The sequence below is a fragment of the Tepidiphilus sp. J10 genome, assembly GCF_006980785.1.
Lineage (GTDB): Bacteria > Pseudomonadota > Gammaproteobacteria > Burkholderiales > Rhodocyclaceae > Tepidiphilus > Tepidiphilus olei.
The window spans coordinates 711312-938369 of record NZ_SBHP01000001.1 but is presented as its reverse complement, the minus strand read 5'-3'; the positions used below and the strand labels follow the sequence as shown (position 1 = coordinate 938369).

At 65.6% G+C, this 227058-nt stretch carries 208 protein-coding genes, 2 tRNA genes, 4 pseudogenes, 1 CRISPR repeat array and 1 riboswitch (2 of these 216 running past the window's edge); of the genes and pseudogenes, 77 read left to right on the top strand and 137 right to left on the bottom strand.

Going from position 1 to position 227058, the window contains the following annotated elements; all coding sequences use genetic code 11:
- The 3 genes in view from EPD81_RS04565 to EPD81_RS10720 are tightly spaced (at most 18 nt apart) and all read right to left on the bottom strand, a layout consistent with a single transcriptional unit that may run on beyond the window.
- Positions 1 to 818, bottom strand: partial view of a cation-translocating P-type ATPase gene (locus tag EPD81_RS04565; RefSeq protein ID WP_142804190.1) — the 5' end (the start) only. It extends 1447 nt beyond the left edge of the window; the window shows 818 of its 2265 coding nt (coding positions 1-818); the start codon lies at positions 816 to 818; its stop codon lies beyond the left edge, outside the window.
- Positions 799 to 1002, bottom strand: a complete 204-nt coding sequence (locus EPD81_RS04560; protein WP_142804189.1) for a heavy-metal-associated domain-containing protein — start codon at positions 1000 to 1002, stop codon at positions 799 to 801. The genes EPD81_RS04565 and EPD81_RS04560 overlap by 20 nt, the downstream gene beginning before the upstream one ends.
- A gap of 18 nt (positions 1003 to 1020) precedes the next feature.
- On the bottom strand, positions 1021 to 4458 hold the full coding sequence (locus EPD81_RS10720) for a DEAD/DEAH box helicase (protein ID WP_221929210.1): 3438 nt from the start codon (positions 4456 to 4458) through the stop codon (positions 1021 to 1023).
- Positions 4459 to 4539: 81 nt separating this feature from the next.
- Between EPD81_RS10720 and EPD81_RS04550 the strand changes: the two genes are divergently transcribed.
- From EPD81_RS04550 to EPD81_RS04540, 3 genes are read left to right on the top strand one after another with little or no spacing between them, the layout of a single operon-like run.
- Positions 4540 to 5274: a YebC/PmpR family DNA-binding transcriptional regulator gene (locus tag EPD81_RS04550; RefSeq protein ID WP_142804188.1), complete on the top strand. Its 735-nt coding sequence runs from the start codon at positions 4540 to 4542 to the stop codon at positions 5272 to 5274.
- On the top strand, positions 5271 to 5813 hold the full coding sequence (gene ruvC, locus EPD81_RS04545) for a crossover junction endodeoxyribonuclease RuvC (protein ID WP_142804187.1): 543 nt from the start codon (positions 5271 to 5273) through the stop codon (positions 5811 to 5813). Before EPD81_RS04550 ends, ruvC begins: the two co-directional genes overlap by 4 nt.
- Complete coding sequence (locus EPD81_RS04540; protein WP_142804186.1) at positions 5810 to 7576, top strand: Na/Pi cotransporter family protein; 1767 nt, start codon at positions 5810 to 5812, stop codon at positions 7574 to 7576. The genes ruvC and EPD81_RS04540 overlap by 4 nt, the downstream gene beginning before the upstream one ends.
- A gap of 11 nt (positions 7577 to 7587) precedes the next feature.
- On the opposite strand, the gene rapZ is transcribed toward EPD81_RS04540, so the two are convergent.
- From rapZ to EPD81_RS04470, 14 genes are all read right to left on the bottom strand, one after another.
- Positions 7588 to 8439, bottom strand: coding sequence for an RNase adapter RapZ (gene rapZ, locus EPD81_RS04535; RefSeq protein WP_142804185.1), 852 nt, complete (start codon positions 8437 to 8439; stop codon positions 7588 to 7590).
- A 73-nt stretch (positions 8440 to 8512) separates the two neighbouring features.
- Entirely contained in the window at positions 8513 to 8842 is a 330-nt protein-coding gene (locus EPD81_RS04530; RefSeq protein ID WP_142804184.1) for a nucleotidyltransferase family protein, read from the bottom strand.
- Positions 8827 to 9225, bottom strand: a complete 399-nt coding sequence (locus EPD81_RS04525; RefSeq protein WP_142804183.1) for an HI0074 family nucleotidyltransferase substrate-binding subunit — start codon at positions 9223 to 9225, stop codon at positions 8827 to 8829. Before EPD81_RS04525 ends, EPD81_RS04530 begins: the two co-directional genes overlap by 16 nt.
- 66 nt (positions 9226 to 9291) lie before the next feature.
- Positions 9292 to 10215 carry an MBL fold metallo-hydrolase gene (locus EPD81_RS04520; protein WP_142804182.1) on the bottom strand — a complete coding sequence of 308 codons (924 nt, stop codon included), beginning with the start codon at positions 10213 to 10215 and terminating at the stop codon, positions 9292 to 9294.
- 110 nt (positions 10216 to 10325) lie between these two features.
- The gene (locus EPD81_RS04515; protein WP_142804181.1) at positions 10326 to 10571 is read right to left on the bottom strand and encodes a DUF1289 domain-containing protein; all 246 of its coding nucleotides are present in this window, start codon (positions 10569 to 10571) and stop codon (positions 10326 to 10328) included.
- A complete protein-coding gene (locus EPD81_RS04510; RefSeq protein ID WP_142804284.1) occupies positions 10568 to 11491 on the bottom strand; it encodes a hydroxymethylglutaryl-CoA lyase in 924 nt (307 codons plus the stop codon). The genes EPD81_RS04515 and EPD81_RS04510 overlap by 4 nt, the downstream gene beginning before the upstream one ends.
- Entirely contained in the window at positions 11491 to 13521 is a 2031-nt protein-coding gene (locus EPD81_RS04505) for an acetyl/propionyl/methylcrotonyl-CoA carboxylase subunit alpha (protein ID WP_142804180.1), read from the bottom strand. The genes EPD81_RS04510 and EPD81_RS04505 overlap by 1 nt, the downstream gene beginning before the upstream one ends.
- 10 nt (positions 13522 to 13531) lie before the next feature.
- The gene (locus EPD81_RS04500; protein WP_142804179.1) at positions 13532 to 14320 is read right to left on the bottom strand and encodes an enoyl-CoA hydratase/isomerase family protein; all 789 of its coding nucleotides are present in this window, start codon (positions 14318 to 14320) and stop codon (positions 13532 to 13534) included.
- Positions 14321 to 14344: 24 nt separating this feature from the next.
- Complete coding sequence (locus tag EPD81_RS04495) at positions 14345 to 15952, bottom strand: carboxyl transferase domain-containing protein (protein ID WP_142804178.1); 1608 nt, start codon at positions 15950 to 15952, stop codon at positions 14345 to 14347.
- Positions 15953 to 15974: 22 nt separating this feature from the next.
- Positions 15975 to 17108 carry an acyl-CoA dehydrogenase gene (locus EPD81_RS04490; protein ID WP_142804177.1) on the bottom strand — a complete coding sequence of 378 codons (1134 nt, stop codon included), beginning with the start codon at positions 17106 to 17108 and terminating at the stop codon, positions 15975 to 15977.
- A 30-nt stretch (positions 17109 to 17138) separates the two neighbouring features.
- Positions 17139 to 18044, bottom strand: a complete 906-nt coding sequence (locus tag EPD81_RS04485; protein WP_142804176.1) for a DMT family transporter — start codon at positions 18042 to 18044, stop codon at positions 17139 to 17141.
- Positions 18035 to 19249, bottom strand: coding sequence for an acetyl-CoA C-acyltransferase (locus EPD81_RS04480; RefSeq protein WP_142804175.1), 1215 nt, complete (start codon positions 19247 to 19249; stop codon positions 18035 to 18037). Before EPD81_RS04480 ends, EPD81_RS04485 begins: the two co-directional genes overlap by 10 nt.
- A 38-nt stretch (positions 19250 to 19287) precedes the next feature.
- A complete protein-coding gene (locus tag EPD81_RS04475) occupies positions 19288 to 20460 on the bottom strand; it encodes an isovaleryl-CoA dehydrogenase (RefSeq protein ID WP_142804174.1) in 1173 nt (390 codons plus the stop codon).
- 69 nt (positions 20461 to 20529) lie between these two features.
- Positions 20530 to 20970: a MerR family DNA-binding transcriptional regulator gene (locus tag EPD81_RS04470; protein ID WP_142804173.1), complete on the bottom strand. Its 441-nt coding sequence runs from the start codon at positions 20968 to 20970 to the stop codon at positions 20530 to 20532.
- 60 nt (positions 20971 to 21030) lie between these two features.
- Between EPD81_RS04470 and EPD81_RS04465 the strand changes: the two genes are divergently transcribed.
- From EPD81_RS04465 to EPD81_RS04455, 3 genes are read left to right on the top strand one after another with little or no spacing between them, the layout of a single operon-like run.
- Positions 21031 to 22059 (top strand): MBL fold metallo-hydrolase, encoded by a 1029-nt coding sequence (locus EPD81_RS04465; RefSeq protein ID WP_142804172.1) that lies wholly within the window; start codon positions 21031 to 21033, stop codon positions 22057 to 22059.
- Between the two features lie 27 nt (positions 22060 to 22086).
- Positions 22087 to 23919 carry an alpha/beta hydrolase gene (locus EPD81_RS04460; RefSeq protein ID WP_142804171.1) on the top strand — a complete coding sequence of 611 codons (1833 nt, stop codon included), beginning with the start codon at positions 22087 to 22089 and terminating at the stop codon, positions 23917 to 23919.
- 41 nt (positions 23920 to 23960) lie between these two features.
- The gene (locus EPD81_RS04455; RefSeq protein WP_198288998.1) at positions 23961 to 24386 is read left to right on the top strand and encodes a putative toxin-antitoxin system toxin component, PIN family; all 426 of its coding nucleotides are present in this window, start codon (positions 23961 to 23963) and stop codon (positions 24384 to 24386) included.
- A 27-nt stretch (positions 24387 to 24413) separates the two neighbouring features.
- On the opposite strand, the gene EPD81_RS04450 is transcribed toward EPD81_RS04455, so the two are convergent.
- From EPD81_RS04450 to EPD81_RS04390, 13 genes are all read right to left on the bottom strand, one after another.
- Complete coding sequence (locus tag EPD81_RS04450) at positions 24414 to 25976, bottom strand: acetyl-CoA hydrolase/transferase family protein (RefSeq protein ID WP_142804170.1); 1563 nt, start codon at positions 25974 to 25976, stop codon at positions 24414 to 24416.
- Between the two features lie 91 nt (positions 25977 to 26067).
- Positions 26068 to 27093, bottom strand: coding sequence for a UDP-glucose 4-epimerase GalE (gene galE / locus EPD81_RS04445; protein WP_142804169.1), 1026 nt, complete (start codon positions 27091 to 27093; stop codon positions 26068 to 26070).
- A gap of 68 nt (positions 27094 to 27161) precedes the next feature.
- A complete protein-coding gene (brxL, locus tag EPD81_RS04440) occupies positions 27162 to 29207 on the bottom strand; it encodes a BREX system Lon protease-like protein BrxL (RefSeq protein ID WP_142804168.1) in 2046 nt (681 codons plus the stop codon).
- A gap of 5 nt (positions 29208 to 29212) precedes the next feature.
- On the bottom strand, positions 29213 to 31741 hold the full coding sequence (locus tag EPD81_RS04435) for a PglZ domain-containing protein (protein WP_142804167.1): 2529 nt from the start codon (positions 31739 to 31741) through the stop codon (positions 29213 to 29215).
- A 111-nt stretch (positions 31742 to 31852) separates the two neighbouring features.
- Entirely contained in the window at positions 31853 to 32968 is a 1116-nt protein-coding gene (locus tag EPD81_RS04430; protein ID WP_142804166.1) for a Fic family protein, read from the bottom strand.
- A complete protein-coding gene (locus tag EPD81_RS04425) occupies positions 32968 to 34881 on the bottom strand; it encodes a type II restriction endonuclease subunit M (RefSeq protein ID WP_142804165.1) in 1914 nt (637 codons plus the stop codon). The genes EPD81_RS04430 and EPD81_RS04425 overlap by 1 nt, the downstream gene beginning before the upstream one ends.
- Complete coding sequence (locus tag EPD81_RS04420) at positions 34878 to 35291, bottom strand: PIN domain-containing protein (RefSeq protein ID WP_169116167.1); 414 nt, start codon at positions 35289 to 35291, stop codon at positions 34878 to 34880. Before EPD81_RS04420 ends, EPD81_RS04425 begins: the two co-directional genes overlap by 4 nt.
- On the bottom strand, positions 35284 to 35598 hold the full coding sequence (locus EPD81_RS04415) for a hypothetical protein (protein ID WP_142804163.1): 315 nt from the start codon (positions 35596 to 35598) through the stop codon (positions 35284 to 35286). The genes EPD81_RS04420 and EPD81_RS04415 overlap by 8 nt, the downstream gene beginning before the upstream one ends.
- A 10-nt stretch (positions 35599 to 35608) precedes the next feature.
- On the bottom strand, positions 35609 to 37498 hold the full coding sequence (locus tag EPD81_RS04410) for an SAM-dependent methyltransferase (protein ID WP_142804162.1): 1890 nt from the start codon (positions 37496 to 37498) through the stop codon (positions 35609 to 35611).
- Positions 37499 to 41131, bottom strand: coding sequence for a BREX system P-loop protein BrxC (brxC, locus tag EPD81_RS04405; protein WP_142804161.1), 3633 nt, complete (start codon positions 41129 to 41131; stop codon positions 37499 to 37501). It abuts the gene before it with no gap.
- Between the two features lie 28 nt (positions 41132 to 41159).
- The gene (locus EPD81_RS04400) at positions 41160 to 41735 is read right to left on the bottom strand and encodes a BREX protein BrxB domain-containing protein (RefSeq protein WP_142804160.1); all 576 of its coding nucleotides are present in this window, start codon (positions 41733 to 41735) and stop codon (positions 41160 to 41162) included.
- Positions 41716 to 42504: a DUF1819 family protein gene (locus tag EPD81_RS04395; RefSeq protein ID WP_142804159.1), complete on the bottom strand. Its 789-nt coding sequence runs from the start codon at positions 42502 to 42504 to the stop codon at positions 41716 to 41718. Before EPD81_RS04395 ends, EPD81_RS04400 begins: the two co-directional genes overlap by 20 nt.
- A 2-nt stretch (positions 42505 to 42506) precedes the next feature.
- Positions 42507 to 43007, bottom strand: a complete 501-nt coding sequence (locus EPD81_RS04390) for a BrxE family protein (RefSeq protein ID WP_142804158.1) — start codon at positions 43005 to 43007, stop codon at positions 42507 to 42509.
- A gap of 255 nt (positions 43008 to 43262) precedes the next feature.
- Here EPD81_RS04390 and thiI point away from each other — a divergent pair, with 255 nt between their 5' ends.
- Positions 43263 to 44705 (top strand): tRNA uracil 4-sulfurtransferase ThiI, encoded by a 1443-nt coding sequence (thiI, locus tag EPD81_RS04385; protein WP_142804157.1) that lies wholly within the window; start codon positions 43263 to 43265, stop codon positions 44703 to 44705.
- Between the two features lie 87 nt (positions 44706 to 44792).
- Here the strand turns inward: thiI and EPD81_RS10900 are convergent, their stop codons facing one another.
- From EPD81_RS10900 to EPD81_RS04335, 10 genes are all read right to left on the bottom strand, one after another.
- Positions 44793 to 46331: an SEL1-like repeat protein gene (locus EPD81_RS10900; RefSeq protein WP_221929209.1), complete on the bottom strand. Its 1539-nt coding sequence runs from the start codon at positions 46329 to 46331 to the stop codon at positions 44793 to 44795.
- A 333-nt stretch (positions 46332 to 46664) separates the two neighbouring features.
- On the bottom strand, positions 46665 to 47879 hold the full coding sequence (locus EPD81_RS04375; protein WP_142804156.1) for a multidrug effflux MFS transporter: 1215 nt from the start codon (positions 47877 to 47879) through the stop codon (positions 46665 to 46667).
- Positions 47880 to 48077: 198 nt separating this feature from the next.
- Entirely contained in the window at positions 48078 to 48269 is a 192-nt protein-coding gene (locus tag EPD81_RS04370; protein ID WP_142804155.1) for a hypothetical protein, read from the bottom strand.
- A 71-nt stretch (positions 48270 to 48340) separates the two neighbouring features.
- Positions 48341 to 48523, bottom strand: coding sequence for an FAD-dependent monooxygenase (locus tag EPD81_RS04365; protein ID WP_142804154.1), 183 nt, complete (start codon positions 48521 to 48523; stop codon positions 48341 to 48343).
- Positions 48524 to 48631: 108 nt separating this feature from the next.
- The gene (gene maiA, locus EPD81_RS04360; RefSeq protein WP_142804153.1) at positions 48632 to 49285 is read right to left on the bottom strand and encodes a maleylacetoacetate isomerase; all 654 of its coding nucleotides are present in this window, start codon (positions 49283 to 49285) and stop codon (positions 48632 to 48634) included.
- Positions 49282 to 50295 carry a fumarylacetoacetate hydrolase family protein gene (locus EPD81_RS04355; protein WP_142804152.1) on the bottom strand — a complete coding sequence of 338 codons (1014 nt, stop codon included), beginning with the start codon at positions 50293 to 50295 and terminating at the stop codon, positions 49282 to 49284. The genes maiA and EPD81_RS04355 overlap by 4 nt, the downstream gene beginning before the upstream one ends.
- A gap of 22 nt (positions 50296 to 50317) precedes the next feature.
- Positions 50318 to 50872 carry a VOC family protein gene (locus tag EPD81_RS04350; RefSeq protein WP_142804151.1) on the bottom strand — a complete coding sequence of 185 codons (555 nt, stop codon included), beginning with the start codon at positions 50870 to 50872 and terminating at the stop codon, positions 50318 to 50320.
- 185 nt (positions 50873 to 51057) lie between these two features.
- On the bottom strand, positions 51058 to 51288 hold the full coding sequence (locus tag EPD81_RS04345) for a DUF2783 domain-containing protein (protein ID WP_142804150.1): 231 nt from the start codon (positions 51286 to 51288) through the stop codon (positions 51058 to 51060).
- Between the two features lie 19 nt (positions 51289 to 51307).
- A complete protein-coding gene (locus EPD81_RS04340) occupies positions 51308 to 52981 on the bottom strand; it encodes an FAD-dependent oxidoreductase (protein WP_142804149.1) in 1674 nt (557 codons plus the stop codon).
- Positions 52982 to 53061: 80 nt separating this feature from the next.
- Positions 53062 to 54027, bottom strand: coding sequence for an MBL fold metallo-hydrolase (locus EPD81_RS04335; RefSeq protein ID WP_142804148.1), 966 nt, complete (start codon positions 54025 to 54027; stop codon positions 53062 to 53064).
- Between the two features lie 142 nt (positions 54028 to 54169).
- On the opposite strand from EPD81_RS04335, the gene EPD81_RS04330 reads away from it, so the two are divergent.
- The 5 genes from EPD81_RS04330 to EPD81_RS04310 are packed head-to-tail and all read left to right on the top strand — an operon-like array spanning position 54170 to position 59138.
- Complete coding sequence (locus EPD81_RS04330) at positions 54170 to 55030, top strand: IclR family transcriptional regulator (protein WP_142804147.1); 861 nt, start codon at positions 54170 to 54172, stop codon at positions 55028 to 55030.
- Positions 55027 to 56184, top strand: coding sequence for a MalY/PatB family protein (locus tag EPD81_RS04325; protein WP_142804146.1), 1158 nt, complete (start codon positions 55027 to 55029; stop codon positions 56182 to 56184). Before EPD81_RS04330 ends, EPD81_RS04325 begins: the two co-directional genes overlap by 4 nt.
- Positions 56181 to 57026 (top strand): branched-chain amino acid ABC transporter permease, encoded by an 846-nt coding sequence (locus EPD81_RS04320; protein ID WP_142804145.1) that lies wholly within the window; start codon positions 56181 to 56183, stop codon positions 57024 to 57026. Before EPD81_RS04325 ends, EPD81_RS04320 begins: the two co-directional genes overlap by 4 nt.
- On the top strand, positions 57023 to 57943 hold the full coding sequence (locus tag EPD81_RS04315) for a branched-chain amino acid ABC transporter permease (RefSeq protein ID WP_142804144.1): 921 nt from the start codon (positions 57023 to 57025) through the stop codon (positions 57941 to 57943). Before EPD81_RS04320 ends, EPD81_RS04315 begins: the two co-directional genes overlap by 4 nt.
- A 34-nt stretch (positions 57944 to 57977) precedes the next feature.
- Entirely contained in the window at positions 57978 to 59138 is a 1161-nt protein-coding gene (locus EPD81_RS04310; RefSeq protein WP_221929208.1) for an ABC transporter substrate-binding protein, read from the top strand.
- A gap of 21 nt (positions 59139 to 59159) precedes the next feature.
- Here EPD81_RS04310 and EPD81_RS04305 read toward each other — a convergent pair whose 3' ends face one another.
- From EPD81_RS04305 to mutY, 4 genes are all read right to left on the bottom strand, one after another.
- Entirely contained in the window at positions 59160 to 60257 is a 1098-nt protein-coding gene (locus tag EPD81_RS04305; RefSeq protein WP_142804142.1) for a phosphoserine transaminase, read from the bottom strand.
- Positions 60254 to 61444 carry a RimK family alpha-L-glutamate ligase gene (locus tag EPD81_RS04300; protein ID WP_142804141.1) on the bottom strand — a complete coding sequence of 397 codons (1191 nt, stop codon included), beginning with the start codon at positions 61442 to 61444 and terminating at the stop codon, positions 60254 to 60256. The genes EPD81_RS04305 and EPD81_RS04300 overlap by 4 nt, the downstream gene beginning before the upstream one ends.
- The gene (locus tag EPD81_RS04295) at positions 61437 to 61994 is read right to left on the bottom strand and encodes a methylated-DNA--[protein]-cysteine S-methyltransferase (RefSeq protein ID WP_142804140.1); all 558 of its coding nucleotides are present in this window, start codon (positions 61992 to 61994) and stop codon (positions 61437 to 61439) included. The genes EPD81_RS04300 and EPD81_RS04295 overlap by 8 nt, the downstream gene beginning before the upstream one ends.
- Positions 61995 to 62118: 124 nt before the next feature.
- Positions 62119 to 63324: an A/G-specific adenine glycosylase gene (mutY, locus tag EPD81_RS04290; protein WP_142804139.1), complete on the bottom strand. Its 1206-nt coding sequence runs from the start codon at positions 63322 to 63324 to the stop codon at positions 62119 to 62121.
- A 44-nt stretch (positions 63325 to 63368) separates the two neighbouring features.
- Between mutY and EPD81_RS04285 the strand changes: the two genes are divergently transcribed.
- Both EPD81_RS04285 and EPD81_RS04280 read left to right on the top strand, forming a co-directional pair.
- Positions 63369 to 63899 (top strand): flavin reductase family protein, encoded by a 531-nt coding sequence (locus tag EPD81_RS04285; protein ID WP_221929207.1) that lies wholly within the window; start codon positions 63369 to 63371, stop codon positions 63897 to 63899.
- 398 nt (positions 63900 to 64297) lie between these two features.
- Positions 64298 to 66085, top strand: a complete 1788-nt coding sequence (locus EPD81_RS04280) for a DUF262 domain-containing protein (protein ID WP_142804137.1) — start codon at positions 64298 to 64300, stop codon at positions 66083 to 66085.
- A gap of 57 nt (positions 66086 to 66142) precedes the next feature.
- Here EPD81_RS04280 and EPD81_RS04275 read toward each other — a convergent pair.
- Positions 66143 to 66216 (bottom strand) — tRNA-Gly (locus tag EPD81_RS04275).
- Between the two features lie 69 nt (positions 66217 to 66285).
- Here EPD81_RS04275 and thiS point away from each other — a divergent pair.
- From thiS to EPD81_RS04240, 7 genes are all read left to right on the top strand, one after another.
- Entirely contained in the window at positions 66286 to 66510 is a 225-nt protein-coding gene (gene thiS / locus EPD81_RS04270; protein WP_142804136.1) for a sulfur carrier protein ThiS, read from the top strand.
- A 20-nt stretch (positions 66511 to 66530) separates the two neighbouring features.
- Positions 66531 to 67340 (top strand): thiazole synthase, encoded by an 810-nt coding sequence (locus EPD81_RS04265; protein WP_142804135.1) that lies wholly within the window; start codon positions 66531 to 66533, stop codon positions 67338 to 67340.
- Positions 67337 to 68050 carry a tRNA (guanosine(46)-N7)-methyltransferase TrmB gene (gene trmB, locus EPD81_RS04260; protein ID WP_142804134.1) on the top strand — a complete coding sequence of 238 codons (714 nt, stop codon included), beginning with the start codon at positions 67337 to 67339 and terminating at the stop codon, positions 68048 to 68050. The genes EPD81_RS04265 and trmB overlap by 4 nt, the downstream gene beginning before the upstream one ends.
- 40 nt (positions 68051 to 68090) lie before the next feature.
- Positions 68091 to 69929, top strand: a complete 1839-nt coding sequence (sppA, locus tag EPD81_RS04255) for a signal peptide peptidase SppA (protein WP_142804133.1) — start codon at positions 68091 to 68093, stop codon at positions 69927 to 69929.
- Positions 69930 to 69943: 14 nt separating this feature from the next.
- On the top strand, positions 69944 to 70552 hold the full coding sequence (locus EPD81_RS04250) for a carbonic anhydrase (RefSeq protein WP_142804132.1): 609 nt from the start codon (positions 69944 to 69946) through the stop codon (positions 70550 to 70552).
- 69 nt (positions 70553 to 70621) lie between these two features.
- On the top strand, positions 70622 to 71497 hold the full coding sequence (locus tag EPD81_RS04245; RefSeq protein ID WP_142804131.1) for a phosphate/phosphite/phosphonate ABC transporter substrate-binding protein: 876 nt from the start codon (positions 70622 to 70624) through the stop codon (positions 71495 to 71497).
- Positions 71494 to 73491: a bifunctional diguanylate cyclase/phosphodiesterase gene (locus tag EPD81_RS04240; RefSeq protein ID WP_142804130.1), complete on the top strand. Its 1998-nt coding sequence runs from the start codon at positions 71494 to 71496 to the stop codon at positions 73489 to 73491. The genes EPD81_RS04245 and EPD81_RS04240 overlap by 4 nt, the downstream gene beginning before the upstream one ends.
- Positions 73492 to 73512: 21 nt before the next feature.
- Here the strand turns inward: EPD81_RS04240 and pdxH are convergent, their stop codons facing one another.
- The 6 genes from pdxH to argS all read right to left on the bottom strand — a co-directional run bounded on the left by pdxH (position 73513) and on the right by argS (position 80047).
- On the bottom strand, positions 73513 to 74157 hold the full coding sequence (pdxH, locus tag EPD81_RS04235) for a pyridoxamine 5'-phosphate oxidase (RefSeq protein WP_142804129.1): 645 nt from the start codon (positions 74155 to 74157) through the stop codon (positions 73513 to 73515).
- 11 nt (positions 74158 to 74168) lie between these two features.
- A complete protein-coding gene (locus tag EPD81_RS04230; RefSeq protein ID WP_142804128.1) occupies positions 74169 to 75665 on the bottom strand; it encodes a YifB family Mg chelatase-like AAA ATPase in 1497 nt (498 codons plus the stop codon).
- Entirely contained in the window at positions 75662 to 76924 is a 1263-nt protein-coding gene (gene tyrS, locus EPD81_RS04225; protein ID WP_142804127.1) for a tyrosine--tRNA ligase, read from the bottom strand. Before tyrS ends, EPD81_RS04230 begins: the two co-directional genes overlap by 4 nt.
- Positions 76925 to 77010: 86 nt before the next feature.
- The gene (locus EPD81_RS04220) at positions 77011 to 77649 is read right to left on the bottom strand and encodes a thiol:disulfide interchange protein DsbA/DsbL (protein ID WP_221928885.1); all 639 of its coding nucleotides are present in this window, start codon (positions 77647 to 77649) and stop codon (positions 77011 to 77013) included.
- Positions 77650 to 77661: 12 nt separating this feature from the next.
- Complete coding sequence (locus EPD81_RS04215; RefSeq protein ID WP_142804126.1) at positions 77662 to 78246, bottom strand: SPOR domain-containing protein; 585 nt, start codon at positions 78244 to 78246, stop codon at positions 77662 to 77664.
- 10 nt (positions 78247 to 78256) lie between these two features.
- A complete protein-coding gene (gene argS, locus EPD81_RS04210) occupies positions 78257 to 80047 on the bottom strand; it encodes an arginine--tRNA ligase (RefSeq protein ID WP_221929206.1) in 1791 nt (596 codons plus the stop codon).
- 108 nt (positions 80048 to 80155) lie between these two features.
- On the opposite strand from argS, the gene ubiB reads away from it, so the two are divergent.
- Both ubiB and EPD81_RS04200 read left to right on the top strand, forming a co-directional pair.
- Complete coding sequence (gene ubiB / locus EPD81_RS04205; RefSeq protein WP_142804281.1) at positions 80156 to 81682, top strand: ubiquinone biosynthesis regulatory protein kinase UbiB; 1527 nt, start codon at positions 80156 to 80158, stop codon at positions 81680 to 81682.
- 28 nt (positions 81683 to 81710) lie between these two features.
- On the top strand, positions 81711 to 82082 hold the full coding sequence (locus tag EPD81_RS04200) for an HTH domain-containing protein (RefSeq protein WP_142804124.1): 372 nt from the start codon (positions 81711 to 81713) through the stop codon (positions 82080 to 82082).
- Between the two features lie 89 nt (positions 82083 to 82171).
- Here EPD81_RS04200 and EPD81_RS10645 read toward each other — a convergent pair whose 3' ends face one another.
- Positions 82172 to 82339 (bottom strand): hypothetical protein, encoded by a 168-nt coding sequence (locus EPD81_RS10645; protein WP_185955349.1) that lies wholly within the window; start codon positions 82337 to 82339, stop codon positions 82172 to 82174.
- Between the two features lie 187 nt (positions 82340 to 82526).
- Between EPD81_RS10645 and EPD81_RS04195 the strand changes: the two genes are divergently transcribed.
- Positions 82527 to 82724, top strand: a complete 198-nt coding sequence (locus EPD81_RS04195) for a hypothetical protein (RefSeq protein WP_142804123.1) — start codon at positions 82527 to 82529, stop codon at positions 82722 to 82724.
- Between the two features lie 305 nt (positions 82725 to 83029).
- Here EPD81_RS04195 and EPD81_RS04190 read toward each other — a convergent pair whose 3' ends face one another.
- From EPD81_RS04190 to paaG, 26 genes are all read right to left on the bottom strand, one after another.
- Complete coding sequence (locus EPD81_RS04190) at positions 83030 to 83227, bottom strand: hypothetical protein (protein WP_142804122.1); 198 nt, start codon at positions 83225 to 83227, stop codon at positions 83030 to 83032.
- Positions 83228 to 83814: 587 nt separating this feature from the next.
- Positions 83815 to 83997, bottom strand: a complete 183-nt coding sequence (locus EPD81_RS04185; protein WP_142804121.1) for a hypothetical protein — start codon at positions 83995 to 83997, stop codon at positions 83815 to 83817.
- Positions 83998 to 84072: 75 nt separating this feature from the next.
- Positions 84073 to 86427: direct repeats of the CRISPR family, unit length 29 nt; unit sequence CGGTTCATCCCCGCGCACGCGGGGAACAC.
- Between the two features lie 45 nt (positions 86428 to 86472).
- Entirely contained in the window at positions 86473 to 86787 is a 315-nt protein-coding gene (gene cas2e, locus EPD81_RS04180) for a type I-E CRISPR-associated endoribonuclease Cas2e (protein ID WP_142804120.1), read from the bottom strand.
- On the bottom strand, positions 86768 to 87688 hold the full coding sequence (gene cas1e, locus EPD81_RS04175; protein ID WP_142804119.1) for a type I-E CRISPR-associated endonuclease Cas1e: 921 nt from the start codon (positions 87686 to 87688) through the stop codon (positions 86768 to 86770). The genes cas2e and cas1e overlap by 20 nt, the downstream gene beginning before the upstream one ends.
- A gap of 10 nt (positions 87689 to 87698) precedes the next feature.
- Positions 87699 to 88424: a type I-E CRISPR-associated protein Cas6/Cse3/CasE gene (gene cas6e / locus EPD81_RS04170; RefSeq protein WP_142804118.1), complete on the bottom strand. Its 726-nt coding sequence runs from the start codon at positions 88422 to 88424 to the stop codon at positions 87699 to 87701.
- Positions 88409 to 89062: a type I-E CRISPR-associated protein Cas5/CasD gene (cas5e, locus tag EPD81_RS04165; RefSeq protein ID WP_055423201.1), complete on the bottom strand. Its 654-nt coding sequence runs from the start codon at positions 89060 to 89062 to the stop codon at positions 88409 to 88411. Before cas5e ends, cas6e begins: the two co-directional genes overlap by 16 nt.
- 5 nt (positions 89063 to 89067) lie before the next feature.
- The gene (gene cas7e, locus EPD81_RS04160) at positions 89068 to 90204 is read right to left on the bottom strand and encodes a type I-E CRISPR-associated protein Cas7/Cse4/CasC (RefSeq protein WP_142804117.1); all 1137 of its coding nucleotides are present in this window, start codon (positions 90202 to 90204) and stop codon (positions 89068 to 89070) included.
- A 25-nt stretch (positions 90205 to 90229) separates the two neighbouring features.
- Positions 90230 to 90829 carry a type I-E CRISPR-associated protein Cse2/CasB gene (gene casB, locus EPD81_RS04155; RefSeq protein WP_142804116.1) on the bottom strand — a complete coding sequence of 200 codons (600 nt, stop codon included), beginning with the start codon at positions 90827 to 90829 and terminating at the stop codon, positions 90230 to 90232.
- Positions 90819 to 92321 carry a type I-E CRISPR-associated protein Cse1/CasA gene (gene casA / locus EPD81_RS04150; protein ID WP_142804115.1) on the bottom strand — a complete coding sequence of 501 codons (1503 nt, stop codon included), beginning with the start codon at positions 92319 to 92321 and terminating at the stop codon, positions 90819 to 90821. Before casA ends, casB begins: the two co-directional genes overlap by 11 nt.
- Positions 92318 to 94981: a CRISPR-associated helicase Cas3' gene (gene cas3, locus EPD81_RS04145; protein WP_221929204.1), complete on the bottom strand. Its 2664-nt coding sequence runs from the start codon at positions 94979 to 94981 to the stop codon at positions 92318 to 92320. Before cas3 ends, casA begins: the two co-directional genes overlap by 4 nt.
- A 127-nt stretch (positions 94982 to 95108) precedes the next feature.
- Positions 95109 to 95363, bottom strand: coding sequence for an accessory factor UbiK family protein (locus EPD81_RS04140; protein ID WP_142804114.1), 255 nt, complete (start codon positions 95361 to 95363; stop codon positions 95109 to 95111).
- A 42-nt stretch (positions 95364 to 95405) separates the two neighbouring features.
- On the bottom strand, positions 95406 to 95726 hold the full coding sequence (locus EPD81_RS04135) for a YqjK family protein (protein WP_142804113.1): 321 nt from the start codon (positions 95724 to 95726) through the stop codon (positions 95406 to 95408).
- Positions 95726 to 96121, bottom strand: a complete 396-nt coding sequence (locus EPD81_RS04130; RefSeq protein ID WP_142804112.1) for a phage holin family protein — start codon at positions 96119 to 96121, stop codon at positions 95726 to 95728. Before EPD81_RS04130 ends, EPD81_RS04135 begins: the two co-directional genes overlap by 1 nt.
- Positions 96121 to 96471, bottom strand: a complete 351-nt coding sequence (locus EPD81_RS04125) for a YqjD family protein (RefSeq protein ID WP_055423112.1) — start codon at positions 96469 to 96471, stop codon at positions 96121 to 96123. The genes EPD81_RS04130 and EPD81_RS04125 overlap by 1 nt, the downstream gene beginning before the upstream one ends.
- A gap of 92 nt (positions 96472 to 96563) precedes the next feature.
- Positions 96564 to 97148, bottom strand: coding sequence for a hemerythrin domain-containing protein (locus EPD81_RS04120; protein ID WP_142804111.1), 585 nt, complete (start codon positions 97146 to 97148; stop codon positions 96564 to 96566).
- A gap of 19 nt (positions 97149 to 97167) precedes the next feature.
- Complete coding sequence (locus EPD81_RS04115; RefSeq protein WP_142804110.1) at positions 97168 to 97923, bottom strand: ABC transporter ATP-binding protein; 756 nt, start codon at positions 97921 to 97923, stop codon at positions 97168 to 97170.
- The gene (locus EPD81_RS04110; protein ID WP_142804109.1) at positions 97920 to 99758 is read right to left on the bottom strand and encodes an ATP-binding cassette domain-containing protein; all 1839 of its coding nucleotides are present in this window, start codon (positions 99756 to 99758) and stop codon (positions 97920 to 97922) included. The genes EPD81_RS04115 and EPD81_RS04110 overlap by 4 nt, the downstream gene beginning before the upstream one ends.
- Positions 99755 to 100795 (bottom strand): branched-chain amino acid ABC transporter permease, encoded by a 1041-nt coding sequence (locus EPD81_RS04105; RefSeq protein WP_142804108.1) that lies wholly within the window; start codon positions 100793 to 100795, stop codon positions 99755 to 99757. The genes EPD81_RS04110 and EPD81_RS04105 overlap by 4 nt, the downstream gene beginning before the upstream one ends.
- A 94-nt stretch (positions 100796 to 100889) precedes the next feature.
- Positions 100890 to 102041, bottom strand: coding sequence for an ABC transporter substrate-binding protein (locus tag EPD81_RS04100; protein WP_142804107.1), 1152 nt, complete (start codon positions 102039 to 102041; stop codon positions 100890 to 100892).
- Between the two features lie 35 nt (positions 102042 to 102076).
- The gene (locus tag EPD81_RS04095) at positions 102077 to 103222 is read right to left on the bottom strand and encodes an ABC transporter substrate-binding protein (protein ID WP_142804106.1); all 1146 of its coding nucleotides are present in this window, start codon (positions 103220 to 103222) and stop codon (positions 102077 to 102079) included.
- A 103-nt stretch (positions 103223 to 103325) separates the two neighbouring features.
- Positions 103326 to 104543, bottom strand: coding sequence for a 3-oxoadipyl-CoA thiolase (pcaF, locus tag EPD81_RS04090; protein WP_142804105.1), 1218 nt, complete (start codon positions 104541 to 104543; stop codon positions 103326 to 103328).
- Positions 104540 to 105244 (bottom strand): TetR/AcrR family transcriptional regulator, encoded by a 705-nt coding sequence (locus EPD81_RS04085; RefSeq protein ID WP_142804104.1) that lies wholly within the window; start codon positions 105242 to 105244, stop codon positions 104540 to 104542. Before EPD81_RS04085 ends, pcaF begins: the two co-directional genes overlap by 4 nt.
- A gap of 69 nt (positions 105245 to 105313) precedes the next feature.
- Positions 105314 to 106636: a phenylacetate--CoA ligase PaaK gene (paaK, locus tag EPD81_RS04080; RefSeq protein ID WP_142804103.1), complete on the bottom strand. Its 1323-nt coding sequence runs from the start codon at positions 106634 to 106636 to the stop codon at positions 105314 to 105316.
- A 51-nt stretch (positions 106637 to 106687) separates the two neighbouring features.
- The gene (gene paaI / locus EPD81_RS04075) at positions 106688 to 107155 is read right to left on the bottom strand and encodes a hydroxyphenylacetyl-CoA thioesterase PaaI (protein ID WP_142804102.1); all 468 of its coding nucleotides are present in this window, start codon (positions 107153 to 107155) and stop codon (positions 106688 to 106690) included.
- Entirely contained in the window at positions 107152 to 108726 is a 1575-nt protein-coding gene (gene paaH / locus EPD81_RS04070) for a 3-hydroxyacyl-CoA dehydrogenase PaaH (RefSeq protein ID WP_142804101.1), read from the bottom strand. Before paaH ends, paaI begins: the two co-directional genes overlap by 4 nt.
- Positions 108727 to 108739: 13 nt before the next feature.
- Positions 108740 to 109558, bottom strand: coding sequence for a 2-(1,2-epoxy-1,2-dihydrophenyl)acetyl-CoA isomerase PaaG (gene paaG, locus EPD81_RS04065; RefSeq protein WP_142804100.1), 819 nt, complete (start codon positions 109556 to 109558; stop codon positions 108740 to 108742).
- A gap of 140 nt (positions 109559 to 109698) precedes the next feature.
- Between paaG and paaN the strand changes: the two genes are divergently transcribed.
- From paaN to EPD81_RS04050, 3 genes are read left to right on the top strand one after another with little or no spacing between them, the layout of a single operon-like run.
- Positions 109699 to 111372 (top strand): phenylacetic acid degradation protein PaaN, encoded by a 1674-nt coding sequence (gene paaN, locus EPD81_RS04060; protein ID WP_142804099.1) that lies wholly within the window; start codon positions 109699 to 109701, stop codon positions 111370 to 111372.
- A gap of 58 nt (positions 111373 to 111430) precedes the next feature.
- Complete coding sequence (paaY, locus tag EPD81_RS04055; RefSeq protein WP_142804098.1) at positions 111431 to 112033, top strand: phenylacetic acid degradation protein PaaY; 603 nt, start codon at positions 111431 to 111433, stop codon at positions 112031 to 112033.
- A 13-nt stretch (positions 112034 to 112046) separates the two neighbouring features.
- Positions 112047 to 113006, top strand: coding sequence for a zinc metalloprotease HtpX (locus EPD81_RS04050; protein WP_142804097.1), 960 nt, complete (start codon positions 112047 to 112049; stop codon positions 113004 to 113006).
- 19 nt (positions 113007 to 113025) lie between these two features.
- Here EPD81_RS04050 and EPD81_RS04045 read toward each other — a convergent pair whose 3' ends face one another.
- Genes EPD81_RS04045 through EPD81_RS04030 form a run of 4 tightly spaced genes read right to left on the bottom strand, consistent with a single transcriptional unit; the run spans position 113026 to position 117756 of the window.
- Positions 113026 to 114225 carry an ABC transporter permease gene (locus EPD81_RS04045; protein ID WP_142804096.1) on the bottom strand — a complete coding sequence of 400 codons (1200 nt, stop codon included), beginning with the start codon at positions 114223 to 114225 and terminating at the stop codon, positions 113026 to 113028.
- Positions 114225 to 114935, bottom strand: a complete 711-nt coding sequence (locus EPD81_RS04040) for an ABC transporter ATP-binding protein (protein WP_142804095.1) — start codon at positions 114933 to 114935, stop codon at positions 114225 to 114227. The genes EPD81_RS04045 and EPD81_RS04040 overlap by 1 nt, the downstream gene beginning before the upstream one ends.
- A complete protein-coding gene (locus EPD81_RS04035; RefSeq protein WP_142804094.1) occupies positions 114932 to 116239 on the bottom strand; it encodes an efflux RND transporter periplasmic adaptor subunit in 1308 nt (435 codons plus the stop codon). The genes EPD81_RS04040 and EPD81_RS04035 overlap by 4 nt, the downstream gene beginning before the upstream one ends.
- On the bottom strand, positions 116236 to 117756 hold the full coding sequence (locus tag EPD81_RS04030; RefSeq protein ID WP_185955348.1) for an efflux transporter outer membrane subunit: 1521 nt from the start codon (positions 117754 to 117756) through the stop codon (positions 116236 to 116238). Before EPD81_RS04030 ends, EPD81_RS04035 begins: the two co-directional genes overlap by 4 nt.
- A 108-nt stretch (positions 117757 to 117864) precedes the next feature.
- Here EPD81_RS04030 and EPD81_RS04025 point away from each other — a divergent pair, with 108 nt between their 5' ends.
- The 4 genes from EPD81_RS04025 to EPD81_RS04010 are packed head-to-tail and all read left to right on the top strand — an operon-like array spanning position 117865 to position 121272.
- The gene (locus tag EPD81_RS04025; RefSeq protein ID WP_142804092.1) at positions 117865 to 118722 is read left to right on the top strand and encodes a fumarylacetoacetate hydrolase family protein; all 858 of its coding nucleotides are present in this window, start codon (positions 117865 to 117867) and stop codon (positions 118720 to 118722) included.
- Complete coding sequence (locus EPD81_RS04020; protein ID WP_142804091.1) at positions 118719 to 119525, top strand: ABC transporter substrate-binding protein; 807 nt, start codon at positions 118719 to 118721, stop codon at positions 119523 to 119525. Before EPD81_RS04025 ends, EPD81_RS04020 begins: the two co-directional genes overlap by 4 nt.
- The gene (locus tag EPD81_RS04015) at positions 119522 to 120505 is read left to right on the top strand and encodes an iron ABC transporter permease (protein WP_055423015.1); all 984 of its coding nucleotides are present in this window, start codon (positions 119522 to 119524) and stop codon (positions 120503 to 120505) included. Before EPD81_RS04020 ends, EPD81_RS04015 begins: the two co-directional genes overlap by 4 nt.
- Complete coding sequence (locus EPD81_RS04010; protein WP_142804090.1) at positions 120502 to 121272, top strand: ABC transporter ATP-binding protein; 771 nt, start codon at positions 120502 to 120504, stop codon at positions 121270 to 121272. The genes EPD81_RS04015 and EPD81_RS04010 overlap by 4 nt, the downstream gene beginning before the upstream one ends.
- Before the next feature lie 11 nt (positions 121273 to 121283).
- Here EPD81_RS04010 and htpX read toward each other — a convergent pair whose 3' ends face one another.
- The 3 genes from htpX to def are packed head-to-tail and all read right to left on the bottom strand — an operon-like array spanning position 121284 to position 123612.
- Positions 121284 to 122144, bottom strand: coding sequence for a zinc metalloprotease HtpX (htpX, locus tag EPD81_RS04005; protein WP_142804089.1), 861 nt, complete (start codon positions 122142 to 122144; stop codon positions 121284 to 121286).
- A gap of 2 nt (positions 122145 to 122146) precedes the next feature.
- Positions 122147 to 123109 carry a methionyl-tRNA formyltransferase gene (gene fmt / locus EPD81_RS04000; RefSeq protein ID WP_142804088.1) on the bottom strand — a complete coding sequence of 321 codons (963 nt, stop codon included), beginning with the start codon at positions 123107 to 123109 and terminating at the stop codon, positions 122147 to 122149.
- On the bottom strand, positions 123109 to 123612 hold the full coding sequence (def, locus tag EPD81_RS03995) for a peptide deformylase (protein ID WP_142804087.1): 504 nt from the start codon (positions 123610 to 123612) through the stop codon (positions 123109 to 123111). The genes fmt and def overlap by 1 nt, the downstream gene beginning before the upstream one ends.
- 120 nt (positions 123613 to 123732) lie before the next feature.
- Between def and EPD81_RS03990 the strand changes: the two genes are divergently transcribed.
- The 5 genes from EPD81_RS03990 to EPD81_RS03970 are packed head-to-tail and all read left to right on the top strand — an operon-like array spanning position 123733 to position 129613.
- A complete protein-coding gene (locus EPD81_RS03990) occupies positions 123733 to 124779 on the top strand; it encodes a LysM peptidoglycan-binding domain-containing protein (protein WP_142804086.1) in 1047 nt (348 codons plus the stop codon).
- On the top strand, positions 124760 to 125869 hold the full coding sequence (gene dprA, locus EPD81_RS03985; protein ID WP_142804085.1) for a DNA-processing protein DprA: 1110 nt from the start codon (positions 124760 to 124762) through the stop codon (positions 125867 to 125869). Before EPD81_RS03990 ends, dprA begins: the two co-directional genes overlap by 20 nt.
- A 12-nt stretch (positions 125870 to 125881) precedes the next feature.
- Positions 125882 to 126361, top strand: coding sequence for a DUF494 family protein (locus tag EPD81_RS03980; RefSeq protein WP_028875295.1), 480 nt, complete (start codon positions 125882 to 125884; stop codon positions 126359 to 126361).
- Positions 126362 to 126365: 4 nt separating this feature from the next.
- A complete protein-coding gene (locus EPD81_RS03975; protein ID WP_142804084.1) occupies positions 126366 to 128861 on the top strand; it encodes a DNA topoisomerase III in 2496 nt (831 codons plus the stop codon).
- Positions 128858 to 129613 carry an alpha/beta fold hydrolase gene (locus EPD81_RS03970; RefSeq protein WP_255446476.1) on the top strand — a complete coding sequence of 252 codons (756 nt, stop codon included), beginning with the start codon at positions 128858 to 128860 and terminating at the stop codon, positions 129611 to 129613. Before EPD81_RS03975 ends, EPD81_RS03970 begins: the two co-directional genes overlap by 4 nt.
- On the opposite strand, the gene bioD is transcribed toward EPD81_RS03970, so the two are convergent.
- The 7 genes from bioD to EPD81_RS03935 all read right to left on the bottom strand — a co-directional run bounded on the left by bioD (position 129610) and on the right by EPD81_RS03935 (position 136546).
- A complete protein-coding gene (bioD, locus tag EPD81_RS03965; RefSeq protein ID WP_142804082.1) occupies positions 129610 to 130287 on the bottom strand; it encodes a dethiobiotin synthase in 678 nt (225 codons plus the stop codon). The genes EPD81_RS03970 and bioD overlap by 4 nt on opposite strands.
- Positions 130288 to 130291: 4 nt before the next feature.
- Positions 130292 to 131068 (bottom strand): methyltransferase domain-containing protein, encoded by a 777-nt coding sequence (locus EPD81_RS03960; protein ID WP_185955346.1) that lies wholly within the window; start codon positions 131066 to 131068, stop codon positions 130292 to 130294.
- Entirely contained in the window at positions 131061 to 132338 is a 1278-nt protein-coding gene (locus tag EPD81_RS03955) for an 8-amino-7-oxononanoate synthase (RefSeq protein ID WP_142804279.1), read from the bottom strand. Before EPD81_RS03955 ends, EPD81_RS03960 begins: the two co-directional genes overlap by 8 nt.
- 56 nt (positions 132339 to 132394) lie before the next feature.
- Positions 132395 to 133732, bottom strand: a complete 1338-nt coding sequence (locus EPD81_RS03950; protein ID WP_142804080.1) for an adenosylmethionine--8-amino-7-oxononanoate transaminase — start codon at positions 133730 to 133732, stop codon at positions 132395 to 132397.
- A 5-nt stretch (positions 133733 to 133737) separates the two neighbouring features.
- Complete coding sequence (gene bioB / locus EPD81_RS03945) at positions 133738 to 134691, bottom strand: biotin synthase BioB (RefSeq protein ID WP_221929202.1); 954 nt, start codon at positions 134689 to 134691, stop codon at positions 133738 to 133740.
- A gap of 296 nt (positions 134692 to 134987) precedes the next feature.
- Positions 134988 to 135476: a Dps family protein gene (locus EPD81_RS03940; RefSeq protein ID WP_142804078.1), complete on the bottom strand. Its 489-nt coding sequence runs from the start codon at positions 135474 to 135476 to the stop codon at positions 134988 to 134990.
- Between the two features lie 95 nt (positions 135477 to 135571).
- Positions 135572 to 136546 (bottom strand): LysR substrate-binding domain-containing protein, encoded by a 975-nt coding sequence (locus tag EPD81_RS03935; protein WP_142804077.1) that lies wholly within the window; start codon positions 136544 to 136546, stop codon positions 135572 to 135574.
- A gap of 125 nt (positions 136547 to 136671) precedes the next feature.
- Here EPD81_RS03935 and EPD81_RS03930 point away from each other — a divergent pair, with 125 nt between their 5' ends.
- Positions 136672 to 138156: a DegQ family serine endoprotease gene (locus EPD81_RS03930; RefSeq protein WP_185955345.1), complete on the top strand. Its 1485-nt coding sequence runs from the start codon at positions 136672 to 136674 to the stop codon at positions 138154 to 138156.
- Positions 138157 to 138183: 27 nt separating this feature from the next.
- Here EPD81_RS03930 and EPD81_RS03925 read toward each other — a convergent pair whose 3' ends face one another.
- Positions 138184 to 139797 (bottom strand): methyl-accepting chemotaxis protein, encoded by a 1614-nt coding sequence (locus tag EPD81_RS03925; protein WP_142804076.1) that lies wholly within the window; start codon positions 139795 to 139797, stop codon positions 138184 to 138186.
- A gap of 175 nt (positions 139798 to 139972) precedes the next feature.
- Between EPD81_RS03925 and EPD81_RS03920 the strand changes: the two genes are divergently transcribed.
- The 3 genes from EPD81_RS03920 to EPD81_RS03910 all read left to right on the top strand — a co-directional run bounded on the left by EPD81_RS03920 (position 139973) and on the right by EPD81_RS03910 (position 142625).
- A complete protein-coding gene (locus EPD81_RS03920) occupies positions 139973 to 140524 on the top strand; it encodes a PAS domain-containing protein (protein WP_142804075.1) in 552 nt (183 codons plus the stop codon).
- Positions 140521 to 142077 carry a methyl-accepting chemotaxis protein gene (locus tag EPD81_RS03915; protein ID WP_142804074.1) on the top strand — a complete coding sequence of 519 codons (1557 nt, stop codon included), beginning with the start codon at positions 140521 to 140523 and terminating at the stop codon, positions 142075 to 142077. Before EPD81_RS03920 ends, EPD81_RS03915 begins: the two co-directional genes overlap by 4 nt.
- Positions 142078 to 142151: 74 nt before the next feature.
- Positions 142152 to 142625, top strand: a complete 474-nt coding sequence (locus EPD81_RS03910) for a cytochrome c (RefSeq protein WP_142804073.1) — start codon at positions 142152 to 142154, stop codon at positions 142623 to 142625.
- A 4-nt stretch (positions 142626 to 142629) separates the two neighbouring features.
- Here the strand turns inward: EPD81_RS03910 and EPD81_RS03905 are convergent, their stop codons facing one another.
- Both EPD81_RS03905 and uvrA read right to left on the bottom strand, forming a co-directional pair.
- Positions 142630 to 143346: a cytochrome b/b6 domain-containing protein gene (locus EPD81_RS03905; RefSeq protein ID WP_142804072.1), complete on the bottom strand. Its 717-nt coding sequence runs from the start codon at positions 143344 to 143346 to the stop codon at positions 142630 to 142632.
- Between the two features lie 33 nt (positions 143347 to 143379).
- Entirely contained in the window at positions 143380 to 148878 is a 5499-nt protein-coding gene (gene uvrA, locus EPD81_RS03900; RefSeq protein WP_142804277.1) for an excinuclease ABC subunit UvrA, read from the bottom strand.
- A gap of 101 nt (positions 148879 to 148979) precedes the next feature.
- On the opposite strand from uvrA, the gene EPD81_RS03895 reads away from it, so the two are divergent.
- Positions 148980 to 149546 carry a TMEM165/GDT1 family protein gene (locus EPD81_RS03895; RefSeq protein ID WP_142804071.1) on the top strand — a complete coding sequence of 189 codons (567 nt, stop codon included), beginning with the start codon at positions 148980 to 148982 and terminating at the stop codon, positions 149544 to 149546.
- On the opposite strand, the gene pstB is transcribed toward EPD81_RS03895, so the two are convergent.
- The 20 genes and pseudogenes from pstB to EPD81_RS03800 form a co-directional block, all read right to left on the bottom strand.
- Positions 149547 to 150317: a phosphate ABC transporter ATP-binding protein PstB gene (pstB, locus tag EPD81_RS03890; protein WP_142804276.1), complete on the bottom strand. Its 771-nt coding sequence runs from the start codon at positions 150315 to 150317 to the stop codon at positions 149547 to 149549.
- 67 nt (positions 150318 to 150384) lie between these two features.
- On the bottom strand, positions 150385 to 151308 hold the full coding sequence (pstA, locus tag EPD81_RS03885; RefSeq protein WP_142804070.1) for a phosphate ABC transporter permease PstA: 924 nt from the start codon (positions 151306 to 151308) through the stop codon (positions 150385 to 150387).
- A 1-nt stretch (position 151309) separates the two neighbouring features.
- Complete coding sequence (pstC, locus tag EPD81_RS03880; protein ID WP_142804069.1) at positions 151310 to 152260, bottom strand: phosphate ABC transporter permease subunit PstC; 951 nt, start codon at positions 152258 to 152260, stop codon at positions 151310 to 151312.
- Between the two features lie 96 nt (positions 152261 to 152356).
- Positions 152357 to 153358 carry a PstS family phosphate ABC transporter substrate-binding protein gene (locus EPD81_RS03875; RefSeq protein WP_142804068.1) on the bottom strand — a complete coding sequence of 334 codons (1002 nt, stop codon included), beginning with the start codon at positions 153356 to 153358 and terminating at the stop codon, positions 152357 to 152359.
- Between the two features lie 92 nt (positions 153359 to 153450).
- The gene (locus EPD81_RS03870; RefSeq protein WP_221928846.1) at positions 153451 to 153891 is read right to left on the bottom strand and encodes a DUF423 domain-containing protein; all 441 of its coding nucleotides are present in this window, start codon (positions 153889 to 153891) and stop codon (positions 153451 to 153453) included.
- A complete protein-coding gene (locus tag EPD81_RS10640) occupies positions 153888 to 154037 on the bottom strand; it encodes a hypothetical protein (protein WP_185955344.1) in 150 nt (49 codons plus the stop codon). The genes EPD81_RS03870 and EPD81_RS10640 overlap by 4 nt, the downstream gene beginning before the upstream one ends.
- Before the next feature lie 78 nt (positions 154038 to 154115).
- Positions 154116 to 154808 carry a 5,6-dimethylbenzimidazole synthase gene (gene bluB / locus EPD81_RS03865; RefSeq protein WP_142804067.1) on the bottom strand — a complete coding sequence of 231 codons (693 nt, stop codon included), beginning with the start codon at positions 154806 to 154808 and terminating at the stop codon, positions 154116 to 154118.
- Positions 154805 to 156121, bottom strand: a complete 1317-nt coding sequence (locus EPD81_RS03860) for a cobyrinate a,c-diamide synthase (protein WP_142804066.1) — start codon at positions 156119 to 156121, stop codon at positions 154805 to 154807. Before EPD81_RS03860 ends, bluB begins: the two co-directional genes overlap by 4 nt.
- Positions 156115 to 156717 (bottom strand): cob(I)yrinic acid a,c-diamide adenosyltransferase, encoded by a 603-nt coding sequence (gene cobO / locus EPD81_RS03855; RefSeq protein WP_142804065.1) that lies wholly within the window; start codon positions 156715 to 156717, stop codon positions 156115 to 156117. Before cobO ends, EPD81_RS03860 begins: the two co-directional genes overlap by 7 nt.
- The gene (cobJ, locus tag EPD81_RS03850; RefSeq protein WP_142804064.1) at positions 156710 to 157666 is read right to left on the bottom strand and encodes a precorrin-3B C(17)-methyltransferase; all 957 of its coding nucleotides are present in this window, start codon (positions 157664 to 157666) and stop codon (positions 156710 to 156712) included. Before cobJ ends, cobO begins: the two co-directional genes overlap by 8 nt.
- Positions 157663 to 158055, bottom strand: coding sequence for a cobalamin biosynthesis protein (locus EPD81_RS03845; RefSeq protein WP_142804063.1), 393 nt, complete (start codon positions 158053 to 158055; stop codon positions 157663 to 157665). The genes cobJ and EPD81_RS03845 overlap by 4 nt, the downstream gene beginning before the upstream one ends.
- Complete coding sequence (locus tag EPD81_RS03840) at positions 158052 to 158792, bottom strand: cobalamin biosynthesis central domain-containing protein (protein ID WP_142804062.1); 741 nt, start codon at positions 158790 to 158792, stop codon at positions 158052 to 158054. Before EPD81_RS03840 ends, EPD81_RS03845 begins: the two co-directional genes overlap by 4 nt.
- Positions 158789 to 159550 carry a precorrin-2 C(20)-methyltransferase gene (cobI, locus tag EPD81_RS03835; RefSeq protein ID WP_142804061.1) on the bottom strand — a complete coding sequence of 254 codons (762 nt, stop codon included), beginning with the start codon at positions 159548 to 159550 and terminating at the stop codon, positions 158789 to 158791. The genes EPD81_RS03840 and cobI overlap by 4 nt, the downstream gene beginning before the upstream one ends.
- Positions 159547 to 160830 carry a precorrin-6y C5,15-methyltransferase (decarboxylating) subunit CbiE gene (gene cbiE / locus EPD81_RS03830; RefSeq protein ID WP_142804060.1) on the bottom strand — a complete coding sequence of 428 codons (1284 nt, stop codon included), beginning with the start codon at positions 160828 to 160830 and terminating at the stop codon, positions 159547 to 159549. The genes cobI and cbiE overlap by 4 nt, the downstream gene beginning before the upstream one ends.
- Positions 160827 to 162248 (bottom strand): annotated as a pseudogene (gene iscB, locus EPD81_RS03825) (RNA-guided endonuclease IscB). The gene cbiE and the pseudogene iscB overlap by 4 nt, the downstream one beginning before the upstream one ends.
- Positions 162249 to 162524: 276 nt before the next feature.
- Positions 162525 to 163664, bottom strand: a complete 1140-nt coding sequence (locus EPD81_RS03820) for a cobalt-precorrin-5B (C(1))-methyltransferase (protein WP_142804059.1) — start codon at positions 163662 to 163664, stop codon at positions 162525 to 162527.
- Entirely contained in the window at positions 163661 to 164326 is a 666-nt protein-coding gene (locus tag EPD81_RS03815) for a precorrin-8X methylmutase (RefSeq protein ID WP_142804058.1), read from the bottom strand. The genes EPD81_RS03820 and EPD81_RS03815 overlap by 4 nt, the downstream gene beginning before the upstream one ends.
- 9 nt (positions 164327 to 164335) lie before the next feature.
- Positions 164336 to 165166 carry a sirohydrochlorin chelatase gene (locus EPD81_RS03810; protein WP_142804057.1) on the bottom strand — a complete coding sequence of 277 codons (831 nt, stop codon included), beginning with the start codon at positions 165164 to 165166 and terminating at the stop codon, positions 164336 to 164338.
- The gene (gene cobM / locus EPD81_RS03805; protein WP_142804056.1) at positions 165163 to 165957 is read right to left on the bottom strand and encodes a precorrin-4 C(11)-methyltransferase; all 795 of its coding nucleotides are present in this window, start codon (positions 165955 to 165957) and stop codon (positions 165163 to 165165) included. Before cobM ends, EPD81_RS03810 begins: the two co-directional genes overlap by 4 nt.
- Positions 165957 to 166637: an energy-coupling factor ABC transporter permease gene (locus tag EPD81_RS03800; RefSeq protein ID WP_142804055.1), complete on the bottom strand. Its 681-nt coding sequence runs from the start codon at positions 166635 to 166637 to the stop codon at positions 165957 to 165959. Before EPD81_RS03800 ends, cobM begins: the two co-directional genes overlap by 1 nt.
- Before the next feature lie 122 nt (positions 166638 to 166759).
- Positions 166760 to 166974: riboswitch (cobalamin riboswitch) on the bottom strand.
- A gap of 823 nt (positions 166975 to 167797) precedes the next feature.
- Here EPD81_RS03800 and EPD81_RS03795 point away from each other — a divergent pair.
- Together EPD81_RS03795 and EPD81_RS03790 are read left to right on the top strand one after the other, a co-directional pair.
- The gene (locus EPD81_RS03795) at positions 167798 to 168256 is read left to right on the top strand and encodes an AtaL-like protein (RefSeq protein ID WP_142804054.1); all 459 of its coding nucleotides are present in this window, start codon (positions 167798 to 167800) and stop codon (positions 168254 to 168256) included.
- Positions 168169 to 169086 (top strand): annotated as a pseudogene (locus tag EPD81_RS03790) (recombination-associated protein RdgC); the annotation flags it as partial. The gene EPD81_RS03795 and the pseudogene EPD81_RS03790, both read left to right, overlap by 88 nt.
- On the opposite strand, the gene EPD81_RS10790 reads toward EPD81_RS03790, so the two are convergent.
- From EPD81_RS10790 to EPD81_RS03775, 3 genes are read right to left on the bottom strand one after another with little or no spacing between them, the layout of a single operon-like run.
- Positions 169083 to 169541, bottom strand: a complete 459-nt coding sequence (locus EPD81_RS10790; protein ID WP_142804052.1) for a DUF1850 domain-containing protein — start codon at positions 169539 to 169541, stop codon at positions 169083 to 169085. The pseudogene EPD81_RS03790 and the gene EPD81_RS10790 sit on opposite strands and share 4 nt — an antisense overlap.
- Positions 169538 to 171577, bottom strand: coding sequence for a TRAP transporter permease (locus tag EPD81_RS03780; protein WP_142804051.1), 2040 nt, complete (start codon positions 171575 to 171577; stop codon positions 169538 to 169540). Before EPD81_RS03780 ends, EPD81_RS10790 begins: the two co-directional genes overlap by 4 nt.
- 15 nt (positions 171578 to 171592) lie before the next feature.
- On the bottom strand, positions 171593 to 172540 hold the full coding sequence (locus tag EPD81_RS03775; protein WP_142804050.1) for a TAXI family TRAP transporter solute-binding subunit: 948 nt from the start codon (positions 172538 to 172540) through the stop codon (positions 171593 to 171595).
- 159 nt (positions 172541 to 172699) lie between these two features.
- On the opposite strand from EPD81_RS03775, the gene leuE reads away from it, so the two are divergent.
- On the top strand, positions 172700 to 173362 hold the full coding sequence (leuE, locus tag EPD81_RS03770) for a leucine efflux protein LeuE (RefSeq protein ID WP_142804049.1): 663 nt from the start codon (positions 172700 to 172702) through the stop codon (positions 173360 to 173362).
- Positions 173363 to 173378: 16 nt separating this feature from the next.
- Here leuE and gyrB read toward each other — a convergent pair whose 3' ends face one another.
- From gyrB to dnaA, 3 genes are all read right to left on the bottom strand, one after another.
- A complete protein-coding gene (gene gyrB, locus EPD81_RS03765; RefSeq protein ID WP_142804048.1) occupies positions 173379 to 175868 on the bottom strand; it encodes a DNA topoisomerase (ATP-hydrolyzing) subunit B in 2490 nt (829 codons plus the stop codon).
- A gap of 63 nt (positions 175869 to 175931) precedes the next feature.
- Positions 175932 to 177047 carry a DNA polymerase III subunit beta gene (gene dnaN / locus EPD81_RS03760; protein ID WP_142804047.1) on the bottom strand — a complete coding sequence of 372 codons (1116 nt, stop codon included), beginning with the start codon at positions 177045 to 177047 and terminating at the stop codon, positions 175932 to 175934.
- 25 nt (positions 177048 to 177072) lie between these two features.
- A complete protein-coding gene (gene dnaA / locus EPD81_RS03755; protein ID WP_142804046.1) occupies positions 177073 to 178578 on the bottom strand; it encodes a chromosomal replication initiator protein DnaA in 1506 nt (501 codons plus the stop codon).
- A 206-nt stretch (positions 178579 to 178784) separates the two neighbouring features.
- Here dnaA and EPD81_RS10950 point away from each other — a divergent pair, with 206 nt between their 5' ends.
- A complete protein-coding gene (locus EPD81_RS10950) occupies positions 178785 to 179036 on the top strand; it encodes a hypothetical protein (RefSeq protein ID WP_142804045.1) in 252 nt (83 codons plus the stop codon).
- Here the strand turns inward: EPD81_RS10950 and yqeC are convergent.
- A complete protein-coding gene (yqeC, locus tag EPD81_RS03745) occupies positions 179009 to 179767 on the bottom strand; it encodes a selenium cofactor biosynthesis protein YqeC (protein ID WP_142804044.1) in 759 nt (252 codons plus the stop codon). The two genes, EPD81_RS10950 and yqeC, sit on opposite strands and share 28 nt — an antisense overlap.
- A 14-nt stretch (positions 179768 to 179781) precedes the next feature.
- Positions 179782 to 180792: a GTP 3',8-cyclase MoaA gene (gene moaA / locus EPD81_RS03740; protein ID WP_142804043.1), complete on the bottom strand. Its 1011-nt coding sequence runs from the start codon at positions 180790 to 180792 to the stop codon at positions 179782 to 179784.
- A gap of 54 nt (positions 180793 to 180846) precedes the next feature.
- Between moaA and moaC the strand changes: the two genes are divergently transcribed.
- Positions 180847 to 181326, top strand: a complete 480-nt coding sequence (gene moaC, locus EPD81_RS03735; RefSeq protein WP_142804042.1) for a cyclic pyranopterin monophosphate synthase MoaC — start codon at positions 180847 to 180849, stop codon at positions 181324 to 181326.
- 1 nt (position 181327) lies between these two features.
- Here moaC and mobA read toward each other — a convergent pair whose 3' ends face one another.
- Positions 181328 to 181942 carry a molybdenum cofactor guanylyltransferase MobA gene (mobA, locus tag EPD81_RS03730; RefSeq protein WP_142804274.1) on the bottom strand — a complete coding sequence of 205 codons (615 nt, stop codon included), beginning with the start codon at positions 181940 to 181942 and terminating at the stop codon, positions 181328 to 181330.
- A gap of 117 nt (positions 181943 to 182059) precedes the next feature.
- Here mobA and rpmH point away from each other — a divergent pair, with 117 nt between their 5' ends.
- From rpmH to EPD81_RS03660, 14 genes are all read left to right on the top strand, one after another.
- Positions 182060 to 182194, top strand: coding sequence for a 50S ribosomal protein L34 (gene rpmH / locus EPD81_RS03725; RefSeq protein ID WP_028875239.1), 135 nt, complete (start codon positions 182060 to 182062; stop codon positions 182192 to 182194).
- Positions 182191 to 182580, top strand: a complete 390-nt coding sequence (gene rnpA / locus EPD81_RS03720; RefSeq protein WP_194240878.1) for a ribonuclease P protein component — start codon at positions 182191 to 182193, stop codon at positions 182578 to 182580. Before rpmH ends, rnpA begins: the two co-directional genes overlap by 4 nt.
- Positions 182565 to 182774 carry a membrane protein insertion efficiency factor YidD gene (yidD, locus tag EPD81_RS03715; RefSeq protein ID WP_142804041.1) on the top strand — a complete coding sequence of 70 codons (210 nt, stop codon included), beginning with the start codon at positions 182565 to 182567 and terminating at the stop codon, positions 182772 to 182774. The genes rnpA and yidD overlap by 16 nt, the downstream gene beginning before the upstream one ends.
- Before the next feature lie 37 nt (positions 182775 to 182811).
- Positions 182812 to 184455, top strand: a complete 1644-nt coding sequence (gene yidC, locus EPD81_RS03710) for a membrane protein insertase YidC (protein WP_142804040.1) — start codon at positions 182812 to 182814, stop codon at positions 184453 to 184455.
- A 31-nt stretch (positions 184456 to 184486) separates the two neighbouring features.
- Entirely contained in the window at positions 184487 to 185842 is a 1356-nt protein-coding gene (gene mnmE / locus EPD81_RS03705; RefSeq protein ID WP_142804039.1) for a tRNA uridine-5-carboxymethylaminomethyl(34) synthesis GTPase MnmE, read from the top strand.
- Between the two features lie 22 nt (positions 185843 to 185864).
- Positions 185865 to 186677, top strand: a complete 813-nt coding sequence (locus EPD81_RS03700; RefSeq protein WP_221929199.1) for a TSUP family transporter — start codon at positions 185865 to 185867, stop codon at positions 186675 to 186677.
- An 89-nt stretch (positions 186678 to 186766) separates the two neighbouring features.
- The gene (speD, locus tag EPD81_RS03695; RefSeq protein ID WP_142804037.1) at positions 186767 to 187153 is read left to right on the top strand and encodes an adenosylmethionine decarboxylase; all 387 of its coding nucleotides are present in this window, start codon (positions 186767 to 186769) and stop codon (positions 187151 to 187153) included.
- 4 nt (positions 187154 to 187157) lie between these two features.
- Positions 187158 to 188030, top strand: coding sequence for a polyamine aminopropyltransferase (gene speE, locus EPD81_RS03690; protein WP_142804036.1), 873 nt, complete (start codon positions 187158 to 187160; stop codon positions 188028 to 188030).
- Positions 188027 to 189421, top strand: coding sequence for a 16S rRNA (cytosine(967)-C(5))-methyltransferase RsmB (gene rsmB, locus EPD81_RS03685; protein WP_142804035.1), 1395 nt, complete (start codon positions 188027 to 188029; stop codon positions 189419 to 189421). Before speE ends, rsmB begins: the two co-directional genes overlap by 4 nt.
- Before the next feature lie 28 nt (positions 189422 to 189449).
- Entirely contained in the window at positions 189450 to 189992 is a 543-nt protein-coding gene (locus EPD81_RS03680) for a DUF4390 domain-containing protein (protein WP_185955341.1), read from the top strand.
- A complete protein-coding gene (locus EPD81_RS03675) occupies positions 189989 to 192127 on the top strand; it encodes an ATP-binding protein (protein ID WP_142804033.1) in 2139 nt (712 codons plus the stop codon). The genes EPD81_RS03680 and EPD81_RS03675 overlap by 4 nt, the downstream gene beginning before the upstream one ends.
- A complete protein-coding gene (locus EPD81_RS10895) occupies positions 192120 to 193364 on the top strand; it encodes a sigma-54-dependent Fis family transcriptional regulator (protein ID WP_185955340.1) in 1245 nt (414 codons plus the stop codon). The genes EPD81_RS03675 and EPD81_RS10895 overlap by 8 nt, the downstream gene beginning before the upstream one ends.
- A gap of 253 nt (positions 193365 to 193617) precedes the next feature.
- Positions 193618 to 194688, top strand: coding sequence for a uroporphyrinogen decarboxylase (hemE, locus tag EPD81_RS03665; RefSeq protein ID WP_142804031.1), 1071 nt, complete (start codon positions 193618 to 193620; stop codon positions 194686 to 194688).
- The gene (locus EPD81_RS03660; RefSeq protein WP_221929198.1) at positions 194685 to 196682 is read left to right on the top strand and encodes a primosomal protein N'; all 1998 of its coding nucleotides are present in this window, start codon (positions 194685 to 194687) and stop codon (positions 196680 to 196682) included. Before hemE ends, EPD81_RS03660 begins: the two co-directional genes overlap by 4 nt.
- Before the next feature lie 3 nt (positions 196683 to 196685).
- On the opposite strand, the gene EPD81_RS03655 is transcribed toward EPD81_RS03660, so the two are convergent.
- The 8 genes from EPD81_RS03655 to EPD81_RS03620 are packed head-to-tail and all read right to left on the bottom strand — an operon-like array spanning position 196686 to position 205279.
- Positions 196686 to 198425 carry a sensor domain-containing diguanylate cyclase gene (locus EPD81_RS03655; protein ID WP_142804029.1) on the bottom strand — a complete coding sequence of 580 codons (1740 nt, stop codon included), beginning with the start codon at positions 198423 to 198425 and terminating at the stop codon, positions 196686 to 196688.
- A 38-nt stretch (positions 198426 to 198463) separates the two neighbouring features.
- Positions 198464 to 198970: a thermostable hemolysin gene (locus EPD81_RS03650; RefSeq protein WP_142804028.1), complete on the bottom strand. Its 507-nt coding sequence runs from the start codon at positions 198968 to 198970 to the stop codon at positions 198464 to 198466.
- A gap of 60 nt (positions 198971 to 199030) precedes the next feature.
- Positions 199031 to 201604 carry a cation-translocating P-type ATPase gene (locus EPD81_RS03645; RefSeq protein ID WP_142804027.1) on the bottom strand — a complete coding sequence of 858 codons (2574 nt, stop codon included), beginning with the start codon at positions 201602 to 201604 and terminating at the stop codon, positions 199031 to 199033.
- The gene (locus EPD81_RS03640; protein WP_142804026.1) at positions 201601 to 202956 is read right to left on the bottom strand and encodes a sensor histidine kinase KdpD; all 1356 of its coding nucleotides are present in this window, start codon (positions 202954 to 202956) and stop codon (positions 201601 to 201603) included. Before EPD81_RS03640 ends, EPD81_RS03645 begins: the two co-directional genes overlap by 4 nt.
- The gene (locus EPD81_RS03635) at positions 202953 to 203630 is read right to left on the bottom strand and encodes a response regulator (RefSeq protein ID WP_142804025.1); all 678 of its coding nucleotides are present in this window, start codon (positions 203628 to 203630) and stop codon (positions 202953 to 202955) included. The genes EPD81_RS03640 and EPD81_RS03635 overlap by 4 nt, the downstream gene beginning before the upstream one ends.
- 10 nt (positions 203631 to 203640) lie before the next feature.
- Positions 203641 to 204261 (bottom strand): cytochrome b/b6 domain-containing protein, encoded by a 621-nt coding sequence (locus EPD81_RS03630; RefSeq protein WP_142804024.1) that lies wholly within the window; start codon positions 204259 to 204261, stop codon positions 203641 to 203643.
- A 12-nt stretch (positions 204262 to 204273) separates the two neighbouring features.
- Entirely contained in the window at positions 204274 to 204834 is a 561-nt protein-coding gene (locus EPD81_RS03625; RefSeq protein ID WP_142804023.1) for a diheme cytochrome c, read from the bottom strand.
- Between the two features lie 16 nt (positions 204835 to 204850).
- On the bottom strand, positions 204851 to 205279 hold the full coding sequence (locus tag EPD81_RS03620) for a DUF1924 domain-containing protein (protein ID WP_206673231.1): 429 nt from the start codon (positions 205277 to 205279) through the stop codon (positions 204851 to 204853).
- Between the two features lie 64 nt (positions 205280 to 205343).
- On the opposite strand from EPD81_RS03620, the gene EPD81_RS03615 reads away from it, so the two are divergent.
- On the top strand, positions 205344 to 205841 hold the full coding sequence (locus EPD81_RS03615) for a hypothetical protein (RefSeq protein ID WP_142804022.1): 498 nt from the start codon (positions 205344 to 205346) through the stop codon (positions 205839 to 205841).
- Positions 205842 to 205846: 5 nt separating this feature from the next.
- On the opposite strand, the gene EPD81_RS03610 is transcribed toward EPD81_RS03615, so the two are convergent.
- Positions 205847 to 205922 (bottom strand) — tRNA-Arg (locus EPD81_RS03610).
- A gap of 520 nt (positions 205923 to 206442) precedes the next feature.
- Here EPD81_RS03610 and EPD81_RS03605 point away from each other — a divergent pair.
- The 3 genes from EPD81_RS03605 to EPD81_RS03595 all read left to right on the top strand — a co-directional run bounded on the left by EPD81_RS03605 (position 206443) and on the right by EPD81_RS03595 (position 210580).
- A complete protein-coding gene (locus EPD81_RS03605) occupies positions 206443 to 208149 on the top strand; it encodes an L-lactate permease (protein ID WP_142804021.1) in 1707 nt (568 codons plus the stop codon).
- 77 nt (positions 208150 to 208226) lie between these two features.
- On the top strand, positions 208227 to 209573 hold the full coding sequence (locus EPD81_RS03600; RefSeq protein WP_142804271.1) for a cytochrome ubiquinol oxidase subunit I: 1347 nt from the start codon (positions 208227 to 208229) through the stop codon (positions 209571 to 209573).
- Positions 209570 to 210580, top strand: a complete 1011-nt coding sequence (locus tag EPD81_RS03595) for a cytochrome d ubiquinol oxidase subunit II (RefSeq protein WP_142804020.1) — start codon at positions 209570 to 209572, stop codon at positions 210578 to 210580. The genes EPD81_RS03600 and EPD81_RS03595 overlap by 4 nt, the downstream gene beginning before the upstream one ends.
- A gap of 269 nt (positions 210581 to 210849) precedes the next feature.
- Here the strand turns inward: EPD81_RS03595 and EPD81_RS03590 are convergent, their stop codons facing one another.
- On the bottom strand, positions 210850 to 212136 hold the full coding sequence (locus EPD81_RS03590; protein ID WP_142804019.1) for a sigma-54-dependent Fis family transcriptional regulator: 1287 nt from the start codon (positions 212134 to 212136) through the stop codon (positions 210850 to 210852).
- 293 nt (positions 212137 to 212429) lie between these two features.
- Here EPD81_RS03590 and cydP point away from each other — a divergent pair, with 293 nt between their 5' ends.
- Genes cydP through EPD81_RS03560 form a run of 6 tightly spaced genes read left to right on the top strand, consistent with a single transcriptional unit; the run spans position 212430 to position 216880 of the window.
- The gene (gene cydP, locus EPD81_RS03585) at positions 212430 to 212654 is read left to right on the top strand and encodes a cytochrome oxidase putative small subunit CydP (protein ID WP_142804018.1); all 225 of its coding nucleotides are present in this window, start codon (positions 212430 to 212432) and stop codon (positions 212652 to 212654) included.
- Between the two features lies 1 nt (position 212655).
- Positions 212656 to 214221 (top strand): cytochrome ubiquinol oxidase subunit I, encoded by a 1566-nt coding sequence (locus tag EPD81_RS03580; RefSeq protein ID WP_142804017.1) that lies wholly within the window; start codon positions 212656 to 212658, stop codon positions 214219 to 214221.
- Between the two features lie 24 nt (positions 214222 to 214245).
- Positions 214246 to 215382, top strand: a complete 1137-nt coding sequence (gene cydB / locus EPD81_RS03575) for a cytochrome d ubiquinol oxidase subunit II (protein WP_185955339.1) — start codon at positions 214246 to 214248, stop codon at positions 215380 to 215382.
- A 59-nt stretch (positions 215383 to 215441) separates the two neighbouring features.
- Entirely contained in the window at positions 215442 to 215576 is a 135-nt protein-coding gene (cydX, locus tag EPD81_RS03570; RefSeq protein WP_142804015.1) for a cytochrome bd-I oxidase subunit CydX, read from the top strand.
- Positions 215566 to 215874 carry a cyd operon YbgE family protein gene (locus EPD81_RS03565; protein WP_142804014.1) on the top strand — a complete coding sequence of 103 codons (309 nt, stop codon included), beginning with the start codon at positions 215566 to 215568 and terminating at the stop codon, positions 215872 to 215874. Before cydX ends, EPD81_RS03565 begins: the two co-directional genes overlap by 11 nt.
- Before the next feature lie 40 nt (positions 215875 to 215914).
- Positions 215915 to 216880, top strand: coding sequence for an SLAC1 anion channel family protein (locus EPD81_RS03560; protein ID WP_142804013.1), 966 nt, complete (start codon positions 215915 to 215917; stop codon positions 216878 to 216880).
- Between the two features lie 42 nt (positions 216881 to 216922).
- On the opposite strand, the gene gdhA is transcribed toward EPD81_RS03560, so the two are convergent.
- The 3 genes and pseudogenes from gdhA to dctP all read right to left on the bottom strand — a co-directional run.
- Positions 216923 to 218266 carry an NADP-specific glutamate dehydrogenase gene (gdhA, locus tag EPD81_RS03555; RefSeq protein WP_142804012.1) on the bottom strand — a complete coding sequence of 448 codons (1344 nt, stop codon included), beginning with the start codon at positions 218264 to 218266 and terminating at the stop codon, positions 216923 to 216925.
- 130 nt (positions 218267 to 218396) lie between these two features.
- A pseudogene (locus EPD81_RS03550) lies at positions 218397 to 218696 on the bottom strand (TRAP transporter large permease subunit); the annotation flags it as partial.
- 120 nt (positions 218697 to 218816) lie between these two features.
- A pseudogene (gene dctP, locus EPD81_RS10945) lies at positions 218817 to 219135 on the bottom strand (TRAP transporter substrate-binding protein DctP); the annotation flags it as partial.
- Positions 219136 to 219187: 52 nt separating this feature from the next.
- On the opposite strand from dctP, the gene EPD81_RS03540 reads away from it, so the two are divergent.
- The 7 genes from EPD81_RS03540 to EPD81_RS03510 form a co-directional block, all read left to right on the top strand.
- Positions 219188 to 220195, top strand: coding sequence for a methionine ABC transporter ATP-binding protein (locus EPD81_RS03540; protein WP_142804011.1), 1008 nt, complete (start codon positions 219188 to 219190; stop codon positions 220193 to 220195).
- A complete protein-coding gene (locus EPD81_RS03535) occupies positions 220195 to 220860 on the top strand; it encodes a methionine ABC transporter permease (RefSeq protein ID WP_142804270.1) in 666 nt (221 codons plus the stop codon). Before EPD81_RS03540 ends, EPD81_RS03535 begins: the two co-directional genes overlap by 1 nt.
- Before the next feature lie 41 nt (positions 220861 to 220901).
- A complete protein-coding gene (locus EPD81_RS03530) occupies positions 220902 to 221684 on the top strand; it encodes a MetQ/NlpA family ABC transporter substrate-binding protein (protein WP_142804010.1) in 783 nt (260 codons plus the stop codon).
- Between the two features lie 256 nt (positions 221685 to 221940).
- A complete protein-coding gene (glnK, locus tag EPD81_RS03525; RefSeq protein ID WP_142804009.1) occupies positions 221941 to 222279 on the top strand; it encodes a P-II family nitrogen regulator in 339 nt (112 codons plus the stop codon).
- Between the two features lie 23 nt (positions 222280 to 222302).
- Positions 222303 to 223631: an ammonium transporter gene (locus EPD81_RS03520; protein WP_185955338.1), complete on the top strand. Its 1329-nt coding sequence runs from the start codon at positions 222303 to 222305 to the stop codon at positions 223629 to 223631.
- A gap of 116 nt (positions 223632 to 223747) precedes the next feature.
- Positions 223748 to 224428, top strand: coding sequence for a hypothetical protein (locus EPD81_RS03515; protein WP_142804008.1), 681 nt, complete (start codon positions 223748 to 223750; stop codon positions 224426 to 224428).
- A gap of 312 nt (positions 224429 to 224740) precedes the next feature.
- Positions 224741 to 227058, top strand: the 5' portion of a protein-coding gene (locus EPD81_RS03510; protein ID WP_142804007.1) for an HAD-IC family P-type ATPase. 373 nt of this gene lie beyond the right edge of the window; the window shows 2318 of its 2691 coding nt (coding positions 1-2318); it begins with the start codon at positions 224741 to 224743; the stop codon falls past the right edge of the window.

The window sequence follows — 227058 nt, the reverse complement described above, 5'->3', positions numbered from 1 at the left end:
TCACCCGGGCGTACCTGGACCCGGTCGCCGGGGCGCAGTTCCTCGACGGGCAATTCCCACACCGAACCGTCGTCGCGCAGAACCCGGGCCGAGCGCGGCTGCAGCCGCAGCAAGCGCGAGATGGCGCGGGATGCCCGGCCGCGGGCGCGCGCCTCCAGCATGCGTCCCAGCAGAATCAAAGCGACGATGACGCCGGCCGACTCGAAATAGAGGTGGGCGCTGCCCGGCGGAAAAATGTTCGGCACGAGCCAGGCGAGCAGCGAATAGCTCCACGCCGCCCCCGCTCCCAGCAAGACGAGGGCGTTCATCGCCGGGGCGCCGTGGCGCAGCTCCGCCCAGCCGGCACGCAGCAGCGGCGCACCGCAGACGAAGAGGATGACGGAAGAAAGGATCGCCTGCAGCGCCTGCCACACCCAAGTCGGCGCGAGACGGGCAAAGCGCGCTTCGCCACCCGGCAGCATCGGCCCCATGGCGATCAGCACGAGCGGCACCGCGAGCCCCACGGCCCAGAGCACCCGGCGCCGCGCCATGCGTGTGGCTTCGTCCTCTTCATCGGGGGACGTCTGCCGCGCCCGCGCCACCGGCTCGTAACCAAGCTCCCGGATCGTACGCCGGATGGCGGCCTCGTCGACCCGGCTCGGGTCGTAGTGCACCGTGGCGCGCTCGAGCGCCAGATTGACGCTCGCCTGCCGCACGCCCGGCAAGCGCTGCAGGCCCCGCTCGATGCGTCGCACGCAGGCGGCACAGGTCATGCCGCGAATGCCGAGCTCGAGTTCGGCCTCTTCGGCCACGCCCGCGTCAGACGAGCTTTGCGTCATAACCTTCTTCGAGGATCGCCTCGATCACCGCCTGCGGGCTCGGGTCGCCTTCGATCACCACTTCCTCCCGCTCGCGGCTCACCGACACGACGCGCTCCACACCTGGTACTTTTTTGAGCGCCTCGGCCACGGCCTTCTCACAGTGCGCGCAGCTCATCCCCGTGACTTGGTAACGTTGTTGCATCGCCCTTGCTCCTTTCTGTCAAACTTCCAACGGCGAAGAAGAGAGCAGCGCCGCCACGTCCTCTTCGGTGAGCGCAAACCCGCCCGCCTCGCCCGTCTCCAACGTGCCTTCGGCAAGCGAGCGTTTGCGCGCCTGCATCTCCAGCATTTTTTCTTCGACCGTATTGGCGGCGATCAGTTTATAGACGAAGACCGGCTTGTCCTGACCGATGCGGTGCGTGCGGTCGATCGCCTGCTCCTCCACCGCCGGATTCCACCAGGGGTCGAAGAGGATCACCGTGTCGGCCTCGGTGAGGTTGAGCCCCACGCCGCCCGCCTTGAGGCTGATGAGGAAGACCGGCGCGTCGCCCCGGCGAAAGCGATCGATCACCTCGTCGCGCCGACGGGTGCTACCGGTGAGTTTCACATAGGGAATCTTCTGCTCGGCGAGCACCGGCTCGATGCGCTCGAGCATCTGCACGAACTGGGAGAAGACGAGGATGCGGCGCCCCTCTTCGACGAGCTCGGGCAGGGTTTCGCGCAGCCAGTCGAGCTTGGCCGATTCCTTCACCTGGCGCGCCTGCGGCAGGTCGACCAGCGAGGGGTCGCAACACACCTGCCGTAGTTTGAGAAGCGCGTCGAGCACCGTGATCTGGCTGCGGGCGAGCCCCTTTTCGGCGAGCGCTCGGCGCACGCGCTCCTGCATGGTCAGCCGAATCGCCTCATAGACCTTGGCCTGCTTCTCGCCCAGCGTCACCGTCTGGACGATCTCGGTCTTGGGCGGCAGCTCCGCCACCACCTCCGCCTTCGTGCGCCGCAGCAGGAACGGGCGGATGCGCCGGCGCAGATGCTCGAGGCGCGCCGCGTCGCCCTCCTGCTCGATCGGATGACGGTACCAGCGGTTGAAGGTTTCGAGCGAGCCGAGAAAGCCCGGCATGAGGAAATCGAAGAGGGCCCACAGCTCGCCGAGATGGTTCTCCATGGGTGTGCCGGTCAGGCACAGGCGCTGCTCGGCGCGAAACTTGCGCACGTGCTGCGAGATCTGCGCCCGCGGATTCTTGATCATCTGCGCTTCGTCCAGGATCATCACCGACCACGCCCGCGGGCGCAAGAGCTCCACGTCGCGCCACACGAGGGGGTAGGTGGTGATGACGAGGTCGTGCCCCGGGATTGCCTCGATCTGCTCGCGCCGCTGCGCGCCGTGCCAGACGAGCACGCGCAGGTCGGGGGTGAAGCGCGCCGCCTCGCGCGCCCAGTTGCCCACGAGGCTGGTGGGCGCCACCACCAAGGCCGGCTGCTCGAGCCGCCCGGCGAGCTTTTCCGCCAGGAGGTGCGCGAGCGCCTGCAGCGTCTTGCCCAGGCCCATGTCGTCGGCGAGGATCCCGTGCAGGCGATGCCGGCGCCAGAACTGCAACCAGGCAAGGCCCGTGCGCTGGTAGGGGCGCATCTGCGCCTGCAGCCCCGGCGGCTCCTCCACCGGCATGGGCCCGCCGTGGCGCTCCAGTTCCTCGAGCATGGCCGAGAGGGTCGGCGCCTGGATCTGGGCCAAGGTGCCAGGCGGCAACTCGCGCAACAGGGAAAAATCGTAGCGCGACAGCCGCACCGGCCCTTCGCGCCGCGGTTCGCGCCGCAGCAATTCGAGCGTCAGTTTGAGGATGGGCGCGATCGGCTCGAGCGGCACCACCGCGCAGGCATCCTCCTCGGGGAAGGGATAGACGATTTTCTCCGGCCAGTCGTCCTCGCCATAGCGCTCGAAGACCTCCGCCGCGAGCTCCGTGAGGTCGATCTCGCGCTCGCCCGCCTTCACCTTGGCGTCGAACGCGAACCAGTCGCCCCCCTCGTCGGCCTGGGCGAGCTCCACGTCCGCCGTGCTCGCCTCCCATTCCTGCGGCCAGAAATCGTCCGCCACCTCGATCTCGGGGGAAAACTCGCCCAACACCCCGGATTCGAGCCGCTCGCGCAGTTCGTGCCACAGCAAGGGCGATTCGGCCTGCGCCTCGTATTCGGCGAAATCGGGCCAGGCGAGCGTCATCCGCAGCGGCTCGAGCAGCACCCGCACCGTGCCGAACCACTGTTTTTCCCGGGCCACCGAGCGGTGCGGCAGCTCGAGGCGCACCTCGTCCCCGAAGGGATGATGGACTCGCCCCTGAGCATCGACGGCGACTTCGCCGTAGCGCACTTCGGGACGCACGCGCCGCCGCCCTTGCTCGTCGCGCCACAGGATCAGGAGAAAGCGCGCCGGCTCCTCGACCCGCGTAGTCGCCACCGGCGCCGGGGCCGGCAAGGCTTGGCCGAAGAGCTCGCTCCAACGGCGCGCGAACACCGGCGCGTCCTCCTGAGGCACCGGCGGCAGGGCATCGAGCCGCTCCACGTCGCCCCAATCGAGCCCTTCGGGCAGCAACAAAGGGCCCACCGTATGGGTCTTTCGCTGGAAATAGTGCCAGGGCTGCATGAAGCGCAGCGGCACGATGCCCGCATCGCCATTGCCTTCCACGTGCCACACGCCCTGAAAGGCTCCGCGCGCCGTCTCGCGCCACAGCCACAGCAAGCGCCTCGGCTCGCCCCAGCGCAGGAAGATCCCCTCCGTGTGCGACCCCAGGCAGGCGCGGCCGCTCTGGACGATGGCGGCAAAGGCCGCGCCCAGCCAGGTTCGCGGCGGGCCGTGCATCGAGGCCACCGCCAGCCCCATCAAATCGGCGACGGTGAGCGCTCCGTAGACTTCGGGGTGGTAGTAGATCGTGAGGAGATCGACGGGTTTGCCGGCGACGAAGCGGCGCGGATCGCGCTTGTAGGGACGGGTGAGGAAGGCATTCCAGCCGAAGATACCGCGGCGCTCGTCGAGCCGCACGTCGTAGAGGATGCGCTCCGGCGGCTGCTGGTTCGGCCCCGGGTGAGGGTGCGGCTCGTGGCGATGAAAGCGCAAGCGGGCCGTCTCCTCGATCCAGCGCATCGCCGGGGAACGCTTGGCCTCCAGAATCTCGGCGGCCCGCTCGGCGACGGCGGAAACGCCCCCCTTGCCCGGCGCAAGGGGCCGGTTGCCGAGCATGAGCTCGACGAGCTCGCCCAAGGGGATCCGTCCCTCTTCTTCAGGTGGTGGCGCGGCATCCCCTGAACCCGGCGTGTCGAGCGTTTCCGCTTCGGCAGTCTCCTGCTCCAAGAGCCGTTCGCCGAACTCGATGAGCAGCGCCGCGCAGTGCTTGCACGCCTCCCCGATGGGGCAGGTGCAGGAACATTCGATGGACGAGGGTTTGACGTCGCCCTCACTTTTCCATGAAACATCGATGTTCTGGGCGTAAGGGGCACGCTGCGTGCCCTGGACCCGGCCCGCGATGTGCCAACGCCGCTCGTCGACAGAGAACTCGCAGGAGCGCACTCTTCCCCGTTGCACCAAGTCTTCCCCCCGTGACCAGTAGACGGGATCGAAGACGTACTGCCTCAACCATTCGAGACGGCGACGGTTGCGTTCTGCCGGATTCATCGCGCGCAAGCCGGGGAAAGAGAATCCCACAGTATAATTGGCCCAAGGTGCAAACTCAATCGCAACGCGGCAGGAGAGGCAATGGCTGGCCATTCCAAATGGGCAAACATCCGTTTCCGCAAAGAACGGCAGGATGCCAAGCGCGGCAAGATCTTCACCCGGCTCATCCGCGAGATCACCGTGGCCGCCCGCAACGGCGGCGGTGACCCGAACTTCAACCCCCGGCTGCGCGCCGCCATCGACAAAGCCAAAGAACACAACATGCCCTCCGAGAACATCGAACGCGCCATCAAGCGCGGCACCGGTGAGCTCGAAGGGGTGAGCTACGAAGAGATCCGCTACGAAGGCTACGGCCCGGGCGGCGCGGCGGTGCTCGTCGACTGCATCACCGACAACCGCACCCGCACCGTGGCCGAAGTGCGCCACGCCTTCAGCAAGCACGGCGGCAACCTCGGCACCGAAGGCTGCGTCGCCTTCCAGTTCAAGCACTGCGGCCAGATGATCTTCGCCCCCGGCACGGACGAAGAGGCGCTCCTCGAAGCGGCGCTCGAAGCCGGAGCCGAAGACGTGATCCCCAACGAAGACGGGTCGATCGAGGTCATCACCCCGCCGTTCGAGCTCGAGCGCATCCGCGCGGCGCTGGAAGCGGCCGGTTTCACCCCGGCCATGGCCGAAGTGGTGTGGAAACCGCTCAACGAAATCGAGCTCACGGGCGAGGATGCCGCCAAGATGCGCAAGCTCCTCGACGCGCTCGAATCGCTCGACGACGTGCAGGCGGTCTATACCTCGGCGGTCTTCGACGAAGAGGAACCATGACGGCGGCGCGCATCCTCGGCCTCGACCCGGGGCTGCGCATCACGGGGTTCGGTGTCATCGAACGACACGGCGCCCGGCTCGCCTACGTCGCCAGCGGCTGCATCCGCAGCGGCGAAGGCACCCTACCCGAGCGGCTCGCCACGCTCTTTCGCGGCGTGGAGGAGCTCATCGCCACCTACCACCCGGCCGAGATCGCCGTCGAAAAAGTCTTCGTCAACCTCAACCCCCAATCGACCCTGCTCCTGGGGCAGGCGCGCGGCGCCGTGCTCTGCGCCGCAATCCTCGGCGCCACGGCCGTGCATGAATACACGGCACTGCAGGTGAAGCAGGCCGTGGTCGGCTATGGCAAGGCCGACAAAACCCAGGTACAGGAGATGGTGAAGCGGCTGCTCGGCCTCGATGCCGCCCCCGGTGCGGACGCAGCCGACGCGCTCGCCTGCGCCATCTGCCACGCGCACCAGAGCACCCACCCTTACGCCGCCCAGGCCGTGCGGCGCCGCGGTGGGCGGCTGCTCGTTCCCCCGCCCTCGCGCCGATGAAGCCGATCGCACTATGGCCCGCCTGGGCGCGCAACCTACCGCGCCTGCTGCTGCTGGGACTGCTCGGCTGGTGGCTCATGAGCAGCGCCACCGCCAACGAGATCGCCGCCGGTCTGGCGCTTTTCCTCTTGGGTCTGCGCTCCCTCGAAGACGGGGTGAAGGCGCTCGCCGGCAGCACGCTCGACACGCTCATACGCACGAGCACCCGCAGCACGTTCGGCGGGCTCGCCTTTGGATTTTTCGCCACTGCCGCGGTGCAATCGAGCAGCATCGTCTCGCTCCTGACGATGTCTTTCGTCTCCGCGCGGATGGTCACTCTCGGCGGCGGCCTGGCCATCATCCTGGGCGCCAACCTCGGCACCACCACCGGCACCTGGATCTTCGCCACGCTGGGCACCTCGCTCGATCTGGCGCGATATGCCCTGCCATTCGTCACGCTGGGCATGGTACTGCGTTTTTCTCGGGAACGCCCCTTCTCGGCCGCGGGACACGTCCTGATCGGCCTCGGGCTGATCCTATTCGGTATCCATTATCTGAAGATCGGTTTCGAACTCTTCCAGCACCAGTTCGACCTCAGCGCCTACGCCCTACCGGGGTATCAGGGGGTACTGGCCTACACCGTGGTCGGCACCCTCATCACGCTCGTGATGCAATCGAGCCACGCGACCATGCTGCTCACCGTGGCCGCACTCGCCTCCGGGCAGATAGGGTTTGACAATGCGCTCGCCATCGCCATCGGTACCAACATCGGCACCACCGTCACCGCGCTGCTCGGCTCCATCGGCGCCGACCTCGACGCCAAGCGGCTCGCGCTCGGCCACGTTCTCTTCAACGTCTTCACCGCCCTGCTCGCGCTGGCCGCCTTTCCGCTCTTTCTCGCTGGCACGCTACTCGGCTCGAGGCTGATCGGCCTGCCGCAAGACGATCCGCTGCTGCAACTCGCCTTCTTCCACACCTTCTTCAATCTCGTGGGCGTGTGCCTCCTCCTGCCAAACCTCTCCCGCTTTCTCCGGTTGCTGCAAACCCTCGTGCCCGAGACTGCCCAAACGCTCACCGCCCCCAAATACCTCTCGCCCGCCCAGCTCAAAACACCCGAGATCGCCCTCGAATCGCTGCGCAAGGAAACCTGGCGCCTGTTCGACCGAGCGATCGACCTCATCGCCCTGGTGATGCAGGTCGATCCCAAAGCCATGCGCGCTGGCGAAAATCCACACGAACTCGATCGCCCACCCGCGCGAATCCATACGCTGGACATCGATGGCCTGTACCGCTCACGCATCAAACCGCTTTCCGGGCTCATCGTCGACTTTGCCGCCCGCATCGCCGCCACCCCGGAAGTCGCCACCAAAATGCAGCGAATCCTGCAGGCCAGCGCCGCGATCCAGGAAGCGGTGAAAGACACCAAGCACCTGCAGAAAAACCTCGTACGGTGTTTGACGCACTCCAATCCGATCATCCGCCGCCAGTACTTGCGCTACCGCCGTCACCTCGTCGAAACGCTCTATGCCATCGCCAATCTGCCGCGCGAGCAGGGCAGCGACGGCAGTGCGGCCGAGCTCACGATGGTCACCCACACGGCGCTGGCCCAGCTCGACCCCTTGGCGAACGGTCTGCTGGAAGAATGGCTGAAGAACGGAGAGATTTCGCCCGAAGAAGCCACCTCGATGATGAACGACACGGCCTACGTGCGCCGCATCACCGAGAACCTACTCACCGCCGCCCGCGCGCTGGGCGAGGCGACCCAACCCCCTCACACCCCCTGAGCAAAGCGCCCTCAACCAGAGTACGCGGCGGGACAATCCCGGTGGCGCACCACCACGCGCCCGCGCGCCGCAAACACCCGCCCCAGCCGCTCCACCAGGTAGACCGAGCGATGCTGCCCGCCGGTGCAGCCCACCGCCACCGTGAGATAGGCTCGATGCTCGCGCTCGTAGCACGGCAACCACCGCTCGACAAACCCCGCGATCTCGGCAAACATCGCCCCCACTTCCGGAATCGCCTCCAGCCAGCGCACCACCGGCTCGTCGCGCCCGGTCAAGGGGCGCAGCGCCTTGTCGTAATACGGATTGGGCAAGCAGCGGGCATCGAACACCAGATCCGCATCGAGCGGCACTCCGTGCTTGTAGCCGAAGGATTCGAAGGTGAGCGTGAGCCAGCCGCCCTCTCCGGCGAAAACGAACTCGCGGATCCACGCGCGCAGCATTCCGGCCGAGAGATCGCTCGTATCGATGCGGTGCGCCCGCTGCGACAGCGGCGCGAGCAGCTCCCGTTCGAGGGCGATCGCCTCCACCAGCGGCCGTCCTTCGCGCGCCAGCGGGTGCGTGCGCCGCGTCTCGGAAAAGCGCTCGAGCAGCACCCCGTCGCGCGCCTCCAGAAAGAGCAGATCGACGCCATGCCCCTGTTCCGCCAGGCGCTCCAGCGTGTCTGGCAACGCCTCCAGCCCGCCAGTGCGCGCGTCGATGGCGATCGCCACCTGCCCCACCCCTAGCCGCGCCAGATGCTCGACCACCGGCGCGAGAAAGGCCACCGGCAGGTTGTCGATGGCCACGAACCCCGCGTCCTCCAGCGCCCGCAAGGCCACCGTCTTGCCGGAGCCCGAAAGCCCGCTCACCAGCACGATGCGCATTGGGTCCTCTCCGATGGTTCAGTCATTCCCCTCTTCGAACCGGACTTCTGCTCCTCCACCACCCGCTCGGGAATCATGGATTTCCTTGCGGATAAATGCGCCTCCCCTCCCGGCGGATTTTATCCCTGAGGACTGTATTGGCGAGGCGATCCCAGTGCAGGAGGTCGATCTTGAAGAGGATGGAAAGGTCGTCGATCTCCTGCCACAGGGCGGCGAATTCCGCCTCGCTCATCGAGGGGGCGAACACGGCGAGGTCGATGTCGGAGCCGGGGCGATGCGTTCCCTTGGCGCGAGAACCGAAGAGGCGTACCTCCTCGATGGCGGGATGACGGGCGAAGACGCGGCGCAGGTCGTCGAGGATCTCGTCGGCGAGACCCGACGGGTCGGTCACTGCGACGACCATCGACGCACCTGCTGCGCGAGTTCCTGAAAAAGGGGCAACCCCGTGCGGCAGACGAAGCGATAGACTTCCTCGGCCAGGACTTCGTCGTAGGTGTGGCTGGTGAGGTTGCGCATGCGCTGGGCCTGGCTCCAGGCGTTGCCGTCGTGCAGCAGCCCCACGGCCAGCGCCTCACGAAAGACTTCGCGGGGCGTGAGCGCCTCGATTCCCTCCTCGAGCAGTTTGAGTCGCAGGACCTTCCAGGCGAGCTCCCAGCAGAATTCGAAACGCTGGATGACCGAATCGCGGAGAAATTCGGAGTACGGCTGGGCGCAAGCTTCGGCGAGCCGATCGGTGGCCTTGAGGAAATCCTGGCAGCGTTCATGAAATCGTTCGTGATTCGTCATGCCGCCTCCCGAAAAGACCGAAAGACCGATCGTATCACCGTCGGCGAGCCCGGGCACGCGGGGCGATCAGGCCGGCAGCATCGCCTGCCACTGCCCTTCGGCGCGGCGGATCGCACCGGCGCGCTCGAGTTCCTCGCCCAACCAGCGCACCGCCTCCTCGGGCGTCAGTTCGATCCAGTCCAGAGCGCGTTGGAAGAGTTCGACCCCGGCCAGAGTGGTACGCAGCTCTTCTTCCTCCATGCACCCCCGTTGGAGCAGGGTGAAAGTGACGCAGGCGCGCAGGGCGTTGCGCGCGATGCGCCGGGGATCGTTGGCGAAGGCTTCGAGCCGACCCCAGGCGCGCTGCAGGGCGGCAGCGACGTCCTCAAAGGGGGCGCCGTGCCCCGGAATCACCCAGCGTACCGGCAGGCGTTCGATCGCCGCGAGCGCCTCGCGCGCCGCGGCGATGGCGTCGGCCTGGCCGAGCAGGGAAGGAAAGAGGATGCCGAATCCATCTTCCCACAGGGCGTCGCCGCTGATGAGCACGCCGTGCGTCGGCTCGAAATAGGCAAGCGCGTGCATGTCGTGCCCCGGCACGGCGATCGCACGCCATTCCCATTGACCCATCGCGATCGTATCGCCCGGGGCAATGGTTGCCGAATAGGAGAAAGGTTCGGCCCGTTGCCCGGCGTTGGACAGCAGCAGCGCAGCTTCGTCCCAGCGTCCGATGGGATCGGCCAGCCCTTCCGGCACCCAGATGGGGCAACCGTAGCGCCGCGCCACCGCGGCGTTGCCGCCGAGATGATCCGAATGAGAATGGGTGTTGACCAGCCGTACGATGGGCTCGCCCCGTACCGTGGCTTCGAGAAGTGCCAGCGTCTCGCCAGCTTTCGTCACATAACCGCTATCGACCAGCGTCCAGCCGTCGGTGCCGCGCAGCAGCACCGAGTTCGACGACAGCCAGCCGCGCTGCAGCACCACCATTCCCTGGGGCAGAGTCTTCGTCGTCATCGTTTCTCCCGATTCTTCGCCATACATGCGCCGGCCGCAGCCGACGCATACTCCGTCTTCGATCGTGCAGATACCAACGCATTCGGGTTCCATGGAACGCCTCGAACGCGCTACGGCACCGCCGGATCGCCGCGTTGCGCGGCGCCCGACTGCGCATCCAGCGCCTGGCTGTTCGCTTCCCTCTCACCGAGCGCGGCGCGACGCCGCGCCACCGCCGCGAGGATACGGCGGCGCTCGGTCTCGTCCGCGTCGCGCCAGCGGGCGATTTCCTCGCGCGTGCGCAGGCAGCCGACGCACCAGCCGGCCTGCTCGTCGAGCCGGCACACGCCGATGCAGGGCGAGGCGACGACCGTCATGACTGCGGCGCGGCGCAAGATCCGCCCAGCGCCCGGGCCACGCGCGAGGCCGGTTCGCGCCCGAGCAGCCCGCTCACCCACCAGGCGGTCTCGATGAGCGCTTTCAAGTCCACGCCCGTCTCCACGCCCAGGCCGTCGAAGAGATAGACCAGCTCCTCGGTGGCGACGTTGCCCGAGGCCCCCTTGGCGTAGGGACAGCCGCCCAGACCGGCGACGGAGGCGTCGAACGTGGCCACCCCGAAGCGCCAGGCGGCGTAGACGTTTGCCACCGCCATGCCGTAGGTGTCGTGGAAATGTCCGGCGAGCCGCTCGAGCGGTACGCGCCGCGCCACCGCCTCGAGCATGGCGACCACCTGCTGCGGCGTCCCCACACCAATGGTGTCGCCCAGCGAGATCTCCTCACAACCCATCTCGAAGAGGGCGGCGGCGACCTCCGCGACCTTCTCCGGCGCCACCGGCCCTTCGTAGGGACAGCCCACCACGCAGGAGACGTAGCCGCGCACCCGCACCCCGGCGGCGCGCGCCTGTGCCACCACCGGTCGGAAACGCTCCAGCGCTTCGGCAATGCCGCAGTTGATGTTCTTGCGGCTGAAGGTCTCGGAAGCGGCGCCGAAGACGGCGATCTCGTCGACGCCGGCCGCGAGCGCCGCTTCCAGCCCCTTGAGATTGGGCACGAGCACCGGATGACGCACGCCGGGGCGGCGACGCCCGCGCAGGGCACGCATCACTTCGGCATGATCGGCCATCTGCGGCACCCATTGGGGCGAGACGAAGGCGGTGGCCTCGATCACCTTCAGGCCGCAGGCGGCGAGCCGCTCGATCAGCGCCAGTTTGTGCTCGAGGGCGATCGGGGTCTTCTCGTTCTGCAGGCCATCGCGCGGCCCCACTTCGACGAGCGTGACCTTGGCGGGTCCTTCCATCACGCCTCCTCCTTGGCAGGTACGAAATCGACCAGCTCGGCCCCGTCGGGCACCTGTTCGCCCACGGCAAAGCGCACCGCCTCGACCACGCCGTCGGCCGGCGCGACGATGGCGTGTTCCATTTTCATGGCTTCGAGCACCACCAGAGTTTGTCCGCGACTCACCCGCGCCCCCGGTTCGACCTTGACCGCGATCACCCGCCCCGGCATGGGCGCGGTGAGGCCGGCCGCATCGACCCCGGTGCCGGATCCTTCCGCCCCTTCCTGGCCGCAGAGGTCGAACACCCAGGCGCGGCCATCGAAGAAGACGTGCCGCCGGCTGCCGGCGATCACCGCGGTCACGGTCGTCCGCCGCCCGTCGATCTCGAGGCGCAAGTTCTCCTCGTCGAGCATCGCGCCCCAGGCGGTGGCGCTCGCCAGAATCTCCCCCTTCTCGTCGAGCAACTGCAGCTGCAGCTTCTCGCCCAGACAACGGGCCTGCACGCGGCGCGTTGCCTCGCCGCAGCGCCACTGCCAGCGCCGCAGCGCCGGCGCGTTGACGCGCCAGCCGTCCACCGCATGCCAGGGCGAGGTGGGGTCGGGCGCGCGGCGGGCAAACTCCTGCATGCGGCGCGCCTCGGCCAGGCGCTCGGCGCAGGAGACGGCGAACCAGGCCGCCGGCGGCGGTGTTTCGGGTGCGCCGAAGAGGAAGGCCGATTCGCGCTCGATGAGGCCGGTGTCGAGATCCGCCTGGCGAAAGGCCGGAGAATCGACCAGTTTTCCCAAGAATTCGACGTTGTTCGCCACGCCGACGATGCGGTAGTTCGCCAGCGCCTGCCTCATGCGCGTGAGCGCCTGTGCGCGGTTTTCGCCCCAGACAATGAGCTTGGCGATCATCGGGTCGTAATAGGGCGTGATCTCGTCGCCCTGCTCCACGCCGGTATCCACCCGCACCCACACGCTCTCGGGCGGCGGCTGCAAGTGCACGAGCCGACCCACCGAGGGCAGGAACCCCTTGGCCGGATCTTCGGCGTAGATGCGCGCCTCGATCGCGTGCCCCTCGAGCGGGATTTGGTCCTGGGCGAGCGGCAGCGGTTCGCCGGCGGCCACGCGCAGCTGCCATTCGACCAGGTCGAGCCCGGTGATCATCTCGGTGACCGGATGTTCGACCTGCAGCCGCGTGTTCATCTCCATGAAGTAGAAAGCGCCGGAAGGCTCGACGATGAATTCGATCGTACCGGCGCCGACGTAACCCACCGCCTTGGCCGCCGCCACCGCCGCCTCGCCCATGGCGGCGCGCCGCTCGGGGGTCATGCCGGGGGCCGGCGCCTCTTCCAGCACCTTCTGGTGGCGGCGCTGCACCGAGCAATCCCGCTCGTAGAGATGGATCACCTGGCCGTGGCTGTCGCCGAAGACCTGCATCTCGATGTGCCGCGGCCGCAGGATGTATTTCTCGATCAGCACCCGGTCGTCGCCAAAGCTCGATCGCGCCTCGCGCCGGCAGGATTCGAGCGCCTCGGCAAAATCTTCGGGCCGATCGACGCGCCGCATTCCCTTGCCCCCGCCGCCGGCGCTCGCCTTGATGAGCACCGGAAAGCCGATGCGCCGGGCCTGTTCGAAAAGAAACTCCGGGTCCTGCTCCTCGCCGTGATAGCCCGGCGTGAGCGGCACGCCGGCCGCCTCCATCAGGCGCTTGGCCTCGGCCTTGGAGCCCATCTTGCGGATCGCCTCCACCGGCGGGCCGATGAAGACGATGCCGGCATCGAGACAAGCCTGGGCGAAGTCCTCGTTCTCCGACAGGAATCCGTAGCCGGGGTGGATCGCCTGGGCGCCGGTACGCCGTGCGGCCTCCAGGATGCGTTCGATATTGAGGTAGGACTCGCGCGCCGGCGGCGGCCCGATCCACACGGCCTCGTCGGCGAGCCGCACGTGGCGGGCGTTGCGATCGGCATCGGAATAGACCGCCACCGTGGCGATGCCGAGCCGCCGTGCCGTGGCGATCACGCGGCAGGCGATCTCGCCGCGGTTGGCGATCAGAATCTTTTGGAACATTGCTCCCTCCTCAAGGACGCGGCACCCAGGCAGCAGGACGTTTTTCCAGGAAAGCGCTCAGCCCTTCGCGCGCCTCGTCGGTGGCGCGCAAGCGGGCGATGCGTTGCGCCGTGTCTTCGAGCACCGCCTCGCTGAGCGGACGGTCGGCCACGGCGTCGATGAGCGCCTTGGCCGCCGCCTGCGCCTTGGGCCCGCCGGCGAGCAGCGCCTGCACCACCTCCTCGATCTTGGCATCGAGCGCCTCTTCTTCCACCACCTCGTGCGCCAGGCCCAAGGCAAAGGCCTGGGCGGCGTCGATGCGCTCGGCACTCTGGAAATAGCGCGTCGCCTGGCGCACGCCGATCGCCCGGATCACGTACGGGCTGATCGCCGACGGGATGAGTCCCAAACGCACCTCGGAGGTGGCGAATACCGCCCGCTGCGAGGCGATGCAGATGTCGCAGGCGCTCGCCAGCCCCATGCCGCCGCCCAGGGCCGCGCCATGCACCCGGGCGATGGTGGGCTTACTCAGGTGCGCGATCTGCCACAGCATGCGCGCGAGCCGGCGCGCGTCTTCGAGATTCTCCTCGAAGGATGCCGCTCCGGCCGCCTTCATCCAGTTGAGATCGGCCCCGGCGGAAAAGCTCTTGCCCCGCCCGGCGAGCACGACCACGCGCACCTGCGTGTCGACATCGAGCCGCGCGAAGGCGGCCGTGAGCTCCTCGATCACCTTGGCGTTGAAGGCGTTGTGCACCTCCGGGCGATTGAGCCAAACCGTGGCCACCGGCCCGCGCGTCTCGATCACCAGTGTCTCGTACATCCTCTCCTCCTCGATTCTTTTCCGTCACATGCGGAACAGGCCGAATCGCGTCTCGGCAATGGGGGTATTGAGCGCCGCCGACAGGCTCAGCCCCAGCACGCGCCGCGTCTGCGCCGGATCGATCACGCCATCGTCCCACAGGCGCGCCGTGGCGTAATAGGGGTGCCCCTGGCGCTCGTACTGTTCGCGGATCGGTGCCTTGAAGGCTTCTTCTTCCTCGCGCGACCACGTTCCGCCCTTGGCCTCGATCGCGTCGCGCCGCACGGTGGCAAGCACGCTCGCGGCCTGCTCGCCGCCCATCACCGAGATGCGGCTGTTGGGCCAGGTCCACAGGAATCGCGGCGAATAGGCCCGGCCGCACATGCCGTAGTTGCCGGCGCCGAACGAACCGCCGATGATGACGGTGAATTTGGGCACCTGGGCGGTGGCCACGGCCGTGACCATCTTCGCCCCGTCCTTGGCGATGCCGGAATTCTCGTACTTCTTGCCCACCATGAAACCGGTGATGTTCTGCAGGAAGAGGAGCGGAATACCGCGCTGGGCGCACAGCTCGATGAAGTGCGCCCCTTTTTGCGCCGACTCGCCGAAGAGGATGCCGTTGTTGGCCACGATCCCCAGGGGAAAGCCGTAGAGCTCGGCGAAACCGGTCACCAGGGTGGTGCCGTAGCGTGCCTTGAACTCGTCGAAACGCGACCCGTCGACCAGCCGCGCGATCACCTCGCGCACGTCGTAGGGCTTGCGTGTATCTTGCGGCACCACGCCGTAGAGCTCCTGCGGATCGTAGGCCGGCTCCTCGGCGTCGTGCCACGACAGATCCACGGGCTTGCGCGCGTTGAGGTGCGCCACGATGCGCCGCGCCAGATAGAGCGCATGCGCGTCGTTCTCGGCGAGATGGTCAGCCACGCCGGAGATGCGCGTGTGCACATCGCCCCCGCCGAGCTCCTCGGCCGTGACCACTTCGCCCGTAGCCGCCTTCACGAGCGGCGGCCCGCCCAGGAAGATGGTGCCCTGGTTGCGCACGATGATGGTCTCGTCGGACATCGCCGGCACATAGGCCCCGCCCGCGGTGCACGAGCCCATCACCACCGAGATCTGCGGAATGCCCAAGGCCGACATGTTGGCCTGGTTGTAGAAGATGCGTCCGAAATGGTCGCGGTCGGGGAAGACCTCGTCTTGCAGCGGCAGGTAGGCACCGCCCGAGTCGACCAGGTAGATGCACGGCAGGCGATTCTGCTGGGCGATCTCCTGCGCGCGCAGGTGTTTCTTCACCGTGATCGGATAGTAGGTGCCGCCCTTGACGGTGGCGTCGTTGGCCACGATCATGCACTCCACGCCCTGCACCCGGCCGATCCCGGTCACGATGCCGGCCCCCGGGGCCTCGTCGTCGTACATCCCCCAGGCGGCCAGCTGCCCGACCTCCAAAAAGGGCGAGCCCGGATCGAGCAGGCGCTCGATGCGCTCGCGCGGCAGCAGCTTGCCGCGGGCGGTGTGGCGCCGCCGGGCCTCTTCCCCGCCGCCCTGCTGCACGCGGGCCACCTTCTCTTCCAGATCCGCGACCAGGCCGCGCATCCACTGCGCATTGGCGGCGAACTCCGCCCCGCGCGGGTCCACCTTCGATACGATACGGCTCATCCCCTCCTCCTCGATCGTTCTTTCACAGCGAAAGGCCGCGAGCGATCACCAGGCGCTGGATCTCGCTCGTGCCCTCGTAGATCTGGCACACGCGCACGTCGCGGTAGATACGCTCCACCGGAAAATCGCTCACGTAGCCGTAGCCCCCGTGGATCTGGATCGCCGCCGAGCACACCCATTCGGCCATCTCGGAGGCAAAGAGCTTGGCCATCGAGGCTTCCTGCAGGCAAGGGCGGCCGGCATCCTTGAGGCTCGCGGCGTGCCACACCAGTTGGCGGGCCGCTTCGATCCGGGTGGCCATGTCGGCGAGCTTGAACTGCACCGCCTGGTGCTCGAAAATCGGCTTGCCGAAAGCCTCGCGCTCATGCGCATAGCGCAGCGCCGCCTCGAAGGCCGCGCGCGCCATGCCCACGCTCTGGGCGGCAATGCCGATGCGCCCGGCCTCGAGCTGCGACAAGGCGATTTTGTAGCCCTCCCCCTCGGCGCCCACCAGGGCATCGAGCGGCACGCGGCAGCGCTCGAAAGTGATCTGCGCCGTGTCGCTCGCGTGCTGCCCCATCTTCTCCTCGAGGCGCGTGACGAGATAGCCCGGCGTGTCGGTGGGCACGAGGAAACAGGAAATCCCCTTCTTGCCCGCGGCCGGATCGGTCACCGCCAGCACCAGCGCCACGTCGGCGTTCTTGCCCGTGGTGATGAACTGCTTGACGCCGTCGATCACCCAGGAGTCGCCCTCGCGCACCGCGGTGGTGCGAATCGCCGACGCGTCGGATCCCACGTGCGGCTCGGTGAGACAAAAGCAGCCCAGCGCCTCGCCCCGCGCGAGCCGCGGCAGCCATTCCTGCTTCTGCTGGGCCGAACCGTAGGCGAGCGTGATGCCGCACACCAGCGAATTCTGCACCGACACCACCGTCGAGGTCGCCCCGTCGCCGGCGGCGATCTCTTCGATCGCCAGCACGAGGCTCAGATAATCCAGCCCCGCCCCGCCCCATTCGACGGGCACCGTCACTCCCATGGCGCCGAGCTCGCCGAGTTCCCGTAGCGCCTCGCGGGGAAAAGTGTGCTCACGGTCCCAGCGCGCCGCGAAGGGAGCGAGCCGCTCCTGCGCGAAAGCGCGCATCGTGTCGCGGATCAGTTCGTGTTCGGAATCCAGGATCATCCTCTCTCCTTTTTCGTTCGTCGTTTTCGTTCAACGCCGCGTCGTCAGCCACACCCCGGCGAGCACGGCGGCACCCCCCAGCGCTACCGAGGGCGCAAAAGTCTCCCCCAAGGCGATCGCCGCCATCAGCACCGCCGCCACCGGCACCAGATTGATGAACATCGCCGCCCGCGCCGCTCCCAGCACCCGCACGGCGTCGGTGTACCAGGTAAAGCCGATCGCCGTGCCGAAGACCCCGAGAAAAGCCACCGCCGCCCACACCACCGGGCTCCACTGCGCCCAATCGACGCCGCCGGCGGCAAAGGCCGCCGCCCACAGCAGCACGGCGCCGAAGGTGCAGGACCAGAAAGTGGCCGCGAGCGCCGAGACGAGGCGCGTGGCGCGCCGTCCCACGAAGGTATAGGCCGTCCAGCAGACGACGCAGCCCAGCAGCAGCACCTCACCCAGCCCGATGCGACCGGCAAGGAGCGCGAGCGGATCGCCGTTGCCGATCACCGTGAGGCAGCCGACGAAAGCGAGCACGGCCCCGAGCACCGCCGGCGGACGGGCGCGCTCTCCACCGAGCCACCACGCCAGCGTCGCCACCACCACCGGATTCAAGGCCACCACCAGCGCGCCCCGCCCGGCTTCGACGTGCTTCAAGCCGTAAAAAAAGCACAGGTTGTAGAAGAAGACCCCGGTGAGCGCCAGACCCAAGATCGGCCGCCAGGCACGCTGCAGCGAGCCCGCGCCGATCGGCTCTCCCTTGGCGAGTAGCACCGCTCCGAGCACGAGCGCGGCGAGCGTGAAACGCGCCGCCGCCGCGGCGATCGGCGTTCCCACCGCCTGCGCCACGACCCGGCCGGCCACCCAGGTCCCGCCCCAGCTCAACATCGCCGCGACGAGCTTCAGATAGACCGGCAAGGTCGCCTCGCCGGCGACGGGGCTCAACCGCAAGCCACGCCCCCTTCGAGTTCGATCGCCATCGCCGTGGCCTCACCCCCGCCAATGCACAGGCTCGCGACGCCCCGCCGCCCGCCGGTGCGCCGCAGCGCCCCGATGAGGGTGACGAGGATGCGCGCGCCGGACGCCCCGATCGGATGCCCCAGGGCGCAGGCGCCGCCGTGGACGTTGACCTTCTCGTGCGGCAGGCCCAGCTCCTTCATCGCGATCATGGTCACCACGGCAAACGCCTCGTTGATCTCGAAGCAATCCACGCCGGCAGGATCCCAGCCCGTCTTCGCGAAGAGGCGCTTCATCGCGCCCACCGGGGCCGTGGTGAACCACGCCGGCTCGTGCGCGAACGTGCTGTGCCCGACGATGCGCGCGATCGGCGTGCAGCCCAGGCGCTCGGCCTCGGCCCGGGTGGTGAGCACCAGCGCTGCCGCCCCGTCGGAGATGGACGAGGAATTGGCCGCGGTGACGGTGCCGCCCTCACGAAACGCCGGCTTCAAGGTGGGGATCTTGTCGAGTTTCGCCTTGAGCGGCTGCTCGTCGATCTCCACCACCCGCTCCCCGCCGCGCCCGGCGATTTTCACCGGCACGATCTCCCAGGAGAACGCCCCTTCCTTGATCGCCCGCTGGGCGCGCTCGGTCGAGGCGATGGCGTAGGCGTCCTGCTGCTCACGGGTGAAACCGTAGTGCTGCGCCGCATCCTCGGCGAACGTCCCCATCAGCCGGCCTTTCTGGTAGGCGTCTTCCAGGCCGTCGTAGAACATGTGATCCAGCAGCTGGCCGTGCCCCAGGCGCAGACCGGCTCTGGCCTTGGGGAGCAGGTAGGGAGCGTTCGACATCGACTCCATGCCGCCGGCCACCGCCACCGCCACGGAACCCGCCTTGAGCGCGTCGTGTGCGAGCATCACCGTCTTCATGCCGGAGCCGCATACCTTGTGCACGGTGGTGCAGGCAACCGAAGTCGACAGCCCGGCGCCCAGCGCCGCCTGCCGCGCCGGAGCCTGACCTTCGCCGGCCTGCAGCACGTTGCCCATCAACACCTCTTCGATCGCTTCCTTGGAGATCCCGGCCCGGCCGACCGCCGCCTCGATCGCCGCCGCGCCCAGGCGCGGTGCCGGCACGTCGGCCAGATCTCCGAGAAAACCCCCCATCGGCGTGCGCGCCACGCCGACGATCACCACGTCGTCGGCCCGTTTGTCCTGCGTCATCGATCTTTCTCCTCGTGTAGTATCGTCAACGTCAACGATCAGGCCGTCTCGTCGAAGAGCTCGCGCCCGATGAGCATGCGGCGAATCTCGGACGTCCCCGCCCCAATCTCATAGAGCTTGGCGTCGCGCCACAGCCGCCCGGTGGGATAGTCGTTGATGTAGCCGTTGCCGCCCAGCGCCTGGATCGCCTCGCCGGCCATCCAGGTGGCCTTCTCCGCCGCATAGAGAATGACCCCGGCGCAGTCCTTGCGCAGCTTGCGGCTGTGATCGCTACGATCGAGCGCCTGTCCCACCGCATAGACGTAGGCACGGCAAGCCTGCCAGGTGGTATACATGTCGGCGATTTTCCCTTCCATGAGCTGGAATCGGCCGATCGGCTGGTTGAACTGGCGCCGCTCATGCACGTAGGGCAGCACCACGTCCATGCACGCGGCCATGATCCCCAGCGGCCCGCCGGCGAGCACGGCGCGCTCGTAGTCGAGCCCACTCATGAGCACCTTGACCCCCTCGTTGACCTTGCCGAGCACGTTCTCCTCGGGCACCTCGCAATTCTCGAAGAAGAGCGGATAGGTGTTCGAGCCGCGCATGCCGAGCTTGTCGAGCTTGTTGCCGGCGGTAAAGCCCTTCATCCCCTTCTCGACGATGAAAGCCGTGATGCCGCGAGGGCCCGCCGCCGGATCGGTCTTGGCATAGACCACCAGCACGTCGGCGTCCCCGCCGTTGGTGATCCACATCTTGCTGCCGTTGAGCACGTAGCGATCGCCCTTTTTCTCGGCGCGCAGTTTCATGCTCACCACGTCGGAACCGGCCTCGGGCTCGCTCATCGCCAGCGCCCCCACCCACTCGCCGGAGACGAGCTTGGGCAGGTATTTGCGCTTTTGCGCCTCGGTGCCGTTGCGGTGGATCTGGTTGACGCACAGGTTGGAATGCGCCCCGTAGGAGAGCCCCACCGCGGCGCTCGCACGCGAGATCTCCTCCATGGCGATGATGTGCGCCAGATAACCCATGGCGCTGCCGCCATACTCTTCGGCCACCGTCATGCCGTGCAGGCCGAGCTCCCCCAGCTTGCGCCACAGATCCGGCGGAAAAGCGTTGTCGCGGTCGATCTGCGCCGCCCGCGGCGCGATCTCCTGGGCGCAGAACGACTGCAGCGTCTGGCGCAGCAGGTCGTGTGTTTCTCCCAGCCCAAAGTCGAGCCCGACCGTCTCCATGCTTCCTCCTCCTTTGGTGTTGACGTTGACGTTAACGTAAACCAAACCGGACCGTTTGCAAAGCCCCCGTCAGGTGGCGGCTTCGACGCGCGCCTGCAGTTCCTGGCGCACGGCCTCCGCCCCTTGGGCATCGTGCCCCAGCAGGCTCAGGCACTGGCGCTCGAGCATGCCGATCTCATCGAGCACCGCCTCGATGTCGCGGCGCTGCTGCTCCAGCGCCCGGCGCCGCTCCTCGAGCACGCTGAGGAAACGGCGCAGTTGCGGTGCCGAATCGTGGCGCCCGTCGTACATGTCGATCAATTCCTTGATCTGCGCAAGCGACAGCCCCAGACGTTTGCCGCGCAGCGTGAGCTTGAGGCGGGCCCGGTCGGCGCGACCGTAGATACGCATCCTCCCTTCGCGGCGCGGCTGCAGCAGCCCCTGATCTTCGTAGTAGCGGATCGTGCGCGGCGTGATGCCGAATTCCCGCGCCAGATCCGAAATGGTAAAAAATTCCTCTTTCCGGCTCATCCTCGCCTCGTCGTTTTTCCGGTAGACTGGTTTCCGTTGACGTCAACGGAACATTACCACATGCAAGCCGAACTCAGCTATCCGCACCCCGCCACGCCCGAGCTCGGGCGAGTGGCCACGGTCGCCCCCGGCGTGCACTGGCTGCGCATGCCGCTGCCGTTTGCGCTCGATCACATCAACCTGTGGCTGATCGACGACGCCGAGAACCAGGTCGCCCTCGTCGACACGGGGTTTGCCTCGCCGCAGGTGCAAGCGGCCTGGCGCGAAGCACTGCGCCTGCGCCTGCCCTCGCGCCTCATCGTCACCCACTTCCACCCCGACCACTTCGGCCTGGCCGACTGGCTCATGCGCGAATGGCGGCTGGAACTGTGGATGAGCCATTCCGAATTCCTCACCGGCCATGCCGTCTGGCACGGCGTCGCCGGTCATTCGGTCGAGGCCATGCTCTCCCTCTTCCGCGCAAACGGCCTCGACGAAGAACGCGCGACGGCCCTGGAAGCGCGCGGCAACGCCTACCGCCGCGGCGCCCCACGTCTGCCCGAGCGCCTCCATCGCCTGCACGATGGCGACGAGCTGGTCATCGGCGGTCGCACCTGGCGGGTGATCACCGGCTGCGGCCATTCGCCCGAGCACGTCGCCCTCTACTGCCCCTCGCAGAAGCTGCTCATCTCCGGCGACATGCTGCTGCCCAAGATTTCCACCAACGTCGGGGTTTGGGCCGTCTCGCCCGAAGACGATCCGCTCGCCGACTTTCTGCGTTCCCTGGGGAGATTCGAGCACTTGCCGGAAGATACCCTTGTGCTACCATCGCACGGACTGCCGTTCGTCGGCCTGCACGCGCGCATCGCCCAGCTGCGTGCCCATCACGAAGAGCGCCTGGCGGTACTCGAAGCCGCGCTGGACGCGCCGAAGACGGCGGCCGAGGTGATCCCGACGCTCTTTTCCCGCGCGCTCGACACGCACCAGGTCGTGTTCGCGCTCGGCGAGGCGCTCGCCCACCTCAACCATCTGGTCGCGCTCGGACGTGCCGAGCGGCTGCTCGGCCACGATGGCCAACAGCGTTTCGTGCGCACGGGCCCGACCCACTGAACGAGAATGAACACCAAGGGAATGAAGATGAGCGAGACCCAGACCCCGACGCAAAAACCGGCCGCCCCACCCCCGGCCGCCCCCGAGCTCCCCGATCCGCAGGAAATGGCAAAGATCTACGCCGAGGTGGCCGAACGTGCCGCCCGCCTGCTCGGCGAGACCATGCGCAAGCAGCTCAAAGAAGGAATCCAGCCTCCCAGCGACGAAGTCGGCATCGCCCAGACCTACATGGAGATGATGGCGCGGCTGCTCGCCAACCCCTACCGTCTCGCCCAGGCGCAAATGAACCTGATGTGGGACTACTTCACCCTGTGGCAGCGCTCCATGCTCAAGCTCATGGGCATGAAGGCGCCGCCGGTGGTCGAGCCGGAGAAAGGTGACCGCCGCTTCAAGGACCCGGACTGGGAAGAGCACTTCCTCTTCGACTACATCAAACAGTCCTACCTCATCGCCGCGCGGCGCATCCACGAAGTGGTCAGCGACATCAAAGGCACCGACGAGCGCACGAAGAAGCGCATCGAGTTCTTCACCCGCAACTTCATCGATGCCCTCTCGCCGTCGAATTTCGCCCTCACCAACCCCGAGGTCTTCCGCGAGACCCTGCGCACCCATGGCCAGAACCTCGTCCGGGGGCTGAAGAATCTCCTGCGCGATCTCGAGGAAGGGCACGGCCAGCTGCGCATCCGCATGACCGACACCACCGCTTTCGAGCTGGGCAAGAACATCGCCACCACCCCGGGCAAGGTGGTATACCAAACCGAGCTCATGCAGCTCATCCAGTACACCCCCACCACCGAGACGGTCTACAAGCGGCCGCTCCTCATCGTGCCGCCCTGGATCAACAAGTACTACATCCTCGACCTGCGGCCGCAGAATTCACTCGTCAAATGGCTGGTCGATCAGGGGCACACGGTGTTCATCCTCTCCTGGGTGAACCCCGACGAGCGCCTCGCCCAGGCCACTTTCGAAGACTACGTGCAAAAAGGCGTGCTCGCCGCGCTCGACGCCATCGAGGAGCAGACCGGAGAGCGCGTCGTCAATGCCGCCGGCTACTGCCTGGGCGGCACCCTGCTCGCCACCACGGCCGCCTGCCTGGCGGGCAAACGGCAAAAGCGCCTCGGCTCGACCACCTTCCTCACCACTCTCATCGATTTCTCCGAACCCGGCGAACTGGGCGTATTCACCACGCCCGAAACCGTGGCGATGCTGGAGAAGAAGATGCAGGAGCGCGGCTACCTCGAAGGCTCGGAGATGGCCACCACCTTCAACATGCTGCGCGCCAACGACCTCATCTGGTCCTTCGTGGTCAATAACTACCTGCTCGGCAAGGAACCTTTCCCCTTCGATCTGCTGTACTGGAACTCCGACTCCACCCGCATGCCCGCGGCGATGCACAGTTTCTATCTGCGCAAGATGTACATCGAGAACAAACTCGTCGAACCGGGCGGAATCGAGATCCTCGGCACACCGATCGACCTGGGCAAGATCAAGCACCCGTGCTATTTCATCTCCACGGTCGAGGACCACATCGCCCCGTGGCGCACCACGTACAAGGGTGCCCGCCGGCTCACGGGCGCGCCGGTGCGCTTCGTGCTCGGCGGCTCGGGCCACATCGCCGGCATCGTCAACCCACCCTCGGCGAACAAGTACGGTTACTGGACCAACCCGGTCACGCCGCTGCCCGAGGATCCGGAAGAATGGCTGCGCGGCGCCGAACATCACCCCGGTTCGTGGTGGCCCAACTGGAATGAATGGCTGGCGGCGCAGGACGACACGCGCGTGCCGGCGCGCGACCCGGCCCAAGGGAAGCTCCCGGTGATCGAGGACGCTCCCGGCTCCTACGTCAAGGTGCGCATCTGAACGATGCAAGCAACCCCACCGCCGTCGGTGCGACGGCGGTGGTGCTCGACACCAACGCCGCACTCGCGCTGTGGTACTTCGAGGACCCTGCGCTTTCGCCGCTCGCTGCGGCGCTCGCTAGCGGCCGGCTCGTCCCGGTCGCCACCCCGCCGATGATCGCCGAATGGCACTGCGTGCTCGCGCGCGAGGGGTTCGACCCCCAGCGCGCCGCCGCCGCGCGCACCGCCTACGCGGCGCTGCGGCGCGAGCTGCCTCTTCCCGAGCTGGAGGCCCCGGCGCGCTGCCGCGATCCCGACGACCAGAAATTCCTCGTCTGCGCGCTCGCCTACGCGCCGCTTCTCCTCACCCGCGACAAGGCGCTCTTGCGCCTCGCGCGGCACCGCCGCATCGCGCCGCGGCTCGCCATCCTCCGGCCGGAGCAGGCGATGCCCCTTCGAGGCCCCGTTGCGGCAACCGAGATCTCGTGAAGAAATCGTCGCGGGCGGGGCGCTCCCTTACTTGCGCCAGGCGTCGGCCTGCACCAGCGAATCGTCGCGCCAGGCTTCGCGCGCGGCCTTGTTCGCCATCCAGTTGGGCAGGAAGGTGAAGGCTTCGTCGAGCAGGTGCGGCGTGTGCTTGCCCGGCGAATAGCGCAGTGCCCGCTCGAAGTATTCGCGCAGCGCCGGCTTGAAGTTGGGGTGGGCGCAGTTCTCGATGATGACGCGGGCGCGCTGCTTGGGCGAGAGCCCGCGCAGGTCGGCCAGGCCCTGCTCGGTGACGATCACCTGTACGTCGTGCTCGGTGTGATCCACGTGCGAGGCCATGGGCACGATGCAGGAGATGGTGCCGCCCTTGGCGCTCGAAGGCGTCATGAAGATCGAGATGAAGGCGTTGCGCGCGAAGTCGCCCGAGCCGCCGATGCCGTTCATGATCGAGGTGCCCATGATGTGGGTCGAGTTGACGTTGCCGTAGATGTCGGCCTCGATCAGCCCGTTCATGGCGATGACGCCCAGGCGCCGGATGACTTCGGGGTGGTTCGAGATCTCCTGCGGCCGCAGCAGGATCTTGTTCTTGAAGTCTTTCAGGTTGGCGTTGAGCTCGGTGAGCGCATCCGGGCTGAGGGAGAAGGAAGTGGCCGAGGCGCAGGTGAGCTTGCCGCAGCGGATCAGCTCGAGCATGCCGTCTTGCAGCACCTCCGTGTAGGCGGTGAGATTCTCGAAGGGACCGTCGCGCAGCCCCGCCATCACGGCGTTCGCCACGTTGCCCACGCCCGATTGCAGCGGCAGGAGGTTTTCCGGCAGGCGCCCCTTTTTCACCTCGTGTTGCAGGAATTCGAGGATGTGGCCGGCGATGCGGCGCGAATTCTCGTCGGGCGGGGAGAAGGGCGTGTTGCGGTCGGGATGATTGGTTTCCACCACCGCGATCACCTTGTCGAGATCGACGCGGTAGTAGGGAATGCCGATGCGGTCGGCCGCCTTGAGGATGGGAATGGGCTTGCGGTGCGGCGGCAGCGCCGTGCCATAGTAGATGTCGTGCATGCCCTCGAGCGCGGGATTCTGCCAGGCATTGACCTCGAGGATGATCTTGTCGGCCTGGTCGAGCCAGGTCTTGTTGTTGCCCACCGAGGATGAAGGAATCAGCAGGCCGTCTTCGGTGATGCCCGCCACCTCGACCACGGCGATGTCAAGCTTGCCGAGGAACCCGCCCCAGACGAATTGCGCCACGTGCGAGAGGTGTATGTCGATGTACTCCATCTCGCCGGCGTTGATGCGCTTGCGGCAGGTGGGGTCGGACTGGTAGGGCAGGCGCATTTCGATGCCATCGACCATGGCCAGCGCCCCGTCGAGCTCGGGGGCGGTGGAGGCGCCGGTCCATACGCTGATCTTGAAACGCTGTCCGCGCAGGTTCGCGTCGAGGATGCGCTTGGCCAGCGCCGCGGGCACCACTTTGGGGTAACCGGCGCCGGTGAATCCGCTCATGCCGACGTTCACGCCGGAAGGAATCAGGGCCGCGGCCTCGTCGGCCGACATGATCTTGCCGCGCAGCTGGGCATTGAGGATACGGTCGTTCGCGCTCATGATCCATGAAATGGGAAGGGAGATCGTGCGATTCTACCCCGCACGTCATGCGTTTTATATAAAACATCAAAGGCTTGCCATATGAATCCCTTTATCCTCCGGTCTTCGCATAGCCATGAGGGTTGGCTTGCTGCCAGCGCCAGGCGTCGCGGCACATCTCGTCGAGCCCGCGCGTAGCGCGCCAACCGAGACGTTCGGCTGCCAGGCTCGGGTCGGCCCAGCAGGCGGCGACGTCGCCGGGGCGGCGTGGAACGATCTCGTAAGGGATCGTGCGGCCGCTCGCCTGCTCGAAGGCGCGCACGAGCTCGAGCACGCTATGGCCCCGGCCCGTCCCGAGGTTCACCGCCAGGCATTGCGGCGGTTCGGCGGCGAGCGTGCGCAGCGCCGCCAAGTGCCCCAGCGCCAGGTCGACCACGTGCAGGTAATCGCGCACCCCCGTGCCGTCGGGCGTGGGGTAGTCGTTGCCAAAGACGCGCAGTTTCGGCAACCGCCCCACCGCCACCTGGGCCACATAGGGCATGAGGTTGTTGGGCACGCCGCCCGGATCCTCGCCGATGCGCCCAGAAGGATGCGCTCCTACGGGGTTGAAATAGCGCAACAGGGCGATGCGCCAGTCGGGTTGGGCGCGGAAGAGGTCGCGCAGCATCTCTTCGACCACCAGCTTGGTGCGGCCGTACGGGTTGGTGGCGCTCAAGGGGTGATCTTCGGTGAGCGGCAGACGCTGCGGCTCACCATAGACCGTGGCCGAGGAGCTGAAGACGAGCGTCTTCACGCCGCACGCCTGCATCGCCTCCAGCAGACGCAGGGTACCGAGCACGTTGTTGTCGTAATAGGCAAGCGGCTGCGCCACCGATTCGCCCACGGCCTTCAAGCCGGCGAAGTGGATCACCGCCGTGCAGCCGTGCCGCTCGAGCACGCGCACGAGCGTGTCGCAGTCGCGCACGTCGGCCTCGATCACCGTCGGCGCGCGCCCGGCCAGTTCCGCCACGCGCGCGAGCGCCTCGGGGTGGCTGTTGGAGAAATTGTCGAGCGCCACCACCTCGTGGCCCACCGCCAGGAGTTCCACGCAGGTGTGCGAGCCGATATAGCCGGCCGCGCCGGTCACCAGCACCTTCATCCGATCGTCCTCATGCAGTGAAAAAAGGGGGAGCTTACCTAAAGGTAGGTTTCGCTCTTTTCCCCGCCTCAGATCCGAAAAATATCCACTTTCGTTTCAAGGCACTTTCGCAAACTCAGATCGTGCACACCCACCTCGAACCAGCCTCCCGGCTTCTGGAAAAAATCCAGTCCTCGGCCAATTTTGATCACCCAACCGTTGTCGATACGAATCTCCCGATCATGCATATTCGGGTTGAACTGTACCTCTAGCTCGATATCTAATTCCAAAAGGCTTTGCCTCAGCTCATCGAGCTTCTCTGTAATGGTGGCCAACTGGATCTTGTCATCATATCCGGTGGTCAGGCTTATCTTCTTCACCGTCCCAGCCTTGACAACGGTCTCGCAAAAGCGCACGAAGTTCTGAATCTGATGCTGTAGCCGGATGTAAGGATCTTCGATGACGACCGACTTCGCACCTCGTAGATACGGTCCTATGATTGAATCATAGCTATAGCCAGTGTCGCCATAGAGGATGGTGAAGTGCTGTTCCCTGAGCTCGGCCGGTGACGGCGGCGTCGGCACGGCTGGAGAATATGCAGCAGCAGGTTGAACCTCGACCGCCTCGGCAGGCCGCTCATCCGTCTGACGCAAACGACGGCGCGCCGGCTCTTGCGTTGCGAGCGCGTCCTTCGACTCGGGGCAGAAAACTACTACTTCCTCACCGCTAGCCTTGAAGTAGGACAGATTAATCCGGGCGAACTCGTCGTCCGGTTTGCGCTTGTTCATCTGCTCCTTGACGCGGCGGCGGTACTCGATGGCGTAGGCCACATACTCTTCGAACTCGTCGTCCGTCGGCGGCCCGTTCGGATGCAAGATTTTCAAGAACGCGCAGACGGTCTTCTTGATGCCTTTTTCATCGCGCCCCTCGACGGATTTGCCAAGCCGGATGCGCTTGCTCACTTCCTCGTACCGATTCGTGTGCTTGAACTGGTAGTGAAAGGCCTCGGCCAGGTAGTCGGTGATGAAGCCGTAATGATTGGTCAGAAATTCGCTGCTGTTCTTGGGCATTTCCCAGCCTGGAATATAGGCGGCAAAACGGTCCATCACCGCCAAGTCCAGTTCTGGCGGCAAGGGCTGAAACAGGTCGTGCTCGTTCGAATTGACCAGCTGCTCGATCGACATATCGATATTGCCAACGAAACTCAGGCTGGCGTCGGCGATCACTTCGACGCCGCGCGAAAAGCGCCCGTTGGCCATGAAGTCCTTCATGATCTGGATGGTGTCGGGGTCTTTGACCTTGATTCCGCCCACTTCGTCAAACGCGACCGTGTCCCAAAAGCCGACCAGGCCCACCTTGCGGCGCGCGTTGTTGTAGAACAGCGTGGCCTTGGTCGCTTGGCCGCCCGAGATCAGCGTGGCGTAGGGCGAAAACTCGCTGAAAAAGTACGATTTGCCGGTGCCGCGCGGGCCCAGCTCGATGTAGTTGTAATTGGGCTCTACCAGCGCAGCCAAGCGGGCAATGTAGTGCATCTGCACACGCTTCGAGAGCTTGCTAGGCTCCAGCCCCACGGAGCGCAACACCGCCGCGAGCCATTCATCGCGCGTGAATGCCGCGCGCCCCTCTGCATAGCGGTCGAAGTCGAAACGGGTCAATTGGATCGGGCGCAGATCTTCGATGTAAAACGCATAGTCGTCTTCGTCGATATCGTTGTGCGCCAGGGTGACTTCGGCCCAAATGCCGCCTTCCAGCAAGCGATCATTGTCGCGATAGAACTTTTCCGCGATGGCGATACGTTGCGAGTTGAAATTTTCCAATGCTGCCCAGTGGCGCTTTTCCTTTTCAACGTAGCGAACATGAACTTTATCGATGAAGCGGTGCTTACCTTTGGTCGCCACCTTCGACTGGGCTGCGTTGGCTTCGTCCGGGCGCACGTAGTTTTCCTGCAGGGTGGATAAAACGGCTTCCAGGCCCGCTTGAATCTCGGCCTCGTCACTGCTGGCGCAATACTTGGCCAGCAGGAACTCCAGAACGAACGTCGGGACGTTGGTACCCTTTTTGATCCGGTGCAGCAGGTCCTTACGCAGCACCTTGCCATCGAATGCGGCGTTGAGTTTTTGGTCGAGTTCGTCCATGGGGTTCATTCCGTATAGTCGGTCTCGAGCGTGAGATGGCTGTAGGCCGCCAGGGTCGTGGGGTTGAGCGCCACCACCTTGAATTTGCCTCTAAACTCATCATCCATGCGCAGTGCAATCTGTTTGCGCTGGCCGGGCATCAGGGTCACGGTTTTGGTCGCGGGGTCTACATCACCACCTGGGCGCGGCTCTCCCACCACATTGCCTCTGCTGTCTTGGGCCTCCAACAGAATCTCGAGGCTCATGTCTTGCGAGAACAGATCGTCGTTTCCCAGGATCACTTCGATGACCGGCAAGCGCGTCGTGATGCGTTTGGCGCCGTTCTTGTAGTTCAGCTCCACCACCACCTTGCGGAGATCCGCATGGGCGGTGGTGTCCAGCCTGGCCACCAGTACCGGCACGACGGCCTCGGCCAGCGATGCCCCGCCGTGAAAATACAAATGCCCCGAGCGATACGGCGCCATGCTGCGCGGCAGTGCCACCTGAGCGAAATCACCCCGAATGCCGACCTTTTCGGCGCTGACGACCAGGCTGTGCGCATCGGCGCTGCCGTCGCCTAGCAATAGGCGATCGTGGGCATTGACGGGCCACTTCCCTGTCGGTTTGACGCACACATCGCCCGCCTCCGCGTGTGCGTTGAGGAAGAAACCATGATCCGTAACGATCACCGCTTCCTTGAAGCCCATGCCGCGCAACTTATGTAGCGCCACACGAATCTGCTTGAGCATGTTCGGAATCAACCCGAGCGTCGTTTCGGCGTTGCTCTCCAATTGGCTGTCGATTTCCGTGGAACGCAGCACCAGCAGATCGACGGTTTCGGCGATCTTGGGCCTGCCACGGACAAAATCGTTGAGCGGCATTTCAGCGAAGCGATCGCCATACTTCTTGCTCAAGACGGCCATGCGCTGCGCAACAGTGCTCACCGGCGCCCCGTCCAGCTTCGGCACCAGGGAATCGTTCGCCAGCTCCAGCGTCAGCCCCGTGCGGGCGCCTGGCAGCAAGCTCGCCATACCCACCGGCGTGATGGTCGGCAACTGCGCATAGGCCGCCTGCAGCTCGACGGGGCCGTCCTCCGCCAGCAATTTTTCCAGCGCCACGCCCAACTCATAGCGCAGGGCGTCCACCATCAGGTAGGCCAGCTTACGGCCGCTTTCCTTGAGGCGATCCGCCACGAGGCGGTCAAACACCTCGGCATTGGCCAGGCGTCCATTGGGCGGCCAGCCCGCAGTCTCGAGGTGTTTCACAAACACGTCCTGAACCTTTTCCGCCAGACGCCGATAGCGCGCCCGAGCTTGGCTGATCACTTCCTGCATCAAACCATGCGGGTCGAGGAAGTCACCCGCCGCCTGCTCAAATTCACGTTGCAGGCGATCAACTTCGCGTAGGCTGCCCAGGTAAAAATCGATCAGTTCTGCTTGCGAACGGATGTGATTCGGTAGCTGGCGCTCGAAATCATCGCAAGCCTCGACCAGACTCAAGCCACAGCGAAGCAACTCCCACTGCGCCTGGCTTTCCCCTTTGCCTAGCCATACCGAATTCTTGCGACGGACCAATACCTGGCGGGTGGCGTCGGTATCACCGGCGACGAGGCCCTTGATCGCCGTGCGCAGGAACGTTCGCTCCTCGAACGGGAAAGTGTCACGCTCGCCCAGGTCTTCAATGCCCCTGCACAGTTCGGTCAAATTGAGCTCGGCCTCAATGGTTTCCGCACGCTCGATATAGAGCGCATGCGTCTTGGGATCGGTGCGCAGACGATCGCACACCTCCTCGATGATGGGCCTGGCTTCCATCGGCGCATGCGGCACGCTCTTCAGGGTGTCCGGCAGCGCCACGGGCAAATCGAACACAAACTCGCTGAACAGCACGTAACGCCACAGTTCATCCGCCAGCGCAGACCACGTCTTGCCGCGTGTCTGCACGTTCAGGCCCAAGGTGGCGCGCAGGAAGGCACGCGCCTCATCCACCCACCCCTCCTGCGCCTTGAGCGCCTCGGCCTGGCGAGACGTCGGCGCCAGCAGCGCGGCCAGAATCTCACGCCCCGACTCCACCTGCAACGCGGCGCGTAACTGGGGCCAGCTCACACCGCCGCCAATCGCGTCGATCACCGCGAAAGTCGGACCAGAGGGAGATGTGGCAAACACCTGCCGGATTTCGGTCGCATGATCCGGCCTGGCGCGCAGGCACAGGCTCAGATACTCGTCGCCATCATCTTGCGGAAACACCGCGCCGCATGCTGCGTACAGGGCGAATGGATCCACTTGTTTTTGCTCATCGGTTTCCGGGCGCTTGGCCGGCACATAGATCAACACGCCCGCGAGCGACGCCTTGGGCTGCCCAAGCTCGCGCAGCGCCATGAGCGCCGCCTCACGGCTTTCGATGCTGCTGATCGACGCATCGATGACGCGCACCTCATCGCTTGCCAGATCGAAGCACAAATCGCGGTAGCGCCCGTCGGCGTCGTACACCACCAGCACGCCCGCTTGCTTCAAGCGGGGCCGCAATACGGACTCGCGAATGAATTCAGCAATGTTCATCTGCACCTCGATGCTATGTGTTGTGGCTCACTGGCGCTCTGCAACCCGGTTTGCGGATCGTGAAGCTGCGTATCGTGAGCCACAAATGTGTTTTCGGCCATTTCATGAGCCTCAAAACACCTCCCGCCCTTCGGCGATGTTGAGCAACGCCGGGAAGCACAGCGTGGCCGCTCGTCGACCACTGGCCTCCACCAGGATGCGCAGGATGCCGGACTCCCGCAAGGCAGGCACGATGCGTTTGGCCGTCGGTTCGGGGATGCCCGCGCTGGCCACGAAATCCGAGCTTCTGAAAATCGGCCGTTCGAAGATCCAATCCAGAGCGTGAATCGCATATTGGGAGCGGGTGAGATCGACAACCTCCCGTTTCATGCGCTCATACAGGTCCAGGATCGCCGCGGCCTTTTGTTGATTTTCCTCGGCTTGGGCCTTGATCGCGTCAAGAAAGAAGCGGCACCAGCCGGTCCAATCGTCATCACGTGAAACGGCTAACAGGCGCTCGTAATACTCGTCTCGGTGCGCCTCCAGAAAGGCGCTCAGATAAAACATCGGGCGTTGAATCAGCCCGTTCTGCCACAGAAACAGCGGCACCAGCATGCGCCCCAAGCGGCCATTGCCATCCAGAAAGGGGTGCAGCGCCTCGAATTCGGCATGCACGATCGCCAGTTGCACCAGCCGGTCGGGGGCATCGGCATGCAGATAGCGCTCCCAAGCGCTCATGGCGTCGGGCAGTTTGTCAGCGGAAATCGGCACGAATCGGGCTTGTTCAACGGTACAACCGGCCGGACCGATCCAGTTCGGGAGGCGACGGTACTCGCCAGGCGCCTTGCCCTGCCCGCGTACGCCGTCCAGCAACACCTTGTGTGCTTCGCGGATCACGCGCTGTGAGAGCGGGACATCGGCCAGCATCTTCTCGGCCATGCGCATTGCCGCCCGGTAGTTCAGCACTTCACGAATGTCATTGCGGCGTTCCTCGCTCAGACCGGGCGAATCGCCCCGAGCCTCGAACGTCAGTACCTCACCCATGGTGGCTTGGGTACCTTCGATGCGCGAGGACAGCACCGCTTCTTGCGTTGTCAGTGGAGAAAGCAGCACCGCCGCGTTGGGAATTGCCGCCAGCGTGCCGTCGTAGCGCGCGACGGCAGCGGCCGTCGGCCCCAGCAGCGGAATCAGCGTTGACCAATCCAGTTGCGCTGGTGGAAACCGCCCAAGGTGGTAGTGAACTGACATCAATCGTCCTTTGCCTTCCTGCCACGCGCCTTTTTGGGTTTGGCCGCCGGTTCGATGTAGAGATGCTCCAGACCATGCGCGATCGCCAAACTCTTGTCTGTCTTGCACTTTTCGTGCACGCGCTCCGGCCAGTAGTTCATGGCCAAATGCGCCCAGTCGTAGTCGCCTTTTTCGAGCTTTTTCCAAGTCTCCTTGAGCACCTTCTGCCAGGGTTTGTGGCGGAACAGCGGCCAGAGCGGCGCTGCGCTGATCTGCACGCCGTCGTCGTGATGGGGCTTGTAGGTCGGCGCGATCTCGAGCAAGGTGTCGCGCAGTTCGATCAGCTCCAGCTCGAAGGCTTGCAGGGCTTCGAACTGCTTTTCGTCGTCGCGCGTGCGGGCAGCCCCCTTGCTGCGCAGCGCCGCCACTTCGCTGCTCACCTGTTTGAGCTTGGGCTCGACGAAGTCGTTGATGGCGGTGTAGAGCGTCTGGCTGGTAAGGCTGGGGTAATAGACCCACAGCGTGTAGCTGCCCGAGGCGGTGGCAAGCGGCCAGTAGATGGGCGCCTTGCGGCGGCTTTTGCTGTATTGCCGCAGGTGGAAGGCGAAGAAATCCCGCCGTAGCCAGCGGCGCGCCTCGTCCGGGACGGCGACATCGACGCGGGTGAGCACTTCCTCGATCAAGCGTGGCAGGTCGTGCGGGTGCCCGGGGTCGTCCACCAGAATGCCCGCATGGGCATGGAAAGGTTCGGCGCCGTCCGGCAACATGCCGGGGCTTTTCGCGGGCAAGGGATCGAAGGGTTCCGGCTCGGGCGGCACCTCCCGCTCGCCGGTGGCCAGGCGCCAGTCGAAGCGGCCAAAGGCCACGCCGACGGCCCAGGAGAGGAGACCATCGCTGAGGTCGATGGGCGCGGCGATGTCTTCGTCGTCCGGCTCGTCGTCTGCCTCGGCTTGACCAGCTTCCTCAGCCGCTGCCCCTTGGGCCGCCAACACGGCGGCGCGGTCGGATTCGCTGAAGCCATAGAGATCGAACGCGATGGCGTCGATCTCGGCCTGGATATGGGCAAGTTCGGCCTCGATGGCCGGCGGGTTGAAATCGCCGAGGCGCGCGCGCAGCGCGGCGGGTAAGAGGAAGGCGTGCGAGGTTTCTTCGATGGTATCCAGCGTGCGCTTGAGCGACCAGGCGCGGCGGGCGAGGGTGGCCAGACGGGTTTGATTCTCGGCAGTCAGGTTGGGGACGGGGGTTTGCTGGATCAGGCCGACTTCGTAAGATCGGGCGGCGGCGTCGGCGGCAGCCGTTTGCAGCGAGACCAGCAGGCCAAAGGCGCTGCTGTTGAGCAAAGCGCATAGCGCCAGCAGTTCTCCAGGGTCATCGCCAGCGACGAAGGCCGCCGGGCCTTTGTCGGCAAAAATGCAGCCGGCGGGCATGACGCGCATGCTGAGGCCGCTAGTCGTGCGTCGCGGCCACGTCAGCCCGGGGCGGAAGTAGTGCTCAGTTGAACGGATATTTCTTGCCCAATGCCCTCCGCCATAGCGAAATATTATCCAAGCCTTCATTTCACTACCATCAACTGTCCAATTAACGAGCAAATGGTGGTCATAGTAGGTTGGAGAAAAAGCCCCGCCTTTTGCGAATGGAAACCATCGCTCGCTACCTTTAATCTCCCACCAACAGCGCAAAAACCTGAAATCGTCGAGTGTTCCTGTTCCACTTGTTACAAGCGTGTTTTTTTCAACAGCAGGAAACTTCATAAACGAATTTCGCACGGCATCGCTCACCCAATAGGCAAAGGGCTTCCCAGGCACGGCATCGAACGCCTCCGGCGCAACCTCGAACAGGCGCGCATCGGTCTCGCCCCGCCGCAGGCGGGCGCACACCTGTTGCAAGGCGGCGGCTTTGTCGTCTTCGGCCAGCAGGCGCAGGAAGGCGGTCATGATGTTTGGCCCCGTAAAGTAATGACGGGTATTTCACTGACGCGGAACATCGGCTTGCTTGGCTTCTCCCCGCTGATGAACTCATTCGCGCCTGCTGCCAGGGCGGTGGCCACATGAATTGCATCCATGGCCGCGATGCCGTAGCGTTGCGCCAGCGTTTGGGCATGGTGCAGCACATCGAGCCGCCAATGGTGATGTTCAGCACGTTCGAAGACACTCCGGTAGAAGGCAATTTCGCCATGGTTTTTCTCGTAGATGGCCTTGGGCATCACCTCCAGCCACAGCGCATCGCTGACCAACAGAGTTCGTTCCCTATCATCGAGCACCGCCAGCGCAGCCGAGCCGGCTTCATCGTTACCCTTCCAAGCCGCGATGAGTACATTGGCATCGATATAGCTGCGCTTAATCATCGGCAAGCCCTCCTCGACGTTCACGCACCTCGGCATTGATTTCGTCCCAGGACATCGGCTTTCCTCCGCTTTCGATATAGGCGCGGCGCGCTTCGATGATGATCTGGCCCAATTCGGTTTTGGGCTGGTAGTGGTCGACAAGATCGTCGCCCGTCAGCGCCCGAACAGATTCGCCTTGCGCCGGCGACTGTTCCGGGATGGGTTCGATGACCACGCGCAAACGGCAGCCGGTGGGCAATGAGGCTGGCAAGGTACAGTGCAGTTCATGCTCTTCAGTGACAACGGTTTCAAAAATGACGGCATTCATCGTCTTTTCCTCAATGCTTGACCAAACAATAGGCGGCGGCTTCGACCATGGCATCGTCCATCACGCCGTGCCCCAAGTCGGCCATGACTTCCGGCCGGGCGACGCCCAGCACCACCTGCTCGCGCCACCTCTGAAAGCTCGACAGGAAAAAGCAGGTGCGCGAGGTGATGGCGCCCAGCCGTCCGCCGGTGCGCAGCAGCTCCAAGCCGCGCTCGACGAAGACGGCGAGCAGGTCGTTCTTGCTGCGCGGATAAGCTTTGGCGAGTGCCTCTTTGGTGTTTGAAGCCAGTGCGCCAAACGGCGGATTCATCACCACCACGTCGAACGCTTCGCGGCACAGGTCGATGAGCCGCAGCCCCTGCAAGGCATCCTGGGCAAACAGGCGGCCTTGATAGGTCGACTTCGCGGCGCGAGCGAACTCGGTGAGTGCCGTGCGCAGCCGCGCTTCCGCCCGCTGCCAGTTCTCCTGCTCTTCTTCGGCAAAGAGGCCAGTGCCCGTGCCGACATAGACTTGGCGGATCAAGTGCGGCAGCTCGCGTTCGACCTGGAGTAGCACGCCCAGCTCCGGCAAGCCCTTGAGCAGTTGCAGAGTTTTCTCGAAGAGTTCGGCGTCGCGCTGGTCGAGGCTGGCGGCGAACTGCGCACGCAGCTCACGCTCGGCGGGCGGCGCGATGGCCGCGACGACATGGCCGCGCCGGATCAACGGGCGGTCTTTGGCTTTGACGCCCGCATCGTGCCAGGCGCGTTGCGCCCGCAGCCACAGCGCCAGCGAAGCGATCTGCACGGCACGCGGGTCGATGTCCACGCCGTAGAGGTTGTGTTCGATGATGAGCCGCGGCACGTCGCGCAAGAAGGCCGCTTCGTCCTGATAGGTCTGGCACAGCGGTTTCAGGGCCGCCTGGGGCTGGGGCGAGACATCGAGCGAACCGGGGCCGTGCTGCTGCTCCCAGGCCCAGGCTTCGCGGTAGATGTCGAGAAAGAGGTCGAAGGCATACAAACCAAAGTGCATCGAACCGCAGGCCGGGTCTAGCAGTTTGAGCGTGCGCGGGTCGCGCAGTTTGGCGGCTGCTTGCGGCTGTTCGTCGGGCCTTACCAGCAGGTACTGGCAGCGCTCGCGCAGGGCGGTTTGCCCACCGGTGGCGTTGAACCACAACCGCCCGAGAGTGTTGTCCACCAAGAACTCGACTACGTAGCGCGGTGTGAAGAACTGGTTGCGCACGGCGAGTTCGCGGCTGTTACGCGGCGCTTGGCTCGCTTCGCGCATGGCCCTGCGTTCTTCCTTGGAATTGAAGTATTGGTAGATCCAGCCGATGGTTTCGTCCTCGCTCCACACCGGGGCGATGTCGGCATCGTTGATCAGGTTCAGCACGTGCAGCAGCGCCGCTTCGCGCGGAAACAGGCGGCCCTGCGGGGAGTAGCGGTCGAACAGACCGGGCAGGTCTTGGGCGAGCTCATCGAACACGCTGAACAAATACACCCGGTAGGCATCACCGGTTTCGCCCAGGCCGATGCCAGCCAGCCGCGCATAGAGCTGAAAGCCCTTGGCCTGAAAGCCGTTGCCCACCGATTCGATCAACAGGCCGCGCGCCTCGGCCATGCGCAGCGCCGCCAGGCGGTTGAGCACGGTGAAGGCTTGCTCGCGCACGATGCGCTCCAACGCTTGGCTGGCGTTCATCTCGCCACTGGCGGTGTAGTGCGCCAGTGTATCGCGCAGGATGCGGGCGGTTTCGCGCTGGGCGTCGTCGAGATGCCGCAGGCTGGTGAGTTCCGCAACGCTGCCCGCGTGCGGATCCATGCCATAGTCGTTTTGCAGCTGGCGGGTGAATTCCTCTTCCAGCACGCGGCGCGCCTCGTTGACGAAGCGCTGGAGGCGGTTTCTGGTTGCTTGGTCGAAGGCCATTTACTGCTCGCCTCCATTGCCGACCGAGAAGGTCACCTCGATCTCTGAGTAAAGGCCGACCTGTACCTTGATCTCGTGGAGCTGCTGAATCAACGCGTCGATGTCGGCTGCCGTAGTGATCTTGGCCGGCACGGCAACCTTCCTGGTGAGCTTGGACGGGCCCTTCTCACCAGGCCTGGTTCGTTCCTCATCCATGCGCTGGCGCAAACGTTCCTGACCTTGGCGCTGGATCGAGCGCTTGAGCTCCTCGATGGTGCTGTTGATGTCGTAATCCCGCGCCAGCAGTTTCTTGAGCCCAGCCAGATCCGGCGTAGCGGCCAGCGCCAGCCCTTCCAGCCGATTCACGGCATTGCCGCGCTCTTCCTGGGTGAGCTCGTCCCACTCGGGAATACGCTGCAAGTCCTCGACGCCTTCTTTCAAACGCAGCTTCTGCTGCTCGGAGAGCTTGATGACGGCGTCGCGCACGCGGCCCTTCAACTGCGTGAGCAGCGAATTGAAGTCGGCGGCGTGTTTGTAAAAGTCTTCTTTGCCCAGGCGCTCGGACAGGGCCGCCAGGTCCTCGGCGAGTTCGCGGCGCAGCTCCCCAGGCACGCCGGTGTCGGGCAAGGTTTCGATCTCGCGGCGATGGACTTGCAAGTCGCGCAGGGTGGCATCGAGCCCGTTGTCGAGCGCCCGCTTCACTTCGAAGGCCCACTTGAGGTTGTCGTAAATGACGGAGGTTTCCGCACCCAGGCGCTGCGGCGCGTCGGAAGCATCGGTGAACAGCATGTCGGCGATGTCCTGGTTCAGGCTGCGGATGCGGTCACTGCCCGCCAGCCCAAGGCCGCTGAGCCTTTCGGCCAGGGCGCCGTAGTCGTGCTGGAAGCGCGGAAAGTACTTGGCCGCCGCTTTGCTGATCTCCTGCTCCAGCGGAATCACCATGTCACCCACCAGTTCCGTGAGCCGTTCCGCCGCCCGAGCGAGCGTTTCAATGGACGGACGCTCGTCGCGCAGGGCGACGCCGATCTGCTTGAAGGAATTGTTGGTCTTGAGTGCGTCGATGGCTTGCTGACCCGCTGCCGTGACTTCACGCCCCGAGACTTTGAGCTTGATTTCGCCTGCCATGAGCATGGCCGCCAGGATGTAGCGCGTGGTGTCGGGGGACCAGCCAAACGGATCGCTGCTGAAGGTATCGAGCAGATGCTTGCCATCGACGGTGCCGTGTCTGTCGATGTAGTCGCGGATGCTGATCATCGCCTTGTGGTCGGTCTTGAACGAAGCGCGACCGGCCTCGGTTTGCACCAGACCGAGCGGGTCCAGCGTACTGCTGATGGCAGCGGGATTGGCGACCTTGAGGAATTTTTCGGCGGTGTCGGTGGCGACACGCACCGGCGCTTCGACATAACGGTCGAATACTTGCTCGGCCACGTCAGAGAGCAGCTTTTTGGCGGCCTCCAGCAGGTCGGCGTCCAGCGCCGATACCGCGGTGGCTTGACCACGAAACACGAACGAGCCTGCTTGCAGCGTTTGCTTGATCTTGCTCTGGAGCTGGATGGCCAGCTTGGCGGCGCGATCGAGCTGACCCGTGCAGTAATCTTTGACCTCTTGGTCGGGGTCGTTACGGTGCAGTTCGGCAATGCGCTGGCAGCGGTAGATTTCGTTCGCCAGGTCGTCGAGTTCGGAATTGGCGCGCGCCAAGAGTCCAATGACATTGCGATTCTCCCGGCTGCGGGACTCATCCAGCATCCGGGTTTTGGCAGTTTCGTAATCGCTGGCAGCCACCAGTTCAACCACGGTCTGGATAGCGTTTTGCTCACCGGCCAAGCTGATGATGACGCTGCCGAGCTGAACCTTCAGGCCCGTGGCGACGGCCATCGTGCCATGGAGGCTGACACGGGGCAGCGGATTGAAGGTTTCGCGCAGCGCATCGTTGAAGATGCGCCTTACGTCCACCGTGCGCAGCGGGATGGCGCCGCGCTCTTGTTCGATATCTCGCAGTTTCTCACTGAGGAACACGAGGCTGCCATCCTTTTCGCCCAACGGCACATGCACATCGCCTAGCATCTCTTCAACGGCCTGCTTGACCGCATCGAGCTGCGATGGCGCAGTGACGGATGGGTGCATCAGGCTGGCAACGTTTTGCACCGTCACCGGCAGGTTGCCCAGGATCTGCAGCACGGCGACGGACTTGGCGACGTCTTGGTGCAGTTGCGAGTCTGGAAAACGAATCTGAACCTTGCCGACCGCTTGATGGATGGAGGGGAATGCGCGGCGGATGTCCTTTTCCAGTTCGTCGTACAGCGTAACGGTGGTGGCCAGCCACCCCACCGGTTGATCGGCCATGGCTTTGGAACCGCCTTCGCCTTTCAGGATATCCTGGATCACTTTGATCGCAGAGCGCAGACCTATGCCGCCGGTAGACTTGGCTAGAGCGCCCAGGAGATGAAGCAGGATATCGAAGTGCGTCGGTAGAAAGGGGTAGAGATTGATGAAGGTCTCTTTGCTGAAATCCGTGTCGTAGTACTTGGCATCTTGCAGCTTGGTGTGGTGCCGTAGTGCCTGGCCATGGGCATCGAACAGTTTGCCCAACTCGGTCTCACCCGCCGACGATTTGCCGAGCAGACGGCGATAGCAGATCTCCTTGATGTCGCTCGATTCGAGGTCGATCTGGATCGGGAAGCGGTCTTTCAGCTTGTAGAGCTTGTCGGAGTTGAGCGCCGCCCGCGGGTCGTCTTCGGTCAGGGTCTGCTGCGCAGTGGCGATGATCCAGACCTTGCCCTCACCCAAACGCTTGAGGTTCTTGGCCAGGCCATCGAGGTTGAGGATCAGGTTGTCGCGCGAGGCCACGTACTGACCGACTTCATCGATGATGAAGAGGATGTTCTGCTTGCCGCTTTTTTCGCGGACGATGTCGATCATCTCCTGCACTCGCTGATCTTCGAACTGGAAGAATCCCTCGGTGCTGGAAGAAAAGGACTTCGCATCCGGGAAGAGCGCCGGATACATTTCGTGGGCGATCTTGGGAATCAGACCGTCGATGGCCAGTGGGTTGTTTTGCACGCGATCCCAGGTTGCGCCCGGCAGTGCCTTGGCGATCCGTTCATGCAACTCGAGCGTGCGACCCTCCTTCTCGACCATGCGCTCGAAGGCGGCCACTTTGAGGTTGCGTGAGTAGCCTGCCCATTGCAGCACCTTGAAGTAGAGGACGGTGGAGACGTCTTCCATCGTGGCTCCAGCCAGCATTTCACTGGCAAGGTCCAGCATGATCACGGCGGCCGGGAAGCGCTTTGCCACGGTAGTAAGGAGCGCCTTGGTCTGCGATTTGTGGAAGCGGTCTTTCAGGTATTCGATGAACGGCGTGCCGCCAATGGTGCACCGATCGTCAAATGCTAGGCCGAGGTATTTGGTGAACGAGCTCTTGCCAGAGCCGTAGAATCCAGAAACCCAGACGCCCACTTCATGTTCGCCACCGGACTCCATCGCAAGCTGCATGCGATCGAGGAGCTTGCGAAACTGCTCCTCGATGCTTTCGGTGACTACGTACTCGGAGATTTCCGCCTTGAGGCGGCTTTCTTGCGAGGCGCCGTAGGTGATGACTTTCTCGATGTTCCGGTAGATGTCCTTGCTTGGATCGAAGAGTGAGCGAATATTCATCGTCTTATCCCAGAGTTCTTTTATCTGTTCAGCCGCCGACGTGGACGGAGCGGTAATTGCCGTCTTCCGGGTAGAATCCGAGAAACTTCAGGCGCGTCTTGCCGGTTCGCACGCCGGGATACAGAAAAATCGTTGGTACGTGAAATTTTCCCTGGAGCTGGCTTTCGATGGCGCCGATGCGCAAGAAGGGATGGAGCGCCTCCAGGTCGGTGACGAGCAGCAGCGCGTTTTGCTGGCCTTCGAGCGACTGCAACGCGGATTCGAGCCGATTCAGTAACGCGTTGCCAGCAGTCAGGATGTCTGCCAGGGCCTTGTTCGTGCGGGGCCAATCCAAAGGGGCGGCTTTGTCCTCCATCACACAGAGCGGCCATAACGGGTCTTCCTTGAGGAGTGTCCAGACGTGCTCGGCAATGGAGAAGGTGTGGACATCCCAGCCCTCTTGATGCAGCTTAGCTACCCAGGCGGGCGTCTGTCGCTTGACCTCGAGGATCTGCTCGGGTGGGAACACGAGGTAGTAGATCGGCTCGAAGCTCGCATGGCCGAGCTCACGCCCGTGGCGGATGCGCTCTCGTAGTTCGTCGAAATCAGCTTTGAGCGAGGACATCGCACAGCGTCTCCATGTCTGGTAGTTTCCAGTTGATGCGGATTACATCGCCGGCGGCCTGGACGATGAGCAATCCCTTCAGCGATAGGCGTTTGATTTCTTGCAACACGTCCTCGCGCACCAAACCGAAGAGCTGCCAATCCTTGTGGGCAAGCAGCGCATTGTCACCGAAACCGGAAAAGTGCAGTTCGTAGGCCAAGTAAGCGGCTACGACGGGCAAAATACGGAACGGCAGAATGCGACGGCTGGAGCGCGCGCCGCGCTCGAGCATTCCATAGTCGGCGCAGCAGCCGGTCAAGTAGGCGGATACGCGCCGCACGGTGGTCTCCGACCATCGCTTGACGGTCTTGCCCTCATCGATGCCGCGCTCGACGAATGCACGGGCATCTTCATTGGTGATCTGGGTATCCCCACCCGCATACCGAGCCCAGTAAACCTGGCGTACGAAGTCACCCAGAATGGGGTTGGCGCGGCTTGTAAAAATTAGCATGAACTGTGTTAGTTCCGCAGAGGAAATCGTTGCCAACAGCCGCTTGAGGTGAACGGCCGGTGCGCCGCCATTGACCAGATAGCGCGGGGCAAAGCATTCGATGACGATATTACGCAGGCGACGAGCCGTGACGTTCGGAAACCGACCCGACTCCAACGCCGCCAGGTACAACTGGTTTGCCGTCATACCTGGTAACCACAAATCGAGCAATGTCTTAGTTTCGTTGACGAGCCCGAGACCTGCCTGCAACTGCGTCGTGTAGGGGGCGTTGTCAGCCACGATCACCCCATCAAATACGGATATGTTTTTTCGTTCTGAGTGAACGCGGATAGATAGGTGGCTGCGATGGCCTTCAGTGTGTCGCTTGAATCGAGATCCTTGATTTTTCCGACCGCCGTTGGTCCTACGCTAGATAAACTGCAGGGTGCGGCCAGCTGATTCAATGCATCGAGCGCAGCCTCTTTACCTCGTGAAACCTGACTGGCGAGCTCCTCTCCTACGCTGCTCTGTACGATCGCATGCAGATCTTGTTCGATTTCTTCGGGCAACCGGAACAGGTGGTAGCTGCCCACGCTCAGATGCTCGTCGTGCACACGTCTGGCCGCTTCCAGTACACCGTGGTACTGAGCGAGGCGAAACGTCTTGGGAAAAACCGGCTCCAGAAATTGCCGGCTCGATGCCTCATAGAACGCCGTCGGCCACCAGGCGCACTGTGCACGCTCGCCGAGAAAACCGACGATGAGCCTCAGTTGCAGCAGGGTGGATAGGTAGGATTCCTTCATTTCATCATTTCTCTTGTTTTCTGGTGTTCTGGTACCAACACGGCATTGGGCGGACTTTGTATGGTGAAGTGTCCCGCACAACCGCGATGACTGTCAATCCGCTCGCATTCTCGGCACACGATTCCTGTCCGAGCACCAGCCGCCCTTCGGCGAAAAAGTCGTTTACCCGATGCAGGGACTCGATCTCCCGCGGCGGCACGCTTTCGCCGGTTGCACTGCTAGAATCGCCGATTCCCTTTTTCCGATCGGCCCCGCATGCGTTTCCTCCTCAAGCTCTCCCCCGAGATCATCATCAAGAGCACCTCGGTGCGCAAGACGATGACCAAGATCCTCGCCGACAACGTGCGGCGTCTGGCCGAGAAAGACGGCATCGCCTGCCGCGTGCGTCGATTCTGGGACAAGATCGAAGTCGAAGTGGCCGACGAGGACGGCGCGCGGCTGCAGCAGCGGCTGTGCGACACCCCCGGCATCGATCTCGTCTTGCGCGTGCGGGAGCTCTCTTTGCCCGAGGTCTCGCCGCAGGCGGTGGCCCAGGCCGTGGCCGAGATCGCCGCGCCCTGGGTGGCCGGAAAAACCTTCGCCGTGCGTGCCAAGCGCAAGGGGCGCCATGCCTTCACCTCGCTCGAACTCGAACGCGCGGCGGGCGCCGCGCTCCTCGCTGCCGCACCGGGGGCCAAGGTCGATCTCACGCACCCCGAGGTGACGGTGGCGATCGAACTCGCCGGCGACGTGCTCGAGCTCGTGGAGGCACGGGAGCGGGGGTTGGGCGGTTTTCCGCTCGGTGCCCAGGGCGAAGCGCTCGCCCTCGTCTCCGGCGGCTTCGATTCGAGCGTGGCCGCCTTCCTCATGCTGCGCCGGGGAATCAAGACGCACTTCGTCTTCTTCGACCTGGGCGGAGCCGAGCACGAGGCAGCCGTGCAGCAGGTGTGCCACTACCTGTGGCAACGCTACGCCCGCTCGCATCCGGTGCTCTTCGTCTCCGTGCCCTTCGGCGAGGTGATCGAGCGGCTGCTCTCCGACGTGCGCGAAGGCTACATGGGGGTGATGCTCAAGCGCCTGATGCTGATGGCCGCCTCTCGCCTGGCCGACGAACTCGGGCTCGACGCCCTGGTGACCGGCGAGAGCCTCGCCCAGGTCTCGAGCCAGACGCTAAGAAACCTCGCCCTCATCGATCGGGCCACCGACAAGCTGGTGGTGCGCCCGGTGGTGGCGCTGCACAAGAACGAGATCATCGCCTGGGCCGAGCGCATCGGCACGCGCTCTTTCGCCGAGCATCTGCCGGAACACTGCGCCGTCATCTCCAAGCGGCCGGTGATCCACGGCTCCTTCGAGCGGCTCGCCGAGCTGGAACAGAATTTCGACTTCACGGTGCTCGATCGGGCGCTCGCCGCGCGCAAGACCTGGAAGATCGAGGCGCTCGCCACGCCCCCCGAGGCCGGTGAGGCGCTGCCCGTCGTGACGCGCAAAGCCCCCGGCGAGCTCCTCATCGACATCCGCCCCCCCGAGCTCGCCGACGAAGCGCCGCTGCCCGAAGCGGACCTGGCGATTCCCTTCTTCGCCTTGCGCGAGGCGAATCTGCCCGAGGCGCGGCGCTATCTGCTCTACTGCGACCGCGGGCTGCTGAGCCAATGGCACGGCCGGGCGCTCGCCGCGCGCGGGCTGGACGTGGCGGTATATCAGCCGGGGCGTCCAGCTTGAGCCGATTCACCGGCCACGAGCCGGGAACGGGGTACTGCCACGCCCAGCAGGGCGGGCGGCAGGAGCAAAGGGCATTACGCTCCGATGCTACTTGCGATTCGGCGCGCCGGCCTTGCGCGTTGCCTCGTCGAGCGCCTGCAGGAAATTTCCCGGCTCCATCAGTTTTTGCGTCAGCCGCTGACCTTCCTGGATCTCCTGCGGGGTCATCAGTCTGCTGATCTCCTGACGGTTTTTGACGGCGGTCTGGTTGGCCGGATCGCTGGCGGCGGCCAGATTGTAGAGGGCGTAGGCGATGACGTTCGAGCGGGGCACGCCGCGGCCTTCGGCGTACATCCAGCCGAGGTAGTACTGCGCTTCGGATACGCCCTGCTCAGCGGCTTTGCGCCACCAGAAGACGGCCTGGGCGTCGTCCTGAGGCACGCCGCGGCCTATGACGTACATCGCAGCAAGGGCAGTTTGCGCGCCGGCATCGCCCTGCTCGGCGGCCTTGCGAAACCAGAAGACGGCCTGGGCGTCGTCCTTGGGCATGCCCCAACCGTTTTTGTACATCACGCCAAGGTTGAATTGCGCCAGAATATGGCCCTGCTCAGCGGCTTTGCGCAACCAGAAGATGGCCTGGGTGTAGTCCTGGGGCACGCCGATGCCTTCGGTGTACATCCCACCGAGGAAGAACTGCGCGTCGGCATTCCCCTGCTCAGCGGCTTTGCGCAACCAGAAGACAGCCTGGGTGTAGTCCTGGGGCACGCCTTGGCCTAAGACGTACATCCCACCAAGGGCAGTTTGCGCGTAGGCATTGCCCTGCTCGGCGGCCTTGCGATACCAGAACGCGGCCTGGGTGTAGTCCTGAGGCACGCCTTGGCCTTTGGCGTACATCACGCCGAGGTCGTACTGCGCGTCGGCATGCCCCTGCTCGGCGGCTTTGCGAAACCAGAATGCGGCCTGGGCGTCGTCCTGAGGCACACCTTGGCCTTTGGCATACATCACGCCGAGGTCGTATTGCGCGATGGCAACCCCCTGCTCAGCGGCTTTGCGAAACCAGAATGCGGCCTGGGCGTCGTCCTGGGGTATGCCTTGGCCTTTGGCATACATCACGCCGAGGTTGTACTGCGCTTCGGATTCGCCCTGCTCGGCGGCTTTGCGCAACCAGAAGGCGGCCTGGGTGTAGTCCTGAGGCACGCCGCGGCCTACGGTGTACATCACGCCGAGGTAGTACTGCGCGTCGGCACTCCCCTGCTCGGCGGCTTTGCGAAACCAGAATGCGGCCTGGGTGTAGTCCTGGGGCACGTCGCGGCCTACGGCGTACGCCACACCAAGGACAGTTTGCGCGCGAGCATGGCCCTGCTCGGCGGCCTTGCGAAACCAGAAGACGGCCTGGGCGTCGTCCTGAAGCACGCCTTGGCCTACGGCGTACCTCAGACCGAGCGCGTATTGGGATTCTGCATCGCCGCTTTCGGCACGCTGACGCAGTTGGTCCAAGCTGTCGTCCTGGGGGACTTGCTGCGCTTTGCTCGGCTCTGACGGGATGGAGGCGTTGCCCTCGAGTGGCTTGGGCCCCATCGCGTTGGTAACAAAAGGCGTCAGTCCGAGAACGAGGATCAGGCCGAGAGGAACAATTCGTTTCGTCATGGAAAGGGCTCCTGCGAGGATCGTGCCAGGCATGGCGTTGCCGTTCGCATGGCATGATACTGGATGAAGTTCATGACGTGCAAGACGGAGCGAACCAGGACACATCACCCCATCGAAGCCATGAAAACATAGTACGCGAAAAACGAGAGAGGCGAGTTTCGACGAAGTCAAAAACCCGAAATTTTCATGAAAATGTCGCGCAATCGTCCGATACCTGACAGTCGGCTCTTGCCCGTGCGATGCTTGGGATCATGCACCCGCGCCGTGTTTCTTGGCGAGCGGCGTCCAGGTCTTTTTTGACGGCATCGAGCGAGGGCTGGACGTGGCGGTGTATCAGCCGGGGCGTTCGCCCTGAGCCGATTCACCGGCCACGAGCCGGGAACGGGGCACGAAGGCGAAAGCGAGCACCAGTAGCATCGTCCCCCAGAAAGCGACCAGCCCGGCGAAAGGCCAGGGCGTGTCGCGCGCCAGCACGCCGAGCACCGCCCCGGTGAGAAAGGCGATCGACATCATCACGAACCCGCTCAGGGCGGAGGCCACGCCCGCCGTCCGCGGAAACGCGCCGACCGCCCCGCTCTGACCGCACGGCTGATGGATGCCGTGCGCGATCATGAAGCCGCAAAACGGCAGGAGCAACCCCATCGGCCCGCCACGACCGAGCAGCAGCAGGATCACCATCATCACGCCCGCCGCACAGGAGAGCACGCCGCCCGCTTGCACCGTGCGCCTCAGCCCGAAGCGCCCGAGCAGGCGGCGGCACAGCACCGTCCCGAGCAGGTAGGACGTGGCGCTGGCGAGCATCACCAGGCTGTATTCGGTGGGTGAAAACCGGTAGAAATTGATGAAGATGAAGGAAGAGCTCGCGAGGAAGGTGAAGAGCCCGCCGTAGGAAAACGAAGCAAGGAGGGTGAAGATCCAGAAGTCGCGGTGTCCCAGCACCTCGCGCCAGGCCCGCAGCAGCGCCGTCGGGTGCAGGGCGTGCGGATTGCGCCGCGCCAGCGTCTCACGAAAAACGCGCCAGGTGAACGCCAGCGTGATCGCCCCGGCCACGGCCAGCACGAAAAGCGTCGCCCGCCAGCCCAGGACGCGCACCGTCGCCCCGCCGACGAGGGGGCTGAGGCAGGCGAGGAGCCCGAGGCCGGAGAAGGCGCGACTCAGGAGTTTCGCCCCCGCCAGGGGATCGTGCAGATCGCGCACGATCGCCCGCCCCGCCATCACCGACGCCCCCAGCGCCACCCCCTGCACCACGCGCCAGCCGAGCAGCTGCGGCATGGAGGTAGCGAAAGTGCAGCCCAGCGCCGCCACCACGTAGAGCCCCAGCCCCGCGAGCAGAATGGGCTTGCGCCCGAAGCGGTCCGAGAGCGGCCCCCAGAAGAGCTGCGCCACGCCGAAAGCGAAGAGCATCGCCGCCAGCGTCTGCTGCGCCTGCGCCACGCTCGCCCCCAGGCTCGCCGTGATCCCCGGCAGCGCCGGCAGGTAGAGGTCGGTGGTGATGGGTTGCAGTCCCAGCAGCAGGGAGAGCAGGACGACGGTTTGCAGTTCGGTCATCGGCGTTCGGAGGTCCGTGTCGTTTGAGGAAGATCTTGCCGTTCGGACGAGATTATCCCGCCGCGGCCCTGAATCTCTCCCTCTCGCCACCTTCCTTCACAAATCCGCCTTGGCGTTGTCGATGAGTTCGGTCACTTGCTGTGCATCATCCAGCCCCGTAGGCACTGTTGCAGCGCCGTGATCCCAGACGGCAGCGCCTCACGCCCGGTGAAGACGAGCAGAATCGAGCAGAAAATCGTCGGGGCCGAATTTGACGTTGGGAATCGACGCGCCGTCGACCGGCCCTTCGGAGAAAATCGCCTGATCGTCGTCACGCGCATTGAGGCGCGAGCACGCATGGACGTGCGAGCGGGACGTGCGCCGCGTCGCCCACGAAGACGACGTTGCCATGGACGTAGTCCTCGAGCGTGAGGGCACGGGCGGAATATACCAAGCACCAGTCGAGTTTCCAGGATTTGCACTCATTCGACGATGACGTTGGGGATGCGGTAGCGGGCGAGCAGCAGCGCCAGCGTCATGCCCACCGGTCCGGCACCGACGATGACGACTTTCTGGCGGGGCTCGGTTTCACGGGGCAGATAGGGCGGAAAGACTCGATAGCGGTAATAGACGGACTTGCGCGGTTCAGCGTTTGGTTGGTGCATCTCCCCCTCCCTGGTTCGGTCGCAAACGGATCTCCGCGAGCGCACGGCCGGGTGCGCCACGAAAGGGTGATCGGTGCCGCCCTGTTTTGTGAATGGCGCGACCTGCCCTCAGGCGGGCTGCGGCGCGTCCGGCTGATGGGCTGGAGCTGCCTGCCGGAACGCGGGCAGCGCCTCGCAGGCGTCCACGATGGCGCGGATGCGCGGATAGGCTTGCAGCGAACACTCGTAGCGCCGGGCATTGAAGACCTGCGGCACGAGGCAGCAGTCGGCCAGCGTGGGGGTGTTGCCGTGGCAGAAGCGGCCGGTGCGGGGATCGTCGAGCAGCCGTTCGAACGTATCGAGCCCGCGTTCGATCCAGTGCCGGATCCAGTCGAGTTTCTGCTCCTCGCTCGCGCCGAGCCGCTCGGTGAGGTAGCGCAGCACGCCGAGATTGTTGAGCGGATGCGTGTCGCAGGCGATCGTCAGCGCCAGGCCGCGCACCCGCGCCCGCCCCAGCGGGTCGGGCGGCAACAGGGGCGGCTCGGGATGGGTCTCTTCGAGGTATTCGATGATGGCCAGCGATTGCACCAGCACCTCGCCCCCGTCGGTCTGCAGCGCCGGCACCAATCCCCCGGGATGGATCGCCCGGTATTCTGGCCGGTGCTGCTCGCCGCCATCGCGCAGCAGATGCACCGGCACCGCCTCGTACTCCAGCCCCTTGAGCGCCAGCGCGATGCGCACGCGATAGGCGGCGGAACTGCGGAAGTAGGTGTAGAGTTTCATTTCCCCAACCCCCTCACCCGGTTGCGAATGCTGCCGAAAATCGACGCGCCGGCGGCGTCGTGCATGGCGATCTCGACGGTGTCGCCGTGGCGCATGAAAGGCGTCTTCGGCGCGCCCGATTCGATGGTCTCGTACATGCGCACTTCCGCGATGCAGCAGTAGCCCACTCCGCCGTTCTCGATCTTGGATCCGTAGAGTCCGCCCTGCTTGTTGGAGACGGTGCCCGAGCCGACGATGCTGCCGGCCTCCATCTCGCGCGTTTTGGCGGCGTGGGCGATGAGGCGTCCGAAGTCGAAAGTCATGTCGACGCCGGCGTTCGGCCGGCCGAAGGGGCGGCCGTTGTATTGGACTTCGAGCGGCAGGTGCAGCTTGCCGTCGCGCCAGGCCTCGCCCAGTTCGTCGGGGGTGACCGCCACCGGGCTGAAGCTGGAGGCGGGCTTGGACTGGAAGAAACCGAAGCCTTTGGCGAGCTCGCCGGGCACGAGGTTGCGCAGGGTGACGTCGTTGACGAGCAGCACGAGGCGGATCGTTTCGAGCGCGGCCTTGGGGTCGATGCCCATCGGCACGTCACCGGTGATCACCGCCACTTCGGCCTCGAAGTCTATCCCCCAGGATTCGTCGGCGACGATGTCGTCGCACGGTCCGATGAAACTGTCGGAACCGCCCTGGTACATCAACGGGTCGTCGTAGAACGAGGCGGGCACTTCCGCGCCACGCGCCTTGCGCACGAGTTCCACGTGGTTGAGATAGGCCGAGCCGTCGGCCCACTGGTAGGCGCGCGGCAGCGGGCTGTGACAGGCAGCGGGGTCGAACGGACGCGCATCTTTCAGGACGCCGCGTTCGAGCAGCTCGGCGACGAGCGCGAGGTCGTCGCGCACTTCGTCCCAGTGATCGAGCGCCTCCTGCAGCGTGCGGGCGATGGCGCCGACGGGGTGGCAGCGGCCGAGGTCACGGCTGACGACGACGAGGGTGCCGTCGCGGCCGCCGTCTTTGAGCGTGGCGAGTTTCATCGGTCGGGAATCTCCGTGGAGCTCAGGCGAGCGGGAACATCTCTTTGTAGCGGCCGTCGTGCATCCAGCGCGCGTGCTTGGGCGCTTTCTTCGTCTTCGACCACTCTTCCAGCATTTCCCATTTCACTGCATCGAGTGCCTCGAGCATGCCGGGCCGCACAGTGTTGCAGGCGAGCTCGATCCGGTGCCCGTTCGGGTCGAAGAAGTAGATGGACTGGAAGAGGGCGTGATCGACCGGGCCGATCACTTCGATACCGTCGGCTTCGAGACGCTCCTTCGTCGCGAGCAGATCGTCCATCGAGGCGACTTCGAGCGCGAGGTGCTGCGTCCAGGCCGGCGTGTTCGGATCCCGGCCCATCGGCGGACGGGTGGGCAGCTCGAAGAAGGCGAGCACGTTGCCGTTGCCGGCATCGAGGAAAATGTGCATGTACGGATCGGGTTCCTTGGTCGAGGGGACCTGGTCTTCGGCGATCGACAGGATCAGTTTCATGCCGAGGTATTTTTCATACCAGCGGGCGGTTTCGAGGGCGTCCTTGCAGCGGTAGGCGGCGTGGTGGATTTTCTGGATGAGTGCCATGGTGTCTTCCTCCGTGTTGCATTGCTTGTGATCGATTGGCCAGTTACGCGCCTTTCTCGCGGTCACCCGCTTGGGCAGTTTCACCGTCGCCGTTGACGGTACCTGCTCACCGTGCATCCGGATACGGCCGGAGACTTCATCTCGACGGCACGGGGCCCGGGGCGTGATGCCCCTGGCCTGCCGTCTCAGCCGCCCGCGACGTCTTCGCGCGCGAGCCGGATCGCCTCGCGCAGCAGATCGACGTCGCCGATGTGGTTGGCGAGCAGCAGCACGAGGCGGGCGTTCACCAGCGCGCTCTGCTCCTCGTCGAGGTCACGGTGCGCCTCGATGAGCGCCTCGTAGAAAGCGTCACCCGGCTCGTACCAGTAGAAGGCGCGGGCGTTCGGTTCGTTGAAATGATATTCGAGCGTCAACATGGTCGTCTCCTCCTCTTTTTCAGGCACCCTGGCCACTGGCGCGGCGCAGGGCGGCCCCGATCGCCGTGGGATCGAAACGGCGCCAGCGGGCGGCGACGTGCTGGTCGGGGCGAATGAGATAGACGGTGCCCGGCTGCAGGTCGTAGCGCTCGCGCACGCGGCCCTTGACGTCGTGCAGGGTCTCGATGCCGCCGGGGGCGGCGCCTTCGCGGGCAACGACGATAGGCTCGGCGGGAATCGCGCCCCGGCGCAGGGCGGCGAGCCCTTCGGCCGTGGCGGCGTCGAGCGAGGCCGCATCGTCGAGCGCGATCATGAGCCGGAATCCTTGGCCGAAGTGCGGCAGCAGCCAAGGCGAACCGCCGCCGGGCGCGGCCACGGGGGCGTCGTCCATCGGCGCGCCGGGCACCATGCGGCCGGCGAAGGCGTCGGCATCGGGCGTGTTGAGGGAAGAGTCGACGTAGAACGAGGGCACCGACAGCCGACCGGAATTGACCAGGCCGCGGGCGAAGGGATGATGCCGGGCCAGGCCGAGCACGGCGTTGCGGAACGTCTTGCTGACGTTGCCCTTGGGGGTGATGAAGTCGGTCGAGCGCGTGGAGTTGCGGATGTTCTCGTCGGCAGCGTAGGTGCGCTCGTCGCTGTAGGTATCGAGCAGGGCGGCGGGCGCCTTGCCCTGCATCACCAGGTCGAGTTTCCAGCCGAGATTGTCGACGTCCTGGATGCCGGAATTCGCGCCGCGCGCGCCGAAGGGCGAGACCTGGTGCGCCGAGTCGCCGACGAAGAGCACACGCCCGTGGTTGAATCGCTTCATGCGGCGGCACTGGAAGGTATAGACGCTCACCCATTCGAGCTCGAACTCGCGGTCGTCGCCGAGCATGGCGCGGATGCGGGGGATGACGCGCTCGGGCTTTTTCTCTTCCTCCGGGTCGGCGTCCCAGCCGAGCTGGAAGTCGATGCGCCACACGTCGTCGGCCTGGCGGTGCAGCAGCACGGACTGGCCCGGGTGGAACGGCGGGTCGAACCAGAACCAGCGCTCCGGCGGGAAGTCGGCCTTCATGACGACGTCGGCGATGAGGAACCGGTCCATGAAGATTTTGCCCTCGATGTCCAGGCCGAGCATGCGCCGGATGGGGCTGCGCGCGCCGTCGGCGGCGATCAGCCAGTCGCAGGAGAGGGCATAGGCCCCGGCGGGGGTCTCGACGCGTACCGTGACCGAGTCTTCGCCGGGCGTGACGCCGATCACGGTGCTCTTCCAGCGCAGGTCGATGTTGGGCAGCTCGCGGGCGCGGTCGATCAGGTATTCTTCGAGATAGTACTGCTGCAGGTTGACCATGCCGGGACGGTGATGATCGGGCTCCGGCACTAGGTCGAAACGGAAGACTTCCTCGTCGCGGAAGAAGGTACGGCCGACGTTCCACGACACGCCTTTTTGCACCACGCGCTCGCCCACGCCGTAGCGGTCGAGGATCTCGAGGGCACGCTTGGCGTAGCACACGCCGCGCGAGCCGATGCTCACGGTGTCGTCTTCGTCGAGCAGCACCACCGGGATGTTGCGCTGCGCGAGGTCGATGGCGGCGCTCAGGCCCACCGGCCCGGCACCGACCACGATCACCGGCACGTGCCGGGTTTGCGGGGAATCCAGCTCGGCCGGGCGTACGAACGGGAACTTGGGATACTGATAGGTCTTCAGCACGGCTTCCTCCTCCTTTGGCGTAGTCTTCGCCCTCGTCTCTGCGGGCGCGGCTGCGTGGCCGCGCCTCTGCTTTTGTCGTTTCAGCCTTCCTGCAGCGCGTGCCACATCTGCCGGTCACGCTCGGCGGTCCAGATGCGCGGATCGCGGATGCCGCTCGCCTCATCGTAGGCGCGGGTGACGTCGAACGGCAGGCAATGCTCGTAGATGAAGACGTGGCCGAACTTCGGGTCCATCACGCTGCGGGTGTATTCCATGGTTTTCTTGAGATCATAGCCGCGCGCCACCGCTTCCTGGGCACAACGATAGAGCGTGGTGACGAAGTCGCGTGTGTATTGGAACCCCGCGCGCACCGCCGCCTCGTCCTTGAGCGCCGGACCGCGCCCCGGCACCACCTTGGCCGGCTGCAGCGCCTCGAGCCGATCCAGCGTGGCCGGCCAGTCGGCGAGGTAGGCATCGCCCGTGTAACAGGCGGCCTCGGCCTCGATCAGGTCGCCGGAGAAGAGCACGCGCTCCTGCGGCAGCCAGACCACCGTGTCCCCTTTGGTGTGCCCGGCGCCCGGGTGCAGGATGCGCACTTCGAGCGAACCCATCCACAGGGTGATTTCTTCCTTGAAGGTGAGCGTGGGCCAGGTGAGGCCGGGGATGCTCTCCACCGCGCGAAAGAGCCGGGGAAAACGCCCGATCTCGGATTCCATGTCCTGCTGGCCGCGCTCGCGGATGAGCTCGTAAGTGGGATAGCTGGCGATGATGTGTTCCAGTCCCTCGTCGCGATAGCCGGAAGCGCCGAGCACGCGCACCGCATGGTAGTGCGTGAGCACGACGTATTTGATCGGCTTGTCGGTGACCTCGCGCACCTTGGCGATCACCGATTTGGCCATCACGGGGGTGGCGGTGGCGTCGATGATCATCACCGAATCGTCGCCGATCACCACGCCGGTGTTGGGATCGCCTTCGGCGGTGTAGGCCCAGGCGTGTTCGGAGAGGCGTTCGAACGAAACGGGTTTCTCTTCGAGGTCGGCTACCGAGGCAAAGGCTTTCGCGTTCATGGATCGTTCCTCCTGTCGATGCGTTTTATCTTGGCACGCGATTCATCATGTGTCAATTGATTCGTTCATGGTGAATTTCGATCATGCCAACGTTTCGGGCTATGATTGATGCCCGAAGCGCGTTTGATTACACGAGATCCGTATGGAACGAAACGAACCCGTCGCCCCGGAGAACGGCACGCGCGAGCGCCGCGGCATCCAGTCGATCGAGGTCGGCGGGGCGCTGCTCACCGCGCTGGAAGCGCATGGCGCACCGATGATGCTGCGCGATCTGGCCGCGGCCGCCAGCATGTCCCCGGCCAAGGCCCACCCGTATCTGGTGAGTTTCGGCAAACTCGGCCTGGTGGAGCAGGATCCGCTCACCGGTCGCTACAAGCTGGGCCCCTTCGCCCTGCGCCTGGGGCTTACCGCCTTGCAGGGTCTGAACCCGCTGCGCGCGGCCGTGGAAGTTGCCGCCCGACTCGCCGACGAGACCGAGCAGAACGTGGCCATCGCCGTGTGGGGCAACGTCGGCGCCACGGTGGTCGCCATCGAGGAATCGGCCCGCGCCATCCACGTGAACATGCGCCCCGGCACCGTGATGGGGCTGCTCACCACCGCCACCGGCCGCGTCTTCGCCGCCTATCTTCCAGCGCGCCTCACCCGCCCGCTCATCGAGCGCGAGCTCGAGCGCCTCTCGGGCGGGCGCGAGCCTTTGCGTCTGTCGCGGTCCTTCGTCAACGAGACGCTCGAAGAAGTGCGCCGCCACGGCATGGCGCGCGTGCTCGGCCATCCGATCCCGGGCATCAATGCCTTCTCCGCCCCCGTGTTCGACGCCTTCGGGCATCTGACGCTGGCGCTCACCATGCTCGGCCCGGAGAGCCGTTTCGACGCTTCCTGGGAAGGGCCGCTCGCCCAGGCCATGCGCCGCGCCGTTGCCGACATCACCGCGCGCATCGGCGGCAGACCTCCTCAGACCGAAGCGCAATCCGGGGCAGCACCAGGCAAGGAGTCCGTCGCATGAGCCCCGTCTACGACTTCGACTCCGCCCCCGACCGCACTCTCGTTCCCGGTGAGAAATGGGGGCGCTACGCGGGCCGCGACGTCATCCCCATGTGGGTGGCCGACATGGATTTCGCCGTCGCCCCCGAGATCCGCCAAGCCCTGGCACAGCGGCTGGAACACCCGGTCTATGGCTACACCGACCCCTGGCCTTCGCTCGTGGAGGCCGTGTGTGCCGGGATCGAGCGTGATCATGGCTGGGCGATCGACCCCGCCTGGCTCGTGTGGCTACCGGGGGTGATCCCGGGGTTCCACTTCGGCTGCGCCATCGCGCCGGGCGAGACCATCGTCACGCACACGCCGGTCTATCCGCCTTTTCTCGCCGCGCCGGCCAACGTCGGCAAGCGCTTGCGCGCGGTCGATCTGGTGTGCGCCAAGGGGCGCTGGGTGCACGACGAGGCGGCCATGGTCGCGGCCTTTGCGCCGGGCGACGTCGGCGCCTTGCTGCTCTGCCACCCGCACAATCCCACGGGGCGGCTGTGGGACGAAAAAGAACTGGCCTGGCTGGCGGAACTCGCGCTCGCCCACGGCGCAATCCTCGTGAGCGACGACATCCACGCCGGGCTGGTGCTCACGCGCAAGCGGCGCCACCGCCCCATCGCCACGCTGGCCCCCGAAGTGGCCGCGCGCACGATCACCCTCTTCGCCCCTTCCAAGACCTGGAACGTCCCGGCGCTGCAATGCGCCTTTGCCGTGATTCCGGACGAGGCGCTGCGTGCACGCTACCGCCGGGCGCTGCGCGGACGCATCCCCTCTTCGCCCAACCTCTTCGGCCTGGTCGCCGCCGAGGCGGCCTATCGCGATGGCTGGGCCTGGCGCGAGGCGCTCCTCGAATATTTGCGCGGGAACGTGGCGCTTGCCCTGGAGTCGATCCGGGCACTGGATTTACCGGTGGCCGAGCCGGAAGCGACCTACCTCTCGTGGATCGACGTGCGCAGACTGGGGCTCGAGGATGCGGCGGCGCACTTCGAAGCCCATGGCCTGGGGCTTTCCGATGGCGCGGCCTTTGGCGCTCCCGGCTTCGTGCGCCTGAATCTCGGCTGCCCGCGCTCGCGGCTCGCCGAGGGGCTGAAGCGCTTTGCCCGAGCGGTCGAGGCCGCGCGCCAACGGCCATGAGCCTTGCGCCGGAGGTCGTGCTCGGCGGCGCCGCCCAGGGCTGCCTCTACGGCTTGACGGCGCTCTCCCTCGTCTTCCTCTATCGCGCCACCGGCGTGCTCTCCTTCATGCAGGGGGAAGCGATGGCAGCCGGCGCCTACGTGGCGGTGGGGCTTGCGGCCTTGGGGGCACCGCTCGCGCTCGCCGCCCTCGGGGCGATCGCCGCCGGCTACGCCTTCGGGGCGCTCGCGGCGCGCTGCGCCCTCGAACCGGTGCGCACGCGTGCGCCCTGGGTGGCGACGCTCGCCACCTTCGGCCTCGCTCTCGCGCTGCGCGGCGTGCTCCTGAGCCTGCCGGCCGCCACGCAGGGCTGGTATCGCTTCGACTGGGTGGGCGAGGGGCGCTGGCTGGGGCTGGCGGCGCGCCAATGGGCGGTGATGCTCGCCGCCGCCGGCGTGGCCGCGGCCTTTGCCCTGCTACTGCGGGGCACCACCTGGGGGCGGCGCGTGCGCGCGAGCGCCGAGGATGCCGTAACCGCCGAACGGCTCGGCATCGACGTCGCCCGGCTGCGACGGCAAGCCTGGGGCGTGGGCACGGCGCTCGCCGTGGCGGCGGGGCTTGCATCCGCCCCCATCACCTTCGTGCATCCCGACCTCGGCAGCCTCGCGCTCAACGCCTTTCCTGCCGCCGTCCTGGGGGGCATGAAACCGGGCCCCACGGTGCTTGCCGCGGGCGTAGGGCTCGGCGTGCTCGAGGCGATCGCCGCCTGGCAACTTCCGCCCGGCGGCAAGGAGCTCTTGCTGCAGCTCGTGCTCATCGCCGCCTTGCTCGCCCTGCCGCGGGAGCGCGCGGCGGCGCCATGAGCCGTTTTCTTCCGCCTCCGCGCTGGCGCGGGCTGCTGCTCGCGGCCCTCCTCGTGCTCGCCGTGGGTGCGCTCGGATCGAGCGGCGGGGCGCGCTATTTCGCCCATCTGCTCGCCCTCGCGGCCGCCATGGCCACGGCCGCCCTGGGGCTCGCCCTGGTCCACGGGCGCGCCGGCCAGGTTTGCCTCGGTCAAGGGGCAGCGATGGCCGCCGGCGCCTACACCTGGGCCGCGCTCGCCCCCCGGTCGCTGCCGCTCGCGCTCGTGGCCGCCGCTGCGGCCGGGGCGTTGGCCGGGGCCGCCATGGCGCTGCCGGCGCGCCGTCTCTCGGGCCTGCCGCTCGCGCTCGCGAGCATGGCCTGCGCCGTCATCGCCGAAGTGCTGGCAATGCGCGCCGTCGCCTTCACCGGCGGTACCGCCGGCCGCTTCGTCGCCCTGCCAGCCCTGAGCGCCTTCGACGAGGCGAGTGTCGCGCTCGCTTTCTCCACGCTCTGCCTCGGCCTTGCCGTGCTGCTGCTGTACCGGCTCGATCGCGCCGCCCTCGGACGCGCCTGGCGTGCGCTTGCCCAGGCGCCGGAGGCAGCACTCGCGCTCGGCCTGGACGTGGGCGGTCTGCGCCAACTCGCCTTCGTCGCCTCCGGCCTGTGCGGCGGGCTGGGCGGGGCGGCCTACGCGCAGACGCTGGGTTTCATCAGTCCGGAACAGTTCGCCCTTCCGCTCTCCTTCGAACTCCTCGTCATCGCCTTTCTCGGCGGCCTGCGCCATCCGGCCGGGATCATCCTCGCGAGCCTTGCCTTCGTCGCCCTGCCCGAGCTCGCCGACCGCCTGCGCCCCCTCGTCGGCGCGCTCGGCGGCTGGGATCCCCTGGTGCTGGGGCTGACCGTCGTCTTCGTCGCAGTTTTCCGTAAAATGGACTAAAATCGCAGACATTCGAAGAATTTCGAGGAAGATCATGCGCGCCCGCCTCTTTGCCGTCATCGCCCTCCTCGCCTTGGCCATGGCCCCGGTACGCGCTGTCGAACGGGTGCTCACCGTCGGCGCGCTGCTCGATCTCTCGGGGCCGGCGGCGCTCCTGGGCGTGCCGGTGAAAAACGGCATGGAAATGCGTTTCGCCGAAGCGAACGCACGCGGCGAACTGCCGGGAATCACCCTGCGCCTGCTCGTCGAAGACACCGGCTACGACCCCAAGCGCGCCATCCTCGCGGCGCGCAAGCTCACCGAACGCGACGGCGCGATCGCCTTCCTCTCGAACCTGGGCACGCCGGTGGTGCTGGCGACCATGCCCGAGATCCTGCGCCGTGGCCGGCTGCATCTCTTCCCTTTCTCGCCGCACGAAGCCACCTACGCGCCGCTGCATCCGCTGAAATTCCAGATCTACGCGCCCTATCGCAGCTACATGGACCCCGCCGTGCGCGCCGTGCTGCGCCGCCACCCCCAGGTGCGACGCGTGTGCACGCTGGTGCAGGACGACGAATTCGGCGAAGAAGTGAGTGCCGGCGTGCGCGCCGGGCTCGAGCGCGCCGGGCTTTCCCTCACCCAGGAAGCGCGGCACGCGCGCGGCGCCACCGACTTCACCGGCCAAATCGCGCGGCTGCGCGAGGCCGGCTGCGAACTGGTGGCGCTGGGCACGCTGGTGCGCGAAACCGTCGCCCTGCTGCGCACGGCCAGCGAGATGGGCTGGAAGCCGCTCTTCCTCACCTCGGCCTCGGCCTATTCGGACCAGACGCACGCCCTGGGCGGAGCCGCCGTCGAGGGGCTCTACGGCGTCACCAACCCCATCCGCATCCCCTATCGCGAGGGCGCCTCGCCCGAGCTGCTCGCCTGGCTCGACGCCTACCGCGCCCGCTACGGGGCGGAAGCCAACGTCTGGTCGGCCATGGGCTACGTCGCCGCCGAACTGCTGGTGCTCGCCATCGCCACAGCGACCGAGCCCACGCCGGAAGCGATCGCCCAAGCGCTCGAGCGGCTCGACTATCCCGGAGACCTATTCGGCAGCCCGCGCTACCGCTTCTCGCCCACCGACCACCTCGGTCAGCGCACGGGCGGCGAACTCACCCGCATCGAGCACGGACGCTGGGTGTCGCTGGAGCGCCTGGACGGGCCGAGCGAATGAGCCGCGCTCCGGCCGAACTGCCTAATGCCGCCGCCGGAACGTCTCCATGAAGTCAGCGAGCGCCTCGACCGCCTCCAGCGTCACCGCGTTGTAGATCGACACACGGATGCCGCCCAGTGCGCGGTGCCCGGCCAAGCCGGCAAAGCCCGCCCGGTTCGCCTCGGCAAGGAAGGCCGCGCGCAGCGCTTCGCTCGGCAGATCGAAGACCACGTTCATGAGCGAACGATCCGCGCGCCGCGCCCGCGGGCGGTAGAAACCCTCGCTCGCGTCGAGTACACCATAGAGCCGCTCGGCCTTGGCACGGTTGATCGCCGCCATCGCCTCGAGCCCGCCGATCTCGTCCATGAGCCAGCGCAGCACCAGCAGCACGGCATAGATGGCGAACACCGGCGGCGTGTTGAGGATGGAATGCGCCTGCGCCTGCGCGCGGTAGTCCAGCATGGCCGGCAAGCCCTCCGGGGCGCGCTCGAGCACCGCCTCGCGCACCAGTACCACCGTCACCCCCGCCGGGCCGAGATTCTTCTGCGCATGGGCATAGATGAGCGCGTAGCGGCCGGCATCGAAGGGGCGCGAGAGAAAGTCGGACGACATGTCCGCCACCCGCGGCACCTCCTCGAGCCCCACCAGCCGGTGGAACTGCAGCCCCTCCACCGTCTCGTTGGTCACCACGTGCAGATAGGGCGCGCGCGCATCGAAGACGAGTTCTTCGTCGTCCGGCAGCCGGGAAAACCCCTCGGTCTCGCCGCGCCACACCACCCGAACCGGGGCGAGTTTCCTCGCCTCGGCGATCGCCTTGCCGCTCCAATAGCCCGTATGCAGATACTCCGCCGGCACGTCGGCGCCCCGCGCGAGCGCGAGCGGCACCATGGCGAACTGCAGCGTCCCGCCACCCTGCAGCAGCAGCACGTGAAAATCCGGCGGCAGCGCGAGCAGCGCCTTGAGCCGCGTCTCCACTTCCGCCACCACCGCCGCGAACCAGTCCGAACGATGGCTGATGCCCAGCACCGACAGCCCCACCTCCGGCACCGCGATCATCGCCTCGCGCAACTGCACAAGCACCGTCTCGGGCAAGGCCCCGGGCCCGCCGGAAAAATTGCGCGCGTTCGCCGACAGCGTCATCCCCACCCCTCCCTCCTCACCCGCACCCAGCCGACGAAGGCCTCGCGCAGCGGCGCGATCCCCTCGCGCCGGTAGGCGAATTCCGCCCCCGGCTCCATGGCGTGCGCCACCATCGCCGGATCGGCCTCGAAGATCAGCAGCCGCCCATCGGCCGTCTCGGCCAGATCCACGCACACGTAATCGAGCCCCAGCCGTTCGGAGAGCGCCGAGAGCGCCGGCGCATGCCTTTGGGCGAACTCGGGGAAAGCGCGAAAGAACGCCGCCTCCTCCGCCCGCTTGGCGGCATCGCCGTACATGCCGGCATTGACGTAATGCACCATCCAGTGCTCCGACACCGCCAGGTGCACCGGAAAAACCCGTCCTCCGACCAAAGCCACGCGAATCTTGCGAAAGCGCCCGTCCTGCCCGGCATAATCGACGTAGCGCGTGAGAAAGAACTCCCCCTCCGGCTGCGCCGCCAGATACGCGGCGAGCTCGGCGGCCGTGCCGATCCTCGCCAGACCATGCCCGCCCTGCGAATCGGGCGGACGCAGTAGAAAAGGCGGCGCCTCCAGCCCCTCGGGCCATGCACCGGCCGCCGCGGCCGACTCCAGGAGCGCGCGCGGCACGCGCCGCGTCGGCGGCATGAGCACCCCCGGCGCGTCCGCGAGCAGGCGGCTCAGCGTCGCACGCTCCGTGCGCCGGATCGCCGCCGGCGGGTTCAACACCGGGCGCGGCCAAGCAGCGAGCCGCTCCTGCAGCGCCGCGAGCACCGGCAGCGCCGCCTCGCTCACCCCCATCACCAGCATCAGCGCGTCGTGCTCCGGCAACGCCTCGGCAAGCGGCACGGCCGGGTCCACGAAATGCACCACCAGCTGCAGCCCCTGCCCCTCCAGCAGGCAGTCGAGCGGCGTGTTCGCCGACAGCGGCCCCGGCAGCGCCAGCAGCAAGAGCCGCGGCGCCGGCCCGTCCGGCCCCGGCAGCGCATAGGTGCGCGCGCGAGAGAGCGCCTCGCGCTGGGCCGCGAGCGCCGTCTGCGTCTGCCCCAGGCACAAGAGCGCCGTGGCAAGGTTCATCCACGCCGCCGCCGTGTCCTCCCGCCCGGCCCGATCGAGCCACTGCCGGGCGAGCGCCGGCAGATCCCCCTCCCCCAGGCTCGCGCGCAGAAAGGGCGCCAGGCCGAGATAGCCTGCTTGCGGTTCAGACACTCTTCTCCTCCCACTCGAGCATCGCCCGCTTGCGCTCGAGCCCCCAGCGAAAACCGCGCAGGCCGCCGCCGGCATCGAGCACCCGGTGGCAGGGGATGAGCCAGGCCACGGGATTGGCCGCCAGCGCCTGCCCCACGGCCAGCGCCAGGCGCGGAGGGCCCAGCCGCGCCGCCAGCTCGCCATACGAGCACGTCTGCCCGGCGGCGGTGCACGTGCGCAGCGTGCGCCACAGCAGGCCGCGAAAAGGCGTGCCCTCCACCGCCACCGGCAGGTTCCGCGCAAGGAAGCGTTCTTCCAGCGCCGTGCATTCGGCCGCGGCAAGCGGCGCCCAGAGGGCCCACGGCCAGCGCGCCTGCCAGGTGCCGAGCTTATCCTGCGGCGACTCGCCTTCATCGAGAAACTCCGCGCGGCACACCCCATCCGGCGCAAGCGCCAGCAAAAGCGCCCCGAACGGCGAGCCGATCACCCCGTAGCGCAGGGGCACGCCGGCATGGCGCTGTCGAAACGAGGGCGGCGACAGGCAGAGAAAGGCCGGATCGGATTGTTGCATCACTCCCTCCTTTGAGCCACATATTCTTGCGCGCCGCGCGCTCCCTACTCAATACGCCACGCCAGACCATGGATGATCGGCTCCTTCATTCGTACGAACATAGCACGATCCCTGCCGCATCGCGTTATGGCTTTCCCCCTCCCCGGAGCAGACGCTCGATTTCCTTGTCGTGCCCGTCGATGCGCTCCAGAACCTCAAACTTGCCCTTGGCCACGCCGATGCGGCGTTCGCCTTCGTTACCGGACTCGGCCAGCGAATCTACCGCCCGCTCCAGCAGCCGCCGCAGCGGTTGCGGCACCCCCAACGCCAGCGCGTCGGCGGGCGCAAGGCAGCGCGCCCCCTCTCCCCATGCCGCAGCGGGTTCCGCCGCCCGTGGCGCCTGGGGCAGGTAGCGCGTCACGGTGATCTTCAGGGTGAAATGCGTCAGGCGGTGGGCGAGCCGGGCGATCTCCCCGGCTGCGCGCCATGCGCCAGGCGGGGCCTGGTCTTCCTGCGGCAAACACCACAACCCGCCCCAGATGCCCTGCGGCGCGCGGCGCACGAGCCAGACCGCTCCGTCCTCCTCGTACCAGCCCCAGCGCAGATCCTGCTCCGGCACCGGCGCGCGCGCCCGTTTTCGCGGCAGTTCAGCCGCAATTCCCTGACGGTGCGCGGCGCACAGATCGACCACCGGACACACGTCGCACCGCGGCCGCGACCGGGTGCACACCAGCGCGCCCAGGTCCATCATGCCCTGAGTATAGGCTGGCATGTCGTCAGAATCGTGCGGCAGCAGGGCTTGGGCCAGATCCCACAGCCGGCCCGCCGTGGCCGCCGCGCGCGGATCTTCTTCCACGGCGAAGAGGCGGCACAGCACCCGCTGCACGTTGCCGTCGAGGATCGGCACCCGCTCGCGCTGCACGAACGCCGCGATCGCCGCCGCCGTCGAGCGCCCCACGCCCGGCAACTGGGCCCATTCCTGCGCTCCCTGAGGGCAGGTGCCCGGCCAGCGCGCCACCCACAGACGGGCGGCCGCGTGCAGGTGGCGCGCGCGGGCGTAGTAGCCGAGCCCGCTCCACAGCGCCAGCACCTCGTCGAGCGGCGCCGCCGCCAAGGTCTCCACCGTGGGAAATCGCGCCACGAAGCGGGCGAAATACGGCAGCACCGTGCGCACTTGCGTCTGCTGCAGCATCACTTCGGAGAGCCACACGCGGTACGGGTCACTCCCCTGCCAGGGCAAGTCGTGCCGGCCGCAGCGCCGCTGCCAGTCGATCAGGCGGGCGGCGAACGTCGCGGCAAGGCCGTCGGTACGGGCATTTTCAGGAAGGAAAGGAATCTCTTGGCCCGTCATCGTTTCTGCGATACATTCCCGTTTCGGCATCATGCACCCGGCACATGCCGGACAAGAGGTTCACCAAGATGGATTCGACCGCGACCGTTTCTCCGCCCTCCGGTCTGGATGCGCGGCAGCTGCGCCGTACCTTGGGCCAGTTCGCCACGGGCATCGGCGTGCTGACCACGCGCGCGCCCGACGGAACCCCCCTGGGTCTGACCATCAATTCGTTCAACTCAGTCTCGCTCGAGCCGCCGCTCGTCGTCTTCAGCCTGGCGCGGCGCCTGAGCCTGCTGCCGTGGTTCGAGGCAGCGTCCCACTTCGGCATTTCGCTCCTCTCCGCCGAGCAGCGCGCGCTGTCGGATCGCTTCGCCGGCCCGGCGCAAGACCGATTCGCCGGCGTGGAATGGTTTCCCGGACCATTCGGCTCGCCGCTGCTCGTCGGGGCCTGCGCCCACTTCGAATGCCGCAACGCGATACGCCACGACGGCGGCGACCACCTGCTGTTCCTGGCCGAAGTATGCCACCACGCCGCTTTCGCCCGCGAGCCCCTCGTCTTCTTTGGCGGCGCCTACCGGGAACTCGCCCCGTAGACGCAAAAACCCAGCTGAGGCCGGGCCTGCAGGAAACCATGGAGCGGGTAATTGGAAACATGACTGCACACACGACGATTTGGTTAAAAATCGGTTTTTTTAAGATTCGACCAACTATAAACTGTCAGTCAGTGTACCAGGCCATGCCCGCTTGACGAATGCGTGCCCATAGTTGCCTTTCAACGGCCACTGGAAGCCATTGACCGGTCGCCATCCTCACTGCCGCCGTAGCGTCCATGGCCAGCAAACAGGACGAGGACGGGCAAATCGTGGCCAGCCTCTTCACTCATGGCAGCAGACATGCGTGCAGGAAAAATTCGATAGCAAGGAGAACTGCTACATGGTAGCATTTTCGGAAATGCTACCCGACGAACCTGGCATGTGACATAAGGATAGAGATGAGCTTTCGTACCGCAGAACCCGCTCTGAAAGATGTACTGGATGGCATTGCAGCCGGGCATATCCAGCTCCCCGACTTCCAGCGTGGATGGGTCTGGGATGACAACCATATCCGCTCGCTGATCGCCAGCCTTTCTTTGTCCTATCCGATTGGCGCCGTGATGTTTCTGGAAGCAGGCGGAGTACCATTCAAGCCTCGCCTGTTCGCTGGCGTAAACTTGCAGCCAGCACCGCCCCCAAGGACCTTGGTTCTCGATGGTCAGCAACGATTGACTTCTATGTACCTAGCATTGCGCAGCGGCCAGCCTGTACCGACGCGCTCGGAAAAAGGCGCGAACATTCACCGCCTGTATTTCCTTGACATGGCAAAATGTCTGGACGAATCGGCAGATCGTGAAGAAGCCGTTCTCTCGGTTCCCGAGACATTAAAAGTCACGTCCGACTTCGGCCGCAAGGTTGATTTGGACGTCAGTACTCCAGACTTGCAGTACAGCCAACGGCTCTTTCCCGTGGCGTTGCTGTTCGACCTCCAAGGATTCATGGAATGGGAAAGCGGCTTCAGCGCCTATCATCAGTTCGCGGCAGAAGCCATGCAGTTTATGCAAAGGTTCCGCAACGAAATATGGCTACGATTCCAGCAATTCAAGGTCCCCGCCATTGAGCTGTCCCAGGATACGCCACGTGAAGCCGTGTGTCAGGTCTTCGAGAAAGTCAATACCGGTGGCGTGACGTTGACCGTTTTCGAGCTAATGACAGCCACATTCGCGGCCGATGAATTCAACCTGCGTGACGACTGGGAGAACCGAAGGGATCGTCTGACTGCTCAGCATGACGTACTCAAGGCAGTGGACGGCACAAGTTTTCTTACTGCCGTGACGCTTCTGGCCAGCTATCGGCGGCACAAGGCGCAGGGCACACCCATCAGCTGTAAGCGCGCCGACGTGCTAAGACTGTCGCTAACGGATTTCAAGGCACTCGGACCCGCCCTAGAGCAAGGCTTCAAGCAAGCGGCTGAGTTGCTGGCGGAAGAAAAGATCTTCGACGACCGAAGCCTTCCCTATGCTACGCAGCTCATACCGTTGTCAGCCATCTGCGCACATCTGGCCGACCGCACCACGCAACACGGCGTCAAACAGAAGTTGCTGCGCTGGTACTGGAGCGGTGTTCTGGGCGAACTCTACGGCGGTGCCAATGAGACCCGTTTCGTCATGGACATCCAGGATGTTGTCGCGTGGGTAGACGGCGGCGGCGAACCTCGCACTATGCGTGATGCCAACTTCGCGCCAACGCGGTTACTTTCCCTGCAAAGCCGCCTCGCCGCGGCCTACAAAGGGCTGGCCGCCTTGCTCATGAAGCACGGCGGCCGGGATTTCGTCAGCGGTACGCCCATTGACATCAATACGTACTTCAACAACGCAATCGACATCCACCACATCTTCCCCCGAGCCTGGTGCGAGAAGCAAAAACTACCCAGGGAGAAGTGGAACAGCGTGGTCAACAAGACTCCCCTAGCGGCAAGCACCAACCGGTTCATCAGCGGTGATGCGCCCAGCGTGTACCTCGCCCGTATCCAGAAAGTCAAACAGGTCGCCCCACAAATTCTGGATGAATTATTGACTTCGCATGTGATCCCAGTGCAGGCTCTCCGGTCGGACGACTTCGATACGTTCATCTGCCAACGTGCCGCCGCACTGTTGAATCTAATTGAACAAGCCATGGGCAAAGCCATTCCCGGACGCGATAGCGAAGAAACCGTCAAGGCTTTTGGTAGGGAACTCTTGGTGTGAAATTGACACAACCCACCGCTAAACCGCGACCGCGAAAGGGTGTGAAGTAGGTCGAAATGGAGCGGGTGATGGGAATCGAACCCACGTTCTCAGCTTGGGAAGCTGATGTTCTACCATTGAACTACACCCGCGGAGCCGGCGAATTATAGCCGAGCGCGGGCCGTCGGCGCAAGCGCGGCGTCCGTGCTACACTTTTCACCATGTCTGCCGAGATCCCTCAAACCCTCACCTGCCGCGTCAACGGCGAGCGCCTCTCCCTGCCCGCCGGCACGACGATCGCCGACCTGCTGCGCGAACGCGGCTGGGCGGGCAAGCGCGTCGCCGTCGAGCGCAACGGCGAGATCGTCCCCCGCAGCCTGTATGCCCAGACCGCCCTCGCCGAAGGCGACGCGATCGAAGTCGTGGTCGCCGTGGGCGGCGGCTGAACCTCCTCTCCCCGACCATCATGACCGAACCCGACGATACCGACTTCCTCACGCTCGGCGCACGCCGCTTCCGCTCCCGCCTGCTGGTGGGCACCGGCAAATACCGCGACTTCGCCCAGACGCGCGCGGCGATCGAGGCTTCCGGCGCCGAGATCGTCACCGTGGCGATCCGTCGCGTCAATCTCGGCCAGAATCCGGACGAGCCCAATCTGCTCGACTACCTCCCGCCCGAGCGTTTCACCTTGTTGCCCAACACCGCCGGCTGCTACACGGCCGAAGAAGCCGTGCGCACGCTGCGGCTCGCGCGTGAGCTCCTCGATGGCCACACCCTGGTCAAACTCGAAGTGCTGGGCGATGCCGAAACGCTCTATCCCAACATGCCCGAAACGCTCAAGGCCGCCGAGCGACTCGTGGCCGAGGGGTTCGAGGTCATGGTGTATTGCTCCGACGACCCCATCCAGGCGAAGCTGCTCGAAGAGATGGGCTGCGTGGCCATCATGCCGCTTGCCTCCCTCATCGGTTCGGGCATGGGCATCCTCAACCCCTGGAACCTGCGCCTCGTCCTCGAACGCATCCGCGTGCCGGTCATCGTCGACGCCGGCGTGGGCACGGCTTCCGATGCCGCCATCGCCATGGAGCTGGGCTGCGACGGCGTGCTCACCAACACCGCCATCGCCCAGGCCGGTGATCCGGTGCGCATGGCGCGCGCCATGCGTCTGGCGGTGGAGGCCGGGCGCGAAGCCTATCGCGCCGGGCGCATGCCGCGCAAGTTCTACGCCGCTGACCCCAGCTCGCCGCTCACCGGCGTCATCGGCAGGCCCGCGCCATGACGCAGGCACTCGACACGGAGCGCGGGCATCTATCGACCCGCAGCATCCGCACCTTCGTGCTGCGCCAGGGGCGGCTCACGGAAGCGCAGCGCCGCGCCCTCGACACCCTGCTGCCGCGCTGGGGCCTCTCTTATCGCCCCGAGCCCCTCGACGCGCCGAGCGTCTTCGGCCGCAGCGCCCCCCTCGTGCTCGAAATCGGCTCAGGGATGGGTGAGACCACGGCCAAGATCGCCGCCGCCAACCCCGGCACCGATTTCCTCGCCGTCGAAGTGCACGGCCCCGGCGTGGGAAATCTCCTCAACCTCATCGAGACCCAGGGGCTCACCAACCTGCGCGTCATCCAGCACGACGCACTCGAAGTGCTCGAGCACATGATCGCCCCCGGCACGCTCGCCGGCATCCACCTCTTCTTCCCCGATCCCTGGCCGAAGAAGCGCCACCACAAGCGCCGCATCGTCCAGCCCGGCTTCGTTGCGCTGGCCGCCGAGCGGCTCACCCCCGGCGGCTACCTGCACTGCGCCACCGACTGGCAGGACTACGCCGAATGGATGCAGGAAGTGCTCTCGGCCGAACCCCGTCTGGAATCGATCCATCCCGATCCCGCCGAACGGCCGTCCTGGCGCCCCGAGACCAAGTTCGAGCGCCGTGGCCGCGCCCTGGGACACGGCGTGTGGGATTTCGTCTATCGCCGCCGCGCGGAAACGACATGAGCCTTTGCCCTGAATCTCTCTTGCCTCCAGGAGCCCATTCATGAACTTTCGCCCCCTGCGTGCCCTGTGGCGAGCGCTGCGCTGGTTGATCCTGCTGCCCTTGCGCCTCGTCGAGCTGCTCGGGCGCCTCGCCATTGGCCTCGTGGTTCTCGCTTTCCTCGCAGCCTTTTTCCTCAGCCAATGGGAACCGGCGCTCAAACTGCCGCCGCGCTTCGTGCTCACGCTCGCGCTCGACGGCGACCTCGTGGAACAGCCCCCCCTGCCCGAGGGCCTGCGCTCGCTGCGCTCACTCGAATCTGGGAAAGGCCCCATCGTTTTGCGCGACGCGCTCGATGCCCTCGATCGCGCCCGCACCGACGACCGCGTGCTCGCAGTGGCGCTCGATCTCAGCCGTCTGGGCAACGCCTCGCTCGCCCAGATCGAAGAGCTGCGCACGGCGATCGCCCGACTACGCCAAGCAGGCAAACCGGTACACGCCTACGGCGACCTACTGCCGCAAAAAGCCTACTATCTCGCCGCTGCGGCGCAGGAGGTCACGCTCGATCCCGAGGGCTTGGTACTCTTGCCGGGTGTAGCCGTCACCCAAAACTACTACCGCGACGCCCTCGACCGCATCGGGGTTCGGGTGCATGCGTTCCGCGTGGGCAAGCACAAATCCTTCGTCGAACCCTTCACGCGCAACGACATGTCGCCCGAAGAGCGCGACGTCACCCAGGATCTGATCGGCGGCATCTGGCAGCGCCTGCTCGACGACCTCGCCCAGGATCGCTCGCTCGCGCCTGCCGTGCTGCGCCGCTACAGCGAGCGCTACGACGAGGTGCTCGCCGCACACGAAGGGGATGCGGCCAAAGCCGCCCAGGCCGAACGGCTGATCGATCAGCGCAAGAGCTACGAAGACTGGTACGCCGGGCTCCTCGAACAGTATGGGCGCGAAGGCGACCCAGCCAGAGACGTCGCGTTCGACGACTATCTACGTGCCACGACGCCGCCCCTGCCCTCGACCACGACCCCCGTGGTGGCCATCCTGCCCATCCAAGGCACCCTCGTCGATGGTCCACCGCGCGACGGGTTCGCCTCGGCCGACAGCATCGTCGACCGGCTCGACGATGCCGCCGATGACGACTCCGTCAAGGCCGTGGTGCTGCGCCTCGACACCCCCGGCGGCAGCGCCTTCGCCGCCGAACGCATCCGCCGTGCCGTGCTGCGCGTCAAGGAAGCCGGCAAACCCGTGATCGTCTCCATGAGCGGCACGGCCGCCTCCGGCGGCTACTGGATCGCCTCGGCCGCCGACGAAATATTCGCCGACCGCTTCACCCTCACCGGCTCGATCGGCGTCTTCGCCCTCTTCCCCGAAGTCTCGGGGCTACTCGACAAGCTCTCCGTCAATACCGATGGCGTCACGACCGGGCCTTTCGCCAACGGCTTGGATCCGCGCGTGCCTCTGACCGAACCCGTGGCACGCGCGATACAAGCCGGGATTTCCCATGGCTACCGCCGCTTCCTCGCCGTGGTCGCCGAGGGGCGCAAGCTCCCGGAAACCGAAATCGAGCCGATCGCCCAAGGGCGTATCTGGACCGGTGAAACCGCCCAGAAGCTCGGCCTGGTCGACACCCTCGGCGGGTTGGACTCCGCTCTCGAACGCGCCCGCGAGCGCGCCAAGATCCCGCAGGCGCCGGCACGCTGGCTGCTGCCGCCGCTCTCCGCTCGCGACGTGCTCATGAAGCTATTGTTCGAGGGTCGTAGCGACGAATTCGAAACACGCCTACAATCGCTCGGGCTGCTCCCGCCCGGCGTATCGCTCACCGAACCGCGCCGCCTGCTTCGCGCCTTCGACGACCCTAGCGGCCTCTATGCCCATTGCCTGTGCGCCGCGCCTTGAGGAAAGGACCCTCCATGCTCCGTCCCACCGAAATCGATGCCTTGATCGCCAACAACCGCGCCTGGGCCGAGGCCATGCGCGCGCGCGATCCCCACTTCTTCGAACGCCTGAAAAATATCCATCAGCCGGAATTCTTCTGGATCGGCTGCTCGGACGCCCGCGTGCCCGCCAACGAACTCATCGGGCTCACCGCCGGCGAAGTCTTCGTGCATCGCAACATCGCCAACCAGGTGCAGGCGGCCGACCTGAGCTGCGCGGCAACCATCGAATTCGCCGTCTCCCGCCTGCGGGTGCGCCACATCCTCATCGTCGGGCATTCCGACTGCGGCGGCGTCAAGGCCGCCATCCGCGCCGACGCCCCCGAGCTCGTACAGCACTGGGTGCATCCCATCCGCGAACTCTACCTGCAGCACCGTGCCGAGCTCGACGCCCTGCCCGAACCCGAGCGCACCCACCGCCTCGTGCGCATGAACGTCGTCACCCAGATCGAGCGCCTGGCGCAAAATCCCGTCATCCGCCGCGCCTGGGATCGTGGCGAGGGGCCGATGCTGCACGGCTGGATCTACGACGTCGGCGACGGGCTTCTCGAAGATCTCGGCGTGTCGCGCGGACCGCAAGGTTGAGGAAAATTCCCGGGAAAAATTTCCTGATCGGTTATAAAATGGATGGGCATAAAAACCCCCTGAGCCGCCATGGAATCCCGCACGAACCTCGTCCGTCGTCGCTGGGTGCAATCGCTGATGAGCCTTGCGATTGGAGGGATCGTCGGCGTGCGCGCCGCCGAGGAAGCGCAACCCCTGCGCTTCGGCATCCAGCCTTTTCGTACGGCCGAAGTCCTCCTCACCTTGCACAAGGGGCTGCTCGACACCCTCGCCCAGGCATTGGGTCGACCGCTGCGTTTCTCCACCCGCCCCACCTACGATGCCTATACCAAGGCACTCCTGGCCGGCGAATTCGATCTGGCCATCATGCCGCCGCACGTCGCCGTCTGGCTCGCCACCCGAGACGACTGGGAACTCGAAGCCAAATACGAGGTGCGCCTGGCGGCGCTCCTCGCGGCGCGCGATGCGCCCCCTTCCATCACCCCCGAAGCGCTGCGCGGGCGGCGCATCGCCCTAGGGGACCCCGACTCGATCGTCGCGCTCGTCGCCCGCGAAACCCTCGACCGTCTCGGTCTCGTGCCCCAGCGCGACTTCACCCTCGTGCTCACCGCCTCGCATGGTGCCTCGATGCAGGCGCTCGTCAACGGCAGCGTCGATTACGCCATCGTCGCCAACACCGTCCATGCCCAGTTTCGCGCCAAGTACGCTTCGCTGCACGCCGTGCCTTTCGGTCCCGACGTACCCCATCTCATGACCGGCGCCCGCCGCAGCCTGCCCGAAGCCCTGCGCGCCCGCTTCCGTGCCACGCTCCTCTCCTTCCATGAAACCGAGGCAGGACGTCAGTTCTTCGCAGAGACGGGCTATCGCCGCTTCGTCCCGGTCACCGAGGCCGATTTCGCCGAGATGGCTCCTTTCCTGCCGATCCTGGATCGGCTCTATGCCTCCTCGCCGGAGCCTGCACGATGAACTGGCTACGCCGCATCCCTTTTCGCATCCAGATCCTCCTCGCCGCCGGTACCGTCCTCATCATCATCGTCGTCGGCTTCACCTACGCCCACTGGCGGGCCCTCGACGAGGCCCTGTCGCGGGCTGCCGAGCGCGAGGCCCTGCACTACACACGCCAGATCGACACCCTCGCCCGCCAAGCGTTGCTCACGCACGACTACGAGCAGTTGCAGGATCGGCTGCAGGCCCTGCTGGACGGAGAGACCATCGCGTTCGCCGTCGTCCTCGACGAAGACGGTCGGACGGTGGCCACCTACGGCTGGCAAGATTCCACGCAAGCTCTCCCTCCTCATGGTGTTCAACTCGAATGGCATGGGCAGCCCGTACGCGTATGGTATCATTCCGTCGCCAGTACGGCAGGAGGAGAACCCATCTCATTCGGCAGCCTCGTGCTGGGCATCTCGCTCACCCCTCTCGAAACGGGTCGCGAAGGGCTCATCCTCAGCACCGCCTTGCTCCTGCTCTTCTCCCTCGCCCTGGGTGGCGTGCTGCTCGACGGCGTGGCGCGAAGGCTCGCGCGACGGCTCGTCGCCCTGGCCGAATTGAGCCAGACGCTCGCCGCGGGCGATCTCTCGCGCCGCGCCGAGGTGAGCGGCAGCGACGAAGTGAGCGTGCTCGCGCAAAGCCTTAACGCGCTCGCCGACGCCGTGGCCGCACGGATCGAAGAACTGCGCCACCGCGTCGAATACGACGCGCTCACCGGCCTGCACAGCCGCCTCTACTTCGACGAGGCGCTCGACAAGCTCCTACAACGCTACGAACCGGGGCGAATCTGGGTCTGCGCCATCGATCTCGATCATTTCGCCGCTGTCAATGACAGCTGCGGCCACGAGACGGGAGACCGTGTCCTGCGCGACGTCGCCCGCCTCATGGGAGAGATCATTCCCCCGCGCGTCGAACATGCCGTGCTCGCCCATCACGACGCCGACGAATTCGCCGCCTGCTGGGTGGGAACGAACGAAGACGGGCCCAACGAAGCGCTCGCGCGCGAGCTCGGCGCCAAGATCCTGGCGCACCCCATCACCGACAAGGGTCTCAACCTGACGGTGGCCGCGAGCATCGGGCTCGTGCGTGCCGACCGGGTCCCTTCCACCGTCGCCGACCTGAAAATCGCCGCCGACATCGCCCGCTACGTCGCCAGACAGCTCGGCGGCAACCGCGTCGTCAATTACCTTCCCACCCATCCGTGGGTGGAACGGCGCCGCCGTGAGATCGAATTGCTACCGGTGATCATCAACGCCATCCGCACCGAAGCCTTCGAACCCTGGGCCCAACGCATCGTCCCCGTGGGCGAGGGGCGACTGCACGCCGAGATCCTCATGCGGCTGGTCACCGAGAAAGGGGAACGGCTCACACCGGGCGTATTCCTCTCCGCTGCCGAGCGCTTCCAGCTCATGCCGCGCATCGACCGCATCGTCGTGCGCAAAGTGATGGCAGACCTGGGGCAGAGGCTGCGCGAGAATCGCCCGTGGCCGGCCGACGTCGTCAGCCTCAACGTCTCGGGGCAGACGCTCTCGGACGAAGGCTGGATCGACTACCTCGAATCCCTGATCCACGAACACGGCATCCCGCCCGAGCGCTTGGTCTTCGAGATCACCGAGAGCACCGTGATCGAACAGCCGGAAATTGCCGTGGCCTTCATCACGTGGGTGCGCGGCCTGGGCGCCGCGATCGCGCTCGACGATTTCGGCTCGGGCACGTCCTCTTTCGGCTATCTGCGCCGGTTCACCGCCGACTACCTCAAGGCCGACGGCCAATTCGTGCGTCACGTGCACGAGCGCCACGAAGACCGGGTGATCGTGCAGACCATGGTGAGCCTGGCGCGGCTCATGCGCATGGCCACCATCGCCGAGTTCGTGGAAAACGACGCCATCATCGCCACGCTGCGCGAGCTGGGCGTGGATTACCTGCAGGGCTATGCGGTGCACAAACCCCAGCCGCTCGCCGAGCTCTGAAGGGCGAAACGAAGGAAAGGGTTACGGCGCCAGGCGCTGGCGCGTCCACCCGCCGGCGCCGTCGGGCCGAAAGGCGATGCGATCGTGCAGGCGCGAGGGCCGTCCCTGCCAGAATTCCCAGTAATCCGGAATCAGCCGAAAACCGCCCCAATGCGGCGGACGCGGCGGATTGAGGCCGAATTTGAGCCCATAGCGGGCCACGCGCTCCACGATCTCGGCGCGCGAGGCGATCGGCTGGCTCTGCTCGCTCGCCCAAGCGCCCAGCCGGGCCGGCAAGGGGCGCTGCGCGAAGTAGGCGTCCGACTCCTCGGGCGAGACCTTCTCGACCCGACCCTCGATGCGCACCACCCGCTCCAGATCGGGCCAGAAGAACTGCAGCGCGGCGAAGGGATGCCGCTCCAGCTCCCGCCCCTTGCGGCTGAGATAATTCGTATACCACACGAGACCGCGCTCGTCGGCCTCCTTGAGCAGCACGGGGCGCGTCGACGGACGGCAACGCTCATCGACGGTGGCCACGGTCATGGCATTGGGCTCCGGCACCCCGGCGGCGATCGCCTCGTCGAGCCAGGCACGGAACTGCATCAAGGGATCCGGATGGATGCGATCCTCGTCGAGCGTGTCGCGGTCGTGTTCGCGGCGCACGTGGCGCAGATCGATGCGCGTCATGGTTCTTTCCTCTAGAACGGCAGCCGGCGCAGCTGCACGGCCTCGGCCACGTGCGCCGGCTCGATCGTCTCGCTGCCCGCCAGGTCGGCGATGGTGCGCGCCAAGCGCAGCATGCGGTGATAGGCCCGCGCCGACAAGTCGAGACGGGTGATCGCGCGCCCGAGCAAGGCCAGCGCCGGCTCGCTCGCCCTACCATGCGTTTCCAATTCGCCGCCGGAGAGCCGCGCATTCTCCTTGCCCTGACGCGCCAGTTGCCGCTCGCGCGCCGCGAGCACCCGCATCCGTACTTTCGCCGACGGTTCCCCCGCCGCGGCGGCGGCGAGCGTCTCCGGCGGCAGGCGCGGCACCTCCACCCACAGGTCGATGCGATCGAGCAAGGGCCCGGAGAGCTTGGCGTGGTAGCGCTCGATCTGCGCCGGCGTGCAACGGCAACGCCCGGACGGATCGCCCAGGTAGCCGCAGGGGCAAGGATTCATCGCCGCCACCAGCTGGAAGCGGGCGGGGTATTCCACCCGCTCCTTCACCCGCGCCACCGCCACCCGCCCCGTCTCGAGCGGCTCGCGCAGCGCTTCCAGCACCCGGCGCTCGAATTCGGGCAATTCGTCGAGGAAGAGCACGCCGCCGTGCGCGAGCGAGATCTCGCCGGGACGCACCGCCCCGCCGGCGCCCACGCCGCCGACGATGGCCGCGGGCGAGGCACCGTGGTGCGGCGCTCGAAAAGGACGCACGCGCCACAGGTGCGGCGCAAAGCGCCCGTCGCTCGACCACACCGCCGCGGTCTCGATCGCCTCTTCTTCGTTCATCGGCGGCAAAATCCCCGGCAGACGCTGCGCCAGCATCGACTTGCCGGTGCCCGGCGGTCCGTAGAGGAGCAGGGAATGACCGCCCGCCGCGGCGATCTCCAGCGCCCGTCGCGCCCCGGCCTGACCCTTGACCTCGGCGAGGTCCGGCCACGCGGAGCCTGCCACCTCTGCCATCGGCTCGGGCGGCGCCGGCAGACGCCCGCCACGCAGCCAGGCGACGAGCTCGGCGAGCGATGCCACCGCCACCGTCTCCGCCCCGACGCGCAACGCCTCATGGGCGTTCGCGCGCGGCACCACCACGCGCCGACCCTCGCGCCGCGCCGCCAAGGCCGCGGCAAGCACGCCGCGCACCGGCCGCACGCTCGCGTCCAACCCCAGCTCGCCGTGGAATTCGTGATCGTCGAGCGCCGTGGGCGGCACCTGACCGCTTGCCGCGAGCAAGCCCACCGCGATGGGCAGATCGAACCGCCCGCCGCTCTTGGGCAGATCGGCCGGGGCGAGATTGACCGTGATGCGCCGCGGCGGAAACTCCAGCCCGGCGGTGAGGATCGCCGCGCGCACGCGCTCGCGCGCCTCGCGCACCTCGGCATCGGGCAAACCCACGAGGTTGAACGCGGGCAGCCCGTTGGCCAGATGCACCTCCACCGCCACCCGCGCCGTCTCGACGCCGGTGGCCGCGCGCGTGAGCACCGTGGCGAGGTTCATCCCCAGACGATCAGGCAGTGGTTTTTCTTGCCGCGCTGCAACACCGTGTAGCGGCCGAAGCGCCGGTCAGAGTCGCCGATCACCGTGTCCAGCGCCGTGACTTTCACGCCATTGACCGCCACCGCGCCGCTGCTGATGAAGGTGCGCGCCTCGCTCTTCGACTTCGCCAGCCCCGCGGCCACCAGCGCATCGACCAGGCCGCTCTGCTCGCGCGACAAGGCCGCCGTGGGCATGCCATCGAGCGCGAGCTGGGCGTAATCTTCTTCCGTGAGCGCCTCGAGCGAGCCGGAGAAGAGCGCCGCGCTGATGCGCTCGGCCGCGCGCAGGGCCTCGCTGCCATGCACCAGCCGGGTCACTTCCTCGGCGAGTACCCGCTGCGCCTGCGGCTTGTCGCGCCGCCGATCTTCCTCTTCGATCGCCGCGATCGCCTCGACCGACAGGAAGGTGAAGTAGCGCAGGAATTTGTAGACGTCGGCGTCGGCCGTGTTGAGCCAGAACTGATAGAACTTGTAGGGCGAAGTCTTGCGCGGGTCGAGCCACACCGCGCCGGATTCGGTCTTGCCGAACTTCGTACCGTCGGCCTTGGTCACCAGCGGCAGCGTCAGCCCATAGACTTCGGCGCGGCACAAGCGCCGCACCAGGTCGATACCGGCGGTGATGTTGCCCCACTGATCCGAACCGCCGATCTGCAACAGGCAACCATGGTGGCGGTAGAGCTCGACGAAATCGTAGGCCTGCAAGAGGCTATAGGCAAACTCGGTGAAGGAAATCCCCACCTCGTCGCGCGCCAAGCGCTGCTGCACCGCCTCTTTCTTGATCATGGCATTGACCGAGAAGTGCTTGCCGACCTCGCGCAGGAAGTCGAGCACGTTCATCTGGCCAAACCAGTCGTAGTTGTTCGCCAGGATCGCGGGATTGCCGCCCTCGAAGGAGAGGAAGGGTTCGAGCTGGCGCTGGATGCGCTCGCTCCACTGCGCCACCACGTCGAGCGAATTGAGTTTGCGCTCGTTGGCCTTGAAACTCGGGTCGCCGATCATGCCGGTCGCCCCGCCCACCAGCGCGATCGGCCGGTGACCCGCCTGCTGGAAGCGGCGCAGCACCAGCACCGGCACGAGGTGGCCCAGATGCAGGCTGTCGGCGGTGGGGTCGAAGCCGCAGTAGAGCGTGATTCGGCCTTCCTGCAGGCGCTGCTGCAGCGCCGTGAAATCGGTCGTTTGCGCGATCAGTCCGCGCGCGCGCAAATCCTCCAATACGTCCATCGATTCGGATCCTCGTCGCCGGCAGGACGATGCGCCCCGCCCCGTTCATGGGAAAGATTGGATTTTCCCACGAAAGCGGGCCCTCGTCAGCCGCGGCGCAGCCGGGCGATCAGCCGGTCGACTTCCTCGAGCGCCGCCTCGTGGCTGCCGGTGAGCGAGGCGGACGTGAGATAGCGCCCACCCACCGCCAGGGTCGGCACCCCGTCGATCTTGTAGGCACGGGCCCGCGCATCGGCTTCTTTCACGCGCGTCTCCACGCCGAAAGAAGTCCAGGCCTCGTAGACCGCCTTGCCGTCGCCGCCGTTTTCCTGCACCCAGGCCCGCGCGCCGTCGCGGTCATAGACGAGACGCCGCTCGTCCTGCACCGCGGCGAAGATTTTCGAGTGCAGCGCCTCGAGCTGACCGGTCGCATCGAGCGAAAAGTACAGACGCGCCAACCCCGCGAGTGCTCCTTGCCCCCAGATCACGGGCGAGCGATGAAACGCCACGTCCTCGCTCAAGGTTTTCTTCCACCGTTCCACCAGCGGATCGAGATCGCGGCAATGCGGACAGCCATAGTGGAAGAACTCGATCACCTCGATCTTGCCGGCCAGGGTGGGCTGCGCCGGAGAAAGTTCCAAATGGGTCCTGCCCTGCCGTGCCTGCACGCTGCCAGCCCCGGCCAAAGCGAACGCGCCCAGAGCCTGGAGAAACCGTCTGCGGTCGATACCCCCGTTTTTCATCATTCTCGTCGCTCCTCATCTAACCAGCGTTGGGGAATAGCCCGCCGCCTGTAAGCGAGCACGCGCCGCCTGCGCTTCGTCCTGACTGCGATAGGGCCCGGCGCGGACCCGATAGAGCGTACGACCATCGGGCATTCGCACCGGTTCCACCGTGGAAGTGATCCCCACCAACGCCAGCTCGGCGCGAACCCGGCTCGCCTCCCGCTCGTTGGCAAAAGCACCCACTTGCCAAAAAAGCCGCTCCTGCGTCTGTGCCGGCGGGGGCTCGGGCGCAATCGCCGCCACCCGAGGCGGCTCGGGCACTATGGTTGCCGGCTCTTTCGTCGTGCCGTTCGCTTCTCCGGTCAACGTCTTGTAGAAATCGAACTTCATATCGGACACCGCCCCACTGGAAGCAGAAGCGGCTTGCCCCGTGTCCCTGGTGGGCGCAGTCGTGAAAGGCGGCGTACGCGTAAACCACCAGGCAAAAGCCGCGGCGATCAGCGCCCCGATGGCCAGCCCGACCAACAAACCCAACGCCGTACCGCCGCCCGCGCCCAAGCGCCCTCCACTTCCAGCCCGCTGCGCTCGACGGCGACGGCAAACCCCCGGCTCGATCATGGCCCCCTCCTCACATCGACTCCGGCGCCGAAACCCCCAGGAGCCCCAATCCCGTGGCGAGCACCGTCTTCGCCGCCGCGGCGAGCGCCAGCCGCGCCAGGCGCAACGGCTCTTCTTCCACCAGGATGCGCTCGGCGTTGTACCAGGCGTGGAAGTCCGATGCCAGATCCTTCAGATAGAACGCGATGTGGTGCGGTGCGCGCTCACTGGCCGCCGTCTGCACCACCTCGGGAAATGCCTGCAGGCGCACGCACAGATCGAGCGCTGCATCGCTCGTGAGCAAGGACGCGTCGGCCTCGCGCAGATCCTCCATCACCCCGCCCCACTCGCGCAACACCGAGCAGATGCGCGCGTGCGCATACTGCACGTAATAGACCGGGTTCTCGTTCGACTGCTTCTTGGCCAGATCGAGGTCGAAATCGAGGTGCTGGTCGCACTTGCGCAGCACGTAGAAGAAGCGGCAGGCGTCGTTGCCCACCTCGGCGCGCAGCTGGCGCAGGGTGACGAACTCACCGGCGCGCGTCGACATCGACACCTTCTCGCCATTGCGATAGAGCACGGCGAACTGCACCAGCGCCACCTCGAACTTCTCCGGATCGAGCCCCAGCGCCTGGATCGCCGCGCGCACGCGCGGGATGTAGCCGTGGTGATCCGCCCCCCAGATGTCGATCATCAGATCGTAGCCGCGTTCGTACTTGTTCCAATGGTACGCGATGTCGGAGGCGAAGTAGGTGTAACTACCGTTTTCACGGCGCACCACGCGATCCTTGTCATCGCCGAAATCGGTGGAGCGGAACCACCAGGCGCCGTCCTGCTCGTAGAGGTAGCCGCGCTGCTTCAGGGTTTCCACGGCCCGTTCCACCATCCCCGTGTCGTAGAGGCTCTTCTCCGAGAACCAGCGCTCGAACCGCACCCCGAATTCGGCCAGATCGTCACGGCAGTCGCCGAGCTGCTCGGCGAGCGCGAACTCGTGGATCCAGGCGTAATCCTCGCCCAGCAGGCGCTTGGCGTTGGCGATGAGCTGGTCGAGGTGACGTTCGCGCTGCGCCACCGCCTGCGGATCGGTGCGCTCGGGATCGGGCTCGCCCGGCGTGTCCGCCAGTACCTCCTCGGCGCGCACCTTGGCGAAGCGATCGCCATGGCGCTCGGCGAGGGTCGCCGCCATGTCGACGACGTAGCGCCCCTGGTAGGCGTTGCTCGGAAAGGGCACGCGCAGGCCGAAGCACTCGAGGTAGCGCAGCCAGGTGGAGAGCGCGAGGATGTCCATCTGCCGGCCGGCGTCGTTCACGTAATACTCGCGCTCCACCGCGTGGCCAGCAAAAGCGAGCACGTCGGCGAGCGCCGCCCCATAGGCCGCCCCGCGCCCGTGGCCGACGTGCAGCGGCCCCGTGGGGTTGGCCGAGACGAATTCCACCAGGATGCGCCGCCCACTGGGCTCACCGGCACCGTAGCGCGCCCCACGCGAGAGCACGTGCGGCACCACCGCATTCTTCGCCAGCGGCGCGAGCGTGAAATTGATGAAGCCGGGGCCGGCCACCTCCACCTTGGCCACCCAGGGATGAGGCGTGATCTCGCGGACGATCTCCTGGGCGAGCTCGCGCGGATTGCGCTTGATCTGGCGGGCGAATTGCAAGGCGACGTTGCTTGCCCAGTCGCCATGGCTCGCCACTTTCGGACGCTCGAGCGTGAGCGGCAGATGGGCGTACTGCGGCAACACCGCCATCAGCGCCTGGCGCAGCAGCGCGGCCAGCAGCACTTTGGGATCGGATACAGGCAAGGCGGAGGGATCTTGGCTCATCATGACTCGGTTCTGCGATCGTCAAACTGCAATTATAGCCCTCCCCTCTGCCCGAAACGTGCCGATTTGCGCTAATCTTGGATGTTGGCCAACCCGTGGAACGTCGCCGCCGTGCGCCTGCTGCGCCTGACTCGCATCTTCTGGATCGTCTATGCCTACGCGCTCGACGAGATCGTTGCCCAAGCCGACACTTCGGGGCGTTTGACGCGCTGGTGGCGCCGGCTCTTCTTCTGGCGGCGCAGCGCCGTACCCCGCGGCGTGCGCCTGCGCCGGGCGCTCGAATCGCTCGGGCCGATCTTCGTCAAGTTCGGCCAGATGCTCTCCACCCGCCGCGACCTCATCCCGCCCGACATCGCCGACGAGCTCGCGCTCTTGCAGGATCGCGTCCCCCCCTTCCCGAGCGAACAGGCCCGCGCGCTCCTGGAAACGCACTACGGCAAACCGCTCGAGGCCGTGTTCGCCCATTTCGAACGCGACCCAGTGGCTTCGGCCTCGGTGGCGCAGGTGCATTTCGCCGAGCTCTTCGACGGCACGCAGGTCGCCGTCAAGATCCTGCGCCCGGGCATCGCGCCGGTGATCGAACACGACCTCGCGCTGATGGACACCGCCGCGCGGCTACTCGAAGCCCTCTGGCCCGAGAGCCGGCGGCTCAAGCCGCGCGAAGTGGTGGCGGAATTCGCCAAATCCCTGCACGACGAGCTCGACCTCGTGCGGGAAGCCGCCAACTGCTCGCAACTGCGGCGCAACTTCGCCGGCAGCCACATGCTGCTCGTGCCCGAAGTCTATTGGGACTACTGCGGGCGCGAGGTGATGGTGATGCAGCGCATGGTCGGCACCCCGATCTCCCAGATCGAGACGCTGCGCGCAAAAGGGATCGACCTCAAACGCCTCTCGGCCATGGGCGTGGAAATCTTCTTCACCCAAGTCTTCCGCGACGGATTCTTCCACGCCGACATGCACCCCGGCAACATCCTCGTGGCCGACGACGGACGCTACATCGCGCTCGATTTCGGCATCGTCGGCACGCTCTCCGACGAAGACAAGAACTACCTCGCGCAGAATTTCCTCGCCTTCTTCAAACGCGACTACCGGCGCGTGGCCATCGCCCACCTCGAAGCCGGCTGGGTGCCGCCGCACGTGCGCGTCGACGAATTCGAAGGCGCGATCCGCGCCGTGTGCGAACCCATCTTCGACCGCCCCCTCAAGGACATCTCCTTCGGTAAGACCCTGCTGCGCCTCTTCCAAACCGCCCGGCGTTTCGAAATGGAAGTGCAGCCCCAGCTCGTGCTGCTGCAAAAAACGCTGCTGAACATCGAAGGTCTGGGCCGCCAGCTCGACCCCGAGCTCGACCTGTGGCAAACGGCCAAGCCCTTCCTCGAGCGCTGGATGAGCGAGCAAGTCGGCTGGCGGGCGCTGCGCCGCCAACTCGAAGAAGAAGCCCCGCAATGGGCGAAACTCCTGCCGCAACTGCCCCGCCTCGTCCACCGCGACCTCAGCGAGCGCCTGGCCGAGCGCGAACGGGAAAAACTGCGCGAGCGCCGCGCCGAACGCGAAGCGGCCAGCCGCCGCCGCGAGCGGCTCGTGTGGATGCTGCTCTGGGTGGCAGCGTTTGCCGCGGGGTGGTGGTGGGGGCGGTGAGGTCGTTGTTCACCCTGAGCCAGAAGACATGAAAACAATCCTGAAAACCGAACCCGTCGAGGCATTCTTCCAGCGGGGACGCCATCTCGCCCGGCTCGCCGACGAGGGTGGCACCCTGCCGAGCGAACGCATCATCGCATTCGAAGATCCTGCCGATCTCGCCCGACTCATGACCGCGGCCAAGATCGCTCTCTTTCGCGCCGCCAAGGAACGCCCCGGTTCGCTCACCGACCTTGCCCGACGCTTGGGGCGGGATCGCAGCGCGGTCAAGCGTGACGTCGATGAGCTCGCCCGTACGGGGCTGCTCGTGGTCGAGGAAAAACCCCTCCCCGGCCACGGCCGGTTCAAGGAAGTCCGTGCCGTGGAAGAAACGGTGGTAATGGCTGCCGTTCTGGCGTGAAAACCGGCGAGGCAACGCCTCGAGAACCTTCCCGGCCAGTTCAACGGCGCTCGCGCGACCGAAGATCCTGTGAACTTGGGTGCAAAAACTCAAAAACGCTTCTGAATGATCCCGGCGGCGACGCCAACGCCTGCAGGAACGAGCAAAACGAGCGCAACGCCAGCGAGAATCAACCCCCACCACGGCAGCGCTGGCGCCAGCAGCCAAGCGGCGATCGCGACAAGAAGAAGAGCAAAGACGGCGAGAAGGGTATCCATGAGGCAATAGTATGGCTCAAAGTTGCTCTTTGGAACCCGAGTCTGCGTGACGGGGAATCCTATTTATCATGCCAATATGATTTCAAGGGTTGGCGGCACAATCTAAAGGAATATGCTGAAAGTGCGCCGGACACCGCAGACTGGAGGAAGAATTAAAATGAGTCCATGCTGCAGTCAGAAGCATGACATGAAAATTGGATTTGTCCTGATTGATTCTCCGCTCACACCGTTCTCGACTCGACGCGAGATCGTGCAGTGGGCGGCATACTGCCGGAATCAGGCGGCTCTGAGCGGCAACCCGGTGAGTCGCGAGGCATGGCAGCGCGAGCTCGACGAGACGGAACGACTGCTGGCGCAGACGCTCGCCGATGGAAATGGTCGATGATCCGCGTCGAGATAGACGACCGCGCTGTGCGCTTGGCGTTCGCTGTGCTCGCCCGGTTTCAATCCACGTCCGGCTTTTCAGCAGGTCGAAGGGCTGCGCACGGTGCTCTCTTTCGAGCCCTACTCATGGAAACCGGCCGAAGTTGGCGACCTGAAGATCTCGGCGCCGTGGCCGAAATGCTGGGAAACGCGTGATCGCGCCGATCGACGGGCTCGAGGCACTGGCCTACCACTGGACGCCAGAGCTCGGACGCGCGATAGAGATAAACGAGTTCGTAGGCTAGGTTCGGCGCGCCGAGCGTGCGCTCAAGGCGCGCAGCGGCGGATGAGCCGAGCGATACCGACGATGAACGCCTCGGTCAATTCGTGCACAAGCGCCAGCAGCGGCCACAGCATGAGCGTGAGCGCGCAGACAGCCATTAGTGCGGTAAACGTATCCCATATTAGCAAGACCGGCACACAGGCGAGTGCGGCGGCAAGCAAGGAAAGAATCAGCGATGCCATATTTACTTATTTTACTTATAGCATGAGGTGGCTGTCATGTTTACTTTATGGCATGGGGTGGTTGTCATGTCGATGAGAGGCATGGCAATCGGCGTCACGCTGAGCCTAACCGATCGGTTCAGCGCGCCACTCAAAGGCGCGATTGGACACATCGAGAGGCTCGCTGCCATTGGCGCGGCGGCGCATGCGGCGGCTTACGCATTACCTGGCCTGTCGCAGTCGGCGCAGCGCATCACCATGCAATCGACGCAGGCGTTCATGGCCGGTTCATCCCCGCGCACGCGGGGAACACACGGCCTGCCGGGTCGCGCTCGGCCTCGAATCGCTGCGCGATGCGCGCCCCCATCTCCTGACCGATGGCGCGCATAGCAGGCCGACCCTGGCCGCCCTTGAAACCAACCACCGCGCGCCAAGAAGGGGCGCGGCAGCATCCTTTACCGTACGGGCGAGCTGCTGAATTCGCGCACGCACCGAGCCGACCCCTTCGAGGCTGCAGTGGGATTTGGTAAGCCCTACGCCGCTTATCATGAGTTTGGCACGTTTCAAGCCATGCCCGGCTTTTCAGCCGAGCGAAGCGCACGCGGCGGCTAAGCTAACACGAGGGCAACGATGAAAACAAGCGCCCACCAACCCAACATCGTGCCGATAGGCGAAATGCCACGCTCCCCCTGGATGAAGCTGATCAGTATAGGCGGCGCAAATAGCAGTCCCACCAACATCCAGCCCGCCCAAGCGTGATCGTTGGCATAAGAGAGGATCGATTCAAGCATGCCTGCCACCCTGTCGATTGCTGCGAGATTAACAACCCCTTCCTTGCCTTGCCCGCCTCGCCTGCCTTGCCTCGCCGATTCATCCCCGCGCACGCGGGGAACACCATCTTGCCGGTCTTGGCGTCGCGGATGCCCACGGTTCATCCCCGCGCACGCGGGGAACACGATCGGGGAGGATTCGCACATTCCCTATGCGGCGGTTCATCCCCGCGCACGCGGGGAACACACCCGCAATGCACCACTGAACAATCCTGAAAACGGTTCATCCCCGCGCACGCGGGGAACACGTAACGGACCGTCAGGCCCAGGCGGTTGCACACGGTTCATCCCCGCGCACGCGGGGAACACTTCTTCCACGTCCTCAGTGGCCACCTGGCCGCCGGTTCATCCCCGCGCACGCGGGGAACACTCGATCCTGCCCTGGGGTATTAAATGGCAATTCGGTTCATCCCCGCGCACGCGGGGAACACTGGATCGCGGCCGAGATGGCCGACGAGAATGACGGTTCATCCCCGCGCACGCGGGGAACACACGGGCTCAGCCCTTTCTGTTGCCATGCCCACCGGTTCATCCCCGCGCACGCGGGGAACACAACTCCGGTACCATCGGGCTCGACGGCGACGACGGTTCATCCCCGCGCACGCGGGGAACACGGCTTGGCATCGCCAGCATCAGGGACGGCGGCCGGTTCATCCCCGCGCACGCGGGGAACACGCGTGACCTGATGCTGCGGCTGAACTTCGCCCGCGGTTCATCCCCGCGCACGCGGGGAACACACCTCATCGATCGACCGGTTAACGCCCAGTGGCGGTTCATCCCCGCGCACGCGGGGAACACGCAAATCGTCTTTGTGCACATCCTCGATGCTCCGGTTCATCCCCGCGCACGCGGGGAACACTGCTCGCGCAATGGCTGCGGCAACGCCTCCACCGGTTCATCCCCGCGCACGCGGGGAACACATGCCCGTGCGCCGTCTGCGTGCCGGATACACCGGTTCATCCCCGCGCACGCGGGGAACACTTTTTGCTGGTAGGTTTTTTGCTGTTCATCTGCGGTTCATCCCCGCGCACGCGGGGAACACGTCAACCCGTATATCACCGAGCGCGGAACACACGGTTCATCCCCGCGCAAGCGGGGAACACACGCCTGGCGCGAGCGTGGCGCGTGCCAGTACCGGTTCATCCCCGCGCACGCGGGGAACACTCGGCGATGCGGAGGGTTGGCGCGTTCATCGTCCGGTTCATCCCCGCGCACGCGGGGAACACTCCTGCTCGATGATGGTCGGGTGTGCCGCCGACGGTTCATCCCCGCGCACGCGGGGAACACATCCATCAGGCTGTAGCCGCGCATCGGGTTTGCGGTTCATCCCCGCGCACGCGGGGAACACGTTGCGCAGCCACTGGGCAGCATATGGGTCAACGGTTCATCCCCGCGCACGCGGGGAACACGCCACTTCACGCAGGAAGTCGCCGTTCGACTTCGGTTCATCCCCGCGCACGCGGGGAACACGGCCTGGGCGGCTCGGCCAGCGACTCGTGGTGCGGTTCATCCCCGCGCACGCGGGGAACACACCATCTCCCGCCACGCGGCCACCTCTAGCAACGGTTCATCCCCGCGCACGCGGGGAACACTCGTGCAGCACCGGAAGGTACTCGGTGACCGGCGGTTCATCCCCGCGCACGCGGGGAACACTCGCCCAGCTGCTGGCGCCCGATTCCCTCGGCCGGTTCATCCCCGCGCACGCGGGGAACACAGCGAGTTTTTGTATATGACGAAATCCGCCGTCGGTTCATCCCCGCGCACGCGGGGAACACGCGAGAAGCGGGTCGATGCCGACCTCGCGCAGTTCGGTTCATCCCCGCGCACGCGGGGAACACGGATACTGCTCGGTTGCCGCGCGCACATCGAGCGGTTCATCCCCGCGCACGCGGGGAACACGCTCAGATCGGCTTTTACCTGGAGCAGGTAGTCGGTTCATCCCCGCGCACGCGGGGAACACGCCTGCCGTGCCTGCGCCGTCGCGTCGGCGATTCGGTTCATCCCCGCGCACGCGGGGAACACGCCGCTGGTTCCCGCCGCGGTTGCGGCAGACTCGGTTCATCCCCGCGCACGCGGGGAACACGTTAGAGTGCTGGCGAATCTCGGCAATCTTTGCCGGTTCATCCCCGCGCACGCGGGGAACACGATCTGGCGCATTGGCCCGACACGTTCAATCACGGTTCATCCCCGCGCACGCGGGGAACACGCCGCCGCGGAACATATCCGTGCTGGCCTCGGCGGTTCATCCCCGCGCACGCGGGGAACACGTGGCAGGAGTTCCCCTCCACGGTGGATGAATGCGGTTCATCCCCGCGCACGCGGGGAACACCATTGTTTTCAATCAATTGATCCCCATGAAAAACGGTTCATCCCCGCGCACGCGGGGAACACACTTGCACATTTCACCATATTTTTAAATGGGTTACAGACATTCTACTAACCTACCGATGGACCCTCGGCAGGTGCCGCCTGCTCTGGCGGCAAAAACGAGACGAGCCGAACGCCGTCCAGCTCGACAGGCACACGCCGGTTGGTACCAACCGTGACGAACTCGAAACCCGCCTCATTGTTCGTGCGCCAAGCCATCACCGCGTTACCTTCGCCAATGCCGGCCTCGACGTGACGCCAGATTTCTTCGCGCACTTTGCGCGAATAATTGCCCACGTAGACCCCGGCGCGCACCTCGAGCAGCCACACGGCCAAGCGCCCGCGCAGTCGGGGCGGGACGTTCTCAACCACGATGACCAACATCGCCCAAAGGCTCCTTGTCGGCAATGACCGGCAACACCTGATCGGGTGCCGCTTCAGGGGGTGCAATGCCGCCAGCGGCGAGCACGTCCTCGATGGTCGGGATGATTTTCTCGAGAAGTCTGGTCCGGCGAAACACGTCACGACAACGCAAGCGCACTTCGCGCTCGGCGTTGCCTTTTGAGGATGCGGCCACTTCGAAGGCCACCGGCACGACGGTGTCGAATTTGAAGAGATCGGCGATGTCGTAGACGAACGACAGCGGCTTGCCCGTGTGAATGAACCCGATCGCCGGGGCGTAGCCTGCAGCGAGCACTGCCGCTTCGGTGACACCATAGAGTGCCGCGGTGGCAGCCGACAGGCAGCGATTGGGGCGATCGGAGGCGTCCCACGATTCCGGATCGTACTCGCGATGCACCCAGTGCACCTTGTAGCGCGCGGCCAGCCGTTTGTACATCTCGCGTACCCGCGCCCCTTCGATACCGCGCAATTGCTCCACGGAACGGCGCTGCGGCGGCTCCTGGCCGAAACGCAGGGCGAACATGCGACGCACGACCTTCAGGCGCAGCTCATCGTCCAGGGCGAGCTTTGCCTGATACAGCAGCCGGTCGGAACGGGCACCGCCCGGTTGCCCGGCAGAATAGAGGCGAACGCCGGCCTCACCCACCCAAACGAGCAAGGTACCCACCCTCGCCGCGAGCGCGCAGGCGGCATGCGAGACGCGCGTGCCGGGCTCCAGCATCAGGCAGGCCACGCCGCCCACGGGGATATGGGTGCGCACCCCGTTGACATCCACGACGACGAAAGCGCCGTCGAGCACGTCGAGCTGCCCTTTCTCGACGTAGAGCACCGAGAGGCGCTCCTTGATCGGAATCGGGCGCGGTGGCGGCAGCGGTTCGTTCATGACGATGACCTCACGGCGCCACCGATAGCAGCCCCAGGCCAAACGCCTTGCCGCGCCCAAGCCCCTGTTCGATGATCTGCAGAAGGCGCTCGGGATCGGTCACTTCCAGGCGCCCCTCGTAGCAGGCGGCGTCGAACGTGAGCCAAGTCGCGGCGTCGGCGCCCGATTTGCGAAAACGCCAACGCGAGCGGCGTACCTGAACGTCGAACAGGGTCGGCGCCTGCGTTTCACCGCTCGCAGCGGAGTCCGACCAAAACGCCTCGCCGGCTCGCACCGCGGCACGCTCGAGGCGACACAGCGTGAAACCGCCGCGTGTTCGGCCTTGGGCATCGAGCCAAGCCAGCGCTTCGCCGTCATCGTGAATCCCGACGCGCCGGCCGCGGCGCGCGGATTCGCCTTCAGTCTTCAGCGCCCGCGTCGGGTTGGCATACAGCCGAAAACGCAGTTCGCGCCCGGTTTGCAGCAGGCGCGCGGGATCGTAGGGCTTGCTTTGGGCATGCCCATAGCGTGGTGGCAAGCGCTCCCAGTTCCCGGCTCGATCGCTCTGAATCAGGACGGTGGGCTGATCGAACGGCCCGCCCGGCTCCAAGCGCCAAAGAAAGCGCGCCGGCGGAGCGTCCGGGTGCTCGGCAAAGACGCGCGCGAGCGTCTGGTGCATCGCATAGGGGTTTGCCACGTCACGGCGCGCGGCATGGTCGCGCGGATCGAGCACCAGCCGGCTCAGGATAAGGGGCATGTCCAGACCTCCGAGCGCACGAAACGCGCGCCAAAACGCCGCTCGGCAAAAGGCGCGATGGGTTGGTCGAGGCGTAGCGCGCCTTCGCCGTCATCGGGGTTTTCGAGGACGACGCGCAAAGGCCGTGCGCCCTCCTCGCCGCCCACGAGCAAAGGATGGCGGCGCAGAGTCTCTTCGAGCGAGGTGTCACACACGCCGTCGGGCAGGGCCACGGGCAATCCGGGCGGGCAACTCCTGCGGCCGAGAAAGATCGGCCAGACCGGACGATGGAGCGCCGCCTGGAGCGAGCGGAGAAAATCCACCTCGTCGCCTTCCAGCCCGACGAGGAAGACGGCGTCGGACAGGTAATAGCGCGGGCTGATGATGGTCGAATCGGCATCCGCCTTGCCATCGCGCTTGAGCACGCCCTGTACGGTCTGAAAATCGCGCACCCGCACGCCTTCCCGATCCACCCGCACGCCCATGCGTAGCCGCGCGAGGTCATCCACCGGCAGATGCCGGTCGCGGCCCAGCGCAGCGCAGAGCAGCCCCAGCACGCCGGATTTGCTCGGTTCGAGCTGGGAATCACGCTCGTCGTATCGGCTCGTCGTACCCCAGGATTGCAGGGGGCCGGCGAGGCGCAAAAGCAGCGTCGGCATGGCTTTCAGCCTCGCGCCGCGTAGCGTTCCGCCGCCTGCCGTGCCGCCCATTCGGCCAGGTCGGCGAGCTTGACCACGGCGGTTCCGCCCGCATCCCAGGCACCGGTGAGATCGAGCACGGCCCACGGTCCTTCTTCGCCATAGGCTTGGGCCAGGGTTTTTTCCTGATGCGCGAGCCGCTCGACCGAGAGCGCGGAGAGCGCCCGGTCGCGCTGCGGGAAAACGGGTTGCTCGAAGGCGTTAGCGAGGTTGATCGGCATCTTTTGGCGCAGCACCACGCCGACGAAAGCGGGCGGATTGTGCGCGGCAAAGCTGTTTTGCTTGCCGGAAGGCAGCGTGCACGCAAACGCCTCGATGAAAGCGCGCACGCTCGCCAGTGCGAGTTCCTCGTCGCCTTGCAGGTTGGCGAGGAGTTTCAGCGGGTCGAGCGCGGCGTAGCGGTAATGAGTGGCGGAGTTGAATTCGACGTTGTCGATCATCGCCGCACCGCTTTCCTCGGGCGTGGCAAGATCGTCCACCGCGGTGAAGTAGTCGAACTGGCGCTCGACCGCGTGCGTCGAAATCGAATGAGCCACTTGGCAGGCGGCATCCTGGTTGGCGCCCGGCAGATCGGCGAGCATGCGTCCGAAAAGGGCGATGTCGGCAGCCCGCCCGCCGTCGAGAATCCGGCTCGCCTCGGCGATCACCTCCTTGGGCAGCGCCGATTTGGCGTCTTTCTTGGATTTTTTGCCATCCGCCTCGATGTTGAGCGCATCCCAATGGCGGTCGATAAGGTCGGCGAAACGCGCCAGTTCATCTTCGGCGAGGAACAGCAGGTATTGCGCCTCGCCCTTGTCGTCGAGCTTCATGTGGATGGCGGCGAGCGCCTGACGAATGGCATTGTCGGGCGCCTCACGTCCCCGGGTGAGCAGCATTTCGGACAAGCGCGCCATCACTTTCTTGGTACGCAAGCCCAGATGCTGCGGCGCGATCAAACGGCTTTCCCGGAAAAACCGGCGTACCGGCCGCTTCTGCGCCTGCGAGCTCAGGCGCGCGCGCCGAAATCCGCCGAAGATGGCGTCCTTGGGCGCGCCGGTGTCGTCGCGGTTGAGGTTGCCGGGGGCGATGTTCTGGATGATGTGGATTTCGATGAAAGGGGGCATGGCATTCTCCTGAAAGTCGTCGGGATCAAGGTAGAGGCGTTGCGGCGGGTTCGGACGTGTCGGCTGCGGTGGAGGCGTCGGTCGCGCGGGTTTCGCTGCGGTAAAAGTCCTTGGCCCAGCGGGCACGGATACGGTTTTGCCGCTCGGTGGTGTAAGGCTTCATGAGTTCGCGTAAGTCGGTGAGCAAAGCCGCATGGTCGAACGCCTCCTCCTTCAGCAGCATGACGATCTGGCGCAAATGTTCGGACAGGCCGTCGGCATCGGCTTCGAGGAGCGCGATGAAGCGCTTTTCGAGGCTGGGGCGCTGGTCTTTCTTCCTCCACAGCGCCCCGAAGGCCTTGGCGAGCGAACGGCCTTGCTGGTGCTGGCCGTGCATCGCGTAGAGCATGGCGCACAGGTAAAAAGCACGCCGCTCGCTCGCGGGCGCCTCGTCGGGCAGGAAGGGCTCGACAAAGGGAAAGGCGCGCACGTCCTCGCCCGGCGCAAAGGCCGCCGAGCGGCGCAGGGTGGCGCGCGCGCCCCGGTCTTCGCAGATGTTCGCGAGGTGTTCGACGAACGCCTGCACCCGGGGCTGCGTCGACCCTCGTGGGGGGTTGTCTGGCGAGACGCTTTGCTCATGCGGCATCGCGGTTCTCCTGGTGGTTGCGGAGGATGGTATGGAATTCGGGCTCCGTCTGCGCCATCGCCTTCCAGGCGCGCGGCGTGTCGGAAAGCAAAACGCCCAGCGCGTGCCAGAAGGCGCGCGCAGCCTCGGTCATGGCGTTTTGCCAGAGACGATGCGCCGCTTCCCAATCGTTGGCGGCGTAGGCCGCCATCAAGGCCGGCAGGCGTTGTTCGAGGCGGGTGAAATAGACGTCTGCGAGCGGACTTTGCGCGACACGTTCGCGGGCTTTTTTGCGGGTTTCCGTGTGTTCGGGGTCGGACTGGGTGAGCGCGACGACGCGCGCGGCCAAAGCGCGCAGCTTGTCGTGCAAGGCTTCGGCGGCCGCCACGTCTTCCCGCAACTGTGCCGCAGCCGCCTCGACCGCGAGCAGGGCGTGCGGCAGGCGCAACAATTCCATGCGGGCGCGTTCGAGTTTGGCCTGATCACTGGCCAATCCGGCCGCAAGGACATGTAGTACCTCGTCTTCGCCCGTAATGTCGGCCGCGTGGCGCAGCACGGCGGGCGCCATTTCTTTCGCTCCCGCCGTGAGGCTGGGCAAATCGCGCCACAGCGCGCGGCCGCCGTCGAAGCGGATGCGCAAAATCGTTTTGCCGTCCTTGCTCATGCGCTGCGCCACCATCGGATCGGGCGCATGGGGATCGTCTTGCAAGGCAAGCCCCGGGGCGAACCACAGTTCGCTCACCCGCCCATCATCGTCCACGTCGAGCAAGACACCCCGCGACTGACGGGTGTAGCGATCGTTCGGGCCGGTGGCCAAGGTGGCGGGCGCGGCGAGGTCTTTGATCGCGGGCGGCACCTTTTCCCAGGCGGGCAGATCGTTCTGGTTGGATTTTGCCGAGCCCAAGTTGAGCAACAGTGTCTCGCCCAGGTTCGCACCCAGCGCCAAAAAAGCGGCGCTGTTGGCAAGCGGCCCGGCGTTGTCGGAAGTCTTGAGGATTTTGATGAGGCCGCCGGGCGTGAAACTGAATAACCCCAGCATGTCGCGCAAGGCGTCTGGCCATGGCAAGGTCGCCGTCTTGCGGTGATCGAAGAGAAAACCGTCGTTACCCAACAAAGCAAGGTGCAAGACGGATTTTTTCTTGTCTTTCGTGTCCGGATGGTGCGCGAGCGCCGCCACCTGCATGAAAGGGTGTTCGGGATGCACGAGCCAGAAATGCTCGCGCCAGTGTTCGAGATAATCGAGTACGGCGTCGGTCGGCAATCCCTCCCGTCGCCAACGTCGGCGCTCCTGCCGGGCCCATGATCCGAAACGCGCACTTGAGGCGCGGTGCAGGATGGCGAGCAGCAGGCGGTAGAGCGCCACGCGGTTGGCGGGGCTGGGTTCGTCGAGGTCTCGGATGATATGAGCATGGCGGAACAACTCGGCCAAGCCCACCGTGCGGCTTTGTCCATCCTGCCCACGTACGGGAATCCAGGCTTCGTCGATTAGGTTGTAGCGCGCCAAATGGTTCACGTCTCCTCCTTCTCATAGACCAACCCCAGACAGGGATCGAGCCGCACTTGCAGGTTTCCTACCATTGTCTTGCTTTCCTCATCGAGAATCAATGGGTAGAGGTCGCGCAGATACGGGGATTCGGCGAACGCCGGCGGCCTTGCTTGCGCTTTGAGGGATTCGATGAGCGCCTTGCGTGAGACACGCAGCTGACGTGTGTAGACGGCCCGCGCGCGGTCGCGCTCGAGCGGGCGCTGCGGATCGAAAGGCGGCGCATCCGGGCGCTCGCGCCAACCGGCTTCGTTGACCCACAGCGGCACCACGGCGAGGCTTTCTTCGCCCAAGCGGGTGACGACTTCGAGCCCCCCTTCGCCGGCTTCGCGCGCTTGCGGGATGTCGATGAGCGCGAAAAGGTCGGACGCGTCGGCATCGAGCGCGACGTTGTGCATCCGCTGGCGCATTTCCTGCATCTCGGCGAGGTATTGGCCATAGGCCGCATCCTGATCCTGCACCGTCGCCACCTCCGCGCCCTCATCCGCTGGTGCAGCGTCATAGACTGCCTGCACCAAGGGGTCGATGTCGTGAGGCAGCCGAACGATTGGGCGCTCGCGCAAGTGCTGCCAACTGCGCAGCAAAATGTAGGGCTGATAGACGTACTTCCAGCGCGTCGCGGTGAGATCGGGAGGTGCCTCGCCGGCCAGACCGGCCACGTAGAGCACCGGCTCCCGATGCGCTTCGGGGCGCTGACGCGGGTGCCGATGCAGGCGCCCGGCGCGTTGCAGCACGAGGTCGACGGGGGCCAAGTCGGTGATCATGGCGTCGAAATCGACGTCGAGGCTCTGTTCCGCGACCTGTGTAGCGATGAGGATCGCGCGTTCGGGCCGCTCGCATTCTTTGCCGAAATGCGCAAGCACCTTTTTCTCGATCGCCTGGCGCTGGTCGGCGGGAAAGCGCGCGTGGTAGAGCAGCACCTCGGCCGCATCTCCGACCGTATCTTCGAGCATCGAGTAAAGGGTTTGTGCGCGGTCGACGGTGTTGACGATGACGGCGATGCAGCCGCCCTCGACCGTCAGATTCCGCGCCGTCTCGGCGATGGATTCGAGCGACTCGGAAAGCGCGCGCAGCGCGATCGGCGCCTGCTCGCGGGCGGTGATCGTCTGGGATGAGATCCGCCCCCCTTCGGCCAGCAAGACACGCGGATAGGCGGTTTCCTCATTCTCGGCGACACCCCAGGCGGCGAGGAGTTCTTGGCGTTTGGCACGCGGCAGCGTGGCCGAGAGCAGGATCACGGCGCAGCCCATGCGCTTCAGCCAGCGCAAGAGATGCGCGATCAGGCCGCCGGTGTAGAAATCGTACGCGTGCACTTCGTCGAGAATGACGACGCGGTGGGCGAGCCCCCACAACCGCACGAAATGGTGCTTGACGTGCAGCACGGCGTAGAGCGCCTGATCGACGGTGCCGACCCCGAATGGGGAAAGGAGCGCGCGTTTGGGCTTGGCGAACCAGCTCGCCGCAGCGACGTGCTCGCCCGGTTCGCCGTACACGCCACGCAGCGCCTGATACGACTCGACCAGTTCGGCCCCGGCATGCGCGAGCTGGATGTCGAGCTGGACGTCGTGCCGGTCGGCGAAAGCCTGCAAAAAGCGCACCGCGCGCTCGAACATGGCGTTGCCGGTCGCCTGCGTCGGCAGCCCGACGTAAAACCCACGCAGGCCGAAGCGCCGCTGCAGGCGCAAGAACGCGAGGAAAGCCGCCTCGGTCTTGCCCTCACCCATCGGTGCCTCGATGAGCACGAGCGGCGGCTCGGCGATCCCGCGCAGCAGTTCCTCGACGGCGCTCTGCAAGGGGCGCGGCGCAAGCGCTTTTCCCGTCATGCGGGAAAGAAGGGCGGCCGTGCCTGCGTGTTCATCCCGGAGCAAGCTCACGGTTTCGCGCCAGCCCAGTTCCTGCAAGGCACGAGCGGCACGTTCTTGCGCATCCTGCCAGTAGGCCGGACCGAGTGGGGGGCGTCCCGCATAAGGAAAGAAGGCGTCGTTGGAGCCGATCCAGTCGGCCACGCTCACGAGTCCGGCCAGCCACAGCGCCGCGTCGAGCCGGGTTTCCAAAAATTCCCCGTCCGGCACGGCGGATGCATCGAGCCCCTGCGCTGCGAGATAGTCGCGCAGCAAGGCACATCGCGCCGCGCGCCATTCGGGGGATTCACGGTTCGGCGCGGCATGTTTGCGCTCACCCAATCGGACGAGATAGCCGTGATGCCCACCCAGAATGCAGGCGAGCGCCTCGGCCAACTTCGCTTCCCTCGGCAGCAGGGCGGCGCTGGCCAGATCGTGCCGGTCCTGTTTCAGCACCTGCGGCGGCCGAAAAGAAAACCCTGCCGATTCCAGCCGCGCCCGGCCTTGCGGCCACTTGGCCTGAAAGCCGGGGATCGCCTTGCCGTAATCGTGCAAGCCAACGAGCGTGGCAAGCACCTCGACCCCGAATTCCTGCAATGCAGAAGGGGGAACGAATCGTTCGAGCAGCACCCGCGCCACGGCAGCCACGTCGAGCAGGTGGGAAAGCAGGGAATGGCCGTCCCCTCCCGACTCCTCCGCGGCGCTCTTGCCCCAAAAGAGCGGGTACACCGCTTCCTGCAACGGCATAGTGCCGTTTACATCGACATCGGCCTGGCCTCGAGTCATCATGACATAATCCTTACCTCTCCATGGCACCAGAATCAGATGGACATGTCAAGATCTTGGCAATAAAAAAGCCGGCCCTCAGGCCGGCTTTTCCTCCCAGCGATGCCGCATTCCTGCGGCAGGCGCGGGTTCAGTCTTCGTCCACGCCGCCGGCGACCTGGGCTTCCAGCAGCCCGACGCGGCGTTCGAGCTCGGCGAGCTCTTGCCGCAGTTTGATCACCAGCTCGCGCTGCGCTTCGAATTCTTCGCGGGTGACGAGATCCATGCGCTCGAACATGGAGCCGAGCAGCGCCTTGGCATTCTTCTCGAAATCCTTGAGAGGGCTCGTCTCGGCGAGGTGCTTGAGTTTCTGTGCGAGCTCGTCGAACATGGGGGGAGGATTCATGATGTCATCCTTGGAAGTGGCAGGGGATCGCGCCGCAGTGTATCACGCGGTTCCCCGATCGCGCCAACCGCCGCTCTTGCCGGAAAGCAATTTGTGCGCCAGCCGCACCCCTTCGACCACACCCAACCCTCGCCCCCACCATTTGAGGGCCGCCTGGGCCGTGCCGTGCCGCCCCAAGCGCCACAAAATCGCGCCGCCGGCGAGCGCGAGCGGCACTTTCCAGCGCACCAGGGTGCGCCAGGCGTCGTCGACGGGGCGCACCGCCTCGTGCCATTCAGCCGTGTCCTGAGCCATGCGGCGGCGGTGCGCGGCGATGCGCGCTTCCAGCTCGGCCTTGCGGGCGGCGAGTTCGTCGCGGCGCATCAGGCCCCCTCACCGGGTTCGGCGAGCAGCTGCCGGTCGGTGGCGAGTTGGGCGAGGGTGGCGCGCAACAGGCTGCGCTGGCGCGCCAGGCAGCGCAGGCGCCAGGCGGCGAATGCGGCCCCCAGCAGAAAAACGGCGGCCACCGTCGCGACGGCGGTGAGGCGATGGGTTTCCCAGAAGGCGGCGACCACGAACACGCCGACGAAGGCCAGCCCCAAGGCACCCAGCGCCAGACTCAAACCCGCAAGGAGGAGAAGATCGAAGAGCCGGGCGCGTTCTTCCTCCAATTCGAGCACCGCCAGCCGCAGCCGCATTTCGCCGCCTTCGAGCAGATGCTCCAGGAGGCGCTTGGAGGCGCCGAAGACGCGCTCCATTGGGCCGGCGGGACGATCCATCAGCGGCGGCCCATCAGCAGGCCGATCAGCATGCCCACGGCAGCCCCCAGACCGATGCTGGTCCAAGGATGCTCGCGCACGTAGCCTTCGGTCTGCTGGGCGGTGGCGCGCAGCGTGGTGCTCGCCTGCTGGTAGAACTCGGTGCCGCGCTCGGCGAGCCGCGCCCGGGTCTCCTCCAAACGGGTACGGGCGCGCTCGCGCAGCTCGCGGATCTCGCTGCTCGTCTCACCGGCGGTCGCGGCCACCAGTTCTTCGAGCGTCTGCGCCAGATGGCGCAGATCTTCCTTGAGCTTTTCTGCACTCGCTTGAGGCGTAGGTGTCGGCTGTGTTTGCACGTTTTGCTCGTTCATGGTGATTCTCCAAGAAAAAATTCAACCTGTTTCATTCTAGGCGACGGAGCCCATAAAGTCAAAAAAAACGTGCGTTGGTCGAACTTCGACGGTCAGCCGGAAGGGGTGGAACCCAGCCCAATGGGCGGCGGTGCGCGCATGACCAGTTCCCGAAATGCCTTCTCCCAGTCCTCGTTGGGTGTCACGCCGGCAAGCGGATCGGAGCAGGTGCGCCAACCCTCTTCGACCGCTTCCCAGTCCTCGGCGCTGAACACACGACGCGCGAGCGGCAGGATCTCGCGCTCTTCGGTGATCATGTGCTGGCGGTAGAAGTCGGCGTAACGTCCGAAGGCTTGCTTGAACGTCTCGAAACCGCCCGCCTCGCCCGCGGCATAGGCACGAAGCGCCTCCTGGAGTTCGGCCACGCGCTTTTCATTGGCGGCATGTTCCTGCTCCAGACGCGCGATCACCGCGTCGGCCTCGTGCGTCTTCTCCTTGAGCCGGGCGAAGAGAAAGCGGTCTTCCTTGGGATGATGTGAGCGTTCGGGGTATTCGGCCACATAGTGCACCATCGCGCGCAGCAGCTCGAAGTCGGGCTGCTGCCTCCCCTCTTCGATCGCCTCGATGAGGTAGCGCAACCCGTGGATGATCGCGGCGTGGGCCTGGTGTTCGTCTTCGATGCGTCGCCATGCGGTCATGGAAAAGGCTCCTTGGCGCTCAAGGCGCGAGTCGTTCCTGGTGTCGGCCCAATCCGAGATAGGCCTCGATCACGCGCGCATCGGTGGCGAGCTCATGGGCCGGCCCGTGCATGGTGATCTCGCCCATCTCGAGCACGTAACCGTAGTCGGCCACCTGCAGCGCGGCGCGGGCGTTCTGCTCCACCAGGAGAATGGAGACGCCACGTTCGCGCAAAGAGGCGATGATGCGGAAAATCTCGCGTACGATGAGCGGCGCCAATCCCAATGAAGGTTCGTCGAGCATGAGCAGCCGCGGCCTGCCCATCAGCGCGCGACCCAAAGCGAGCATCTGCCGCTCGCCGCCCGAAAGCGTACCGGCAACCTGGGTGCGCCGCTCTTCGAGGCGGGGAAAGAGGGCGTACACCTCCCGCAGCGTGTCGCGATAGTCCCGCTCGCCACGCCGGTAGCGCTGGAAGGCGCCGAGCACGAGGTTGTCCTCGACGCTCATCTCGCCGAAGAGCTCGCGCTTCTCCGGTACCAGCGCCATGCCGCGGGTCACGAGATATTCGACGTCCGGGTGTGGCTGCGGCTCACCGTCGAAGACGATCTCGCCGCGCGAGGGCAACAGCCCCATGATGGCGGAGAGCAGGGTCGTCTTGCCGGCTCCGTTGGGACCGATGACGGTGACGATCTGCCCGCCCCCCACCCGGATGCCGGCCTGGTGCAGCGCCTCGACCTTGCCGTAGGAAACGCACAGCCCGCGCACTTCGAGCAGCGGCTTGGTGTCGGCGCTCATTGCACTCCTCCCAGATAGGCTTCGAGCACGGCCGGATCCTGCTGCACTTCCTCCGGCAGCCCTTCGGCGATCTTCTGGCCGAATTCCATCACGACGACGCGATCGGCCAGACCCATGACGAAGTCCATGTCATGCTCCACCAGCAAAATGCCCATGCCTTCGGCACGCAGCCGGTCGAGCAGCTCGGCGAGCGCCTGCTTTTCCTTGTGGCGCAGACCGGCGGCGGGTTCGTCGAGCAGCAGCAGGCAGGGATCGGCGCATAGGGCGCGGGCGATCTCGACGATGCGCTGCTGGCCGAGCGCGAGCGCCCCGGCCTCGGTGAAACGATGCTCCCATAGCCCCACCCGTTCGATCTGGCGGGCCGCTTCGGCGAGTAGCCGTGCTTCCTCCTTGCGCTCCAGGTGCAGCATGGCGGAGAATACGCCGGCACGGCCGCGCAGGTGCGCCCCGAGGGCGACGTTCTCGAGCACGGAGCGGCTGGATAGTAGCCGGACGTGCTGGAAGGTGCGGCTCATGCCCATGCGCGCGATCTCGCGCGACGATTTGCCCGTGACGTCCTCGCCGAGAAAGAAGATCTTGCCCTCGGTGGGCGTATCCACGCCGGAGAGCTGGTTGAACAGGGTGCTCTTGCCCGCCCCGTTGGGGCCGATGAGGGCGAGGATTTCGCCGGCCTTGACGGTGAGGCTCATCTTGTCGTTCGCCACCAGGCCGCCGAAGCGTTTGGTGACTTCACGCGCCTCGAGGAGCACCGTGCCGCGCTGCGGTTTGGGGCGCTGCGGCAGCGGCTCCAGCGTCGGATCGAGCCGCGGCGGCTCGGCCGCCACCGGTACCCAGCGTACGAGGATGGGCCATAGCCCCTGGCGGGCGCGGTGCAGCACCAGCACCATCAGCAGGCCGAAGACGATCACCTCGAAGTTGCCGCTCTGCCCCAGCAGCTGCGGCAGCCAGTCCTGCAGCCATTGCTTGGCGAGCGTGATGACGAGCGCCCCCACGATCGCGCCCCAGACGTAGCCCGATCCGCCGATCACCGCCATGAAGAGGTACTCGATGCCGATGTTGATGCCAAAAGGGGAAGGGTTGACGAAGCGCTGCAGGTGCGCATACATCCAGCCGGCCACGCAGGCGAGCACCGCGGCCACGACGAAGATCACCATCTTCTGGCGCGAGGTGTCTACCCCCATCGCCTCGGCCATCACCAGGCCGCCGCGCAAGGCGCGGATCGCCCGCCCTTCGCGCGAGTCGAGCAGGTTGCTGATCATCCAGATCGCCGCGAGCAGCACGGCCCAGGCGAGGTAATAGAAGTGCGCCGGATCAAGCAATTCGAAGCCGAACAATGAGATCGGCGGCAGGCCGCCCATGCCGGTGTGCCCGCCGAGCCATTCGAGGTTGCCGAAGAGGAAGAAGAGGCTGATGCCCCAGGCGATGGTACCCAGCGGCAAGTAGTGCCCGGACAGGCGCAGAGTGATGGAACCGATCACCAGCGCCGCCACCAGGGTGAGCACGAGCCCGACGACGAGGCCGCCCCAGGGGGAACCCTGCGCCCAGGCGAGCCAGCCCGGCAACTCGTGAAACGTGGTGACCACGGCGGTGGCGTAAGCCCCCAGGCCGACGAAAGCCGCCTGTCCAAAGCTGGTGAGTCCGCCGATGCCGGTGAGTAGCACCAAGCCCAGCGCCACGAGGGAATACAGGGCGATGTAGTCGAGCAGGCTCACCTGGAAGGGGCGCAGCACGAAAGGCGCGAGGATGATCAGGGCGATGAAGGCCACGAGTACCCCGCGCCGGGGAATGCCGCGCCGGTTCGCGAGCGGCTCGACGGGGGAAAGCGCTTTCGTCATTCTTCCTCCTCCTCGACGTGGTGGGTGCGCAGGGAACGCCAGAAGAGCACGGGAATGATGAGCGTGAAGACGATCACCTCCTTGTAGGCGCTCGCCCAGAAGGAGCTGAACGATTCGAGCAGCCCGACGAGCAGCGCCCCGGCCGCCGCGGCCGGATAGGCCGCGAGCCCGCCGATGATGGCGGCCACGAACCCCTTGAGCCCGATGAGGAATCCCGTGTCGTAGTAGATGGTGGTGATGGGGCTGACGAGAATGCCGGAAATGGCGCCGATCGCCGCGGCGAGCATGAGCGTGAGCCGGCCGGCGAGATTGGGTGAAATTCCCATGAGGCGCGCCCCGTTGCGATTGACGGCGGTGGCGCGCAGCGCCTTGCCGTAGATCGTTCGACTGAAGAACTGCGCCAGCAGCGCGATGAGCACGACCGAGGCGCCCACGACCCAGACCGCCTGCCCCGGGATGCGCAAGGGGCCGACGAGGAAATTCTCGTCCCACAATGGCAGGGTACGATAGCCTTCGGCGCCGAACATCCACAATCCCAGACCGACGAGGGCCACGTGCACCGCCACCGACACGATGAGCAGCACCAGCACCGGCGCAGAAGCGATCGGCTGGAAGAAGACGCGGAACATCATCGGCCCGAGGGGCACCACCAGAGCCAAGGTAAAGGCGATGCGCGCCAGCTGTCCGGCACCGCGCCAGTCGACGAGCGCCGCGAGCGCCCACAGAACGAGCGGATAGACGAGATTCCAGCCGAGCACCTGCACACGATGGCCCCAGTCGTGACGTGCCACGAGCGAACGTGCCTCCATGACGCACACGGCCAGCCCTCCGGCCAGCACAAGCCACACGGTACCGGGAAAGCGCCCGTTCTCGAGCATGGCCAAAGTGAGCGCCGCAAAAGCGACGAACTCACCCTGGGGGATGAAGATGATGCGTGTGACGGTGAAGACCAGCACCAGCGCAAGCGCGAGCAATACATACACCGCACCATTGACGATGCCGTCTTGCGTCAAGATCAACGCGATCGAAAAATCCATGGACACGATCCTCGCTGCCCGCCGCCCTCGAGGGCGGCGGGTCGGATGGGTTTTCTATCCTCGGGTCGAGCGGCGATTCAGCCTGGCCGCCACCTCAGGGGATGTACTTCCATTGCCCGCTTTCGATGCGCAGCATCACGCGGGCACGGTGATCCAGCCCGAGGTGATCGGTCGGGCTCATGGTGTAGACGCCGTTGGCTGCTGGCACTTCTTTCAGATTCTCGATCGCGTCGCGCAGCGCGGCACGAAATTCGGGCGTTCCCGGCTTGGCCTTGGCGAGCGCCTCGGGTAGCGCTGCGGCGAGGAGCTTGCCGGCATCCCAGGCGTAAGAGCCGAACTGCGTCACCGAACCCTTGCCGTATTTGGCCTCGTAGAGCTGGAAGTACTCCACGCCGGCGGCCTTGGCGGGGTGACCGTCGGGCAGCTGCGGGGCTACGACCACGGGGCTGGACGGCAGAAAAGTTCCTTCACAGTCGCGCCCGCACACGCGCAGGAAGTCGGGGTTCACTACGCCGTGGGTCTGGTAGATCTTGCCGGGATAGCCACGCTCCTTGAGCGTTTTTTGCGGCAGGGCCGCCGGCGTACCGGAACCGGCGATGAGCACCGCGTCCGGTTTGGCGCCGACGATCTTGAGCACCTGGCCCGTCACCGAAGTGTCGGTGCGGTTGTAGCGCTCGTTGACCACCATTTGCAGCCCTTTGGCCGCAGCAGCCTCGCTGAAGCTCTGATACCAGCTCTCGCCATAGGCATCGGAAAATCCGATGAATCCCACCGTTTTCACGCCGTTGGCCACCATGTGCTCGACGATGGCCTCGGTCATCATCTTGTCGCTTTGCGGCGTCTTGAATACCCAGTACCGTTTTTCGTCGACAGGCGAGATGACCCGGTCGCCGGCGGCAAACGAGATCATCGGCACCTTGGCCTCGGCCACCACGTCGATCATCGCCAGCGCGTTCGGGGTGATGGACGAGCCCATCACCAGGTCGACCTGGTGCTCGGTGATGAACTTCCGGGTGTTGTTCACGGCGGTGGTGGTGTCGGAGGCGTCGTCGAGTACGATGTACTCGATTTTCTGGCCCGCCATCTCTTTCGGCAGCATCTCTACGGTATTTTTCTCCGGAATTCCGAGCGAGGCGGCAGGTCCCGTGGCCGAGACCGTGACCCCCACCTTCACCTGGGCCTGCGCCGCCATCGCCCAACCCAAGGCCAGCGCCAAGCCCAAAACGATGCGTTTTTTCGTCTTCATGTTGCACTCTCCTCCGTGTCGCTCCAATGAACCCTTCAACGAACGTATTTCCACGTCCCCTTGTCGATCTGCACCATCACGCGCGCACGCTGGTCGAGCCCGAGGTGATCGGTCGGACTCATGGTGAACACCCCCATCGCCGCGTGTACTTCTTTTACGTTCTCCAGGGCTTCGCGCAGGGCGACGCGGAATTCGGCCGTGCCGGGCTGGGCCTTGGCGAGCGCCTCGGGCAAAGCTGCGGCCAGAAGCTTACCCGCATCCCACACGTGGGCACCGAAAGTCGAAACCGAGCCTTTACCGAATTTCTCTTCATAGGCCCGAACGTATTCGATCGCCGAGGCTTTGGCCGGATGATCGTCCGGCAGTTGCGCCGCCACCAGTACCGGCCCCGCCGGAAGGAACGTTCCTTCGCAGTCGCGACCGCACACCCGCAGGAAATCGTTGTTGGCCACGCCGTGGGTCTGGTAGATCTTTCCGGCGTAGCCGCGCTCCTTGAGCGTCTTCTGCGGCAAGGCCGCCGGCGTGCCGGAGCCGGCGATGAGCACCGCGTCCGGTTTGGCGCCGACGATCTTGAGCACCTGGCCCGTCACCGAGGTGTCGGTGCGGTTGTAGCGTTCGTTGACCACGAGCGAGAGACCCGCCGCATCGAGCGCGGCCTTGAAGTTCTCGAACCAGCCTTCGCCATAGGCATCGGAAAAACCGATGAAGCCGACGGTCTTCACGCCGCTCGCCACCATGTGCTCGACGATGGCCTCTGCCATCATGCGATCGTTCTGCGCCGTCTTGAACACCCAGCGGCGCTTGTCATCGACCGGCGAGACGATCTTTTCGCTGGCGGCAAAGGCGATCATCGGCACCTTGGCCTCGGCCACCACGTCGACCATCGCCAGGGCATTGGGCGAGATGGTGGAGCCCATCACCACGTCGACCCGGTGCTCGGTAATGAACTTACGGGTGTTGTTCACGGCAAGGGTCGTATCGGACGCATCGTCGAGTACGATGTACTCGATCTTCTGTCCCGCGATCTCGCGCGGCAGAAGATCGACCGTGTTCTTCTCCGGAATGCCCAACGACGCGGCCGGCCCAGTGGCCGACACCGTCACACCCACTTTTACCTGTGCCTGGGCCAAAGTACAGCCGAGGGTCAGGGCCAGACCCATGATGAGGCTTTTCTTCTTCATCTCCGTCTCCTCCTTTTTGTGTGTCGTATGCTTCGCCCGCCACGGCGGGGTGAGGCAAAGAAGAAATTATCACAAATATAATCGATTTGACAATGTATAAATTTTATCGCATGCGTTCGATCACCATGGCGATGCCTTGACCGACGCCGATGCACATCGTCGCCAAGCCGTAGCGGCCGTCGCGCCGCTCGAGTTCGCGCGCGAGGGTGAGCACCAGGCGGGCACCGGAAGCTCCCAGGGGATGGCCCAGGGCGATGGCCCCGCCATTGGGATTGACGTGTTCCGCGTCGTCGGGCAACCCCAGCTGACGCAATACCGCCAGCGCCTGGGCAGCGAAGGCCTCGTTGAGTTCGATCGCGTCGATGCGCGCCAGGCTCAGTCCCGCGCGATCGAGCACCTTGCGCGTGGCCGGCGCCGGACCGATGCCCATGATGCGGGGTTCCACCCCCACGGTGGCCATGGAAAGAATGCGCGCCATCGGCCGCAGACCGTGGCGCGCCACCGCCTCTTCGCTTGCCACGAGCACGGCGACGGCGCCGTCGTTCACGCCCGAGGCATTGCCGGCGGTGACGGTGCCCTCGGGCTTGACCACGCCCTTGAGCTTGGCGAGCGCCTCCAGCGTGGTCTCGGGCCGGGGATGTTCGTCGCGCGCCACTGGCACTTTCTCGCCCTTCCTTCCCGCCGGAACCTCTACCGGCACGATCTCGCCGTCGAAGAAGCCACGCGCGGCGGCCTCGGCGTAGCGGCGCTGGCTGCGCAGGGCGAAGGCGTCCTGGTCGGCGCGGGCGATGCCGAACTGCTCGGCCACGTTCTCGGCGGTTTCGGGCATGGAGTCGATACCGTAGCGCGCCTGCATCTTCGGGTTGACGAAGCGCCAACCGATGGTGGTATCTTCGATCTTGGCGCTGCGCGAGAAGGCGCTCTCGGCCTTGCCCAGGACGAAGGGCGCGCGCGTCATGCTCTCGACTCCGCCGGCGATCATCAATTCGGCCTCTCCGCAGGCGATCGCCCGGGCGGCGGTGCCGATCGCGTCCATGCCCGAGCCGCACAGCCGGTTGATGGTCGAGCCGGGAATCGTCTGCGGCAGGCCGGCGAGCAACGCTGCCATGCGGGCGACGTTGCGGTTGTCCTCTCCGGCCTGGTTGGCACAGCCGAAGTAGACGTCGTCGACCGCCTCCCAATCGACCTGCGGCTGGCGTGCCATGAGCGTGGCGATCACGTGCGCGGCGAGATCGTCCGGGCGTACCTGGGCGAGGGCGCCGCCATAACGGCCGATGGGGGTGCGGATGCCATCACAGAGATAGACCGCGCGATTCTTCATCCTTTTTCTCCTTGTAGGGTCGGCACGACGGCCTCGTCCGGGTCTCGTATTGGTTTCGATTCAACGGCGAAGCGCTGCAGCAGGTCTTCGCGTCTGGCGATCGCATGCACGCCGGCCATGAACATCGTCGTCACGATCGGTGCCATGTCGCGGTAACTCAGGGGACCGTCGGGCCTCAGCCAGGTGAAGGTCCAGTTGATCATACCGAAGAGCACCATGGTCACCGGCTTGAGCAGCGCCGTGGCGGCGAGCTCCGGCTCCAGCGCCGCGATCACGCCCGCAAAGGCCCGTACCACCTGGCGCTGCTTCTCCAGCACCGGTTCGCGCAACGGCTCGGGCAGGTGCTTGACGTCCTGCACCAGCACGATGTGCCGGTACTGCGAATGTCGGTATTCTTCGAGGAAGCGGGCGATGAGGCGATCGAGCACCACGCCGGCTCCCGCGGGGCCGAGGGGCGGTTCGCGGCCGAGTTCCTCTTCGACGATGGCCACCAGGCGCTCGACGTAGGACAGGGCCACATCGAACAGGATGTGCTCCTTGTCCTGGTAATAATGGTAGAGGAGCGCCTTCGACACGCCGCAGGCTCGAGCCAGCGAGGCCATGGAAGCGGCGTGAAAGCCCGCTTCGGCAAAAAGCATCGCCGCCTTTTCCAGGATCTCGTTGCGCTGCTGCTCGAAGGATTCACCGCGTCTACGGGCCATTTCCGCCCCCCTTGCGTCGTCATGGATCGAGGCCGTAGCATACCGCGGCAGTCTCGATCCGGGTCGCGCTCATTCCTTCGGCCGCCGGTCGATCACGCGCCGCGCCTTGCCTACCGTCACACGTTCGATGGTATAGGGCTCGCCGACGATCACGTTGGCCGACACGCCGATGAAGGTCTTGATGAGGTGTGCGAGTTCCTTGGCGAGCGCCTGTTTCTGCTCCGGATGGCGCCCGACGCCTGCTTCGGGGTTGATCTCGACCTTGACGGTGAGCTTGTCGAGATAGCCCTCTTTGTCCACCTCGAGCACGTAGTGCGGCGCGAGCTTGGGGATGCGCAGGATCAATTCTTCGATCTGGGTAGGGAAGACATTGACGCCACGGATGATGAGCATGTCGTCGGTTCGACCCGTGATCTTGGCCATGCGGCGCATGGCGCGCGCCGTGGGGGGCAGCAGGCGCGTGAGGTCGCGCGTGCGATAGCGGATCATCGGCAGGCCCTCTTTGGTGAGCGTCGTGAACACGAGCTCGCCCTCGGCGCCGTCGGGCTGCACCTCGCCGGTGACCGGGTCGATGATCTCGGGATAGAAATGGTCTTCCCAGATGGTCGGCCCATCCTTGGTTTCGACGCATTCGCAGGCCACGCCCGGCCCCATCACTTCCGAGAGCCCGTAGATGTCCACGGCGTCGAGCCCACCACGTGCCTCCATCGCACGGCGCATCGCATCGGTCCAGGGCTCGGCGCCGAAGATGCCCACTTTCAGCGAGCAGGTGCGCGGGTCGATGCCCAGGCGTTCCATCTCGTCGAACACCGTCATCATGTACGAGGGCGTGACCATGATGATGTCGGGCTTGAGATCCATGATCATCTGGATCTGTTTTTCCGTCTGCCCGCCGGACATGGGGATGACGGTGCAGCCGAGGCGCTCGGCACCGTAGTGCGCCCCCAGCCCGCCGGTGAAGAGTCCGTAGCCGTAGGCCACGTGGACGATGTCACCGGGGCGGCCGCCGGCGGCACGGATCGAGCGGGCGACGACGTCGGCCCAGGTGTCGATGTCCTTCTTGGTGTAACCCACCACCGTGGGTTTGCCGGTGGTGCCGCTGGAGGCGTGGATGCGCACGATTTGCTCGCGCGGCACGGCGAACATGCCATACGGGTAATTGTCACGCAGGTCGTATTTCGTGGTGAAAGGGAATTTCGCCAGATCTTCCAGCGATTTCAGATCGTCGGGATGTACCCCGTGTTCGTCGAAGCGCTTGCGGTAGTGCGGTACGTTCTCGTAGGCGTGGCGTACGCTCCACTTGAGTCGTTCGAGTTGGAGCGCGCGCAGCTCGTCGAGGCTGGCAGTTTCGATCGGCTCCAGATCGCCGGGGGCGGGTTTCTTCACGGGCATGGTCGTCTCCTCCTTTCCCTTTTCCTCTTCGTTCGTTTTGGGGCAACCGCGTCAGTCGAGCTCGACCACCGCCCGCCCCTTCAAGCGGTAAGACTTGCCGCGCATCACGGCCACCAGTTCGCCGCGCTGGTTGGTGATGCTGACGTCGTAGACACCGGTGCGTCCGGCCAGCGCGACCTCGCGCCCCTCGGCGACGAGCACGTCGCCTTCGCGCACCGGGGCGAGAAACTCGGTGGCCAGACCGGAGGCGACCGTCATCTCGTTGTAACTGTTGCAGGAATACGCAAAGGCGGTATCGGCCAGCGTGGTGACGATGCCGCCGTGGCAGATGGCGAAACCGTTCAGCATGTCACGGCGTACGACCATCTCCATCTTGGCGTAACCCGGCGCGATCCCCAGCAGCCGGATGCCGAGATGCTGCGCACACTGGTCGTGTTCGTACATGCCGGCGCCGACGGCCTCGGCCACTTGCTGCGGGTCGAGCCCGGCGGTGAGATCCCGATACGAAGCTTCCGTCACTTCCCTTCTCCTTCGTCGCCGCCAACGAGCGGCCGTCCGTTCCAGAGGTGCCGCCGCAAGAGCGGCGAGACGCGGTAGCGATCTTCGCCGTAGTGCTCGGCGAGCCGATCGAGCAGGCCGACGATGCGCGCCACGCCCATCGCCTCCGCCCAGGCGAGCGGCCCGAGCGGATAGTTCGTGCCGTAACGCATGGCGGTGTCGATGTCGTGCGGCGTGCCGATGCCGGCGAGCACGGCGTCGGCCGCCTCGTTGGCGAGCATGGCCACGGTGCGCGCGAGGATGAGCCCGGCGACGTCGTCGAGCGGGGTCACGGTGATTCCCGCCCGCTGCAGCAGCCCGAGCGCGCACGCCCGGGAATCTTGCGAGCAGCCATCGGACAGCGCCAGCGCCGCGCGCGGCGTCTGTGCCCAATCGCGTGCCCAGTCGAGCACGACGACGTCGGCGTGGCCGTACTCGTGCGCCAGACGCGTGGCCGTGCGCCCGTCGGTGGGCACGATCCAAACGTTGGCGGCCTCGATCCGTACCGGTCCGGCATCGGCCGGCCGGCACTGCACCGCCACGCCAGCGGCAGCGAGCCGTTCGAGCAGCGCGGCGAAGGGGCCGAACTCGCCCACGGCGGCGACGGCGGAAGGCGCCCGATCGAGGAACGGCTCGACCTCGGCCGCGGCGGGGCGCTGAGCCCCGGCGGCGTAGTCGTAGAACCCCCGTCCGCTCTTGCGACCGAGCCGTCCGGCCCAGACCAGCTCCTGCTGGATGAGGCTGGGCTGGAAGCGCTTGTCGTAGAAATAGGCCGACCACACGGACGAGGTGACGGCGAAGTTGACGTCGTGCCCGATGAGGTCCATCAGCTCGAAGGGCCCCATGGGAAAGCCCCCGGCCTCGCGCACGATCGCATCCAGCGTGGCGCAATCGGCCGCCCCTTCGGCGAGCACGCGCAGGGCCTCGGCATAGAAGGGTCGAGCCACGCGATTGACGATGAACCCCGGCGTGGAGCGCGCCATCACGGGGATCTTGCCCCAGCGCGCGGCGGTATCCCTGATGGTTTGGGCCACTTCCGGCGCCGTGGCCAGGCCGCTCACCACTTCCACCAGTTTCATGCGCGTGGGCGGATTGAAGAAATGCATGCCGACCACTCGCTCGGGGCGCGCGAGCGGGGCGGCGATGGCGGTGATCGACAGCGAAGACGTGTTGGTGGCGAGGATCGCTTCGGGCGGCAGCAGGGGTTCGAGCGCAGCGAAGAGCGCCCGTTTCACCTGCAGGTCCTCGACGATCGCCTCGATCACCAGCCGCACCTGCGAGGCGACGCCCTCGGGTTCGGCCACCGCCTGGATGCGCTCGCGGATCGCGTCCGCCTGCGCGGCGCTCATCCGCCCCTTGCGTACCCCGCTCTCGAGCTCTTCGGCGATCGCCGCGAGCGCCCGCCGGCGAGCCTCCTCGCTCACATCGGCGAGAAACACCCGATGGCCGGCACTCGCCGCCACCAAGGCGATCCCGCGCCCCATCGCCCCGGCGCCGACCACCAGCACGGCCGCCTCGGGCGAGAGGGAGGCGCTCCCTTCGCGTTCTTGCATCGTCTCCTCCCTCTCAGCGTCCGCGGAAGCGAGGTTGGCGTTTCTCGAGGAACGCCTGCACCCCTTCCCGATAATCCTCGCTGCGCCCGCAGGCCGACATCAGGTCGCGCTCGAGATCGAGCTGCGCGGCCAGATCGTTCGTGCCGCTGACGAGCAGTGCTTTCTTCGTCATGGCGTAGCCGAAGGTGGGGCCTTGTGCCAGGCGCTCGGCCACTTCCCGCACCGTGGGCAGCAGCGCCTCGTCCTCGACGCATTTCCAGATGAGCCCCCAGCGCTCGGCATCTTCGGCGGAGAGTTTCTCGCCGAGCAGCGACAGCCCCATGGCGCGGGCGAGCCCCACCAGACGCGGCAGCACCCAGGTGCCGCCGGTATCGGGGATGAGCCCCAGCTTGGCGAAGGATTCGATGAAGGAGGCCGAGCGCGCGGCGAAGACGAGGTCGCAGGCCAGGGCCAGGTTGGCCCCGGCACCGGCGGCCACGCCATTCACCGCCGCGATCACCGGCAGCTCGAGCCGGCGCAGGCGCAGCACGAGCGGCTTGTAGTTCTTCTCGATCGACTCGCCCAGATCCGGCGCCTGGGCGCCGGGCGCCACCGCCCGGTCGGACAGGTCCTGCCCGGCGCAGAAGCCCCGTCCGGCACCAGTGATCACCAAAACCCGGATCGCCCCTTCGGCGCGCCCCGCCTCGACGCGATCGAGCGCGGCGCGCAGCTCCTCGTGCATGCGGGTGGTGAAGCTATTGAGGCGCTCGGGCCGGTTGAGCGTGAGCCAGGCCACCGCCTCACGCACTTCCAGCAGGATCGTCGGCCCTTCGGCCCCTGCGGTCTCCGCCATGTCGTCTCCTCCCCATCAATTTTTTTGACCGACCGTTCGATCAATAATATACTTGATCCAGGTCAAAGGATCAAGCCGTTTTTCAAAAATGGCGAATCGTTTTACCTTAACATAACCCGAATCACCGAAGGAGGCACTCCATGACCCATCCGCTCTTCGAAAAACACCAAGCTCTGCTCGACCAGGCGCTCGAGGCGATCGCCCGACGCGGCTACTGGACGCCCTTCCCCGAGATGCCGAGCCCCAAAATTTACGGAGAGACGGCGCTCGAAGACGGCAAGGCTGCCGTACTCGGCCTTCAGGGCCAGCGGTTTGCCCTGGAAGGTCAGCCGGGCACCGGCGAGTGGATCGCCCCGGAGCGATCGCCCTATGGAGTGGAGCTGAACGTCTCCTATCCGGTGAGCGAGCCCGAGTCGCTGGTGGCCGCCGCACGCAAGGCCCAGGAAGGGTGGCAGAAACTCGGCCCCAAAGGGCGGGTGGGGCTCCTGCTCGAAGCCCTCGTGCGCCTGAACCGGCGCAGTTTCGAACTGGCGCACGCCGTGATGTACACCACCGGCCAAGGTTGGATGATGGCCTTCCAGGCCGGCGGCCCTCACGCCCAAGATCGGGGTCTGGAGGCGGTAGCTTATGCCTGGGACGAGATGCGCCGTATCCCCGAATCCGCCCTGTGGGAAAAGCCCCAGGGCAAGAACCCGCCGATCCGGATGGAGAAACGCTACGAGATCGTCGGGCGCGGCCCGGCGGTGGTGATCGGCTGCGGCACCTTCCCCACCTGGAACACCTATCCGGGCCTGTTCGCGGCGCTCGCCACCGGCAACCCCGTCATCGTCAAACCGCACAGCAACGCAATCCTGCCGGCTGCGCTCACCGTGCGCGTGCTGCGCGAGCTGCTCGCCGAACAGGGACTCGACCCGAACGTGGTGCAGTTGGCCGTCTTCGCCCGACGGGAGCACACGCAACGGCTCGTCACCCACCCGGAAGTGAAATCCATCGATTTCACCGGCGGCTGTGCCTTCGGCAACTGGCTGCTCGAGCACTGCCGCCAGGCCCAGGTGTATGCGGAGCTGGCCGGCGTCAATACGGTGGTGATCGAATCGACCGACGACTACCAAGGCATGCTGCGCAACCTCGCCTTCACTCTCTCGCTCTACTCGGGGCAGATGTGCACCACGACGCAGGCGATCCTGGTGCCGGCAGGCGGCATCGACACCAATGAAGGGCACAAATCCTATGAGGACGTCGGCCGCGATCTCGCCCGGGCGATCGAGGCGCTGCTCGCCGACGTCAAGGTGGCCACGGCCGTGTTGGGGGCCATCCAGTCCGAGGAGACGCTGCGGCGCATCGACGAGGCCGCCTCCGGCGCCTTCGGCCGCGTCCTGCTGGCTCCGCGGCGCATCGAGCATCCCGAATTCCCACGGGCGCAGGTACGCACGCCGGTGCTCGTCGCCTGTGAGGCCAAGGACGAAACCGCCTACATGGAAGAGCGTTTCGGGCCCATCGCCTTCGTGGTGGCGGTGCCCGACGCGGCCCAGGCGGCCTCGCTCGCCGAGCGCATCGTGCGCGAGCATGGTGCCCTCACGCTGGGCGTGTATTCGACCAAAGCCGAATACCAGCAGACGATGGTCGAAGTGAGCTGGCGCGCCGGCGTGGCCTTGTCGCTGAATCTCACCGACGGGGTCTACGTCAACCAGTCGGCCGCCTTCTCCGACTACCACGGCACCGGCATGAATCCGGCAGCCAACGCGAGCTATGCCGATGCCGCCTTCGTCGCCAACCGCTTCCGCGTGATCCAGCGCCGCTGGCACGTGTCCTGATTTTTTTCATACCGCGGCGCCGGACCGGAGAACGTCCGGCGCCGTGCGGAGAACCAACATGCCCTGCTACGAAATCGACGACCTCAAGCCCGTCGTCCATCCCGATGCCTACGTCCATCCCGACGCCGTGCTGATCGGCGACGTGCACATCGGACCCGGCGTGTATGTAGCGCCGCTCGCGAGCCTGCGCGGCGACTTCGGCCGGCTCATCGTGCATGCCGGCGCCAACATCCAGGATTGCTGCGTCATGCACGGTTTTCCCGGCATCGACACCGTGGTCGAGGAAGACGGCCACATCGGCCACGGGGCGATCCTGCACGGCTGCCGCATCCGGCGCAACGCGCTCGTGGGCATGAACGCGGTGATCATGGACGAAGCAGAGGTGGGGGAGTCGGCCATCGTCGCCGCGGCTGCCTTCGTCAAGGCCGGCATGGTGATCCCGGCGCGCAGTCTGGCGGTGGGCGCTCCAGCCAAAGTCGTGCGCGAACTGAGTGAAGAAGAGCTAAACTGGAAAATCAGCGGCACGCAGACCTATCAGGAACTCACGCGCCGCAGCCGCGCCACCCTGCGCCCCTGCACGCCGCTGCCCGAAGCCGAACCCGGTCGCAAACGCTTCGAGAAGGAAGGAGTGGTACCCTTGGTGGCGCTGCGCAACAAATGACCCCAGGAGCCTCATGGCGCAACGCATCGATCCCCACCTCTGGCAACGCCACGCCTGGATGAACCGCCTGCAGACGGCGGTGTTGGTGGTCGTGCTCGCCACGCTGCTCGCCACCGTCGGCTGGCTGCTGTGGGGCAATGACGGCATCCTCTACATGCTCGTCTTCTGCGCGGTGTCCCTCCTGCTGCAACCGCTCGCCGGCCCCGAGCTGGTGTTGCGCCTCTATCGCGCCCAACCCATCGCCCCGGGCGAAGCGCCCGAGCTCCATGCCCTGGTGGAGCGGCTCGCCACACGCGCCGGCCTGCCGCGCGTGCCGCAGCTCTACTTCGTCGACACACCCATCGTCAACGCCTTCAGCGTAGGCAGCCGCAACGATGCCGCCATCGCCCTCACCTCGGGGTTGCTCGCGCGGCTCGATCTGCGTCAGATCACGGGAGTGCTCGCGCACGAGGTGGCGCACATCGCCAATGATGACGTAAAGGTCATGAGTCTGGCCGATTCCCTCACGCGCATGACGAGCATACTCTCGCTCACGGGGCAGATCCTGCTGCTGGTCAACCTACCCTTGCTGCTCGTGGGTGCGGCCGTGGTGAATTGGCTGGCGGTGGCGCTGCTCATCTTCGCGCCGCAGATCGCCATGCTCGTGCAACTGGGCTTGTCGCGGGTGCGCGAATACGACGCAGACCTGGCGGCCGTCGCCCTCACCAACGACCCCGAAGGGCTCGCCTCGGCGCTCCTGGCCATCGAACGCGTCCATCGTGGCTGGCGCACCTGGCTCTTCCCCGGCTGGGGCTCTCCCGAACCCTCGTGGCTGCGCACCCATCCGGCCACGGAAGAGCGCGTGCGCCGGCTGCTCGAACTCGCACGACACGAGCCCCCCGAGCAGGATCACGACGACACACCGCCTTTCATTGCTTCATCCGCCTCCGGCCGCACCCCACGCTATCGCCCCGGTAGTGGGCTGTGGTATTGAATCGGTTGGCATGAGGCACTCACTCGTGCCGCAGCGCCTCGATCGGATCGAGCCGTGCGGCGCGGCGCGCCGGAAAGAAACCGAAGACGATGCCGATCGCCCCCGAGAAGAGTGCCGCGATCACCACGATGCCGTAATCGGGCGAGAAGGGGAAAGCCAGCTTTTGCGCGGCGACGAAAGAAAACGTCAACGCCAGAATGATGCCGATGGTACCGCCCAGAAAGGAGAGCACCACCGCTTCCACCAGGAACTGCAGCATCACGTCGGCGGCGCGCGCGCCGATCGCCAGGCGAATGCCGATCTCGCGCGTGCGCTCGGTCACCGACACCAGCATGATGTTCATGATGCCGATGCCGCCCACCAACAGGCTGATGCCGGCCACCGCGCCCAGCAGGGTGGTGAGCATGCGCGTGGTGCTAGTGAGCGTGCGCTCGATCTCCTTGGAATCGACCAGGCGGAAGTTGTCCTCCATGTTGGCCGACAGATGCCGGCGTTCGCGCAGCACGAGCCGGATGTCCTGGAGCACGCGCTCGTTGTCGACGCCGTCGGCGAGCGAGAGCTGGATCGAGTCGACATCGGTGGTCCCGGAGATGCGGCGCTGGAAAGTACGCAGAGGGATGATGGCGATGTCGTCCTGGTCGTTGCCCATGGCGCTCTGTCCCTTGGCATCGAGCAGGCCGATGATCTCGCAGGAGAATTTGTCCACTCGCATGCGCTGGCCGATGGGATCGTCCGCGCCGAAGAGCTCACGCGCCACCGTCTGGCCGATGATGCACACCGCCACGCCGGCGCGCAACTCGCTCGGCAGAAAGCCTCGACCGCGAACGATTTCCCAGCGCCGGGCCTCGAGGTACCCCTCGCCCGCACCAACCACGGTGGTGCTCCAGCTCTGGTTGCCGGCCACCACGGTGAGGGTGCGCAGCGATACGGGCGTCGACCAAACGACGCCCGGCACCTCACGCGCGAGCGCCTGCGCATCCTCGACTTTGAAAGGGGTGATGCTCTGCCCGGGGCCGAAGCCTCGAGCGGGGCGCAGGAAGACGATGTTGCTGCCCAGCGAGGAGATCTGGTCCGAGACCGCCTGAGTGGCGCCCCGTCCGAGCGTGACCATGGCGATCACCGCCCCCACGCCGATGACGATGCCCAGCACGGTGAGGAAGGAGCGCAGGGCGTTCCTGCCCAACGACCGGATCGCTTCGCGCAGCGCGTTGCCCAGCATCAGGAAGACTCCTCGATGCGCTCGATGTGCCCGTCGCGGAAGTGCACCACACGCCGGGCGTAGGCGGCGATGTCCGGTTCGTGCGTCACCATGACGATGGTGAGATGCCGTTCGCGATTGAATCGGGTGAGAAGCGCCATGATCTCGTGGCTACGGGCGGAATCGAGATTGCCGGTGGGCTCGTCGGCGAGCAGGACCTTGGGTTGGGAGACGATGGCGCGGGCGATGGCCACCCGCTGCTGTTGCCCGCCGGAGAGTTCGCTCGGCACGTGATGCTCTCGACCAGAAAGGCCCACCTGGGCGAGCGACTCACGCGCGCGCAGGCGCCGTTCGTGGGTCGGCACCCCTTGATAGACGAGCGGCAGCTCGACGTTTTCCTGAGCCGTGACGCGCGGCAACAAGTGAAAGCCCTGGAAGACGAAACCCAGGGTGTAGCGGCGCAGCAAGGCACGGCCGTCACCATCGAGCTCGGTGACTTCGAGATCTCCGAGCCGGTAGCTGCCGCGGGTGGGCGTGTCGAGGCAACCGAGGATGTTCATCGTGGTCGACTTGCCCGAGCCGCTCGGTCCCATGAGGGCGACGAACTCGCCCGGCCACACGTCGAGATCGATGCCGCCCAGCGCCACGACGCGCGCATCGCCCTGGCCATAGACGCGCTCGACGCCGCGCAGCTGGATGAGCGGGGTGCCCTGTCGCCCTGGTTCGGTCATGACTTGGGGCGCTCCACGGCGGTGATGACCGGCGTGCCTGGTTCGAGCCGGCCCGAGAGCACTTCCAGTACCTGGGTACGCCGGCCATCCGAGGGCCCCAGGCGCACCTGTACCGGCATCGGCGTGCCGCGTTCATCCAGCACCCAGATCGTGGCTTCGTCCCGCTTTCTGGCTGCAGGAAGGGGGCGAGACGTCCCCGAAGCGCGCATCGGCGGTCGGAAAAATGTCCCAATGCCGGGACTTTGCGCTGCCGCGGCCTTGTCCGGCTCCGGTGGGCGATAGCGCAAGGCCGCATTGGCGATCGTCAGGACGTCCTCGAGGTGCTGGCTGAGGATTTCGGCCGTGGCCGTCATGCCGGGGCGCAGTTTGAGATCGGGATTGGCCACGGTGATCTCGGTCTTGTAAGTCACCACGCCGTTGATGAGTTCCGAGCCGTAGCGCACGCGTTTCACGCGTCCGCTGAATGGCTGATCGGGGTAGGAGTCGACGGTGAATGTCACGCTCTGCCCTTCGGCCACCTTACTGACGTCGGCCTCGTCGACGTCGGCCAACAATTCCATTTGGGTCAAATCTTCCGCGAGCGTGAAGAGTACGGGCGTTTGTAGCGAAGCGGCGATGGTCTGCCCCGGATCGATGCTGCGGGTCAAGACCACACCGCTGATGGGGCTTCGAATCACGGATTTGTCGAGATCGGTGCGAATCGAGGCGAGCTGCGCTTCGTTGGCCTTGATCTGTGCCTGCGCTTGGCGCAACTCGGCCTCGGCACGGGCGACGGCAGCCGCGGCGGCGTCGAGATCTTGCGGGGCCACGGCCTGACCCCGGCTGAGCTTGTCGGCTTGCTCCAGGCGTTGCCGCTTGGCGCGCGCCTCCGATAACGTAGCCTCGAGTTGCGGGATCCTGGCGTGCGCCATGGCGAGGTTCGCTTCGGCCTGCAGGCGCTGTGCTTCGAGCTTGCGCGTGTCGAGTCGGGCCAGAACCTGGCCGACCATCACCGGATCGTTGAAATCGACATAGACTTCACGGATCGTGCCGGAGATCTCGGCCCCGACATCGACCTCGTTGGTGGGGCTGAGGTTACCCGTGGCGGTGACGGTAATCGACAGCGATCCGCGTTGGGCCGTATCGGTGAGATAACGCACTGCAGATTTCCCCTCACCCCGGCCAAAGAGGAAAAAAACCGTGAGCACGATCGCGAGTCCCAGCGCCAGGCCAAGGAGAAGTCGCCTCCTGCGTCGGCGCAGCCGCGTGAGTTCGGCGCGCAGATGTGAGGTATCGAGCAGAGGATTTGCAGAAGATTCGGTCATCGGGAGCCATCCTCCAGAGGCGTTTCGGCCGGCCAGCCGCCACCGAGCGCTTTGTAGAGCCGCACACGGTCGGTGGCATTCTGGCCTTGCTGCAAGACATAGGCGTCGGTGGCGGAGAGCCAGCTGCGTTGTGTATCGATGAGCACCGTGTAATCGACCAGCCCCGAGCGGTACTGGGCGAGCGCCAGCACCACGCTCGCGCGCGCACTGTCGGCCGCCTGACGCAGATCATTCAACCTCTGATCGTTTTCGCGTACCGTGAGCAGTGCATTCTCCACGTCACCCAGGGCCACGAGCACGCTCTTGCGGTAGGCGGCAAAACTCTGCACGAGCCGCGCTTCGCTCGCCTCCAGCTGTGCCGAGAGGCGACCCCCATCGAATAGCGTGGCCAAGGGCGCGAACGCGAGACTCCATGCCCGGGCACTGGCCTGCCAGAGATCACCCGCCGAGAGGGCCGTAAGCCCCAGGCTGCCGCTCAGGGGAAAGCTCGGGTAGCGCGCCGCGTCGGCGACGTCGCGTTGCGCGGCTGCCGCTGCCAGTTGCGCCTCGCTGCGGCGCACGTCGGGGCGGCGGCGTAGTACGTCGGCAGGAATGCCGGCTGCGGGAAGCGAAGGCAGAGATGCCACCCAAGGGCCGAGATAGACGAGTTCCGGCGGTTCGGCTCCTTCGGCAGCGATGGCGGGCCTTGCAGGCGCACGCTCCGAGAGTCGCTCGTGCCAATACCCCGGGGACTCCCCGGCAAGCAGCGCGAGTGCATTCAGCGCATTCTCCCGACCCTGGGCGAGCGCGGCCTGCTGGGCCCGGGTCTGAGCGAGCAAGGTCTGCGCCTGGTACACGTCGAGCTCACTCACGAGGCCCGCGCTAGACCTGGCTTGGGCAAGGGCGAGACTGCGTTCGAGCACCATGAGCTGCGCTTCGAGCAGCGTCTCGCGGGCTTGGGCCGTTCGCGCATCGAACCAGGATTGCGCTGCCTCTGCCGTGGCGCTCACCAAAACGTCGGCCAGATCATAGGAGGCCGCTACCTGCTGTGCCTCGGCCGCCCGCAGCGCCGCTCGCCGGCCTCCGAACACGTCCAGCTCCCATTGCGCGTCGAATCCGACATGAAATTGCTCGCTCACCCTACCCGCCCCCATCTCGGCACTCGAGCGGTTGCGCACGGCGCTGCCGCCGCCGGTCACGGTAGGCCCGAGGTCGGCCGACGCCGCCCGACGCAACGCCCTTGCTTCGGCCAGACGAGCCAATGCGGCATCTACGTCGAGGTTGTCACGGCGCACCTTGGCGACGATCTCTTCGAGCGTCGGATCGGAGAAATGACGCCACCATTGCGTGAGCTCGGCCGCGTCCGCCCCGACCGGGGCCTGCCGGAATGCCTGCGGCGGGACCGGTGCCTGTGGCGGCAGCGTAACGCCGGCACAGGCGGCACACAGAACGAGCGTCAGCAACGCCGTGGAACGAGCGTAAAATCGAAAAAACAGGGTCGGCTCCATCAACAGGGTCGAGCGAGTCAGCCGTCGCACACGAGTCGGAAATCGCACTGCGATTGTACGCGTGCTGCTCTCATTGCGGACACATGATACGATTCGTTGAACACTGCGACGCTACTCTCTCTTTCTCAGGAAAACCCAATGAAGTTCATCCGTTTCGGCGCACCGGGCAAGGAACGTCCCGGTCTGGTCGCCCCCGATGGCAGTCTGCGCGATCTCTCGTCCCATGTGGATGACATCGACGGTGCGCTCCTTGCCGACCAGGCGGCGCTCGCGGCCTTGCGTGCGCTCGACCCCTTTTCTCTGCCTACGGTGGCGTCCGACGTTCGCCTCGGGCCGCCGGTGGCCGGCGCGGGCAATTTTTATGCCATCGGGCTAAATTTCCGCGACCACGCGCAGGAGGCGAATCTGCCGATTCCCGGTGAACCGGTCGTCTTCATGAAGGCCACGAGCTGTATCTGCGGTCCGAACGATCCACTCCTGTGCCCGCCCGGGGCGCAGAAACTCGACTGGGAGGCGGAACTGGGCGTGGTCATCGGTCGGCGGGCCAAGCGCGTCTCGCCGACCGAGGCGCGCGCCTGCATCGCCGGCTATTGCACCGTGCTCGACGGGTCGGAGCGCGACTTCCAGATGAACCGCGGGGGGCTGTGGATCAAGGGCAAGAGCTACGAGTCCTTCGGTCCGCTGGGCCCCTGGCTCGTCACCGCCGACGAAGTGTCCGATCCCCAGTCCCTCGCCATCCGCCTCGAGGTGAACAGCGAACGCATGCAGGACGGCACCACCGCCGAGATGATCTTCGACGTGGCGACCCTCGTGAGCCACCTGTCCGAATTCATGACACTGCTGCCGGGCGATGTGATCGCCACTGGCACCCCCGCCGGCGTCGGCCTGGGTCAGAAGCCGCCGCGCTTCCTGCGCCCCGGCGACGAAATGACGCTGGAAGTGGCGGGCCTGGGGCGGCAGCGCCACCGCGTGCTGGCCGACCGCGCGGAGGGATGAAGACGCAGGACACGTTTCGCCGCCGGCTGCTCGTGCTCGTCCTGCTCTTCGCCGGCGTGGTGCAGGCGCAGGAGGGGCCGCGGCGCATCGTCTCGGTGAACCTGTGCGCCGATCAGCTGCTGCTGCGACTCGCTCCCGAGCGCGTCATCGCCATCACGGCGCTGTCGCGCCGCGCCGATCTCGCCCCGGATCCGACACTGGGGGCCGACAAGCCGGCGATCCGCGGTTCGGCCGAAGAGATCCTCGCGCTGCAGCCGGATCTGGTCGTCTTCGGGCCGTTCTCGGCCGCGGCCACGCGCTCGCTCATCGAACGGCTGGGTCTTCCCGTCCATACGCTGCCGTACGTCGAATCGCTGGATGCGCTGCGGGATGCGATTCGTACCCTCGGTCGGTTGGTGCACGAGCCGGAGCGCGCCGCGGCCCTGGAAACACGGCTCGATGCGCTCGCACGCCACTTTGGCGAGATGACCGAGAAACCGGCCGTGCTCTATTATCTCCAGGGCGGCTACAGCGCCGGGCGCGGCACATGGGTGGGTGAGCTCATCGAACGCAGCGGGGGCATCAACGCCGCCGAGCGTGCCGGACTCATCGGCCATGGCGATCTGCCGCTCGAGCGGGCATTGGCCGCCCGCCCGACGCGCTGGTGGCGCACCGCCTATCAAAACGACACCCCGACCCTGGGCGAGCGCCTGCTCGCGCATCCGGCGCTGCGGCGCCAGGCCGGCGAACCGCACTGGCTGCCGAGCTGGGCGATCACCTGCGCCGGCCCTTGGTCGTTCGAGGCGCTGGAGCGGCTGCGATGAGGGAAGTGTTACTCGCCCCGGCGCTGCTCTTGCTGGTGGGCTTGCTCGTGCTCGCCTCGCTCACGCTGGGCTATCTCGAGCTCTCGCCGCTTGCCTGGTGGCGCGGCGTCTGGGCGGGCGACCCTCTCCTGCGCCTGGTCTTGGTGGAGATCCGGCTGCCGCGCACCCTGCTCGCGCTCGCCGTGGGGGCGGCGCTGGGCGTGGCCGGTGCGGCCCTGCAGAGCCTGCTGCGCAACCCACTCGCCGAGCCGGCGCTCGTCGGCGCCACCGGCGGGGCTTCGCTCGGGGCGGTGATGGCGCTCTACTGGGGGTGGGCCGGTGCCTGGTCGCTGGCGCTGCCACTGGCGGGATTCGCCGGGGCGGCGCTCGTTACCGCGTTCGTGCTTCTGCTCGCCCTGCGCGGCGCTTCCACCGTGGGCCTCATCCTCGCCGGCGTGGCTGCCTCCAGCTTGAGCACGGCGCTCGTCTCGCTCATCCTCAACGCTTCGCCCAACCCGCACGCGACGATGGAGATCGTGCACTGGCTGCTGGGCTCGGTGACCGATCGCAGCCTGCAGGACGTCGCGCTGGTGCTGCCGCCGATCGCGCTGGGGATGGCGCTGCTGCTGCGCCAAGGCACGGCGCTGCGCCGCCTGGTGCTCGACGAGGAGGCCGCCGCGAGCCTCGGGGTGTCGCTGCCGCGGCTGCGTCTGGCCGTGCTCGTGGGCGCGGCGCTGGCGGTGGGGGCGGCCACGGCCATCGCCGGTTCCATCGGTTTCGTCGGCCTGGTGGCACCACACCTCGTGCGGCCCCTCGTGCGCCACGATCCGGCGCGCACGCTGTGGGCTTCAATGGGCGCGGGGGCGGTGCTGCTGCTCGCCGCCGATCTGGCGGTGCGCCTGATCGATCCCCACGGCGCGGAGCTCAAGCTCGGCGTGCTCACGGCCCTCGTCGGGGCGCCCTTCTTCCTGTGGCGGGTACTCGCGGTGCGTGCGCCATGAGCCTGGCCCTGGAGTTCTCCGGCGTCGGCCTGCGGCTGGGAGGACGGGCCGTGCTCCGCGGCATCGACTGGCGGGGCGAATCCGGCCGTCTCGTCGGTCTGGTAGGGCCCAACGGGGCGGGGAAATCGATGTGGCTGCGGGTGGCTGCCGGCGTACTCAGGCCGCAGCAAGGGGAAGTGCGCTGGTGGGGCGAGCCGCTCGTGCGCGTGCCGCGCCCACGCTGGCCGTCGGTGATCGCCTATTGCCCGCAGCGCTTTGCCCTGCATTTGCCCCTGCGGGCACTCGATTGCGTCGCCCTGGGCTTGCCGGCGGGCAGGATCCGCACCGCGAGCGAGCGCGAACGCTGCCTCGCGGCGCTCGAGAAAGTCGATGCCGCCGATCTGGCCGAGCGCCCCGTCACCGAGCTCTCGGGCGGGCAGCAGCAGCGTGTGGCGCTTGCCCGGGCGTTCGCTCAGGAGGCGACGATGCTGCTTGCCGACGAGCCGCTCGCCGCACTCGACCCGCGCCACGCGCTGGAGACGCTGGCGCTGCTGCGGCGCGAGGCGCACGAGGCCGGACGGCTGGTGGTGGTGGCGCTGCACGAGCTCACCCTCGCGGCGCGTTTTTGCGACGAAGTGCTGCTGCTGCACGAAGGGCGCTGCCTCGCGGCGGGCGCCCCTTTGGAAGTGCTCGACGAGACGCGGCTGCGCGAGGTCTATGGCCTACGGGCCCGGCGCCTGGAAGTGGAGGGAGAGACGGTGCTGCTTCCTTGGGCGCCCACGCAGTGAACCGATCGCCGTCAGCGGCGACGCATCCGTGCCGCCATTTCCCGCAGGCGGGCGATGCGCTCTTCGGTGCTCGGATGCGTCGAAAAGAGCCCGCGCAGCCCGCCGCCCGAGAGCGGGTTCATGATCATCATCTGCGCCGTCTCGGGGTGTGCCTCGGCCGTGGGCATGGGGATCTGCCGCGCGTAAGCCTCGATCTTGGCTAGCGCTGAGGCGAGCGCCTCCGGGTCGCCGCAGATCTCGGCTCCGCCCGCATCGGCTCCGAATTCGCGCGTACGCGAGATCGCCAGCTGGATGATCACCGCCGCGATCGGCGCGAGGATCATCACCAGGATGGCGAGTACGGGGTTGGCCGGCCGCCCCTCCGCGTCGCGCCCGCCGAAGAAGAAACCGAAATTGGCGAGCATGGAAATGGCACCGGCCACCGTCGCCGTCATGGTCGAGATGAGGATGTCGCGATGCTTCACGTGCGCGAGCTCGTGGGCCATCACCGCACGCAACTCGCGCTCGCTGAGCAGCTCGATGATCCCGGTGGTCGCCGCCACGGCTGCGTGTTCGGGGTTGCGCCCCGTGGCGAAGGCGTTGGGCTGCGCCTCGTGGATGATATAGACTTTGGGCATGGGCAGCCCCGCGCGCCGGGCAAGGTCCCGGACGATGCCGTAGAGGTAGGGCGAGGTGGTCTCGTCGACCTCCTGCGCGTGGTACATCGCCAGCACCATCTTGTCGGAGAACCAATACGCCCAGAAGTTGGTGAGCGCGCCGAACCCCAGCGCCACCAACATCCCCGTCCTACCGCCGATCACCATCCCCACGGCGCCGAAGAGCGCCATGATCGCCGCCATCAAGAGCGTCGTCTTCAGCCAGTTTCCGTACATCGTCAACCTCCTTCCACAGTGAATCGCTCGCCGATAGAGATCGGGAAACCGCGCAGGAATTCCGCCGCGGGCAGGCGCTTGCCGCCGGGGCGCTGCAGTTCGGTGAGCAGCAGCCGTCCCTGGCCGGCCTGCACGGTGATCCCTTCGGGGCCGACGGCCGTCACCGTTCCCGGCGGCTCGGTGCCGTTTCCTTCGAGCCTATGGGCTCGCCAGAGTTTCAGCGGCACGCCGCACAACAGTGCCTGAGCCCCGGGATGGGGATCGAAGGCGCGCAGCCGCCGCTCGATCATTTCGGCCGGCTGCGACCAGTCGATCCAGCGCTCCTGCGGCGTGATCTTGGCGGCGTAGGTGGCGCCTTCTGCCGGTTGCGCTCGAGCCTGGGCGAGGTGACGCGGCAGCTCGGGCAAGACCTGAAGCAGCAGCCCGGCACCCAGCGCAGCGAGCCGGTCGTGCAGCGAACCCGCCGTCTCGTCAGGGGCGATCGGCGTTGCCGCCTTCGCCACCATGGGACCGGTATCCAACCCTTCGTCCATCTGCATGAGGGTGACCCCCGTCTCGGCATCGCCCGCCTCGATCGCCCGGACGATGGGGGCGGCTCCCCGCCAGCGCGGCAGGAGCGACGCGTGGATGTTGAGGCAGCTCCAGCGCGGCCAATGCAGCACCTCGGGCGGCAGGATCAGGCCATAGGCCGCCACCACCAATACATCGGGTGCGGGCAGCGTCAGCAGTTCCCGGCGATCCTCTTCGCTCTTGAGCCGCGCCGGCTGCAGCACAGGAATGCCGGCTGCCTGCGCCACCCGTTTCACCGGGCTCGGGCTGAGTTTCATGCCGCGCCCGGCCGGTCGGTCGGGCTGAGTGAGCACGAAAGGAATTTCCCAACCCGCCGCGATCAGCGCGCGCAGCGCGATCGCCGCGAATTCGGGCGTGCCGGCGAAGGCGACCCGGCGCACTTCCTCCGCGACCATCAGGCCGTCATCCGCGCGCGCTTGACGAGTTTCGCCTTGATGCGCGATTGCTTGAGCGGTGAGAGATACTCGACGAACACCTTGCCGTCGAGATGGTCGATCTCGTGCTGGATGCACACGGCGAGCAAGCCCTCGGCCTCGAATTCGAGCGGCTCGCCTTGCAGGTTCAAGGCCCGAACCCGGACGCGCTCGGCGCGCGTGACCTTGTCGTAGATACCCGGCACCGACAGGCAGCCCTCTTCGCTCACGCACTCGCCGTCCTTTTCCAGGATCTCGGGGTTGATGAGCACCGTCAGCCCGGAACGATCCTCGGTCACGTCGATGACGATCACGCGTTTGTGCACGTCGACCTGCGTGGCGGCGAGTCCGATTCCTGGAGCGGCGTACATCGTTTCGGCCATGTCGGCGGCGAGCCGGCGGATCGACTCGTCGACCTCCGTCACCGGCTCGGCGCGCTTCTTCAGCCGCGGGTCGGGATAATGCAGGATGGGAAGTAGTGCCATATTTCCTCGTCTCTCGTTGCCAATCGCCAATGCGTCACGTAGAATGCCAACATCTTCTGCCCCGGCAGTGAGACAGGATCGCCCACCTCCGGTTCCGACACTCCTGTGAGGTTCCTCACCATGAAGCGGATGATTCGCATTATAGGCACGATCGCCCTGGTCTGGCTGGGTACGCTCGGATTCGCGCACGCGGGTGTCGAGCCCGGAGGCATTGCCCCCGATGCGCCGGACACCTACACCGTGCGTAAAGGCGACACGCTCTGGGGCATCGCCAAGCGTTTCCTGCGCGACCCTTGGCGCTGGCCCGATCTGTGGCAGATGAACCGGGCCGAGATCCGCAATCCTCATCTCATCTATCCCGGTCAGATCCTGGTGTTCGACCGTACTGCCGGAGTACTGCGTACCGCTAAGCCGGTGGGGCCGATCGACGAGAAACGCTCGCCGCAGGTTCGCCATGAGCCCATTCAAGATGCCATTCCCTCCATCCCGCTCGCGGCCATCGAACCCTTCCTCGTGCGTCCGCAGGTGATCGATCAAAAAACCCTGGAAAACTCCGGACGCATCGTCGGGCTGGAAGATGGCCGCTGGATGGCCGGCGCCGGAGACGTTGCCTTTGCCATCGGCGTGCCCGAGGATACCCGGCTCGTACAGCTCTTCCGCCCTGCCGAACCCCTGCATGCCCGTGACGGCAAAACCCTAATCGGCTACGAGGCCCGCTACCTGGGTACTGCCAAGGTGGAACCGAACGACGACCCTCGCCTCGGCACCGTATTGCGGCTCCAGCAAACGAACGAAGCGATACAGCCGGGCGATGCGCTGATCGCGTCGCAAAAAGAAACGTTGGTCAATTTCGTCCCCCGTGCGCCGGAGCACGACGTAGATGCCCGGATCATCAAACTCTACCAAGGCTCGCTCGCGGCCGGGCGTCTCGACGTCATTCTTCTCGACCAAGGCGAGGCCCAGGACCTGGCGCCGGGTCACGTGCTCGCCCTGTGGCGCGTTCGCCCTCCGCTCACCGACGAGGAAAATCGCAACGCCAAAGTCTTTCTGCCCGAAGAGCGCTATGGCGTGGCCTTCGTCTTCCGCGTCTTCGAACGCATGTCCTACGCCCTCGTGATGGAGACCGAGAAACCGGTCCGCGTCGGGGATGCCGCCCGTACGCCCTGACGATCGGGAAGAAGCGAGGAGCTGGCTCGACTTCACGTCGCGCCGGCTTCCGCCGTCCGTGCAGCGCAAACTCCTGGCGCGCTTTGGCTCGCCGGAAGCGGTGCTCGCCCAACCGCTCTCCACGGTGCGCGCCGAATTCGGCGCCGAAGTCGCCCAGGCACTCGCCGCCGCACCGCCCTCCGAGGCGATCGAAACGGCGCTTGCCTGGCTCGATGATCCGCGTCACCACCTCCTCACCCTCGCCGATGCGGTTTATCCCCAAAATCTGCTCGCGCTCGCCGACGCCCCACTCGTGCTCTACGTCGTCGGCGACCCGGAAACGCTCACCTTGCCCGCGGTGGCGATCGTCGGCGCACGGCACGCCACGCCCGGCGGGCTGGAGAATGCCCGCGCCTTTGCCCGGGCGCTTGCCGAGCAGGGCCTCGTCGTGGTCAGCGGCCTCGCGCTGGGGGTGGATGGCGCGGCGCACGAAGGCGCTCTGGAAGCTGCGCACGGCAAAACGGTGGCCGTCGTCGGCACCGGTGCCGACCGCGTCTATCCGGCCAAGCACCGGGCGCTCGCGCACCGCATCGCCGAGCGCGGCGCGATCGTGAGCGAATTTCCGCTGGGCACCGCCGCCCAGCCCTATCATTTTCCGCGGCGCAACCGCCTCATCGCGGCGCTCGCTCGTGGCACGCTGGTGGTGGAAGCCGCGCCCGAAAGCGGCTCGCTCATCACGGCGCGCCTGGCCGCCGAACTCGGGCGCGACGTCTTCGCCATCCCCGGTTCGATCCACAATCCGCTCGCGCGCGGCTGCCATCGCCTCATCCGCGAAGGCGCCAAGCTCGTGGAGCGCGTCGACGACATCCTCGAAGAATGGCCCGACTTGGTCCCCACCGGCGCCGTCGCACGGCCGTCGCCTACTACTCCGCCGCCTGTCGCCGCGGACGACCCTCTGCTCGCCGCCCTGGGTCACGATCCAGTCGATTTCGACACCTTGATGTTACGCACGGGCTTGACGAGCGAGGCACTCTCGGCCATGCTGTTGCCGCTGGAACTCGACGGCGCCCTCGTGCGCCTGCCGGGCGGCCGCTACCAACGCACCCGCTGAAGGAACTCCCCCATGTTCGATGTCCTCGTCTATCTCTTTGAAAACTACGCCGGACCCAACGAGGCGCCGAAGGATCCGGACGAGCTGCGCGCGCGGCTCGCCGATGCCGGTTTCGAGGGCGACGAGATCGACGAGGCGCTCTCCTGGCTCGACACGCTCAGAAACGCCGAGGCCCTGTCCCCTTCGTGGCGCATCCCGCCCGCCGGCGGCAGCGTGCGCATCTTCACCGAAGAAGAACGGCAAGTCCTGGGAACCGCCGGGCAGAATCTGGTCTACTTCCTCCAACGCCATGGCGCCATCGACGAAGCGCTACGCGAAGCCCTCATCGACCGCGCCCTGGAATTCGGCGCGACGCCGCTCGATCCGGACGATTTCAAGGTGCTCGCGCTGATGGTGCTGTGGCAGCATGAACGGGAACTCGATCCCCTCGTCGTCGACGAACTGCTGCGCGTCGAAGACGACGAAGACGCCGAACCGCCGCGGCTGCACTGAACCCATGGGCAAGAAACTCATCATCGCCGAAAAACCCTCCGTCGCACAGGACATCGCCCGTGCGCTCGGCGGCTTCCACAAAGAAAAGGATTACTGGGAGTCCGAACAGTACGTCCTCTCCTCGGCCGTCGGTCATCTGCTCGAACTCAAGGCGCCAGAGGAATACGAAGTCAAACGCGGCAAGTGGAGCTTCGCCAACCTGCCGGTGATTCCGCCGCGCTTCGATCTGCAACCCATCGCCAAGAGCGAGGACCGGCTCAAACTCCTGTTGCGCCTTGCCAAGCGCAAAGACGTCGACGGGCTCATCAACGCCTGCGACGCCGGGCGCGAGGGCGAGCTCATCTTCAACTACATCGTGCAGTACGGCAAGATCGACAAGCCCGTGCAGCGCCTGTGGTTGCAATCGATGACGCCGCAGGCGATCCGCGAGGCCTTCGCCCACCTGCGCTCGGCCGAGGAAATGGAAGGGCTGCGCCAAGCCGCCGTGAGCCGCGCCGAGAGCGACTGGCTCATCGGCATCAACGGCACGCGCGCCATGACCGCCTTCAACTCCAAGTCGGGGGGCTTTCATCTCACCACGGTGGGCCGGGTGCAGACGCCCACGCTCGCCATGGTCGTCGAGCGCGAACGTCAGATCCGCGCCTTCCGGCCCCGCCCCTACTGGGAAGTGGAAGCCACCTTCCGCGCTGCCGCCGGCACCTACACCGGCCGCTGGTTCGACGAAAAATTCAAGAAGCCCGAGGGCGACGAGCACGCCAGCCCCTACCGTCTGTGGGAGCGGGAGCGCGCCGAAGCCATCCGCGATCGCGTCCTGGACCAGCCGGGTGTGGTTGAGGAAACCGCCAAGCCCAGCACGCAGATCGCCCCGCCGCTCTTCGACCTCACCAGCCTGCAGCGCGAGGCGAATGCCCGCTTCGGCTTCTCCGCCCGCAACACGCTCGCCATTGCCCAGGCGCTCTACGAGCGGCACAAAGCGCTCACCTATCCCCGTACCGACGCCCGGGCGCTACCCGAGGACATGATCGGCACCGTGCGCGAGGTGCTGGCGCAGCTGCCGTCGGAATACCAACCCTTCGCCGGCAAGATCCTCGCCCAAGGCTGGGTCAAACCCAACAAGCGCATCTTCGACAACGCCAAGGTGTCGGACCACTTCGCCATCGTCCCCACTGGCGTGGTGCCCAAAGGGCTGTCCGAACCCGAACAGAAGATCTTCGACCTGGTCACGCGGCGGTTCCTCGCCGTCTTCTATCCGCCGGCCGAATACCGTGTCACCACCCGCATCACCCGCGTGGGCGAAGACGCCTTCAAGACCGAAGGCAAGGTACTGGTCGCCCCGGGCTGGCTCGAGGTCTACGGCAAACGGGCCGCTGGCGAGGGCGAAGGGGAACTCGTGCCCGTCGCCCCCGGCGAGACCGTTCATACCGAGGCCGTCGAGATCAAGGACTTGCACACCAAGCCGCCGGCGCGCTACACCGAGGCCACGCTCCTTTCCGCCATGGAAGGCGCAGGCAAGCTCGTCGAAGACGAGGAACTGCGCGCGGCCATGGCCGAGCGGGGTCTGGGAACGCCCGCCACCCGCGCCCAGATCATCGAGGGTCTGCTGGAAGAAAAATACCTTGTGCGCGAGGGGCGCGAGCTCGTACCCACCGCCAAGGCCTTCTCGCTCATCACCCTCTTGAAAGGCTTAGGCATCGACGCGCTCACCTCGCCCGAACTCACCGGCGAGTGGGAGCACAAGCTCGCCCTGATGGAGAAGCGGCGGCTCGCGCGCGAAGAGTTCATGGCCTCGATCGCGCGTATGGCGCAGGACATCGTCGAACGCGCCAAGCGCCACGAATCCGACACCGTGCCCGGCGACTTCGCCACCCTGCAGGCGCCCTGCCCCAAGTGCGGCGGCACCGTGCGCGAAACCTACAAGACCTTTCAATGCGATCAGTGCGGCTGGTCGATGTGGAAGATCATCGCCGGCCGGCAGATCGACGTGCCCGAAGCCGAGGCGCTGCTCACCCAAGGCCGAATCGGCCCGCTGGAGGGGTTTCGCAGCCGCCTGGGGCGGCCGTTCGCCGCCGAACTGGTGCTCGACGAGGCCAAACAGCCCACCTTTGCCTTCGCCGTCGAACCGCCGGAGGAAGTGCCCGCGGATCTGGCCGAGCGCGAATCGCTCGGGCCGTGCCCCAAGTGCGGCGCGCCGGTGGTCGAGCACGGCACGAGCTACGTGTGCACCAAGTCGCTCGGTGCCGACAAGACGTGCGATTTCCGCAGCGGCCGCACCATCTTGCAGCAACCGATCGAGCCGGAGCAGATGAAGAAACTGCTTTCCGAGGGCAAGACCGATCTCCTCACCGGCTTCGTGTCGGCGCGCACACGGCGCAAGTTCTCCGCCTACCTCGTGCGCCAACCCGACGGCAAGATCGGCTTTGAATTCGAGCCGCGCGAGGCGTCGGAGAAGAAAGGACGCGCCCCCGCCCACAAGAAGACCAAGGCCGCCGAGACGTCGTGAGAACCGCGCCATCGGATTCCCCTCCGATCCTATGCCTGCCTGGCTGGGGTTTGGGGCGAGGACCTTTGGCTGCTCTCGTCTCGCTGTTGGGGGCTCAATGGTACGATCTGCCAGGGTATGGTCGTACGGGATCGTCCGATACGTTCGGACAGGCGATACAGCGCTTGAGCAACGAGGCCCCCCGTGGAACGTGTCTCTTGGGGTGGTCCTTGGGCACCATGCTCGCCTTGGCAGCAGCCCGTTTGGCGCCGGATGTCTTCTCCGCCGTCGTGGCCATTTCTCCTACCCCCTCCTTCATTCGCCGTCCCGGATGGTCTCTCGGTTTGGCGCCCGCGCAGCTTGCGGTTTTTCGGGAACAAGTACGGACCGACGCTCCCGCTGCCTTGCGCCGTTTCATCGTCGAGTTCAATCGCGGGGATCTTCTGGCCAAGGAAATTTCCCGTCGGTTGATGCGTGAAGCGGACACTCTGCCTTCGACGAGGGTGCTGACGACGGGGTTGGATTGGCTCGAGGAGACGGACCTACGTGCTGCCCTGCCCGGACTCGAAGTCCCCATCCTGGTGTTTCACGGCACGGCAGACGGGCTGATTCCTCCCGCTGCCGGTCGCTGGGTTGCGGAACACGTCGCGCACGGGCGATTCGTGGCCGTGGAAGGCGCAGCCCATGCCCCTTTTTGCGGTAGAGAGGATTTCTTCGTCAAGGAGATTCGCCGGTTTTTGCAGCAGGTGGTGCCAGACGGGACGGGGATCTAGCACTTCATCTCGATTTCGTCGGGCCAGCGCAACCAACCGATCTCATCGCGTCTGCTACCGTGGGCGATCACGCCGAGGCAAGGGGCCGGAATCGTTCGCCTCAGGGTTGCGAGGTTGCCTTCGAGCGCTGCCATGTTCGGATCGATGCAATTGGCGATCCAGCCGGCCAAGATCAGCTGCCTGCTTTCTATCGCCTCTACCGTGAGCCGTGCATGGTTGAGACAGCCCAGGCGCAGGCCCACCACGACGATGACAGGAACGCCAAGCGCCTGTACCAGATCGGCCATGGTAAGCGTTTCGCCGAGCGGGCAGAGAAAACCCCCCGCACCTTCGACCAGTACCCGATCGGCGTGCATTCGGGCTTCGGCAACGGCCGCGACGATTTCGTTCAAATCAACCGCCCTCCCTTCTTGCGCTGCCGCCAGGTGCGGCGAGAGGGGGGCTTTGAAACAATAGGGGTTTTGTATCGTCGAGGGCAGCGGCACGCTACTTGCCGCCGCGAGTGCCCTGGCGTCTTCATTGACTCCCGTTTCATCCACCCCCGCGGCAACGGCTTTGATCCCTGCCGCGCGCAATCCCTGGCGGCGCGCTCGCGCAAGCAACTGGCAGGCGGCGTGGGTCTTGCCGATTTCCGTATCGGTGCCGGTAAGGAACCATATTCCAGACTTCCTCATCGTTTTACGCCTCTTTTTTTCGTGCCATCAAGAATCCCACTCGGTAGCTCAATCCCAATCCCTGGGCAGTCCGACGCCGTTCCAAGGCTTCGATCAGCGCACGGCGCCGACCGGGGGTCCAGACGAGAGAACCGGAATGCGTCGTCGGGTTGGCGCCGACGCCGCGAATGGCATGGAGGAGCGCCGTGGCGTCGGGATAATGAAAGGTGAAACTTCGTACATCCCAATGGTATACTTTCCACGGTTCGTCTTCGAACGATCGTTCCCAATCGGCTTGCGCCGGCAGCCGTGCCATGGCGAACGTGACGCCGACCTCCCTCAAGGCTTGCCCGAGTTCAGGAAACGTGCCGGCAAGGACGATGCTCGCGCACAGCCACCCTCCGTTCTCGAGGATGCGCCAGGCTTGCGCCAGCGTTCGCCGGGGCGAGGTCCATTGCCAGGCGCAGTTGCTCCAGTAGCCGGCGCAGACGGCGTCGGGCAATGGCACGAATTCGAGATCGGCCGCCAGGCGGGCGATTTCCGGTTCTGGTAGGTGGGTGAGCACCTCAGGGGAGAAATCCAGGGCGAGGAGGCGCTCGCGGCCGAAGCGCTGCGCCAACAGCGGCAGATCTCGCCCGACGCCGCAGCCGGCGTCGATGATCCAGCCTTCGGGTGTTTCCGAGACCGCAGGGAGTAGCTCGGCAAGCCGGGCTGCGATGCAGCGCTGGGGTCGGTCGTGGGAGGAATAGCTCGTCCGCCGTCGTGTGAATGCGCGGCGGACGTAAGTTTTGAGCTCATTCATCGTGTGCTCGCCGAGGGGGCACGAGAGAGGGAATCCGAACGAAGATTCGCCGTAGCGTTTCGAGCAAGGATTCGAGCATAGTCTCGTCATGATCGGCGCACAGGGAAAGGCGCAGACGGGCCCTACCCCTAGGTACGGTAGGCGGACGAATCGCTGGGACGAAGAAACCGTTCTGCGCCAGGTTCTGCTCGATGGCGAGTACCTGTTCCGGCGATCCCAGAACCAAGGGTTGGATGGGCGTACGAGAAAACGGAAGGCAAGGGGGATTCGTGCGATTCCTCGACGGCGCCTCGTTCGAGCACGCTACTTCGATCCCCGGCACGCGAGTCATGCCCTGACGCCAGCGGCGAATGAGCGCGCCGAGCCGAGCACGGCGCGCGCTCTCCTCGCGCACCAGGCGCAAGGCGATACGCACGGTGTGGGCCAGCGCCGGCGGCATCGCCGTGGTGTAGATATGCGTTCGGGCGGCTTGATCGAGCCAGAGCATGGCATCTTCCGTTCCGAGAATGGCCGCTCCCGTTGTGCCCGCAGCTTTGCCGAAGGTGATGACCCACAGCCAATGCGGTTGCGGGGTCATGCCCGCATCGGCAAAACTCCCTCGCCCTTCAGGTCCGAGCACGCCGAAGCCATGGGCATCGTCGACGATGAGCCAAGCACCATGGGTTCGCGCAAGCTGCGAAAGCTCCTCGAGCGGCGCGATGTCCCCGTCCATGCTGAAGACGCCGTCGGTGACGACGAGCTTCACGGGTTCTTGGGATTCTTCCAGCCAGCGGGACAAAACGGAGTGATCGCCATGAGGGTAACGGCGAACCCTGGCACCAGCGGAACGGGCGAGCTGCATCGCGTCGACGAGCGAGGCGTGCACCCGTTTGTCGGCAAAAATGGCCGTTGGGGCTTCGTGGGAAAAGGCCGTGATCACCGCCAGATTGGCGGCGTACCCAGACGTGAAGACGCGAGCCGCGGCAAACCCCAAGAACTCGGCGAGATCTGCCTCTAGCGCCGCATGCGCTTCCGTATAGCCGCCGACCAAGGCTGAAGAACCCGCGCCCACGCCCCAGATCGCGGCTCCTTCGCGCAGTGCCTCGACGAGGACGGGATGGTGTGAGAGCCCCAGATAATCGTTGCTGGCGAAACTAATTCTTTGTCGCCCCTCTTGGGTGAAACATGCGCTCGAAGTGACAGGGGAGGTGCAGCGCAGGCGGCGCAGTAAGCCGGAATCGAGCCGTTCGGCAAGCCAGCGTCGCAACAGGGCGTCCGGAGCAGGGTACATGGGGCTGCGCAGTAGGTTATTCGAGGTGGCCATGGGTTCGTTGTTCGTGCAAAGCGTCAAAGCACGTCCCCCAAAGTGCGCTCAATCGCTTCGCAGGCGAACGCAACTTCTTCAGGACGCGTGTCAAAAGGCGGCATGACATAGACCGTCCGACCCAAAGGTCGCAGCAACAGGCCATGCTCGAGCGCAGCTACGGCGGCGCGACGTGGAAAATCCTCCGCTGCCTTGGGTAGGTCGAAAGCCACGAGGGTACCGCAGCGGCGCAGGTGAGCAGCCCCATGTTGCGCCGCAATGGGTGCCAAAGCGCGTTCGAAGGCCGCGCCGAGCGCTTCCAGCCTTTCTGGTATGCCAGGCTCTTCAAGGAGCGCCAAGGTGGCACAAGCGGCACGACAGGCAAGGGGATTTCCCGTGTAGGAATGGGAATGGAGAAATCCGCGTTCGATGCGCTCATCGAGAAAGGCCTCGAACACTTCATCGGTGGTGAGCACTACTGCCAGCGGCAAGGTACCACCGGTGATTCCCTTGGACAGGCAGAGCAGGTCAGGGCGCACGCCGGCGTGCTCGTGGGCGAACAGGCGTCCTGTTCGCCCACATCCCACTGCGATTTCGTCGAAAATCAGCAGCACGCCGTATTCGTCACACAGACGGCGCACGCAGCGCAAGAATTCCGGCGAATGCATGATCATGCCGCCAGCGCATTGCACCATGGGCTCGACGATCACCGCGGCCACCTCTTCGGCATGGGCTTGGAGGTGCGACCGTAGAGCGCAAACCGCTCGTTCGAGTGCCGGGGGGCCGAGACGGGCGTCGGGACAGGGCAGAATCGTCGCCGGGCGCAACAGGGGTTCATAGGCCTGCCGGAAGAGAGGAACGTCGGTAACGCCGAGCGCGCCGATCGTCTCTCCATGATAGCCACCGGCGAAACAAACGAAACCGGTCTTGCAGGGGAATCCTCGGTTTCTGGCGTAATGGGCTGCCATTTTCAACGCGATTTCGGTAGCGCTGGCGCCATCGGAAGCGAAGAAAGCATGCCCGAGTTGCCCTCCCGTCAGGGCACGCAGCCGTTCCGCCAGTTCGACCGCGGCAGCATGGGTGCAACCGGCAAGCAGCACGTGGTCGAGCGTATCGAGCTGTTCCTTGATCGCGGCGATGATGGGAGGATGCCGGTGACCGAAGAGCGTGGTCCACCACGAGGAAATGGCGTCGTAATAGGCCCGTCCGTCGAAACCGTACAACCAAGGGCCTTCGGCCCGGGCTACGGGCAGGAGGGGTAGAGAGTCGGGGTTGCCGGCGGGGAGATGGCGCTGCATCTGGGTACACGGGTGCCATACGGCCTCGAGGCTGCGGCGTTCCCATTGCGTTGCTTCCTGGGCGAACAAAGCGGGGGCTTCCATGAATCTCACTCCGGCTGCAAATCGAGCCGCGCAAGAAGCTCGTCGTCGTGCGCGACGTCCGGATTGCCGGCGGTGAGGAGTTTCTCCCCGTAGAAGAGGGAATTGGCCCCGGCGTAGAAGCACAGTGCCTGGAGCTCGTCGCTCATTTGGCTGCGACCGGCCGAGAGGCGCACGTAGCTCCGTGGCAGGGCCAGCCGGGCGACCGCGATCGTGCGCACGAGCTCGAACGGGTCGACGGGCGGCGCATCGGCAAGCGGCGTGCCCGGAATGGGGATGAGCTGGTTGATGGGGACCGACTCCGGCTGGGGGTCGAGACCGGCCAGGAGCGCCAACATGGAGATGCGGTCCTCGCGCGTCTCGCCCATGCCGATGATCCCGCCGCAGCAGACCTTGATGCCGACTTCGCGTACCGCCTCGAGCGTGCGCAGGCGGTCACTCAGGGTGTGCGTGGTGATCACCTTGCCGTAATGCTCCGGCGAAGTGTCCACGTTGTGGTTGTAGTAGTCGAGCCCGGCTTCCTTGAGGCGGGTAGCCTGCGGGGGCGAGAGCATGCCGAGCGTGACGCAGGTCTCCAAACCCAGCGATTTGACCGCTGCGACCGCCTCCGCCACCCGTTCTAGGTCTTTGTCCTTGGGCGCGCGCCAGGCAGCGCCCATGCAAAAACGCGTGGCACCGGCCGCCTTGGCCTGCGCTGCATGACGCACGATGGTCTGCGTATCGAGCAAAGGCTCACGCGCACGCGCGTGATGACGCGCCGACTGGGCGCAGTAGCCGCAATCTTCGGAACATCCCCCCGTCTTGATCGACAACAGGGCCGAGCGCTGGATGCGCTGGCCGGGAAAGTGGCGCCGGTGGGTGTCGTGGGCGCGATGCAGCAGCTCGAAGAAAGGGAGTTCGAACCACTCGCGCACTTGGGCTTTGTCGATCCTCCGGCCGGAAACGGTGTCACTATTTGTCACGATCTGTCCTTAACTTCTGTAAAAGGCTTTGATTTTAGCCTAACTTCCATGATTCGTACAAAAACAAATCACGCGAACTCGACCCGTCTCGAGCAAGACGAAAAACCGGAACGCGAGGAGAGATCCCTGAAAAACCACAGCGATCGGTCTGCGGGAAAGATAGGAGGGGGTAGGGTGCAACGCCGAAGCAGGCGTTCAGTCGTGCCATGAAAAAAGCCGGGCGATCCCGGCTTTTTTCATGGGTGTTGGGCGGCGATGAGATTTTGCTACGACGCCCTATCGTTGCGTCGCGTCGCTCACTCGAGCAGGCTGCGCAACATCCAGGCGTTTTTCTCGTGCACCTGCATGCGCTGCGTGAGCAGGTCGAGCGTGGGCTGGTCGTCGGCCTTTTCGGCCACGGGCAAGATCTCGCGTGCCGTGCGTACCACCGTCTCTTGGCCCTTGATGAGATAGCGGATCATGTCTTCGGCCTTGAGGCCGGGCTTGGGCTCTTTGAGCCGGGTGAGCTCGAGAAACTCGGCGTACGTGCCGGGCGCGGGATAGCCCAGGGCGCGAATGCGCTCGGCGATGTCGTCGACCGCCGTGGCAAGCTCGGTGTATTGCTGCTCGAACATCAAGTGCAAGGTGTTGAACATCGGCCCCGTCACGTTCCAATGGAAGTTGTGCGTGGCCAAATACAGCGTATAGGAATCGGCCAGGAGCTTGGCGAGTCCTTCGGCGATTTTCTTGCGGTCTTCTTCCTTGATTCCGATGTCGATGGCGGTACTGTCTTGTCCTTTGCTCATGCTTCTCTCCTCGGATGAACCTGACGCAGGTCAATATAGCGCACAACCCGCGACATTGACAAATTGCGGCAGCCGATGGTGCCGTTCGCTTCGAGTCATGGCGCCACCTCGGTCGGACGTGGTCCGTGCTGCTGCGCAGGCAGAGGGCGCGGCGCGGGGCCTACCGGGCGCACGCCGGGCAAATCCGCTTCGAAGATGGCGCGCCGCAGTACGTCGATCGCGCCGTGGCGCGGATAGGTGACACGCCAGACCAGGACGACCCGCCGATAGGGTTCGGGGGAAGTAAAAGGGCGTACCGCCAACAGCGGGTTCATGCGCGAGGCGTCGTCGGCGGCTGAGGAAGGCAGCACGGTCACGCCCAAACCGCTCGCCACCATGTAACGAATGGTCTCCAGGGAACTTCCGGCGAGCGCTTCCTGCAGCGGGGAGTGGCGCAGGCACTGCGGGCACACTTCCAACACCTGATCGCGGAAACAGTTGCCCGCCCCCAGCAGCAGCACGTTTTCCTCGGCGAGCTTGGCCGCCGGAATGCGATCGAGCTTCGTCCAAGGGTGCTCGGCCGGCATGAGGACGCGGAAAGGCTCGTCGTAGACCGGCTGCGTGACGAGCCCCGGCTCGGAGAAGGGCAGAGCGAGGATCGCGACGTCGATCTCGCCGTGCTTGAGCTGCTCGGCGAGCTTCGATGTGTAATCCTCGTGGATGATGAGCGGCATTTTGGGGGCGAACTCATGCACGAGCGGAATGAGCCGCGGCAAAAGATAAGGGCCGATGGTGAAGATGACCCCCAGCCGCAGCGGCCCTACCAAGGGATCCTTGCCCGCCTGGGCGATCTCCTCGACGCGCTGCGCCTCGCGCAGCACCCGCTCGGCCTGCTCCGCCACCAGGCGACCGATCTCGGTGAGTTTCACTTCGTTGGGATTGCGCTCGCAGAGCAGAACACCGAGATGCTGCTCCAATTTTTTGATCGCCACGGAGAGCGTCGGCTGACTCACGTGGCAGCGCTCGGCGGCGCGACCGAAATGCCGTTCCTGCGCGAGCGCGACGAGATAGCGTAAATCGGTGAGCGTCATGCTGCGTTCCCCTCGACGGCGACCGTCTTCGGCCAGTGTATCAAATCTTTTTACCATCGATGCCGGCGTTTTGTTCCCGAACGATCCCGTACAATGGGCTTTTTTCCCGCATGGAAGGAGTAGCCATGAATGGAGTCAGTCCGCGGCATCCTACCTCTGCCGGCCTGCGCCGTCGTGGCGCGGCGCTGGCGTTCGCCCTCGCCTTGGTAACGGGCATCGTCGTGCCTGCCGCCAGTGCGGCCGAACCGGCCTTGCGCCCCGTGCTCTTCGGCGGCTCCGAACGGCGTTTGCCGGATTTCGCCGACCTGGTCGAGCAGGTGACGCCGGCGGTGGTCAATATCACCGTGGTGAGTCGCTCGAGCGCGGAAGCCCTGCCGTTTCCCTTCGACGAGAACGATCCTTTCTTCGAATTCTTCCGCCGCTTCGGCATCCCGCTGCCGCAGATACCCGGCGGCCGCGGCGAAGCGCCGGTGCAGCGCGGACTCGGCTCCGGCTTCATCGTCTCGTCCGACGGCTACATCCTCACCAACGCCCATGTCGTAGGTGAGGGGGGCGAGGACGCCGAAGTCACGGTCCAACTCGCCGACGGGCGCAAATTCCCGGCCAAGATCGTCGGCGCCGATCGTCGCACCGACATCGCCGTGGTCAAGATCGACGCCAAGGGTCTGCCGACGGTGAAGTTCGGCGATCCCGAGAAGGCCCGCGTCGGCCAATGGGTGATCGCCGTGGGTTCTCCCTTCGGTTTCGAGCACACCGTCACCGCCGGCATCATCTCGGCCAAGTCGCGGCGCCTGCCCGACGAGACCTACGTCCCCTTCATCCAGACCGACGTGGCCGTCAATCCGGGCAATTCCGGCGGCCCCCTCTTCAACATGGACGGAGAGGTGATCGGCATCAACAGTCAGATCTATTCGCGCTCCGGCGGCTACATGGGCATCGCCTTCGCCATCCCCAGCGACGTGGCGCAAGAAGTGAAGGATCAGCTCATCGCACACGGGCGAGTTCAGCGGGGCAAGCTCGGCGTGGTCATCCAGGGCATGGACGAGGAACTGGCGAAGAGCTTCGGACTGGACAAACCCGAGGGTGCGCTGGTCGCGAGCGTCGAAACCGACAGCCCAGCAGGAAAAGCGGGCATCCAGCCCGGCGACGTCATCGTCGGCGTCGATGGCCAGCGAATCGTGGATTCTGCCGATTTGCCGCGCATCATCGGACGGCGCAAACCGGGCGAAACGGTGCGGGTCGAGCTCCTGCGCCAAGGAAAGCGCCTGGAGAAGAGAGTGACGCTGGCCGAACTGGAAGAGGAGACGGCTCAGGCGAGCCCGGGCAAGAAACCCTCGGGCGAACCGGCCGCAGCCGGTATCTCCGTGCGCGCCCTCACCGCTCAGGAAGCGAAAGAGCGTGGTTTGGCAGAAGGGGGGGTGATGGTAACGAGAGTGACTGGGCCAGCGGCACTCGCGGGCTTGCGCCCAGGCGACGTGATCGTGGCAGTGAACCAGCAACCGGTACGCACGCCGGAGGAATTCCGCCAAGCGGTGAACGCGGCCGGCAACCGGTTCGCCGTGCTGGTCGATCGCAATGGCATGAGACTTTTCATTGCGATCCGCCGATAGTGGGTAAAGAAGGGGCATGCCGCCCCTTCATTCGACCCGGAAGCGGCGCACCCGTTCGACGAGCTGCTGTGCCTGTGTCTGTACTTTCGTCACCGCCGAAGACAACGCATCGACCTCCGCATCCAACCGCCCAGCCTCCTGCGCGATCCCTTCGACCGAGGACGCAGCCCGTTCAGCCAGCTCTCGCTCGCCTTCGGTCACCGTCACCACCGCATCGAGACGCCGTCCGACGTCGGCCACTGCGTCACCGGCCTCGGCGAGCCGCTCGGTCACTTCGTCCGAGACGCGGCGCACCTCCTTGAGTTGTGCCTGACCAGACTCGAAGGCCGAAGAGAGCTGCTCGCTGCGCGCGACCACCGCTGCGGTGATCTCGTCGATGCGTCCAGCCGCGGCGCTCGATTTCTCGGCGAGCTTGCGTACTTCGTCGGCCACCACGGCGAAACCTCGGCCCGACTCCCCGGCGCGCGCGGCTTCGATCGCGGCGTTCAAGGCGAGCAGGTTCGTCTGATCGGCGATTTCGCGCACCTCCTGGGTGATGACGCGAATCTCGTGCGACGACCGGGAGAAAGCGTCCATCGACTCCACCAGCGAGGTCAAAGCCCGTTCGATCGCCGTAAAGGCGTCGACCAGCGCCGCCAGCCGCGCCCGGCTCGTCTCGGTCCGTTCCCGGCTCACTTGCGACTCGGCCTGGATTTCCGCGATCTCCCGCGCCACACCGATCGCCGCCTCGTGCAATCGGCCGATCAATTCCCGTACCTGCGCCACCACGGCGTTCTGCGCCTTCGCTCCGGCACGAACCGCATCGCCACTACGCACCATCTCGGCCGTTGCGTCCTCCAAGGTGACCACCGTGCGTTTCACCTCGCGCACGAGTTCCCCTACCGTCTCGAGCATGCGGTTGAACCCAGCAGCGGCCGCACCGATCTCGTCGTGACGCTCCACCGGTAGGCGGCGCGTCAGATCGCCTTCGCCCTTGGCGATCTCGTCGAGGCTGACGACGAGGTGCTCGAGCGGACGCGCCACCGAGCGGCGCACGACCCAGGCAACGACGGATCCGGCAATGAGCGCGAGGAGGATGGCGAAACCGCCCACCCAGGCGGCAAAGCGGCGGGTGGCGGCATCGGCCTCGTCGAGCGAGATGCGCATGCTCACCGCCCCCAGCACCGTGCCCTCGGGCACCTGATGACACAGAATGCAATTCTTGCCCAGATAATCAGTGGCCGCTTTGGAGGGATAGACGGCACGCAAGGCCCTGCGTCCGTCGATCTCCTCGATCGCCAAGTAGGGCTGACCGGACGCCAGCACCCGGGCCTCGATCGCATCGGGCGCTTTCTCCAGCCCTCCTTGGCCGAAGACGGCCGTCACCGCCTCGCCGCGCAGCACTTCCAGGCCACTCACTGCCGTGAGCCTGCGGATCTGGTCGAGGAAGACGTCGCGCTCCCCCACCGTGCCGGTGACCATCATCGCCGTGAGCCCGGCCATGGTCATCTCATTGATCGAAGCGGCGAAGCGCTCGGCCTGGTCGCGCGCCATGGTGCGCGAAGCGGCCATGCTCCAGGCGACCATCACCGCAAGGCCCGCCACCAGCACGATCCCGATCGCGGCGATCAGGCGCCGCGCCACCGAATGTCTCTTTTCCATCGTCCACCGCTCCCTCCCTGCCACGCCACCGTCGCCACGGGACTTGGGCCTCAGGATGCAGAATAGCGCAAGACGGGGCAAGCAAACCGCCGAACAGACGGTGAAAATTCCTTCAGTTCCACCCCAATGAGCCGATAATGTTTCCTTACGATCCACGCCTCGGAAGGAGGCCACGATGAAGCCCAAGATCACGCCGACGAGCGTAGAGGTCCATTTTGCGCCCGACGAAATCATCGTCAGCAAGACCGACCTCAAAGGCCGAATCACCTACGCCAACCGCGTCTTCATGCGGGTGGCCGACTATGCCGAAGACGACCTGCTGGGCGTACAGCACAACATCGTACGCCACCCCGACATGCCCCGCGGCGCCTTCAAGCACCTGTGGGATACGATCCAGCGCGGCGAGGAATGGTTCGGCTTCGTCAAGAACATGACCTCGAAGGGACACTACTACTGGGTGTTCGCCAACGTGACGCCGGATCTCTATCAGGGCGAGCCCTTGGGTTATTTTTCCGTGCGACGGCAGGCACCGCACAGCGCGATCGAGGCGATCGTGCCGATCTACGCCGAGATGCTGCGCATCGAGCGAGAGGCCGGTCCGGCCAAGGCGTGTGAAGCCTCTCTCGCCTGGCTGAGCCAGACTTTGGACGAACTCGGCACGACCTATGAAAATTTCGTCCTGGATCTTTTCTTCGGTCGACACATGGGCAAAGGAACACGGTCATGAGCACGAAAACAGACGCTCTTTTTGCGCCGACCAGCGAGGTCAGTCGCACGATTCCCTTCCTGCGCCAGCGGCTGCTCTATACGGCCATTGCCTTCGTCGTCGCCGTTTGGCTCTTTGCCGCCTATTCACTCTGGCAGCATGGCCCCACCCCTCCGAACGTGATCGTGCCTCTGCTATCGATGGCATTCGCCTGGTTTGCCTATCGTTGGACGGCCACGCCGCTGCTTGCCCTGGCACGGATGTCAGAAGTGATTTCACTGGCCAAACAGGGGCGGCTCAGCGCGCGCATCACGGGAACGAAAGGGCTGGGAGAAATCGGCAAGGTGGCCTGGGAGCTCAACGATCTCCTGGATTTCATCGAAGCCTATTTCAAGGACGTCAATACGTGTTTCCAGCGGGCTTCCCAAGAGGATTTCCATCGCCATGCCTTCACCGACGGCATGCCCAGCGAACTGAAGAGATCGATGGAATCGATCAACCATGCCCTTGCGAAGATGCAGGAAGCGGCCGATTTCGCCGCCAAGAACCGCCTCAACAGTGCCCTGCATCAGATCAACGTCGACAATCTGCTGCGCAACCTTGCCGGTAACCAATCCGACCTCATGGAAGTGAGCGGACGCATGGACGAAGCCGAAAAACTCGCCCTGCATAATCAACAAGGCGCTTCGGAGAGCCTGGCGACGGCGCGTCAGCTCGCTCAGGCCTTGAGCACGATCGATCACAACATGGCGGCAATGGCCGAAACCGCCGGCTCGCTCGAAGGAGCAAGTCAATCGATCGGTCGCACGGTGCAGATCATCTCCGAGATCACCGAGCAGACGAACCTGCTCGCCTTGAACGCCGCGATCGAAGCCGCGCGCGCCGGCGAAGTCGGGCGCGGCTTTGCCGTGGTGGCCGACGAAGTACGCAAGCTCGCCGAACGCACGCGGGTCGCCACCGATGAGATCGGCGGCGTGGTCGACGATCTGCGTGCACGGGTCGGAACGATGGTGCAGCAGACCCGTGCCATGAGCGAAGAAGCGAAGACCGTCAGCGACCAAGTCGAAGGATTCGAGCACCGCTTCGAGGCGGTCGCCCAATCGGCCGAAGCGACAATCTCGGCGCTCGAGCAGGCCAAAGACTTGGCTTTTGCCTCACTGGTGAAGCTCGATCACATCATCTACATGCAGCGCGGCTACGTCGCCGCCGAGCGCAGCGGCGAAGGCGACGAAGCCAAAACCGTGCAAGTCGATCACACGGAATGCCGCTTGGGCAAATGGTACTACGAAGGGTATGGCAAAGCACATTTCTCCGCCACCCCTGCCTATCGGGCCCTCGAAGAGCCTCATCGACGAGTTCACTCGGGCGTGCGTGCTGCCACCGAACTGGCGCGACAGAACTGGCTGCGCGATGCCAAAATTTTGGATAGTATCATCGAGAACATGCGCAACGCCGAGTCGGCCAGTCAGGAGGTCATCCGCCTCATCGGCGAGATGGTGCGGCAGAAATATGGCGGATTCTCCTCTCCCAGAGCCGCCAAGGGGGCGCCGAGTCGAAAGGCGGAAGCGGCATGAAAGGGATTTTCCTCGCCATTCCCAGGGACATCGTCTATACTAAAACGACATTACTCTGTGTAAGGAGAAGGCCCATGAAGAAACTGCCCAAGATCCTGCTCTTTGCCACCGCGATGGGGCTTGCCGGCGCTGCCGCCGCTCAAGCTCTCAAACCGGAAGACAAAGTGAAGTTCCGCCAGGCCGCCTATAACTTCATGGCCTGGAACATGGAGAAGATCAAGGCGCAGGTGGTCGACGGCAGCGCCCCCTTCGATCAGGCCCAGGTGGCGGCAGCGGCCAACGCCATCGCCGCGGCCGCCAATTCAGGCATGGGTGCACTCTACAGCCCCGACACGGTGGGCGTCGTCGGTTTCCACAAGAGCCGACTGAAAAAGGAATTCTTCGAGCAACCCGACCAAGTGCGTGAGATCGCGATCAATTTCACCGAACAGGCAAACAAGCTCGCCGAAATCGCCGCGATGGGCGACAAAGCCGAAATCGCCCAGCAATTCGGCGAAGTGGGCAAAGCCTGCAAGGCCTGCCACGACAAGTTCCGCATGAAGGATTGAATCTTCACCAATCCATCCCCGGCGTCGGCGCCACGGGCGCGGGCGCCGGGATCCAGGCGCCGCTCGCCAGGTACACCACGGCGAGCGCCACCGCCACGGTGAGCGCGAGGCGCAGCAGGTAGCTCACGTTGCCCCATTGCACGCGGGGTACCTCCGCCAACCCTTCCGGCAAGGGACGATAGCCGGTGATCATGGGGCGCACCAGGTCCTCCTTCTTCACCACGGCATAGAAGACGATGGCGCCCACGTGCAGCAGCACGATCAGCCACAGCAACGGCTCGAGCATCCGGTGCCAGTGCGTGATGCGGATCTGCCAATAGGAATCGACGAGCGTCGCCAGAGGTCCACGGAAAGCGATTTCGTCGTAGGTGAAAAGCCCCAAGACCGCTTGCAGGCCGAAGAGCCCGAGGAGCGCCAGCACCGAGAGCGCCCCCAAGGGATTGTGCCCCACGCCATGCCATTGCCCGCGCACATAGGCGAAGATCTCGCGGGGTCCGCGCACGAAGGCGCAGAAACGCGCCGTCTGCGGCCCGACGAAGCCCCACTGCAGCCGCCAGACGATGAGCCCCAATACCGCCAGCCCGAAGCCCTGGTGCCAGCGCATGGCGTTGCCGCCGATCTTGACCGAGACGACCGCGCCGACCACGCAGGCGACCAGGGACCAGTGAAAGAGCCGCAGCGCCGGATCCCAGACGGGGATGTCGCGGTTTTCATGTGCCATCGTCTTCTCCTCACTTGCACGGAATACGCTCGTTCACTTCAGTAAAGCATCTTTGCGGCGGGAAAGCACCCTCTCGAGCGCCTCGCACGTCGCCCCGCTTGCCCGCCGTCGCAGGGATTCCACGGTTCCCTGGTGGACCAGTCGACCGCCTTCGTCCCCGCCACCGGGGCCGAGGTCGATGAGCCAATCGGCTTCGAGCCACACGTCCGGGTCGTGTTCGATGACCACCACCGTGTGGCCGTTCTCCACCAGGCGGTGCAACACGTGCAGCAGCTTTTCGATGTCGGCAAGATGGAGCCCCACGGTGGGTTCGTCGAGCAGATAGAGGGTGGGCGTGTTCGCCGGCCGCGAGAGCTCGGCGACCAGCTTGAGCCGCTGCGCCTCCCCGCCGGAGAGGGTCGGGCTGGGCTGCCCCAGGCGCAAATAGCCCAGGCCGACTTCTTCCATCCAGCGAAGCGGCCGCGCGATCGCGGGATGGGCGGCGAAGAATTCCGCCGCCTGTGCCACCGTCATCGTCAGCACGTCGGCGATACTCATCCCGCGCCAGCGCACCTGCAGGGTCTCGGCGCGGTAGCGGCTACCGCCACAGGCCTCGCACGGTTCGCGCACGTCGGGCAGGAAGGCCATTTCCACCGTGATCATGCCCTGCCCCTCGCACACCGGGCAGCGGCCCTCGCCGGTATTGAAGGAGAACCACGCCGGGGCCCAGCCGCGGGTCCGCGCATCCTGCGTCTCGGCGAACAGCCGACGGATGGGATCGAACACCTTGAGGTAGGTGGCCGGGCAGGAGCGGGGGGTCTTGCCGATAGGCGTCTGGTCGACTTCGAGGAGCCGCGTGAGCGCTTCGCCGCCTTCGAGGCGTTCGCAGCCGACGGGTCGGCCCTGGCGCAGGCTCTCGGCGAGCACCTCGCGTACCAGGGTCGATTTGCCCGAGCCGGACACGCCGGTGACCACGATGAGGCGCGCGAGCGGCAGACGCACATCGATGCCCTGCAGGTTGTGGCGGCGTGCCCCGCGCACCCACAGGCTCGCCGTGTCGTCGGCGACGGGTCGCGGCAGTGCGAGCCGGTGCGCGATGGGCGTGCGCAGCATCTTGCCGGTGAGCGAACGCGGCGAGGCGAGAATGACCGGCAGCGGCCCTCGAGCCACTACTTCACCGCCGTGTTCGCCCGCGCCGGGGCCGAGGTCGATCACCTCGTCGGCGCTGCGGATCATCGCCTCGTCGTGTTCGACCACCAGCACGGTATTGCCGCGGCGCTGCAGTCGGCGCAGCATGGCGATGAGGCGTTCGTCGTCGCGCGGGTGCAAACCGATGGTGGGTTCGTCGAGCACGTAGCACACGCCGCGCAGGGTCGAGCCGAGTTGGGCGGCGAGCCGGATGCGCTGCGCTTCGCCCCCCGAGAGCGTGGGCGCGGCACGCTCGAGCGTGAGGTAACCCAGCCCTGCTTCGCACAGGAAGGCGAGGCGCTGCGCGATCTGCGGCAAGACTTCGGCGGCGATGCGCCGGCTGCGTTCGTCCCACTGCGCGACGGCCGTATCGAACCACGGCGCCAGGCGCGCGAGCGGCAGGCGCGACAGCTCCGGCAGGCTCGTCCCCTGTAGCCGCACGGCGCGGGCGTAGGCGTTGAGCCGGCTGCCGCCGCACTCGGGACAAGTCTGCGCTGTGACGAGACGGCCCTCGACCTCGCACTCCGCATCCAAGGACAGCGGCCGGCCATCGCGCAGCGTCGCGCTTTCGCCCAGGAGTTTCCGGCCGGTGCCGAGGCAAGCCGGGCACCACCCCAAGGGCGAATGCTGCGAGAAGAGGCGTGGATCGAGGGGCGGAGCGCCCTGGCCGCAAGAGGGGCAGACGTGGGCGCCGGCGAAGAGGTGCCAATGCCCCTGCCCGTCGCGCACTTTCACGCCTTCACCCGCTTCCAGCGCCTGCTGCACGGCCCGCTGTAAGGCGTCCCCATCGGCGGATTCGAGCCGGGCGATCGGCAGGTCGATGTCGTGTTCGCGGTAGCGGTCGAGCTTGGGCCAGGGATCGGTGGGCACTTCCTCGCCGTCGACGAGCAGTGTCGTCACGCCCCGTCGTGCCGCCCAGGCAGCCAATTCTTTATAGATCCCCTTGCGGCGCCGTACGAGGGGCGCGTAGAGGGAAAGCGGCGGGGGCAGGTGCGCCAAGCGCTGTGCCAAGGATCCGGCGGCGAGCGACTCGAGCGGCACGTCACAGGAAGGGCAATGGGGCGTGCCGAGGCGGGCATAGAGGAGCCGCAGAAAAGGGGCGATCTCGGTGAGCGTGCCCACCGTGCTCTTGTAGCCGCCGCGGCTGGTACGCTGTTCGATGGCCACGGTGGGCGACAACCCTTGGATGCGACCCACCGCGGGGGGTGGGGGCGGCTGCACGAACTGGCGCGCGTAGGCATCGAGCGCGGTGAGATAGCGCCGCTGCCCTTCGGCGAAGACGATGTCGAAGGCGAGCGTGGATTTGCCCGAACCGGACACACCCGTGACCACGGTGAGCCGCTCTCGCGCGATCGTCACGTCGAGGTGTTTGAGGTTGTGTTCGTGCGCATCGAAGATCTCGATCGCGCGCGGTGGCGCGGGACCGTACAAAGGGGTCGGCTCGGCGGCAAGGGGCAGGGGCGGGGCGATGAAGACGCCAGTGCGCTCGCGCAAAGCCCGGCCGGTGGCGGTCTCGGCCGTGGCGAGCCGGGGCGGGGGGCCTTCGAAGACGATGCGACCGCCTTTTTCCCCTCCTTCGGGGCCCAGTTCGATCACCCAATCCGCGGCGGCGATCACGTCAAGGTGATGTTCGACCACCACCACTGCCTCGCCCTGTTCGACCAGTTCCTCGAGCACGCGCAGCAGTCGCGCCACCTCGTGTTGGTGCAGCCCCGTGGTGGGTTCGTCGAGCACGTAGAGCGTCTTGCCGCCGCGGCGACGTTCGGCGAGCCGCGCGGCGAGCTTGAGGCGCTGGGCTTCGCCACCGGAGAGCGTCGGCGTGGGCTGCCCCAGCCGCAGATAGCCTAGCCCGAGCGCGACGAGCGGCTGCAGGCGCACCATGGCCGCCTTGGCCCCGGGCAAGCGGGAAAGCAGCGCCAGCGCCTCGTCCACCGTGAGCCCCAGCCATTCGGCGGCGTTCTTGCCGGCGAGCCGCACGCGCAAGACCTCGTCCCGGAAGCGCCGGCCGTCGCACACCGGGCAGCGCAGGTAGACGTCGGCAAGGAACTGCATCTCGACGTGTTCGAACCCCGAACCGCCGCAGGCGGGACAGCGCCCCTCGCCCGCGTTGAAGCTGAAGCTGCCGGCGGTGAAGCCGTGGGCGGCGGCTTCGGGCTGGGCGGCGAAGGCGCGGCGCAGCTCGTCCCAGGCACCGGTCACCGTCACCGGCATGGAGCGCGCGCTCTTGGCGAGCGGCGTCTGGTCGACCCAGACGAGATCGGCGAGCGCCTGCGCTCCTTCGAGCGCATCGTACGGTCCCGGGGCCTCGGCCTCGCGCCCGAGCGCCCGGGCGAGCGCCGGTACGAGCACGTTTTCGACCAAGGTGGATTTGCCCGAACCGGAGACCCCGGCGATCACCGTCAACCCCGAGAGGGGCAGCGCCAGGTCGATGCTTTTCAGGTTGTGCTCGCGCGCCCCGTAGAGTCGCAGCCAAGGACTTTCGCCCACCTCGCGCGGGGTTCGCTCCGCCTGCACCCGCAAGCGACCGCCGAGATAGGCGCCGGTGAGAGAGGCCGGATGCGCGGCGACGGCGGCAGGAGGTCCTGCAACCACCAGGCGCCCCCCTTGGGCCCCGGCGCCCGGCCCGAGGTCGATCACCCAATCGGCCGCGGCGATCACCTGCGGATCGTGCTCGATCACCACCACCGTGTTGCCCAGATCCACCAGCCGGCGGATCGCCCCGATGAGCCGCGCCACGTCGCGGGCGTGCAGTCCGGCGGTCGGCTCTTCCAGCACGAAGAGCGTCTCCACCAGCGAGGTGCCGAGCGCCGTGGTCAAATGGATGCGCTGCAATTCCCCACCCGAGAGGGTACGCGAGGCGCGATCGAGGGTGAGGTACCCCAGGCCGACCTCGCACAGATAGCTCAGGCGGGTCTCGATTTCCTCGAACACCTGCCGCAGGGTCTTGCCCTGGATGCCGGCCGCGCAGCGGCGCACGAAGGCGGCCGCCTCCTCGACCGGCAGGGCGAAGAGCTCGGGCAGGTCGTGACCGGGAAGGCGTCCGGGTGACGGCGTCTCGTCGGCGGCGGTCAAACGCCAGGCGAGCGCCTCCGGCTTGAGGCGTGCGCCGTGGCAGTCGGGGCAGACGGTGTAGCTGCGGTAGCGCGACAACAGCACCCGCACGTGCATCTTGTAGGCCTTGGATTCGAGCCACTCGAAGTAGCGGCGCACGCCGTACCAATGCCGCGGCCAGCTCGTTTCCCAATCGACCCAGTCGGGATCGCCTTCGAGCACCCAGCGCCGCTCCGCCTCGCTCAATTCGCGCCAGGGCACGTCCAGGCGCACGCCGGCGGCCGGAGCGAGCATCTCCAGTTCCTGCTGGCATTGCGCCGAGAATCCTCCCTGCCAGGGCCGGATCGCCCCTCGGCGCAGGGAAAGCGACGGGTCCGGGATCACCTTGTCCCAATCGATGCCGATCACCCGCCCAAAACCACGGCAGGTCGAACAGGCACCCACCGGTGAATTGAAGGAGAAGAGGCCCGGCGAGGGATCGGAAAAAGTCCGATCGCAAGCCCCGCAGTAGCGCTCGCGGCGGTATTCCCGTGCGGGAATCCGCTCGCAAAAAGGGGGCTCACCCGTCTCCGCCGGCTCACCCAGCCGATTTCGCAGTTCGTCCCAGTCGGCCACCGCCAGACGCCCCTGTCCCTGGGCGAAAGCCGCTTCCAGCGCCTCGGCGAGCCGCCGTTCCTCGACCGAGTCGAGGCGAAATCGATCCTGCACCACCCACCACCACCAGCGTCCGTCCCCGGCGGGCGTGCGGGCGACGACGCGCGCGTAGCCTTGGGCCGCGAGCCCGGCGCGTACCGTCTCGGCGGGCAGGCGTTCGGGCACCGGCAAGGGGAAGAGCACGGCAAGCCGCGCGGCCGGGGCAAAACGTCGCCGCAGGTCTGCAGCCACCGTCTCCGGCGTGTGGGGTACGATCTCCTCGCCGCAGCCGGGACAGAAGAGGCGTGCGGCGCGCGCATAGAGCCATTTGGCGTGATCGGCGATCTCGGTGAGCGTACCCACCGTCGAGCGCGAAGTGCGCACGCTGGTGCCGCCTTCGATGGCAATCGCCGGCAGCACCCCCTCGACCTCGTCGACCTCGGGCGCGTCCAGGCGCTCGAAGAACTGACGCGCATAGGGCGAGAAGGTCTCGACGTAGCGGCGCTGCCCCTCGGCATAGAGCGTCTCGATCACGAGCGATGATTTCCCCGCGCCCGAGACGCCGGTCACGGCGATGAACCGCCCCGTGGGCAGCTCGACGTCGAGGTTCTTCAGGTTGTGCTGGCGCGCGCCGCGGATGCGGATACAGGAGGCAGTGGATCTTCCCTCGTTTTCGTGCATGGGTCCCCGTGCGTTGCGGCCGACGAACCCGTCGGCGATTCCTGCGATCATAGCAAGTACGCCGCTATAATGCGATTCGCGCCACCTTTCGCCGCGCTCCCATGGAAGCCTTCCTCACCGCCACCGGGCTCGTCGCGCTCGCCGAAGTCGGCGACAAGACCCAGCTCCTCTCGCTCGTGCTCGCCGGACGCTATCGTGCGCCGTGGACGATCTGCGCGGCGATTCTCTTTGCCACCCTCGTCAATCACGCCGGTGCCGCGGCGCTGGGCGCGGCGGTGACGCAGTGGCTCGGACCGGAGGTGTTGCACGCCGTGGTCGCGATCTCTTTCGTCGCGCTGGGGTTGTGGATGCTGGTACCGGATACGATCGACGAAGACGAGACGAAGACGCGGCCGGCGGCGACGCTCACCCGCATCTTCACGATCGTGTCTTCCGCGTTCTTCCTTGCCGAGATGGGGGACAAGACGCAGCTCGCCACCGTGGCGCTCGCCGCGCACTATTCGCCTTGGGCGGCGGTGGTGACCGGCACCACCGTCGGCATGATGCTCGCCAACGCCCCGGTGGTGTGGTTCGGCGAGCGGATCACGCGCCGGCTGCCGGCCAAGACGATCCACCTGGTCGCGGCGCTCGCTTTCGTCCTGCTCGGCATCGCGGCCTGGTGGTGGTGATCAGCCGAAGCGCCCGGTGATGTAGTCCTCGGTCTGTTTCTTGCGCGGGCGCACGAAGAGCTCGTCGGTGCGACCGAACTCGACGAGCTCGCCCAGGTACATGAAGGCGGTGTAGTCCGAGATGCGCGCCGCCTGCTGCATGTTGTGGGTGACGATGAGAATGGTCACTTTTTCCTTGATCTCGGCGATGAGTTCCTCGATGCTCGCCGTGGCGATGGGGTCGAGCGCCGAAGTGGGCTCGTCGAAGAGGATGATCTCCGGGTCCGAAGCGAGCGCCCGGGCGATGCACAGGCGCTGCTGCTGGCCGCCCGAGAGGTTGAAGGCCAGATCGTCGAGCCGATCCTTGACCTCTTCCCACAGCGCCGCTCCGCGCAAGGCTTCTTCGACTTTCTCCTCCAGCACCGAGCGGCGTTTCTCGCCACGCACCATCAGGCCGTAGGCGACGTTCTCGAAAATCGTCTTGGGGAAGGGATTGGGTTTCTGGAACACCATCGAGATGCGCATGCGGATCTCGATGGGGTCGACTTCGGGCGAGACGAGGTTGACGTCGTCGGGATAGAGACGGATCTCGCCTTCGTAGCGGTTACCGGGATAGAGATCGTGCATGCGGTTGAAACTGCGCAACAAGGTCGATTTGCCGCAGCCGGACGGTCCGATCAAGGCGGTGACCCGACGTTCGGCCACCGGCAGGTCGACGTTTTTCAGGGCCTGGTTGTCACCATAGAAAAAATTGAACTTACGCGTCTCGGCCTTGAGCGTCTCGGTGACCATCGCGGCGTTGTCGTCCAGGGTTTTTGGTTGGTTCATACGGTCGATTCCGTCGAGAAATTGAGGTCGTTCACCATTTCAGCTTGCTGCGGATACGGCTGCGCAGCCAGATGGCGATGCCGTTCATCAAGAGGGTTGCCACGATGATGACGATGCCGGTGGCCGCTGCATTGACGTGAAACGCGGTCTGCGGACGCGACAGCCAGTTGAACATCTGGATGGGTAGTACGGTGAAAGGCGAGAAGAGCCAATCGAAGGGGCCCGCAGGGGGATCGCCGGTGAACGGAATCGGTGGCAGGAAAGCAATGAAAGTGAGCGCGCCGATGGTGATGACGGGCGCCGTCTCACCGATGGCTCGCGACAGGCCGATGATCACCCCGGTGTAGATGCCACCCGAAGCGTAGGGAACGAGGTGATCGCTCACCACTTGCCAGCGCGTCGCCCCCAAGGCATAAGCCGCCTCGCGGATGGCCACGGGAATGGCGCGCAGCGCCTCGCGGGTGGCCACGATGACGATGGGCAGGATCATGAGCCCGAGGGTGAGGCCGGCCGTGAGGATGCTATGCCCTAAACCGAGGATATAGACGAAAAGCCCCAGGGCAAGCAAGCCGTAGATGATGGAAGGCACCGCCGCGAGATTGGTCACGTTGATTTCGATGAGCTCCGTGATCCAGTTTTTCGGCGCGTATTCTTCCAGATAGATGGCCGCGGCCACCCCGAGCGGCACAGCGGTGAACGCGGTCACGACCATCACCAGGGCCGACCCGACCCAGGCCGAGAGAATACCCGCTTCCTCGGGCCGCCGCGACGGGAAATTCAGGAAGAAATCGGGGGTGAGCCGCTGCCAGCCGTCGATCACCAGATCGACGAAGAGGAGCATGAGGACGAGCACCCCCACGGTCGTGGCCAGCAAGCCGATGGTGCCGATGATCAAATCCCAGCGATGGTTTCGGGCGATGATCGTTCGCAACCGAGGACCCTGTGTCTCCGCCATCTCAATACACCTCGCGAATGCGCCGGCGCAGCATTTGGCCGATCAGGTTGAAAAACAAGGTGATCACCACGAGCACGAGCCCGACGGCGAAAATGCTCTGGTAGCCGATCGAACCGTGCGGCAGATCGCCCATGGCCACCTGCACGATGTAGGCGGTGATCGTCGCCGCGGGTTCGCGCGGATCGAAAGTGAAGTTGGGTTGCTGACCGGCGGCGATGGCCACGATCATCGTTTCGCCCACCGCCCGGGAAATCCCCAGCACGAACGCAGCCATCACCCCAGAGAAGGAAGCCGGGAGCACCACCCACATCGCCGTTTGAAAACGCGTGGCCCCCATGGCGTACGAGCCTTCGCGCAGCGCCATGGGCACGGCGCGCATCGCATCCTCGGCGATCGAAGCCACGTAGGGCACGATCATCAATCCCATCACCAGACCGGCGCTGAGCATGTTGAATCCGGGCAGCCCCGGAATGAGTTTCTGCAGCAGCGGCGTGACGAAGAGCAATGCGAAATAGCCATAGACGATGGTCGGCACGCCGGCGAGCAGTTCGAGGAAAGGTTTGAGCACCTCCGCGAGTTTCGGCGGAGCGAATTCGGATAGATACATCGCGATGAGGAAGCCCAGCGGGCCGGCGACGAGAAAGGCGATGGCGGAAGTCACCACCGTGCCGACCAGCAGCGGTAGCATGCCATACCTCGCACGCTCGAAGAGCGGCGTCCATTCGGTGCCGGTGAGAAACTCCACGAGCGAGACGTGTTCGAAGAACGTCGAGGCCTCGTAGAGCAAAATGGCGACGATGGCCACCGTCACCGCCACGGCGCAAAATGCCGCCACGAAAAGGATCGCCTCGATGACGCGTTCCTTGCCGTTGCGCACGTGGCGCATGGTGCGGATACGGTCGAGATAAGGAGAGGAAAGACTACCGCTACCACCCGTGTCGGTCGTCGTCATTGAATCGCTCATGGTCTGTCTGACCGTAGTAATAAGGATCGAACGATGAAAAAGCCATCGGCTGGCAATCGCGAGCCGATGGCGTGGCAATGCAGCTTACAGGTGCTTCTCACGCTGCAGCAATTCCTCGACCTTCAAACCGACGTCGGGCACACCGCCGAAAGCCGTGCCCGTTCTCATCGCCTTGAAGTTCTCCATCGCCAGCTCATAGGCTTGGCTGGGCAGATCGACGTAGCCCACTTCCCTGCTCAGCTTGGCAGCGTGCTGCAGATAGAATTCGACGAACTCTCGCACCTCCGGTTTTTCCTGGGCGGCCTTTGCGCTCACGTAGATGAAGACGGGGCGAGACAGCGGCTGGTACGAGCCGTTATTCACCGTTTCGACCGAGGGAGCGATGGCCGGCGAGTTTTCGTCTTTCTTGATCTTGACGGCCTTGACCTTGTCCTTGTTTTCCATGTAGTACGCCATGCCGAAGAAGCCCAAAGCGCCCACGTCGCGGCTGACGAACTGTACGATCACGTTGTCGTCTTCGGAAGCCATGAAATCACCCCGGCTCGACTTCGACTTGCCGACGATGGCTTCGGTGAAATAATCGAAGGTGCCGGAATCGGCACCGGGACCGGCGAGCTTGAGCGGATGATCAGGGAATCGCTCGGAGACCTTCTTCCAGTTGTCGACCACCCCTTGCGCGGAAGGCTCCCACATCTTCTTGAGCTCGGCCACCGTCATTTCCTCGGCCCAGGTGTTCTTCGGGTTGATCACGACGGTAATGGCGTCATAAGCCACCGGCAGCTCGATGTACTCGATTCCGGCCTGGCGGCACACTTCCATTTCCGACTTGAGGATGGGTCGTGATGCCCCGGAAATGTCCGTCTCGCCACGGCAGAATTTCTTGAATCCACCCCCGGTGCCGGAGATCCCCACCGTGACCTTCACCGTGCCTTTCTTCATTTTTTGATATTCCTCGGCCACGGCCTCGGTCACCGGATAAACCGTGCTCGATCCGTCGATCGTGACGATCTTCTGCTGTGCCTGAGCGGCACCGACCGCACCCACCAACGCCAGTGCTCCAAGCAGTACGCTTTTGGAGAATTTCATGGAACGACTCCTTGTTCGAGAAAGGGGCTTTGCAGGGACGAACGTCCCGACCCGGAGAGTCTAGAGTGCGATTGTTACGAGCTTGTTAAATTTTAACGCGATCGTCGCTTCGATGAGCATGGAGACCCGTCTTGCATCGAAGGAATTTCCTGCAAGACGCCAATGCCGAACGCGGCCCAGCCGGCGAGCAGCGCCGTGCCGCCTAACGGCGTCACCCACACCAGCGGCCACCATTGCGTAAAGGCATAAGCGTAGAGGCTGCCGCAGAAAGCGATCACCCCGCCCGTCCACAACCCCGCCGCGAGGCTCAAGGCCCGGTTCCTCCAGCCCGCGGCTCCCAGCACCCCCAGAGCGAAGAGCGCCAGGGCATGGACGAACTGGTAGAACACCGCCGTTTGCACGTTCTCGTAGAGCGCGGCGGCAAGGTGCGACCGCAACACATGCGCCCCGAACGCGCCCATGGCTACCCCCAGAAAGCCGAAGCACGCCGCGGCCAGTAGCGGGAAGCGGGAAGCCGTCATCACCCTTGTCACGAAACCTCCTCGAACGAGGAAACGGCCCGTTTCCTCCATTCCCAACCCGCCACCAGCGAGCCGCCCACGATCGCGAACGGCGCAAGCGTCCCCCACAGGACGATGGCGCTCGCTCCGATGAGGGTGGCGCGAACGATGGGTTTCATGGCTCCCGGGCCGAATGAAAGGTTGATGGTACATTGTAGCCGGACCCGGTTTCCTTGGGGGTTGAAAACGGGAATCCGTTACCCCACCTCGCTGCTCCAGCCGTCCGCCCCGCTTGGCCAGAAATTCTCGGCAAATACTTCGGCAAGTGGGCGTCGGCTGGCCCAATGGACTTCTTCCAACATCGGCCGTGGATAGAAAGAGGCCACATGGCCGAGGCAAAGTATGGCCATGGGTTTGGCCCCTTCCGGCATCCGCAACACATCCGCCAAACGCTGCGGATCGAACAGCGACACCCAGCCCATCCCCAACCCTTCGGCACGGGCTGCGAGCCACAGGTTCTGGATCGCACAGGATAGTGAAGCCACGTCCATCTCCGGCAGGGTCCGCCGACCGAATACATGCCGCTCCCGCCCCGGAGCAAGGGCGACGACGAAGATCTCGGCGGCTTCGAGGATCCCTTCCACCTTGAGGCGCAGGAATTCCTCACTCCGCTCGCCCATGGCCCGGGCCGTCGCTTGGCGTTCCTCCTCGACCAGGCGATGGATCGCTTGCCGCAAGGCACGGTCGGTGATGCGCAGAAAACGCCAAGGCTGCATGTAACCCACGCTGGGCGCCTGATGCGCCGCCCACAGCAGCCGGTGCAGAATTTCGGGATCGACCGGGTCGGGTAGAAAATGGCGCATGTCGCGACGCTCGGCAATGGCGCGGTACACCGCCTCGCGCTCCGCCTCGGAAAAGCGATGAGGGGAAGGCGGAAAAGGAAGGCTCATATCGCTCTCCACGTCGTGGAGTCGGTCATCGATCCAAAAAGTGCCGCCGTCGCCACCGGGTTCGACGGAAAATAGAAGTGCATGTAGCTCGCCGTGAGCCGGCCTTGGCGGTAAATCGCCTCGCCACCGGCGCCGCGGGTCTTGCGCGCAAGAGCGAGCGGCGCGAGCGTCGTCTCGAACGTGGAGTAGTGGAAGGTGTGGCCGGTGAGGCGTCCCTCGGGGAGATCCCCTTCCAGCACGCCGAGGCCGGCGAGCCTCGATTGCATGCGCGCCTGGCCTGGAATCAGACCGAACATCGGCCAGGACCGGCCCGCGGCATCGACGAGGGTCTCGGCGCAGGCGATCATGCCGCCGCACTCGGCGAGCAGCGCCTTGCCCGACTGCACGTGGGCGGCGAGTGCCGCGGCCATCGGGCGGTTGGCGGCGATCGCCGCCGCGTGCAGCTCGGGGTAACCACCGGGTAACCAAACGGCATCACACGGCGGCAGGGCGGAGTCCGCGAGCGGGGAGAAGAAGACCGTGCGGGCCCCGAGGGCGTGCAGGGTCTCGAGATTGGCGGGGTAGAGGAAACAAAAAGCGGCATCGCGCGCCACCGCCACCGTCTGGCCGGCGAGGAGCGGCGGAAGGGACGATGGGGCATCTGCCGGCAGAAAGGCGACCGGCGGCGGCAGCGCTGCGGCCTCGGTCTGGCCGATGGCCTCGGCCATGCGATCCAGTCGCGTTTCCAGGTCAGCGATTTCAGCGGCGGGCAGCAATCCCAGGTGGCGCTCGGGAAGGGTCATCGCCTCGTCGCGCGGCAAATGCCCAGCCCAGGCGATGTCCTCGGGCAGCGTGTCGCGGCACAGCCGCGCGTGCATGGCGCTACCGATGCGGTTGGCGAGCACGTGGGTGATCGGTGCCCCTTCGCGGTAGTGTTTCAATCCCCAGGCCACGGCGCCGAAACTGCCGGCCATGGCACTCGCATCGATGACGAGCAGGATGGGAAGATGCAGACGGCGCGCGAGTTCGGCGGCGCTGGGTTCGCCGTCGTGCAACCCCATCACGCCTTCGACGAGGAGGAGATCGGCGTGCCGCGCCGCACGCGCGAGGCGCCAGCGGGCATCTTCTTCCCCGGCCATGCGAAAGTCGATCGTCTCGCAAGGCGCACCCGAGGCGAGTTCGTGGATCTGCGGATCGAGAAAATCCGGCCCGCATTTGAACACGCGCACCCGTCGCCCCTGGCGGGTATGCCAGCGCGCGAGCGCCGCCACCACGGTGGTCTTGCCGTGACCAGAAGCGGGAGCGGCGACGAGCCAGGCGGGACAGTTCACCATTCGATCCCCGGCATGGCCTTCACCCCCGCCTGGAAAGCGTGTTTGACGAGTCCCATCTCGGTGACGGTGTCGGCCGCTTCGACCAACGCCGCCGGCGCGGCCCGCCCGGTGACGATGAGGTGCTGGTGGAACGGGCGCGCGCGAAACACCGCCAGCGCCTCTTCCAGGTCGAGCCAGTGATACTTGAAGGCGTAGGTGAGCTCGTCGAGGATCACGAGCGCCACGCCCGGATCGGTGAGCGCGGCGCGGGCCGTCTCCCAGGCGGCGCGGGCGGCGGCTGCGTCGCGCGCCGGGTCCTGCGTCTCCCAGGTGAACCCCTCGCCCATCACGTACCAGCGCACCGCCGGGTGGCGACGGAAGAAGGCTTCCTCGCCGGTATCGGAGCGGCTCTTGACGAACTGTACGACCACGGCGTTCATGCCGTGCCCCAGGGCGCGGGCGAGCACGCCGAACGCGGCGCTCGATTTCCCCTTGCCGCTGCCGGTATGGAGCAGGAAGACCCCCCGCTCGAGCGACGCCCGGGCGATGCGCTCCTCGATCACCGCCTTTTTGCGCTGCATGCGGGCGCGATGGCGCGCCGTGTCTTCTTCAGCCATCGGATTCCTCCGCGAGCAGGGCGGCGAGATAGTCTTCCGGCAGGGCGTAGCGCCGCGCGAGGCTCGCCGGGCTCTCGCCGCTTGCGCGAATCTCGCGCAACCACCCCTCGAGGCCGCTCGAAAGCGAGCGGCCGGCCTGCTCTCCCGCGCGCGCCTGACGTTCCCCCTCGTCGAAAACGTACTTTTCACCATAGCCGCGCGGCGTCACCATCAGGCCGTGGCGCACGAAGGTGCGGGAATTGCCCACCAGCACCGTCGAGAGCATGCCGATCTCGGCCTCGGCCATGCGCTCGAGCGTGGTTAGTTCGATGCGCTGTTTCGGCCGGTAGGCGGATTTGACGATGGCGACCGGCGTATCGGGCGCGCGGTGGCGCAGCAGCAGCCGCTGGGCTTCGACGATGTGGCGCGTGCGCCGTCCGCTCTTGGGATTGTAGAGGGCGACGACGAAATCGGCGGCGGCAGCGGCCTCCAGCCGCCGGGCGATCACCGGCCAGGGCGTGAGGAGATCGGAGAGCGAAATGGCGCAGAAATCGTGCGTGAGCGGCGCGCCCACGAGAGCGGCGCAGGCGTTGATGGCCGAGGCGCCCGGAACGATCTCCACGGCCACATCGCCCTCGGGCTGCCAGCCAGCGGCAAAGAGCACCTCGAACGTCGGCCCGGCCATGCCATAGACCCCGGCATCGCCCGATGAGATGAGCGCCACCGTCTTGCCCTGCCGGGCACGCTCGAGCGCCTCGACCGCCCGATCGAGTTCCTCGGTCATCGACTTGCGGATCACCTCTTTGCCTTCGAGCAACGGCGCCACCAGGCGCACGTAGGTGACATAGCCGATGACCGTGTCGGCTTCGGCGATGGCCTGCCGCGCGCGGGCACTCATGTGCGCCTCGCTGCCGGGGCCGATACCCACCAGAAAGATCTTGCCGCGCGCGGCAACCTCGGTTTCCTTCATGACATCCTCGCAATCGAGACGGTGGCATTGCGGCCGTCGGGGCCGCGGTAGCGGTGTTTTTCCACGATCAAGTCCTGCATTGGCGCGCCGGCGGCAAGCAAGGCCGCCGCCTCGGCCACCGAGGGCGTGCCGGTGTGGCGGCGCACGACTTCGGAAGGATGCGGCACCGGCACTGCCGCCAGTTCCTCGGGGGAATAAAAGCGCAGCGGACAGGAGAGTCGCGCGGCGAGGGCGAGCAGCCCCGGCTCGTCGGCCTTGAGGGTGATGCTGGCAAGGAGAACGATGGACTCGGGCGCAAGGCCAGCTTCTGCGAGCGCCTGTGAAAGCACCGTCTCGAGGGTGGCGAGCGGCGTGCCCCGATCGCAGCCGATTCCCACTGCGACTTTCATGGCGACTCCGGCGGACGATAGATCACGCGCCGCCCGGCCCACTGAGGGTGATCCTCGGCGCGCCCTTCGCGTGTGATCCACAGAAGAGCGGCGTAGCGGGCCGGATCGGCCTCCTCCAGCCGATCGAGCCTGACGAGGTTCGCCGGCAGCGGACCGCTGCGCCCGTTGGCGTGCCCGCGCCACCAGTCGGTACTGCCCGCTTCCTGCACCAAGGCCACCGGCTCGTCGTTGACCACGGCCGCGCTGCAGTGCACGATCTCGTCGTGGCTTGCCTCGAAGTGCCAGCCGAGTTCGCGCCCCAGCAGATCGACGCACAAGGTTTCGCGGGCGTCCGATGCCGTGGTGAGCACGGCCGTGGCCCCCAGCGCGAGCGCCAGATGCCCGGCGAGCGCGTTCGCTCCGCCCAGATGCCCCGAGAGCACGGGAATGACGAAACGCCCTGCCTCGTCGAGCACCACCACCGCAGGATCCTGCTCCTTGTCGCGCAGATGTGGGGCGATGAGCCGCACCACCGCCCCCAGCGAGACGATGGCCACGATCGCATCGAAGGCGGCAAAGAGCGCCGGGATCTGCTCGCCCGTCTTGCCCTCGTAGCACTGCGCTCTGCCTGGAGCCGCCCGCTGCGCCAGTTCGGCGAATTTGGCCGGCGCGAAAACCCGGGCGCCGGGAAGCGCCGCCGCCACCCTGCCCGCCAGCGCAAGGCCGTGTTTGGTGATCGCCACCACCGCGCATCTCATGACGGCACCTCCAGTGGTTTCTTGCGGCAACCGCGCCGCAGCGCGCCACGCGGCAGACCCTGCTGGCGCACGATCAAGAGCGAGAGGTAATTCACTTTTTCCCCCGTGAGCGTGGCCACGTCCCGGACGAGACGCTGCTCGGGCGCACCGACTTTCTCGCAAAAAAACGTCTGCCCGAGCAAGTCGCGGCGGGCAAGGAGCGCCAGGATCTCGTCGAGCAGGGGTTTGACCTTGAGCAGCACCACGGTGTCGAACTCGTCGAGCAGATGATCGATCACGCCGATGCCGTAGGCGGCCGGAATCACGGCCACCCGATCGTCCTCCTCGGCGAGCGGCACGCCGGCCGCGGCGGCCGCGGCGAGGAAAGAAGGGACGCCGGCGACGGTTTCGATCGTGCAGCCCGGTGCGTGCGCCTCGAGCGTACGGGCCAGATGCCCGAACGTGGCGAACGTGGAGGCGTCCCCCTCCACCAGGAAGACGAATTCGGACGTCTCCCGCGCCAGCTCGATCACTTGCTGCGCCGCCCGCTGCCAGGCGCGCTCGAGCACTTCCGCTTGGCGCGTCATGGGGAAGACGAGGGGCACGGCGTCTTCGGGCACGGCGAGGCCCGCGCGGCGCACGATGTCGAGGGCGTAGGAGTCGCCGCCGCCTCGCTTCACCGGATAGAGCCAGCGCGCCCCGCTCGTGAGCGCCTCCCAGGCACGCCGGGTGATGAGACCCGGATCGCCCGGGCCGAGCGAAACACCGGTGAGTTTCATTCTCCCTCCTTGGCCACGGTGACGATCCACACCGGGTTCTGCGCGGCGAGCCGGTGCATGTCGAGGATGGGTTTGCTGCGGCTCGCCTGCAGCTGCACCACCTCCCAGGGAAAACCCGAGGAACGCACCGCCGCTATCGCGGTAGCGAGATTTTCCAGCGTCACGAAATTCATCACCAGGCGGCCGCCGTCCTTGAGCCGTGCGAGCGCGAGTGCGATCAGCTCGGGCAACTCCCCGCCCGAGCCGCCGATGAAGACCGCATCCGGCGCCGGCCATTCGTCCAGTCCTTGCGGCGCCCGCCCCTCGACGAGGACGTAGTTGGCCACGCGCAAGCGGCGAGCATTCTCGCGGGCGTTGGCCGCCTCGGCGGCGTTCTTCTCGATCGCCCAGACCTCCCCCTCGGGGCACAGACGGGCGCACTCCAGCCCCACCGAACCGGACCCCGCGCCGATGTCCCAGACGCAGGTATCGGGCCGCAACCGGAGCTTCGCCAGCGACAACGCCCGCGCCTCCTGCTTGGTGAGAAGCCCTTTCTCCGGAGCCCGCTGGGCGTATTCCGCGTCTTCCAGGCCGAAAAGCGGCGCTTCCCCGCCGTGGCGCTCGATGAGCACCACGTTGGGATCGGGAAATTCCCTTCGGGCCGCTTCTTGCGGCGTGAGCGGCCCGAAGAGCGCCTCGTCGGCGAGCAGCAAACGGCTCGCCACCCGCATCCGTATCTCTTCGCCATAGCCGCAGTCGATGAGGGCGCGGGCGATGCGTGCCGGACCGTTCTCCGGGCTGGTGAAGACCGCCACACGCCTCGCCTGGGCCACGGCGCGCAGTACCGGCGACAGCGGATGCCCCGGACCCGCCGCAAAAGACCAGTCGCCCGCGTCGCGCGCATGGCAACTGGCGATGCGCACCTCCTGCCACGGCAGCTTCCAACGGGCAAAGGCGAGCTGCAGGGTCGAGACGGCCGGCAACACCGCCACCCGCGCCTCCCCCAGGCGGGCGATCAACCACGGGGCCAGGCCGTGGCACAGCGGATCGCCCGTGGCGAGCACCGCCACTTTCCGCCCCCTGCCGAGCGCCTCTTCCACCCAGCGCGGCACTTCGGCCAAAGCGCCGTCGAGCGCGCGCCATTCGCGACCTTCCGACAGGTGCGGGCGCACGAGGGCGAGGGTGCGCTCCGCGCCGATCACGAGTTCGGCCTCGTGCAGGCAGCGGCGGGACTTATCTCCCAGACCTTCCCAACCGTCGTCGAGGATGCCGATCACGGCACAACGTTCAGGCACATTCATCGGTTTGCGCGGGAAACCCCGGCCTTCAGGTCGGGGAGGGAGAGCGCAGCGTGCAGGGCACGCCCCCTTGTTCCCGCTCCCTCCTTTCGTCAAGTTGCTCTCTTGATCCACGAATACCCATACCCATCGGCTCGCTGAAGGAGCGTACAGTGGTGATGGGCAATGCCCTGAATCACTTCCTCCCGTGTTTGGATATTGAAAGAACCCGATGCGCGCACGGCCACGCGACCGACGTAGGTACCCGCTTTCTTGCCCTTGGTCACTTCGGCGCGCACCCAATCGCCCGTCTGGAACCCGAAGTGCCGCTTTTGCCGCGTGAGATAGCCGCGGGGAAAGCCGAACCGATCGAGGCGCGTGCGCTGGTAGCTCCCTCGGCCGGTCGCCTTGATCTGGAGCACGGGCCGACCCCAGTCGAACGCGGCGTGCGTTACCCCGACACAGGCGGCATCGAGCGCGTGCGTCTTGGGGATGCCTAGACGCATGCGATTGAATTTCGTACGCCCGCCTGAGCCGGTCTCGAGCGGCAGGTTTGTCGCCTTGAGCGCCTCGTAAAGCGCCCAACGGGTCGAATTGACGGCGGCGGCATCGTGCAAGGGGCGCTTGGCTTGCTCGAGGAGTTTGGCGAGCCGCTGTGGGTCCTTGGCAAGGAAGACGCGTACGTCCTGCGAATCCTTTTTGCGGTTACACGGCGCACAGGCGAGCGTCAGGTTGCTCACCCGGTCGCTGCCACCTCTGGCCTTGGGGTGGATGTGCTCGATCTGCAGGGGAACATCCTGGGCTCCGCAGTAGGCGCACTTTCTTCCCCACTTCTCCAAGAGATACTCGCGCACCTCGTACCCGGCGAGCGTTCCCTGCTGGTACTCGATGCCGGAGATTTCCGGGTTTTCCATCGCTTGCATGTCGAATCGCACCAGTTCCTGCGCGATGCCGGAAACTGGCGCGAGCCGTTGCAGGCGGCGCACCCAGGCGAGGGTTGTCCCTACCCGGTGACGCAGTGATGGTGGCAGCCACCCCTCGGGTTTCCTGCGATTGAGAAAGCGCGGCGCGCGATAGCGCAGCATCGAACGACGACGGCGTCGCATCTGACGCCGCGCGGTGAGCGCCTCGCTGATCTGCCGACCACGATGCACGAGTTCGGCAAGCCACAGGACATGGACTTGGCGCTGAATTTCGCCAGTTTCCTCGTCGACCGATTCGGCCTCGCGCACCACGGCGATCCCGGTCGTTTTGCTGCCCGGATCGAGCTTGAGGCGCAGCGGCTGCAAGACGCTTTCCTCTTGGGTGCGGTCGATCAAGCGGATCGTAAAAGGCATGAGCCGATGCACCCGAGCACGGCCACGCTCCAAGAGCAGCCGCGCGCGCTTTTCGCTGCACGGCATGAGCGGCTTTTTCCTTTTGTCCAAAACAAATACCGCCATAACTTCCTCCTTACGTTCGTCCCTTACGGGACTGGTGACGGGTCCATCAGGACCGCTCCCCTCGACAATGTGGTACGGCAGCTTGGACGGTTTCCCGTCCGGGAATGGGTCGTTTCGTGGCTCCCCTTGCCTTGTCTGCACCCATTCCTTTCAGAGCCGCGGACTGGGGAGGCATCCGCGGGTGAGTCTGCGCACTTCCGTACTACGTAGCGCCATTTCTGACGCTCAGTCTGGTCAATCAAGCCTGTCAGGGTTTCCCCTTACAAGCTCCGCCCTTTAGGGCGGGGAGGATTGACCTTCTTCCACCCGGCAGATCGCCTGCCCTTCGAAATCGCACACCAGCACCGTGAGGTGATACTCGCCCGGATGATCCGCCTTCAGACGACGGATCGCGCGCATGGCCACGGCCCGGTGAAACGGCACCGCCAGCCCCAGCTCGGCCAGCCGTTCGGCGCCAAAACGCGCCGTCTCGGCAGCGCGGATCTCCTCGACCACCGCCTCGGGCGCGCCCACTTCGCGGGCAGCCTCGGCGAGCAGATCGCGATCGACTTCGGCCTTCCACGCATGCGTCACCGCCAGCCCCTGGCACATCTTGGTGAGCTTGCCGATCATCGCTCCCACGCAGACATGGCGCACGCGCCGGGCGATCGCCGCGCGAAACGCCGCCTTGACGAAATCGCCCATCTGCACGAAAGCCGCTTCGGGCAGATGCGGCAACTGGCGCATGGCGAACTTCTCGGTGCGCCCCCCGGTGGTGAAGACCACCGTGTCGCAACCCTGCGCCACCGCCACGTCCACGGCCTGCACCACGCTCGCGCGAAACGCCGCTGTCGAATAGGGGCGCACGATGCCGGTGGTGCCGAGAATCGAAATACCCCCCAGGATTCCCAGACGGGCGTTGAGCGTTTTCTTCGCCATCTCCTCGCCGCCGGGCACCGAGATCCTCACCGCCAACCCGTCGGTGCGCAACAGCGCTTCCGCCACCGCCTGCACGTTCTCGGTGATGTTGCGCCGTGGCACCGGATTGATCGCCGGTCCCCCCACCTCCAGGCCCAATCCCGGCTTGGTCACCACGCCCACGCCTTCGCCCCCCTCGAGGGCAATCACGCCGGCGCGCCCGGGCAGGCGCCGCACCTCGACCGTCAAGTGCGCCCCGTGGGTGGCATCGGGATCGTCGCCCGCATCCTTCACCACCACCGCCCGACACGTGTCGGCGTCGAGGAACACGGTCTCATGCACGGGAAAGCGCACGATCTGCCCGTTGGGCAGACGGCACTCGATCTCGGTGGGCCGCTCGCCGGAGACGAGCGCCCAAGCCGCCGCCCGTGCCGCGGCCGCCGAACACGCCCCGGTGGTAAAGCCGGTGCGGTTGCCGCGTTTCTTCGGCACACTCTTGCGGATTTTCTCCTCGCTCACACGTCCCCTTCTTCCTCCGCGAGCGCGAGCAGGGCATGTAGTGCCGCCACGACGAGGGTGGATCCCCCCTTGCGCCCGCGAATGGCGATCCACGGCACTTCTTGCTGCGCCATCAACCGTTCCTTGGATTCGGCGGCCGAGACGAAACCCACCGGCATACCCAGCACCAGTGCCGGGCGCACGCCCTCTTCTTCGATGAGACGAATCACCTCGATCAGCGCGGTCGGGGCATTACCGACGGCGACGATCGAGCCTTCGAGCAAGCCCAAGCGGTGCGCCTTGCGCATCGCCTCGACCGCCCGGGTGCCGCCGTTCGCTTTCGCCGCCGCGATCACGTCTTCATCGGCGATGAACTGATGCGCCGTCATGCCGAAATGCGACAGGCGCGGGCGCGACAGCCCCACGCAGATCATCTCCACGTCCGCCACCACGGGCGTGCCCCCCCGGCGGATCGCCGCGATCCCCGCCTCAATCGCCTCGGGGTGAAAGAACGTCAGCCCGTTGAACTCGAAATCGGCACTCGCGTGGATCATACGCCGCACCACCGGCCACTGCGATGCGGCATAGCAATGCGCTCCCCCCACCTCGGCATCGATGATGGCGAAAGAATCGTGCTCGATCGCGCGCCCCAAGGCCGTGAGCTGTTCGGTGATCGCCGTCATGATCCTCCCTCATCCGTGATGATGCGCATGAGCATGTTCGTGGGCCGCAGCAGCGCGGTATTTGCAGCCGTCGCACTCCAGCATCCCCTCTCGCTCCCCGTTCGTCACCCGCGATTCCAGCAACGCCACGAGGCGCTCGTCGAAACCGAAATGACGCGCCAGCGCGAACGCCACCGTAGGATATTGCCGCCGCAGGCGCTCCACCTGCGCCCCGATGCGCTCGATCAGCACTCCGGTGAAGAGATACACGGGAACGATGGCGATCTGCATCATGCCGAGTTTCACCTGCCGCGCCACCACCGTCTCCAGACGCGGCCAGGTGATGCCGGTAAAGGCGAGATCGACCAGCTCGTGGTCATTGGCCTCGAACACCCAGCGCGCCATTTTCGCGAGTTCGGCGTTCCCTCCCGGATCCGACGAACCGCGTCCGAGCAAAATCACGCCCGTGGTAGCCGGATCGGGCACGTCCAGTTCCCGCAATGCCTCCTGCAGCCTCTGCTGGATGAGCGGGAAAAGCTCCGCTCCCATGCCCATGTGCCTGCGCGCCACGAAGTGCACCTGCGGGTGGCGCGCCCGCGCCCGCTCGATCGCCTCAGGCAGTTCCATCTTCACGTGCCCGGCCGCGTTGAGGATGAGCGGTACCACCACCACCTCGCGCGCGCCTGCCGCCGCCCGATCGAGCCCTTCGTCGAGCAGGATTTCGGCATGCTCGATGAAACACAGTTCGATGCGCCATTGTGGCCGCATCTGCCGCCAGCGCGCCACGAATTCCGCGGTCTCGACGTTTCCCGCCGCCTCGCGCGACCCGTGCGCCACCACCAGCACCGTGCGTTCGTTCATGTGTCGCATTCCTTCGTCTTTGCTTTGCGCCAGCGATGCGTAAAGGAAGGGTCGTAGAGCTTGCTGCGTGCCAAATCCGGCCACGACGCCGCCCCCAGCGTGGGGCCGACCACGATCATCGCCTGACTCACGATCCCCGCCTCGCGGCACGCCCGGCGCAATTCCCCCAGCGTGGTGCGCACGATGCGCTCCTCGTCCGCCCAGCTTGCCTTGTGCACCACCAGCACCGGCGATTCTTCCGCCCAACCGGCCGCGCGCAAACCCCGCTCGACCTCGGCGAGCCGCGTGATCGAGAGAAAGAGACAGATCGTGCTGCGGTGCGCCGCGAGGGACTCGAGCTCCTCACCCGGCGGCATGGGCGTACGCCCGGCCACCCGGGTGAGGATCACCGTCTGCGTCACTTCGGGCAAGGTCATCGATTCGCCCGCGGCCGCCATCGCCGCCATCGCCGAAGACACTCCCGGTACCACCTTCCAGGAAATGCCCGCCGCCGTGAGCGGCCGGGTGAGCTCGATGAGCGCCCCATAGAGCGTGGGGTCGCCCGTCTGCAGGCGCACCACCGTCTCGTGCGCCTTCGCCGCGGCCACCAGCCACTCGGTCATCTCCTCGAGCGTCATGTCTTTCGAATCGCAGATGAGGCAACCCGGCGGCGCGTAACGCGTCACGGCGGCATCCACCAACGACCCGGCGAAGAGCACGGCACCGGCACACTCGAGCAGCTTCTTGCCCTTGACGGTGAGGAGCTCCGGATCGCCGGGGCCGGCGCCGACGAACCATACCGTCCCCGGCATCAGGCCCGACCCATGAAGAGCCGCCGCTGCAACAGCAGGGATTCCCTCCCGCGATGCCAAGCCTTGGCCGCCGCGAGCACCGCCAGGTCGATGAGCGGCTCGACGAGCACCACCGCAAGGTAGGCCGCGCCGAACGAAGCCACCTGCGCGAGGTTTTCCGCGCCGACCCCCTGACCGTAGAGCGCCCAAAAAGCCACCCACGACACCACGCCCCCCTGGTAGGCGAGCGACAGGCGCAGCACGTCGCGATAACGCAGATCGACGTAAGGCGTGTGCGGCGCCACGATGCGCCGGGCCAAGAGCGCCGTGGCGAAGAGCGGTACGAGCAAAGTGGTCACGTTCATGCCGAACTGCGGCAGATCGGCGGGCGAGAAGAACATCCCTTGGGCGAGGAGCCCGCCGGCGAGCCCCAGAGCCGCTGCCGCAGGGCCGAAGAGCAGCAGCAGGGTGGACCCCAGGATGAGGTGGACCTCGGACACGCCCACCGGTCGATGGGGAAAGACCTCGAAGAAACAGAACACGAGGAAGGACGCCACGAGGGTGCGCAACGCGAGCGCCGCCACCCCGTCCTTTCTCACCACCTTGGCCGAGAGCAAGAGCGCCGCCCCCAGACTCGCGGCCGCGGTGGCATGACCCAACAAGAGTTTGGCGCCCGTGACGACGCCTGGTTCGATATGCATGACCCGTCTCCTTTGCGAAGGCTTCGCCAAGACGAGCCGCACGAGGAGAAAGGGCCTGCGGTGAGGGGAAGATAAAAGGAAACCGCCCCGGACCGTCAGCCAAACCCACACCCCGGGGCTCGCACCAACTACGCACTTCGGGCCGGTCTTCTGGCTCGCCGTCGTCCGGTCCGCGCGCCTTCCCATGCCGTTGAAGGCACAGTGGCCGATGCGCTTCCCGTCAGGCTCACAGCAGCGGGGGCTGCGCCGGAATGGCGGGGCGATGCCCGCTTCACCGGCTTCCCGTTTCACCCACTCGCAAGACGTCGGAGCGGGCACCCGAAGCAAAGGCAAGATACACCGCCGCCGCGTACGATGTCAACGCCATGGACTCCAGCCCTCCTTCCTGTGGATCGTGAAGAAACAAGCGCAAGTCCTTGAACGGATTTGTCTCATCCTGGGATTTTCACAAAATTATCCACAAGCCTGTCCCAATTCTGAGGCGAGTTTGTCTGCCATCTCCCGCCAGCCCGCCGACGGTGCACGGATACAAGGATTCTCCGGTAATCGTTTGTGGATCAATGGAAAATTTCCCCATCGGGTGAATTTCCTCCCCAAACCGCCCACTGCTCACTCCAGGGTTTTCCCAAAGTTTTCCCGCCGGGGAAACGTGCAGATGCCTTGGACGGTAAGAAGTTATCCACAGATTTGGAGGAAACATTGTTTACATGGTTTTTTGTTTACTTGATTTGGTTGTTAACCCCATTCTGTTTGGCCAAATCAACCATGAAGAAAGAAAGGTTTTTACTTCCTGCCAAAAACCATTTTTAAATTGATGTTTTTTTGTGACCGATACGCCACAGTGGACAAGGCGAAGGGAAACCGTGGGAAAGTTTGGGGAAAACTCCCCGTTTTTTCTGGATCCCGGAAAGCATTCGTCTACACCACACCGCTTGCAAACCCTTCGTTCCCCTCGTTCACCATCAAGAAAAATCCAACGAAATCATGGTTTTTACTAAGTTTTCCACAGAACCCCGTCGAGCATAGTAAACACTAGAAGTTTTTATAAAAGATCTGTGTACAACTACCGATCACGGCGTCCTCGCCCTGCCGTTTGCTGCCCCTTGCTCTCGTCGCCCCTTGCCCCTAGACTTCCCTGCAACCTCCAAGGGGACATCGTTATGCACTTCGAACACCGCCTTTTCTTTCCTCCGGAAGAAGCACTCGATGCCACCGCAGTCTGGCAAGGATTGGCGGCTCGCATCGAGCATCCGCAGGAATTCGTCCTGGGGATGACCGGCTGCGACATCCTGGAGCGAGGCCCGGCGCACGTGCTGCGCCGGCTGCACTTCGGCCCCGACAGCTACCGTGATCGCGTCGAGTGGGAAGAGGGAAAACGGCTGCGTTTCATCGTCGAACCCCAGGGAGGCCGGCCCGGCGGAACTCTGGAGATCTCGCTCGTCATCGAAGGCGAACGCCTGGGGCTGGATTTCCGCTACGACACCACCCTGGACGAGGCACTGCTCGCGCCCGATGGACGACCCGTGGCCGAATGGCTCGCCAAGGCCTACGCCGCGGCCGATGCCGACACCATGGCGCGCATCGTCGCGATCGCACGGAAGAAACGAGGGAAAGCATGATCGAATTCAAGAACCTGCGACTATACCGATGGGATGGAAAGGAAGGGCGAACCTACTGGAACGAGCTCTTCCTTCGTCGCCCCTTTCTGCCGGTGGGGCCGCAGAACGAAACGAGCGAGGGCTGGGCGCCGCCCTTCGGCGATGACGAGGCCATTGCGGACGTAGGAGGACACTGGCTGGCGCATTGGGTGCGCGAGGAGCGTCTCCTGCCGGCGAGCGTGGTCAAGGCCGAGGCCGAACAGCGCGCCGAGGCGATCGCCGACGAACGAGGCTACCCCCTGTCGCGCAAGGAACTGCGCGAGCTGCGTGAAGCCATTCGCGCCGAGTGGCTACCGCGCGCCTTCACCCGGCGTCGGCGCGTGCCGGTGTGGATCGACCCGCGCGAAGGGTGGTTCGCCGTCGATGCCGGCAGCCTTGCGCTCGCCGAACGGGTGATCGACACGCTGCGCGCCACCGCCGAGCGTTTTCCCTTGAAGCCCTGGCGCACCCGGCTCTCGCCCGCTTCGGCGATGGCCGACTGGCTGCTCGCGGCAGAAGCCCCCGGCCCCTTCTCGCTCGAAGACGAGGTCCAGCTCGAGGCGCAGGACGACAGCCGCGCCCTCGTGCGCTATGCCCGCCTGCCGCTGGGAGAAGGCAGCGTGGCCGCCGAGATCCGCTCGCACCTCGCGGCCGGCAAACGCCCGACGCGGCTCGCGCTCGCCTACGCCGATCGGCTGAGTTTCGTGCTCACCGCCGACGGGGCGCTCAAACGCCTCGCACGCACCGATGCGGAGGACGAGACGACGGGCGAGGCGCGCGATGCCCGTGAGCGCTTCGAGGGGCGTTTCTACCTCTTCGCCGAGACCTTGCGTTCCATGCTGCCGGCGCTCTCGGCCGCGCTCGGCGGAGAACTCGGCGAAGAAGGCGAGCAGGGAAAGAGCTCGACCTCGCCGATCTCCGGCAATCCGGGCAGCCAGACCTCGAGCGCATGACAGGCTTCGTCACCCGGGCAGAGGCGATAGGGCGATGCGAACGGCGAATGGGCCAGATGCAGGGCAGGAAGGCGCAAGGCTTCCTCATAGACCCAGACGCCGTTTTCCCTCTTCGCCCGAGGCGGTGGTTCCATTCCTGCCCCCGAACCATGGATGCGGCCTTCGACGAAGACGAGCTGGGGCGACTCGCCCTCCTCGATGCGCCAGCGCTCTTCCCACTGCGTCTTCTCGATCGAATGCTGCCAGCTCAAGGTGAAGACGCTCACCGGCAGCAAGACCGTCGTTCCCAGCACGCTCAGGCAAAGACCGATCATGTCGGCGAAGACCTACGACGATGGCGCCAGACGTGCTGGATCAGGATGATCGCCCCGGCCAGCAGGCCCAATTCGTCGGTGATGGGCATGGCGATCACGAGCAAGGCCGCGGCGGCGAAAGCCCACAGCCGCTCGAACCAGGACAGGGGGCCGAGCCAGTAGCCGATCGCCGTACAGCCCCACAGCCAGATCGCCACGATTACTTTGAAGACGATGTAGCCGACTTCCAACCATCCCGGGTCACCCTGCAGCATCAGCGCCGGGGTATACACCGCCATGAAAGGGATGACGAACCCGGCCGCTGCCACACGGATCGCCTGCAAGCTGATGGCCAGACCGGGGGCCCCCGCGATCGGTGCGGCAGCGAAACAGGCCAAGGCCACGGGGGGCGTGAGATCGGCCATGATGCCGAAATAGAAGACGAACATGTGGCTCACTATGAGCGGTACGTCGAGGTGCAACAGCGCTGGGGCAGCGAGCGAGCTGGTGATGATGTAGTTGGGGATGGTCGGGATGCCCATGCCCAGTACCAGGCACACGAGCATCGTCAGGAGCAACGACAAAAAGAGACTCTGCTCTCCTACGGCGAGCACGGCATTGGCAAAGCTCGAAGCCGCGCCGGTGAGGGTCATCACGCCGATGATGACGCCGACCTGGGCACAGGCGATTCCCACCGGCAGTGCCTGGCGCGCGCCTTCGGCCAGGGCCGACACCAAGTCTTTCAGGGTAGGCCGGCTCTTCGTATTCAAGGCGCAGGCAAACACCAGCACGGCGATCAGCACCAGCACCGGAGTGATTCCCCAGCGCAGGAAAGTCGAGCACATCACGCCGAGAGCGATCCAGAAGAGGAAACGGAGCGCTTTGGTGAGCAGCGCGGTCGAGAGGATGGTGCCCAGGATCAGAACGACGGTGAGCAGTAATCCGACGAGCCCGGCGAAGAGCGGCGTATAGCCGGAAAAGAGCAGATAGACCAGCACTGCCAGCGGCAGCACCAGATACCAGCGCTCGCGCACCGCGCGCCACGGATTGGGCAGGCTCTCCTTGGGCATTCCGGTCAGGCCCAAGCGGCCTGCTTCGAGATGTACCACCAAAAACGCCGTGAGAAAATAGAGAATCGCTGGGATGAGCGCCGCACGCACCACTTCCACGTACGCTACGCCGATCGTCTCGGCCATGATGAAGGCCACTGCGCCCATCACCGGCGGCATGATCTGGCCGCCCATGCTGGCCGTAGCCTCGACCCCACCGGCGAATTCTGGACGGTAGCCGAAGCGTTTCATCAACCGGATCGTGAACTGGCCGGTCGTCACGACATTGGCTACGCCGCTGCCGTTGATCGTTCCCATCAGTCCCGAAGCGATCACCCCGACTTTTGCCGGACCGCCTTGGGTGTGACCGACCAAACCCAAGGCGAAGTCGGTAAAGAGCTTGAGCATGCCGGCGCGCTCGAGAAAGGCGCCGAAGAGGATGAAGAGGAAGATGTAGGTCGAGCTGACGTAGATGGGGATGCCGTAGATCCCTTCCGTGCCGAAAGAAAGGTGTTCGATCACCTGTTCCCAGGGATAACCGCGGTGATTCAATGGCCCAGGAAGCCAGCGCCCATAGACGGCGTAGAGCATGAGTACGCCGCAGATGAGCGGCAAGGCCCATCCCATCATGCGTTGGGTGGCCAAAAAGACGAGCATCAGGAGCACTGCGCCGACCCACAGATCGATAGGGGTCGGATCGCCCGAGCGCAGCATCAACTCATGCTCGAATATCCATTGATAGGAGGCTACACCCGCCGAAAGCAGCACGCAGACGAGAAACAGCGATGGAATCAGCCGTTTTCCCCGCACGAGGCCGTCTCGGGCGAGGAATCCGAAAGTGAGTATGAGCAGGAAACCGACGTGGACGGCACGCGTGACCAGGGAGGAAAAAGGGGTGAAGGCCGCGGTATAGAGCTGGAAAAGGGAGAAGGCCACCGCGACGAGAAAAAGCAGGCGCGAAGCGAAGCCCTTTCCCTCATCCTCCGTCTGGTCGAAGCCGTGGTGCATGGTGCACCTATCCGTTTAGCGGAGCACGCCGGCTTCTCGATAATAGCGCTCCGCTCCCGGATGCAAGGGGATCGGCAAGCCGCTGGTGGCTTCTTCGAGTTTGATCCCTTTGGCGGCGGTATGCGCGGCGACGAGCTCGTCGAGATGCTCGAACATCGACTTCGTCATGAGATAGACCACTTCTTCCGGAACGCCGCTGTGCGTCACCAGCAGGTTGCGCACCGCCACCGTCGGGACGTCCTGCTCCTGACCCGTATAGGTGCCGGCCGGGATCACCGCCGGCTGATAGGCCGGGTCGCCGATCTTGGCGACGATTTCCGGCGGCACCGGAACGACGACGATCGACACGTTGGTCGCGAGGTCGCGAATCGAGGCCACACCGAGTCCAGCGGACTGTAGGGTGGCATCGATCTGGCGGTTCTTCATCAGTTCGACCGATTCGCCGAAGGGAAGGTATTCGACCTTGCCGAGATCGGCGTAGGAAAGACCCGCTGCGGCGAGTACGGCGCGCGCGTTGAGTTCGGTGCCCGAGCGCGGGGCCCCCACCGACAGGCGCTTGCCTCGCAGATCCTGCAGCGAGCGGATGCCGGACTCCCTGTTCGCCACGATTTGTATGTAGTTGGGATAGATCGCCGCCAGCGCCCGCAATTTGTCTAGCTTCTGCTTGAAACCGGCTTCCTCGTTCCCTTCCCAGGCCTGGGCGACGGCATCACCCAGTGAGAAGGCCACTTCGCCGCGACCGGCTTGTAGGAGATTGAGATTTTCCGCGCTCGCCTTGGTCGCCTGGACGCTCGTCTTCGCGCCGGGGATGGCTGCGCCGTAGATTTTGGACAGTGCCACTCCCAGTGGGTAATAGACCCCGCTGGTGCCGCCGGTGAGCACGGTGATGTAAGTCTGCGCTTGGGCTGCGGCGGCGAAAGCGCACAAGCCGAGCGCAGCGACGAAATGACGGATCGCACCCATGGTTTTCTCCTTTGGTCGATGACAAGGACCGGTCTGACGCCAGCTCAGCCGCTTTATAGCAGCCAGAATGGGGGTGGTCAAGCGTTGCGATTTACCGCCATACTCGAAGCGCGAAAGATCGGCTAGCATGGAGCTCATCGAGTTTCTTCGGATCCGGCCATGTCACTCGGTATCGTCGACTACCCCACCTTCCTGCTCGGCACCATTTTCGTCGTACTCCTACCGGGGCCGAACTCGCTCTACGTCATGACATCGGCTTCGAGACACGGCTGGCGCAGCGGCGCCTGGGCCGCACTGGGGGTACTCGTGGGAGATACGGTGTTGATGTGTGCAGCGGTATTCGGGGCTGCGTCACTTCTGAAGCTCGTACCGGCGCTTTTTCTAGGGCTCAGGCTCGCCGGGGCGGCTTACCTCTGCTGGATCGGTCTACAACTGATGCGCGCCGCCTGGCGGGCGAGCCAGGCCATGCGCCGCGGCGAGGCGATCGCCACGCCCGAAGAAGGCGTGCGCACAGGGGCCTTGCACCCCTTCCGTTCGGCCTTGCTCATCAGCCTGATGAACCCGAAGGCCATCCTCTTCTTCTTTTCCTTCTTCATCCAGTTCGTCGACCCGCAGGCGGGTCATCCGCTGCTCGCTTTCCTGGTGCTGGGCGTGTCGGTGCAGCTGTGCAGCATGACCTATCTCGCCACCCTGGTGCTTGCCGGCGCCAAGCTCGCCGCGGCCTTCCGCCGACACCGGCGGCTCGCCATCGGCGGCACCGGCGCGGTCGGGGCGCTCTTCGTCGCCTTCGGGATGAAGCTCGCGACGGCGAGCCTAGAATGAGGTGCCGTCGCCGGTCTCACACGTCGATGTTGCGAGCGTAGAGCGCGTTCGTCTCGATGAAGGCGCGCCGCGGTTCGACCTGCTCGCCCATCAGGGTGGTGAAGATCTCGTCGGCGGTGATGGCGTCGTCGATCTGCACGCGCAGCAGGCGCCGCACCGCCGGATCCATCGTCGTCTCCCACAACTGATCGGGGTTCATTTCGCCCAAGCCTTTGTAGCGCTGCTTGACGAGGTTGCGTTCGACCTCGGCGATGAGCCACTGCACGGCTTCGGCGAAGCTGCTTACCGGCTGGCGTTTTTCGCCGCGGCGTACCTGAGCGCCGGGGCCGACGAGATCGGCCAGCGTCCGGGCGGCCTCGCGGATGAGGCGCCAGTCGTGTGAGGCGAGGAAGTCGGGGTCGATGCGCGAGCGCCGGGCGTTGCCGTGGTGCATGCGCGTGAGCTCGAGCACCCACTCCTCGTTCGTCTCGTCGAACAGGGCTTCGACCTCCAGGGCGCCGTCGAGCGCAGCGCGCAGCCGCTCGGCACTCGCCAGGGCCGCTTCCTGGCTGGAGAGGTCGAGGGCGACGTCGTTGGCGAGCAGCGTGCGCAGCGCCTGTGCGTCGATGCGCGCGGCGTGGCGTGCGATGAGCGATTCGGCCAGCAAATACTGGCGCGCGAGGCCGGCGAGCGTTTCGTCGCGCAGCGGCTCGGCCCCTTCGCGCGGCAGCAGTTCCGCCCCGTCGAGGGCGAGCTTGAGCAGGTGCTGCTGCAGCTCCTGGTCGTCCTTGAGGTAGAGCTCGGTCTTGCCGTGCTTGATCTTGTAGAGCGGCGGCTGGGCGATGTAGATGTGGCCGCGCTCGACGAGCTCGGGCATCTGCCGGTAGAAGAAGGTGAGCAGCAGGGTGCGGATGTGAGCACCGTCGACGTCGGCGTCGGTCATGATGATGATGCGGTGGTAGCGCAGCTTCTCCGGCTTGTATTCGTCCTTGCCGATGCCGGTGCCCAGCGCCGTGATGAGAGTGGCGATCTCCTGGCTTTGCAGCAGCTTGTCGAAGCGCGCCTTCTCGACGTTGAGGATCTTGCCCTTGAGCGGCAGGATCGCCTGGAATTTGCGGTCGCGCCCCTGCTTGGCCGAGCCGCCGGCCGAATCCCCTTCGACGAGGAAGAGTTCGCACAGCGCCGGGTCCTTTTCCTGGCAGTCGGCGAGCTTGCCGGGCAAACCTACGCCGTCGAGCAGCCCCTTGCGCCGCGTCATTTCACGCGCCTTGCGCGCCGCCTCGCGTGCGCGCGCCGCCTCCACGATCTTGCCGCAGATGATCTTGGCGTCGTTGGGATTCTCCAGCAGGAACTCGGCGAGTTTGGCCGAGACGATCTCCTCGACTGCCGGGCGCGCCTCGGAGGAGACGAGTTTCATCTTCGTCTGGCTGGCGAACTTCGGATCGGGCATCTTCACCGAGAGCACGCAGGCGAGCCCCTCACGCATGTCGTCGCCGGTGATCTCGACCTTGGCCTTCTTGGCGATCTCCTGCTCTTCGATGTAGCGGTTGATGACGCGCGTGAGCGCGGCACGCAAGCCGGTGAGGTGCGTGCCGCCGTCGGGCTGCGGGATGTTGTTGGTGTAGCACAGCACCTGTTCCTGGTAGCTGTCGTTCCACTGCATCGCCACCTCGACGGCGATCTCGACCTCGTGCCCCACGTCCTGCGGCACCTTCACCACCCCCTGGGCATGGAAGATGTGGGGATGGATGGGGTGTTTGTTGCGGTTGAGGTATTGGACGTAGCCGCGCACCCCGCCGGAGAAGGCGAAATCCTCTTCTTTGCCGGTGCGCTGGTCAACGAGCTTGATGCGCACGCCGTTGTTGAGGAAGGAGAGCTCGCGCAGGCGCTTGGCGAGAATGTCGTAGTGGTATTCGATGGTGCCGAAGATCTCCTCGTCGGCGAGCCAATGCACTTCGGTGCCGCGCTTGGTGGTCGGCCCCAGTTCGCGCATCTTGCGCACGGGGATGCCGTCGATCACCTCTTCGACGAAATCGGCCGGCACGCCGCGGTGGAATTCCATGAAATGCTTCTTGCCGTCGCGCCGCACCGTGAGCCGCAGCCATTTGGAGAGCGCGTTGACGCAAGATACGCCAACGCCGTGCAGCCCGCCGGAAACCTTGTAGCTGTTCTGGTTGAACTTGCCCCCGGCATGCAGCACGCACATGACGATCTCGGCGGCGCTTCGCTTGGGCTCGTGTTTGTCGTCCCACTTGATGCCCACCGGGATGCCGCGTCCGTTGTCGACCACCGACACGGAATCGTCGGCGTGGATCGTCACCACGATCTCGTCGCAGTAGCCGGCGAGCGCCTCGTCGATGGCGTTGTCGACCACCTCGAACACCATGTGGTGTAGCCCGGTGCCATCGGAAGTATCACCGATGTACATGCCGGGACGCTTGCGCACGGCCTCCAGCCCTTCGAGCTGCTGGATGGCGGATTCGTCGTAGGTTTCACTGGGGGTCTTTTTCTGCACGTCTCGGCTCATGACGGAAATTCTTTCCTCGTAGCGTATCGATAAAATGTCTGACAGATTTTTTGGGGTACGGTTCTACAGGCGCATCGGCATCACGACGTATTCGAAGCGCTCGTCTTCGGGGACGGTGATGAGGGCGGCGGCGTTGCCGTCCTTGAGCGACAGATGCACGACTTCGTTGGTGAGCGCTCCCAGTACGTCGAGCAGATAGCCGACGTTGAAGCCGATCTCCAGCGGTTCGCCGTCGTAGGCGATCTCGATCTCCTCGATGGCCTCTTCCTGTTCGGCGTTGTGGCTCGACAGGCGCACCAGCCCCGGGGAGAAGGAGAGTTTGACCGGGCGGATCTTGTCGCTGGCGAGGATCGCCACGCGCTGCAAGGCTTGCTGCAGTTCGGTGCGCACGAAAGAGACACGGATGGGGTGCCCTTGGGGAATGACGCGACGAAAATCGGGGAATCGCCCGTCGATGATCTTGCTGAGGAATTCGCTGTCCTTGAAGCGGAACACGATCTGCTTGTCGGCGATGCGCACTTCCACGGTGTCGTCGGAATCGGTGAGCAGCCGCTGCAGCTCGCCCACCGCCTTGCGCGGCACGATGGCTTCGCGCGCGCTCGCCAAGGGTTCGGCCAGAGGTTGCGCGCAATGAGCCAGCCGGTGGCTGTCGGTGGTCACCACGTCGAGCCGGTCGCCTTCGGCGGCAAAGAGCATGCCCACGAGGTAGTAGCGGATGTCCTGCTGCGCCATGGCGTAGGAGGTGAGCGCGATGAGGCGGCGCAGCTCGCGCTGGGTGAGCCGCATGGGCACGTCTTCACCCTCCGGTGGGACGAGGCGGGGGAATTCCTCTGCCGGCAGCGCCTGCAGGGTGAAACGGCTGCGACCGCAGCGCAGGACGAGGCGGCTCTCGCCGTCGCGCTCGAGCCGTATCGCCGCGCCTTCGGGAAGGCTGCGCAGGATGTCGAGCAGTTTTTTTGCGTTGACGGTGAGCCGTCCCGTTTCGCCCGGCAGCTCGCTCGCGTCGATGTGGACGGCGAGCTGCATTTCGCCGTCGGTGGCGGTGAGCCCGAGGCGGCCGGCGTCGCGCTCCAGCAGCACATTGGCGAGGATGGGTTTCGTCTGGCGTTTTTCGACCACGCCACTGGTGGCCAGCAGCGGTTGCAGCAGCTGGTCGCGGGTCGATTCGAGAAAGAGCATCGGGCCTCTCCTGAATTGGAAGTCTTCAGCCGCGCAGGACCTGCAGCAGCACGTGGACGTCGTGGTTGAGTTGGGGATCGGTCAGACGCAGCTCGTTGATCGTGCGGTAGGCGTGCAGCACCGTCGTGTGGTCACGCCCGCCGAAGGCTTCGCCGATGGCCGGCAGCGACAGCGGCGTGAGCTCCTTGGCGAGCCACATCGCCACCTGCCGGGGGCGAGCCACCGCCCGCGTGCGTTTCTTCGAGTGCATGTCGGCGACCTTGGTCTTGTAGTAGTCGGCCACCGTCTTCTGGATGTGCTCGACGGTGAGCTGTCGGTTGTAGGCGTGCAGGATGTCCTTGAGCGCCTCTTTGGCCAGCTCCAGCGTGATCGGCTGACTGTGGAAGTTGGCGAAGGCCACCACCTTGTTGAGTGCGCCTTCGAGTTCGCGCACGTTCGAGCGCAGGTTCTTGGCGATCAAGAAGGCCACGTCGTCGCCCACCTGCACGCCCAAGAGTTGCGCCTTCTTCTGCACGATGGCCACCCGCATCTCGAGCTCGGGCGGCTCGATCTGCACCGTCAGGCCCCAGTCGAAACGCGAGATGAGCCGATCTTCCAGCCCTTGAATGTCTTTGGGATAGGTATCGCAGGTGATGACGATCTGCTTGTGCGCCTCGGTGAGGGCGTTGAAGGCATGGAAGAATTCTTCCTGTGTGCGCGCCTTGTTCTGGAAGAATTGGATGTCGTCGATGAGCAGCACGTCGAGCGAACGGTAGTAGCGCTTGAAGGCATCGAAGCTCTTCTGCTGGTAGGCTCGGACGACGTCGGCGTAGTAGTCCTCGGCGTGGACGTAGCGGATCACCACACGCGGGTCGGTACGGAAGATGGCGTTGCCGATGGCATGGATGAGGTGCGTCTTGCCCAGTCCGACCCCGCCATAGACGAACAGCGGATTGTAGGAGGCGCCGGGGTTGTGCGCCACTTGCATGGCCGCGGCGCGGGCGAGGTCGTTGGCTCGGCCGGTGACGAGGGTGTCGAAAGTCGCCGCTGGGTTGAGCCGCGTGCGCTCGTAGAGCGCTTCGAGGGTCGAGGACGGGGCCACGTCCTCGGCGAGTGGCGGGGGGCGGCGTTTCGGGGCGCTGCGGGCGGGGCGGGGTTTGGCTTCGGCGGTGCGTTCCTGCGTCGTCGCCGCGGCAGGAGGAGCCGAGTCCGCAGGTGCCGCTTCGGAGGATTCGACGTCGGGAGCCGAAGCCCGGGCTTTGGCCGATGCGGGCCGATTGGATCGCGGCGGCGTGCCTCCTTTGGCGGTAGCGCCCAGCTGCAGTTCGGCCTGGGCGATGCCGAGCTCGGCGAGATGTTCGGCGATCTTGGACCAGTAGCGCTCGCGCACCCACTGCAGGATGAAGCGGTTGGGCGCGAGCACGCGCAGCCGCACTCCTGCGCCTCCTTCCTCGGGTTCGGCGCTCAGGGCACGGATCCAGGTATTGTATTGCTGCGCCGGCAGCGAGGCACGCAGACGCTCGCAGCAGGCGGTCCACGCTTCGTGACTCAAGGAGAAGGCCCTCTGGACGGATTGACGACGTTCCAGGGGGTATTCTAACCCGTCCACCCAAAAGGTGAGTTATCCACAGGGTGGGCGAAATCTCGAACAGGGAAACGACCCAGTCCTGGGGGTCGGGGACCGGACGATTGCATCGACCCGCGACGTCGTGCATCGTTCTTGGGTCATACTCGGGATGTCGGAGGACACCATTCGACGTGGCAACAAGCACCGACGCTGAAGACCCGGCGCTTCCTGTGCTCGCTTCTCGAGGCAGCCCCTTTTGCCTGCGTACGATTCCCGCCGACAGCGGCAAGGAATTCACTGACCGATTCATTGCCCGCGGCATGCGTATTCCTACGGAGACGCATGCCTTCGATGAACAGTGCCAGGCGCTCGACCCCGAACTCGTCGGCGAGGTGCTCACGGAAGTGAGGAGCCGTCAGCGCCGCACGACCTCCACGAGATAGCCTGGCTTTCGTAGGCTCGTGAGCACGAAGCGCTCGAAGCGCGGGCAGGCGGCGAGCGTCGACTCGGCGATCGCGCGGGCGGCGGGTAGGAGGCGATCGTCGTCGACCATGTTGAGCACGGGGATCACGCGTTTTCCTGCCGTGCCTTGCAAAAGACCCTCTTCGCGGGTGTAGAGCGAGACGAAGTCGGGAATGGCCACCGGTTCGCCGAGGGGGCGGCCGGTGAGGGCGGAGACGCGCTCGGGGCGGTGCGCGATCGTCTCGGAGAGGGGTTGTCCCAGCGCCTGCAGCGAGAGGACGAGGAGCACCGTGTCGGTCGCTTCGGGCAGGCTCGGTTCGTGCGGCGCCGGGGCCTTGAGGAGCCGCGAGCGGGCGCCGTCGGCCTTTACCAGCGTGAGATCGAGCCCGCCCTCGCGGTGCAGCCTGGCGATGCACTCTCCGGACACGGCCGCCACCCGCCCCGGCTTGTCCGAGGGCGTGGCGTAGGCCACTTTGCGTGCGCGGCTCGCGCGTACTTTTTCTTCGAGTTCGTCTTCAGGAGCGACGAGGATCTCGGCGCCGAGTTCGGGAGCGAAGTCGGTGATGAAGGTGGTGGTGGTGAGAGCCACGCGTCCGGGGTGGGCGGCGAAGATCTGGTAGAGCGTGGTCTTCTTGCCGCCGGCACCGACGGCAGCGAGGATGCCGCTTTGGGCGCCCAGTGCCTCGAGGAGTGCGCTCGTGCGTTCGTTCATCGGACTCCCTTTCGTCAACCGCCGGTGGCGTTCATGTGCCGGAAGAGCACGGGTTTGGCGGTGAGATCGAACTCGTGCCCTTTGGGTTTGATCGCCATCGCGGCGACGATGGCTTCCTTGAGCGGTTCGAGTTCGCCGGGATGGGTGCGCAGCACCCGGCGCAGGTCGACCGAGTGCTCTTGCCCCAGGCACAGCAAGAGCCGCCCTTCGGTGGTGACGCGCACGCGGTTGCAGTTGTCGCAGAAATTGTGGCTATGGGGCGAGATGAATCCGACGAGGGTGCCGGTCTCGGCGATGCGCTCGTAACGGGCCGGGCCGCCGGTGCGTTCGACGGTGGGCAGCAAGGTGTAGCGCTCGAGGATGCGCGCGCGCACTTCGTCGCTGGGCACGAAACTCGCGTACCGATCGTGTCCTTCGAGCTCGCCGAGTGGCATCTCCTCGATGAAACAGAGGGTGAAACCGCGTTCGGCGGCGAATTCGACCAGATCGAGGATCTCGTCGTCGTTGATGCCGCGCATCGGTACGGCGTTGAGTTTGATCGCTTCGAATCCGGCACGCTGGGCCGCCTCGATCCCCTCGAGCACCTTGTCGAGGCTGCCTACGCGCGAGATGGCGCGAAAGCGCTCGGGGCGCAGGCTGTCGAGGCTCACGTTGATGCGCCGCACGCCGGCCTCACGCAGTGCCACGGCATGGCGAGCGAGCTGGGAGCCGTTGGTCGTCAGTGTGAGCTCTTTCAGACCGGGGAGTTTGCCCAGTTCGGCGAAGAGCGAGAGGACGTTTTGCCGTACGAGGGGCTCGCCTCCAGTGATGCGCAGTTTCGTCACGCCCAGCTCGACGAAGGCGCGGCCGATCAGCGCCATCTCTTCCAGCGTCAGGATGCGCGCCTTGGGTAGGAAAGTCATCTGCTCGTTCATGCAGTAGACGCAGCGCAAGTCGCAGCGGTCCGTCACCGACAGGCGCACGTAGGTGACGTGTCGGCCGAAGCGGTCGATCAGGGGCGGGGTGGCCGGGGCTCGGGTGTCCATCGCGGCGGCTCCTGTATCATCGTGGGGTCACGAACATCGCGTTTTGGAGTTGTCATGACCGATTTGCCGCACCTCACCGCCACCGGCGCCGCCCACATGGTGGACGTCGGGGAGAAGGAGAAGACGCATCGGGTCGCGATCGCCGAAGGATACCTCGAAATGTCGCCAGCAGCACTCACGGCGCTCGTCGAGGGCAACCTGAAGAAGGGTGACGCCCTGGCGGCGGCGCGCATCGCCGGGATCATGGCGGCGAAACGCACTTGGGAACTGGTGCCGCTGTGCCATCCCGTGGCGCTCACGCACCTGGAGGTGGAGGTGGAGCCGGTAGTGGAGCGAGCGGCGGTACGCTGCCGCGCCCGGGCCGAGACGCGCGAACGCACCGGCGTGGAGATGGAAGCGCTCACGGCGGTGCAGGTGGCGCTCCTCACGGTCTACGACATGTGCAAGGCGATCGACAAGGGGATGCGCATCACCGACGTCGGCTTGGTGCACAAAAGCGGCGGACGCTCGGGGACGTGGCAGCGGCAGGGGTGAGTCACCTCACCCCAAGGCGCGCTTCCAGCGCACGCCATTCTTCCTCGGTATTCACATTGACGAAAGACTCGGCTTCGTCGGAAAAATCGGCAATCGCCAAGCGCTGCGCCGTAAGCCAGGCTGCGACCTTGCGCTCGCCTTCGTGCAAACGGCGTTCGAGCTCTACGCGCGCAGTCGCCGGTAAAAGTACGAAGACCGGTTGCAACCGCCCTGCTGCCCGGGCGACGGCCACGTCGGCCTCGGCGGTGCAGCGCGCCTGCCACAGCCGAGCGACGAGGTCGGACGGCAGCAGGGGGCAATCGCAGGGGACGACGACCACCCAGTCGGTGCGGGCGGTGGCAAGCCCTGTGGCGATGCCGGCGAGCGGTCCGGCGAACCCGCCTTCGAGGTCCGGAATCACCGGCACGCCGTAGGCGGCGTAACGCTCGTGGTGACGGTTGGCGTTGATGAGAATCGCCCCGGTCTGCGGCCGCAGCCGCTCGAGCACGTACTCGATGAGCGGCCGTCCGTGCAGTTCGATCAAGCCCTTGTCGACGCCACCCAAGCGCGTGCCGCGACCGCCGGCGAGGATGAGGCCGGTGAGGGGTGGGAGAGTGGGCAAGTGTGGAGCAGGCATAGGGGGAGAAAAGGTGCAGGATTCTCGCAGTGTAACCGATTCGCCTTCTGCGATTTTCCTTGACATGTCCTCTGCTTGTCTGTTAAATAACGAAATTTTCCCGTTCGAGGTAGTCCCATGAAACGCACCTATCAACCCTCCAAGATCCGTCGCAAGCGTACCCATGGTTTCCTCGTGCGCATGCGCACCCGGGGTGGCCGCTCCGTGATCCGGGCGCGGCGGGCCAAGGGTCGTCATCGCCTGGCCGTTTGAGCGGCGAGATCCCGTCTGAGGCGGAGGCACGTTTTCGCCGTGCCGACCGCCTGCTGCGACCGTCCGAATTCTCGCGCGTCTTCACGGCGCGGCGGGTGATCCGCGGGCGTTTTTTTTCCGTCCACTGGAGCCCCAACGAGCTGGGTCGCCCGCGTCTGGGGCTGGTGGTGGCAAAGAAGCTCGTGCGCCGCGCGCATCAGCGCAACCTCGTCAAGCGCATCGCCCGCGAGACTTTCCGTCTCGAAAAAGCGCGGCTGCCGGCTTGCGACGTGGTGGTGCGGCTGAGCGCGCCGATCGTCGAGGCCACGCGTCGGATGCTGCGCGAGGATCTCCTTTCCTGCTTCGAGCGGCTTGCGCGGGAGGCCGGCAAATGCGCCGCCTCCTGATTGCGCTCATCCGGGGTTATCAAGTGGCGATCAGCCCTTGGCTGGGGCGTAACTGCCGGTTTTACCCGAGCTGCTCGCAATATACGTTGGAAGCGATCGAGCGCCACGGGGCCGTGAAAGGCTTGTGGCTGGGGATGCGGCGCGTGTTACGTTGCCATCCCTTTCATCCCGGCGGGCACGACCCTGTGCCATAATTCGCCGATTATTTTGCCCGTTTTCCAGGATGGATCCATGGAGCAACGCCGTCTGATCCCGTTGTTGGTGTTCCTTTTCTCGTTGGTGATGCTGTGGGAGGCGTGGTTGCGCCACAACCAGCCGGCGCCGCAGCCGCAAGCCGAGCGTCCCGTCGCAACCCAACAGGGGGCCGGTCTGGGTGAGGTACCCCAGTCGCAGCGGGCCGCCGTGGCGCCGGCTTCCGGAGCGATCGAAGAGGCCCAGGCGCGCCGCATGGTGGTCGAGACCGATCGCTTTACCGCGGAGATCTCGGAGCGCGGTGGCGACATCGTTTTCCTCGCCTTCAAGGACCACTCGGCGCGTGAGGATCACAGCAAGCCCTTCATACTCTTCGACGATGGCCGCGCCGGCCACGTCTATCGGGTGCAGTCGGGGCTGATCGGAGCGGGCCTGCCGAACCACCGCTCGCAATGGCAGCTGCCGGCCGAGGCCGTACGGCTTGCGCCAGGGCAGGACGTGCTGGAAGTTCGGCTCACGGCTCAGGCGGACGATGGGGCGCTCGTGACCAAAGTGCTGCGTTTCAAGCGCGGCGAATATCTGGTCGAGGTGCGCCACGAGGTTGCCAACGCGGGCACGGCGCCGATCGAAGCGTCGACGTATTATCAATTCCTGCGCGATGGCTTGCCGGCCGAGGAGCATTCGCTCTTCGGGGTTCGCACGTTCACCGGCCCGGCGATCTATACCGCCGAGAGCAAGTACAAGAAGATCGACTTCGAGGACGTGCTCAAAGGCAAGGCGGAGTTTCCGCGGCTCGCGCAGGATGGCTGGATCGCCATGGTGCAGCATTACTTCGTCGCGGCTTGGTTGCCGCAGGAGGGGGTGCAGCGCGAGTTCTACGTCCGGCCGGTGGAGGGGGGCTTGTTCCAGGCAGGCGTGATCCTGCCGCTGGGGACGGTCGCGCCGGGTGAGGCGAAGGAGGGATCGGTGCGCCTCTATGCCGGGCCGCAGACGCAGAGCGTGCTGGGTACGCTCGCGCCGGGGTTCGACCTGGTGGTCGATTACGGTTGGTTTACGGTGATCGCCGCGCCGCTCTTCTGGGTACTGTCCTGGTTGTACAAGCTCACTGGGAACTGGGGCTGGGCGATCGTGCTGGTGACGGTGCTTCTGAAAGCGATTTTCTATCCCTTGTCGGCAGCGAGCTACCGTTCGATGGCCAAGATGCGCGCGCTCACCCCCCGACTGCAGCGCCTCAAGGAGCTCTATGGCGACGACAAGGCGCGCATGCAGCAGGAGATGATGCGCATCTACCAGGAGGAGAAGGTCAATCCGCTGGGCGGCTGCCTGCCCATCCTGGTGCAGATCCCGGTTTTCATCGCGCTTTACTGGGTGCTGCTCAATAGCGTCGAGATGCGCCAGGCACCGTGGATCCTGTGGATCCAGGATCTGTCGATGCGTGATCCTTACTTCGTGCTGCCCCTCCTCATGGGCGCGTCGATGTTCGTGCAGATGAAGCTCAACCCGCAGCCGGTCGATCCGATGCAGGCGAAACTGATGCTCGCCATGCCCATCGTGTTCACGGTGATGTTCCTGTGGTTCCCTGCCGGTTTGGTGCTCTATTGGCTGACGAACAACGTGCTGTCGATCGCCCAGCAGTGGCTGATCACACGGCAGATCGAGGCGGGTGGCAAGGCGTCGAAGTGAGGTCGGCGAGGGCGTGAGCAAAGAGCGGCACATGGAAGGAGCGCCGCGCGAGGTGATCGCGGCGATCGCCACCGCACCGGGGCGCGGCGGCATCGGTGTGGTGCGGGTCTCGGGCCCGGGGCTCGCGGCCTTTTCCGAAGCGCTGCTCGGGCGGGTGCCGGCGCCGCGCAGGGCGACGTTTGCACGCTTTCGCGATGCGCAGGGCGCGGTGATCGACGAGGGGTTGGCGCTGTACTTTCCGGCGCCGCATTCGTTTACCGGCGAAGACGTGCTGGAGCTGCACGGACACGGCGGACCCGTGGTGCTGCACCTGTTGCTCGAGCGCTGCCTCGAGCTGGGTGCTCGGCTCGCCCGTCCCGGAGAATTCACCGAGCGCGCCTTTCTTGCCGGCAAGATCGATCTGGCACAGGCTGAGGCCGTGGCCGATCTGATCGACGCCTCCACCCGGGCTGCGGCCCGAGGGGCGGCGCGCTCGCTCACGGGGGAATTCTCCCGCGCCGTGCGCGCGCTGCAGGAGCGCCTGATCGAGGCGCGCATGTGGGTCGAGGCTTCGCTCGATTTTCCCGAAGAGGATCTGGAACTCATCGCCGCCGCGCGCATCCGCGAGAAGGTCGCCGAAACGCTCTCCACTCTCGATCGGCTGCTCGAGAACGCGCGCCAGGGAGCGCTGCTGCGCCGGGGGCTGCACGTGGTGATCGCCGGTGCGCCCAACGTCGGCAAGTCGAGCCTGCTCAATGCCTTGATGGGGGAGGAGCGGGCGATCGTCACCGACATCGCCGGCACCACCCGGGACGTGCTGCGCGAGGCCATCCAGATCGAGGGGATTCCGCTCTACGTGATCGACACGGCGGGACTGCGGGCCACCGACGATCCGGTGGAGCGCATCGGCGTGGCGCGTACGCGCGAAGCGATCGCGCAGGCAGACGTGGTGCTCGCGCTGCGCGCGCTCGATCGATCCGAGCCGACACCGCTCGAGGAAGTGCTGGCGCTCGCTCCCTCCGAGGTGCCGGTGATCGAGGTGGTGAACAAGATCGATTTGACGGGTGAGGCGCCGCGGCGCGAGACGGGAGCAGGTGGGCGCATCCGCGAGCGCGTGTGGCTGTCGGCACGCACCGGCGAGGGTCTGGACCTGCTGCGTGCGGCGCTGCTGGAGGTGGCCGGCTGGCATGCCCAGGGGGAAGACGTGGTACTGGCGCGCGAGCGGCATCTGGAGGCCTTGCGCGAGGCGCGTGGCTCGCTCGCCGCGGCGCTGGAAACGGGTGAGGCGCTCGAGCTTCTCGCCGAAGAGCTGCGCATGGCCCACCGGGCGCTCGGACGCATCCTCGGAGAATACGACGTGGAGGATCTGCTCGGCGAGATTTTCAGCCGATTCTGCATTGGCAAATGAGAATATCGCCGGAATGTTCCACGTGGAACATTCGAAAGGAGAAGGAGTGGGGCTCGAAGATTTGAGCTGGATATGGCTCGTCCTGGGTGGGGCGGCCTTTCTCGCGGGGCTCATCGATGCCGCGGTGGGGGGCGGGGGGCTCATCCAGGTCCCCGCTTTGTTGCTCGCTTTTCCGCAGTCGCCGCTCGCGGATCTCTTCGGCACGAACAAGGTCGCTTCCGTGGTGGGCACGGCGGCGGCGGCACGTCAATATCTGCGACGCATCGCCCTGCCTGGCGCGTTGTTGGCGACGGTGGCGACGGCGGCTGGGCTGGGTAGCTGGTTCGGGGCGAGCGCGGTGACGCATTTCCCGCGTGAATGGGCGCGGCCCATGGTGCTGGTGCTGCTGAGCCTGGTGGCGGTCTATACCTTTGCCAAAAAGGACTTTGGTCTGCAGTCTCGCACTACGGCTTGGGAACGGGCCGATCTGGGCCGGGCGACGGGCATCGGCTTGGTGATCGGGTTCTACGATGGTTTCTTCGGCCCCGGGACGGGCAGCTTCTTCATCTTCGCCTTCGTGCGTCTGTTGCGCCTGGATTTTCTCCATGCGTCGGCCTTGGCCAAGGTCGGCAACGTGGCGACGAACGTTGCGGCCATCGCCTATTTCTGGGGCCATGCACACATCGCCTGGGCCCTGGGAGGGTGGTTGGCGCTGTGCAACGTCTTGGGTTCGCGTGTCGGCAGCGGCTTGGCATTGCGCCATGGTTCCGGCTTCGTACGCAAGCTCTTCCTCGTCGTAGTGACGGTGCTGATCGTGCGCTTGAGTTGGGAACAATTGTCCCCATATTTATTCTGATTGCGGGCACACCGCAGAGGGGAATGAACGCCTTCGGGCAGTTCGTTGTATAATCTTCGGTTTTCCATGGCTGGCCGGGAGAAGTGGAGATGAACGGTCTTCATCTGATTGCGGATCTCTATGATTGCCGCTGCGATGTCGCTCTGCTCACCGACCGGGAACGGTTGGAGACCTTGTGCGTGCAGGAGTGCCGTGAGGCAGGACTGACGCCGTTGGGCGCTTATTTCTATCAGTTCCGACACGACAACGGCGAGAATGCCGGCGTCACCGGCACGGTGGTGTTGGCCGAATCTCACCTGGCCATCCATACCTGGCCCGAAACGGGCAACGTCACGCTGGACGTGTACGTGTGTAATTTCTCCAAGGACAACTCCGAGCTCGCCAGGCAGGTGTTTCGCCGTGTGATCGAAACGCTCAATCCGATGGAGGTGGTGAGCCATTCGGTGGTGCGCGGTAAGATCGCGCCGCGGGAGTGAGGCGATGAGCGAGCGGACGACGCGGCTGTGGGAGGCCTTGAGTGATTGGAGCGGCTATTATTTCGACGTGACCGAGTGCCTGGAACGCGGTCGCAGCCGCTACCAGGAATACGAGGTATGGGTCTCGCCGCTTTTCGGGCGTATGTTCCGCCTCGATGGCTGCGCGATGACGAGCGAGGCCGACGAGTGCATCTATCACGAGAATCTCGTCCATGTGCCGGGGCTCGCGCATGCGGGGCCGCGTTCGGCGCTCGTCATCGGGGGCGGCGATGGCGGTTCGGCCGAGGAGCTCTTCAAATACCGCACGATGCAGCAGGTGGTGCTCGTCGAGCTCGACGAGAAAGTAGTCGAGCTCGCACACACCTATTTTCACGCGGTGCATCGCGGCGCGCTCGACGATCCGCGTCTGGAGCTGCGCGTGCAAGACGGCCTGGAATACGTGCGCCGCGTGGCTCCGGCCGAGGGAAGGAAATTCGACCTCGTGGTGCTGGATCTCACCGATCCGGTGGGGCCGGCGGCGGCGCTCTATCAAGAGGAGTTTTTCCGGGCGTGCAAGGCGCTGCTCGCCGAGGGTGGGGCGCTGTCGCTGCACGTGGGGGCGCCGGATCATCAGCCCGAGCGGGTGCGCGAGCTGCTGCGGCGCCTGCGCGCGGTCTTCGCCCATGTTCGTCCCCATCTGCACTACATCCCGCTCTACGGGGCGAACTGGACGCTCGCCTGTGCTTCCGACACGCTCGATCCGGCATCGCTCGACGCGGCGACGGTGGACGCGCGCATCGCCGAGCGGGGATTGCGCGACCTGCGCTATCTCGACGGCGAAACCTATCGGGCGCGTTTGGTCATGCCACGCTATTTGCGCGAGATCATGCAGCCGTGAAGGAACGCTCGCCGGCTGCGGCCGGACGCAATGTTTCACGTGGAACATCGCCCGAGGTCGATCCCCGCACCTTGAGCGGTGCGATCGAGCTCGCAGCCCAGGTCGTCGACAGGGTCCTCGCGGGACACAATGCGCTGGAGCATTATCACGCCCTGCGTGCGGCGCATCCCGTGACCGAGCCCGGCGCCTGGGGGCGGGTGCGTGATCTGGCCTGGAGCGCTCTGCGTGACTACGGTTGGGGGCGCTGGGTTTTGGCGCGGCTCGCTCCTCGTGGCGTACCCGAGCCGGTTCTCGCCCCTTTGCTGGTGGCGCTGTCGGCGCTGCGCGACGGTCCGCGCGATGCGCATGCGCTCACTCATCAGAGCGTGAGCTGTGTGCGTGCGCGGCAAGAACGTCTGGCAGGGTTCGCCAATGCCTTGTTGCGCACGTTCCTGCGCGAGCGCGAGGTGCTGCACCCCGAGGCGCTCGCCGAGGCGGCGCGCGCGAGTGCCGCCGTGCCCGCGGTTGGGCCGGAGGAGCAGGACGTGGCGGTGGCGCATTTCCGCCATCCCCGTTGGTGGATCGACAAGGTGCGCGCGCAGCATCCGCTCGAGTGGGAAGATGTGCTGCATGCCGGCAACACCCATCCACCGATGGGTTTACGGCTCAACCGCCGCCGCATCGACGAAGACGAGGCGCTCGCGCGGTTTGCCGAGGCCGGCATCGCCGTGCGTCAGGTCGGTCCGATGGCGCTGTTGCTGGAGTGGCCGATGCCGGTGGCGAAAGTTCCCGGCATTGCCGAGGGTTGGGTCTCGCCCCAGGACGTGGGGGCCCAGTTCGCGGCGCGTCTGCTCGCTCCGGTCGACGGCGAACGGGTGCTCGATGCCTGCGCCGCGCCGGGCGGCAAGAGCGGGCATCTGCTGGAGTTGGCCGATATCGAACTCACGGCCGTCGATGTCGAGGAGTCGCGGCTCGCGGCGCTGCGCCGTGCTCTGGCGCGGGTGGACGTACCGGTGCAGATCGTTCGTGGCGACGCGCGTCATCCAAAGCGCTGGTGGGATGGTAAGCCGTTCGATGCTATCCTCGCCGATGTGCCGTGTTCCGGCAGCGGCGTGGCGCGACGTCACCCAGACATCAAGTGGTTGCGCCGCGCAGAGGACGTTGCCGGTTTCGCCCGCCAACAGGGCGAGATCCTCGAAGGCTTATGGCCTTTGCTCGCGCCGGGCGGGCGGCTGTTGTACGCCACTTGTTCTCTTTTCGCCGAGGAAAACGAAGAGCGAGTGCGGGCGTTTTTGAAACGTCATCGCGATGCACGGGCCGTTCCTCTCGAGGGGAATCGCGAGACGATCACTCTTTTCCCGGACGAGACGCACGATGGGTTCTTCTACGCGCTGTTACGCAAAAACCATTGATTCATCTCGCCGCCGAACCCTGATCGCCATGGGGGCGATGGTATTGGGCGGGTTCGGCCTTGGGGCGAGCGCTCGGGAAGTGACGGCCAAAATCGCACACGCCCGACTATGGCGCAACGAATCCGGCGCTTGGTTCCTCGATGCCGACCTGAACATGGAGCGTTTTCCTCCAATGTGGGAGGATCTGCTACAACGGGGCATCGAGATGCCGCTGCGGCTCGAGCTGATGCTCTATCGTGAGCGTTGGTATTGGAGCGATCAGCTGGTCTATGGCAAATTTTGGCGCATCACGATACGGTATCGGCCCGTTACCCAGGATTGGCTTCTTTCCGTGGGCGAATCGACGCACGCGTTTTACGATCGAGAATCGCTGATGCAGGCATTGCGGAAGATCCGCGCCTGGCCCGTGGCTGGCGACATCTTCAACCCGCTAACCGACGTGCGTGCGGAACTGAAACTGGCCGTCGATTTGACCCGATCGCCGCAGACGGTTCGGGCAACGGCCCTGGGGAACGATGATTACGTTTGGGTGGTCGAGCCTTATCGCTGGTATCCGTGGAGAGAACGATGAATCGCGGCCTGATGGTCGTGATTCTCGCGGTGGTGGCGATTTCGATCTTTCTGCTCGCTACCGCGAGCAGCAATACCGACGTTTTCGGCAGTGCCTTTCCTTACTTTCTGACCCTGAATGCGGCGGTGGTGACCGGTCTCGGTGTGCTACTTGGCCGTCACGCCTGGCATCTCTATCGTCAGTACCGGCGCAAAAAGTTCGGTACACGCCTGCGCGTACGCTTGACGCTGATGTTTACCGCCATGGCGCTCATTCCGGCGGTGATCTTGTATCTGGTGTCGATGTTCTTCGTCGTGCGCTCGATCGAGACTTGGTTCGACGTCCGGGTCGAGAGGGCGTTGGAGAGCGGCGTGGCGCTGGCGCGCAATACCCTCGACAATCTGGTCTTGAAGGCTCGGCGCGATGCGGAAACCTTGCGCACCCACATTGCGCAAGAGGGGAGTTTCGACGTCGCCACGCTGACGCCGTTGCGCGAGAATCTGGGGCTCGCCTCGATCACGGTACTCAACGCCAAGGGAACGCCCTTGGTGACGGTGAGCCCCGACGATCGATGGCTGAGCTCGGTGTTGCCGTCTTCGGTCGAACTTCAAGTGGCGAGGAGTACGGGGATTTTCCACCGTGTGGATACTCCCCCGGACGGTGTTCCCGTGATCCGGGTGGTCGCGGCGCTGGAGGCGCGCACGCCGGGTGCGACGTTCGAGGCCGCTTTCGTTCAGATGGTGCAGCGGGTGCCGTGGAACATCAGCGAACAGATCGATGCCGTACAAACTGCGTACCAAGACTATCAGCAGATCGTGGTCGGAAAGGAGGGGCTACAGCGCATTTATGCGCTCACGCTCACGATCACGGTGCTGCTGTCACTGCTTGCGGCACTCGCACTGGCAATGTATCTGTCGCGTAAGTTCATCGCGCCGCTGATGGTGTTGGCGGAAGGAACGAGGGCGGTGGCATCGGGCGACTACCGGCCGCTTGCCCCGATCGCGGCGCGCGACGAGCTGGGAGTGCTGACGCGCTCGTTCGATGCGATGACGCAGCAACTCGCACAGGCTCGGCAGGCAGCGGAAGAATCGCGCGCCCAGATCGAGGCGGCGCGCGCTTACCTGGAGACGATCCTCGCCAACCTCAGCACGGGCGTGCTGGCGTTCGATGTGGAAGGGAAGTTGACCATCGCCAATGCCGCGGCTTCTCGTATCCTCGAAGTCGATCTGCAGGGGTGCACGGGGATTGCGCCCTCCTGCTGGACGATCGAGCCGGAGTTTGCCACCTTGATCGCCGAGCTCATCGGTCGTGAGCCGGCAGGCCCCATCGAATGGCGCCGTCGCTGCGCCGACGGGCATACGCAGATCTTGCTGCTGCACGTGGCCTCTCTGCCGACCCGCCACGGCAGCGGCCGCCTGGTCGTGTTCGACGACGTCACCGACCTCGTGCAGGCGCAGCGCACCGCCGCTTGGGGCGAGGTGGCGCGGCGCCTCGCGCACGAGATCAAGAATCCGCTCACCCCGATCCAGCTCTCGGCCGAGCGCTTGCGCTACAAGCTCGCCGATCGTCTCGATCCCGAGGCGCGGCAGATGCTCGAGCGCGCCACGCAAACGATCATCGATCAGGTGGAGGCGATGAAAAACCTGGTCAACGCCTTCCGCGATTATGCTCGTCTTCCCGCGCCGAAAAAGGACTGGCTCGACGTGGAATCCTTGTTGCGCAGCGTCCTCGTCCTGTACGAATCCTCACCGGCGCGCCTGGAGCTCGACTTGCCGCAGGAGGCTTTGCCGGCGCTGCGGGCCGATGCTTCCCAATTGCGTCAAGTGTTGCATAATCTCATCCAGAATGCGCAGGATGCGTTGGAGGGACGCCAGGACGGCCTGATCCGCATCGAACTTGAGCGCAAGGCGGATACCCTCACCCTCCGGGTGCTCGACAATGGCCCCGGATTCCCTTCGGAACTCCTACGCCACGCGTTCGAGCCCTATTTCACGACCAAGCCCAAGGGGACGGGGCTGGGTCTGGCGGTGATCAAGAAGATCCTCGATGATCATGGCGCGAGGGTCCGTCTGGTCAACCGGGCGGAAGGCGGGGCGATGGTGGAGATCGAATTCCCGCTCGGCGACGACGTACGTGAAGGAGGTCGCGATGGCTAGAGTGCTCATCGTCGACGATGAAGTCGGTATCCGCGAGTTGCTGCGTGAGATCCTCGAAGACGAGGGTTATGCCGTCGAGACGGCCGAGAACGGGCTGCAAGCGAACGAGCGCCTGGAGACGGAACGGCCCGATGTGATCCTGCTCGACATCTGGATGCCCGACGTCGACGGCATCACGCTCCTGCGACAGTGGATGGGACGGCAGCCGCCAGCGCCGCCGGTGATCATGATGTCGGGTCACGCCACGATCGACACGGCGGTCGAGGCAACTCGGATCGGAGCGATCGATTTTCTCGAGAAGCCGATCTCGATGCAGAAACTGCTGCCGGCGATCAAGGAGGCGGTGGCACGCTCTCGTCAGGCAAAAATTCCCAACGAGGTGGTGATCGGGCGACTGGGCGAACATCCGCTGTTGACCTCCGTGCTCGAAAAAGCGAGGGAATCTTTGCAGCGCGAGCGGGTGCTTTATCTGCAAGTGGCCGATTCATTCCTCATCGAAGCGTTGGCGCTGGCGCTCAAGTTACGCGAAGGTCCTTGGCTCGATCTCGGTAGCGAGACCCAACCACTGTCACGCGAGAAACTTCAGCGCGCTCGAGGGGGGCATTGGTTCGTCCTGCGAGCCCAGGATCTCACGCGACTACAACAGAAAAATCTCTGTTTCGCGCTCGAGCGACGCGACGAATATCAGGCCAAGGTGGTCGTCTTTGGTCACACGCCGGCCGAGGCATTGGCCAAGGAAGGGTGGCCCGAGCTCCTGAGTAGGGTCTTTGCGCGGTGCTGTGTCCCAGTGCCGAGGCGGGAGGAGGCATTGCGCGTCCTCGACACCCTGATGCCCTTGGCTCTGTCGGAAGTTGCCAAACGGCGCGGGAGCGATACCGTACCCCGATTGCCTCCCGGTAGCATGACACGCATGCCAAAAGGGATGCTGCCCCAAGAGATGGACTTGCTGGGGTTGGCCGAGGCCCTGCTCGATGCCGATGAGGGGGGCGTCGTGTCGCAGGAGGCGATCGAGCGGATTTTCGGGCTTCCTGACCAACCGACGCTGGATCGCTTGCTTACTTTACCCTTGCGTGAGGCGCGCGAGGCCTTCGAACGGATGTACTTCGAGCGGCTCCTCGAACGAGAGGCCTTGCCCATGAGCCGGGTGGCCGAGCTCGCCGGTTTGGAGCGCACGCACCTATACCGCAAAATCAAGCAGCTTGGACTCACGATCAAACGAGGGCAGGAAGTCGAGTGAGAAACCGTCGCTCGCAGTGACGGGCGGGCGGCTCGAAGAACCGTCGCGAGCGGCTGCAGGGCAAGGCGCCCGGAGCGCAGGATGCGAGACATATCACCCAGATAGGCGAGCATCCGAGCACCGCGCAACGCCGCCATGAAGCCGCGCAGCAGGTTATTCGAGGTGCCCAGGTATTTTCCAGAGTGCCCGCCGGGGACGGTGTCCGCTTTTCGTATAATGCGGGCTGTCCTGTGCGCCACGGAGCCGCTACCCCATGCCTTCTCTGAAAAACGACCGTCTCCTGCGGGCGCTGCTGCGCCAGCCCGTAGATCGCACGCCGATCTGGTTGATGCGGCAGGCCGGGCGCTATTTACCCGAATACCGCGAGACGCGCCGACGGGCCGGCAGTTTCCTCGCCTTGTGCAAGGATCCTGCCTTGGCCACCGAAGTGACGCTCCAGCCGCTTGCGCGCTTCGGGCTCGATGCGGCGATCCTCTTTTCCGACATCCTGACGGTGCCCGATGCGATGGGGCTGGGGCTGTATTTCGTCGAAGGCGAAGGGCCGAAGTTCGAGCGGCCGCTGCGCAGCGAATGGGAGATCCGCAATCTTGCTGCCCCGGATCCCACGGTGGAACTCGCCTACGTGCTCGAGGCGGTGCGGCATATCCGGCATGCCCTCGACGGCTCGGTGCCCCTGATCGGTTTCTCCGGCAGCCCCTGGACGCTCGCGTGCTACATGGTCGAAGGGGGAGCGAGCGAGGATTACCGTACGGTCAAGACGTTGCTCTACTCCCGCCCCGATCTGATGCACCGCATCCTCGAGGTGACGACGCAGGCGGTGACCGATTACCTCAACGCCCAGATCGAGGCGGGAGCGCAGGCGGTGATGCTCTTCGATTCCTGGGGCGGGGTGCTCGCCGAGGAAGCCTTCAAGACGTTTTCCCTGCCGTATCTGGCGCGCATCGTCGCGGGCTTGCGCCGTGAGGCGGAAGGCCGCATCGTTCCCTCCATCGTCTTCACCAAGGGGGGCGGCGTGTGGCTGGAAGATTTGGCCAGCATCGGCGCCGATGCCGTGGGGCTGGATTGGACGATGGACATCGGCCGGGCTCGGGCTCTGGTCGGGGACAAAGTGGCGCTGCAGGGCAATCTCGATCCGGCGATCCTCTTCGCGCCGCCCGACGTGGTGGTACGCGAAGCCTGCAAGGTGCTCGAAGCCTTCGGGCATGGCTCGGGGCACGTCTTCAACCTGGGGCACGGCATCTCGCAGCACACGCCGCCGGAGCACGTGGCGGCGCTGGTCCACGCCGTCCAGACCGAGAGCGTGAAATATCACCACAAGGCATGAGCGAGGGGATGCGCCGGGTCCAGGTGCTGCTGCCGTTTCCCGGCGAGGGGTTGTTCGACTACCGGGTTTCCGAATCGGTCGTGCCGGGGCAGATCGTGCGCGTGCCCTTCGGCCGCGGCGCGAAGCTGGGCATCGTGTGGTCGCTCGAAGCGGATCCGTCCGTTCCTGACGAGCGGATCAAAGCGGTGGAGGCGGTCTGGGAGGGGTTGCCGCCGCTTGTCTCGGCCGATCGCGAATTGCTCGAATTCACCGCCCATTATTATCTTGCACCGCTCGGGGAGGTCGTGGCGGCGATGCTGCCTCCTGCCCTGCGCCGGCGCAAGCGCGAACCCCGTACGGCGAAACCGGACACGGGTGGGAGCGCGATGACGGTCGGGCTGCTGCCCGAGCTCACGCCAGGGCAAAGAGCGGCGCTCGAGGCGGTGCCGCGGGAAGGGTTCTCGGTGACGCTGTTGCACGGGATCACCGGCAGCGGCAAAACGGAAGTCTACCTGCGCCTGATCGCCGACTGTCTCGCCCGAGGGCGGCAGGCGCTACTCCTGGTGCCCGAGATCGGCCTCACGCCGCAGCTCACCGAGCGGGTACGCGCCCGTTTCTCTTCGGCGCGCATCGTGTGCCTGCATTCGGATGCGCCCGCCGGCGAGCGTTCGGCGGCCTTCGTGGCGGCGCTGCGCGGCGAGGTCGATATCGTGCTCGGCACGCGGCTCGCGGTGTTCGCGCCTTTCGTGCGGCTGGGGCTGGTGGTGGTGGACGAGGAGCACGATCCCTCCTACAAACAGTTCGAAGGGGTGCCGTATTCGGCGCGCGATCTGGCGGTCTGGCGCGCGCGCCGGTGGAACGTGCCGATCGTGCTCGGCTCGGCCACGCCCTCGCTCGAGAGCTGGGCGGCCTGCGAGGCGGGCCGCTACCGGCGTGTGGCTTTGTCCGCCCGGGCGAGCGGCCAACCGCTGCCGACGATAGAGCTCATCGATACGACGCAGACGAGCGCCGAGGAGGGGGTGAGCGAGCCCCTTGCGCGGGCGATCGAAGAGACGCTCGGGCGCGGCGAGCAGGCCCTCGTTTTCCTCAATCGCCGCGGCTATGCGCCGGTGGTACGCTGCGGCCATTGCGGCTGGGTGAGCCGCTGCCCCAATTGTTCGGTCAATCTCGTCTTCCACCGCGACGATGGCCGGATGCATTGCCACCACTGCGGTCATCGCGAGGCCCCGCCGCGAGCCTGTCCCGAGTGCGGCGCGCTCGACTTGCGGCCCATCGGCCGCGGCACGCAGCGGCTGGAGGAGCGGCTGCAGGCGTTGTTTCCCCAGGCCCGGATCGCTCGCATCGACCGCGACGCGGTGAAGACCCTGGTCCAATGGGAAACCTTGCTCGAGGAGGTGCGCGCGGGGCAATACGACCTGCTCGTGGGCACGCAGATGATGGCCAAGGGGCACGATTTTCCGTCGCTCACGCTCGTCGGCGTGATCGGGGCCGATGCCGGGCTCTATGCCGCCGAAGTGCGAGCCACGGAACGGATGTTCCAGCAGTTGATGCAGGTGGCCGGCCGGGCCGGCCGGGCGGGCGCGCCGGGTCGGGTGTTGATACAGACCGAATTTTCACAGCATCCGCTCTTTCGCGAACTCGCGGCGCACGACTATGCGGCGTTTGCGGCGAGGACGCTCGCCGAGCGTCGGGCGCTGCGTCTGCCGCCTTTTGCTTTTCAGGCATTGCTGCGCGCCGACGACGAAACATTGGAACCGGCGCTCGCGTTCCTCGAGGAAGCGCGAAGCGCCGCCCGTAGCCTTGCGGCAAGCGAAGCCTGGCCGATCCGGGTGTTCGATCCGGTCCCGATGCGTCTCGTGCGCCTCGCGCGTCGCGAACGGGCCCAGCTGCTCGTCGAGGGGGATCACCGTCCTGCGCTGCACGCTTTCCTCGAGCGTTGGGCCGGGGCATTGCGTGAGTTGCCGCATCCCCGTTCGTTGCGCTGGCGCCTGGAGGTGGATCCGCTGGAGACTTGAGGCTCACTCGCGACGGGCTTCGGGCGCGACCACGACCCGATTTCTTCCCCCCTCTTTCGCTGCGTAGAGCGCGGCATCTGCTCGAGAAAGCGCCGCATCGAGCGTCGTCTCTCCGGGAGCGACGGCGGCCACGCCCACGCTGATCGTCACCGTCTCGCCGCCGCTGCCGGGGATACGCACGCGCTCGGCCGCGCTCTGGCGCAAGCGCTCGGCGAGCTGCCGTGCCCCGGCCACGGTGGTATGGGGGAGGACGACGGCGAATTCTTCGCCGCCGAGACGTCCGGCGAGATCCTGCTCGCGTAGCGTCTCGCTCAGGATCGCGGCAACGGAGCGTAGGACCTGGTCGCCGGCGGCGTGACCATAGCGATCATTCACCTGCTTGAAGTGATCGAGGTCGAACATGAGCACCGCGATCGGCCATGCGGGATCGCGTTCGGCGAGCAGGCGTTCCCCGGCAGTGAAGAAGGCGCGCCGGTTCGCCAGGCCCGTCAAGGAATCGGTGCCGGCCTGGCGGCGCAGCTCGGCTTCCATCTGCTTGAGGGTGGTGATGTCGGTGAAGATCACCACCGCGCCGCCATCGGGCAGAGGCGAGACGGTCAGCCGTATCGGCACGGCGTGCCCGTCGCGGTGCAGGAAGTAGTCTTCTCCGGGGGGAAAGGAGCGTCGTTCGCGAACGGCCTGGTGGATGAGGCAGGCCTCGCGGGGCATGACCGTGCCGTCGGGATAGCGGGAATGCAGCACCTCATAGGCGCATCGGCCACGCATCTCATCGGCCGTATAGCCGAGGATGCGTTCGGCGGCCGGGTTCCACAGCACGACGTTTTCTTGGGGATCGACGGCGAAGATGCCTTCGCCGGCCGATTCGAGCAGCACCTCGATGGTGCGGGCGCGTTGCTCGGCGAGCTGCCATTGTTCCTCGGCTGCGCGCAGCAGCCGGTTGCGTTCGGTAACGTCGACAGATACGCCGACGATGAGGTCGATGCGGTCCGCCTCGCCGTCTATGGGCGTGAGGGTGGTCTGGAATTGACGGCAGCCGACGTTGGGGATCTCCAGGCGTTCTTCGTAGCGCAGCGTCTTGCCTTCCTGGAGGCAGCGCCGGTACATCGCCTCGAAGTGCGCCGCCTGCTCCGGGGCGAAGAGTTCTCGAGGGCGCGCGCCTTCCCAGACTTCGGGGGAGACGCGCAGGATCTCGTACAGAGCACGGTTGCCGGCGAGATAGCGAAATGCGCCGTCGGGCTCTACCGCCACCAGGAACATGAGCTCTTCCAGGTGCTCGACCATGGAGCGAAAGAGCCGCTCGCTGCGCGCGAGGCGCTCCTGCGTGAGGATGCGTTCGGTGACGTTGGCGATGAAGCCGTACCACAGCACCGACCCGTCGGGTTGGCGCTCGGTACTCGCTTCGCCCTCGGCCCAGACGATGCGCCCGTCGGGCAGTACGTGCCGATAGAGAAGGCGCCAGGGTTCGAGCGTGGCCATCGACCGGTCGGAAGAGGCCATCATCGCCGCGCGATCGTCGGGATGGACCGTGGCGAAAAAGGCCGAGGCGTCTTCACGCAGGAGTTCTGGATCCACGCCACACAGGCGTTTCATCCCCTCGCTCGCATAGGGAAAGGACATGTGCCCCTGCGGTGTACGGCGAAAAACGTAGATGACTCCGGGCAGGTGCTGGCTGATTTTGTGCAGCACATCCAAGCGACCCTCCACGTGGATGGGAGGCGTAGGAAAATTGGCCTCGGTCGACATGGCGTTCTCTCACGGAAGGTTTTTTCCGTAAGCTTACCTCAGTATCCCTGCGAAAATACGCTCATGGCAGGGAGGGACTCAGGGGGAGGCATATCCAGGCGCGGCAAGACCACTCGCATCGTCGTGCCGCGACCGTCCGCCCCTTCCTCGGCGCCGACGCGGCCACCATGGAAGGCCACGATGCGCTGCACGATGGCGAGTCCCAGTCCGGCGCCGCCGCTGGGGCTGCCGACTTCGACGATGCCCTCGCGCACGCCTCCGGGAAGGAGGGTCTGTACCGGGGCGTCGAGATAGTGCTCGAGGAAGAACGGCGTCTCGCCCCGGCGCAGCGCGAGCGCCGCCCGCACCTGGCCGGTGGCATCGCGCAGGGCGAGGAAGGGCCCGCGCGGCTGCGCGATGTGCGCCCCGTACCGGGCCAGGTAGATGTCCTGTACGAATCGGGCGATCTCCTCGCTCGATGCTTCGTTTTCGGCCACCCAGGCCGCTTCCGTGAGTCTGCCGGAGGCGTTCTTTTTCGGTCGGGCGGCACAGCTGATCGTCGCCATCGGGATCTCCTCGTTTCGTCGCGATGGGAGATACGATACGGTGGCGAACTTAAGGAAAGCTTAAATGCCGTCTCCTCGGCGAAATGCGCGCAAATGGCGCCGCAGCCAACTCTTGGCGGCTTCCAGGAGCAGCAGCACGCCGGCACCGACGGCGAGGGTGAGCGCCACGTCGTCGGGGTGCAAAGGGCCGAAATGCAGCAGGTCGCGCGCCGGCGGCCACAGCAGGACGACGGCGGAGAAGGCGGCGACGAGGCCGGCGATCGCCGCCAGCATCGGGTTCGGGCGCCGGAACGCTTCCCGCAACGAGGCCGAAAACGAGCGGTCGATGAGCACGAGCCCCAGCAGGCTCGTCACGAGCGAGAAGAAGGTGAGGGCGCGCACTTCTTCGTCCGACAGGCCGCGCGCCACCGCGCCCAGCAGCACGCCGGTCACGAGCGCCAGGGCGAGCGCCCCTTGGGCCACACCCCAGGTGAGCAGCGGCCAGGAGAAGAGCGGTTCCTGCGGTGGCCGCGGTGGGCGGCGCATCACGTCGTCCTCTTCGGGTTCGGCTTCGAAGACGAGGGAGCAGACGGGGTCGATCACCATCTCCAGCAAGGCGATGTGGATCGGACCGAGCACCAGCGGCAGGCCGAGCAGCAGGGGCAACAGCGCCAACCCGGCGATCGGCAGATGGACCGCGAGGATGAAGAGCATCGCCTTGACGAGGTTGTCGTAGATGCGCCGTCCCAGGCGGATCGCCTGCACGATGGCGCCGAAATCGTCGTCGAGCAGCACGAGCGCGGCCGCTTCGCGGGCGACGTCGGTACCGCGCCCGCCCATGGCGATGCCGATGTGTGCGGCCTTGAGCGCCGGGGCGTCATTCACGCCGTCGCCGGTCATGGCGACGACCTCTCCGGCCGCTTTCAGGGCTTCGACGAGGCGCAGTTTCTGCGTGGGGGCGATACGGGCGAAGACCGTCACCTGCGACGCCCGTCGGCGTAGTTCGGTCTCGTCGAGCCGCGCCAGTTCTTCGCCGGTCATCACCTCGTCGGCGGCGATGCTGGCGGCCCGGGCGATCGCCCGGGCGGTGGCCGGATAGTCGCCGGTGATCATCACCACACGCACGCCCGCCGAATGGCACTGCGCCACCGCTTCCGGCACGCCGGGGCGCAGAGGGTCGGCGAGTCCGGCCAGGCCGACGAAGGAAAAGGCGAAGGCGCGAGGATCTTCCGGCAAAGGATCCTCGGCACCCTGGGCGCGGGCGAGCGCCAGCACCCGTAAGCCTTCACTCGCCATCGCTTCCACTTGCGCAAGCAATGCCGCGCGCGCCGCCTCGTCCATGCGGCACAGGGTCGCGATCGTCTCGGGGGCGCCCTTGCTGGCGACGAGGATCTCGCCTCGAGCCGAGCGCCACACCCGCGTCACCGCGAGCAGCTCGGGCCGCAGGCCGTATTCCTTTACGGGGGTGAGATCGATGGTGACCGGCTCCGGGCAGCGCCGCTCCAGCTCGTGGAAAGCGAGTTCCATCGGATCGAAGGGGTCGTCGGCGCTTGCGAGCCGGGCACACTCGGCCAGCGCCCGGAAGGGTTCGGGCAGCAGGGAGGCGTCGTCTTCCCTCGTCCAGACCGATCCGTCGGGTCGGCGCAGGGCGACCACGCGCATGCGGTTCTCGGTCAGGGTCCCGGTCTTGTCGGTGCACAGTACCGTGGCCGAACCGAGCGTCTCGATGGCGGCGGCGCGCCGCGTCAGCACCCGGGCGCGCGAGATGCGCCAAGCGCCCATCGCCATGAACACGGCGAGCACGACGGGAAATTCCTCCGGCAGCATCGACATGCCCAGCGCGATGCCGGCGAGGAAGGCTTCGGTCCAGCTGCCGCGCAGGCTGCCGTAGAGTAGCGTCGCGGCGAGCGCCGTGGCCGTGCCGAGGGTGGCGAAGAGCCGCACGATCTGCCGCGTTTGGCGCTGCAGGCGCGGTGGCTCGGTGTCGATGTGCGCCAGCGCCGTGCCGATCTTGCCGAATTCGCTGCGTGCCCCCGTGGCGAGGACGCGCGCGAGCCCACGGCCGCGCACCACGAGCGTGCCGGAGAAGACGTAGGGCAGATCGTCTCCGCCGGGCGAGGGCGGCGGCAAAGAAGTTCCGGGGTGCGGAGCGGTTTTGCGCACGGGGACTGATTCGCCGGTGAGCAAGGATTCGTCGACCAGCAGATCCTGGGCCTCGAGGAGCACTGCGTCGGCCGGGACGCGGTCGCCCTCGGCGAGCACGATCAGGTCGCCGCGCACCACTTCCCGCCCCGGGATGCGCTGCTGCTGCCCGTCGCGGATGACCAGCGCCCGTGGGCTGGAGAGTTCGCGCAGCGCGGCGAGCACCCGTTCGGTGCGGCTCTCCTGGATCGTCGTGATCAGCACGGAGAAAATGGCGAAGACGAGCAGCACCAGCCCTTCGGTCAGGTCGCCGACGAGCAGGTAGATTCCCGCGCCGGCGAGCAGCAGGAGGAGCATCGGTTCGCGCAATACTTCGCCCACGATGCGCCACGGCGTGCGCCGGCGCTCCTGCGGCAATTCGTTCGGCCCTTCGTCGGCCAAGCGCCGCCGGGCCTCTTCGCTCGAGAGTCCGCGCGACGTCTCCTCGGTGCCGGAGGGGGGTGATTCGCTCATCGGCCGGTTCCTTCCGGCGGTACGGGAAGGGTAAGGGTGAATCGTGCCCCGCCCAGGCGGCTCTCACCGGGTTCGACGCGGGCGCCGAGGAGCTCCGCCGCTTCGCGCACCAGCGTCAAGCCCAGACCCGTGCCCGGGGCGGCGGAGTCGCGTGCAAAGGGGGCGAAAAGCTTTTCCCGCCGCTCCGGGGCAATGCCGGGGCCGTCGTCCTCGACGTCGAGCCGCATGAGGTTCCCCTCTCGGCGCAGCGAGACCCGCACGGTACTGCCCGGCGGCGTGTGACGCAGTGCATTGCCGACGAGATTGCGCACGATGAGGGCGAGCGGCTCCGGTGCGAGCAGGGCGGGCAGAGCCTCGGGCAAGTCCACCTCCAGCGTGTGACCGAGGGCTTGGGCCTGCGGCCAGAGGAGGGCCAATTCCTGACGAACGACTTCGGCGGCGTCGATGGTACGTCGTGGCCGGCGCGCGTCGTGTCCCAGGCGCGCGAGCGTGAGCAATTGCTCGATGAGCTGGGCGGCGCGGGTCGTGCCTTCGCGCGCGGCTTGCAGTGCTTCCCGGCGGCGCGCCTCGTCGCCTTCGACGAGGGCGGCGTCCAGATGCGCCGCGATCGCGGCGATCGGTGTGCGCAGTTCGTGGGCGACGTCGGCGGTGAAGCGCCGCTCACGCTCGAAGGCTTGGGACAAGCGGGCGAGTAGCTCATTGACCGCCCCTACCACGGGTTCGAGTTCCTGCGGCGCATCGGGCAAGTCGACCGGCTCGAGCGCGTCCGGGCGACGGCGCCGCAGAGCGTGCGACAGCGCCATGAGCGGGCGTAATCCTCGCCCGATCGCCCACCAGGAAAAAAGTGCGAGCGCACCGGCCCCCACGCTGAGGGTTTCCACCGAGTGTTCTACCAGCTCTTCGGTGAGTTCGCCGTGCAGATCCAGCGGATGCGCGGCGAACACCCGCGCCCCGTCGGGGCGGGTGCTGGCATAGACGCGCCAGCCCGGTTTGCCGGGAAGACGATGAAAGCCGTCCTCGAGCCGGGAAAAATCGGCGCCCGGCGGCAGCGAGCCAAAGCGCACGATCTCCCCACCACCGGGATCGAGCACCAGCACGCCGGCGTGCTTGCCAGCCTTTCGCGCTCGTTTGTCCGGCGGTTCGGGGTACGCCGCTTCTCCTCGGCCCAGCGGGACCGCGGAAATCGCCTCGACGCTTGCCACGAGCCGCGCATCCAGCAGCTCCCTTGCCTCCTTGCTGCTTTCCCTCACGACGTAGGCGAGTGAGACGAGCCAGAAGAGCGCCACCCCGGCAAGTAGCCAGAGCGTGAGGCGCAGGCGCAGCGAATGGCCGAGCCGGCGCCAGAGGGTCATCGTGCGGCTCCTTGCGCCGCCGGACCCAGGCGATAACCCAGACCGCGCACCGTGTCGATGATGTCCGGATCGATCTTGCGACGCAGATGATGGATGAGCACCTGCAGCACGTTGCTGTCGGGAGCTTCGTCCGCCTCGTAGAGCGCCTGCTCGAGCTGGATCTTGGTGAAGACCCGGCCCGGGCTGCGCGCGAGGCGCTCGAGCAGGCGGTATTCCATCGCCGAGAGCTCCACCGGCGCACCGTCGAACCACACGGCGTGTCCGGCCGTGTCCAGGCGCAGACGCCCCAGGTCGATGAACGAACGCGCCCGCCCCTCGCCGCGGCGCACCAGCGCCCGCAGGCGGGCGGCGATCTCCTCGAGCGGGGCCGGCTTCACCACGTAGTCGTCCGCTCCCTCGTCGAGGCCGGCGATGCGCTCGGAGAGCGCGTCGCGCGCCGTCAGGATCAGCACCGGGAGGACGAGCCCCTCGGCGCGCCAACGCCTGAGCGCGTGCATCCCGTCTTCCTGCGGCAAGCCCAGATCGAGCACCACGGCGTCGAACGGCTCGGACTGCAGCAGGCGGAAGGCCGAAGCCGCCTCCCGTGCCCATGCCACGTTCATCCCCAGGGCCTCCAGCCCCCGTTCGAGGCCCGCGCCTAGGAGCGCATCGTCCTCGACGAGCAATACCCGCATCTTTGCTCCTTCATTGGCGCAGCAACCAGTAGACCACGATCGCCACCCAGACGAACAGCACGACGGCCATGGGGGTGTAGGGCCGCCCGATCGCTTCCTGCGGCGCGCCGCGTTTCACCCCCAGCACCATCGCGCGGACGAGATTCTCGCGATGGGCGAGACTGCCGATGAACACCCCGGCCAGATGCACCAGCACCACGGCGAGCATGAGGTTCGCCAGCGCCTCGTGCGCCTCTTCGACGAACTTGCCGCCGATCTCTTCGTAGGCGCACCATCCGACGAGGGGCGTGAGGACCCCGAGGGCGAGCAAGGCGAGGATGGCGATGCCGCCCGCCGGATTGTGCCCGGTGTAATGGGGCGGCTGCAAGCGTATCAAGCCGACGAGGTAGTCCCAAACTTCGCGCCAGGGACGCACGAAAGAGGAGAATCGCGCCGACCACGGGCCGACGAAGCCCCAGACCACGCGAAAGAGCACCACTGCGGCCACCGTGCCGCCGGCAGCCACGTGCACGAGCCGCAGCCGCTCGGACTCGCCGGTGAGCCAGGCGACGAGGAACCCGAGCGCCATCAGCCAGTGCCCGAGCCGCACGACGGCGTCCCAGATCAATACCTTGTTTTCGTTCGGCTCCATGACGAGGCTCCGTTAGTCCTTGTAGGGACCATAGCCGGGGATGTCGATCTCGCGCTCGCGGTACGAGCCTTCTTCGGCCCGCTTGTGGCAGGCGCCGCAGTTGGCCGGGGATTTCACCCGAGGGTCGCGCCAGGCCGCGGCGGGAACTTCGTCGTGCTCTTTTTCGAACCAGCGCGTTCGCGTGATGCGCGGCGGATCTCCCGCACCTTGCGTGCGACGGCCATCGCCCGCATTGCGCACGAGAAAGTCGGTGAGCTCCTGCGCCGTCTGCGGGGACAGTGAGGCGTCGTCCCCGTAGTGGTGCGCGAGGTCGGCCATCACTTTGCGCCAATCCTCGGCCGAGAGCAAGGACGGCGGGAAGGGAACGTGGCAGCTGCCGCATTCCTGACGGTAGAGCGGCGAGAGCGGCGCCCCTTTGCTCTTGTCTTTATAGCGGGTCTCGTGCTTCTCCTGTTCGGCGCGTTCGTGCCGCTCTTCGGCCGAGACCACGATCGGCGCAGCGATGAGGGCGGCGCACAGGGCGGTGGTGAAAAGATGTCCGTAGCGACGGTAAAGTCGTTCGATCGCATTCATGTCGGGTCTCCTTCGGTCATTGGCGCACGAGCCAGGCGAGAAAATCGGCTTTCTCCGCCGCCGTGCATTCGCGTCCCACCACTTCCTTGCAGTTGCGGCGGAACCATTTTTCGATCTTGGCCTCGTCGGTGAACCGCTCGGGATTGGCGCTCACCGCGAGCGGCGCGATCGTCTTGCCGGTGACCACGTGTTTGCCCGCTTGCCGGGGATCGTGGCCATGGCAGGCATGGCAGCCGGGCATGTCGGCCGACACACCGTGATTCTGGCGATAGAAGGCTTCGCCGCGGCCGGGGTCGGGGGTGAAACCCGGCTGTTCCTGGGCGGCGCGCTGCGCATAGCGCTCGGCCATCGTCGCCGGCGTTTCGGCCACGGCGCAGAGAGAAAAGCCGGAGAGCAGGATGGAAAAGAGCCAGGTGGCTCGCTTGCGGAAGATCGGGGATTTCATGGCGACCTCTTCGTCGTGATGCGCACGTGCTCATTGGAGCACAGGGGCCTTAACGGGGAGTTAAATGCCCATCGCGTTTGGCGAGCAGGAGTGTGGCGTCGGCACGATCGAGGGTGGTGGCGCCGCGTTCGTCGGCGATTTGCCGGATCAGACCAATGCTGGCGGAGACGGCAAAAGGGCGGAGCCGATGAGCGATGGAGAGGCGTTCATGGAAGAGGCGGGGTATCAGTTCGTCAGACCCCACAAGAAAGGGGATCTTCGTGCGCTCTCCGTCACCCCACGTTTCCCGGAACGACACGGAAAAACGTGTGCGCACCCTCGAACGACTTTCCGCACGGCCGAAAGGGGTGTACTACGGCAGGCGCTGATGCTCGTCTACTTGGATGATGTTGCTCGGATCGTTTGCTCGGAGCGCCTTGCCCTGAAACAGGAAAGAAGAGCGTGGATGATCGTTGCGCGCGCTCAACAAATTTTTGGTGAGGTCTGCAACGATATTCGTGCTGTTGGTCGGGTAAAACGAATGTTTTGTGGTTGGCTGCCCACCGAGGGTGGTAGGAGGTAAAATTCTGGCGCGCCCGGCAGGAATCGAACCTGCGACCTTTGGCTTCGGAGGCCAACGCTCTATCCCCTGAGCTACGGGCGCTTCAAGGGGCAGTATTATCTCATACAATTCGCGGATTGTACCCAAGCGAGAGTCGGGATAACATCAGGCACGTCCTTTGCCATGCAAACAAAACGACTCTAACCGGACGCATTCCAGCGCGCTCAACCCACGGAGGAGACCAATCATGAGCCTTGCGAGTAGCCCCTGAGCGGCAACGTGGTGCCCCCTGTGCAGCCGAGGTCCCGCGTTTCATGGACCCTGATCTAGGATGGGTCGAGCACGCTGCGTTTCAACGGATCTAGAAATCGGACTGCACCCCGGATGTGTCATTGCTCAGGCATTCGATGGCTTGGGGGTCACCGTTGTCAAGCCCATGTCGACTAGAGAACAGACCGAGAACGATTCGTCGTATGGGCGTGCAGCGACGCGCTCCTGTAGTCGGTTGTTTGCTTGTATGGGCGACATGCCCTACCCTCCGGGTTACGAGCGCCTCGACCTGCATCCGCTAACGGCGGTTCGTTCGCAACTTCGCAGAACGACGACTTAGGAGTTTCGCGCGATGAACGACGTCACCCTTGCTTTGCTTGCCTTTTTTCCGCTGGTACTTGCCGGCGTGTTGTTGGTCGGCCTACGTATGCCGGCCCGTACCGCCATGCCGCTCGTCTATGTGGTCACGGCGCTGATCGCGCTCTTCGCTTGGGAGGTGAGCTTCAACCGCGTGCTCGCTTCCACCCTGCAGGGGTTGATACTCACCGTGTCGATCCTTTGGATCATCTTCGGTGCCATCTTGTTGCTCAACACCCTCAAACACTCCGGAGGCATTGCCGCCATCCGTAAAGGTTTTTCCGGCATCAGCCCCGACCGCCGTGTCCAGGCGTTGATCGTTGGATGGTTGTTCGGCTGCTTCATCGAGGGTGCTTCGGGTTTTGGTACTCCCGCCGCGGTAGCCGCTCCGCTGATGGTGGCACTTGGCTTCCCGGCGTTGGCTGCCGTAGTGGTGGGTATGATGATCCAGTCCACGCCGGTCTCCTTCGGCGCCGTGGGTACGCCCATCGTGGTGGGCGTCTCCGGCGGCCTAAACCGAGATGTCATCGTTGCTCAGCTGGAGGCCGGTGGTTATGGCTGGCTCGAGTACTTTCGTCTGATCACTGCCGAAGTGGCCATCGTCCACGGCCTCGTCGGCATCCTGATGCCGCTCGTCTTGGTGGTGATCATGGTGCGATTCTTTGGCGCCAACAAATCCTGGAAGGAAGGGCTGTCCATCACTCCCTTCGCCCTCTTTACCGGGATTTCCTTCGTGGTGCCCTACGTGCTGGCCGGGGTGCTCCTCGGGCCGGAGTTTCCTTCCATGATCGGCGCTTTGATTGGACTGGCCATCGTCGTGCCAGCCGCTCGTCGAGGCTTCCTGATTCCCAAGGATACTTGGGACTTCCCCGAGCGAAAGTCCTGGCCTGACGAGTGGCTAGGCAAGTTCGATATCAAGCTCGACGATATCGTCGGCAAGACCCCCATTTCCACTTTCATGGGCTGGGTCCCTTACGTATTGCTTGCGGCTTTTCTGGTGGCTACGCGTACCATCGACCCCTTGCGCGAGACGCTCACTGCGCTTTCCTTCGGCTGGAGCAACATCTTGGGCGAAGCCGGCGTAACAGGAAGCATCGCCCCACTCTACCTGCCCGGTGGTATCCTGTTGTTCGTGGCGCTGCTCACCGCCCTGTTGCACCGTATGCGATTCGGTGAGCTCAAAGCTGCGTTCAGCGAATCGTCGCGCACCATTCTCGGCGCCGGCTTCGTGCTGATCTTTACCATCCCGATGGTGCGGATCCTGATCAACTCCGGCGTAAACGCTGCCGATCTGGTCTCCATGCCCGTGGCGATGGCTCAGTTCGTGGCCGACAGCGTGGGTGAAATCTACCCCTTCTTCGCCCCTGCCGTCGGAGCGCTCGGTGCCTTCATCGCCGGTTCCAATACCGTCTCCAACCTGATGCTGTCCGATTTCCAGTTCAACGTGGCCCAGCAGCTCGGTTTGTCCTCGGCGTTCATGGTGGCGTTGCAATCGGTGGGGGCCGCGGCTGGTAACATGATCGCCATTCACAACGTGGTTGCCGCTTCGGCCACGGTGGGATTGCTCGGACGGGAGGGGATCACCCTACGCATAACCATCCTGCCGACCCTCTACTACCTGGTCGTCGCTGGCACCATTGCGCTGATTGGCTTCTACGTGATCGGCGTGAGCGACCCGTTGATGCGCGTATCCGCTGGCTGACGGGCGTCAACCGGCCGGTCATCCGGCGGCCGAGTCGACGTGACCGGCTTCGAGGGAAACGAATGGGAGGCGTGATGATGGAACTCGATGCGTTGATTCTGGCGAGGATTCAGTTCGCTGCCAACATTACGTTCCACATTTTGTTTCCCTCGATCACCATTGCGTTGGCGTGGATACTGTTGTTCTTCAAGATCCGTTACACGAAAACCGGCGATACGGCTTGGCTGGATGCTTATGGATTCTGGGTCAAGGTATTTGCCCTGAGCTTTGCCCTGGGCGTGGTCAGTGGCGTGACCATGAGCTTTCAATTTGGTACCAACTGGCCGGGTTTCATGAATACGGTGGGCAATATCGCCGGGCCTCTGTTGGCCTACGAGGTGCTGACGGCCTTCTTCCTGGAGGCAACATTCCTCGCCATCATGCTGTTTGGCCGCCGCTTCGTCTCCGAGCGTACCCACAACATCGCCACTTTCTTGGTGGCCTTGGGTACCACTGCTTCGGCGTTCTGGATACTTACCCTCAATTCCTGGATGCAGACGCCAGCCGGCTATGAAATGGTGGAAGGCCAGATCGTCATCACCGACTGGCTCGCCGCCTTGTTCAATCCCTCCTTGCCCTACCGATTGACGCACATGCTACTGGCGTCGGGATTGACGGCCGCATTCTTGGTGGCTGGACTGTCGGCCTATCGTTGGCTGCGTGGTGACCGCAGCAGTGGCGTCATGAAGGCGCTGCGCACCGGTGTGTTGAGCGCGGCTGCACTGATTCCGCTCCAGATTTTCGTAGGAGATTTGCATGGTCTCAATACGTTCGAGCATCAACCGGCGAAGATTGCGGCCATGGAAGGCGTGTGGGAAACCCAGCGTGGTGTGCCTTTACTGCTTTTTGCACTACCCAACGAGGCCGAGCGACGAAACGATTATGAAATTAGTATTCCTCGGGGTGCCAGTCTGATTTTGACGCATTCGCTGGACGGCGAGATCAAAGGCTTGAACGACTTCGAGGGAATGCATCCGCCCGTGGCCAAGGTGTTTTGGAGCTTCCGCATCATGGTCGGTGTGGGCTTGATCATGCTGGCCGTATCCTGGGTTGCAGCCTGGCAATTGGTGCGCCGGAAAATGCTCTCGCCTTGGGTGGCCAAGGCGCTGGTGGGCATGACTTTTTCCGGGTGGATCGCCACCGTCGCCGGCTGGTATGTCACCGAAATCGGCCGTCAGCCTTGGCTGGTGCACGGTGTTCTCGCTACCAAGGATGCCGTGGGCGACGTTCCCGCCGCAATGGTGGCCGTCTCGCTGACGATGTATCTCGGGGTGTATGTTGTTATGCTTTTTGCGTACATCTCGGTATTGTTCTACATGGCGCGCAAGGCGGGCTCAAATGGGCCCGCGTCTATGGGCGAGCCTGGAAAAGGAGTGGCCCGATGAATGCGGAGATCTGGCTTCCGATGGCCTTTGCGGGGCTGATGGCGTTATCCCTGCTGATGTACGTCGTGCTCGACGGCTACGATCTGGGGGTGGGCATCCTGCTTCCATTCGCGAAGGATGACGACAAGGACACGATGGTCAGCTCCATTGGCCCGTTTTGGGATGCAAACGAAACTTGGCTGGTGCTGGGGGTCGGTCTTTTGTTGGTCGCCTTCCCCAAAGCCCATGGCATCATCCTGCAAGCGCTGTACCTCCCCGTGACAGTGATGTTGATCGGCCTCATTTTGCGTGGCGTTGCCTTCGACTTCCGAGTCAAGGCGGGAGTGCGCTACAAAGGGCTATGGAATCGGGTTTTTGCGGCTGGTTCTCTGATTGCCTCGATGGCGCAAGGGGTGATGCTGGGTCGTTACCTGACGGCTTTTGAACCGGGCTGGCAGGCATGGGCCTTTGCGCTGCTCGTGGGAGTGGGATTGTCCGCGGCTTACGTGCTTCTGGGCGCTTGCTGGCTCATCATGAAAAGCGAAGGGACGCTGCAACGCCAGGCCATCGGCTGGGCGCGCTATGGTGTTTTCGGTACAGCCCTCTGCGTCGCGGCGGTTTCCCTCGTTACGCCTTTGGTCAGCGAGCGCATTGCCGCCAAGTGGTTCGAAATGCCGGAATTCTTCCTGCTGTTGCCGTTGCCTTTGCTCACCTTGGCGCTCTTCGTGTTGCTTTTGCTCATGCTGCCTCGCCTGGACCGGCACCTCGGACAGGGGGATCAGCATCTGTGCTGGTTGCCTTTTTCCATGGCGGTGGGCATTTTTCTGCTGTCCTTCTATGGACTTTCCTATAGCGTCTTTCCTGACGTGATTATCGATAAGCTCGATATATGGGAGGCTGCGGCCCATCCGCAGGCGCTGTGGGTCATCTTCATCGGTGCCGTCGTGGTGCTGCCAGCCATCGTTGCATACACGGTTTTCGTCTACCGGGTGTTCTGGGGCAAGACACGCGAACTGACTTACTCCTGAATTCCTATTGAAATCCTGGTGGTTGTGTATCGTTCCTGCTGTAAATTCCGTTTTTCGAGGCAGGCAGGATGTGTTGCTGAGCGCGGCTGGCCTAGGTGAGCTTCCCTACGAGGGCAAGGCTGAGGAGCTGGCGCGCTGCTGTGCCATGTACTACCGCCGCAAGCTTTCCAAGGACATGGTTCTTGCCCAACTACCGGACATTGCTGTTTTGCCTTGACGCCGAAAAAACCGTCAACGCCGGAGCGAGGAAACGAAATGAAACGAAGGCATCAGCGCAGTTTGCGATAGAGCGTGCGCTCGCTGATGCCTAGGCGGGCGGCCAGGGCTTTTTTGTCGCCGCCCAGCCGCTCGAGTGCGCGATGTAGATAACGTCGTTCGAGTTCGGCCAAGGGAACGATCTCGTCGTCGGCCGTATGGGCCCGTCCGCCGGAGGGGCTGTCGGCGAATCCGGTCAGATGCCATGGTTCGATCAGCTCGCCGTCGGCCAGCAGGAGCGCCCGTTCGAGGAGGTTGCGCAGTTCGCGCACGTTGCCGGGGAAATCGTGCTCCTTCAGGCGGGACATGGCCGCGGCGCTCAGGCGCACGCTGCGTTGGGGTGCGAGGCGCTCGAGGAGGTGGGCAACGAGCAGCGGCAGATCCTCGCGCCGTTCGCGCAGGGGCGGCAGGCGCACGGGAAAGGCGCTGATGCGGTAATAGAGGTCGCGGCGGAACGTGCCTTCTTCCACCATGCGCTGCAGGTCGCGGTGGGTGGCGGCCACCAGGCGGAAATCCGAGCGCAGCGTCTCGACGCCGCCCACGCGCCGGTAGGTGCCCGTTTCCAGCAGACGCAGCAGCTTCACTTGCTGCGTGAGCGGAAGGTCGCCGATCTCGTCGAGGAAGAGGGTTCCGCCGTCGGCTACCTCGACCAGACCGGTCTTGCGCCGGCTGGCGCCGGTAAATGCCCCTTTCTCGTGCCCGAACAGTTCCGATTCGAAGAGGGTTTCGGGCAGCCCCGAACAATCCACCGGCACGAAGGGTCGGTCGCGGCGCGGCGAGAGGCGGTGCAGCGCTTGGGCGGCCAGTTCCTTGCCTGTGCCCGATTCACCCAGCAGCAGCACCGGGGTATTTGCCGGCCCGGCCCGTTCGAGCAGTTCCAGCATGCGCAGAAAAGAAGAGGCATTGCCCACCATGCCCAAGGTGGGCGACGGCATCCCTTTGCCGCCGAGAAAACGCATCGTTTCGACGAAGAGCGTCGTCTGGCCTCTGTCGTCTTGCAGAGGCAGGATTTCGACTTCGACGAACTCCTCTCCGCGCGGCGTGTGATGGCGATGGATCACGCGGCTGCGTCGTCCGCTTTTCCACGCTTGCTGGCGAGGGCAGGATTCGCCGCACTGGTCGCAGGGGCGATCGAAGTGGTGTGACACCTCGTAGCAGGTGCGCCCGATCACGGAGGGGTCTTCGCCGAACTCGCGGCGGTAGGCCGCATTGGCCGCGAGGATACGGTAGGCGGTATCGACCACGATGCGCGGTTCGAACAAGGATTCGAGCAGCTGGAGCAGTTCGGTGGGCAAGGACATGGCTGACATACCTGTCAAATCTTGGGAGCTATTTTGACATTTTTGACAAAAGAAGGATCGAGAAAAGGGGGGTGGTGACGAGGGAGCTGGGGAGGCAACGCGTTGAATCTCCGGGAGCAAATCTTGGTTGCGCCAAAAATCGCTTCCGGTGGCATGAAATTTGCTTTCATATCGGTGTGACCTGGGTTCCATGTTTATCTTTTTGAATTTTCTCAATTTTTTGACCATGGTCAATTGACGCGCCAGACCACGGCCTACTACCATGGCCGGCGTCGTGTTCGAGGAGGAGGTCGATGGAAACGGAAACGCTCGCCCGGCGACTGCGCCGCGAGATCGTCGTGGTGCTGCTGCTCAAGCTCTTCCTGCTCACCGCCTTGTGGTGGGTCTTCGTTCGCGATGCCCGGGTGGAAGTGGGCGCGGAACGGATGCAGGCACAGGCCGCCGGGGCGCCTTCCTCCTTCTCCAAACCTTCGTCTTCGTCGTCTTCCCCGGTTCTTTCCGCTTCGCAGGAGCCATAACATGAACGAAACGCTCGTCGATCTCTCGCGCCTGCAGTTCGCCGCCACGGCGATGTATCACTTCCTGTTCGTCCCCCTAACTTTGGGGCTCACCTGGATACTGGTGATCATGGAAGCGCTCTACGTGATGACCGGCAAGCAGGTCTACCAGGACATGGTGAAATTCTGGGGCAAGCTCTTCGGCATCAACTTCGCCCTCGGGGTCACCACCGGCATCACTCTCGAATTCCAGTTTGGCACCAACTGGGCCTATTACTCGCACTACGTGGGCGACATCTTCGGGGCGCCGTTGGCCATCGAAGGCTTGATGGCGTTCTTCCTCGAGTCGACCTTCATCGGGCTTTTCTTCTTCGGCTGGAACCGCCTGTCCCGTACCCAACACTTCCTAGTGACGCTGCTCATGGCGGTGGGGACCAACCTCTCGGCGCTGTGGATCCTGGTGGCCAATGGCTGGATGCAAAACCCGGTGGGCTCGGAATTCAGCTTCCAGACGATGCGCATGGAGATGACGAGTTTCTGGGACGTGATCTTCAATCCAGTGGCGCAGGCGAAGTTCGTGCATACCGTCTCGGCCGGCTATGTGACCGGCGCGATGTTCGTGCTCTCGATCTCGGCCTATTACCTTCTCAAGAAGCGGGATCTCGAATTCGCCAAGCGCAGCTTCCGCGTGGCGGCCGCCTTCGGCTTCGCCTCGGCCTGTTCGGTGGTCGTGCTCGGGGATGAATCCGGCTACACCATGGCCGAAACCCAGCAGAGCAAGCTCGCCGCCCTGGAGGCGATGTGGGAGACCGAGCCGGCGCCGGCTGGCCTGAAGCTCCTCGCGGGAATCGACGAAGCCAATCAGCGCAATACCTGGGAGCTCGAGATTCCGTGGGTGCTCGGCATCATCGGCACCCGCTCGCTCGACACGCCTCTTCCCGGAATCAAGGAGATCATCGCGCGTAACCGCGAACGGGTCGAATCCGGGGTGGAGGCGGTCAAGGCGCTCGATGTGCTGCGCCGCGACGCGTCCGATCCCCAGGCCTTGGCGCTCTTCGAAGCCCACAAGGAAAATCTAGGTTTCGGGCTGCTCACGCGCAAATACGTGGCGGATATCTCGCAGGTCACGCCCGAGATCATGGACAAGGCCGCCGCCTCGACGGTACCGCCGGTGACGCCCCTCTTCTGGACATTCCGCATCATGGTGCTGCTGGGCTTTTCCTTCATCGCTCTCTTCGGTGCTGCGTTGTGGTACAGCATCAAGGACAGTTTCGCCGAGAAACGCTGGCTGTTGCGCTGGGCGCTGTGGTTCTTGCCCTTGCCCTGGGTCGCTTCCGAGATGGGGTGGTTCGTGGCCGAGTATGGCCGTCAGCCTTGGACGATCGCCGAAGTGCTGCCCACCCACCTCTCCGTCTCTACCCTTTCGGTGGAGAGCCTCTACGGGTCGCTCGCCGGGTTCGTGGGCTTCTACACGCTGCTTCTCATCGTCGAGCTCTACCTGATGTTCCGCTTCGGGCGGCTAGGGCCTTCCACGCTGGGGACCGGGCGCTATCACTGGGAACGCCAAGGTGCGATGCAGTCTGCCTGAACAACCCTATCTCGGGAGAAGATCATGATGGATTATGAAACGCTGAAGGTCATCTGGTGGCTGCTCGTCGGGGTGCTGCTCGTCGGCTTCGCCGTGATGGACGGGCACGACATGGGGGTGGGGACGCTGCTGCCTTTCGTCGGCAAGGACGACACCGAGCGGCGCGTCATCATCAACACCGTCGGCCCGCATTGGGACGGCAACCAGGTGTGGTTCATCACCGGCGGCGGGGCGATCTTTGCCGCCTGGCCCTTGGTCTATGCCACGGCCTTCTCGGGCTTTTACTGGGCGATGCTCGCCGTGCTGTGGGCGCTCTTTTTCCGTCCGGTAGGCTTCGACTACCGCAGCAAGATCGACAATGCCACGTGGCGCAAGACCTGGGACTGGGGCCTGTTCGTGGGCGGGGCGGTGCCGCCGCTCATCTTCGGCGTGGCGTTCGGCAACCTGCTGCAAGGCGTTCCGTTCCATTTCGACGCCAACCTCGTGCCCTACTATGAAGGGTCCTTCTGGGGCCTGCTCAACCCCTTCGCGTTGCTCGCCGGGGTGGTGAGCTCGGCCATGATCACTTTTCACGGCGCGGTCTATCTGGCGCATCGCACGGAAGGGGACGTCCACCAGCGTGCGGTGCGCGCCGCGCTCCTCTTTGGCGTGATCGCGCTCGTGGCCTTTGCCGCTGCCGGGGTGTGGGTGCAGAGCATCCCCGGCTACGTGATCGCCGCCGGGGCCGATCCTGCCGGGTTGCCCAACCCGCTCGCGAAGGAGGTGGTACGCGAGGCGGGGGCATGGATGGCGAACTATCGCCACCACCCGCTGCTGTGGGCCGTGCCGGCGCTCGCCTTCCTGGGCGGTCTGGCGGCGCTGTGGGCGGTACGCGCCGGCCGCACCTTCTTCGCCTTCTGGGCTTCCGCCCTCATGATCGTCGGCATCATCGGTACGGCGGGCGTGGCGATGTTTCCCTTCATCCTGCCTTCCTCGAGCGATCCACGCTCCTCGCTCACCGTGTGGGATTCGGTCTCGAGCCATCTCACCCTCACGGTGATGTTCTGGGCCACCGTCATCTTCATGCCGCTCATCATCGCTTACACGTCGTGGGCCTACAAGGTGATGGCCGGCAAGGTGACGAAGGCTTATATCCTGGAAAACGAGAAGCAGGCGTACTGAACCGATACAACCCGCGGCGAGGCATCCTGCTTCGCCGCACCGGATCGAAGGAGATTCGCATGTGGTATTTTGCCTGGGCGTTGGGTGTGGGTTTTGCCGTCCTCTTGGCCATCGTGGTCGGCCTGTGGTGGGAAGCGCAGGAGGATGCAAGGGAGAAACGGTCCCGCTCGCAGGGCGAGACCCATGCCACCTGAAGCAGTGCCTGGTAGGGAGGAGATCCGGTCGGCCTCGATCCAGCCGCTGGCGCTGGGAGTGGGGATCGCCTTGATGCTGGTGGGCAGTTTTCGCCCCGATTGGCTGGCCGAGGCATCCGGCAAGGCCAACCATGGTCTGGCGATGTTGTGGTTCTGGGCCATGGCGGCCGGTTTCGTGCGCGGGGTGGGGTTCATCCCGCGCTTTTGGCTTTGGCGGTGGATCTTCTCCGGTTGGGCGGCGTTCGCGGCGCTCGCCGGGGCGCTGGCGTGGCGCTTTGCCGGCGCCGCCGTGATATAGTCGAACCGGTTACGGATGCTTTTTCCCGCGGTGACCAACCATGAATGAACACCCCTCTTCCCGCCTCAAGAATTTCCCCGTGGCGTGGTTTTCCATGATCATGGGCTTCACGGGCTTCTCGATCGCCTGGATGCGGGCCGAGACGGTCTACGATGTCGGCTTCGCCCCGAGCTGCGTGTTGCGCTGGATCGCCTTGGGCTTGTTCGTCTTGGTGGCGGTGCTGTATGCGGCCAAGGCGGCGAAGTATCCCGGCGCGGTGCGCGAGGAGTTCGCTCATCCGGTCAAGCAGGCGTTCGGCCCCACCATCTCGATCGGCATGATTCTGTTATCGATCGTGCTGCTGCACGATGCGCCGCGATTGTCGTTCTGGCTGTGGAGCGTCGGTACGCTCTTGCACCTGGCACTCACGCTCTACGTCATGTCGTCGTGGATGCACCACACGAAGTACGAGATCACGCACATGAACCCGGCGTGGTTCATCCCGGTGGTGGGAAACATCCTGGTGCCGATCGCCGGCTTGCACCATGCGCCGGTCGAGATATCGTGGTTCTTCTTCAGCATCGGCTTGTTTTTCTGGCCGGTGCTCACGGCGATCCTCTTCTACCGGCTCATCTTTCACACCAGCCTGCCCGAGCGTTTCGTGCCGACGCTGTTCATTTTCATCGCACCGCCGGCCGTTGGGTTCATCTCCTGGTACAACCTGGGTGGGCAGGTCGACGCTTTCGCGCACGTGCTCTACGGCGTGGCGCTCTTTTTCGCCCTGTTGCTCGCGGTGCAGGCGAATTACTTCGTGCGGCTGAAATTCTTCCTGTCGTGGTGGGCGTACTCTTTCCCGCTGGCGGCGCTCACCATCGCCACCATGATCATGGCCAAGGAGACGGGGTTGGGCTTCTACCGCGGCCTGGGCATCGTGCTGCTGGCGATCTTGACCCTGCTCATCGTGCTGCTGCTGGTGCGTACCGCCATCGCCGTGGCGCGGCGAGAGATCTGCGTGGAGGGGCATTGAAGAAAAACGCCCGGCGCCGAGGGCACCGGGCGCGGCAGGCGGTCAGATGACCCCCTGGGCGAGCATGGCGTCGGCCACTTTGGCGAAACCGGCGATGTTGGCGCCGTCGCTGTAGCTCACGGAGCCGTCCTCGCGCAGACCGTACTGCAGGCAGGCGTCGTGGATGCCTTTCATGATCTCCCTGAGCCGAGCGTCGACTTCTTCGCGCGTCCAGGAAAGCCGCATGGCGTTTTGGCTCATCTCCAGGCCGGAGGTGGCCACGCCGCCCGCGTTGCTCGCCTTGCCCGGCGCATAGAGCACGCCGCGATGCTCGAAGATCTTGACCGCTTCCGGTGTGCAGGGCATGTTCGCGCCTTCGGCCACCGCCACCACGCCGTTCTCCACCAGCGTCATCGCGTCGTCGGCGTCGAGCTCGTTCTGGGTCGCGCAGGGCAGCGCCACGTCTACCGGCACGTTCCACGGCTTGGCGCCCGGAATGAAGGTGGCACCGACGAGTTGGGCGTATTCCGAGACGCGACCATAGCGGTGGTTCTTCACCTCCATGAGGATGGCGAGCTTTTCCGGCGTGAATCCTTCCTCGTCGACCACCGTGCCGCTGGAATCGGAACAGGTGATGGGTTTGGCCCCCATCTCCATGAGTTTTTCGATGGCGTACTGGGCGACGTTGCCGGAGCCCGATACCGCGACGCGCATCCCTTCCAGGCTGCGGCCGGCGTGGCGCAGCATCTCGTCGACGAAATACACCGTGCCGTAGCCGGTGGATTCGGGCCGGATCAGCGAGCCGCCGTAGGAGAGGCCCTTGCCGGTGAAGACGCAGGAAGACTCGTTGGTGAGTTTCTTCATCATGCCGACCATGAAGCCGACCTCGCGCCCGCCCACGCCGATGTCGCCAGCCGGTACGTCGGTGTCGGCGCCGATGTGGCGGTAGAGTTCAGTGATGAAGGCCTGGCAGAAGCGCATGACTTCGCCGGGGCTCTTGCCCTTGGGATCGAAGTCAGAGCCGCCCTTACCGCCACCCATGGGCAACGTCGTGAGGGCGTTCTTGAAGGTCTGCTCGAAGGCGAGGAATTTGAGGATGGAGAGGTTCACCGAGGGGTGGAAACGCAGTCCGCCCTTGTAGGGGCCGATGGCGGAGTTGTGCTGGATGCGGTAGCCGCGGTTGACCTGGACTTCGCCGTGGTCGTCGACCCAGGAGACGCGGAACATGATGACGCGCTCGGGTTCGACGAGGCGCTCGAGCAGCGCGTGCTGCGCGTAGCGCGGGTGCTGCGTGATGAACGGCCACAGGCTCTCCATCACTTCGGTCACCGCTTGCAGGAACTCGGGCTGACCGGGGTTGCGTTGCGCAACGTAGTCGAGGAAGCTTTGCAGCGTGGGGTATTTCATGGCTTGGCGCCTTTCAGAGTGGAAACAACGGGTCGGTGCGCGGCGCACGCCCTTCGCCTTGCACCAAATTCGATAATTATCGCACCGTTGTGGTGACTGAATGCACTCTTTGTGTTCAAAAGGTGCACTTTCAGCCAAGACCCATCCGACGTGGCAACCACAGCACCAATTCCGGGAAGACGATCAAGGCCGCGAGGCCCAGGCCCATGGCCAGCACGAACCACGACACCCAGCGGAAAGTTTCTTCCATGCGGATGCCGGCGATGCGGGAAGTGATCATCAGCGCCAGGGCCATCGGCGGAGTGAATTGCCCGATCGCCAGGTTGATCGTCATCATCACCCCGAACCAGACGAGATCCCAGCCCATCGCCTGGGCGATCGGCACGAGCAGCGGCAGCAGGATGAGGAAAATCGAGATCGCGTCGAAGAAACTCTTGCCCAGCGGCGGCCGTGGTGAGGCGTGCCGCATACCAGGTGAAGGAAGAGGTAGAGGGCGACGGTAACGCGGATGTGGCGATCGTTCAAAAAAGCCGGTACGGAGCCGAGGAAGGCGAGCACGGGCGATTTCCTCGCGCGCGGCTTGCTGTGCTGCCTCCAGCACGAGTTGCCGGTCTTCCGGGCTCCAGCCGTTCTTGTGGACGGCGAAGATGAGCGGATCGGCGACGTCACAGGGTCAGGTATTTCTGCCCCACCGTGTGCAGCTTGGCGGCGTTGAACACCGACAGGGGATTCTCCCGACCGTCTACGGCACCGGTCGCCATGGCCGGCAAGGCGTCGGCCCAGATCATCTGCGTCGGGTTGGCGCCTAGGGCGTTGAACGTGGCGAGAAAGAGCGGCGAACCGACGACGCGAATCTTCAGCCCGTAGAGAGGATCGTCTTCCCATGCGAAAATCCGCTTTTTGCACTGAAGGACGGTGGATGTGATCGAATTCGACGGCGTACGCAAGACGTACCTCGTCCGGGGGCAGGAAACGCTCGCGCTGGAAGTCGAGCAGCTGACGATCGAACGAGGGGAAGTGTTCGGCATCGTCGGGCATTCCGGCGCGGGGAAGTCTACGTTGCTGCGTCTCGTCAATCTGCTCGAGCGTCCGAGCCAGGGGCGCGTCGTGGTGGAAGGCGAGGACGTCACCCGCCTGGCGCCGGCGCAGCTGCGCGCCTTCCGTCGGCGCATCGGCATGATCTTCCAACATTTCAACCTGCTCTCGTCCAAGACGGTGGCGGAGAACGTAGCCTTTCCCCTGAAGATCGCCGGCACGGAATCCAAGGCCGCCATCGCGGCGCGGGTCGAGGAGCTGCTCGCCCTGGTCGGCTTGAGCGAGCACGCGGACAAATATCCAGCCCAGCTCTCCGGCGGGCAGAAACAGCGGGTGGGTATCGCCCGGGCGCTGGCCTGTCGTCCTTCCATCCTGCTGTCGGACGAGGCCACCAGCGCCCTCGATCCACAGACCACCCGTTCGGTGCTGCAGCTGCTCTCCGACATCAACCGTCGCCTGGGGCTCACCATCGTGCTCGTCACGCACGAGATGGACGCGGTGCGGCGGGTGTGCGACCGCGTGGCGGTGATGGACGGTGGACGGGTGGTGGAGACCGGGCCCGTGAGTGAGGTCTTTCTCCATCCCCGCCATCCCACGACGCGTGAATTCGTGCTCGAGAGCGAGCACGTCGATAGGGAGGAATTCCAGGAGAGCCTGCAGCACGCGGAGGGGCGCGTGGTACGGCTGACGTTCAAGGGAGAGTCGACCTACCGGCCGTTGTTGGGCGAGGTGGTGCGGCGCTGCGGGGTGGATTTCAGCATCCTCGCCGGCCGCATCGATCACATCAAGGACGTTCCTTACGGTCAATTGACTCTCTCCTTCGTCAGGGGGGACGTGGAGGCGGCGCTGCAGGCGTTCGCCGCAGCAGGGGTGGATGTGGAGGTGCTGCGATGATGGCGCAATGGCTGACCAATGTGGATTGGCTGGAGATCGGCCGGGCCTGCTGGGATACGCTAGTCATGGTCGGTGTGTCCCTCTTTTTCGTTGTGCTGCTGGGTTTGCCCTTGGGGGTCGCGCTCTTTCTCACGGGCAAGCGCCAGCTGCTGGAGCAGCCGCTCGTCTATGCGGTGCTCTCTTTCGTGGTCAATCTGCTGCGCTCCGTGCCGTTCGTGATCCTGCTCATCGTCATGATCCCGGTCACCGTCGTGCTGGTGGGAACCTCGCTGGGGGTGCCGGGGGCCATTCCGCCGCTGGTGGTGGGCGGGGCGCCGCTCTTCGCTCGTCTGGTGGAGGCGGCGCTGCGGGAGGTGGATCGGGGCATCGTGGAGGCGACCCAAGCCATGGGGGCGACGGTGCCGCAGATCGTCTTCGGGGCGCTCCTGCCCGAGGCTTTGCCGGGGATCCTCGCCGGAGTCACCGTCACCTCCATCACCCTGGTGTCGTACGCCGCCATGTCGGGGGTGATCGGCGGGGGCGGCCTGGGAGATCTGGCCATCCGTTTCGGTTACCAGCGTTTCCAGACCGACGTGATGGTCATCACGGTGGCCCTGCTGGTGGTGCTCGTGCAATTGTTGCAGATGCTGGGCGATCGGCTCGTGCTGCGTTTCAGCCGCCGCTAGGGTGGCAGCGGATTTTTCAATCAAGGAAGGAGTGTCGTGTCATGAAATGGAAAAACGCCCTGCTGATCCTGGGCGCTTCGCTCGGTCTCGTTCCGGCCGCTTGGGCCGAGAAACTGTCGGTGGCGGCCACGCCCGTGCCGCATGCCGAGATCCTGGAGTACGTCAAACCCATGCTCGCCCAGGAAGGGGTGGAGTTGGAGGTGAGGGTGTTCACCGACTACGTCCAGCCCAACATCCAAGTGGCGCAGAAGCGCATGGATGCCAACTTCTTCCAGCACAAACCCTACCTGGACGAGTTCAACAAGGATCGCGGCACCGATCTGGTGGCGGTGGCCGGGGTGCACATCGAGCCCTTCGGCGCCTATTCCCGCCGTATCGAGAAGCTCGACGAGCTCAAGGAGGGCGCCGTCGTGGCCATCCCCAACGATCCGACCAACGGCGGGCGGGCGCTCCTGCTGCTGCAACGCGCCGGCCTCATCACGCTCAAGGATCCGGCGAAGATCACCGCCACGCCGCGCGACATCGCCGACAATCCCAAGCGCCTGCGGTTCAAGGAACTGGAGGCGGCCACGCTGCCGCGCATCCTCGACCAGGTCGATCTGGCCCTCATCAACACCAACTATGCACTCGAGGCCGGACTCAACCCCACGAAAGACGCGCTCGTCATCGAAGGGGCCGATTCGCCCTACGTGAACGTCCTCGTCGCCCGGTCGGACAACAAAGATGGCGAGGCCATGCAGAAGCTCGTGCGTGCCTTGCACTCGGAGGCGGTGAAGCGCTTCATCCTCGAGAAATACCAGGGGGCGGTGGTGCCGGCGTTTTGAAGGACCCGGATCGATTCGCTCCAGAGTGGACGGATCGACCGTTTGACGCACCGAAACGGTGCATTCGTCCCGAGTAGTGATCATCGGGGGCGGTCCGATTCGGCCTGGCCCATCTGTGATCGGTGGTACGGAGGCCCCGATTCCGGGCCGTCCGTGCGCAGGGACGCGGTTCGTGCCGCGTCCTTTTTTCGTCTTCCTCTCTTCTGGCACGATTCCTGCTTCGTAGGGGTGGGCATACCCGCTACGGAGAAGGAACATGAAATTCGTCATGGCGATCATCAAGCCGTTCAAGCTCGACGAGGTGCGCGAAGCACTCTCGGAGAACGGCGTGCAAGGGCTCACGGTGACCGAGGTCAAGGGGTTCGGGCGGCAGAAGGGGCACACGGAACTCTACCGCGGAGCGGAGTACGTGGTCGATTTCCTGCCCAAGGTGAAGCTCGAAGTGGCCATTGCCGACGAGCTGCTCGAACCGGTGCTCGAGGCGATCGAGAAGTCCGCTTTCACCGGTAAGGTGGGCGACGGGAAGATCTTCGTCTTCGATCTCGAAAACGCGATTCGCATCCGCACCGGCGAGGCCGGCGCGGCGGCGTTGTGACGGTTAGGACGAGGAGACGGATCATGAAATACGGAATCGAACGACTCGGCGCAGTGGCGCTCCTGGCGACGGCCTCTCTTCCTTCGTGGGCGCAGGAAGCGGCGAGCGCGACGGCACCGGTGGTGCACCGCGGTGACGTCGCCTGGATGATGACGGCCACGCTCTTGGTGCTGATGATGATCGTGCCGGGCTTGGCGCTCTTCTACGGCGGCATGGTACGGGCGAAGAATGTGCTCTCGGTGCTCATGCAGGTGTTGATGGTGACTTCGCTCGTGCTGGTGCTGTGGGCCTTTTATGGTTACAGCCTTGCTTTCACCGAGGCGATGCCCTGGCTGGGGTCGTTTGCCAAGGTGTTCCTCAGTGGCGTGACGCCCGAGAGCCTCGCCGACACCTTCACCGACGAAGTGAAACTGCCGGAGTACGTCTTCATCGCGTTTCAGGGGACGTTCGCTGCCATCACGTGTTCGCTCATCGTCGGAGCATTTGCCGAGCGCATCAAGTTCGCCTCGGTGATGGTCTTCACGGTGCTGTGGTTCACCTTCTCCTACCTGCCGATCGCCCACATGGTCTGGGGGCCGGGCGGCTGGCTGCTCGAGGAGGGAGCGATCGACTTCGCCGGCGGCACGGTGGTGCACATCAACGCCGGCGTGGCGGGGCTCGTGGGGGCGATGCTCGTGGGCAAGCGCCTCGGCTATGGCCGTGAAGCGCTCGCACCGCACTCCCTGCCATTGACCATGGTGGGCGCTTCGCTCCTGTGGGTGGGCTGGTTCGGCTTCAACGCCGGCTCCAACCTCGAGGCGACCTCGGGTGCGGCGATCGCCTTTCTCAACACACTGTTCGCCACGGCGGCGGCGGTGCTCTCCTGGAGTGCAACCGAGGCGCTCGTCAAAGGCAAGCCGTCCATGCTCGGAGCGGCTTCGGGCGCGGTGGCCGGGCTCGTGGTGATCACGCCGGCCTGTGGTACGGTGGGTCCGATTGGTGCCATCGTCATGGGGCTCGTTGGCGGCGTGGCCGGTCTGTGGGGCGTGAGCGCCCTCAAGCGCTGGCATGGCATCGACGATTCGCTCGACGTCTTCGGCGTCCATGCAGTGTGCGGTATCGTCGGGGCGCTGCTCACCGGGGTTTTTACCTCACCCCTGCTCGGCGGAACGGGCGATGCGGATTTTTCCATCGTCCATCAAGTGTGGGTTCAGTTTTATGGCGTGGTCGTCACGCTCGTCCTGAGCGCCGTGGTGGCCTTCCTCGCCTTCAAAGTGGCCGGAGCGCTCACCGGAGGCTTGCGCGTGAGCGAGGAAGAGGAGCGCGAGGGTCTGGACGTGACCGCACACGGTGAGACGGCGTATCGCCTGTAAAAATCTCCTCTCCGACGGCATTACGTCGTTGCCCCCGGTGGTGAGCCGGGGGCTTTTTCTTGGTCGGTGGGCCGCAGTCGTGCTAGCATGCGATCATTGGATCGCCTACCTTGCCCATGAAAGATACGAGTCGCCTCATCCTCACGTATACGTTGGAAGTGTCTTTGCCCGAGCCCTTGCAAAAGATGCCTCGTGCCGACCTCGCACGCGTCGTCGATGGGTTGCTGGGAGACGTCGTGCATCAGGGATTGAAGGCGGTGGCCAGCAAGCGTTTGCAGGGCGGTGGCATCATGGTCCACAAGCTGCAGCATCGGGTCGATGTCGAGCGTCCTCGGCGCGAGCCGGGCAAAATGCTGCCCAAGGAACTCCTCGTGCGCGCCGCGCCGCACCTCACCGACGAGGAGCTCGCCGAAGTGGAGGCGCGCGTGGGCAATGCGCCTTTTCTCTCCGAAGACGAGCTGGAGAAGCGCATCCGCACCCAGGCGCTCAAGGTATGCAACGACGTGCGCCTGGCCCCCGTCGTGGTGCGCGGCGTGCGGCCCAACGATGAGCCGCTCGAGACCGAGGCACAGCTCAATTTCACCCACGGCTCGGTTTTTTTCGACGAGTCGCAGCGCAATTTGCGGCTCAAAGCCAACGCTCCGGTGGAAGTGCTCTTGCCAGGGGTCGATGCCGCCGTGCAGGGGCGCTATCTCGGTACCACCTTGGGTGGCCCGGTGGTGGAAGTCCCCATCCACCTGCTCGCCCCTTATCGCGATTTCTTGCTCGCTGCCTGGCAGGGCGGACGACGCGGTTGAGCCGTCCTCCGTTCGGGCGTCCATGATGCACGTGCTTGGTCGCACGGTACGTGCACGTAGCGGGCCCCGGCTAACCTACCATGTGGTCTCATGGCGGCGTTCTCCGGCGCTCGGAGGCTCGTCCATCCAAGTGTGATCGGTCTCGCAGCCCGTGCTCCGGGTGCCCCGCCCTGCAATCGCTCGCGCGGGTTTTTCTCGCCGCCCTAGCAACGAGGCCGCCTGCGCAGTCGATTCGCGGGTTTTTGGGCGACCCTTCATTCATGGTATGCTGCATCGCACCGTCCCTTTGTGTCGAGTTCCGCGATGACGTCCATGAACCGAAGGAACAAACCTTTTCATGCCCAGTCGCCGGCGGAGGTGGCCGAGCAGCTGGCGACGAATCCGCAGCGTGGCCTGGCCCGGGCCGAGGCCGAACGTCGCCTGGCCGTTCATGGTCCGAACCGTTTGCCGGAGGCTCCACCCGATCCGGCGTGGTTGCGCTTGCTGCGCCAGTTTCACAATCCTTTGATCTATGTGCTGCTCGTGGCTGGAGTGATCACGGCGTACCTCGAGCATTGGATCGATGCGGCGGTGATTTTTGCGGTGGTGATCGTCTCGGCGGTGCTGGGCGCGATCCAGGAGGGCAAGGCGCAGCGAGCGTTGGCGGCGGTGAAGTCGATGCTGGCCAGAACCGCGGTGGTGGTCCGCGACGGGCGACGGCATCAGATCGCTGCCGAGGAACTGGTGCCGGGCGATCTCGTTTTTCTCGAATCGGGGATGGTTGTGCCGGCAGATCTGCGCCTCGTCTCCGCGCGCCAGTTGGCCGTGGACGAGGCCGCGCTCACGGGAGAATCCTTGCCGGTGGAGAAAAACCCGGAGCCCGTCGATGAGGCGACGCCGCTCGCCGAGCGGCGATGCATGGCCTACAGCGGCACCACGGTGGTGCGGGGTCAGGGTCTGGGCGTGGTGGTGGCCACCGGCGGGGACAGCGAGCTCGGGCGCATCGGCGAGCTGGTGGCCACCGTCACGCGACTGGAGACGCCCCTCACCCGCCGCTTGACGCGATTTGCCCAGGCAACGGCGGTGGTGATCGTGGCGCTGTCGGCCCTGCTTTTCGCTTGGGCTTATTGGGGGCTGGGGCAGGCGGTCGACGAGATCTTCCTCGCGGTGGTCGGCATCGCGGTGGCGGCCATTCCCGAAGGGTTGCCGGCGATCGTCACCATCATCCTGGCGATCGGCGGGCAGCGGCTGGCGCAGCACCGGGCCATCGTGCGCCGCTTGCCGGCGGTGGAGACGCTCGGTTCGGTGACGGTGATCTGTACCGACAAGACCGGCACGCTCACGCGCAACGAGCTCACCGTGACCTCGGTGTTGTTGCCACACGATGCCGTGGAGGTGACGGGTTCGGGCTACGAGCCGGTGGGGGAATTCGTGCGCGGCGGACGGCCTCGTCCGCCGGAGAGCGTGCGCGGGTTGGTGCGGCTCGCACGGGCGGCGCTGCTGTGCAACGACGCTACATTGCATACGGATGCCGAGGGGAACTGGCATGGCGAGGGGGATCCGCTCGAGATCGCCCTCTTGAGCATGGCGCTGAAGGCCGGCTTGGATCCGGAGCGTGAGCACGGCTGCTGGCCGCGGGTCGATCTGATCCCATTCGAATCCGAGCGGCGTTGGATGGCCACCCTCAATCACGACCATCACGGCAACCACGTGATCCTGCTCAAAGGCGCGCCCGAAGTGGTGCTGGCGCACTGTCTCCACGATGCCGACGGGCAGCCGCTCGACGTGGCGAGTTGGGAAGAGCGTTTGATGGAGGAAGCGGCCAAGGGGCGGCGGATGATCGCGCTGGCCTGGAAACGCTTGCCTGAGCCCAAGGAAACGCTGCGCTACGAGGACATCGACGAAGGGTTCGCCTTACTGGGGGTGGTAGGGCTCGAGGATCCACCGCGGCCGGAGGCGAAGGATGCGATCCGCGAGTGCCACGAGGCTGGTATCCGCGTCGTGATGATCACGGGCGATCATCCGGTGACGGCGCGGGCCATCGGCGGCATGCTGGGGCTGCGTGCCGACACGGCCCTGACTGGCACGGAGATCGAGCAACTCGACGACGCAGTCCTGGGAAGGCGCATCGTCGAGACCGACGTCGTCGCCAGGGCCGCGCCGGAGAACAAGCTGCGCCTCGTGCGTGTACTCCAGGGGCAGGGACACATCGTGGCCATGACCGGAGACGGAGCCAACGACGCGCCGGCGCTGCAGGCGGCCGACATCGGCGTGGCCATGGGCCGCCGCGGTACCGACGCCGCCCGCCAGGCCTCGGCCATGGTGCTCGCCGACGACAACTTCGCCACCATCGCCCAGGCCGTGCGCTGGGGGCGCGTGGCCTACGACAACATCAAGAAGGCGCTGCTCTTCGTGCTGCCGACGAATATGGCGCAGGCGTTGGTCGTGGCGATCGCGCTGGCGGCGGGCTGGTCGCTGCCGATCTCGGCCACGCAGATCCTGTGGGTGAACCTGGTGACGGCGGTGACGCTGGCGATCGCCGTGGCGTTCGAATCGCCGGAGCCTGACGTGATGCGGCGTCCGCCGCGTCCGCCGATCGAGCCCTTGGTCACTGGGCCGATGGCCTGGCGCATCGCCTTCATCGGCGCGTT

Coding starts and splice junctions, on each gene's coding strand:
- EPD81_RS04560 (WP_142804189.1), bottom strand. CDS start 1,002: ATGCAACAACGTTACCAAGTCACGGGGATGAGCTGCGCGCACTGTGAG.
- EPD81_RS10720 (WP_221929210.1), bottom strand. CDS start 4,458: ATGAATCCGGCAGAACGCAACCGTCGCCGTCTCGAATGGTTGAGGCAG.
- EPD81_RS04550 (WP_142804188.1), top strand. CDS start 4,540: ATGGCTGGCCATTCCAAATGGGCAAACATCCGTTTCCGCAAAGAACGG.
- ruvC (WP_142804187.1), top strand. CDS start 5,271: ATGACGGCGGCGCGCATCCTCGGCCTCGACCCGGGGCTGCGCATCACG.
- EPD81_RS04540 (WP_142804186.1), top strand. CDS start 5,810: ATGAAGCCGATCGCACTATGGCCCGCCTGGGCGCGCAACCTACCGCGC.
- rapZ (WP_142804185.1), bottom strand. CDS start 8,439: ATGCGCATCGTGCTGGTGAGCGGGCTTTCGGGCTCCGGCAAGACGGTG.
- EPD81_RS04530 (WP_142804184.1), bottom strand. CDS start 8,842: ATGGTCGTCGCAGTGACCGACCCGTCGGGTCTCGCCGACGAGATCCTC.
- EPD81_RS04525 (WP_142804183.1), bottom strand. CDS start 9,225: ATGACGAATCACGAACGATTTCATGAACGCTGCCAGGATTTCCTCAAG.
- EPD81_RS04520 (WP_142804182.1), bottom strand. CDS start 10,215: ATGACGACGAAGACTCTGCCCCAGGGAATGGTGGTGCTGCAGCGCGGC.
- EPD81_RS04515 (WP_142804181.1), bottom strand. CDS start 10,571: ATGACGGTCGTCGCCTCGCCCTGCATCGGCGTGTGCCGGCTCGACGAG.
- EPD81_RS04510 (WP_142804284.1), bottom strand. CDS start 11,491: ATGGAAGGACCCGCCAAGGTCACGCTCGTCGAAGTGGGGCCGCGCGAT.
- EPD81_RS04505 (WP_142804180.1), bottom strand. CDS start 13,521: ATGTTCCAAAAGATTCTGATCGCCAACCGCGGCGAGATCGCCTGCCGC.
- EPD81_RS04500 (WP_142804179.1), bottom strand. CDS start 14,320: ATGTACGAGACACTGGTGATCGAGACGCGCGGGCCGGTGGCCACGGTT.
- EPD81_RS04495 (WP_142804178.1), bottom strand. CDS start 15,952: ATGAGCCGTATCGTATCGAAGGTGGACCCGCGCGGGGCGGAGTTCGCC.
- EPD81_RS04490 (WP_142804177.1), bottom strand. CDS start 17,108: ATGATCCTGGATTCCGAACACGAACTGATCCGCGACACGATGCGCGCT.
- EPD81_RS04480 (WP_142804175.1), bottom strand. CDS start 19,249: ATGACGCAGGACAAACGGGCCGACGACGTGGTGATCGTCGGCGTGGCG.
- EPD81_RS04475 (WP_142804174.1), bottom strand. CDS start 20,460: ATGGAGACGGTCGGGCTCGACTTTGGGCTGGGAGAAACACACGACCTG.
- EPD81_RS04470 (WP_142804173.1), bottom strand. CDS start 20,970: ATGAGCCGGAAAGAGGAATTTTTTACCATTTCGGATCTGGCGCGGGAA.
- EPD81_RS04465 (WP_142804172.1), top strand. CDS start 21,031: ATGCAAGCCGAACTCAGCTATCCGCACCCCGCCACGCCCGAGCTCGGG.
- EPD81_RS04460 (WP_142804171.1), top strand. CDS start 22,087: ATGAGCGAGACCCAGACCCCGACGCAAAAACCGGCCGCCCCACCCCCG.
- EPD81_RS04450 (WP_142804170.1), bottom strand. CDS start 25,976: ATGAGCGCGAACGACCGTATCCTCAATGCCCAGCTGCGCGGCAAGATC.
- galE (WP_142804169.1), bottom strand. CDS start 27,093: ATGAAGGTGCTGGTGACCGGCGCGGCCGGCTATATCGGCTCGCACACC.
- brxL (WP_142804168.1), bottom strand. CDS start 29,207: ATGGACGAACTCGACCAAAAACTCAACGCCGCATTCGATGGCAAGGTG.
- EPD81_RS04435 (WP_142804167.1), bottom strand. CDS start 31,741: ATGAACATTGCTGAATTCATTCGCGAGTCCGTATTGCGGCCCCGCTTG.
- EPD81_RS04430 (WP_142804166.1), bottom strand. CDS start 32,968: ATGTCAGTTCACTACCACCTTGGGCGGTTTCCACCAGCGCAACTGGAT.
- EPD81_RS04425 (WP_142804165.1), bottom strand. CDS start 34,881: ATGACCGCCTTCCTGCGCCTGCTGGCCGAAGACGACAAAGCCGCCGCC.
- EPD81_RS04420 (WP_169116167.1), bottom strand. CDS start 35,291: ATGATTAAGCGCAGCTATATCGATGCCAATGTACTCATCGCGGCTTGG.
- EPD81_RS04415 (WP_142804163.1), bottom strand. CDS start 35,598: ATGAATGCCGTCATTTTTGAAACCGTTGTCACTGAAGAGCATGAACTG.
- EPD81_RS04410 (WP_142804162.1), bottom strand. CDS start 37,498: ATGGCCTTCGACCAAGCAACCAGAAACCGCCTCCAGCGCTTCGTCAAC.
- brxC (WP_142804161.1), bottom strand. CDS start 41,131: ATGAATATTCGCTCACTCTTCGATCCAAGCAAGGACATCTACCGGAAC.
- EPD81_RS04400 (WP_142804160.1), bottom strand. CDS start 41,735: ATGTCCTCGCTCAAAGCTGATTTCGACGAACTACGAGAGCGCATCCGC.
- EPD81_RS04390 (WP_142804158.1), bottom strand. CDS start 43,007: ATGAAGGAATCCTACCTATCCACCCTGCTGCAACTGAGGCTCATCGTC.
- thiI (WP_142804157.1), top strand. CDS start 43,263: ATGCGTTTCCTCCTCAAGCTCTCCCCCGAGATCATCATCAAGAGCACC.
- EPD81_RS10900 (WP_221929209.1), bottom strand. CDS start 46,331: ATGACGAAACGAATTGTTCCTCTCGGCCTGATCCTCGTTCTCGGACTG.
- EPD81_RS04375 (WP_142804156.1), bottom strand. CDS start 47,879: ATGACCGAACTGCAAACCGTCGTCCTGCTCTCCCTGCTGCTGGGACTG.
- EPD81_RS04370 (WP_142804155.1), bottom strand. CDS start 48,269: ATGGCAACGTCGTCTTCGTGGGCGACGCGGCGCACGTCCCGCTCGCAC.
- EPD81_RS04365 (WP_142804154.1), bottom strand. CDS start 48,523: ATGCACCAACCAAACGCTGAACCGCGCAAGTCCGTCTATTACCGCTAT.
- maiA (WP_142804153.1), bottom strand. CDS start 49,285: ATGAAACTCTACACCTACTTCCGCAGTTCCGCCGCCTATCGCGTGCGC.
- EPD81_RS04355 (WP_142804152.1), bottom strand. CDS start 50,295: ATGAAACTCGCCACGCTCAAAGACGGCGGCCGCGACGGCACCCTCGTC.
- EPD81_RS04350 (WP_142804151.1), bottom strand. CDS start 50,872: ATGGCACTCATCCAGAAAATCCACCACGCCGCCTACCGCTGCAAGGAC.
- EPD81_RS04345 (WP_142804150.1), bottom strand. CDS start 51,288: ATGTTGACGCTCGAATATCATTTCAACGAACCGAACGCCCGCGCCTTC.
- EPD81_RS04335 (WP_142804148.1), bottom strand. CDS start 54,027: ATGAACGCGAAAGCCTTTGCCTCGGTAGCCGACCTCGAAGAGAAACCC.
- EPD81_RS04330 (WP_142804147.1), top strand. CDS start 54,170: ATGGAACGAAACGAACCCGTCGCCCCGGAGAACGGCACGCGCGAGCGC.
- EPD81_RS04325 (WP_142804146.1), top strand. CDS start 55,027: ATGAGCCCCGTCTACGACTTCGACTCCGCCCCCGACCGCACTCTCGTT.
- EPD81_RS04320 (WP_142804145.1), top strand. CDS start 56,181: ATGAGCCTTGCGCCGGAGGTCGTGCTCGGCGGCGCCGCCCAGGGCTGC.
- EPD81_RS04315 (WP_142804144.1), top strand. CDS start 57,023: ATGAGCCGTTTTCTTCCGCCTCCGCGCTGGCGCGGGCTGCTGCTCGCG.
- EPD81_RS04310 (WP_221929208.1), top strand. CDS start 57,978: ATGCGCGCCCGCCTCTTTGCCGTCATCGCCCTCCTCGCCTTGGCCATG.
- EPD81_RS04305 (WP_142804142.1), bottom strand. CDS start 60,257: ATGACGCTGTCGGCGAACGCGCGCAATTTTTCCGGCGGGCCCGGGGCC.
- EPD81_RS04295 (WP_142804140.1), bottom strand. CDS start 61,994: ATGCAACAATCCGATCCGGCCTTTCTCTGCCTGTCGCCGCCCTCGTTT.
- mutY (WP_142804139.1), bottom strand. CDS start 63,324: ATGACGGGCCAAGAGATTCCTTTCCTTCCTGAAAATGCCCGTACCGAC.
- EPD81_RS04285 (WP_221929207.1), top strand. CDS start 63,369: ATGCCGGACAAGAGGTTCACCAAGATGGATTCGACCGCGACCGTTTCT.
- EPD81_RS04280 (WP_142804137.1), top strand. CDS start 64,298: ATGAGCTTTCGTACCGCAGAACCCGCTCTGAAAGATGTACTGGATGGC.
- thiS (WP_142804136.1), top strand. CDS start 66,286: ATGTCTGCCGAGATCCCTCAAACCCTCACCTGCCGCGTCAACGGCGAG.
- EPD81_RS04265 (WP_142804135.1), top strand. CDS start 66,531: ATGACCGAACCCGACGATACCGACTTCCTCACGCTCGGCGCACGCCGC.
- trmB (WP_142804134.1), top strand. CDS start 67,337: ATGACGCAGGCACTCGACACGGAGCGCGGGCATCTATCGACCCGCAGC.
- sppA (WP_142804133.1), top strand. CDS start 68,091: ATGAACTTTCGCCCCCTGCGTGCCCTGTGGCGAGCGCTGCGCTGGTTG.
- EPD81_RS04250 (WP_142804132.1), top strand. CDS start 69,944: ATGCTCCGTCCCACCGAAATCGATGCCTTGATCGCCAACAACCGCGCC.
- EPD81_RS04245 (WP_142804131.1), top strand. CDS start 70,622: ATGGAATCCCGCACGAACCTCGTCCGTCGTCGCTGGGTGCAATCGCTG.
- EPD81_RS04240 (WP_142804130.1), top strand. CDS start 71,494: ATGAACTGGCTACGCCGCATCCCTTTTCGCATCCAGATCCTCCTCGCC.
- pdxH (WP_142804129.1), bottom strand. CDS start 74,157: ATGACGCGCATCGATCTGCGCCACGTGCGCCGCGAACACGACCGCGAC.
- EPD81_RS04230 (WP_142804128.1), bottom strand. CDS start 75,665: ATGAACCTCGCCACGGTGCTCACGCGCGCGGCCACCGGCGTCGAGACG.
- tyrS (WP_142804127.1), bottom strand. CDS start 76,924: ATGGACGTATTGGAGGATTTGCGCGCGCGCGGACTGATCGCGCAAACG.
- EPD81_RS04220 (WP_221928885.1), bottom strand. CDS start 77,649: ATGATGAAAAACGGGGGTATCGACCGCAGACGGTTTCTCCAGGCTCTG.
- EPD81_RS04215 (WP_142804126.1), bottom strand. CDS start 78,246: ATGATCGAGCCGGGGGTTTGCCGTCGCCGTCGAGCGCAGCGGGCTGGA.
- argS (WP_221929206.1), bottom strand. CDS start 80,047: ATGATGAGCCAAGATCCCTCCGCCTTGCCTGTATCCGATCCCAAAGTG.
- EPD81_RS04200 (WP_142804124.1), top strand. CDS start 81,711: ATGAAAACAATCCTGAAAACCGAACCCGTCGAGGCATTCTTCCAGCGG.
- EPD81_RS10645 (WP_185955349.1), bottom strand. CDS start 82,339: ATGGATACCCTTCTCGCCGTCTTTGCTCTTCTTCTTGTCGCGATCGCC.
- EPD81_RS04195 (WP_142804123.1), top strand. CDS start 82,527: ATGAAAATTGGATTTGTCCTGATTGATTCTCCGCTCACACCGTTCTCG.
- EPD81_RS04190 (WP_142804122.1), bottom strand. CDS start 83,227: ATGGCATCGCTGATTCTTTCCTTGCTTGCCGCCGCACTCGCCTGTGTG.
- EPD81_RS04185 (WP_142804121.1), bottom strand. CDS start 83,997: ATGCTTGAATCGATCCTCTCTTATGCCAACGATCACGCTTGGGCGGGC.
- cas2e (WP_142804120.1), bottom strand. CDS start 86,787: ATGTTGGTCATCGTGGTTGAGAACGTCCCGCCCCGACTGCGCGGGCGC.
- cas1e (WP_142804119.1), bottom strand. CDS start 87,688: ATGAACGAACCGCTGCCGCCACCGCGCCCGATTCCGATCAAGGAGCGC.
- cas6e (WP_142804118.1), bottom strand. CDS start 88,424: ATGCCCCTTATCCTGAGCCGGCTGGTGCTCGATCCGCGCGACCATGCC.
- cas5e (WP_055423201.1), bottom strand. CDS start 89,062: ATGCCGACGCTGCTTTTGCGCCTCGCCGGCCCCCTGCAATCCTGGGGT.
- cas7e (WP_142804117.1), bottom strand. CDS start 90,204: ATGCCCCCTTTCATCGAAATCCACATCATCCAGAACATCGCCCCCGGC.
- casB (WP_142804116.1), bottom strand. CDS start 90,829: ATGCCGCATGAGCAAAGCGTCTCGCCAGACAACCCCCCACGAGGGTCG.
- cas3 (WP_221929204.1), bottom strand. CDS start 94,981: ATGATGACTCGAGGCCAGGCCGATGTCGATGTAAACGGCACTATGCCG.
- EPD81_RS04140 (WP_142804114.1), bottom strand. CDS start 95,363: ATGAATCCTCCCCCCATGTTCGACGAGCTCGCACAGAAACTCAAGCAC.
- EPD81_RS04135 (WP_142804113.1), bottom strand. CDS start 95,726: ATGCGCCGCGACGAACTCGCCGCCCGCAAGGCCGAGCTGGAAGCGCGC.
- EPD81_RS04130 (WP_142804112.1), bottom strand. CDS start 96,121: ATGGATCGTCCCGCCGGCCCAATGGAGCGCGTCTTCGGCGCCTCCAAG.
- EPD81_RS04125 (WP_055423112.1), bottom strand. CDS start 96,471: ATGAACGAGCAAAACGTGCAAACACAGCCGACACCTACGCCTCAAGCG.
- EPD81_RS04120 (WP_142804111.1), bottom strand. CDS start 97,148: ATGACCGCATGGCGACGCATCGAAGACGAACACCAGGCCCACGCCGCG.
- EPD81_RS04115 (WP_142804110.1), bottom strand. CDS start 97,923: ATGAGCGCCGACACCAAGCCGCTGCTCGAAGTGCGCGGGCTGTGCGTT.
- EPD81_RS04110 (WP_142804109.1), bottom strand. CDS start 99,758: ATGACGAAAGCGCTTTCCCCCGTCGAGCCGCTCGCGAACCGGCGCGGC.
- EPD81_RS04105 (WP_142804108.1), bottom strand. CDS start 100,795: ATGGATTTTTCGATCGCGTTGATCTTGACGCAAGACGGCATCGTCAAT.
- EPD81_RS04100 (WP_142804107.1), bottom strand. CDS start 102,041: ATGAAGACGAAAAAACGCATCGTTTTGGGCTTGGCGCTGGCCTTGGGT.
- EPD81_RS04095 (WP_142804106.1), bottom strand. CDS start 103,222: ATGAAGAAGAAAAGCCTCATCATGGGTCTGGCCCTGACCCTCGGCTGT.
- pcaF (WP_142804105.1), bottom strand. CDS start 104,543: ATGAAGAATCGCGCGGTCTATCTCTGTGATGGCATCCGCACCCCCATC.
- EPD81_RS04085 (WP_142804104.1), bottom strand. CDS start 105,244: ATGGCCCGTAGACGCGGTGAATCCTTCGAGCAGCAGCGCAACGAGATC.
- paaK (WP_142804103.1), bottom strand. CDS start 106,636: ATGCCCGTGAAGAAACCCGCCCCCGGCGATCTGGAGCCGATCGAAACT.
- paaH (WP_142804101.1), bottom strand. CDS start 108,726: ATGCAAGAACGCGAAGGGAGCGCCTCCCTCTCGCCCGAGGCGGCCGTG.
- paaG (WP_142804100.1), bottom strand. CDS start 109,558: ATGGCGGAGACCGCAGGGGCCGAAGGGCCGACGATCCTGCTGGAAGTG.
- paaN (WP_142804099.1), top strand. CDS start 109,699: ATGACCCATCCGCTCTTCGAAAAACACCAAGCTCTGCTCGACCAGGCG.
- paaY (WP_142804098.1), top strand. CDS start 111,431: ATGCCCTGCTACGAAATCGACGACCTCAAGCCCGTCGTCCATCCCGAT.
- EPD81_RS04050 (WP_142804097.1), top strand. CDS start 112,047: ATGGCGCAACGCATCGATCCCCACCTCTGGCAACGCCACGCCTGGATG.
- EPD81_RS04045 (WP_142804096.1), bottom strand. CDS start 114,225: ATGCTGGGCAACGCGCTGCGCGAAGCGATCCGGTCGTTGGGCAGGAAC.
- EPD81_RS04040 (WP_142804095.1), bottom strand. CDS start 114,935: ATGACCGAACCAGGGCGACAGGGCACCCCGCTCATCCAGCTGCGCGGC.
- EPD81_RS04035 (WP_142804094.1), bottom strand. CDS start 116,239: ATGACCGAATCTTCTGCAAATCCTCTGCTCGATACCTCACATCTGCGC.
- EPD81_RS04025 (WP_142804092.1), top strand. CDS start 117,865: ATGAAGTTCATCCGTTTCGGCGCACCGGGCAAGGAACGTCCCGGTCTG.
- EPD81_RS04020 (WP_142804091.1), top strand. CDS start 118,719: ATGAAGACGCAGGACACGTTTCGCCGCCGGCTGCTCGTGCTCGTCCTG.
- EPD81_RS04015 (WP_055423015.1), top strand. CDS start 119,522: ATGAGGGAAGTGTTACTCGCCCCGGCGCTGCTCTTGCTGGTGGGCTTG.
- EPD81_RS04010 (WP_142804090.1), top strand. CDS start 120,502: ATGAGCCTGGCCCTGGAGTTCTCCGGCGTCGGCCTGCGGCTGGGAGGA.
- htpX (WP_142804089.1), bottom strand. CDS start 122,144: ATGTACGGAAACTGGCTGAAGACGACGCTCTTGATGGCGGCGATCATG.
- fmt (WP_142804088.1), bottom strand. CDS start 123,109: ATGGTCGCGGAGGAAGTGCGCCGGGTCGCCTTCGCCGGCACGCCCGAA.
- def (WP_142804087.1), bottom strand. CDS start 123,612: ATGGCACTACTTCCCATCCTGCATTATCCCGACCCGCGGCTGAAGAAG.
- EPD81_RS03990 (WP_142804086.1), top strand. CDS start 123,733: ATGAAGCGGATGATTCGCATTATAGGCACGATCGCCCTGGTCTGGCTG.
- dprA (WP_142804085.1), top strand. CDS start 124,760: ATGCCGCCCGTACGCCCTGACGATCGGGAAGAAGCGAGGAGCTGGCTC.
- EPD81_RS03980 (WP_028875295.1), top strand. CDS start 125,882: ATGTTCGATGTCCTCGTCTATCTCTTTGAAAACTACGCCGGACCCAAC.
- EPD81_RS03975 (WP_142804084.1), top strand. CDS start 126,366: ATGGGCAAGAAACTCATCATCGCCGAAAAACCCTCCGTCGCACAGGAC.
- bioD (WP_142804082.1), bottom strand. CDS start 130,287: ATGAGGAAGTCTGGAATATGGTTCCTTACCGGCACCGATACGGAAATC.
- EPD81_RS03960 (WP_185955346.1), bottom strand. CDS start 131,068: ATGAATGAGCTCAAAACTTACGTCCGCCGCGCATTCACACGACGGCGG.
- EPD81_RS03955 (WP_142804279.1), bottom strand. CDS start 132,338: ATGTACCCTGCTCCGGACGCCCTGTTGCGACGCTGGCTTGCCGAACGG.
- EPD81_RS03950 (WP_142804080.1), bottom strand. CDS start 133,732: ATGGAAGCCCCCGCTTTGTTCGCCCAGGAAGCAACGCAATGGGAACGC.
- EPD81_RS03940 (WP_142804078.1), bottom strand. CDS start 135,476: ATGAGCAAAGGACAAGACAGTACCGCCATCGACATCGGAATCAAGGAA.
- EPD81_RS03935 (WP_142804077.1), bottom strand. CDS start 136,546: ATGACGCTCACCGATTTACGCTATCTCGTCGCGCTCGCGCAGGAACGG.
- EPD81_RS03930 (WP_185955345.1), top strand. CDS start 136,672: ATGAATGGAGTCAGTCCGCGGCATCCTACCTCTGCCGGCCTGCGCCGT.
- EPD81_RS03925 (WP_142804076.1), bottom strand. CDS start 139,797: ATGGAAAAGAGACATTCGGTGGCGCGGCGCCTGATCGCCGCGATCGGG.
- EPD81_RS03920 (WP_142804075.1), top strand. CDS start 139,973: ATGAAGCCCAAGATCACGCCGACGAGCGTAGAGGTCCATTTTGCGCCC.
- EPD81_RS03915 (WP_142804074.1), top strand. CDS start 140,521: ATGAGCACGAAAACAGACGCTCTTTTTGCGCCGACCAGCGAGGTCAGT.
- EPD81_RS03910 (WP_142804073.1), top strand. CDS start 142,152: ATGAAGAAACTGCCCAAGATCCTGCTCTTTGCCACCGCGATGGGGCTT.
- EPD81_RS03905 (WP_142804072.1), bottom strand. CDS start 143,346: ATGGCACATGAAAACCGCGACATCCCCGTCTGGGATCCGGCGCTGCGG.
- uvrA (WP_142804277.1), bottom strand. CDS start 148,878: ATGCACGAAAACGAGGGAAGATCCACTGCCTCCTGTATCCGCATCCGC.
- EPD81_RS03895 (WP_142804071.1), top strand. CDS start 148,980: ATGGAAGCCTTCCTCACCGCCACCGGGCTCGTCGCGCTCGCCGAAGTC.
- pstB (WP_142804276.1), bottom strand. CDS start 150,317: ATGGTCACCGAGACGCTCAAGGCCGAGACGCGTAAGTTCAATTTTTTC.
- pstA (WP_142804070.1), bottom strand. CDS start 151,308: ATGGCGGAGACACAGGGTCCTCGGTTGCGAACGATCATCGCCCGAAAC.
- pstC (WP_142804069.1), bottom strand. CDS start 152,260: ATGACGACGACCGACACGGGTGGTAGCGGTAGTCTTTCCTCTCCTTAT.
- EPD81_RS03875 (WP_142804068.1), bottom strand. CDS start 153,358: ATGAAATTCTCCAAAAGCGTACTGCTTGGAGCACTGGCGTTGGTGGGT.
- EPD81_RS10640 (WP_185955344.1), bottom strand. CDS start 154,037: ATGAAACCCATCGTTCGCGCCACCCTCATCGGAGCGAGCGCCATCGTC.
- bluB (WP_142804067.1), bottom strand. CDS start 154,808: ATGAGCCTTCCTTTTCCGCCTTCCCCTCATCGCTTTTCCGAGGCGGAG.
- EPD81_RS03860 (WP_142804066.1), bottom strand. CDS start 156,121: ATGGTGAACTGTCCCGCCTGGCTCGTCGCCGCTCCCGCTTCTGGTCAC.
- cobO (WP_142804065.1), bottom strand. CDS start 156,717: ATGGCTGAAGAAGACACGGCGCGCCATCGCGCCCGCATGCAGCGCAAA.
- cobJ (WP_142804064.1), bottom strand. CDS start 157,666: ATGAAGGAAACCGAGGTTGCCGCGCGCGGCAAGATCTTTCTGGTGGGT.
- EPD81_RS03845 (WP_142804063.1), bottom strand. CDS start 158,055: ATGAAAGTCGCAGTGGGAATCGGCTGCGATCGGGGCACGCCGCTCGCC.
- EPD81_RS03840 (WP_142804062.1), bottom strand. CDS start 158,792: ATGAGATGCGCGGTGGTGGCGATCACCAAACACGGCCTTGCGCTGGCG.
- cobI (WP_142804061.1), bottom strand. CDS start 159,550: ATGAAACTCACCGGTGTTTCGCTCGGCCCGGGCGATCCGGGTCTCATC.
- cbiE (WP_142804060.1), bottom strand. CDS start 160,830: ATGAATGTGCCTGAACGTTGTGCCGTGATCGGCATCCTCGACGACGGT.
- EPD81_RS03815 (WP_142804058.1), bottom strand. CDS start 164,326: ATGACGGCGATCACCGAACAGCTCACGGCCTTGGGGCGCGCGATCGAG.
- EPD81_RS03810 (WP_142804057.1), bottom strand. CDS start 165,166: ATGAACGAACGCACGGTGCTGGTGGTGGCGCACGGGTCGCGCGAGGCG.
- cobM (WP_142804056.1), bottom strand. CDS start 165,957: ATGCCGGGGACGGTATGGTTCGTCGGCGCCGGCCCCGGCGATCCGGAG.
- EPD81_RS03800 (WP_142804055.1), bottom strand. CDS start 166,637: ATGCATATCGAACCAGGCGTCGTCACGGGCGCCAAACTCTTGTTGGGT.
- EPD81_RS03795 (WP_142804054.1), top strand. CDS start 167,798: ATGCACTTCGAACACCGCCTTTTCTTTCCTCCGGAAGAAGCACTCGAT.
- EPD81_RS10790 (WP_142804052.1), bottom strand. CDS start 169,541: ATGATCGGTCTTTGCCTGAGCGTGCTGGGAACGACGGTCTTGCTGCCG.
- EPD81_RS03780 (WP_142804051.1), bottom strand. CDS start 171,577: ATGCACCACGGCTTCGACCAGACGGAGGATGAGGGAAAGGGCTTCGCT.
- EPD81_RS03775 (WP_142804050.1), bottom strand. CDS start 172,540: ATGGGTGCGATCCGTCATTTCGTCGCTGCGCTCGGCTTGTGCGCTTTC.
- leuE (WP_142804049.1), top strand. CDS start 172,700: ATGTCACTCGGTATCGTCGACTACCCCACCTTCCTGCTCGGCACCATT.
- gyrB (WP_142804048.1), bottom strand. CDS start 175,868: ATGAGCCGAGACGTGCAGAAAAAGACCCCCAGTGAAACCTACGACGAA.
- dnaN (WP_142804047.1), bottom strand. CDS start 177,047: ATGCTCTTTCTCGAATCGACCCGCGACCAGCTGCTGCAACCGCTGCTG.
- yqeC (WP_142804044.1), bottom strand. CDS start 179,767: ATGAACGAACGCACGAGCGCACTCCTCGAGGCACTGGGCGCCCAAAGC.
- moaA (WP_142804043.1), bottom strand. CDS start 180,792: ATGGACACCCGAGCCCCGGCCACCCCGCCCCTGATCGACCGCTTCGGC.
- moaC (WP_142804042.1), top strand. CDS start 180,847: ATGACCGATTTGCCGCACCTCACCGCCACCGGCGCCGCCCACATGGTG.
- mobA (WP_142804274.1), bottom strand. CDS start 181,942: ATGCCTGCTCCACACTTGCCCACTCTCCCACCCCTCACCGGCCTCATC.
- rpmH (WP_028875239.1), top strand. CDS start 182,060: ATGAAACGCACCTATCAACCCTCCAAGATCCGTCGCAAGCGTACCCAT.
- yidD (WP_142804041.1), top strand. CDS start 182,565: ATGCGCCGCCTCCTGATTGCGCTCATCCGGGGTTATCAAGTGGCGATC.
- yidC (WP_142804040.1), top strand. CDS start 182,812: ATGGAGCAACGCCGTCTGATCCCGTTGTTGGTGTTCCTTTTCTCGTTG.
- mnmE (WP_142804039.1), top strand. CDS start 184,487: ATGGAAGGAGCGCCGCGCGAGGTGATCGCGGCGATCGCCACCGCACCG.
- speD (WP_142804037.1), top strand. CDS start 186,767: ATGAACGGTCTTCATCTGATTGCGGATCTCTATGATTGCCGCTGCGAT.
- speE (WP_142804036.1), top strand. CDS start 187,158: ATGAGCGAGCGGACGACGCGGCTGTGGGAGGCCTTGAGTGATTGGAGC.
- EPD81_RS03680 (WP_185955341.1), top strand. CDS start 189,450: ATGGGGGCGATGGTATTGGGCGGGTTCGGCCTTGGGGCGAGCGCTCGG.
- EPD81_RS03675 (WP_142804033.1), top strand. CDS start 189,989: ATGAATCGCGGCCTGATGGTCGTGATTCTCGCGGTGGTGGCGATTTCG.
- EPD81_RS10895 (WP_185955340.1), top strand. CDS start 192,120: ATGGCTAGAGTGCTCATCGTCGACGATGAAGTCGGTATCCGCGAGTTG.
- hemE (WP_142804031.1), top strand. CDS start 193,618: ATGCCTTCTCTGAAAAACGACCGTCTCCTGCGGGCGCTGCTGCGCCAG.
- EPD81_RS03660 (WP_221929198.1), top strand. CDS start 194,685: ATGAGCGAGGGGATGCGCCGGGTCCAGGTGCTGCTGCCGTTTCCCGGC.
- EPD81_RS03655 (WP_142804029.1), bottom strand. CDS start 198,425: ATGTCGACCGAGGCCAATTTTCCTACGCCTCCCATCCACGTGGAGGGT.
- EPD81_RS03650 (WP_142804028.1), bottom strand. CDS start 198,970: ATGGCGACGATCAGCTGTGCCGCCCGACCGAAAAAGAACGCCTCCGGC.
- EPD81_RS03645 (WP_142804027.1), bottom strand. CDS start 201,604: ATGAGCGAATCACCCCCCTCCGGCACCGAGGAGACGTCGCGCGGACTC.
- EPD81_RS03640 (WP_142804026.1), bottom strand. CDS start 202,956: ATGACCCTCTGGCGCCGGCTCGGCCATTCGCTGCGCCTGCGCCTCACG.
- EPD81_RS03635 (WP_142804025.1), bottom strand. CDS start 203,630: ATGCGGGTATTGCTCGTCGAGGACGATGCGCTCCTAGGCGCGGGCCTC.
- EPD81_RS03630 (WP_142804024.1), bottom strand. CDS start 204,261: ATGGAGCCGAACGAAAACAAGGTATTGATCTGGGACGCCGTCGTGCGG.
- EPD81_RS03625 (WP_142804023.1), bottom strand. CDS start 204,834: ATGAATGCGATCGAACGACTTTACCGTCGCTACGGACATCTTTTCACC.
- EPD81_RS03620 (WP_206673231.1), bottom strand. CDS start 205,279: ATGAAATCCCCGATCTTCCGCAAGCGAGCCACCTGGCTCTTTTCCATC.
- EPD81_RS03615 (WP_142804022.1), top strand. CDS start 205,344: ATGCCCATCGCGTTTGGCGAGCAGGAGTGTGGCGTCGGCACGATCGAG.
- EPD81_RS03605 (WP_142804021.1), top strand. CDS start 206,443: ATGAACGACGTCACCCTTGCTTTGCTTGCCTTTTTTCCGCTGGTACTT.
- EPD81_RS03600 (WP_142804271.1), top strand. CDS start 208,227: ATGGAACTCGATGCGTTGATTCTGGCGAGGATTCAGTTCGCTGCCAAC.
- EPD81_RS03595 (WP_142804020.1), top strand. CDS start 209,570: ATGAATGCGGAGATCTGGCTTCCGATGGCCTTTGCGGGGCTGATGGCG.
- EPD81_RS03590 (WP_142804019.1), bottom strand. CDS start 212,136: ATGTCCTTGCCCACCGAACTGCTCCAGCTGCTCGAATCCTTGTTCGAA.
- cydP (WP_142804018.1), top strand. CDS start 212,430: ATGGAAACGGAAACGCTCGCCCGGCGACTGCGCCGCGAGATCGTCGTG.
- EPD81_RS03580 (WP_142804017.1), top strand. CDS start 212,656: ATGAACGAAACGCTCGTCGATCTCTCGCGCCTGCAGTTCGCCGCCACG.
- cydB (WP_185955339.1), top strand. CDS start 214,246: ATGATGGATTATGAAACGCTGAAGGTCATCTGGTGGCTGCTCGTCGGG.
- cydX (WP_142804015.1), top strand. CDS start 215,442: ATGTGGTATTTTGCCTGGGCGTTGGGTGTGGGTTTTGCCGTCCTCTTG.
- EPD81_RS03565 (WP_142804014.1), top strand. CDS start 215,566: ATGCCACCTGAAGCAGTGCCTGGTAGGGAGGAGATCCGGTCGGCCTCG.
- EPD81_RS03560 (WP_142804013.1), top strand. CDS start 215,915: ATGAATGAACACCCCTCTTCCCGCCTCAAGAATTTCCCCGTGGCGTGG.
- gdhA (WP_142804012.1), bottom strand. CDS start 218,266: ATGAAATACCCCACGCTGCAAAGCTTCCTCGACTACGTTGCGCAACGC.
- EPD81_RS03535 (WP_142804270.1), top strand. CDS start 220,195: ATGGCGCAATGGCTGACCAATGTGGATTGGCTGGAGATCGGCCGGGCC.
- EPD81_RS03530 (WP_142804010.1), top strand. CDS start 220,902: ATGAAATGGAAAAACGCCCTGCTGATCCTGGGCGCTTCGCTCGGTCTC.
- glnK (WP_142804009.1), top strand. CDS start 221,941: ATGAAATTCGTCATGGCGATCATCAAGCCGTTCAAGCTCGACGAGGTG.
- EPD81_RS03520 (WP_185955338.1), top strand. CDS start 222,303: ATGAAATACGGAATCGAACGACTCGGCGCAGTGGCGCTCCTGGCGACG.
- EPD81_RS03515 (WP_142804008.1), top strand. CDS start 223,748: ATGAAAGATACGAGTCGCCTCATCCTCACGTATACGTTGGAAGTGTCT.